The sequence below is a fragment of the Bacillus sp. MRMR6 genome (assembly GCF_001940785.1).
Lineage (GTDB): Bacteria > Bacillota > Bacilli > Bacillales > Cytobacillaceae > Neobacillus.
Genome location: NZ_MSLS01000007.1, coordinates 1 through 186689 on the forward strand (window position 1 = coordinate 1; position 186689 = coordinate 186689).

The window sequence follows — 186689 nt, forward strand, 5'->3', positions numbered from 1 at the left end:
TTATAAAATTATTATTAAATTAAAATTATTATTATTTAATATTGATTTTTAAGATATTTATTTTATAATTTAGGTAGTTCCAAACAAATAGTTATGAGGTGATCTGATGCACACCGCTACCGTGTAGGTGCTAATCATAATCAGCTGCCGATTAACAGACCAAAAGTAGAAGTAAACAACTATCAGCGTGATGGTCAAATGCGTGCGGACGACAATGGCGGCCGTTCAGTGTATTATGAGCCAAATAGCTATGACGGTCCAAAAGAGGCACAAGAAGCGAAAACTACTACTTTCACAGTAATGGGTATAGCAGAAAGTGTTGCTTATGATCATAATGATCACTACACACAAGCCGGTGACCTTTATCGTTTAATGGATGAAGAAGAGCGTACTCGTTTAGTAGAAACCATTGTTGGTGCCATGAAGCCTGTTGTAAGAGATGATATTAAGCTTCGTCAAATTCAGCACTTCTATAAAGCAGATGCAGAATATGGTGAGAGAATCGCAAACGGTTTAGGTCTAGCAATAGCTCTAGAAGTTAAATAATAGATTAGTAGTAGAAGGTTGTTCAAATTTGAACAGTCTTTTAATTTTTTGACTTTTTATACAATAGAGTAATTGTAATAAATTTACAGTTGTTGGAAAGGATTATAGGTATAATGGTGTGGAGGAGCCGGGCCCGTTGATCAATTTAAATATTATTTATACTTTAATTTTTATTTTTGCTGCAATAAAGTGGGGCGATTGGAGAAATTGGAAGCACTATTATCCGACTTTTTTATTTTGGATTGTTGTGGATCTTTTGTACCAATTTTTATTTTTTCAGTATAGCATGTGGGAATATGTTCCAGTTGGCAGTGACAAAGCATGGGCTAAGCATACTCATATTACCTTATTGATTATGTTAATAAAGTATCCAGCTACACTAATAATCTTCCTCGGTCATTTACCAGGAACTAATGTGAAAAGATTCATTTATATTCTATTTTGGACCTTTTTATATGTGGCAATTGAAAAAATCGACTTAATTTTAGGTGGGATTATGCATAAACATGGCTGGAACCTATGGTGGTCGAGCTTATTTAGCCTAGTGATGTTTACAACTTTAGCTATTCACTATAAAAGGCCGCTTATTGCTTGGGTTATTTCAGTTCTTTTTTCTATATTTTTATGGAATATATTCAATATCTCGCAAAGTATTTTAAAATAAGAATAATTAAAGGAATTTTTAAGATAGAGTTCGAATATTTAAATTATAGAGGAAAAGGGGGAAGTTCAGATGGGAATAAAAGTAATCGAAAAACAGGAAATGAAGGTGGTCGGTATTTCATGGAATGGTCCATATTCGGAATTAAACGAAATTCCAAAGCTTTTTAATAGAATGGATTCCCGCCTTGGTGAAGTGTGTTTTCAGACGGGTGAATCAATCATGGTTGCTCCCTTACACATTCGGGAAACAGAGCTGACCTACTATGTAACCGCACCTGTAGATAGAATCGAAAATATCCCAGAGGGAATGGTTGGTTTTTCGATTCCTAAGAGGAACTATGTTGTTGCTACCCATGTAGGGAAGTTAGAGGAAGTAGAAAGTACTTACTCTCGCATTTTTGAATGGATGAAAGATTACGGGTATGAAGTGGACGAGCAAGCTTTGAGTTTACAAATATATAACCAAGAGCATAAAGAGGAAAATGCTGCAGGAAAGTTACATTTTGAGGTTCTTTTACCTATTAAATGTTATAAATACTAATTATCTCAATAAAATTTGACATATTGTTAGACGTGATTACAAATTATTGCTATCATTAGGTAATAATAAAATGAATATGTTCCTTCGGGGTCAGGTGAAATTCCTAACCGGCGGTGATGAAGCTTATGCTTCTTAGTCCGTGACCCGGTTAACCTATGGTTAAGCGGTGGATCTGGTGAAACTCCAGGGCCGACAGTTAAAGTCTGGATGGGAGAAGGAAAAAAAGTACGGTTATAAAAAAGGGATAAGTTTACCCTTTTTTAAGCCCTAATTTCTTATTGCCTTTAAAGGACCCTGAAGCGATTGTCTCTTCAGGGTCCTTTTTTATCTCCTTTTAAGGGTATTTATTTCGCTCGGTACATATTACATGAATGTTGCTTCAAAATTAACTAGTGGATCAGGTAGGCATTTATATTCTGATTACTGAGAACCTAAGTAAGGAGACCAGATAGATATGTTTACGGGTATTATTGAAGAAATTGGGTTGGTCGCAAATATCCAGCGAACGAGTGAAAGTTTTGTTCTAACAATTGAGGCCAGTAAGCTCCTTGAAGATGTGCATCTCGGTGACAGTATTGCTGTGAACGGGGTATGTCTTACCGTTACAACATTTTCGAATAAGCAGTTTACCGTAGATGTAATGCCTGAAACAGTGAAAGCGACGAGCTTGAAGAGTGTAAAACGGGGTTCAAAGGTGAATCTAGAAAGAGCGATGGCGGCAGGCGGCAGGTTTGGCGGGCATTTCGTATCTGGCCATATTGACGGAACTGGCACGATCAAAAGTAAAAAACATCATGAAAATGCGGTTTATTATGAAATTGAGGCAGACGAAGAACTGCTCAAGTATGTCATTCTAAAGGGATCTATAGCTGTTGATGGGACAAGCTTGACGGTGTTTGGTGTGACAGAAAATAGCTTTACTCTTTCACTGATTCCGCACACTCTATCAGAGACGGTATTAGGGTTTAAAGGTCCAGGTGAAATTGTTAACCTTGAGAGTGACATGATTGGGAAATATGTAGGTCATTTTATAAACGGTCTTGCTGCCGGTAATTCAAATAAAAAAGGTCCTGCAGGCATCACGGCTCAATTTTTAGAAGAGAACGGGTTTGCATGAATAGTAAATATCTAATAAGAAGGGGAGTTGTGTTATGTTTGACTCTATAGAAGAAGCAATCGCTGACTTGAAGGCAGGAAAGGTAATAATMGTCTGTGATGATGAGGATAGAGAAAATGAAGGAGATTTTCTTGCGTTAGCAGAAAAAGCAACTCCTGATGTGATTAACTTGATGGCTACTCATGGAAAAGGGTTAATCTGTGTACCCATCGAGGCTGAGTTGGCAAGAAAGTTAGATTTGATTCCGATGGTAACAAAAAATACCGACCCGCATGGTACAGCCTTTACGGTTAGTATCGATCATAAGTTTTCAACAACAGGAATTTCTGCATTTGAAAGGTCCGCAACAGTATTAAGTATGATTGACCCTGAGTCAAAACCATCTGATTTCAAAAGACCGGGACATATTTTTCCTTTAGTTGCTAAAAAAGGCGGGGTTTTAAGGCGAACAGGACACACGGAAGCAGCTGTTGATTTTGCTAAACTTTGTGATTCACAGCCTGCTGGAGTAATTTGTGAAATTATGAATGATGACGGAACCATGGCGCGTGTTCCTCAGCTGAGAAAGATTGCGGATGAGTTGAACATGAAGTTGGTTACGATAAAGGACTTAATTGAATATCGCAATCGAAAGGACAATTTAGTTAAACGAGAAGTTGAGATTCAATTACCAACAGAATTTGGAGACTTTAGAGCCATTGGCTATTCAAATCTTATCGATGAAAAGGAACATGTGGCAATTGTAAAAGGGGAAATTAATCCAGAAGAACCGATCCTCGTCAGAGTACATTCTGAATGTTTGACGGGTGATGTTTTTGGTTCATACCGTTGTGACTGTGGTCCACAGCTCCATGCTGCCCTAAGTCAAATTGAGCAAGAGGGAAGCGGGGTACTTTTGTACATGCGTCAAGAAGGCCGAGGCATTGGGCTTTTGAACAAAATGAGAGCGTATAAGCTTCAAGAACAAGGTTTTGATACGGTCGAGGCGAATGAGCAGCTTGGGTTTAAGGCTGATTTAAGAGAGTATGGAATTGGTGCGCAAATTCTAAAAGACCTAGGTATTAAAAAAATGCGATTGCTAACCAATAACCCGCGTAAAATCAAAGGTCTCAAAGGATATGACCTAGAGGTAATTGACCGGGTAGCTCTGCAAATGGAGATGAGGAAGGAAAATGCAAACTATTTAAAAACAAAGCAAGACAAGCTGGGTCATTTATTTCATTTTTAATATGTTGACTGGAACGAAAATCAAAAACAAGAACTATAAATTATTATTGGAGGAAACTATCATGGGAAATCTTTTCGAAGGAAATTTAGTTGGAACAGGATTAAGGGTCGGAATCGTGGTTGGACGTTTTAATGAGTTTATTACAAGTAAATTATTGGGCGGTGCTCAGGATGCTCTAAAACGACACGGAGTAAGTGATGACGATGTAGACATCGCTTGGGTTCCGGGTGCATTTGAGATTCCTTTAATCGCTCAAAAAATGGCTTTAAGTAAAAAGTATGATGCCGTTATTACCCTTGGAACGGTGATTCGCGGTTCAACTCCACATTTTGATTATGTCTGTAATGAAGCAGCTAAGGGAGTTTCTGCTATAGCATTGTCCAGCGGTATTCCTGTTATTTTTGGTGTTTTAACTACCGACTCAATTGAACAAGCCATTGAGAGGGCAGGTACGAAGGCTGGAAACAAGGGCTGGGATGCTGCCAATTCAGCGATTGAAATGGCTAATCTTTGCAGAAACCTAGAGCAATAATCCGTACATTTTAAAGGAGACATGCAGTTTTTGTATGTCTTCTTTGGCTAATAGGAAAGTATAAGAAAAACTAAGGCACTCGCCTTCAGGACTTGGCGAGTGCCGAGTTTTTCTAATAAAATCTATATACAAATATAAAAGTTTTCTACTATAATGGACATACCATAAAAAATAGAATACTTAAAACAGGTGCTAAGTGTTTTGTACTTAGCTTAATAGGGAAGTTGGTAAAAAGCCAACGCGGTCCCGCCACTGTAAATGTGAGCAACCTATAAAAAGTCACTGTCAAATGACGGGAAGACATAGGAAGCAATGAGCATGAGCCAGGAAACCTGCCTGTTTTTGACACCAACAGCCTACGCGGATAGGAGAGTGTTAAGACTATAAATGCATTTACTGCGTTTACTTAACATAGATAACTCCTCCTCCTACATAGGGGGATTTTTTTATGGGGACTTTTTTAAACAAGAGAGAGGGAGAAACAGACATGATGAGTAAACAAAAAAAAATCTGGTTGGTACTGCTCCTAGTAGTCAGTATGCTTACAAGTGGTTTCCAAGCACCGGTATTGGCAGCAGAGCAATCGGCCGGGAGCACCGTTAAGGTAATAGGAGCCGACGAGGGCATTCCACTTCAAACTGAAACCGTGGTAGAGTTAACAGGGAGTGAAAATGCAACTGAGGCATTGATTAAAGCAGTTGGGGAAGAAAATGTTGAATTTTCAGACACAGCATATGGAAGAATGCTGAATGGTATAAAAGGATTAAAGGCAGAGGGTACCCATTTCTGGGCATTCTATATTAACGGAATAATGGCTCAGGTTGGAGCCGACTCCTACAAGGTAAAGCAAGGAGACAAATTAAGCTTTAGGTATACCGATTGGACGAAGCCAGCGGAGAATACAGCCTCTTTGAAAGTTTTGGATAAAGCTGATCAGACTTTAAATGATTCACCAGAGATAACGTTTTTTGACAATCCTACGGCATTCGACCTGCTGTTTGTTACGTTAGGGTCGGATAAGGTCGAATATCTTGATACACAGTACGGGAAAATGATTACCAGTGTTAACGGGATTGCAGCAGAAGGAACCTATTTTTGGGCATTCTATGTTAACGGCCAATCTGCGACTGTTGGAGCGGACAGCTACCAGCTTCAGGCTGGTGATGAAATTAGCTTTAAGTACCAATCATGGGAAGATGCTCCAGCGGATGATGACAATGATAACGGAACAACCCCTCCAACTGAAGGGACAGTTTCTGAAGCAGAACTAAATCAGTCTGTAGAAGCAGCCACACAATACGTATTAAGCCATGAGATCACTGAGTGGGAAGCAGTTGCTCTAAGGGGAGCAGGAAAAACGATTCCGTCTAATTACCTTGAAAAAGTAAAATCCATTATAAAAGAAAGACAAGGAAATTTCTCACGTATTACAGACACGGAGAGATATGTTCTTGGAATTCTTGCTGCCGGAGCTGATCCTACAAATATTGAAGGATATAACCTAGTTGATAGTATTTACAACGGTAATGTAACAAAACAAGGCTTAAATGGAGTAGCCTACGCACTTTTAGCTTTAGATAGTGCTAATTTTGAGCTTCCAGCTTCAGCTAAATGGTCAAGGGAAGGTCTTGTGAATTATTTACTTGAAAGGCAAAATGCAGATGGCGGCTGGGCATGGGATGGCAGTGCAACCAGTGACATCGATACCACTGGGATGGTGTTAACAGCCTTAGCTCCATATAAGAAACAGTCAGAGGTCTTAGAAAAGGTTGAAGTGGCAGTACAATATTTAGCAGATAAGTATAGTAAGGCGAAAATTGATAACAGTTCCACGGCCTCCCAGGTCATCATTGCCCTTTCAGCACTCGGAATTGATAGCAATGGTTCTTTATTTAGAAAAGATGACATCAGCTTACTTCATTACTTAATAAGCTTTCAAAATGCAGATGGCGGCTTTGATTGGCAGGGTGGAGATGTTAGTGATGTATTCTCTACTCAGCAAGGGATTCAGGCGGTAGTTGCCTATCAGTTATTTAATCTAGGCAAAGGTTCACTTTATCATTTACCAGTGATTGCCCAAGAACCAGTAACAGATGATCCAGTTATCGAAAAACCCGAAACTGATAAACCAATTACTGAGTCTCCAGTAGTAGAGAAAACAACTGAACAACCTAATACAAACAGTCATAAACTTCCAAATACAGCAACAGAACATTACAACCTTCTAGTAGCAGGTGGATTATTGATGCTAATCGGTAGTTTATATTTCTTTATGCAAAGACGCAGGAAAGCTTAATCGTTTTTCCTTGAAATCAAATACCCTCCTGTGAAATACAGGAGGGTAACAGAGGAGGAAAAGTTTGTGCGGCAATATTTAAAGTTAGCAACCTTACTTTCGATATTATTTCTCACTTTTAGTATAGCCGGCTGTGGTACAAGTGCAGAATCTACTAAAGATACTAAGCCAGTAGAAGATCCGATTGAAGTGGTAAAGGAAGTTACCAACGAGTCGAAAACCGTTGATGAACAAGATCAAGTTTCAGAGGAAACACCTAATGCGGATACTTCAGCGGCGGAAGAATCCGAACAGCCAAATACAGCAACAACCCAAAGTAATCAAAAAACATCTACTAACGGCTCAAGCGGTTCAAATAATTCTGGGACCACCACTAGTAAAAGTTCAACTGCTTCTACAACAACAACAACGAAACCTGCTCAACCAAGTAATTCGCAGCCAGCAGCAGGTACAACTTCAACTCCTCCTACAACTACACCCGTAGAGGAACAAAAGCCTGTTGCAACAGTTACAATCTCAATCGTTGGTCCAAAAGATCGTGGAACGATATTAGGCGCAACGAAGATGACGATGCAAGAAGGGGATACTATACTAACTATTCTTTCACAGGCAGCAAAAAAACATAATATCCAGATTGAAACCCGCGGCAGCGGATCTACTGCATATGTCGAAGGTATTGATCATATTTACGAGTTTGATTACGGTATGAAAAGTGGCTGGGTATTCTCTCACAATGGCGCTAGTATTACAAAAAGTATAGGGGTTATTCATGTAAAAGACGGTGACCGGATTGAATGCTACTATACTGAATAGTTTATTGGAGGAGAAGTAATGGAAAATCGATTGGAACGATTCCATCCGCTTGTCCCTTTTCTCTATTATGGAGGCTCAATTTCCATATTCCTGCTCTTTCTACATCCGGTCTTTTTACCCCTTGGGTTTATACTAATTTTAATAATCAACTATATGCAGGATCGTTTAAATGGAATTAGGACCTGGTTGTTTTTAATGCTGACAACCGTCGTTCTCATCATGGTCATGAACCCTCTATTTAATGAACGAGGAAGGCATCTTTTATTTGAGATTGCAAACCACAAAATTACGCTTGAAGCAGTTATTTATGGTGGAATGAACGCACTGAGCATAGTCGGTGTTATGGCTGTTTTTATCTCCTATAATCTAATTATGACACCTAATAAGTTATTATTTTTATTTGCAAAGTTCCTGCCTCAGTTTGCCGTTCTTCTGATGCTGACATTAAGATTTATTCCCTTAATGCGAAGGAGACTGGAAGAAATCATGATGGTCCAACAGAGTAAAGGATTATCGGTTATACATGGGCCTTGGAGCGCAAAGCTTAAAAATGGAATGTTATATGTCCAAGCATTGTTAACGTATTCCTTAGAAGAAGCCATTCAAACAGCTGACAGTATTAAGGCTAGAGGGTATGGAGTTGGACACCGGACTTCTTATGAATATTTTAAAATTAGAAATGCAGATAGTACAGCGATTATTTTTCTTTCCATTCTTTTATTAACAATCGTATTTGCGAGATTATCTGGATACGGCTTTTTAAGCATATATCCGGTAATGGAGTCTTGGCAGTTAGCCTGGCAAGATATGGTTACCCTTATGTTTTATTTGCTTTTCTTAAGCTTCCCACTTCTAGTTGAAATAGGTGAAATGCTCCGATGGCGTTTATCAAAATAAATCAATTCAATTTTACTTATCCAGACCGGTCAGAACCCGCCATTAGGAACCTTTCTTTTTCGATTGAAAAAGGTCAATTTGTCGTTCTTTTTGGGGCATCGGGATCGGGGAAGAGTACTTTATTAAAATGTTTAAAAAGAGAAATACAGCCGCATGGTAAGCGTGCAGGTGACATAATCATCAATGGTCTGGATGTTAACAATTCAAGTGGATTATCGAATGAAATTGGTTTTGTTTTTCAAGATCCTGAAAACCAAGTAGTAGCTGATGATGTATTGCATGAAATTGTTTTTGGATTAGAAAATATCGGTTTGACTCCTAATGAAATGAGAAGCAGAGTGGCAGAAATGGTTCACTTTTTTGGGGTAGAGCCCTTGCTTCATAGGAAAACCCATGAGCTTTCCGGTGGGAAAAAACAGCAAATTAACCTGGCTTCTGTTTTGGTTATGCAGCCTGACATCTTATTGTTAGATGAACCAACGGCACAGTTAGATCCTGTAAATACTAGAGAATTTTTCGATATCCTTAAAAGATTAAATGATGAATTTGGTATGACCATTATTATTGCCGAACACCGGCTTGAAGAGGTTTTCACCTTAGCAGATAAAATTGTCATGCTCGATAAGGGTGAAGTCCAATTCGAAGGAACTCCTGAAGAAGTTCTTGTGGATGTTTGGAATACTAAGAACAAAGCGTATGTTCCTAGTATACCATCACTGTTTTTCAGTATGGGTGGCAAGGGAAAGCTGCCGCTAACTGTAAAACAAGGGCGGGATTGGACTGAACAGCAAACGCTTATATTTAAAAAAGAAACAGAAAAACATCCGGTGACATTAGGGAAGGAATGGATTAAAGCGAAAAATCTTTTTTTTCGCTATGATCGGAAAACGGAATATGTCTTGAAAGACTTGGATTTCTCACTTAAAAAAGGAGAGTTTTTTGCTTTATTAGGTGGGAACGGTTCTGGGAAATCGACTTTATTAAAGCTAATAGCTGGGTTGGTAAAGCCTGAACAAGGAAAGTTGCTTTATAATGGAATATTTACCAATACAAAGAAAACCAACGAAATCGCAAAAGTGGTTGGTTACTTACCGCAGAATCCAAAGTTATTTTTTATTCAAGATACTGTAGAAAAAGAAATCCAAGAAACGATGCTAAAGTGGGGAATTCACGACAAAAGTGAAGTCAGTCAACTAATCGAAGAGCTGGGCATTTCGCATGTATTGTCTAGGCATCCCTATGATTTAAGTGGCGGTGAGCTGCAGAAAGCAGCTTTGGCATGCCTTTTAATCAGAAAGCCACAACTTCTTTTACTAGATGAACCCACAAAAGGACTCGATCCAATCTCAAAGGAAAGCTTTTCGATGATCGTCAATAAGTTAAATGGAGAAGGCATTACCATTCTAATGTCAACCCATGATATTGAATTCGCTGCTAAATACGCTACAAAATGCGGTATGATGTTCCAAGGGAATATTACCTCGCAAGGAGACCCTGATACATTTTTTAATGGAAATTTCTTTTATTCAACCATGATCCAGCGGTTATTCCGCCATGTGCCAGGATCCTCACTGACTACTGTTGAGGAGGTACTAAAGCAATGTACACCAGCAGCCGGAAGGTAACAATGATTGTTCTCATAATGGCTGCCGTTCTTCTACTTGCGGCTGGTTTTTGGTGGGATGAGCAATACCTGTGGTTAAGCATAGGGATGACGATTATTGCTGGACTAATGTTTTTAAATCGTTTTGAAGGTCGAAAAGTGGAACCTCGGGAGTTGGTCCTGCTGGCTGTCCTAGCTTCGATTGCTGCAGTAGTTCGTATCCCATTTGCAAGTATACCAAGCGTGCAGCCAACCACCTTTGTGATCATGATGTCAGGATATGTGTTTGGTGCTGAAAGTGGATTGATGATAGGAACTGTAGCCGCTCTCGCCTCGAATATGATCTTAGGACAAGGTCCGTGGACACCATGGCAAATGCTCGCTTGGGGTTTAGTTGGGTTAAGCGCAGGAATTCTGCGTAATACAAATTTTATGAAAGCAAAATGGGGGAAAATCGTTTTTGGAGTTGTATGGGGGTTCCTATTCGGCTGGATCATGAATCTTTGGGGGTTGCTAGCATTTACCCAATCAGGAACAGTAGTCACAACTGAGACACTTTTACTTTATTTTGCAGGAAGTGCAATATTTGATTCAATGCATTCGGCATCCAACGTCTTCTTTCTATTATTATTTGGGAACATGTGGGTAAAAACCTTAACAAGATTCAAACGGAAATATGGTCTGCTCGAATAACTGAAAAAGGTCAGGCAGATGCACTGCGTGACCTTTTCATATGAATAACAAAACTTTCTTTTAATTATCTCCCAAACTCTGCAATTTTTTTACAAAAATATCAATACCTTCCCCAATTGCATCGAAAGTTTTCCCAATTGCTTCCTTCCAAACAGGCGCTTGTTCGTTAATTTTTTCGCCAATCTTTTGCGCATTTTCATTTAGTTCCTTAGTAATTTTCTCTGCCTGCTCTTTAAATTCGACTCTTGCCTGTCCTTTGCCGGCTAATTGGTCATTCACAGATACCACATCAAAGCTCATCTTTGGCCAGTGTGGGAGGGATGTCTTCATGATTTCTTTGAAAATCGGGACGACATTACCGGAACTGTTGCTTGGTAAATAATGCTGACGGTCGGTTTGATCATAGCCAATCCAAATGGCTCCGACCAGATTAGCTGTATAGCCCACCATCCATTGATCCTTTGTTCCACTAATGTCTGCGTAGGGCAGCTGGGTTGAACCTGTTTTCCCTGCTAACTGGACTTCGGGTATTTGAGTCTTCTTACCTGTACCAGTTTCGACAACATTAAGGAGCATAGAAGTGATATCGTCTGCCACGTCCCTAGATGTAACCTTCGTTGTCTTTGCTTCTCGCTCTGCAATCACATTTCCAGTGGGTCCGACAATTTTTGTGATTAAATGGCTGTCGCTTTGCTTTCCGCCATTTGCAAAGGCAGAGAAGGCATTTGCCAGTTGAAGCGGAGAAATCCCTTTGTTCATCCCGCCTAGAGCAAGTGCCAGGTGCCGATCTTCCTTTTCAACTGGAATGCCGAATCGCTTGAGAGAATCAATTCCCTTTTCAATGCCCATCTCGTTTAACAGCCAAACGGCAGGAATATTCAAGGACTCCTCTAATGCCTTATACATAGGGACTTTGCCCTGGTAGGTTCTTGAAAAGTTCTCCGGTTTATAGTCACCGAATGTGGTGGATTCGTCCACTAATTCAGAAGTATACATATAACCCGCTTCAAGTGCCGGAGTGTAAACAACTAGAGGTTTAATCGTTGAGCCAGGCTGTGCGCGCAGCTGTGTTGCACGGTTGAAGCCTCGAAAAACATGCTCGCCACGTCCGCCAACTAAGGCCAATACACCTCCAGAAGCAGGATCCATCAGAACGGAACCACTTTGGACGATTTCTCCACCCATTCCTTTAGGAAATAATGCGTTATTGCTGTACACCTTCTCAAGACCTGCCTGTAGGTTTTGGTCAAGTTCGGTGTATATCCGATAGCCTCTTGTTAGGATTTCTTCCTGAGTTAAGCCATATTTGGAGATTGCTTCATTTAAAACCGCATCGACATAATAAGGGTATGTTCGTTCAACTACACTGCCTGTCCCAGCATTCAGCTTGATTTCTTCCTCTTTGGCAGCTGTGTACTCCTCGTCCGTTATCATCCCGTGTTCCTTCATTTTCCCTAAGACCACATTTCTGCGCTTTATCGATAAGTCATAGTTTTTGGTTGGATCAAGGTAATTTGGAGATTGGAGCAAGCCTGCAAGCAATGCAGCTTCACTGATGGTCACATCTGTAATCGGTTTATTAAAATATTTCTTTGAGGCACTGCCGATTCCCCATGCCCCGCTGCCAAAATAAACTTGATTTAAGTACATTTGCAGAATTTCGTCTTTTTTATAGACTTTTTCAATTTTCACGGCTAAAAATAACTCTTCTGCCTTCCGTGTATATGTTTGTTCAGGAGAGAGTAGGGCATTTTTTGCAAGCTGCTGTGTAAGTGTACTGCCGCCTCCCGTTATTCGTCCTGCGAATATATTACGAAAGAAGGCACGTGCTATTCCCTTTATATCAAAACCACCATGCTCATAAAAGCGCTCATCTTCTATGGCAACAACTGCGTTCGGGACGTATTTTGGCAGCTTGTCAACGGTCACACCCTGTGTCCGGTTGGTAGCGACATTGCTGGCGATTTCTTCCTTTCGGTCATATATAACGGTAGGCTGACTGAGACCTTCTTTTAGAGACTGAACATTCGCCTGTGTCGCAAGCCAGCCGAAGTACACGATGGTTGCTAATACGATGACCAGAATGATTAATAAAAAAATTTGTGTGAGATGCTTCTTTTTCCAAAATAAGACAAGCTTCTCCCAATAGGGCTTTAATTTCTCCATACTAACTCCTTTCAGCAAAAGGGTCCTGCAACCATTATAAATTTTCCAGGGTATAAAGAACAAATTTTAACGTTTTTACTTTTTTGTAAAAATTTATTTTTCAGTGATTTTTGTGGACAACCATTTTCTACCGTTAGCATATGTTAGTTACTAGAAAGAATTAATCTTTTTGGCAAAGGAGATGATGATAAGATGATCAACTGGAAAGTTCGTTTTCAAAATCGCAATTGGGTAATCGCATTTGTTGCACAGTTGTTTATAGTTGCTCAAATGCTGCTAGGCGGTCTAAATTCTTTAGGTATAACAGATTTTCAGCTTTCAGATGCGATACAAGAGTCAATTCTGCTCTTCATAAATGCAATCTTTATTTTGTTATCCATGCTAGGTCTTGTACAGGACCCAACGACTAAGGGGATTCGAGATAGTGAACGGGCGATGAGATATACAAAACCAAATTAACGATAAGGCGGAATACTTGAAAAATTAGAAAAATATATTCATACTAAGGATAGAAATAGGAAAATTCTAGGATATTTTATACTAACCAACTAACATACTACGAATTTACTCATTCTTGGTTACACTTTCGAATAGGGTTCTATATCCAGTTGGAAAGGGGAACTTATTATGTGGTTTTGGATTGCAGGTTGTACTGGTATTTATTTAATTTTCATTATTTTTGAGGAACTGAATTATTTCTTCTGGAATCGATATGTTTATGGTCCAAAACAAGTACTGAGGAAGAAATGGATTCGTAGAATAGTAAGAGGTTACTATTTTACAAAGAAATATATCGATAGAAATACCCAACAACACTCATCAAATTATAAAAAGATGAGCTCGCTATAATGCGGGCTCATCTTTTTAATGGTCAGAATCTTCTTCAACCGAAGCGGAGGCATTTTTCTTTTTTAAGACGGAAAAGTAAGAACGAATAACAACTGACAAAGTAAAGAGAATGACCACGATGTATTCCCCAGGCTCCATTACTCGAAAAGGGTTGGTAGCTTTTTGAAAGACCTCTGAAAGGCTTGTACCCATCAATAAATCAAGGGCTATAATAAGAAAAATTAGTGAAACAGCTAATAAGCCAGTAACCATCAAAATTTTCAACACCAGCACCCTCACACTCGTATTTCCTTTTTATTGTTCCGACCAATTCGCCGAATATACAAAAACCTCCCTTAGATTCATTAATCAGTAAATTTTGGATAAACTAAGTTATCTTGGATATTCTAACCATGATATTAAATGGTAATGATCTTTCGCTAGTGAGGTGATCCCAAGTGTCGATATTATCAAAAATTCTTAAGAAGAATAAAAAGAAAAAAGGGCAGAATGATAATTTTCGTCAAAAGCAAGATCCACAAAAACCAGAAGATTTATCCATACTTAGGGATTATCAGCAGAATATCTCAAGAGTAAAAGAAGAATTTGGCGGTAGTACCGATATTGTCATACGGGAATTTAAAGTCGGCAGTCATAAAGGTGCTACTGTTTATGTGGATGGCTTAGCGGACAGCAAAGTCATTAGTGATTTTATATTAGAAACTTCTATGGAAAAAGCTGAAATGAATGAGCCAATTGATTTTTTTCAGTTCATGATTGATCAGACAGTGGCGATTGGGAGTATTAATACGATTACCAACTGGAATCAAGTTTACGATACTGTGCTATCTGGTGATACTGTCATCTTTTTAGATGGCTTTAATAAAGCGATCTCGGGTGAAACAAAGGGGTGGGAAAAGAGGGCCGTCAGTGAACCCACTACACAATTGGCCATCAGAGGCCCGAAGGATTCCTTTACAGAAACTTTTAGGACCAATACAGCTCTCATTCGGAGAAGAATAAAAAGTCCCAACCTCTGGCTAGAGTCCATGAAAATTGGTACCGTGACTCAAACAGATATAGGAATTATGTATATTAAAGGAATTGCAAATGAAAAAATTGTAAAAGAGATAAAAGAGCGGTTAAATCGAATCGAAATTGATGGCATCTTAGAATCTGGTTATATCGAGCAGTTAATTGAAGATCAAACTTGGACCGCATTCCCAACAATATACCATTCTGAACGGCCAGATGTTGTAGCATCACAGCTGTTAGAGGGGCGAATTGCCATCGTAGTGGATGGTACCCCATTTGTTCTGACAGCACCAGCCGTTTTTATTCAATTTTTTCAAGCCCCTGACGATTATTATTCACGCTTCGATATATCAACAGGGATTCGTCTTTTAAGGATTCTAGCCTTTTTTATTGCCCTTATTGGACCAGCTTTGTATATTGCTGCCACAACCTTTCATCAAGAGATGATTCCAACACAGATGGCGATAGCAATTGCGGCCCAACGGGAAAATGTCCCTTTTCCAGCGTTTGTGGAGGCACTCATAATGGAGGTAACCTTTGAAATTCTAAGAGAGGCAGGCTTAAGGCTCCCTCGTGCCGTCGGTCAGGCCGTATCCATTGTGGGTGCCCTTGTTATTGGACAGGCGGCAGTTCAAGCGGGCTTTGTTTCTCCGGTAATGGTCATCGTTGTTTCAATTACCGCCATTGCTAACTTTTCTACACCGACCTTTGCGATGGCGATTGCAGCAAGATTAATTCGCTTTGTGCTGATGGGATTATCTACTTTTTTAGGGTTTTATGGAATTATGCTGGGGTTAATTTTTATGACCCTTCATTTATGTGGACTTAGATCTTTTGGGATACCCTATATGTCCCCTTTAGCACCTTTCAATTGGAAGAACCAACAAGATGTCTTTGTTCGTTTTCCTATTTGGGCGTTTAAAAGTAGACCTCCTTTAATAGCTAAGGGCAATACGATTATGTCTGGGGAAAATCAAAAACCAGACCCGCCAAAAGAATCCCAAATTGAGAAACAAAATCCTACAAAAGGTGATCAGTAGTGAGGAAAATAAAATGGTTCTTGACTGTACTTATTTTGCAAGTACCGATTCTAAGTGGCTGCTGGAATCAACAAGAATTAACTGACTTAGCGTTTGTCATGGGAATCGGAATTGACAAAGGTTCGGAAGATTATAAATACGAAGTAACCTTTCAAGTAGTAATTCCAGGTAATGTTGCTACTGGAAATGAAGGCGGTGGCAGCGGAGGCGGAATACCGGTTGTAATTTCAAAAAGTGAGGGGGACACTTTAACTGAAGCCGCACGGAAAGCTACTAAGTCTATTTCACGCCGCCTCTATTATGCGCATTCAAATTTAGTCGTTATCGGTGAGGATCTTGCAAAAGAAGATATTCTTGATACGTTAGATGCACTTGAACGAGATCCTGAATTTAGAACTACCTCACAAGTTATTATTGGCAGAGATTCAAAGGCTGAAGAAATATTAACGACCTTAACCAATATAGATAAACTGCCAGTTGAAAAAATTACAAAAGGGCTAAAAGGAACTGAAAAAAGGCTAGGTGAAAATATCCAAGTATCAGTGGATGACTTAATTAGTGCGATAGTTAGTAAAGGCAAAGAACCCTTAATATCGGGTTATAAAGTATTTGGAAAGAAAGAAAAAGGAAAGACAAATGAAAATCTTGAAACAACGGCACCGCCCGCAAGATTAGATGTTGATGGTATGGCCATTATAAAAGATGGAAAGTTAATTGGATGGTTAGATAATGAAAATGCAAGAGGTGCCGTCTGGGTATTGGATAAGGTGGAATCAACAGGAATCAACATCGATTGGAATGGTAAAAAGAACGCGGTTAATGTGATACCAATTCGTTCAAAAACAAAAGTTTCTACGGCAGTTAAAAATGGGGAGCCCCGAATAACGGTTTTTGTCGAAGAAGAAGGAAATTTAAGTGAGGCCAATACCGCAATTGATCTTATGGATCAAAAAGTCATTATGAAGTTAGAAAAAAAAGTAGAAGAAAAAATAAAAATGCAAGTGGAAGGCGCAATCAAAGAAGCTCAAAAACAAAAAAGTGATGTATTTGGCTTTGGAGAAAAAGTTCATCGAGCAGATCCAAAGTATTGGAAAAAGGTCCAAGATGAGTGGAATGAACATTTCGCAGAAATTGAAACAGAGGTTAAGGTAGACTTCCATTACCGCCGTTCTGGTATACGAACGAATCCTTTTTGGTCTGACCTATAAAAAACTCTATTCAGGGGGATGGTGAAACAAACCGATGGTAAAAGTAAATGCGGGTCAGCTATTTGTTCTAGTTGTGCTGTTTGAGATGGGCAGTGCAATTCTTGTTGGTTTAGGAAACTCTGTAAAACAAGATGCCTGGATTGCCATTCTCTTAGGCATGGCAGGAGGTGTGCTACTTTTTTTAGTTTATCATCGTCTGTTTCAGTTCTATCCAGACCTTCCCCTTACAAGTTATACCCAAAAAATCATGGGTAAATTGATCGGCAGATGTATTAGCTTCATGTATATTATCTATTTTATGTACAGTGCCTCAAGGGTGCTTCGTGACTTTGGCGAACTGCTCACAACCACGATATACTCTCATACACCACTTTTTATTATGAATACCCTCATGATTATCACGCTTATTTATGGTATTCAAAAGGGGTTTGAGGTGCTTGCAAGAACGGGGGAGCTCTTTTTTGCAATTATTTATTTGCTGGCGATTGTTGGTATTTTATTGATAACTTTTTCTGGATTAATTCACCTTGAGAATTTACTGCCCATTCTCGAGAACGGCTGGATGCCGGTTATTAAATTGACACTAGTACAGACGGTCACCTTCCCTTTTGGTGAAATGATTGTTTTTACGATGTTTCTTCCCTTGTTAAATGAACCCAAAAAAGCAAGATCAATCTGTATATTTGGTATTGTTCTCAGTGGAATAAATATAGCGATTACAAGTGCAATCAATGTCACGACATTGGGTGGAGACCTTTTTGCCCGCTCACCGTACCCGCTGTTATCAACCATTAGTAAAATTGAAATGGCTGATTTTATTGAACGGCTCGATATATTTTTCATGCTCTATCTAATTATTGGCGGTTTTTTTAAAATCGCATTGTATTATTACGCAGCAGTTGCGGGAATTGCAGATATTTTCAAATTTGAGGACCATCGCAGAATTGGAACACCAGTCGGTTTACTCATCCTATTTGCTTCTGTTACAATTGCAGCAAACTATACCGAACATATCAATGAAGGGCTGAAGGTGGTTACGATTTACTTGCATTGGCCCTTTCAAATCATCATTCCTTGTTTACTTTTGGTGATTGCGTTTATTCGCAATCGTAAGATAAAAACCTCCCAACAAAAAGACAGTTCTTCACAAGTATAAGCTTAATATAAAAACTGCCTTGACCAGGATAGTCAGTGGCAGTTTTTTAAGATTCTAGGCTAAAACTTTAGATTGCAATAGACTTGCTTGGGACTTTGGAAGTGAAATACTAACGGTTGTCCCTTGATTGATTTCACTGTCAAACCTTATGGTTCCTTCATGAGACTGAACAATTTTGGAGCTCACCGTCAAGCCAAGGCCTGTTCCTTTTTCCTTAGAAGAGTAGAAGGGTTCTCCAATCTTTTCAAGGCGGTCCTTCGATATACCACAGCCGTTATCCTTGATGGTAATAAATATATTATCCTCAATTTGTTCGAGGGCAATGCTAACTGTGCCACTATTATTTGTTGCTTCAATAGCGTTTTTAATAATGTTAATAAACAATTGTTTTAGTTGGTTTGGTTCGCATTCAATTAGTAAATCCTTCTTAGGGAGGTTTACGTTTATTTGGACATTGTGTAGACTTGCCTCTACACCGAGTAGTGATATGACATCATTTAATAGTTTTTGAATGTTCGTTGTGGTGAATTTAATATGTTGGGGCTTAGCCAGTAATAATAATTCACCAACAATGTAATTAATCCGGTTTAATTCATCTAACATGATTTGATAGTAATTCTGATGTTGATCATCTTCCTTTTGTAAAAGCTGAACAAACCCTTTTAAGGAGGTCAGTGGGTTCCGGATTTCGTGTGCAACGCTCGCAGATAACTCTCCAACTACCGAAAGCTTTTCGGTTCTGCGGAGACGATCTTCAGCTTCCCTTAATTCGGTTATATCCCGTCCTATAACGACTAATCCTTCTCTATTTCCTTCTTCGTCAAACAGGGGAATCTTGATTGTATTAAAGGTCTTAGATGTACCATCAGGAAGTGGGACCACTTCTTCACAGTGTGTTACTTTCCCTGTTTTCCAAGTTTCCTCGTCAGATATCACACAATTTCTCAGTGCATCGGCATAAAATTCTGTATACTCAGCTAATTCTGCATCCGTTTTACCGCGATAGTCGACTTTTTCTAGCTGAAATAACTTTAAGCCAAAATCGTTAGACTGAATCCACCGGCCCTCTCCGTCTTTAAAATTTACAAAATCGATCATAGAGTTAATTAAGGTTGATAACCGCTTCTCTTCTTCTTTTGTGCTATCTAATTCTTCCTTTTTCAAAAAGAAAAAATAAATGATACTGCCTGTTACAAGGATATAAAAAATCTCCTTCGACCTCTCGAAATAATGGGTGTATTCGGAAGAGATATAATAAACAGCTACATAATTACTCACATAAATCCAAATAAAGCTACTAACAAAGTACAGGAATAGGATGTTCTTTTTCTTCAAGGAAATTCTCCTGTTCTGATAAGATATATCTTCCATTTTACTAGAATTTTTAGAAGAATGAAATGCCTTATAGCTGGGAATCTTTGTAGCTTTATAAAAAAAGAAAAAACGGCTAATGATAGAATTTAGTAAATATTAAGAATAAGGTTACAAATCGGTAACATTTAGCTAATGAATTGTTTACCCGATTGTAACCCTTTATTTTTGAAAAAAAAGTATGATTTGAAGGAGGATAATCATCCACACTACAATCTATAAGAACTCGTTTTGATGAAACAACAAATTTAAAAACGAGGAGAGGTCCAAATTGGAAGCTATTTTTAATGAATTATATAAAAAATATCACAACGACCTGTTTAATTTTCTGTTTTATATGATACAGAGCCGGGAACAAGCAGAGGACCTGGTCCAAGAGGTATATATACGCGTATTAAAATCATACCAGAACTTTAACGGTGACAGCAGTGAAAAGACCTGGTTATTTGCCATTGCCCGCAACGTAGCGATTGATCACTTTCGAAAACAAAAGGGCTGGAAACAAAAAATGATTACTAAATGGGAATTAGTTGATTTACCAATAAAGGATGATTCACCGCAGCCAGATGAAGTGGTGTTTCATTTAGAAGAAAAACTATTAGTGTATAAGTGTCTTGAGAAGTGTTCTATTGACCAAAGAAGTGTCATTCTACTCCGCTTTATCCAAGAGCTTTCGATTATTGAAACAGCTAAAGTGCTTGGCTGGAAGGAAAGTAAAGTAAAAACTACCCAGCACCGTGCAATCAAACATTTAAAAAATCTAATGAATGAAGTGATTCAGAAAGAAATGGCTGGCTGAATCGATAGTCCCTTACTGTTTACATATTTCCTGCAGGAAAAACTTTTCTAAGTTATAGTGGAGATGTAAAATAATAGAAGGAACCTATTATGATTAATTGTGAGGGTAATAGAATGAAGGATGGGATAATTTTAGTGGTGGAGGATGAGGTGCCAATTCGCAAGTTGATTGGTTTCAACCTTCAAAGATCCAATTTTGATGTAATGGAAGCGGAGAATGGGGAGGAAGCAATTAGGCTTGTTCATGCCCACTCTCCTTCACTCGTTTTGTTAGATTTAATGTTACCTGATACCGATGGATTTGAAATCTGTACAAAGCTAAGAGAAACCCACCCTGAATTGCCAATTGTAATTGTTTCTGCCAGGGGGCAGGATATGGAAAAGATTATGGGTCTTGAGCTGGGTGCTGATGACTATATTGTAAAGCCTTTTAACCCTTTAGAACTGGTAGCAAGGATTCGTTCTGTACTCCGCAGGACCAGTCAGACTTCCCCAAAACTGCCCCCAAGTACGGTGGAAACAGGTCCATTTGTATTAGATTTAAAGACGCAGCGCCTATATAAAACGGGTGTAGTAATAAAATTAACCGCCAGAGAATTTCAGTTAGTAAAGTTATTTTTTGAACGATTAAATGAACCAATTACACGAGATCAACTTTTAGATGGAATCTGGGGAATTAATTATTTTGGAGATCCAAAAACGGTTGATGTTCATATTCGAAGATTACGCGAAAAAATAGAAGAAGATCCGTCTAATCCACAATTTTTAATCACCATCTGGGGTTTTGGTTATTGCTTTCAGGGAAGTGCGAAAAAGGAATGAAGAAGGGCATTAAGCGGAGGGTTGTATGGAGCTATTTACTCTTAATTATCTTTAGTGTTGCCCTATTTGAAGCTATGATTCTATCTTCTTTAAGATTGTATTACATGGATGGTGTGAAACAAACATTACGCGACCAAGGCACCATGTTCTCTTCCTTTTATGAACAAGAGATTATTGACGATAAGCTGAAGGTGGATGCGGAAAAGATGCTCAACCACTATCGGTTTATCATTGAGGCACAAGTACAGCTTGTAAGTGATAAGGGAATGATTTTAGCAAATACACATGAAACTACGGAGCATGATGTTTCAAAATATGAAGATGTAAAAGCAGCTTTAAATGGTATGACAGGATATTTAGACACAATGTTAAATGATGAGCGAATATTAGTGGTTACGCAGCCGCTTAAACGAGGTAATACTATCATTGGTGCCATCAGATTTACCACTTCTCTTGTCCAGGTAAATAAGGTATTCACTCAAAATACTTTATTATTATTATCCTTTGGTGGAATTGTTATTTTAGCCGCGGCAATTATCAGCTTCTTTTTAGCAAATACGATTACTAAACCTGTTAGTGTCATTACCATGGCAGCGGAACAAATGGCTTCAGGAAAACTTTCAACCAGAATACCGAAAGAAAAGGACGATGAAATGGGCAAACTGGCGGATACCTTGAATTTCATGGCAAAAGAAATCGAACGGCATGAGCAACTGAAAAATGAATTTATTGCCTCTATATCCCATGAACTACGGACTCCTTTAACGTCGATAAAGGGATGGGCAATTACCTTACATTCAATGTCTGAAGATCAGTTTTATCATGAGGGTCTTGATATAATTTCAAATGAAAGCGACCGACTTAATGACTTGTTAAATGAGTTACTAGATTTTTCAAGTCTTTCCTCTGGCAAACTGCCCTTAGTCTTTAAACAAATTAATTTATCATCCTTAGTAAAACAGGTTGTTCAGCAACTAGAGCCAAGAGGGATAAGGCAGGGAGTTAAATTTACCACATTAATAGGAGAATCAATTAAGTTAGCGGTCGATCAAAACCGGCTCAAACAGGTATTAATGAATCTACTAGACAACGCCCTTAAATTTACACCAAGCGGTGGTGAGATTACAATTAAGCTGGATAAGGATGAGCAGAATGCCATCTTGCATATTGTGGATACAGGAATAGGCATTTCTGATGAAGAGTTAAAGCTAGTGAAAGGAAAATTTTACAAAGGGAATTCTCATGCATCAGGCAGTGGATTAGGGTTGGCGATTGTTGATGAAATTGTGCAAGCTCATTACGGTCACTTCACCATGAAAAGTCAAGAGGGTGTTGGAACTACCATTGAAATCCGACTTCCATTCGTTCATTTAGAGGTGAAGAAATGAGAAAAATAGCAGTTTACATTCTATCAATCATATGTTTACTTACAGGCTGCAACTTATTTACAGACCCAGAAAGTTTAATACAGCCGCCTAAGGAGGCCAAGGCCAAAGACCAAGATGAGGACTTGCTGTCAATCGCTAGAAGAAATCTGCCAAAAGGAACTGAGTTATTTGTCCCTAATGGACCAGTCGGTACTGAGTCAGTCATTAGTGTCGACCTTGATGATGACGAGCAGGATGAAGTCCTTGTTCTATACAAGTCGACCATACATCAAAATCAGGTTGGGGCATTTGTTTTAAAAGAAACTAAGAATGGTTGGGACAAGGTATTTGCGAAGAATGGTCCGGGTTCGGTAATCAGTTGGGCAAGTGCATCAGATGTTACAGGAGATGGCAGAAAAGAGATTTTAATTGGATGGCAGCTGACAACCTCCTCAGAAAATACACTTGAAATCTTTCATTGGAACAAGGGAAAATTAACTAGTTTAAGAGAGTTGAGTTACAACGAGTTAGAGGCAGTTCAATTTGACAATGACCCAAAGACACGGCTTGCGATATGGAAACGGGATATGGCCGATGTCTATAAAATTGATTTGTTAGGTTGGAATGGAGATGCCTTTGTTACAGATCGAACCTATTACCCAGCATATTTTCAAAAGGTAATTGCATATTACCAGAAAAGGACGTCAGAGGTGCCGGATGCTGCTTATTACTGGTATTATTTAGCAGATGCCTATCTGAAGGCGAATCAAAATGAATTGGCACTGGAGGCAATTGAAAAAGGTCTAAAAACTAAGTCAATGGTACCAACGAAGGATTTCTTTGAACAATTAAAAAAACTGGCAAAAAATAACCAGAATACTCTTGGGCAAACGAAAGAAACAAACATAAGGTTTACTAGTTTAGAAGATGAATTGGTGATAAAAAGGGTAACGAAAGCGGCCCAGCAATACTGGTATGTGACGAGTGGCGGCAAAATGCCTGATGGTATTGTTAATATCGTCAACATAAATAATAATGAATACCGATATTTAGGAACTGACTTAGACACGAATGCTAAAATGCAAAATTATTTATCCCGTTCTTATACAATGGATGCGATTCAGGGCTTTTTAAGAAGAGTGAAAATCTTTGAGTACTTTGGAAAATTAGTTCAGCCAAATGCGGATGGCGGTTCGATTTTAAACTACGAATTAGCTGAAATTGTCCAAAAAAAAGACAAGGGCAATGAAAAAGAATTTGACATTAAAGTTCCATTAGGAAACAGTCTATCCTATGAAGTGGTTCACATAAGCTTTCAAAAAACAGAAAACGGCTGGCGCATCTTTTCAGAACCAGGAACATTTTAAAATGCAGAAGCAGAAGGTCACTCATACCTAGCTGCTTCTTACATTCTTTTATATAAAATTGATAAAAAGGCGAATGATAAGGAAAAAAATTGAGTTGATGAAAATAATCGACGAAATGACCCAAAGGATAAAGGTAAGGAATTCTCTTAAACTGCTCTCTTTAATAAGATATTTCTTTAACATTACCTTCCCTGCTTTCATTCAATATGGCTATAAGACTATCGTATATGAAATAACAAAAGCATTTGTATCAAAACAGTTAAAAATGATTACAAAAAGGTAAAAAGGGGATGTATCTTACAGAAAAATTTTTCTCTAAGGGTAGATTCTGTTAAAATGGAAATGGAAACCAAAAACAGAAAGCGCAAAATCTTTTATAAATGTCTTGTTTTATCTGAAAGTTCAGAATAAAATAAAACTAAACATACTAACCGGTAGGTATGTTATTGAGCTGTGGTGCATATTCTGTTGTAGCGGAAAGAATACTAGAAATCTAGTTTAGAAACGGAGTGGATGGTATGTATTTGCGACTTACAGATGAACAAAAAATGGTGCAAAAAACAATTAGAAGATTCGTAGAGAAGGAATTGATTCCACTAGAAAATGATGTGCTTAGAAACGAAAGAGAAGGCAAACCAAGTCTTCCAGAGGGGAAGTTAAAGGACCTACAATTAAAGGCAAAGGAAGCTGGCTTTTGGGGCATCAATACACCAGAGGAATATGGCGGGGCAGATCTAGGACAAATGATGATGGCTATTGTTTTTATGGAAATTTCAAAAACCTTTGTACCGTTTACCTTTGGCGGGTCAGCAGATATTATTTTATATCGTGCAAACGAAGAACAAAAGAAAAAGTATTTACTTCCCACTATCAATGGGGAGAAAAAGTCTTGCTTTGCGATGACCGAGCCTGGTGCTGGATCAGATACAAGAAACATAAAGATGACAGCTGTAAAAGATGGCAATGAATGGGTACTTAATGGAGAAAAGACCTTTATTACTGGTGGTAACGAAGCAGATTTCGTAATGGCTATCGCGATAACCGATAAAGACCTGCATCAATCAACAAATGGACGTGAAGGAGTTACCTGTTTTATAGTAGACCGTGAAATGGGCTGGAAATCAGAGTATATACATACAATGGGAGAGTGGGGACCAGCTGGATTAGTATTCGATCATGTTCGTGTACCTGAGGAAAACATCCTTGGTGAGCTGCATAAGGGTTATAATTTAGGGCTAGAGTGGATCGGCTTTGCCCGCTGGGTGGTTGGTGCGAGAGCAGTTGGGGCTGCAGAACGATTACTACAAATGGCAATAGATTATTCCAAAGAAAGAATTACCTTTGGTCAGCCAATTGCTGAAAGACAGGCGATTCAATGGCAAATCGCTGATTCCGCAGTAGAAATCGAAGCCGCTAGATGGCTCGTATTGAATGCTGCTTTCACACTTGACCAGGGTGAGGATAATAGACATGCTGCTTCAATTGCAAAATTGTACGGTGCCAATATAGGAAATAATGTAGTGGACCGTGTCTTGCAAATTCATGGCGGAATGGGATACACAAGGGAATTACCAATCGAGCGCTGGTACCGTGAAGCAAGGCTATGGAGAATTTATGATGGTACTGATGAAATTCAGCGTATGATTATTGCTCGTAACTTAATAAAAGGGCATGTGAAAGTTGGTCAGTGGTAGTTATTTATTTTTAAATGTAAGCGCTACCCTGGCTATTATTACTAGATTATTAATTTGTAGGAGGAATGTTTAGAATGGCAGGTAGATTTGAGGGAAGAGTAGCCTTTGTTACTGGAGGGTGTCGCGGAATTGGCAAGGGAATTGTTGAACTTTTTGCCGCGGAAGGCGCGAAAGTAGCCTTGATAGACCTAAATGAAGAAGCACTAGTGGAAACAACGAACGAGTTAAAAGAGAAAGGATATGATGTATTCTCAAAGCTTGCAAATGTTGTGGATCCAGAGCAGGTGGAAGTGGCAATGAAGGAGGCCAATGAAACATTTGGATCAATTGACATCCTAGTAAACAATGCAGGTGTCATTCGCGATAATCTCCTCTTTAAGATGTCAGATTTAGATTGGCAGACGGTTATGGATGTCCATTTAAAAGGTTCGTTTAATGCTGCCCGTGCGGCACAGAAATATATGGTCGAGAATAAATATGGCCGAATTGTTAATATTAGTTCTACTTCTGCTCTTGGAAACCGCGGCCAAGCCAACTATGCAGCTGCAAAAGCTGGCTTGCAGGGATTTACTAAGACCCTCGCTATTGAATTAGGAAGATATGGAATTACAGCGAATTCTGTTGCTCCAGGATTCATCGAAACAGAGATGACGAAGGAAACAGCCGCTAGAATTGGCATTTCCTTTGAGCAGTTAATTCAAGCAAGCGTCGCTCATATTCCGGTAGGCAGAAGCGGTAAGCCTGCTGATATTGCAAATGCTGTTGCTTTCTTTGCGGATGAAAAGTCTTCCTTTGTTAATGGTCAGGTTATTTATGTGGCTGGCGGACCCAAAAATTAATTGTAAAGCGAGGCGAAAATAAATTGTATAGCGATCAAATTGGTAAAAGGTCAAACAAAGTAAAAAACTTGGTTGAACGAGGAGCCGTTAAGAAGTTTGCTGAATCAATTGGTGATCTCCATCCTATTTACTTTGATGAGGAAACTGGAAGACGATCAAGATATAAATCAAATATTGCACCGCCAACTTTTCCGCGCGTTTTTGACTATGGAGAAATCGAGGGTTTAAACCTACCTCCCAAAGGGTTAATCCACGGAGAGCAAACTTACCATTATGAGCGTCCGTTGCTAGTAGGTGAAGAAATCCGCTGTTACTCAGTTGTAGAAAATTATACAGAAAAAAAAGGAAGTCAGGGTACAATGGGTATCCTTGTCGTACAAAGCTATGGTGAGAGCTTGGAAGGAAAAACCATATTTACTTCAAAACAGACAGTTATTATTACGGAAGCTGTTAGGAAGGTGATGGTAAAATGACGACGATGGAACAATTGCAAGTAGGCGAGGCTCTTAACGAGATACAGCTTGAACCAGTCTCACGGATGGATTTGATTAAATATTCAGGTGCTTCAGGTGATTTTAATCCGATCCATACAATCGACGATGAGGCTAAGAAGGCAGGATTACCGGGAATTATTGCCCATGGTATGTGGACGATGGGAAATCTAGCAAAACTGTTTACCCCTTATTATGAGGAAGGGTTTATTCAGGATTACAGCATTCGTTTTAAGGGTATGGTCTTTTTGAATGATGTGGTGACATTAACAGCAACCTTAAAGGATGTAAACGACAATAAACTCCGCTTTCAAGTTCAGGCTGTTAACCAAAACGGCAACGAAGTTCTAAAAGGCGATGTAGTGTATACACAATATTAACAAACATCGGCCCAGCCTTAAGAGAATATTCTTTGGCTGGGTTTATTTCTATGGCGAATGTTTACAAAAATTATCTGGTTATTCGACAAATTATTATGGAGGTCTGATTAGAATGACAGCAAAAATGGTGTTGAGTTATGCGCCGCCGGTATTTTCAAATGTGGAAGAAGAGAGGCTTCATCTAAAACAGAAATTAGCAGGTGCGTTCCGGCTTTTTTCCAAGTTTGGCTTTGACGAAGGAGTGGCCGGTCATATTACCGCCCGGGATCCAGAGAAAAAGGATCATTTCTGGGTAAATCCATTTGGAATGCATTTTAGCCAGATTAAAGCCTCAGACTTAATCCTCTGTAATCACGAAGGGAATGTGGTCGAAGGCAATTACCCCGTTAATCGTGCTGCTTTTGCTATTCATTCACAGGTCCATGCCGCAAGACCGGATGTCATTGCTGCTGCCCATGCACACTCGGTTTACGGTAAGTCGTGGTCTTCATTAGGAAGGCTCCTTGATCCTATTACTCAGGATGCATGTGCTTTTTATAACGACCACTCCTTGTTTGATGATTTTACTGGTGTCGTGTTAGATATCGAAGAAGGAAAGCGGATTGGCAAAGCACTTGGACACCGTAAGGCTTGTATTTTACGGAATCATGGTTTATTGACAGTGGGTAAATCGGTTGATGAAGCAGTATGGTGGTTTATTACAATGGAACGTTCATGCCAAGCACAGTTACTTGCAGAGTCCGCCGGGACACCCATCATCATTGATGATGGAAATGCTGCAGCCACGTATGAGGCAGTGGGAACAACGGAGGCTGGCTGGTTCCAATTTCAGCCGTTATGGAACCGCATAGTCAAGGAACAGGCTGATCTGCTAGATTAGTGAGAACATTCCTGAAAGGATGATTTATCATCTTTTCAGTGATACATAAAAACGGCTGGAGGGAAACGAATGAAGATTGCGGTCGCAGGTACCGGAGCGGTCGGTGGTTATTTTGGTGCCTATTTGCATAAGGCAGGTAATGAAGTCGTTTTTTTAGCCCGAGGAAATAATCTTAAGCTTTTAAAAGATAAGGGACTAACGGTACAAGCTGAGACTGAGAGGTTCCATGTTACAGCCGAGTTTACCGATCGTGCTGAAGACCTTTCGGATATTGATTTATTGTTGTTTTGTGTGAAATCAACGGCTACAGCAGAAGTAGCTGAAAATCTAAAGCCATTTCTAAAAGAAGCTTGCCTAATCATGACTTTGCAAAACGGGGTCGATAACGAGGAAATATTGTCAGACACTTTTGGAAGAGACAGGATTTTATCGGCCGCAACCTATATTCAAGCAAATGTTAAAAAAGCAGGTGTTGTCGAACAAATTGGTATGGCTCCAAGATTAGTAATTGGAGCATTATCTGAAGGATTCACTGATAAAGTGAATGAAATCACCACGATCTTTAATGACGCAAAGATTGACACATTTCCTTCTGCTAACGTGTTAGAAGTAAAGTGGAAAAAGCTTCTCTGGAACATTACGTTTAACCCTTTAACTGCTTTGATAGAAGAAAACGTCGGTGCTATTTTTGAACATCAAGGTTTAAGGAATATTGCGATAAAAATGTGTCAGGAGGCCATTATGGTTGCTAGAACACTAGGGTATAACATCGAGGAAGATTTCTACTTAACCATCCTAGAACAAGGACAATTTGCTAGAAATCATAAAACCTCCATGCTGCAGGATAAGTTAAACGGAAAGAAAATGGAGCTTGAGTCGATTTGTGGATATTTAGTCAAAAAAGGAAAATCAGTGAAGGTTGACACGCCTGTGATTAAAACGATTTATTCTCTTTTATCCTTTCAAGACCTGAAAAATAGATGAAAAGCGAGGTGTTCATTTTGAATTTTGAATTGGATGACGACATCCTCTTTTTAAAAAGAAATGTTCGCAACTTTATACAAACAGAGGTAGAAGCAGTTGCCATGCAAATAGAAGAAGAAAACAGAATTCCGGAAAGAATTATTAATCTATCAAAGGAAATGGGGCTTTTTGGCTTAAGTATTCCGGAGAAATATGGCGGTCTAGGAATCGGAATGGTCGGGAAATGCGCCCTTTACGAAGAGATTGGCCAAACTCATAATGGTTATACGACATTAATTGGTGCCCATACCGGTATTGGTACAGTTGGGATTGTGGAGATGGGAAATGAGGAACAAAAGAACAAGTACCTTCCTCTCATGGCAAGTGGTGAAAGAATTGGGGCGTTTGCTTTAACAGAGCCAGAAGCGGGCTCGAATGCGGCAAATTTGAAGACAACTGCCGTCCGTAAAGGTGATAAATATATCTTAAATGGCTTAAAGCACTATATTACCAATGCTGTTGAAGCGAGTGTATTTACAGTTATGGCAGTTACTGATCCTTCAAAGGGAGCGAAGGGTATAACTTCGTTTATCGTCGAAAAGGATTATCCAGGTTTTCAAGTAGGTGCTGTTGAGAAAAAAATGGGATTAAGAGGGTCAAATTCAGCAGAGCTCATTTTTGAAAACTGTGAGGTGCCTGTCGAGAATGTCCTTGGCACCGAAGGCCAGGGCTATGTGAATGCTTTGAAAATTCTGGCAAATGGCCGAGCAGGTCTGGCTTCGAGGAATCTTGGTTCGTGTCAAAAGCTGTTAGATATGTCAGTCAGGCACGCTAAGGAACGGATTCAGTTTGGTACACCGATTATAAAGCACCAAGCAGTTGGTCATATGCTATCCGAGATGGCGGTAGAGATTGAGGCTCTGCGCTCCTTTACATACCGAGTAGCTTGGATGGTCGATCAAGGGATGAAGGTTATTAAAGAAGCGGCTATGCTAAAGCTATATGGGTCAGAAGTGTATAACCGGATAGCAGATAAAGCAGTACAAGTTCATGGTGGCCTAGGCTACATTGCAGATTATCCAATTGAGCGTTTTTTTCGAGATGCTCGCATTACCAGGATCTATGAGGGAACCTCGGAAATTCAAAAAAACATTATCGCATCTCAATTGGATTCTGAGTATAGCTAACTATACAACCGGGAGGAAAAATGGTGAAGGATATTGTAATCTTAAGTGCTGTTCGCACACCTGTTGGCAGATATGGAGGGGCATTGAAAAATATAAATTCTGGGACTCTAGCATCCATTGTTATCAAGGAAGCTATTACAAGGGCTGGAATCAACGCTAACCAAGTGGATGAGGTCATATTAGGAGAAGTCAGACAATCAACTGAATCTTCCAACGTAGCTAGAGTTGCTGCTTTAAGAGCGGGGGTCCCAGAAACTGTGCCTGCTTTTACGATTAACCGGCTTTGTGCCTCAGGAATGCAGGCAGTCGCCTCTGCTGCCCAGCAAATAGCCTTTGGTCAGGCAGAGATTGTAGTCGCTGGCGGTACAGAAAATATGAGCAGGGCTCCTATCTATCTTAGAAACTCTCGCTTTGGCGGCGACAATTCAAAACTTGTCGATTCCAATACAGAGGCAGGGCAGCAGCCTAATGAAATCTATGGAAGCCAATTAGGAATGGGAATCACTGCGGAAAATGTCGCAGAGAGGTATTCCATTTCAAGGGAGGACCAGGATAGGTTTTCGCTAGAAAGTCAGCTTAAAGCTAGTTTTGCAATCGAAAATAAGAAATTTGAAGCTGAAATGGTTCCAGTTGAAATCAAAGATAAGAAGAAATCTTTTCTGTTTAAAGAAGATGAGCATCCAAGGCCAGATACAACAATTGAAGCACTTGCCAGGCTTAAACCTGTTTTTAAAGAAAATGGAACCGTTACCGCCGGAAATGCATGTGGCCGAAATGACGGAGCAGCAGCTTTGGTGTTAACATCCTCCACAAATGCCAAGCAACTAGGGCTAAAGCCAATGGCAAGACTAGTGGATTGGGCTGCAGCCGGGGTTTCTCCTAAAGTGATGGGGATTGGACCTGTACCAGCAGTAAGGAAACTATTAGAGCGGGTGCGACTCACACTTGAAGACATTGATTTAATTGAATTAAATGAGGCTTTTGCCTCACAAGCATTGGCAGTCATTCGCGGATTACAATTAGACCCTGAAAAGGTGAATGTAAATGGTGGAGCTATTGCATTAGGGCATCCTCTTGGGGCTACAGGAGCAAAAATTATCACTACTTTATTGTATGAACTAGAACGCCGTGAGAAGAGAAGGGGAATTGCTACCCTATGTATCGGCGGTGGTCAAGGAATGGCAATTATGGTTGAACGTATATAACCAAATTAATGCAAAAGCATCCATTTTCCTCGGATTGAAAGAATGGTGCTTTTGCAAAACATAGTAGTTGGTGCAGTTGAGAACGGAAAAATTGTTCCAATAAAGGTAGATTAGTATAGAATTAACTAGAGATGTTAACTACTTGTTCACAATTTGAACATATAGTATTTTTATCATAAAGATCAAGAGAATGCTATTCTTTACTAAGTTTCGTTAATCATTATATACGAGAATTTTTTAATTTAGTAGAATAATTTAAAAAATCAGCACGTATCAATAGGAATATTAATATGTTTCTACAATACTAGTGAGAAATTTGGTGAAAAATTAGCTGTTGAATATTCTAAACATTTTGTTTATTATAATTTTAGTAACATACCGACTAGTTAGTATGTTAAACGATTTAATGTTCGAAATGTAAAGGCTTACAATTTTTGCGGTTTAGTTGAAGATTTACATAGTAACGTAAATAGTTCCGTTGGGGGTATGAACAATGCATGTCAATGAGTTATTTAATTTAAAAGGCAAGGTTGCCATCGTAACAGGCGGAGGTAGAGGATTAGGTCAACAAATTGCCGAAGGCTTTGCAGAAGCCGGAGCAAATGTGGTTCTTTGTTCAAGAAGGTTGGAAGCTTGTGAAGAAGTAAGTGAGGAACTTAAAAAGCTTGGGGTGGAAACACTTGCTTTGAAATGCGATGTTAGTAATCCTGAGGATGTACAGAATGTTGTAGAGCGAACAGTTGAGAAATTTGGCCGTATTGATATTCTTGTAAATAATAGCGGTGCGACCTGGGGAGCATTAGTAGAAGAAATGCCGCTCGAGGCATGGAACAAAGTAATGAATGTAAATGTGACAGGAACATTTTTAATGTCCCAGGCTGTAGGAAAAGTGATGCTAGAGCAGCAGTATGGGAAAATTATTAATATTGCCTCGACAGCAGGTCTTGGGGGAAGCAATCCGAAATTTATGAATGCCATTGGTTATAATGCTTCTAAAGGTGCCGTGATAACCTTCACAAAGGATCTAGCCGTAAAATGGGGGCCAAGAGGTGTATACGTAAATGCCATTGCTCCAGGCTTTTTCCCGACAAAAATGTCAAAAGGTCTTTTAGAGCACGGAGGGAAAGAAATACTTGAGGGTACACCACTAAGAAAATTCGGTACCGACTCAGACCTTAAAGGAGTTGCATTATTCTTAGCATCACCTGCATCAGACTTTGTGACCGGAGATGTCGTTGTGGTCGATGGTGGAACACATGCGATGTAGATGTTATATACCATTCTAACACAAGGGGTGAAGATAGAATGAATAGAGATGCAGTCATCGTATCAGCAGTGAGAACGGCTATTGGCAGGCAAGGCAGTGCTCTTGCAGGCGTACCTGCTCATGTATTAGGAGCAGAAGTGATAAAAGAAGCAGTAAGAAGAGTACACCTCGATCCAGAAAGTGTCGATGATGTCATTTTTGGAAACGTCTTATCTGGAGGTGGAAATATTGCTAGATTAACAGCTTTACAGACGGGTTTAACACTTAATTTGCCTGGGATTACGGTCGACCGGCAATGCGGTTCTGGAATTAATGCGATTAATCTTGCTGCACAGGCAATTCGTGCAGGCGATGGAGACATTTATATCGCCGGTGGTACAGAAAGTATGAGCCGGGCACCCTACTTAATGGACCGGCCGGAAAAGCCGTTCAGCCCGGTACCGCCAAGCTTTAGAAAGTCTCAACTCTCTCCGAAGGAAATTGGCGATCCGCCGATGGGGATTACCGCAGAGAATCTGGCGGTAAAATATCAGATTACTAAAGAAGAACAGGATGAATTTGCATACCAAAGTCAGAAGCGGATGAAGGTTGCTATGGAAGAGGGGCGTTTTGATGATCAAATTGTCCCAATCACGATACCGGTGAAAAAAGGTGAGCCATTTGTTTTTAAAACAGATGAGCATCCTCGTCCGCAAACAACACTTGAGGCTCTAGCAAAGCTTCCCCCAGCCTTCCTGCAAGGAGGGACGGTGACAGCTGGAAGCAGTTCAGGTTTAAATGATGCGGCTGCGGCATTAGTGATTATGTCTCGAGAAAAGGCTGAGGAGCTGGGACTAACACCTTTAGCCGTTATTCGTTCTTATGCAGTTGCAGGTGTTGATCCTAACATAATGGGAATTGGACCTGTCCCAGCAGTTAGAAAGGTAATGGAAAAGTCAGGACTTTCCTTAAATGAGATGGATCTGATTGAAATCAACGAAGCTTTTGCTGCACAAGTTCTTGCCTGTAACCGTGAGCTAGAAATGGATCTAGCAAAGATAAACGTGAATGGCGGAGCAATTGCACATGGTCATCCACTTGGGGCAACAGGTGCAATACTGGCAACGAAAGCGGTGTATGAATTAAAAAGATCTGGTGGAAGATTTGCACTTATTACAGCTTGTATCGGTGGCGGTCAAGGTATTGCTACCATTATTGAACGAGAGTGAAATAGATGAAGCAAAAAATAATGGAAGCTAGTATCCAGTTATTTGACCAAAATGGTTTTAAATCCACCTCGATTAAAGATATTGTGGATTCAATCGGTGTAACAAAGGGTACATTTTACTATTATTTTGCTAGTAAAGAGGAGTTATTAAAGGATATTCACTTGATTTATATTGAAGAGTTACTTGAACAGCAGGAAAATATACTTTCAAATCCGTGCACAAACTGTACGTATAAACTGTATGAGATCGTCGTTACACTCATTAAGAATATTCGAACAAAAAGACAGAGTGCGCGGATTTTCTTTCGAGAAATGAGGCATTTATCCGAAGATAATTTGGATGATATCCGGATTAAACGAAATGAGTATCGTAAAAATGTAGAAGACTTGATTCAAGAGGGAATTTCGAGGAAGGAATTTAAGGGAGAAGTTCGGGCCGATATTCTAACCTTTGGAATCCTCGGAATGACCAATTGGAGCTATTATTGGTACAACCATAAAGGCGAAGTTAGTGAAGAGCAGGCTGCAGAAATCTTTTTAGAAATGATATTAAATGGAATTAAGAGTAATAGCTTGCATTAAAATGACAGCGTTTACAATTGACTGCCTTATGGAGTTTTATAACCTAAATATGAAGGGAAGAAATACATTTGGTAACCTTACATTTTGAACATTGGCCAAAAATATCAAAATCCTTGAGAGTTCCAACGACTTCCTTATATGACAACCTAAAAGTAAGTGCCAGCCGGTATCCTGATCAAACGGCCATTTATTATTACGGTAATAAACTTTCATATGAACAATTAGACCAAGAGGTTAACTCGCTTGCAGGATATTTACAGCAGAAGCTGGGAGTATCTTCAGGTGAGAAGGTCTTGCTATTTATGCAAAATTCTCCACAGTTTGTCATTGCTTATTATGCTATTTTACGTGCGAATGCGGTTGTGGTGCCTATTAACCCCATGCTGGTAGCAGATGAACTAGAGTTTTATATAAAAGATTGTGAAATTAAAACAGTATTAGTGGGACAGGAATTATACGATCGAGTCCGCCCGCTGCTCGGGTCCACCACACTTGAAAACGTATTGATTGCTGCCTACTCAGATTATAAGTACAGCGATTATTCTATTGATCTTCCACAAGAAGTTGTAATGGACAGGATGGTATTTACTGAATCCAATCATTATCTCTGGAGAGAAGCGATTGAGGCAAATCTAACACCAAGTGAACATACTTCCATAGGTCATGATTTAGCTGTACTGCCTTATACATCGGGTACAACAGGGTTGCCTAAGGGCTGTATGCATACGAATAAAACAGTTCAAGCCAATACGGTTGGGGCGTACTATTGGTCACGGGCAACACCTAATGCCGTGCATTTGATGACTCTTCCGCTCTTTCATGTTACCGGTATGGTCCATAGTATGCATATGCCGATTTATAGCGGCAGTACGATGGTGATCATGACAAGATGGAATCGTAATGCAGCTGTTGAAATGATAAAAAGTCAAGGCTGTACCCACTGGGTTACCATCGCCACGATGATTGTTGATTTTTTGGCCAATCCGAACCTTAATCCAGAAGATATTTCTTCCTTAACATCTCTATCAGGTGGAGGAGCAGCACTTCCTGAAGCGGTTGGGGAAAAATTGTTCCAATTAACAGGTCTGCGTTTTGTAGAAGGTTACGGATTGTCTGAAACCATTTCTCAAACCCATTTTAACCCTGCTGACCGTCCAAAAATGCAATGCTTAGGGATTCCATCCTTTGATGTTGATGCCCGGATCATTGAACCAGCAACAGGTAAAGACCTTGGGATTGGCGAAATAGGCGAGATTATCGTCAATGGACCCCAGGTGATGGTTGGATACTACAATCGGGACGATGAAAATCAGAATTCATTTATTGAAATTGACGGGAAAAGATTCTTTCGAACAGGCGATATCGGTCGATATGATGAAGACGGTTATTTCTTTATCGTTGATCGAGTGAAAAGAATGATAAATGCTTCAGGCTATAAAGTATGGCCGACAGAGGTAGAATCTTACCTTTACAATCATCCTGCCATCCAACAAGCCTGTGTAGTCGGTGTTCCAGATGAACGAAGAGGTGAGACGGTGAAGGCATTTGTCATCTTAAATGAAAGTTTTGAGGATAAGGTGAGTGAAGAAGAAATTATCAGCTGGGCTAAAGAGCATATGGCTGCCTACAAATATCCGCGGCAAATTGAATTCAGAAAGCATTTCCCTATGACATCAAGCGGAAAAATCCTCTGGCGCCAGCTCCAGGAAGAAGAAAAAAACAAAGTTCAATAGATATAGAAAAATAAAAAGAGATTAATAGAATTGATTTTTGCGAAATCTGTGAGAAAGAGAGCGGATTTCGCAAAACATCTAAAACAAAAAAGGAGGGGAATTATGGAGATTTTCATTCAGCAGTTATTTAACGGTCTAACGATTGGCAGCGTTTATAGCCTTGTTGCCCTAGGTTTAACGCTTGTCTATGGCATCTTACATATACCTAATTTTGCACATGGTGCCCTTTATATGATGGGTGGCTATATCACGTTATCAATGATGACAAAATACGGTCTACATTACTGGCTGGCCATCTTTGTCTCAATTATTGTAGTGGGGTTGCTTGGAGTTTTGATGGAAAGGTTTGTTTTTCACCCACTGCGCGAGGCACCGCCTATTCATGATAAAATCGCTGCGATTGGAATTCTCTTGTTCTTAGAAGCCTTTGCCCAATTTGTTTGGGGAGCAGAATACCAAAGCATGACCACTCCTTACGGTCAAGTAGTCCAGATTTTCGGTTTAACCTTTACAATGCAGCGGCTGCTCATTATTTTTGCAGCAATCATCGTTATGATCCTTCTAACTTTATTCTTGAAAAAAACCTTTACTGGTGCCACGATCATAGCCATGTCACAAAATCGTGAAGGGGCAAACCTTGTCGGGATTAACACGAATAAAGTAGCCATGTTAACCTTTATGATCTCTGGCGGGTTAGCTGCTATAGCAGCATCCTTAAGTGCACCTATCAATCTCGTATTTCCAGGAATGGGCCATCTTGTTATTTTGAAAGCCTTTGTCATTATTATCCTCGGTGGAATGGGGAGTGTACCAGGGGCTATTTTAGGAGGCTATATCCTTGGTTTTAGCGAAAGCTTAGGAGCAACTTACATCTCAAACGACTATAAGGATATCATCGCCTTTGTCCTCCTTGTTATTATCCTATCCGTTAAACCAACTGGATTATTCTCAAAGGGGGGGCATTAATGTCAAAAATATTTAACAAACGAAATACAATCTCTCTTTTAATTTTATTTGCAATAGCTTTTCCACTTATCACGCAAAATGATTACTTTGTCCATGTTATGACCCTATCCTTTATCTGGATGATCGGGGTGTATGGGTTGAACTTGCTTGCAGGATACACCGGATATCTTTCATTAGCTCATGCGGGGTTTTTTGCTATCGGAGCCTACTCTCTAGGTCTATTAACGGTTAAAGCAGAGATGAACTTTTGGCCGGCATTAGGACTATCCCTCGTCATCACTGGAGTAATTGGTTTCTTTGTTGGTTTAATTTCTCTGCGCACAAAGGAACATTTCTTTGCGATTTATACACTTTGTGTGGGCTATATTATCTATCTCGTCATCGATAAATGGGACAGCTTAACCGAAGGTGTCCGCGGTCTGATTGGAATACCAGCACCGTCAAACCTAGGTCCGCTATCATTTCAAACACTGCAATCACATTATTATTTAGTATTGTTCTTCTTGCTGCTTGTTGTTTTTATTATGTATCGAATTGTTCATTCGTTGTCAGGGAGAACTTTTATCGCCATCCGAAATAGTGAGGACCTAGCTCAGACGATCGGAATCTCAACGATGAAAAACAAGTTAACAGTCTTTGTCTTGTCAACGGTTATTGCAGGGCTCTCAGGTGCCCTTTATGCTTCATTTGTCCGTTTTATTGGACCAGATATAGGAGCAATGGCCATTGTATTTGATTTTCTCACCTATTTGTTAATAGGTGGTATTGGCACATTGAGTGGTCCGATTGTAGGTACTCTCATTATTGTTTGGCTTTCACAACAGCTTCAATTTTTACAAGATTATCGGATGTTGATTTTTGGACCGATTCTTACTTTATTAATTATTTTCTATCCACGTGGAATTGTCGGGGCAATCGCGACTTGGTATCTTACCCGTAAAGCTAAGCGTACAAGCCGCCTAACCAATCAACCTCTATTAAAAGCAGATGGAATTACTGAAAAACAGGTGAAGGAGGGATAGCGATGATTTTTTTGGAAACGAGAAATCTAACCAAAAGATTCGGCGGTTTAGTAGCTGTTAACAATGTCGATTTTGCCATTGAACAAGGGAAAATTAATGCGATTATTGGTCCGAACGGTGCAGGAAAGTCCACCTTTTTCAACTTGATTAGCGGCTTTCATCCTCCTAGCACGGGGCAGGTCATTTTTAAAGGACAGGATATTACCAAATTACCTTCAAACAAAATAGCTGAATTGGGGGTAGCCCGTACCTTTCAAACGACCAATCTGTTTGAACAATCAACTGTTCTGGATAATGTCATTGTCGGCCACCGGCTTCGGACAAAATCCAATCTAATGGATGCCATCCTTAGAACAAAGCGTCATCAGCGAGAAGAAAACCAATGCCGTGAAAAGGCAATGGAGGTCATTGAATTTGTTGATTTAACAAAAGTGGCCAATAAACCAGTCAGCAGTTTAACACAGGAAGAGAAAAAACGGACGGCCTTTGCTTTAGCACTGGCAACCGATCCTGAAATTGTTTTCCTTGATGAACCTGCAGCCGGCGTCAATCCTGATGAAACCGAAGGGTTGGCTGAATTAATGAAGAAGATGGTTGCAAAAGGGATCACGGTTTGTTTAATTGAGCACAAAATGCAGATGATTATGAAGCTTGCAGATAAAATCATGGTGCTAAACTATGGTGAAAAAATCGCCGAAGGTAAGCCTGAAGAAATTCAAAATAATGAAACGGTCATTAAGGCCTATTTGGGAGGGAGCGCAAGTGCTTAGTCTGAAAAATGTCTCTGTCAAATACGGAAGCTTTACTGCTATTAAAACGATTGATATCGAAGTAAACGCAGGAGAAATCGTTGTTTTGCTCGGTTCAAACGGTGCTGGGAAAAGTACCACCTTCCGTACCATCAGCGGTTTAAGCAAGCCTGCTGAAGGAGAAGTATTGTTTGAAGGCAGTCCATTAAATAAACGTTCTCCAGATCAAATCGTTAAACTAGGTATTGGTCAATGCCCAGAGGGCCGCAAATTATTCCCGTCCATGACAGTACAGGAAAACTTAAGAATGGGTGCATTTGTTCATCGACGGAAGAAGGAGGAAATTAAAAAGTCGTTAGATCACGTTTATGAACTGTTTCCAATTCTGAACGATAAAAGGAATGACGCAGCAGGCTCTCTAAGCGGCGGACAGCAGCAAATGCTGGCTATTGGCAGAGCCTTAATGTCCAAACCAAAGCTAATGCTTTTAGACGAGCCTTCTGTAGGGCTTGCCCCGTTAATCGTTGAACAGATGTTTGAGGTTATTCAACAAATAAATCGTGAGGGAACAACGATTTTACTCGCTGAACAAAATGCCAATGCAGCATTGAAAATTGCAGACAAGGGATATGTTTTTGAAAACGGCAGGATTGTCCTTCATGGTACATCTGAGGAATTATTCGCAAATGACGAAGTTAGAAAGGCCTATATTGGCGCATAAGACCAGCGGCATTTTAAGGGGGTGGTCCGGCAAAGAAACCGCTTTTTCTGTCTGGAAATTTTATAAATACGAGGGGGAAAACCATGAAAAAAATGAAAATGCTTTTAATGTTCAGCGTTATTTTCGTATTGATTTTCAGCTTAGCAGCCTGTAACAGTTCTTCTTCTACTACTAAGGAAGAGGATGATAATAAAGGGGAAGATACTCCTAAAACGGAAGAAGTGGGAACGGTTAACATTGGCTACACCGGACCTTTAAGCGGCCCAGCAGCTTTTTATGGGGAGCGGACGTTAAATGGAGTAAAGATGGCAGCAGATGAAGTAAACGATGCTGGCGGTTTTGAAGTAAATGGAAAGAAATATAAGCTAAATGTCGTTAGTTTAGACGATAAATACTTACCGAACGAAGCTGGAGCGAACGCAAAGAGACTTGTTCAAGAAAATAAACCGCCTATTATTTTCACACCACATAGCGGCGGGATTTTCGCACTACAAGTATTTAATGAACTGGATAAATTTATCATTGGTGCCTATTCAAGTGAACCAAAGATTACTGAGGTTGGGAACAAACTAACGGTTCGAATTCCTCCTCGTTACGATGGATACTTAAAGCCATTTACCGAGTATTCAATGGAGAATTATGGTAAGAATATCGCTTTCCTTCCAACTGCATCACAGTATGGTAAGGATTGGGCTGAGAACCTAAAAGCTTATTGGGAGAAAGAAGGCGGTAAGGTTGTTTTCAATTCACCAATCGATTTTGCAAAGGAAACTGACTTCTTCACCATTTTAACCAATGCTTTGAAAGAAAAGCCAGATGTATTATTCATCGGTGGTGCCTCCGAGCCAACTGCAAAGGTTGCAAAGCAAGCAAGGGAGCTTGGCTTTAAGGGCGGATTCATTGTCATGGACCAAGCAAAGTTTGATGAAATGAAGGCTGTTACAGGAACCTACGATTTATTAAATGGATCGATTGGAGTTATGCCGCTCCAACATTCATCAGAAGCAGCCATTCCTGACTTTGTGAAAAAGTATGAAGCGAAGTATGGCGAAGTCCCTGGATCCGAAGCCGGTCTAAACTATATTGGCATGCATGTATTTGTAGAAGCAATGAAGGCAGCCGGATCCGTGGATGACGTTGAAAAAATCCGTGCTGCCATGCAGGATGGCTTAGACAATCTTCCTGATGATAAGAAAATTTATATCATTCCGAAAATTGGCACTGATGGCGGCTTCGAGGCTGACTTAGTTGTTGCAGCGGTAGAAGATGGAAAAATTGTACCAATTGAGGTAAAAAAATAAGAGTCTGATAGTTTCGAAAAAATCCCCTTGGACAACATCACATCTGTGATATTTTTTCAAGGGGAATTTTGTACTAAGTAACATATTCGTAGAGTTTTCGAAATATAGTAAAAAGGTTGGTCCGATCTGTAAAAAAATGGAATATATGTAAGCGCTTGCGTCATTATGGTTGAAGGGAGTATGAGGATGGAAAAAAGAAAAATCTTAACGACTAGTTCTAGAGGATTGCTAGAAGAATCTTTCCCGTACCGTTTATTTCAGAAGGCAAAAAAGCTTGGGACATGGAACCCCGCCGATATTGATTTTAGTCAGGACAAAAGAGACTGGGAAACTCTTAATGCAGAACAAAAAAGTGATATTCTTCGGTTAATTTCGCAATTTCAGGCAGGCGAGGAAGCAGTTACCTTGGATCTGTTGCCGCTGATTATGGCAATTGCGAAGGAAGGTCGTCTTGAAGAAGAGATGTTCTTAACGACATTTCTATATGAAGAGGCCAAACATACTGAATTTTTCAGACTGGCTCTGAACGCAATTGGAGAAAGAGGCGACCTATCACATTTCCATACTGAGACGTACCAAAAAATCTTTTATGAAATTCTTCCAACCACAATGGAGCGGCTTGTAACGGATCAATCTCCTGAAGCAATAGCTGAAGCCTCTGTTGTTTATAACATGTTTGTTGAGGGTGTGCTAGCTGAAACTGGTTATTTCTCCTTCTATCAAGCATTGGAGACTGCAGGGATTATGCCAGGTTTATTAGTAGGAGTTGGAAATTTGAAGAAGGACGAGTCTAGACATATTGGTTATGGTACCTTCCTACTTCAACGCTTAATTTGTGAACATCCACATCTCTTCGATTTTGTTGCTGCTAAGATGATGGAATTAACACCATTAGCTTTGAGATTGAATGAAGAAGGTATCGGCGGCAGGGAAGTAAGTGCATTTGGCGGAAATCCGGAGGAAGTCATGCAGTTTACGATGAAACAGCTCGGTGTCCGGATGGAAGTCCTAGCCCGCGCTAAAGGAAAACGAATTGAAGAGATTTATAGAACATCTGAAAGTGAACTCGGGGTATTTTAAATTATTACTATATAGGGAGGAACTAAAATGACGGTAAATGTTGATGTCCAAGCCTTTCCACTTTTTATTAACGGAAAGTGGGAGCAAGCAAGTAACCAGGAAACTTTTGATGTCTATAACCCTGCAAATGGACAATTAGTTGCTAAGGTAGCAAAAGGGACAGTTGAAGATGTGAATCGTGCAGTAAAGGCGGCAAGAGAAGCATTTGATCAAACAGAGTGGAAAAATATGATCCCGAAAGATCGGGCAAATGTCCTTTATGCAATCTCTTATCAAATTGCAGAACATGCAGAGGAATTAGCTTACTTAGAAGCTATTAGTTCCGGTGGTACTGTTCGCCGAATTGGCAGCAGCGATATTTTGCAAATGGTTGACCTGTTTCAAACTTTAGCCAAATTTACTTTGGAGTATCCATTTTCTGAAACCCTGCCAGTCCCGCCGTTTCCTGGCCCAGCACATAACTTCATTTGGAGAGAACCAATCGGTGTATGTGCAGCCGTAACACCTTGGAATTTACCTATGGTGATTGCCACTTGGAAAATCGCCCCGGCATTAGCGATGGGAAATACAGTAGTCATTAAACCTGCCAGTTATACTCCATTATCTACCTTAAGATTGGCAGAAATCATTTCAAATGTTGTACCTCCTGGTGTTATCAATGTCGTAACAGGTACGGGTGCAGAAGTGGGTGAAGCACTTGTCCGCCATCCACAGGTTGATAAGGTTGCCTTTACAGGGTCTACCGAGGTTGGAAGAAGAATTATGGAATTAGCAGCTGGCACCATCAAAAAGACAACCCTTGAGCTCGGAGGTAAATCACCAAATATTCTCTTGGACGATGCGGACCTGAGTATTGCCCTGCCGGGGTCTCTTTTTGGAGTATTCTTACATTCAGGACAGCTTTGTGAGTCCGGAACACGATTATTTGTCCCAGATCGATTATATGATCAAGTCGTGACAGGTTTAGTTGCGATGGCAAGTAAGCTTAAGCTAGGTAATCCGCTTGACCCAATTACGGATGTTGGCCCGGTTATTTCTAAAAAACAACAAGATACCATACTTTCCTATATTGAGGCAGGCAAACAGGAAGGTGCTACATTGGTTTGTGGTGGAAATGCAGTAACTGTGCCAGGCTGTGAGGATGGTTATTTTGTTGAACCAACCATTTTCACCAATGTAACCAATGATATGAAAATTGCCCAAGAAGAAATATTTGGTCCAGTCTTGTCAGTTATACGATATTCAGATGTAGATGAGGCAATCGAAATGGCAAATGATACGATATACGGTTTGGCTGCCGGTGTTTGGACTCGCGACGTAAACAAAGCTTATGAGGTTGCGAGAAAGTTGCAAGCAGGTGTTGTATGGATTAATGACTGGCATATGCTCCGAAGTGATGCACCGTTTGGCGGTTACAAGCAAAGTGGTATTGGCAGAGAAATGGGTGTTCAATCACTTGATGCTTATACGCAGGTAAAGCATGTTCATACATCCATGTCCCCTGAGCTTGAACGACGAAACTGGTATGGAATTCTGTTTGGCCAAAACTAATAATGAGGTGAAGATGAATGAAAACAAGTTTATCACAGTTTATGCTTCGCACCGGTATTTATAGTGGATCTAATTCACGTGCTATGGTACCGAGTTTGTTTGCTGGTCTTGGTGCAAAACGAGTCGTTCTTTTGAGTGATAGAGGTTTAGAAAAAGCAGGAGTGGTCCAAAAGGTAGCAGAAATTTTCAATTTAACAGGTCATGGCAGCGGTCCTCAATTAGTTGGTCAATATCTCGATATTGCCCAGGATGCAGAGAGCCGTTGCATTAATGATGCTGTTCGTTATGTAAAAGAAGTAGGCGGGGATTCACTTTTAGCTGTCGGAGGCGGAAGTGTGCTTGATACGGTTAAGGGGGTTAAATATGCTCTCCATAACGGGTTGGCTGATATAAAAGAGGCAATTCCAGGCGGTCTTCGTTATGAACAATTCCCGCAAGCGACGTTCATKCCGATTCCGCATATCTCGATCCCAACAACTGCAGGAACAGGCTCTGAAGTGTCGCCTATTGCAGTTATCTTTAATGAAGATATCCAAATGAAAACAAACATAATTAATCCGTTTATTAGTTCGGATATGGCGATCCTTGATCCAGATTTAACAGTTGGCCTGCCGCCAACTATAACTGCCTTTACCGGATTTGATGCATTAACACACGCGATTGAAGCTTTGGCCTCACCGACGGCTACAGGCTTAACGGATGCATATGCACTCCATGCTATTCGTTTGATTGAGCAAAACCTGCCAGCTGCCGTTGCGGATGGTTCCGATTTAAATGCTCGAATGGATTTATTACAGGCAAGCTTAATGGGTATAACAGCCTTTAGTTTTGCTCTAAATGCAATCCCTGTCCACAACATGGCACACGCCTATGGTGCATTATTCCGAATTCCTCATGGTCTAGCAAACGCTGTATTCTTACCAGTTGTGATGGAAATGGTCCCTATGCTGTACCTTCCAAAAGTACCGGAGCTTGCAGCTGCTTTAAATGTAGAGGTAAAGGAGGATACCCCAGAAGCTGGACTTGCAAAAGTGGTGGAAAAGATTCGCTTATTGCAGCATAAGGTCGGTCTACCAGCTGATTTTAAAGACTACAATATTTCAGAAGAACAGCTTCAGCAGACGGTTCCTGCTGTTATGAAGGATCCTGCAGCATTAAATTTCCCAATGCCAAAAGAACTCATCGCGGCCATTGGACAGAGAGTTGTTCCAGTAGGGGTAAAGTAAAAATTAGAGCCCATTCAGCAGTAGAATGCTGATTGGGTTTAGCAGTTTTTAGCAGGTAGTCACAAATAAAAGTTTAGGAGGAAGCAACCGAATGATGGATTTTTCTTTTTCAGAAGAGCAGGAATTACTTCGAAAAACAGTCAGGCAGTTTGTTGATAAAGAAATTATGCCTTTTATTAGAGAATGGGATGAAAGACAGTACTTTGAACCGAAAATACTTAAGAGATTAGCAGATTTAGGGTTAATGGGAGTGTGTATTCCGGAACAATATGGCGGGAGTGGAATGGACTATAATTCGCTGGCGATTGTGTGTGAGGAATTGGAACGAGGTGACACAGCCTTTAGGACTGCGGTATCTGTTCACACTGGTTTAAACAGCATGACATTAATGCAATGGGGAAACGAAGAACAAAAGCAAAAATATCTTGTTCCACAGGCAAGAGGTGAAAAAGTAGGAGCCTTTGGTTTAACGGAGCCCAACGCCGGTTCAGATGTAGCCGCCATGCAGACGACTGCAGTTAGACAAGGCGATGCATACATATTAAATGGTTCTAAAACATGGATTTCCCTTTGCGATGTAGCCGATCACTTTCTTGTATTTGCCTATACAGACAAAGAGCAAAAGCACCATGGTATTTCCGCCTTTATAGTAGAAAGAGAGTGGGAAGGCTTTTCCTCAAAGACTATTAAGGGGAAGCTCGGCATTCGTGCTGGCAATACTGGGGAAATATTTTTCGATCATGTAAGGGTTCCAAAAGAGAATTTAGTAGGTAAAGAAGGCGAAGGATTTAAGATTGCCATGTCAGCCCTTGATAATGGAAGGTTTACCGTCGCGGCAGGGGCGTGCGGTACCATTATGGCCAGTCTCGAAGCGAGCGTAAAATACTGTCATGAAAGAAGTACATTTGGGAAAGAAATTGGCAGACATCAGCTTGTGCAGCAAATGATCGCAAAAATGGAGGCAGGCTTACAGCAGGCAAGATTATTAGTGTATCGGTCAGGCTGGTTGAAGAATCAAGGGAAACGGAATACGCGTGAAACGTCACTTGCTAAGTGGTGTGCATGTGATTATGCCTATGAAGCGGCGAATGATGCGGTGCAGATTCATGGGGCTTATGGTTTTTCAAATGAATACCCTGTTGAGCGCTACCTAAGAAATGCTAAAGCACCGGTAATCTATGAAGGAACACGTGAAATTCATACGGTTATGCAAGGTGAGTATGTTTTAGGATATCGTGAAGATAAGCCACTTTCTAACAATTTGCCAGCCTGGCCGTTCTTTGAAGCGAAAGAAACAGTTAAATAGTAGATAAAAACCCATAATGTAGAACAATTTATTATGGGTTTTTTATTGAATAACAGATTCGCTAGTCTATTTAACAGGGGTTTCCAAAATTACTCTTTATTCAGGAATGATATCCAGCAAAACGATAAGACCGGAACAACTTGCTAAGCTAGCACTTTACAAAAAAATGTACCATGGCAATGTCAGTGGCAAAGTGCAAAAACCGGTGAGGCACAGGTTTACTATGATGCGAGGCAGGAGCCGATCGGTTATGCTCAATTTAAAAGACTGTGGAGTGAGGAAGGCAAACTTGAAAAAGTCTTGTTATATCAATTCCAATTGCTAAAAGAAATTAGTAAAGAAATAGTCGATGCAGTTTTTGCTGAGATTACCGAAAATGAAACCAACCCAGTCAGTTTTATGACCATTAATGCTTCTATGCAAATCCAACCACAAAATATTTAATAGAAAATGGTTTTACATTATCAACAGAGCAGGTGCAAATGGTGAGAATGTTGTAATATTTTTCTTGCTTCTCTAGTATTTTTTTTTTGAATCCTGAATCGTAATCATATATAATTCGTATAGGGTATCTCTTGGACCTGAGATTGTCTACATAATTTCATACGATTAGGAGTCTTAAAATGGAAAAAGTACTTATTTTCGGTCATAAAAATCCTGACACAGATACGATTTGCTCTGCGATTGCTTATGCAGACTTAAAAAAGCAGCTTGGATATGATGTTGAACCCGTTCGTTTAGGACAAATTAATGGAGAAACTCAGTATGCTCTTGAGCATTTTAATGCTACTACTCCACGTCTAGTGGAAACTGTAGCAAATGAAGTCAATTCGGTCATTTTAGTAGACCACAACGAACGCCAACAAAGTGCGAATGATATTTCAGATGTTCGTGTTTTAGAGGTAATTGATCATCACCGGATTGCTAATTTTGAAACAAGTGATCCGCTTTATTATCGTTGCGAGCCGGTTGGCTGTACAGCTACGATCTTAAACAAGATGTATAAAGAGAATGGCAAGGAAATTAAAAAAGAAATCGCCGGCTTAATGTTATCTGCCATCATTTCTGACTCGTTATTATTTAAATCCCCAACCTGTACACCTGAGGACGTTGCAGCTGCACGTGAATTAGCTGAAATTGCAGGTGTTGATGCTGACAGCTATGGTTTGGAAATGCTAAAAGCTGGGGCTGACTTGAGCGACAAGTCTGTTGCTGAACTGATCTCAATAGATGCAAAGGAATTCAATATGGGTAACAGCAAAGTGGAAATTGCCCAAGTAAATGCCGTTGATCCTGCAGAAGTTCTAGCACATCAAGCAGAATTAGAGGCGACGATTTCTAAAGTAATCGAAGAGAAAAACTTAGATTTATTCTTGTTCGTTGTCACAGATATTTTAACGAATGACTCTGTTGGCTTAGCACTAGGAAGCAAAACAGCTGCGATTGAGAAAGCATATAACGTTACCCTTTCTAATAATACCGCGACATTAAAGGGCGTTGTTTCCCGTAAAAAGCAAATAGTTCCAGTTTTAACAGATATCTTTAATTCAGGAGTATAAGAGGGAAAACCGTTCATGGCATAAAGCCAGAACGGTTTTTTTATGATTTATAATTCTTCAGGTTACTTAAAAAGCTCATGATTGATTTGTCATACATAGATACTTTTAATAAGACTGATGTGTTTTTATCCAAATAGGGCATTAAAATGTTTTCCACCGCTTTTGCATCAACACAAGTATGGATAACGCCTTTCATTTTGTGCATTCTCGCCCCGCTTGCAATTTCCTTAGCCAAGTCTCCATAGGTAATCAAAACATCAATGTTATGTTCGGCAATCATTTTGCCCACTTCTTGATGAATCTCTTTTTCATTTTTACCTAAAAGAGACATGCCTCCTAATAAGGCAATTTTCCTTTTCCCTTTAATAATGTTATTCATTACTTCTAGGGCAACCTCCATAGAAGTAGGGTTGGAGCTCCAGGTATCATCTATAACCGTGGAACCATTTATACTTTCAAAAACTTCTAAGTGAGATTGTACATTTTTAAAAGTACTCAGCCGGTTTGCGGCCTCTTCTAAAGATATTCCTACTTGGTTGACCGCAGCAATTGCTCCTAGTGCATTAAGGACTTGGTGCCTTCCGAACTCTGGTAAAATAACTTGGACACTAGTGCCCTGATGGAGGACCTTAAATTTCATGCCTTTATCTATATATTCGATATCTGTCGCTGTGAAATCTGCGTTGTCACTAAGTCCGAAGTAGACAATTTTCCCTCTGTAGTTATTAAGTGGAATCGTTTTAATTCTATCATCATCGGCATTTAGCAATAGGGTTCCCTCATAGTTTAGGCCAGGAATGATTTCACTTTTCGCTTTAATATAATTCTCCAGGGTTTTACAGTAAAGCAAGTGGTCAACGCCAATATTGGTGATCATCCCAATGGTTGGTTTAAAATAACGGCAGTTAAACCTTAGTAATCCTGGTCCACTAACAGGAGTTTCAAATACGGCCATGTCTGTTTTTTCAGTAATCCCACATAAATATTCGAGATTAGATAGGGAAGTGTTATCACTAAGGTGAGTGGCCTGAACCGAATATCTGCCGCTTAAGATGTGTTTAATCATTTCCTTAGTGGTTGTTTTTCCGCATGTACCCGTAATGGCAAATACGGGGATATTGTATAAACCCCGGTAATAATCAATAAACTTCCAATAAGCTGTACTTATGTCTTTAACCTTAATATACGTTAATTGCTCATGGTATGGCCCAAGATTTGTGCCTTCTTCAAATACAACCGTACAATTTCCCAATCTCTCCAATCGCTTTAGATTCATCTTTTTAAGCTTGTGGTAAAGGAAAACCAATGTGTATGGTTTTTTTACTAATGGAGTAAAGTCGACTGCATCATAGAATGGCTGTGTTTTCTCACCAGAGACTAGTTCACCCTCTATAAGCTCACATAGCTCCTGTGCATTCATTATTTTATTTCGGTTAAATGTATATAACTTTTTGACCATGCAGGTGATCCGTTCATTATATTTATAGGAAACTCTGAAGCCCTTTTTTATAAAAGCACGAATGGAGGTGGGTAAACAGTAGCCAATTGCCTGCTTAGAGCCCGTTTCAACCGCTAAATCTAAGCAACTTGAAAAAAGTTGCTCAAAAATACCTTTGCCCCGATATTCCTCAAGAACGTATGCACTTTTCAATAAGGCGCTTCTTTTTACGAATTCAACCCCCATCATCCCAACGATCTTGTTTGAGGTCTTCGCAGCAAGCCAAGTCGTAGAGTCCCTGACTCGATAAAACTCCATTCCGGCACTCTCTAAGTATTTTGAGAAATGGGAAATTTCTTCAAATGGGACTATTGTTATTGTATATTCCAAAAAAGTTACCTCCTTGCATGAAAATAGTTTCTCAACCTATCCTATGTAGAGGCATTCTTTCGGAAACGGTATTAGCCCGTTATTTTAGACGCGCTTTTACTTTTTATGGGAACTGTTTATAAATATCTTTTTAAAAAGGAAATTATTATGGACAATTTTGTAAAAACCAATCTATAAAAAAATGTCACTTTCTCCTGATTAAGGTTGAAGGGGCAGGACCATTTTGGAGGAGAATAATCATTGGAGAATATAAGGAAAAGCTGAGCAGATAAAGTAGGCCATGTTCCCTTTATTGGAGGAGCATGGCTTTTTTAATGTTGGATATCCGGAAATGTCAAAACTGTGTCATTAAGGCCCCACAACATTTGAACTTTTTGAAAACGATAACGATTTCCTCTATGAATTATTTTTTGCTGATTTAAGATAGAGTTGTAATTCTATACTCTAACCATGGTTTCTAAGGGAGGAAATTGGCTTTGGAACTTACAAGAAGATCCTTATTAAAAGCAACAGCTGTGTCATTGACAATGGCAGCAGCGGGCTGTAGCCAAAAAACCGATAAACAGGAAATACAAACAGCAAAAGCAGAAACAATTGAACCAGATGAATGGAAAACCTCAGTATGCCGATTCTGTGGAACGGGATGTGGTGTCTTAGTTGGTGTAAAGGACGGAAAGGTGGTTGCAACTAAGGGTGACCCTGACAACCGTTCCAACAAAGGACTAAATTGTATTAAAGGGTACTACATAGGAAAAATCCTTTTTGGAAAAGACAGATTGACCAAACCGCTGATCCGGGAGGACAACTCGAAAAAGGGTACAATGGACGGATTTAGAGAAGCAACATGGGAAGAAGCTTTGGATTTAGTGGCGGGCAAGTTGAAGGAAGCACATGATACCAATCCAAAATCAATTGCCTTTTGGGGATCCGGACAGCAAACGATTATGGAAGGATATGCTTCAGTAAAGCTTTGGAAGGCAGGCTTACTAAACAATAACATTGACCCAAATGCACGACTTTGTATGGCCAGTGCAGTAGCGGGATTTATGACGACATTCCAATCTGACGAGCCGATGGGGTCATACCGGGATCTTGATGAAACAGATGTATACGTCACATGGGGAGCAAATATGGCAGAAATGCACCCTGTCCTTTATTCTCGACTAACGGCAAGGAAGTTAAAAAACATCGGTGTTAAGCATTATGATTTGACTACAAGACATTCAAGGAATTCAGAGCTAGCAGATGTGGTCATGATTTTTCGACCACAATCAGATCTTGCCATCGCAAATGCAATTGCAAATTATTTAATTGAAAAAAACCTATATGATCAACAATTTATTAACGAACATACACAGTTTAAAGCAGGAACCGAAAATTTGGGCCACACCTTTGATGACAATTATGAAGCAACTGAAATTGGGCAGGTAGCTGATAAAGATTGGACCATAAGCTTTGATGATTATAAAACAATGGTTTCTGAATATACACTTGAAAAGGCAGAAGAAATCTCTGGGGTGCCAGCTAGAGATATTGAGGCCCTGGCGAAGGAATTTGCTGATCCGAGTAAAAAGGTTTTATCGTTATGGACAATGGGTGTTAATCAGCATACACGCGGAACCTGGATGAACAATCTGATTTATAACTTACATTTGTTAACCGGGAAAATTTCGAAGCCGGGCAATGGTCCATTTTCATTAACAGGACAACCGAGTGCATGTGGAACTGCTCGAGAAGTAGGGGTATTCTCTCATCGATTACCTGCAGATATGGTTGTAAAAAACCCTGAACACCGCCGCTACACTGAGTTAATCTGGAATTTGCCGGAAGGTTACCTTAACCCAATTGAAACTCCAGGCATGCATACGGTTAAAATGTTCCGTGAGTTAGGAAATGGAAATGTAAAGTTCTTGTGGAGTATGTCCAATAACTGGGCGCAAACCATGCCGAAGTTAAATCGTTTCAGAGGTAAGGATGCTGACGGTAAAGGGGTTATTGACGGTTTTATCGTTGTATCTGAGGTTTATCCAACCCGATCGACTGAAATGGCAGATGTTGTATTCCCTGCTGCAATGTGGGTGGAACGTGAAGGTCAATTTGGCAATGCAGAACGACGTACAGCCATTTTTGAAAAATGTGTAGACGCCCCAGGGGAAGCTAAGTGGGATTTATGGACTATTGTCCAGGTTGCCAAGCGTGTGCTAAATGGAAAAATGATTGGCGAAAGACACGCATTTGATGCTCTATTCGGCATGGTTTGGGATTATAAGAAAAATGATTTAATCGAAGATCAAGGCAAAGTAAACCGCTTGCTCTGGGAAGAATATCGTGCATTTACCAATCCACATGAAAGTACAAACACTGAAATACAAGCTTTAGGTACGAAACTAAAACTAAAGGCAAAGCAAATGGCGCCTTATGATGTCTACCTAGAACAGCATGGACTTTGCTGGCCTGTCCGAAACGTAAATGGCCAATGGCTGGAAACCAATTGGCGCTATGCTTATGGAAAACAGGAGGACGGATTTGATCAATATGGTGTTGAAGAATTCGGCCAAGCAGGTAAATATATGGATATTGATTTCTACAAATCAACTGAACATAAACCAACTGTTTATCATCGGCCATTTGAAGAAGCCGCTGAAGTGCCTGATCAGGAATACCCATTTTGGCTGTGTACCGGACGTGTCCTAGAACATTGGCATAGTGGTTCTATGACGAGAAGAGTACCAGAGCTGCATCGTGCTGTTCCGGAAGCACTTTGTGAAATTCACCCAGAGGATGCGGAAAAACTTGGTGTGAAAACTGGTGATTTCGTGAAGGTCATTTCACGACGAGGTGAGGTAAAGATAAAGGCGACTACAATGGGTCGAGGCTACCCGCCAAAAGGGTTGATTTATGTACCATTTTTTGCAGAGGAAACGCTTATTAATCTCGTAACCTTGGATTGCTATTGCCCTATCTCTAAACAACCGGATTTCAAAAAATGTGCGGTCAAGATTGTAAAGGCATAATGGGGGTGTGAATGTATGAGGAAAAAAGAACTTCTTTATATCGTAGCATTTATAGGAGTAATTGCAGTAGCACTTGCCGGAACTTTATGGCAGCAGTCTGATTCAGCTTCTTCTGAGGACAAGAGCGCAACATTACCAACTGGATTAGTTCAAATGGCTGAAGATGGCCGGGAAAATGCAGCAACAATGGGGCTTTTAAATGCACCCCCAATGCAGCATATTTCTCATGTGAATCGCTGGAATCCAGAACTTCATCATGAAAGCTGCTTAACCTGTCATGGCAAGGAAGGAACAGGTGCACCAACACCGCCAGAAGATCATTTTTATGATAGTAACCCAAAAGGGGATATATTTAGGGATAACTGTGTTCAGTGTCACGCCCAGCAAAATGATACTAAAACGGCATTTAACGAATAGAAGAAAGTTATTAGACAGTTGGCACGAAACAACCTGCAAAACGGATGAGGAGGAATTGGAATGGTGATTTCGGGGATATATGTTGAAACAATCCCAGGTCAGGCAAACATAGCAGCAAAAATACTCGCACAAAAAGTTGGCGTAGAAGTTCACCATATCCATGACGGAGAAAAGGTAATTCTTACTTTGGAGACAGATACGGTGGATGAGAGTTATCGAACGGCGGAGACCTTCAAGGAAATTGAGGGTGTCCTAGCTATTTGTTTAGTGTATACAAACTTCGAGGATGAGCCTTTTTATCAAGAGGCGGCTGGAATCAAATGACAGATAAGTTAAACAGGAGAGCATTCCTTTCATTAAACTGGGAATCTACAGTAGGTTTTTTAGGAAACTTTATTGCACCACAGCTAGAGCTAGAGCGTGACTTCTTTCGCCCTCCTGGTGCCTGTGAAGAGCTTGAGTTTCTTACATCCTGTGAAAGATGCGGAAAATGTCAGGAGGTTTGCCCTGAACAAAGCATCATTCTATTTTCAATTTCCAGTGGAGCAAAACTAGTGAATACACCTTACTTAGACCCCAATACAGCACCATGTACTTTTTGTAAAAGATGTATTGATGTTTGTCCAACCAATGCATTAAATGCCAGCGATTTTGAGGTAAGCCCAAAGCTTGGTTATGTGCAGATCCAACCTAATGGATGTCTGGCTTTTCAACATGTGATGTGTGATTATTGTGTCCGTGCATGCCCTGTCAGTGGTGCAATCCAAATCGTTGATGGTATACCGGTCATATCAAGACAAAGTTGTACTGGTTGTGGTATTTGTATATCCAGATGCATTGCAGAAGGAAGCGCGTTAAAAATCAAAATTTCTTCTGTAAGATAATATTTGCAATCATCTAAACCCCTCCTTAGTGAAAGGAGGGATTTTTTTAGTCTTTTTGCATGCATGCATTAACAGGTTCATATGGTTTTAGAAGAGTCAATTTAAGGATAAAAGGAGGTAACAGGTTGATCAAAATAAATGGACGCATTGTTCAGCAAGAGGAAGTTTTTACTAATATACCAAATCGCGATTTTCACCCAATTATTAAACAAATGGTAGGATACCAAGTATTATATGAATATAATTCAATTAATCAACTGAAATTTGAGTTGCTTTTTAGGGTCAATACTTTAAGGGCAGCCGAAGAGTTAAATAATAGCGAGGCTAAATTTACCACTTTTGCCAATTCCTATTGTAACAAAAAATATTGGCTGCGCTTAAACAATGGTGGTTTTCTATTGCGTGATTATACTCCACCGTCCGTAGCCATCATTGATATATTGGAAAATGGAAAACAATATGCATTCGAGTGCTCTACGGCTATAGCAATCGTATTGTATATTGCTACTCTACGTACGATTGGAGCCAAAGCTTTTAACACATATTTTAATAAGCTGTATTTAATGGATTGGCAGTTTGATGAAGATTTACCTGTCTATCAAAAGTATGGAGAAGATTTCCTCATTGGGGATGTTCTTCATTTTAATAATCCCGATTTCAGCCCGCAAGAGCCCTGGTGGAGAGCGGAAAATGTAATATATTTTGGAGATGATAAATTCTATGGTCACGGCATCGGGATCAGGGATTCAAAAACAATCATTACCTTTCTAAATAAAAAAAGAAAGCAGAATCCTAGAGAATCTGCCTATCTCATGCGGATGATTACGAGACCGCATTATCCAACGATCCAATTATTAAAATAACGGGGATCTATGAATGCAATCTTCGATCTATGTCAGCAAATAGCCTGCAGCTCTCATGGTATTCCAAGTCCCGGCGTTTTTCTACTTCCATTCTTACTTTATGTTTCCGTCTATAATCTTCAAAACATACTCCATGGGCTTTGATCATGGCCTTTTCCATAACATTTGTATAATTCATATTTAAATAATGGATATAAAATCCCTCCAGATTTTTTTTGCTCTTTCTCTTCACAGTTTTGATGATAACACGCTAGCTTTTTTATAACAAATCGGAAAATTCAGATTATTACCTCGTTAGAACTTCTGACATAGAGGCTCGGTAATATACCTCTCAAATGCTTAGAATATTAGCCAAATCCTGCGAATATAAGGTTGTCAACGAGTTTTTATAACAAAAAAACCCCATCACTCATTGAGTGATGGGGTAGATGTATAGGTATAATTATATAGAATCATTCATTGGCTTATCTAGCATGTAATCAGATTTAGGCAAAGTAATAATTTTACCTCCAATTTGAACATGTACGGTATCGTTGAAAATGGCTTTTACGATTCCCTTTAAAGAGATCGTTGAATTTACTGAGAGATTATTTGAATCAGATTTGTTTGCCAAATTAATCAACACCTTCCGAGGTTAATGTAAGAAATATTATATATTAAAAAAAATAAAAAAAGCGAATAAAAAGACTCCAATCATATTTGAAGATTTTTTTAAACTATATACACTATATAATTCTAAAATACTCATTAAAATTCCTTTGCCAAACCGAAAATTTTTACAAAAAATGCTCATGTTATATTTTCTTTTTCTGCAAGGGGTGTGAGCAGTTTTTTTGAAAAAATAACATGAACTATAGTTCAAGTATTGCATATGACAAAAAATCTGTCAACGGAAACATGACTTGTGGTTCAACTTTACCTTTTGTGATATGATAGAAATGAGGTGATTATGATGCCAGATAGAGAAGATCTGTTAATTGGTGAKTTTCCATTTGTCCCAAAGCAGGAACGAGCACAACAAAAAAGAAACGCACTACTTGATAGCGGACATGCTTTGTTTACTACGAAAGGGTATGAACAAACAACAGCTAAGGAAATTGCAGCCCAAGCAGGCGTAGCTACTGGTACTTTTTATCGCTACTTTTCGGATAAACGTCAGCTATTGATGTCCTTGCTAGAGGAACATATTGAAGGATTTATGCCACCAGAACCAAAATGGGTGACATCGGACCCTGAACAAATATTAGCTTCACTATTGGAGGAGCATGATAAAAAACTTAATCAATTAGGACTGCAAAAAGTACTCCCAGAATTATTGCCTAAAGATTCGGAGCTTGCAGAAGTATTAGCTGATGCCAGAAGGAAATTACATGTAAGAATATGTTCTAAATTAAAAAGTGCATATGAAGAAGGTTATACATGGAAGGACTTAGACTTGGATACCGTAACCTGGGCAATTATGACCCTATCTGAGAAGGCAGTTGAAAAAGAAACTCAATGTAAAACTAGGACAGATTACTTCGAACTATCCAAGGTGATTTGCCGGATGGTTTTCCCCCCTGAGGTAATATCGAGATTACAACAGGGAAATGAAGAATCTGAGTAATATAGTATGAAAGGATGAAAAATTTGGCTATTGATCAATTATTGGATCTTAATAAATTGAAAACTTTAAAAATTGAACTGACTAGATTCATGATGGCATATAAATTTGCGTTAGACGAAATGAGTACCAAAATTAATATACTTAAAGATGAATTTAATTATATTCATGACTATAATCCAATAGAACATGTAAAGTCCCGATTAAAATCACCAGAAAGTATTTTGAAAAAGGTACAGCGTAAGGGGTATGCTTTTTCCTTACCGAGCATAAAAGAAAATATTAAAGACATTGCTGGGATTCGGATTACCTGTTCGTTTAAATCTGATATCTATGAATTAAGCAAGATGATATCAATGCAAAAAGACATTAGAGTTGTTGAATATAAAGATTATATAGAAAATCCAAAACCAAATGGATATCAAAGTCTTCATATGATTTTAGAAATCCCCATTTTTATGTCTGACCGTGAGGAGCTGACCTATGTGGAGCTTCAAATTCGTACGATCGCAATGGACTTTTGGGCCAGCTTAGAACACAAAATTTATTATAAATATAACAAAGAAGTTCCGCAGCAATTAATTGATGAACTAAAGGATGCGGCTGAAATGGCTGCGCACTTAGATCTCAAAATGGAAGGGATTCACAAAGAAGTTTCAGCCATCAAACAAGCCGATGAAACCGAATCCGTATTAAGACTTTTTAATATAGGAAGTGAAAAATTAAATCTTCGATTATTAGAAACCTTAATAGAAAAAGTGTAACTGTTAAATAACAGCTGCTAACTAAAACAGGAATCCCAAAGAGGGGTTCCTGTTTTTTAAAAACTGACTTTACTAAGTTATCGTGTTAAAGCGTTATTGTCGAAGAATCCCGTGAAATAATAAGGTTGATAAACAAATTACTTTATATGAGAATATTTAAAAAATATAAAAAATTCATTTATTTATAGGAAAAGCTGTTATATAATAAAAAACAGTTAAGAGAAAAAGGGGGATATTGATGGAGAATTTTGTAAATTGGCTTAGCGGGGTCATTTGGAGTCCTGCACTGATTTATCTATGTTTAGGTGTTGGTTTGTTTTTTACCATTGCCACAAGAGGTCTTCAAATTAGACATATGAAGGATATTGTTAGTTTAACCTTCAAAGGCAAGAAGTCTGAAGCCGGAATTTCTTCTTTCCAAGCGTTAAACCTGGCCCTTTCTGGAAGGGTTGGTACAGGTAATATTGCTGGTGTAGCGACGGCTATTGCCTTCGGTGGTCCTGGGGCTGTTTTCTGGATGTGGTTGATAGCGTTCTTAGGTGCGGGATCAGCTTTCATTGAAGCGACCTTGGGTCAAGTGTACAAGTCGAAACAAGGCGGACAATTCCGCGGTGGACCAGCTTATTACATTGAAAAGGGTCTTAAAATGAAATGGTATGCAGTATTATTTGCTGCAGTAACTGTTGTGGCAACTGGTGCACTGTTACCTGGTGTTCAGGCAAACAGTATTGCTATCAGTATTGATAATGCATTTGGAATAAATACAAATATTACAGGTCTTGTTTTAATAGCTGTGTTAGCCATTATTATCTTTGGTGGTGTAAAACGGATTGCACGTACAGCAGAATTAGTGGTACCCTTCATGGCAGTAGGATATATTGTCGTTGCACTTATTATCGTTTTTGCTAATATTTCCAAAGTACCTGAAGTTTTCCAACTAATTTTCTCAAGTGCCTTCGGTGCCGATGCAGCCTTTGGCGGAATTTTGGGTGCAGCCATTTCATGGGGAGTTAAACGTGGAATTTATTCCAACGAAGCAGGACAGGGTACTGCTCCACATGCGGCAGCAGCAGCTGAAGTATCACATCCGGCTAAGCAAGGAATCGTTCAAGCTTTTTCTGTATATATTGACACTTTATTTGTTTGTTCCGCTACCGCTTTTATGATTCTTATTACAGGCATGTATAATGTTACTCCGGATGGTCAGGCACCTATCGTCTCAAATCTCGAAAATGTCGATGCGGGTCCTGGATATACACAAAATGCTGTAGAATCAGTATTCCCTGGTTTTGGAGCTCCATTTGTAGCAATTGCCTTATTATTCTTTGCATTTACAACCATTATGGCGTATTACTATATGGCTGAAACGAACCTTGCTTATATTAATAAAAATGTAAAACGGGTTTGGACAGAGCATCTTCTAAAATTGGTACTTTTAGGAATGGTATTCTATGGTTGTGTGAAAGAAGCAGGTCTTGCTTGGACATTAGGTGACATTGGTGTAGGAGCTATGGCGTGGTTAAATATTATTGCTATCCTCCTATTAACTAAACCAGCATTAAAAGTTCTTAGAGATTATGAAGCTCAAAAGAAAGATGGCAAAGATCCAGTATTTGATCCAGTAAAGATCGGTATTACCGATGCAGATTTCTGGGAGAAGGAATACAAATATGTAGATCCAGACAAGGTTGAAAAAACTGGATGAGATTTATTTAACTGAGATTGCAAAGAACTGACTTTTTAAAAAGTCAGTTCTTTTGTTTTTTGTTGACAATATACCTTAGCGGGGTCCCAGTAAATGGGCAATAAAAAAGGGGGAATAAAAATGGATGCTTCTCTAAAAGAGGTTCAATTACCAATAACAGGAATGACCTGTGCTGCTTGTTCAACCAGAATCGAAAAAGGATTAAAGAAACTAAACGGTGTAACATGAGAGGAAATCGAACTCCCGCTTGAGGAAGTTTTGGTTGGTGATATTGTATTTATTAAACCTGGAGAAAAGGTTCCAGTTGATGGAGAAATTATCGAAGGGCGTTCCTCACTAGATGAATCAATGCTTACGGGTGAAAGTGTACCAGTGGATAAAACGGTGGGGGATTCTGTCATTGGTGCAACCGTAAATAAAAACGGTTTTCTAAAAATAAAGGCGGCAAAAGTCGGAAGAGATACTGCCTTAGCTCAAATCATTAAAGTAGTGGAAGAGGCTCAAGGCTCAAAAGCACCAATTCAACGTTTAGCCGATCAAATATCAGGGGTCTTTGTTCCGATAGTTGTAGGGATCTCGATTGTAACCTTTTTAGTATGGTTTTTATGGGTCAATCCAGGTGATTTTGGAGGAGCTCTTGAAAAAATGATTGCGGTACTAGTTATTGCTTGTCCTTGTGCACTGGGATTGGCAACCCCAACATCGATAATGGCTGGTTCTGGGCGTGCTGCAGAATTGGGTGTGTTATTTAAGGGCGGGGAACTTAGCTCAGTATCAGTAGTGTTGAATGCACTACGCCTGCAAAGAGTAAAACTTCCTAAAGAATCATGAGTTAAATGTAAAAGGGGTAGAACAAATGGAAAAGACAATACGGGGGTATGATATAATTTTAGAAAAGGAGGCGGTGTCATGTCAGTAGAGAACGAAGAAAAGATTGAGATATCCTGCCATACGTGTGAGGACGGGGACCGAAAAAGTCATCACTCAGATAAAGTGAAAAATAATCTAGTCACAAGATTAAATCGAATTGAAGGACAAATTCGCGGGATTAAGGGCCTGATTGAAAAGGATACCTACTGTGATGATGTCATTACTCAAATTTCTGCAACACAGTCAGCACTTAATAGTGTAGCCAAGATTCTTTTAGAAGGTCATATGAAAAGCTGTGTTGTAGAAAGAATTCAGGACGGCGATTATGAAGTACTTGATGAAGTTTTGGTAACGATCCAAAAATTAATGAAAAAATAGCAGTCAAAGAAAAAAATAACATTGATTAAGTTCGAAAGTAGAATAATATATTTCAGAAACGTACAAATATGTACGTTTTTTTTCTTGGATCTGACTATCTATAGAAGGAATATCAAAAAAATCGTGGAATATAATAATTATAATATTCTGAATATTAGAGGTGAGGAATATAAGAACGACAAAAATAACCTTAATGGTATTTGCTATCCTCATGATTTCTGTTGGCTTATACGTATATTCGGTATTCAATGGAACTCCATGGGAAAAACGACATCACCAAGGACAAATGATGAAATATTTAAATGAGAAGTATAATACAGAATTCGTATTTTTTCAAATAGATTATAACTATTTAAGTGAAACATACCAAGGCTACGCTACTCCAAAAAATTATTCCGATTTACTCTTTATCACTGAAGAAGACAGAGATGCACCACTAGGCTATTCTGACAATTACCCAAAAGTCATTTGGAATAGTGAGTTATCTAGTGCTGTTAAGGTAAAAATAAAAGAATTATTTCCTAATTTAAATCAATCAACATTTGAACCACTTCCGATTAAAGATAAAGCAATGTATTTCGGTCCCCATATTCCCACATATGAAGAATTCAACGTTTCAATCCTTGCTACCTCCATCCCAATTGATATTAATGCAAATTGGAGCCAGGTAAATCAAGAACAAGAGCTTAAAAAGATGCAGGAATTAAGCAAGTTTCTAAAAAACGTCCATTTCCCAGTATTAGTGGAAGTAAGATATTACGAAACAGAGATGAATGAAAAGGCAAAGGTTTTCTTTATCACCGAGGAAGGAGAAATTCTCCCAAAATAGAAAAAGGGTCACCTCTGAGGTGGCCCTTTTCTTCGAAAAGATAACGATAGTTAATTAACACTCTTTGCCAAGCTTGGCTTAAGTAGTCCTAATGATTCGAAAACTGCACCTAGTGTTTCGTCTGCCTTTGTAATTGTTGCATCAGCAGCTTCTAATGATGGTGCATCCTTCTTTAACTCTTCAGCCTTTGTTTCGTATGCAGCTGTATAGTCATTGAGTGCTGACTAAATATCAGCTTTTTGTTCCTCTAATTCTGCAGGTACAGTTACCTCTTTAATTTTTGCTACAACTGCTGCAGCTGATTCACTCGCTTTAGCTTTAAGTTCAGCAGCAGGCTCCTTTGCAGATTCATACGCATTTAGGTCTGCATCTACAGCATTTATTGATCTTTCAAGACCCATATAAAATTTAACTAAAGATTTTTTAACTTCCTCTTCAGTAGGTGCAGGATCCTTCTCAGTATCTGCTGCCTTTTCTCCACTATCTGCACATGCTGTTAAAACAAGTGATAATATAAGTGCCGACATTAGTAACCAAAATTTCTTCATTTGAATACCCTCTTTTCTATCTTAATATAATATTGCTTTTAMAGCATATACTAAGACGTTGAAAGTTTCAAAAAGTTTCTCTTTAAAAAAAATATTTTTTTGAAGAAATTTAATGAAATTGACAAATATTTGTGATGACTAATTTTATAAGATGTAGGAGATTTTCTGTGAGGTATAATTGTAGAAAAATTGCCAATATTTAAGCATGAATTTTCAAATGGTAGATTTATAATTAAGTTACTAGACCAGACAGTATTTGCCAGTCGACACAAAACAAGGACTGGCTTCTATATTTTTTATAAAAAATTTTTTCCATGGAGGTTATGACTAAGTATGAAAACTTTAATTGTTTATTGCTCGTCTCATGGTACCACGGAGAAAGCCGTCCGCCTACTAAGTGAATGGCTGGAAGGGGAAGTGCTGGCAGTCGATTTAAAAAGGGATAAAATTCTATTTGATGTAAATGAATTTGACTTTGTTGTGGTTGGCGGTTCGATTCATGCTGGAAATATACAAGGGAAAGTTAAACAGTTTATCGGAAAACACTATGATGTTCTAATGACGAAAAAGGTTGCTCTTTTCCTTTGCTGCTGGCATGACGGTCAAACAGCTATTGAACAATTCAATGATGCTTTCCCGGAAGAATTGAGAGACTTCTCTGTCGCAAATGGCATTTTTGGGGGAGAGTTCCTCGTTAGTAAAATGAACTTTCTTGAAAGGCAAATTGTCAAAAAAGTCAGCAATATTACAACTGATACATCTAATCTAGACACCACAGCGATCATGACCTTCGTAATGAAAATAAACGATACCTTTGCATTAGTGTAGTTTTAAGTATAAGGCCTGACTTTTACATTACCCATATAATGTAGAAGTCAGGCTTTTTTTAACAGATTTTCTGAATCAGTTCGATACTATTATTTCTTGGAGAATTTACAAGCGAGCTCACCTCATGGGCATCCATTAACTTAGGTTCAAGCGGCTTTAACAGAGAATTGAGCGCCGTTTTATTAGTTAACTGTGGATTGAGCCATAGTTTTTCATCCTCGGGCTTCAGGATCACAGGCATCCGGTCATGTATATCTTTGATAAAATCATTCGCATTAGTTGTAATTACTGAGCATGAGTAGATCGAAGCACCCTCTGGTGAAATCCACTTTTCCCAGAGTCCAGCCATCGCAAATAATTGGTCTGTCTTTAAAGTAATTCTCATAGGTGTTTTTGTCTTATCGTCTAGCTTTTTCCATTCATAAAAACTGTCTGCAACAATTAAACACCGTCTTTTCTGAAAAGCATTCCTGAAGCTTGGTTTTTCATGGAGCGTTTCAGCACGGGCATTAATCATTTTAAAGCCAATGGAAGGGTCCTTTGCCCAGGCAGGGATAAGTCCCCACCGAAGAAACCCCATTTTGTTTTGTTCCCCGTCGTTAATGACGGATAAAACAGATTGCGAAGGAGCAATATTATAGCTCGGTGCATACTGTTCCTGCTGAAGGAAAAATTCAATATCAAATCGATCAACTAACTCATCAACACTAGCTGTCAGCGTAAATCGTCCACACATTAGCCCCACCTCATCCTTCATCCTATCTATCATATTAACAAAAATTACTTTATTAAAGAAAGTACGGCCCAACTGTCCACTGGAGACGTACAAAACAGGCGAATTGTATTTCTATGGTGACAGGCACCGTATATTTTTTTTATGTTAGGTAATAATGAGGAAGGTTTCTAAATAACAATTTTAACAGCATGAGAGAGGATCGGTATGAATATTTGGTTTAATAGGTGGTTTTCGACGGTTACTCATTTTATTGATATGATTCGGGCGAATGAGGATGGCAGGCGGTTCGTTATCTATGGAACTCATTCAAACCCAGATGCTCTTTATTTACAGAATTGTGATTACGCCTTTACGGAGCCAGAGGGATCCGATGAGGAATATATTCAATTTTGTCTGGATTTTTGTGAACAACATAAAATAGATATATTTATTCCGAGGAAAGCCAATGTGTTAATATCGAAACGTATATCCGACTTTGAAGCAAAGGGTGTAAAGGTTTTAGTTTGCCCTGATTCTGAATTAATGGAGACCCTGGATAATAAAGCAGCTGCCTATCATTCATTTCAAAGTAAGGAACTAGCAGGAAACAGGATTTTCTCGATTCCAGACTATTACGTTGTCAATAATATAGAAGAGTTTAAACAAGCTTATAACAGCTTGAAGAAATTGGGGCATAATGTTTGTTTTAAACCAGTTATTGGTGAAGGCGCAAGCGGTTTCCGTGTTATAAAGGATAAGATTCATACGATTTCGGAGCTCTTTAAACACGGGAATGGCTACCACATTCCCTATCAATATGCCTGTGAAATTCTGAGTCAGCAGCCTTCATTCCCTGATTTAATGGTGTTAGAATATTTAAGTGGTACCGAATATAGCATTGATTGTGTGGCATCAAAAGATAAACTTTTTGCCGCGATCCCAAGAATGAAAGGGTCAGGAAGGGTAAGGGAACTTGTTAATCATCATGAACTTATAAAGCTTGCACATACGTTCCACCAAGAGTATAAGCTTCCCTATATCTTCAATATACAAGTAAGATACAACAATGGCATCCCTAAACTGCTAGAAATTAACCCGAGAATGAGCGGTGGCATGCATTTCAGTTGTTTATCTGGAATCAACTTTCCTTATTTAGCGGTAAAACTGCTACTGGGTGAAGAAATCGAACAGCCAAAACCTCATTTTGGTATAAGAGCCTGTCATATCGAAAAAGAAATGATCCTCAATAAGGATCATTTCGCTTAAAAAACAACGCCTGGAGGTAGTGCAGATTCCAGGCGTTGTTTTTATTATTTTTGATTATAGTCTATCTCTATTTTTCCCGTTCCTTCTGGGACGCGAAGGAGAATGGCACCGCCGATAATAAATAAGACGATTAAACTAAACACACCGCTGTTTGTATTTCCAGTCAATTGAGTTGTAATACCAACTAAGAAAGGACCTAGGATGGATGCAAATTTATAAAAGATATTATAAAAGCCGAAGAACTCATTTGCATGCTCCTTAGGAACAAGTTTCGCGAAATAGGCACGGCTTAGCGCCTGAATTCCACCTTGTGAGGAACCAACAAGCATCGCTAAGATCCAAAAGTCTAATGTTGTTTTTAAGAAATAGGCATACGTACAAATAATAATATAGATAAAAATACCCACTAATAACATTTTCTTCCCTGTGAATTTATCAGCCAATTTCCCATATAGAATGGCAAATGGTGCAGCGACAACCTGTGTGGCAAACAAAATAATCAAAAGGTTGGTCGAAGTTATTCCAAGGTCAGAACCATAGGCAGTAGACATGGTGATAATTGTATGAACGCCGTCGATATAGAAAAAGTACGCAAGTAAAAATAGGAACAAAGGCTTGTATGCCTTGATGCGCTTTAATGTTAAATACATCCTCTTAAAACTATGGGAAATCGGATTAGCAACCCGCTCAACATAATATTTTTGTTCGACATTTTTGAGCATGGGGATGGTGAAAATCCCCCACCAGATGGCAGTTATGGCAAAGGCAATCTGACTTGCAACTGTCACAGATAAAGGCAGTATCCCTTGTTGAGATAACAATATAAGAGAAATACCAATAATAAAAGGGATTGTACTGCCAATATAGCCCATGGCAAATCCTTTTGACGAAATTTGGTTCATGCGGTCTTCACTCGTGACATCAACAAGGAAGGCATCATAAAAGATGTTTGCACCGCCAAAGCCTATAACAGTAAAAATATAGCAGATTAACAGGACCATCCATTGATCGCTCGGGACAACAGATAATAGGGCTGTAAACGCAACACCAAGGATTAAGAAAAATGTGAAAAATCGCTTTTTAAACCCGCGGAAATCCCCGATAGTTCCTAAGATTGGTGCGCAAATCGAAATGAGCAGAGTCGCAAACGAGTTTGCGTACCCCCAATAAGCGGTTGAGGTCGACGAGGCGAGCCCAGCCTCTGTTGCTGCTGCTTTAAAATATAACGGAAAAATAGCGGTTGTAATTAATATAGAATATGCAGAATTTGCCCAATCATAAAAAACCCAGCTTTTCTCTTGCTTTGTCATTCGGCTCATGAGTGTTCCTCCTAATTAAATACATTCTCAGATTGTTAGCAAATCCTCGATGACTTTTCCATCTGTGTTACCTAAGTGAACGCCTAAAAGCCTTGCTAAGGTAGGGCCTTCATCAACTAGACGGAATGAATGGAGACGGAAATTTTGACGAATCCCTTTTCCGGAAGCCATAAAGATTGTGTCGTAGTTCTCCTTTTTTGGTGAATAACCATGGCATGCCAAGGTGTATTTTTTGTCTGCTGCTGTATCCTTTGCAGTAATGGTTTTCATATACTCCCCAAGATGATCATCTAAAAAGAAGTACCCTCTCATTGCTTCTAACATAAAGGAACAATCAGGGTCGGCACCCATTGCCTCAGCTTCTTGATTGGTAAGGACTTTTTCAATGCCCGCATCAGGGTCTGCAAGTAAAGAATCCAATATGTTTTTTACTTTTTGAAAAACCTCCTTTGAAAACTTACTATGATCATTGATATAAATATATGCTGAACCATCACAGCTTTTACAATAAGCCTTCCAGGCACTAATCTTCCCACGGGTATTAGTAGTGATTAGACCATTATCACGAAATAGCACATTAAGATGCAGAGCCTTATTTTCATCCAAGGCACTATGATCACCTAATACGACAAGAGTGGAATTTTCATAGATTCTGCTCTCTTTTAAAGCTGCAATAATCCGGCCAAGCCGGTCATTGTGACGATGGATTGCAACAGATGCTTCTTTTGATGAAAATCCGTGATTATGTCGCTGAGTATCTAAATCGGTGAAATGTACCAATAGCAAATTTGGCTTTTTAGTTTTAATGGTATGTATGGTTGATTCCAATACGAAGTCATCTAATTCAGGCTGATTTAATCCTTTGCGTAAATAGCCAAACCGTTTATTCAAATCCCACTGATAGCGGGGAGTGCCACAAGAAAGGGAAACAAGAATTTGGTGTTGCCATGGACGGTTTGGAAATATTTCAGGTAAATTGTAGTCAATATTGGCTTTTCCAGTTACGGGCCAAAGTAGGGCCGCCGTTGTCAGTCCTGCTTTTTTGGCTTCATCATATATGGTGGTTCCCTTGATAGAACTTCTATACCAATGCCAATCAGGAGAGACTCTCCCAGGCTGCAATAGTGTGTTATTGATAATTCCATGCCGATTTGGATAGTTACCTGTCACGATGGTCGCATGGCAGGGGTAAGTAACCGAAGGATAAATAGTATCAACCTTTTCTACAAGAGCCCCCTGATGTAAAAGTCTCTGGAAGTTAGGCAGGGATTGTAATAATGGTAAGTCTAGTGATGACAAACAATCGAATGAAATGACGATTAAGTGATCGGTTAGCCTCTTCATAGGTACCTCCAAATTATGTATCCAGTACCATAATTGTACAATAAATTTTTCCGGTGTTGGACTTTTTTCTCACTTTTCAAAAAAAGATAGGGTTTTCACAAGAATATGCTAAAGATAAGCCGACAATATTTAGGCCATAAGATATAATTTTGGTTTTTTGGACACCTGCCTTTACATTTTAGGGCTTGCTTGAATTTACTATTGTAGGCGGCAAAACGAGCATCTTATTGATATTATTGAGAGCACATGATTAGGGCCGCTGCAATAATGATATTGATGGATTGGAAGAAGCAAGGAAGGAGGGAAAATATATTTTATGAATATTCAAGAAATAGAAAAATTGGTTAGCTCTATAAAGGTGACAAATATGGTAAACGCTGATGTCGAGGTGGTTAATACCTCTCCATTGGTAATGATGGGAAAAGGACGGCAAGGGGCAGTATTTCAACTGACCCAAGATATCTGTGTGAAGGTATTTGGTAATGTTGAAGATTGTGACCGTGAATATTATGCATTATCCCTTGGTCAACATACTAATCTTTTTCCAACACTTTATGGAAAAGGATCTCTATATATTGCAATGGAAATTATTAGAGGAGTTGATTTGCGTGAATACCTGCAATCGCAGCCGTTAACTCCTACACTATCAGCAAAATTAATTGATATGTTAATTACATTTAAACAAATCGGCTATGAGCGCATTGACCATCATAAGCGGCAAATATATTTGCTGCCCGATGGAAGTTTGAAGGTTATTGATGTCGCTAGGACTGTATGGCGTGATCGTGTATATCCCTATCCTCGCAAGTTATTGAATTCATTAGGCGATGAAAACAAGGCAGTGTTTCTTGTCCACGTGCAAGAAATGGCACCAGAATTATATGCCGAATGGCTCCATTACATTCACATGGAGGAAATATCGAGAAAGATAACCGAGCTTCTTCTTCCACACAAACCAGATAAACAAGTACTGAACAACTTAAGTAAAGGCCTTTTAACAACGCATGATGAGAAAAACTATGTTATTCTCCTCCACGGCTTAGTTCACAAAGTATTTAAAGAAGAATGGATTAAATTAATGCTTGCACGCGGGGTAAACATAGAAGAAGTTATGGCCAAAATCGATGAGCATTGGGACAATCGTGAACTAGCAGCAGAAGAAAATCAGGATGACCATTATCGAAGCGATGATGATAATAGTAAAGGTCGTTTCCAGAGTGAAAAGCGATTTGAAGGAGAACGTGATTCCAGAAGAGATCGCACGTATGGAGGCGGGAAACGATTCCAGGGAGAAAAATATTACGACTCTGATCGATACCAGGAACGTGAGAGAGACCGTGATAAAGATCGAGACAAAAAGAAGGATAAAAATCATGATAAAGACCGCAAGAAGGATAAGGACAAGAAGAAAAAAGATAAGAAGAAACAATAGAGCGATTATGGTTTAGGAAAAGCATGAATTAGAAGATATGTTCAGATAACCACACACTGGGGAGTGTGTCCAAATAAAACAAGGAGTTACCAATATGAAAGTACTAGTAATCTGGCGGCTGCTCACAGTTGGCGGTGTAAATGCAGGCTGGCGCAATCGCTCGATTTATTTTAAGAAGCATGGAATTGAAACTGAATTTCTCTATACAACCGATCATGGCGGGCTCCACATTATGCAGGATGTAGCGCCGGTTTATGTAACCAAGGATGAGAATGAGATTATCACGATTATTAAAAATAACAACTATAATGCGATTATTGTTGTCGATACGGGAAAGGCGTTTAAATGGATTAAAAAGGCAGACTTTAAGGGCCCTGTTATTGTGGAAGCACGTACTCCGGAGTTGATGAAGCTAAAGCCTCATTTGAAAACCTTCCGGGGAATTAATCCAGAAACGATTGTCGTACCATCCTATTATCAAAAACGACTTGTATCAATCTTAACGGATGAGATTCCAATCAACGTTATTTACAATGGCATTGATACATCATTTTTCCGGGCCTTACCGGAAGGGGAAATCGACTTTGAACAGGCACCGATACTACCGAAAGATAAAAAGATTATAGGTTGGATTGGCAGATTGGACAAACGTAAGAACTGGCAAATGTTAATTGAGGTTGCAAAGATGATTAAAAATCAGCGATCTGATATTGAATTCTGGGTGATTGGCGGAGCGCAAAGCGTTCAGCGTGAAGAGTTTAAGGCTGTTTGGCAGGAAGAGAGACTGACAGATGTAATTAAGTGGTTTCCTGTTATTCCTTATCAGCAGATGCCTCATGTGTACGCAAAAATACGAAAATCAGACGGCTGTACACTCGCAACAACTAAAACAGAGTCTTTTGGCAATACTTTTATCGAATCCATGGTAAGCGGAGTGCCTGTAGTGGCAAGTAAAATGATGCCTGTTACGGAACTCGTTGAGCACGGTAAGCATGGGCTCCTCTTTCGTGGTCAAAATGTAGATGATGCAGTTAACCAGTTGTATGGAATAGTAGATAACCCAGTTCAACATCAACAAATGTCTGAAGCAGCAATCGAGCGTGTACATGAGAAGTTTGCGATTCAAAAAGTGGCCGAAGACTACATTCATCTATTGAAAAGAATCGTTGGAGATTCCGGTGAGACTGGCGAGGTGATTACAAATGATTAAGCCCGTTGCTTACAAGAAAACACTAGAAGGGAAGTCAAATGCACATTTGATTACTTTCAGCGATGGTCGAGACTATGTAGTAAAATATTTTCAGCCTGGCTTTGAAAAAACCTTAGCAAATGAGTGGGTTGGATATTGTTTAGCAAGGTATCTTGGTCTTCCGATTCCTTTCGCTGAGTTAGTGGAGATACCACAAGATTTCTCTGCACAAGTTCCTGAACTTGCCAAGATGACACCGACACAATTTCAATTCGCCTCCCTTTATATCGCTGATTGTCTTGACGGTCACCAAGCGGTAGAGGTTGAGGTTATTTTAAATCATGAAACATTAGCGGCAGTTATTTTGTTCGATTACTGGTTATGTAATCGCGACCGTACACGAAAGAATATTATTCTCTGTGATAAAGATATTGATTCCTATAAATTGTGGATTATCGACCATGCTGAAATATTCAATTCTTATAATTGGCAAGAATCAGATCTTGAATTTTTACCTGTATCGATTTTAAAAAGTGCAACACACCAGTTAATGGCCCGTTTTATTAAAACTGAACAGGAATTTCACGACCAGTTAGAAATTATACAAACGCTGCCTATTCATTTAATAGAGGAAATTGTTCAACTCATTCCTGATGATTGGGAAGTTAGCAAAGAGGAGAGAAAGGAAATGGTAACTGCCCTTGTGACCAGAAGAAAAAGGGCCCTCCCAGTGCTGATGAAAAAATTTATTAAGAAAATCTACCAACCATTACATGTTAAGGATGAATGACTCCCATCCACATTAGGATAGGAGTTGTTTTTTAGACTACAGTAGCCTAGTTTATGAAAGTAGAAAGTTACTAGGTTACTAACGTGACCGGTGGATGTCCACTTGCATATAAAGGATTAAGGAGTATAAGAAAGGAGGCAGTCTATGAGAATCCGTAAGGCCATTATTCCAGCAGCCGGCCTTGGAACACGATTTTTACCTGCTACGAAAGCACAGCCGAAAGAGATGCTTCCGATTGTCGATAAGCCGACAATCCAATATATTGTGGAGGAAGCGGTTGCTTCAGGGATTGAAGAAATTATTATCATTATTGGAAGAGGAAAAAGGTCTATAGAGGATCATTTTGATAAATCATATGAACTTGAAGATACACTTTTGAAAAAAAATAAACTTGCAATGCTAGAAGAAGTTCAAAAAATATCAAACTTGGTAAATATCGTATATGTCCGGCAAAAAGAGCCGAGGGGGCTGGGACATGCAATTTTATGTGCAAAAAGTGTTATAGGAGATGAGCCCTTTGCTGTTTTACTAGGAGATGACATTGTAATGTCTGAAACTCCCTGCTTAAAACAAATAATTGATGTTTTTGAGTATTACAACAGTTCAGTCGTAGGTGTTCAGTGTGTTCCCGATCATGATGTGAGTAAATACGGAATTATTAAACCCAAGGGTAAAATGCTGGATTCAAATTTATTTCACTTAGATTCATTGGTGGAAAAGCCTAAAAAGGAAGAGGCTCCATCAAATTATGCTATTATGGGGCGCTATGTCTTAAGTCCAAGAATTTTTGATATATTAGAAGAAATCCCGCCCGGCCAGGGAGATGAATTACAGTTAACAGATGCAATTAATGAATTAAATAAAGAGCAGGCAGTGTTAGCCTATCATTTCGAGGGAAGCCGATACGATATTGGTGATAAAATTGGCTTCGTTAAAGCAACCATAGATTTCGCTATTAATCGTGATGACATTCGTGATGATGTTTTGGCTTATCTGCTGGAGCTTATGAAAAAAGAAAACCTTCAAATTAGTAAAAGAGAGCTTGATTGATATGAAAATAGCAGTATTAGGTACTGGTTATGTTGGACTTTCAACAGGTGTATGCCTATCAGAAATTGGTCATCATGTGACTTGTATTGATATTAACGAAGAAAAGATTTTTAATTTAAATAAAGGAATTTCTCCAATCTATGAACCTGGGCTTGAAAATTTACTAACTGCCAACATGTCATCAGGAAGATTGCGCTTTACCACTTCTCATTGTGAGGCATTAGCAGATGTTGATATTATTATTATAGCTGTCGGTACACCTCAACGAGATGATGGAGCAGCGGACTTATCTTACCTTGAACAAGCAGCAAAGGATATAGGTCAATTTATTGAAAAACAAACGATTGTAGTGATTAAAAGTACCGTGCCCGTCGGAACAAACGCCATGATTAAAAAATTAATAGATACAAAATCCGGATTTGAGATAAAAATGGTATCCAACCCTGAATTTCTTAGACAAGGTTCGGCTATTGAGGATACGATGAAAGCAGATCGAATTATCATTGGCTCTGAAGATAAACGGGCAGCTGAACGGGTTCATGAAATGTACAAACCACTAAATGTACCAGTCATTTTAACAAGTTTAAAAAGTGCCGAAATGATTAAGTATGCGGCAAATGCATTTTTGGCAACAAAAATCAGCTATATAAATGAAATCGCCAATCTTTGTGATGCAGTTGGGGCAGATGTGGAGGATGTTGCCGAAGGGATGGGATTGGATAAACGAATTGGATCACCGTTTCTTAACGCGGGTATTGGGTACGGGGGTTCTTGTTTCCCTAAAGATGTGAAAGCATTGGTTCACACAGCTGCATTGAATGGAGTGAATTTCTCTTTATTAAAAGAAACAATTAGAATTAACGAGGGTCAGCGTATGCTTCTAGTAACGAAATTACTTGAACGGTTTCGTGAACTTAAAGGAAAGAAAATTGCGATGCTCGGTCTTGCATTCAAGCCAGAAACGGATGATATGAGAGAGGCGCCATCGATCACCATTGCTCAAGCTTTAGAAAAATTAGGTGCAGAAGTGGTGGCGTATGACCCGGTTGCTGTTGAGAATGCAAAGCAAATCTTCGGTGATAAAATAAAATATGCAGGCTCTGTATTCGAAGCTGTAACTGATGCAGATGCTGTCCTTATCGTGACAGAATGGAAAGAGTTTAAAGAAATCAATTTATCAGAAATGTTGAATAAGATGAACCTGCCCATCATATTCGATGGTCGAAATTGCTATACAGAAAAAGACATAAGTGCGGTCGGAACCGTTGAATATTATCCAGTCGGCAAACCAGCCATCATTCAATAACAGGAAAAAGGGCCAATTTCTTCAAAAAAGGCAAACAGAAGAAAATGGCCCAAAGCTTTTCCTTCAAATAAAATATTTGGTAAAATAATTAAGTTAACAATAATACATAAATAACCAAAACAGATTGTCCACTGGATACGGACAAATGTACACGAGTGGTGCCTGTCACCATACTTGTAGGAAGGAAGTGTAGGGATGGTTGTTGAGCATGCACGGCTAGAAAAGAGTAATTTGACAAAGTATGTTCCACCTAAGGGTGAGTTCGAAGCGTTCCGTGATGAGGAGCATTATAAGGAAAAGCTGAAGGAGTGGGGGCTTTCTTCTGCGAGGCATGAATTCTTGTTTAAGGAACGGAATTATAAACGTGGTGTAACGATCATAGGGTATGAGAGCTATGGAAAATCAGATGAATATAATACACTTGTCATTGAATTTCAAGATGGAAATATAAGCTGCATTCATCCGGCATATTTAAAGGAGATGCAACAGTCAAGTTTCGGAAAAGAAAGCCTGATTCAGACTGAGGAAAAAGAATCCGATTCGACTGAGGCAGCAGTTGACACTACACCCGTTAAAGTTGAAAAGCAGGAAAAAACTCCTGCAGTAAAAGCTCCAAAAGTTCCAAAGCCTAAGAAAGATAAACCAGTAAAAATAGCACTTCCTGCTGATAAGGTTCACTTTACAGCAACGGTCAAACAGTTTGCCTTATCGTATAACCCGTTTAATGAGGCTAATGATGAAGTTGTCATTCTGGAAAATGTACAAATTGTACAAGAGCAGCCAATTGACCTGGATTTCGCCTGGTGCAGCCATAGCAAAACACTTAAAAAATTCGAGCTCACGGCCGGTGATTCCCTTGAATTTGATGGAAAAGTGGCATCAAAGAAACTTCCAAAGGGAAAGGACGTTCCAGAGGAATATACCTTAGAGGTTGCAGTTCTCTATAAAGTAAATAATCCATCAAAGCTTGTTAAAAAGTGAGTATAAAGCCAAAAAGAGGAGATGCCTCCTCTTTTTGGCTTTATTGGATTGGAATATTTATCGTTTTGATCCATTCCTTTGTAGAAAATTCTCGTGCTTTAATTTCAACTCGGTCGGAGTAAACATTTAGTAGTAACCCCTGGGAAAGGTGAAGTTGTCCTTCGATATATGCAACAGCACCTGTATTAACCATGGTAAAGCCATCGGTTACAACACTTTGTTCTTCTTGGAGGGGGAAGTGGGTATGCCCAGAAAAAAGGATTACCTGAGGGTACCCTTCAAGGATCTCTTTTAACTGTAATGATACTTCTCCTGCTCCCCAATGCGCACTAGCAGATATGGTGTTGTTTAAAGGCTGGTGAAGAAAAACAAAAATTGGTTTGGTGCTTGCTGCCTCTTCTGCAAGCTCTTGCTTAAACCATTGTAACTGCTCGTCCGATAGATAGGCGTCATTATCATTTCTACCGGCTAATTTGTTTGGAGATAATTCTCCACCAAGAACGATGAAATGGTAGTCTTTGATCCAACTGTCATAATAAACGTCAGGACTGCTTGTTTTTTCAATAAAGCGTGACGTTAGAGAATTACCGGATGCTAACGATAGTAACCCGCTTTCAAAAAATTCATGGTTTCCAATTGTGTATAATCTCTGGATATTGGAATCAATATATTGGTTTGTTAGTGCATTGAATTGGTCATATTCTGTTTTCTTTCCAAGGTCTGTCATATCACCAACCACAATAAAGGCATCCATTTGCGGGGCAATTTCCTGGTAGTCAAGCAAAGCTTTTATATACCGGGTATCAGCATCTTCAGGGACATCACCTTGCTCCCTTCCAATATGAACATCAGATAAAATTGTAAAAGCAGTTGATTATCTATGGTTTGTGCCACTTGTGGTTCTTCATTACTAATCATTTGTTCAGGCTGTATTTGCTTGGGTACTTGAGTATTTGACTCACTATGTGCTAGTGATAATCCTGATATAGAAAGAACTACTACAGAAATTATTCGGTTTATCCATTTGATCATTACATGAACTCCTTTGAAGTAAACTGAAACCTTGTCCTACCAATAACCCAGGCTGATTGGTTCCTGTATCAAAGGATAGCAATTGAATATGTCATGAAAATGTCAGGTGAAAATAAATTAAAAACCCTCATTTGAGACGTTAGGATCCGTTTATAGAGATAGTTATTAGGTTTTAGTGGCATTTAGTGTTCCCGATTGTGTTAGGAATATGTCAAAGACAAAAAATAATAGTAGTTATACGATTTTCATGACTTTTCCAAACGGAGCCTTTGGAACGAATGCAGTTGGTACAAGCCAATATACTTCATAATTAACTGTCATCTCATCAGGCAAAAATCCTGTTAGGTCCGTGATGTAGAAAAGTGATTCAACTTGTTCTTCCTCAGCCCATTCGAGTACCAAGGTATAAGACGATTTTCCGTGGGTGAAATATTTAATTTCCGTGTTGTCGGTAATTGGAGTGGCTGATCTGATCTTGAAATCTGCTTGGACAAAAAGAACATCTGGCCGTAACTCCCTAAAGAGTTTCACTATATTTGCAATTAATTCCACCTTTGTTTCATTTGTTGAAGTATCAACAACAAGGGCCATTTTTTTTTCTTGTCGGTCTTGAACAATCTTTAGAAGATTTTTGTGCCATTTCAACGGTACCATTCCCCTCTCTTCGATAAAGTCACAAAGATTATTATGCTCACCATAGAACCGGGTTACTAATATAATCTTAAAAATTGCACAGAGCGAGGTAATACCTTGGCATGGATGGGTGAGATTGCAAAATGGCCCTCCCTTTTTCTGTAGTGTTCTTGCTTACAACCTTTCTTAGCAACCTACGAATTCCCAAGGTAAAAGGGAAGAGTGCCTAAAGAGTAGGAAATCTTCTCGGGAAAAAGGAAAAACTCAAGCCTTGGCGAATTCATTCTATAAGCATGTTCCAATAGGAGGCAGAGAAGAGGTAATCAATGGGTTCGAGCTGTGAACATAGAAGAAAATTAAGATGAATAGGGTGGAACGATGGAAGCGAAGTGGCTGATTGCAGATAGGGACTTAAACGAACGAGAAGGGTTAAAATGGCTGTTAAAGTCGACGTCTATTCCAGTTGCCGATATTGATCTAGCTTCGAACTACCAAGACTTTGTCACTTTGTTTGAACAAAAGACGCCAGACGTTCTCCTAATCGAACTGGATATGATTCAGCTATCAGAATGGTCAAGCTTTCGTGAGTTGATGAAGATTTACCGACCAGCTCTTCTTGTAACAAGTGCCGAGGCGACCTTTGAAAAAGCCCGTTTAGCAATCGATATGCAAGCAATAGATTTAATGATTAAACCTTTTTCACCAACAAATGTTGTGAAAGCCTATCAAAAAGCCTTCCGACAGGCAGAGGGAAAATTCAATAGTAAGAAAGATTCTTTGCTTAATCTTAAGAAAACCATCTCGTATGAGGACATTTTTTTACCACAATCGACTTTCTGTGAAGATTTTAAACTTGCTGCTTTTACAACAGAAAATGTCGAAACGATTCCAGTTCTGCATACATTCTTATTGGATTTTCCATTTATGGACTATGTTGATATTTTACCAATGAATGACACAGTATTACTTGTGTTTTATCCGAGTTGTTCTGATATAAAGGAACAATGCCAAAAGGCTATGAGAAAGTGGGAAGAGATGTTTTCTGAGCCACTTGCAGCGGTTGTGAATGGTAGGTATGAAAGGAAAACTTTGCATCAATTATACATAGAAACGAAAAAGATGCTTTCCTTTACATACTATCAAGGCTATCGGCAGATTGTTGAATTTAACACTGCACCAAATTGGAAGCGTGTCGACCCATTTTTAACTCCACCAGAGCAAAGAGCGTGGATTGAGTTCCTTGCATCCTTTGATTTAGAAAGCATAAAGAAGTGGCTGTATAAGGAGTTTTTACAATTACAAGAGCCTTTTCCAGATCCGGGATTAGTAAGAATTAGGTTAACAAGTATTTTGGCACAGGTTAGAAGGTATATGAAGACTTATAACCTTAATGATGTTCAGAAGTGCGAGCGTGAGTACCGCTATATATTCGATTCCATTTTATATGATTCAATTCTTTATCGTTCGGTGCAAAATTTGATCCTTTTTATCCAAGAAATTCTTTCAACTGTAGAGGTTAGTTTAGTGGATTATAAACAAAACCCTGTTGAACGAGGAATTGCTTTTATTGAAGCTAATTTTTCAAAAAGTGATTTCAGGCTGGAGGATGTAGCTAAATATGTCGATAGAAACCCTGCATACTATAGTCATCTCTTAATGGATAAAACAGGAAAAAACTTCGTGGACATTTTGGCAGCATTTAGGATGAAAGAGGCCAAACGACTATTAAAAGAAACGAGAAAGCCGATAAAGGAAATATCCATGCTGGTTGGTTTCCGCAACGCAAATTATTTTAGCAGGAGCTTTAAGAGATACTTTGGATTGTCCCCAAAAGAATATCGTCTAAAGCGTTAATGATTGGTAAGCAGACTTTGGTGAGTCTGCTTTTTAAATATCTAAAATAATTGCTATAAATCTATTTATTGTATAGTTTAGTGGCCAGTGAAATTGAAATGTTTCAGAATAGTGTAGATAATCTAAGTATTTGCGCATATTTTTCCATACACCATTGTTTTTATAATAAAAGAAATAATGTTATAGGGAGTGAGTGTATGGATACAAATAGAGCAAAATCTAGAGTGGTTACGAACTATAGTGGGACAGATTTACATGCAAAGGGCTGGACTCAAGAGGCGGCACTTAGAATGCTAATGAACAATCTTAATCAGGATGTCGCAGAAAAACCTGAAGAACTGGTCGTTTACGGGGGGATTGGTAAGGCAGCACGCAACTGGGAATCCTACGATGCGATTGTTAAAACCTTATTAGAATTAGAGAATGATGAAACATTATTAATCCAATCAGGTAAACCAGTTGCCGTTTTCAAGACACATAAAGATGCTCCAAGAGTACTGCTGGCAAATTCAAACTTAGTACCGGCATGGGCGAACTGGGAGCATTTCCATGAACTGGACCAAAAAGGATTAATGATGTATGGACAAATGACAGCCGGAAGCTGGATTTATATTGGCAGTCAAGGCATTGTTCAAGGAACCTATGAAACCTTCGCTGAACTTGCCAGACAGCATTTTGGCGGAACATTAAGACATACCATTACCTTAACAGCGGGTCTAGGTGGCATGGGCGGTGCTCAGCCTTTAGCGGTAACGATGAACGAGGGAGTCTGTATCGCGATTGAAGTGGATGAGAAGCGGGCTGACAGGCGAATTGAGACCGCTTACTTGGATGTAAAAACCCATAACCTTGAAGAGGCACTTAAACTAGCAAAAGAAGCAAAGAATGCCGGTAAAGCATTATCGATTGGGTTAATCGGCAATGCGGCGGAAGTTCTACCAAAGATGATTGAAAAAGGCTTTAACCCAGACGTCTTAACCGACCAAACCTCTGCACATGACCCGCTTAATGGTTATATTCCTTCTGGGCACCCTTTAGAAGCTGCGGAGGTGTTAAGAAAGGAAGACCCAGGAAGATATGTGAAGCTTACAAAGCAAAGCATGGCTGTTCATGTAACGGCAATGCTCAACATGCAGGAAAAAGGGGCGGTTACTTTTGACTATGGCAACAATATACGACAAGTAGCTAAGGATGAGGGGGTAGACAATGCCTTTGATTTCCCTGGATTTGTCCCAGCCTATATCCGCCCGCTCTTTTGTGAAGGAAAAGGACCTTTTCGTTGGGCGGCTTTGTCAGGAGACCCAGAAGATATTCAAAAAATAGATGAAGCATTACTACGTGAATTTAAAGATGATGAACATTTAAGTAAATGGGTAAGGATGGCACAGGAAAAGATTAGTTTTCAAGGGCTTCCTGCGCGTATTTGTTGGCTTGGATATGGTGACCGTGCCCGTTTCGGAAAGGTGATTAACGATATGGTTGCATCTGGTGATGTATCTGCTCCAATCGTGATTGGCCGTGACCACTTAGATGCTGGGTCAGTTGCTTCACCTAATCGAGAAACAGAGGCGATGAAGGATGGCAGTGATGCAGTATCTGATTGGCCGATTTTAAATGCACTGATCAATGCTGTTGGCGGTGCAAGCTGGGTTTCGCTACACCACGGTGGAGGTGTAGGTATGGGATACAGTCAGCATGCTGGAATGGTTATTGTTGCGGATGGGACGAAGGAAGCAGAAGTACGTCTGAATAGAGTGCTTACAACCGACCCAGGAATGGGAGTTGTCCGTCATGCAGATGCAGGCTATGATCTGGCGATTAAAACAGCGAGAGAAAAGGGAATCAAAATGCCTATGCTTCCAAAAGAATAAGGGGTGAGGGAATGAAGAAGGCAGTTTTTATTAGAAATGCTTCTCAGCTTGTTACGTTACAGGGTAGTTCAGAGGCTCCTCGTATAAAGGAAGGTATGTCAGATCTTGGTACGATTGAAAATGGCAGCCTTTGGATTGAGAACGGAGTCATTCAGTCAGTTGGTAAGGATCAAGAGCTCTTAGGAAAATATCAAGCCCGCTTGGGGGAAGCTGAAATTGTAGATGCAACAGGAAAGCTGGTAACACCAGGCTTAGTCGACCCACATACGCATCTCGTTTTTGCAGGCAGCCGGGAAAATGAGTTTAATATGCGATTGCAAGGTGCCACTTATATGGAAATTATGAATAGCGGCGGCGGAATCCATGCAACCACAAGAAGAACAAAAAACGCCGGCCATGAAGAGCTTTTTCAGGAAAGCTTTGGACGGTTGAACCAATTTTTACTTCATGGGGTAACAACGGTTGAAGCAAAGAGCGGCTACGGAATGGAATGGGCTACAGAATGCAAGCAACTGGAAGTAGCAAAGCAGTTAAATAAAAAACACGTAGTCGATGTAGTGTCGACCTTTATGGGCGCGCACGCGATTCCAAAGGAGTATAAAGAGGATCCAGATCGCTTTGTTGAAATATTGATACAAGACATGATTCCAAAGGTGGCAGCGCTTGGATTAGCAGAATTTAATGATGTCTTCTGTGAGCATGGAGTATTTTCACCAGAACAATCCAGATTGATTTTGGAAGCGGGGAAGCGCCACGGATTAATCGCGAAAATTCATGCGGATGAAATTGAGCCTTATGAGGGTGCGGAACTTGCTGCGGAGATAGGGGCGATCTCTGCCGATCATTTATTGAGAGCTTCGGAGAAAGGGCTGAAGGCCATGGCAGAGAAGGGAGTTGTCGGAGTACTTCTTCCGGGTACAGCCTACTTCTTAATGGCGGAGAGTGCAAATGGCCGTAAAATGGTCGACCTTGGAGTTCCAGTTGCTTTATCAACGGACTGTAATCCAGGCTCTTCTCCTACGATATCACTTCCATTTATTATGAATCTGGGGTGTTTGAAAATGGGAATGACACCCGCAGAAGTTATAACTGCAGCGACGATTAACGCAGCACATGCCATCAATCGCGGTAACGAGATTGGGAGTTTAGAAGTAGGGAAAAAAGGTGACGTGACTATTTTTAAAGTTGAGAATTATATGAAGCTTCAATATGCCTATGGTGTGAATCATGTAGATACGGTAGTAAAAAATGGCAGGGTGGTTGTAAGAGGAGGTCAATTAATTGAAGAGCTTTCTATATCCAAAGGTTATTCCTCCTAGTTTTATTTGGAACAGTCAAGAAGTTGGAGAAGTTTCAAAAGTGCACGAATGGATTCAGCCTCTTAGTGGTGTTAGAGAGGCTGAAATCTGTAAAGATTCTAAGGCAGTCATTCTCGGTGTACCGCTATCCCGCTCCTCCATAAGTGCTTCAGGGGCATCGGAATTTCCTGAAAGTTTCCGCAGAGCGTGGAGAGGCTTTACCACCTATAATCTTGATGAAGAGATTGATTTAGCTGATATGATGGTGATAGATGCTGGTGATGTTCCGATGTATGTGACAGATATCCCTAGATGTCATCAGAATATTACTGCGGCTTCTATAGCCATACATGAGCATTTTCCTGATACAGTTGTTTGTGCCATTGGCGGTGATCATTCCATTACTGCGATGATGGTGAAAGGTATGCAGGAGGCAAAGCCGGCTGGAAAGATAGGAATCTTGCAATTTGATACCCATTTTGATTTAAGAGATTTAAATGACCAAGGTCCTTCGAATGGTACCCCTATGCGAAATCTAATTGAAAGCGGAATAGTTGAAGCGAAGAATATGTACAATATTGGTTTACATGGTTTTTTTAATACAAAGGAGTTAAAACAGTATGCGGATGAACAAGGGGTCAACTATTTCACACTGCGGCAAGCAAGAAAAAAAGGTATCGAGGATATGGTTAAACATTGTCTCGAAGAGCTTTCTTCAAGAGTAGACAGCATCTACTTAACGATAGATATGGACGTTTTGGATATCGCATATGCACCAGGGGTTCCGGCTTCAACTCCAGGAGGGATGACAACAGAAGAACTGTTAGATGCGGTTTTAGCTGCTGGTCAGCATCCAAAAGTCAAAGCGATGGATATTGTTTGCCTTGATCCTTTGAAAGATACCTTGGTTCAGCCGACCGTGAAGCTTGGGACACATGTTTTCTTGAATTTTCTTACTGGGGTTAAACAAAGGACAATAGGTTCGATTTTTTCTAAGTAAATCAAATAATATTTTCGGGTAGCCTATCCTTTGAGTGGATTAGGCTTTTTTCTATGGGCCAGTTCCAATAATGTCCTAGTTTGTTTAGAAGAAAATGTCTGATATTGTCGTATTTTAGTAGATATTTATACCTAGTGTTGTCGTATTTTGCGGATAGTGCAAAAAGCCTAATAAATTTCAATAATTTGATAAATTACCTATTTAATTGTTAGAATTTGTGATATTATGAAAAAAATATAATGTTTTAATCCGACAATTTTCCTATATTGAAAAATTTTTACAGAAATTTCGTGAATATTATTCTAGTAGAAAAGGAGGATGTGGCTGGTGGTTTTCAGATACATAGAATAGTAGGACTGAAAAAGGGGGATTTTTATGAGTAAGATTGCAAAATATCTATTAGCTTCTTCACTAGTTTTAACTCAGATTCCTAGTCATGTTATACATGCAGAAACAAACTGGGTCCCGTATGCAATCGACCCAGCAGGTGATGAGAATCCAAAAAAGATTGATATTGTCGGGGATGTAATCAATCACGCTGTCTATTACGCTATTGATAGTCAGTTTGCCTATTTTAAAATGAGGGTAAATGAAAATCCTATTGGTAACAAGGGGTTTGGCCAATTTGCATGGACTGTTCTGTTCAATACTGATAACAACCTAAATAATTGGGATTACATGGTTACAGTAAATGGGCAAACTGAAACCGTAGAGCTTTGGAAAAATGATCCAAAGACTTCAGGGTGGGCGGACGCCGCAGATGTTAAACTATGGAGCGGTTCTGCTGTAGATTATACTGAAGTTAGTATTGCTAACTCAAAATTTAGCGGAGATGATGATTACTTTATCACTTGGAAAGTGCCTGTCGAAGTCTTACATACAATGACAAACATTAATCTTTCTTTACCATTCCAAATGCTATATTCTACTTCAGCTTCGGCAAATCAGAATAATTTTTATGGAAAAGACGTGATGGGTGGAGCACCGTCAACGATAGGTGAAGCTTGGGGTCCAATTGTTAACAAACAAAACAATGCTCCTGAAATTACAGGTGAAACAGCATTTTCTACCTATAAAAATGAAGCCGTCAGTGGAAGTGTTACTGCTACAGATTCTGATGGTGACACAGTGTCTTATAACATCGAAACAGCACAAGCGAATGGTACGGTGGTTGTAAATGGCGATGGTTCATGGACCTATACGCCATTTACTAATTATGTTGGCAGTGACAAGTTCACCATTGCTGTTTTAGATGGCAATGGTGGAACAGCGAGATTAACAATTGATGTAACTGTTACCCACCCCCCGGTTATTAACCAGAAACCGATAGTGAAAGAAATTAGTTCTGTTTCAACTTTAAGAAATACAGAGGTGTTAGGAAATGTTGAAGCAAGTGATCCAGATGGAGATACCTTAAGCTACTCTGTTACTGGAAATGCATCTAACGGAACAGCGGTTGTTGATGCAACAGGGAAATGGACTTATACACCAGTAACTGGTTTCACTGGAGCTGATAACTTTACGATTACCGTTTCAGATGGAAAGGGTGGAGTCGTAAGTGTAGTTATTCATGTAACAGTGAATGAGCCGCCAAATAACGCACCAGTAGTGAGTGGAATTGATCCTGTAACAACAGAGGAAAATACGCCGGTAGGTGGGAAAGTGACAGCGACAGACGCTGATAATGATTTGTTGATTTACTCTGTCACAACCAGTCCGGTTCATGGATCAGCATTGGTACTAGATGGTGGAGTGTGGACCTATACCCCGACTCAAGGTTATGTAGGTGACGACAGCTTTGTCATAACCGTTTTTGATGGTAAAGGCGGAGTGGCAAGTGTAACAGTGAAAGTAACGGTTAATGAACCACCAAATAAAATGCCAGTGGTTAATGAAGTTGATCCAGTGACGACAGTGAAAAATACTTCAGTAGGCGGAAGTGTTGAAGCAAGTGATCCAGATGGAGATACATTAACCTACGCTGTAACAACGGCTGCTTCTAATGGAACTGTGGTTGTTGATGCATTAGGAAAATGGACGTATTCACCGGCAGCGGGCTTTGTTGGAGTAGATAGCTTTACGATTACCGTTTCTGACGGTAAAGGCGGAGGAGCAAGTGTAACAGTGAAAGTAACGGTTAATGAACCACCAAATACAATGCCAGTGGTTAATGAAGTTGATCCAGTGACGACAGTGAAAAATACTTCAGTAGGCGGAAGTGTTGAAGCTAGTGATGCAGATGGAGATACATTAACCTACGCTGTAACAACGGCTGCTTCTAATGGAATTGTGGTTGTTGATGCATTAGGAAAATGGACTTATACACCAGTAACTGGTTTCACTGGAGCTGATAACTTTACGATTACCGTTTCAGATGGAAAGGGTGGAGTCGTAAGTGTAATTATTCATGTAACAGTGAATGAGCCACCGAATAACGCACCAGTAGTGAGTGGAATTGATCCTGTAACAACAGAGAAAAATACGCCGGTAGGTGGGAAAGTGACAGCGACAGACGCTGATAATGATTTGTTGATTTACTCTGTCACAACCAGTCCCGTTCATGGATCAGCATTGGTACTAGATGGTGGAGTGTGGACCTATACCCCGACTCAAGGTTATGTAGGTGACGACAGCTTTGTCATAACCGTTTTTGATGGTAAAGGCGGAGTGGCAAGTGTAACAGTGAAAGTAACGGTTAATGAACCACCAAATACAATGCCAGTGGTTAATGAAGTTGATCCAGTGACGACAGTGAAAAATACTTCAGTAGGCGGAAGTGTTGAAGCAAGTGATCCAGATGGAGATACATTAACCTACGTTGTAACAACGGCTGCTTCTAATGGAACTGTGGTTGTTGATGCATTAGGAAAATGGACGTATTCACCGGCAGCGGGCTTTGTTGGAGTAGATAGCTTTACGATTACCGTTTCTGACGGTAAAGGCGGAGGAGCAAGTGTAACAGTGAAAGTAACCGTTAATGAACCACCAAATACAATGCCAGTGGTTAATGAAGTTGATCCAGTGACGACAGTGAAAAATACTTCAGTAGGCGGAAGTGTTGAAGCAAGTGATGCTGATGGAGATACATTAACCTACGCTGTAACAACGGCTGCTTCTAATGGAACTGTGGTTGTTGATGCATTAGGAAAATGGACGTATTCACCGGCAGCAGGCTTTGTTGGAGTAGATAGCTTTACGATTACCGTTTCTGACGGTAAAGGCGGAGAAGCAAGTGTAACAGTGAAAGTAAGGGTTAATGAACCACCAAATACAATGCCAGTGGTTAATGAAGTTGATCCAGTGACGACAGTGAAAAATACAGAAGTAACTGGAAATGTTGCAGCAAGTGATGCAGATGGCGATACGTTAAACTATTCTGTAACAACGGCTGCTTCTAATGGAACTGTGGTTGTTGATGCATTAGGAAAATGGACGTATTCACCGGCAACAGGCTTTGTTGGAGCAGATAGCTTTACGATTACCGTTTCCGATGGTAAGGGCGGAGAAGCAAGTGTAACAGTGAAAGTAACGGTCAATGAACCACCGAATACAATGCCAGTGGTTAATGAAGTTGATCCAGTGATGACAGTGAAAAATACTTCAGTAGGCGGAAGTGTTGTAGCAAGTGATGCTGATGGAGATACATTAACCTACGATGTAACAGCGGTTGCTTCTAATGGAACTGTGGTTGTTGATGCATTAGGAAAATGGACGTATTCACCGGCAACAGGCTTTGTTGGAGCAGATAGCTTTACGATTACCGTCTCTGATGGAAAAGGCGGAGAAGCTAGTGTAACGGTGAAAGTAACGGTTTCTGAACTGCCAAATACCGTACCTTCAGTAAATGAAGTTGCCCCGGTAACAACAGAGAAAAATACTGCTGTGAATGGGATTGTTGAAGCAATCGATTCGGATGGAGATGAGTTAAGCTTTACGGTATCTTCACCGGCAGCCAATGGAACAGTAGTTGTTGATACCTTAGGCAAATGGACATATACACCAGCAACAGGTTTTGTAGGAGAAGATAGCTTTACGATTACCGTATCCGATGGTAAGGGTGGAGATGTGGAACTTACAATAACAGTAACAGTTAGAGCAGCGGTTGTCACTGAGCCTGGAGAAGTTACTCCACCTGTGGAAAATACGACACCTAGCAATCCAACTAAACCAGCAAATAGTGAGTCTGTTGAAAAATTGCCAAAAACTGGCGAAGGATTGCCGTATAAAAAGATATTGGATTATAGTATCCTTGCTTTACTTGCAAGCTTGTTCTCATTAAAGTTTAGAAAAAAGAATTCTCAAAGAGAGTCATAGGAAATAATCATAAGAAATAATCACCCCTTGTTATTGGGGGTGACTATTTTTTTATCCATAAATGGTGAGTAATACACCCTCTGAAGGAAGTTTTATTTTATCGTAGGTGGTAGTCAAATGAAGGTAATAAAAAAATCTATTGTAATCCTCTTAATTGTTTTGGTTGGTTTAAGACTATATTTATTTTATGTGGACCGGTCGAACGAGAAAGCACGGGAAGAGGCAGAGCAAATTTTTCAGAGCATGATATTAAATACTGAGCGGGTTAATTTGAATGCTCAAAATATAACATCGATCACTGAAGGAAATGAAACTCTTCCTAAAACAGATCCTAGTATAATTGGAAAAATAGAAATTGACAAACTTGATTTATCCTATGTCATACTGAATGGGGCAAAAAAAGAACAATTAGATATTTCTGTTGGGAAGGTTACGGGTCCAGAAGTCCATGAGCAAGGAAATCTGGTGCTGGCAGGTCACAATATGAGGGACGGTTCCTTATTCGGAAAGCTTAAGCAACTTGACCTTAATGACACTTTTCGAGTTATAGACTCTAAAGGCATAAGCAAAGAATACATCATATATGAGATAGACATTGTTAAAGATACAGACCTATCACCCCTAAAACAGGACATCTCCACCACACCCGTCTCCACCCTAATCACATGTACAGATGACGGCAAACTACGAGTAATTTACTATGCAAAACAAATAGGGTGACAGGCACCACAAAAAGACATTTTCGGCCATTTGTCCACCTCAGGCGGACAGTTTACTGTTTTATAAATGTTTTGGACTTCGTAACTGGAATACGAAGTTTTTTTATTGAGCTCTGATTTTCTATAAAGTGGTATGTAATATAGCTGGATGTGTATACTACTAAAGAATTTTTGCATTATCAAGAAGATTTATGATAACAAAACAAATAGAGGTGATGAAAGGTATGCCAATGTTGGATGTTGGTGGTATTTCAATGTATTATTCAATAAAGGGTGAAGGAGTCCCGATTGTATTTATTCATCCCCCTTTGCTTACAAGTGCAAATTTTCATTACCAAGAGAAACAACTATCTCATACTAATCAAGTCATAACCTTTGATATAAGGGGCCATGGCCGAAGTCACCGATCAGAAAAGCCGTTATCTTATTCGCTGATTGCGGAGGACATCATCCAATTATTAGACCATCTTAAGATAAAAAAAGCATTTATATGCGGCTATTCAACAGGAGGTTCCATTGCACTTGAATTTATGCTTAGACATGCTGAGAGGAGCTATGGTGGAATTATCATAAGTGGTATGTCTGAAGCAAGTGACTTGTATCTTAGACAGAAAATATCCTTAGCTAGAAAACTAACATCCCTAAGTTCGGTTAAGCTGCTTGCGAGGGCAATCGCATGGGGAAATTCCCAAACGAAAGAGACATTTAACCTTTTATATGATGAGGCAATAAAAGGGGATACCCAAAATATTGGGCAATATTACGAATACAGTTTACAATATAACTGTACGAATCAGCTGAAAAATATTCACCTGCCAAACCTGTTACTTTATGGCTCAAAGGATAAATTATTTCATCGGTATGCTAAGCTTTTACATCAGAATTTGCCTAATAGTAAATTGAAGTATTTAATAAAAGAAAAACACCAGCTTCCTACAAAAGCTTCAGATGAATTAAATCAATTAATTACACATTTTGTCCAGGTAAACAGTAAACAAACTCAAACATAGGGGATGTGTTTTGGGAAAAATGATAGATGCACATATTCACTTAGATCAATATCAAGATGAATTTATTGAAGAGGTGACAAAGGATACACCCATGCTTCAAGGGTTGATTTCTGTATCGAACAACCTGGAGTCCTGTAAAAGAAATCTAGTGTTATCAAGAGACTTTCCAAATGTGTTTTCTGCTTTTGGGTATCATCCAGAGCAGTCTTTACCCACGGAGAGTGAGGAAAGTGAACTTTTTGCATGGATGAATCTTCATTTACAGGACATGATTGCAATTGGTGAGGTGGGACTGCCCTATTATTTAAGAAAAAAAGAAAAAATCACTATGAGTGAATATGAAATATATATTGCACTGCTAGAGAGATTTGTACAAAAGGCATGTAAATGGGGAAAACCGATTATTCTGCATGCTGTTCATGAAGATGCTGAAGTTGCATGTGATCTCTTAGAAAAGTACTCTATACAAAGCGCTCATTTTCATTGGTTTAAGGGCGACCGAAAAACAATTAATAGAATGATAGATAATAAATATTATATTTCTATTACTCCTGATGTGACGTACGAAGAAAAAACACAAAATCTCGTTCAAGCATATCCCTTAGAATTAATGATGGTTGAAACAGACGGTCCATGGCCTTTTGAAGGAAAGTTTTCTGGTAAAGTGACAAATCCCATTATGATGACAGATTCTATTGAGATGATTGCACACATTAAAAATATTTCGTTTGAGGAAGTCTCGAGCAAATTATTGGAAAATACAATCACGTTTTATAGGCTAAATCAGTAAAAATCTATACTGAGGGGAAATGTCCATCCTATTTCTTGGGAAAGTGCAGGAACAGACATTTAATTAGTTTGTATGTCAAAAAATGCTGTCACAAAAAAAGAGCTAACCCATTTGGATTAGCTCTTTTAACGATTGTTTTATTTCTATGCCTGGACCCCATTTGATACTTTAACGTCAGGGTCTCCTTCACCCTCTGAACGTGATACATAGAGGGCACAAGCTGCGTCTCCGGTAATGTTAACTGCAGTTCTGCACATATCCAGTAGGCGGTCGACACCTAGGACTAATGCAATAGCCTCGACTGGAAGTCCAACAGAAGTCAACACCATCGATAGCATGATTAATCCAACACCAGGTACACCTGCAGTACCAATACTAGCGAGTGTAGCGGTTAAAATCACCGTTAGCATTTGACCAAAACTTAAATCAATTCCATATACTTGAGCAATGAAAATAGTTGCGACCCCTTGCATGATAGCAGTTCCATCCATATTGATGGTTGCACCTAGGGGCTGGACGAAACTGCTGACACTTTTTGAAATGTTCAGGTTGTTTTGAGCTGCTCTCATCGAAACAGGAAGGGTGGCTGCACTGCTCGAAGTACTAAAGGCAACAATAACTGCCGGAGAGAATCCTTTAAAGAAAGCGATAGGGTTCATTTTTCCTAAGAAGGACACTGCCGAACCATATGTGATGACTAATTGGAGTAATAAAACGAATAATACCACAAACATATACTTACCCATTGCGGCAATGGCCCCTAGACCTTGACCACCAATCGCCGTTGCAATTAATGCGAAGGCGCCATATGGAGCAAACTTCATAATTGCTGTCACTAGATACATTAAAACGTCATTTAGCTGCTCAACAAGCTTTAGAATACCTTCCGCTTTTTGTCCTACACGAGAAATTCCAAAACCTAAAATCATAGCAAAAGCAATTACTTGAAGCATTTCCCCATTTGCCATAGAACCTAGTGGATTGGCAGGGATAATGTTCAATAGTGTATCAATAACAGGCGGGGCTTCAGCGCCTTCAAAAGTAGCACCGTCTAATTTGAAGTCACCCTCACCAGGTTTAACTAAAAGTCCTGCACCAATTGAAAGTACAAGAGCAATAACAGTTGTAGCCAAGAAAAAAGTAATTGTTTTCAAACCCATACGACCAAGCTTCTTTGGATCACTAATTCCAGCTGTTCCTAAAATCAGTGAAACCACAACAATTGGGACAACAAGCATTTTAATTAAATTAACAAATAATTTCCCTAAAGGTACTAAAAAATAGCTATTGACAGGACCAAACAGATTAGGAAGTGCCAAATTTAAAATCAAACCAAAGACAATACCTAAACCCATCCCAACAAAAATCTTCTTCGTTAAAGACATAGGTAACCTCCCTTAATAATAGTATTACAACTTATTATAATGACTCAATCAAAATATAACAATACCAATTTATGTCGAATTAACAAGTTGTTACTTTTTATTTTTATGTTGAAATTTTATGGTGACATTTATGGTGACAGGCACCACAGAAATACAAAATGTGTCTTTTGTACGCCTGGGGTGGACAGTATGGTTAGTGTTTTTTAGTTATCACTCGAAATGGTAAGATGTAAATGATCATATTCTTGCTTTTGAAGTTGAAAAGGTTGAGTGTACTAGATAAAGACAGTTACATATCGGAGGTGGAAATAATGACAAAAGTAATGGTATATACGACGAATGATTGCATAGAATGCACAATGGTGAAACAAGTGCTAACACAGGAACAGATTTCATTTGAAATAAGGGATATTTCTATTAACCCAGACTATCAAAAGGAAGTAGAGAAGTTTGGGTTTCTGGGTGTTCCCGTAACAGTCTTAGGTAACCGCGCAGTAAAGGGATTTACCAACGAATTGAAAGAGTTAATACAGCTTACCCGTGAAAAAATTTGACATAGTGCGTAATGTGTCCACCTGGGGCGTACATTTTTATACCTTTGTCCACGAGTGGTGCCTGTCACCTAATTTTTTTCAGCTAAATTTTGCCCTCTGAATTAATGCTTATTTTTCGTTACTTTAGTGCAAAATAAGGAAAAAATTGAGGGAATGGCTGTATGCATCTTATTTTGGCTTTTGTGAGTATTGTGGCGGTGTGGTATCGCGGGGATTATCTGAATTGGAAACAGTTTTATTCGACTATGCAATATATTGCAATTGGAAACTTAACTTATAATTTCCTTTGCGCGTCCCATTGGTTATGGCAATTATCTCCTGATATTAAATGGTTTAATCATTCTTTATTGGAAATGTCCTATACGTTTATTACTTTTCCACTTACTTCTTTAATGTTTCTATCACGTTATCCAGAGAATCAAGGGAAGTGGAGAATCCTGCGACATTACGCATTTTGGATTGGGCTATATGTGGTAGTGGAGATCATCTTAATTTTTAAAGGAAATATCATTTACAAATATGGCTGGGGATTAGGCTGGTCTGCATTTTTTGATTGCATCATGTTTCCATTTTTACGTCTTCACTATAAAAAACCCTTGCTAACCTTAATGATTAGTTTACCGATGACTATTTTTTGGGTTTGGTTATTTGATATACCGGTCCATGTGCCGATACCTGACCGATAGGATAAATTATAAACACATAAAAAGAAATGCAAACCATAATTTGAGGTGAAAAGATGTCGGAACATGTTAAATTTGATTTACATACCCATCATGAGCGCTGTGGACATGCAAGGGGAGCCATTCGTGATTACATTGAAGCCGCTGTTGAAAATGGACTGCAAGTGATTGGAATCTCTGATCACACTCCATACTTTTCTAGCGAAGAAGACCATCCTCATCCACGGATCACAATGGCTAAGAGTGAATTTCCTGAATATGTGAAAGAAGTACTCGAGCTAAAAGAACTATTTGCTGGGAAAATTGAAGTTCTTCTTGGTATTGAGGCAGATTTCTTTCCGGACCATGTTGAGAAATACCGACCATATTTTGAGCAGTATCCATTTGACTATATTATTGGCTCGGTCCATCATGTGGATGGAATCAGTATTTTTAAGAGAAACCGTTGGGAAGGATTAAGTTCTAGACAAAAAGCAATAACAAAGGAAACTTATTATTCTTTAATCGAACAATCAGCTCGCAGTGGATTGTTTGAAATTCTTGGACATATTGATGCGATGAAGGGATATTATCCTGCCTTTTCAAGAATTGAAACAGAGGCGGTCAAGAATACTTTAAAGATTATTGGCGAACATGATATGGCTATTGAGATCAATACCTCTGGTAAAACGAAGGATGTGGGCGGCTGGTACCCGTCAGAGGATATATTAGAACTGGCACACTTTTATGGGGTGAAAGTTACCTTTGGATCTGATGCCCATGATCCAGAAAGAGTCGGCGATGATTTTGAAATGGTACAGAGAAATCTTAAAAAAATTGGTTTCAAGGAATGGGTTTATTTTAAAGAGAAAAAGAGAATACTGGTTGCACTGTAACATCAAATGCTGGCATAAAAATCCTGACTTTGCTAATACTACAAAAAAGCTTACAAAGGGAGGGGTAAAATGGATACAGGACAAGCAATTGCCTTTACTACATTAGCAATGAAAAATCTGGGTTATAAGCAGGCAGAGATTGAGGCTGTAACCAATGCCATGCTACAAGAAATCGAAACTCATGCTGGCGAGTATGCTGTTGAAAAGGCAGATAATATCCTTTATGGTGACAATGAGAATAACATATAATAACATATAACAAAAAAATGTAATGGCTAAGTCCATTACATTTTTGTTTTTTTAGCTTTGGGTTTTACTGTTAATTTTCTAATCACATAAATACCTGCAATTAGAGCTAACAGATTAAGGGAATCTCCGAGATTAATGGTTAAGTTGAAATGGTTATTAACATTTACGGAATTCTTATTATTATTAGAATTAGGTAATGTTCTAGTAACCGGCTCTTCTGTTTTCATCACAGCACCTCCTACATTACTATATTATAGGTAGTTAGGAAGTTAAATTCCATTTCTTGTTAGATTTTTCTAGTTGTTTGCTAGAGTTGCTTTTTGATATTTAGTTGAACGAGAATACATCAGTAAAAATACAAGAGCACTGAAAATCCTTAGTACAGAATTAAATTCCATTGCACGTTGGATGCCAAATACTTCTAGTAACCAAATACCAATCTGAGGTGCCAAAAAGGCAACAAAAGATAGGAGAACATTATAGGAAGTGATGCAATAGGTTCTCGTAGCTTCTGGTGATTTTTCTAGTAATAAGTTGAATAGAAGCAGGACAATGCCTGAAATGAAAAATCCAGATAAGGCTTGAATAAACGTTAAATAGACAAGATTTTTAGATAGTACCGTTAGAAATGGGACAAGGGCCATTCCGAGTGCTGCCCAAACCAGCATTAAGGTGTTTGATTTGCGTTCTGCCCATTTTTTCCAGAGTGGAAAAGTAAAAAATTGCACAAGTTGGTTCGCAACTGAAAATAAACTAATCCACAAAATCGTCGCTTCTGCAATCCTTACATTGTAAATATTAAATATTCCCCATGACATTTGCCAAGTGAAATTAAAGCATAAAGCGGCAATTAGAAACCATTTATAACCATGGTCTTTAAAAATAGACCAATCCATAAAAGTGTTTTTCTGCTTCGAAGGTTCTGGCGCTTTTTCTTTATGCTTCAATAAAAAGAAGACTTCTAATAAACCAAATACTAAAGCAATGAAGAACAGTAACTGATAAGCGGTTGAATTATGGGTTTGATTTCTCATGATAATACCAATCATTAATGTTGAAACCATGCCGATAACAGTCAGCAGCCTGTTCCGGTCACTAAAGAAACTCCCTCTGCGTTCCTCTTTAATCATTCCGCTAATTAATGTTTGCCAGCCAATGTTGGCTACTGTTGCAGGGACATTCATCAGGGCAATGATGATTAAAAAGGCCCAGGCTTGGTATGGTGTCGAAAGATAAATCACACCAACTAACACGATAAATAATAGTCTTGCCCATAAAACGGATAGTGCCACCATTTTCTTTTGTGTTTCCAACCGATTTAACATCATAGCAGCAGGGATTGTCATTAAAAGTGCAACTAAAGGAGGGAGGGAACTAATTAGCCCGACTTGATAATTGTTGGCTCCTAGGATGGCGATGGCGAAAATTGGATAAAAGTTCCCTGCCATATTTAAGGCAATGGTTGATACCATACCATGATAAATACTAATTTTTTCATTATATGTCCGCATGTAAGGTCACCAGATTTATGATTAAATTTTCAACTTTACCATTATACAACCAGTGATATCTTTCAAAAATACTTTTTTAGAAAAAAGCCAAAAAAAGTAATTCTGTATTGAAAGTTCTGAGTACAATTGAAAAGAAAATGGAGTATAATAAGTTTCGGCTTACAAAATAATAGAGAAATTCAGGGAGCTTTTATATGAATCAGACCTTTACATTAAAGGAAAAGACGAAGCAAATTTTTGTGTTGTTGATCCCCATTCTCATTACGCAGCTGGGAATGTTTTCGATGGTGTTCTTTAACACGATTATGACTGGTAAGTATAATTCTGCCGACCTTGCAGGCGTAGCAATCGGTTCCTCCATCTGGAGCCCAATCTTTACTGGAATCAGTGGGATTCTTCTAGCGGTTTCACCGATTGCAGCACAGCGTATTGGTGAAAAGAAAAGTGGCGAAGTGGCATCAGTTGTGAAACATGGTATTTATCTTTCAGTGATGATTGGTGTTTTGGTGATAGTACTTGGTGCTTTCTTTTTAGTGCCAATCTTACAGGCTATGAATCTCCCGATAGCAGTTCATCATACCGCTTTAGAATATCTAGTCGGATTAAGCTATGGGATACTGCCGCTATTTCTATTTAATGTGCTCCGTTCCTTTATTTATGCACTAGGAAAAACGCGGATCGTTATGTACATCTTAATATTGTCACTCCCGGTTAATTTCTTTTTGAACTATGTCTTGATTTTTGGTCATTGGGGTTTTCCAGAGCTTGGCGGGGCAGGAGCGGGCTATGCTACATCCATTACGTATTGGTTGATTGCTGCGATGTCTGTATATATCGTGAAGAAGCAAAATCCATTTTCGAGTTATCCTGTGTTTACTGACTTAACAGAATTCTCAATGGCAAAGTGTACGGAAATTCTTAAAATTGGGGTTCCTATGGGACTTTCCACTTTTTTTGAAACGAGTATGTTTGCAGTAGTGACCATCCTATTAAGTAAGTTCAATGTAACAACGATAGCGGCTTACCAATCAGCTTTGAACATCGTATCATTCCTATATATGATTCCGATTAGTATATCAATGGCACAAACAGTCCTTGTTGGATACGAAGTAGGGGCTAAAAGGTATAAAGATGCTAAAGTTTATAGTTGGTTAGGAATATATCTTGCAATAATAATTGCGATTGTAACGGGAGTGTTGGTGGTAATCTTCCGATATCAAGTGGCAGGATTTTACTCCAATGAGGCAGCAGTCGTCAGTTTAACGGCTCACTTCTTGATCTTTGCACTGTTCTTCCAAATCTCTGACAGCATCCAAGTAACAGCAATGGCGGCATTACGAGGCTATAAAGATGTGAATTATGCTTTCATTATGACCTTAATTGCTTACTGGCTAATCTGTCTACCATCAGGTTATTTACTGGCTCACTACACCAGTCTAGGGGCAAGAGGCTACTGGATTGGACTCACCATCGGTCTCACAGCGGCGGGCATTGCTCTTTCTGCCCGTTTGATTTACATTCAAAAGAAGAAATTTGTTCCTCTTAAACTGGAAAATGCGGTTTAGCTTTCAAAAGGGTGACAGGCACCATTAAATTGGCGCCTGTCACCCTTTTCAGTTTTAGGCGAGCGTACTTCCACTATTTAAAAATTTTAAAGAGAATCCTTTATTCTTTTACGGAAATAAGAAGGAATTTATCGTTCAAAGCACGTATATGGATAAAAAGGGATATTAAAATATGGGGGTATGGAGATGGAAGTGGTTGAAGGGAAGCTGTTGTGGGAGCCGACTCAACAATTAATTGAGCATTCTAATATGAAAAAATTCATGAATTGGCTGGAGGAAACAAGGGGAGTTTCTTTCCAATCCTATCAAGATTTATGGAATTGGTCGACAATGAATATTGAAGGATTTTGGTCAGCCATTTGGCATTTTTATGAAGTCCAAGCAAAGACACCTTATGAGGATGTACTTCCTGAAAGAAAAATGCCAGGGGCTCAGTGGTTTCCAGGTGCTACTCTAAACTATGCAGAACATATTTTTCGGCAGACTGTACCTGAAAAACCAGCTATTATCTATGAAACTGAAATCCGTTCGCAAGGAGAATTAACCTGGTCAGAGCTTCAGAAGAATACAGCTGCGATTGCTGAATACTTAAAGTCTGTAGGGGTTAAACCAGGAGATCGTGTTGCTGCTTATGCCTCTAATATTCATGAAACGGTAACAGCATTTTTAGCTTGTGCCAGTATTGGAGCCATCTGGTCAAGTTGTGCTCCGGAATTTGGTATTATGAGTGTGATCGACCGCTTCAAACAAATTGAACCAAAAGTTCTGTTTGCAGTGGATGGCTATCGCTATGGTGGTAAGGATTATGACAGAATTGATCTGGTGAAACAAATCCAGGCCGAATTACCAACATTAAAGCAAACGGTAATCATACCTTATTTATGTGAAACACCAGCGGTATCCAAATTGAATGAGGCAGTACTTTGGAATGAGCTCCAATTAAAATATGAAGGATCAGCATTAACCTTTGAGGCAGTTCCTTTTGCCCATCCTTTATGGATTTTATATTCCTCTGGAACGACGGGAAAGCCAAAAGCCATCGTTCAAAGCCAGGGCGGCATTTTGCTGGAGCATTTAAAAATGGGTGGATTGCAAAACAATTTAACACAAGACGACCGTTTTTTTTGGTATACGACAACCGGCTGGATGATGTGGAATGTGGTAGTGAGCGGTTTACTTGCAGGATCCACCATTCTGTTATTTGACGGTAATCCCGGGTACCCGAATTATGGTAGGTTATGGGAATTTGCAGAATTAACAAAAATGACAGTGTTTGGTACAAGTGCGAGTTTCATAACTTCTTGCATGAAGGAGGGTGTGAAGCCTAGGGAAAAGTTTGATCTATCCTCTTTAAAAAGTATGGGATCAACTGGTTCGCCACTTCCTGTAAGCGGTTTCGATTGGGTATATGAAGAGGTTAGGGAGGATATCTGGTTATTTTCGACTAGCGGGGGAACGGACCTATGTACAGCATTCGTTGGAGGCACTCCCTTACTTCCAGTTTACGCCGGTGAATTGCAGTGCTGTGCGCTGGGGGCAGCAGTCAGGGCGTTTAATGATCAAGGGGAGGAATTAATTGACGACATTGGTGAACTCGTTATAACAGAACCTATGCCATCAATGCCGGTTTATTTTTGGAATGATGAAACTGGAGAACGATATCAGGATAGTTATTTTGATGTATATCCTGGTATATGGCGACATGGTGATTTTATTAAAATTACCTCAAGAGGCAGTGGGGTTATCTATGGACGGTCGGATGCGACCATTAATCGCGGGGGCGTACGGATGGGCACTAGTGAAATTTATAGTGCACTAGAAAGCATACCAGAAGTGATAGATAGCTTAGTAGTTGACGTTCCTATTACAGGTGAAAAATCCTATATGCCATTGTTTGTTGTTTTAAAAGAAGAGTTGTCAGATGATATTAAAACACAAATAAACAGGGCAATTCGCCAAGGCTGTTCACCTAGGCATGTACCAAATGGGATTTTTTCGGTAAGAGAACTCCCGAAAACACTTAACGGGAAAAAATTAGAGGTACCGATCAAGAAAATCTTAATGGGTGCGCCTGTCGAGAGTGCGGTAAACACTGGTTCATTATTAAACCCTCAATCACTCCAATTTTTTGTGGAGTTTAGAGGCAATATGGAAATCTGAAGTATGAAAGACTCCAAGATGGAGTCTTTTTTTCGTGTGATTTTTAAAGGAAAATGTATCCGTTACCATTCCTGATACGGTTGTGTTTAGACTACACTTTATAAGTTTAAGCGGTGAGAAAATCTGTTAGATAACCTTACAAACTGATGTTAATAAAACTGTCATAATGTTATAAATAATTCAGATAATTCAAATAGAGTATGGAGGGTGAAACGAGATGACAAGACAAAAGCTTGTGCTGGTTGGAAATGGGATGGCAGGGATCAGAGCAATTGAAGAAGTATTGAAAATAAACCCTAATGGTTTTGAGATTACGATTTTCGGCAGTGAACCATATCCAAACTATAATCGGATTCAGTTATCGACTGTGTTGCAGGGAGGGACATCCGTTCAAGATATCACTCTGAATGAATGGATTTGGTACGAGGTGAATAAAATCCGCTTTTATCCAGGAGAGTCCGTTACCTCAATTGACATAAAAAACAAACGAGTTGTTACCGATAAAGCAAGAGAAGAAACCTATGACAAATTAATTATCGCCACTGGTTCAAATCCTTTTATGCTCCCGTTGCCAGGGGCAGACAAAGTCGGCGTTACGGCGTTTCGAAATATTAAAGACTGTGAAGAAATGATCGCATACTCGAAAAAATATAAAAAAGCAGCTGTCATTGGCGGAGGGTTATTAGGGCTAGAAGCAGCCAGAGGGTTGTTGAATCTTGGAATGGAAGTAGATGTTATTCATATTTACGATTACTTAATGGAACGCCAATTAGACCGTACTGCGGGGAAGCTTCTGCAAAAAGAATTAGAAGAACAGGGTATGAATTTTCTTTTACAAAAAAACACTGCAGAAATCTTAGGGAAGAAGCGTGTGACAGGAATTAGATTTAAAGATGGAAGCAACATCAAAGCGGATTTAGTCGTAATGGCTGTCGGAATAAAACCGAATATTGCCTTAGCGCAAGAAGCTGGAGTACCGGTAAACCGAGGAATTATTGTCAATGACTACTTAGAAACGGAAATACCTAATATTTTTGCTGTTGGGGAGTGTGCTGAACATCGTGGTATTGCCTATGGGCTGGTAGCTCCGTTATACCAGCAAGGTCAAGTGTTAGCGAAGCGTATTTGCGGGATAGAGGACGCCTCCGGTTATCAAGGTTCTGTGCTTTCAACACAACTTAAGGTTTCGGGTGTTGATGTGTTCTCTGCTGGTAAGATCAATGAAGATGAAACGACTAAGACATACAAACTATATGATGAGTGGAGGGGGACCTATAAAAAGGTTCTGATTGAAGACGGTAAAATTGCGGGTGCAGTATTGTTTGGGGATACGAAGGATGGCAATCGTTTATTCAGTTTAATAAAAAAACGCGCCAACATTGCAGAATACTTGGAAGCAGCACAAGACGACCAATCAGGTCTCAGCACGGTAATGACTATGTCGGATGACGAACTAATATGCGGATGTAATGGAGTGACCAAAGGTGCGATCGTAGAAGCGATTCAAACCAAGGGATTAACGACGGTTGACCAAGTAAAGGGCTGTACGAATGCATCTCGTTCCTGTGGAGGATGTAAATCGCTAGTTTCTGAGCTTTTGCAGTGTACACTAGGAGACCAATACAATATAGAACAAAAAGAAGCTATTTGCGGTTGTACAACTTTATCGAGGGATGAAATCGTTCAAGAAATTCGTGGAAAAGGTTTGACTCATATCCGTGAAGTCATGAATGTTCTCGGCTGGGAAACGGATGGGTGCTCAAAGTGTAAGCCAGCATTAAATTACTATTTAGGTATGGTGAATCCTTTACAGTATCAAGATGAAAAAGAAGCTAGATATGTGAATGAGCGAATGCATGCCAATATCCAAAAGGATGGCACCTACTCTGTTGTTCCAAGGATGTATGGAGGAGTGACGACATCAAACGATTTACGGAAAATTGCCGATGTTGCGGATAAATACAAAGTCGGCACGATCAAGGTAACGGGCGGACAGCGCATTGATTTACTAGGCGTTATGAAGGAGGATTTACCAAAAATTTGGGCTGAGCTTGATATGCCATCAGGTTCTGCGTATGCAAAAGGATTGCGTACAGTAAAGACCTGTGTTGGTGAGAATTATTGCCGCTTTGGGACACAGGACTCAATTGGTATGGGGATCCTTCTTGAAAAGAAATTTGAAGGTTTAAATACTCCTCATAAAGTGAAAATGGCTGTTTCTGCTTGTCCGCGAAACTGTGCAGAAAGCGGGATTAAGGATGTGGGGATTGTTGGAGTTGAGGGTGCCTGGGAGATGTATGTCGGTGGAAATGGCGGTACCCACCTGAGAGAAGCAGATTTATTATTTAAGTTTAAATCTGGTGATGAATTGGTAGAAATGACGGGAGCATTTTTGCAGTATTATCGTGAAACAGCCAACTACTTAGAAAGAACCTCAGCATGGGTTGAGCGTTTAGGGATAGAGCATGTAAGAGAGGTACTATCCGAGGAATTGACAGTAAAGACATTGAACCTACGAATAGATGAGGCTCTATCGATCGTTCAGGATCCATGGAGAGAAGCAATTGAAAATAAAACTTTATTGCGTGATCTCTATGAAACGGTAAAGGTGCCAGTAGAAACTAAATAGAGAGGGTGATTGAATTGGAAAAAACAATTCGTTCTATATGTGTAGGTGCTGTATCTAATTTACCTGAGAAATTAGGAAAAACGGTATTAATTGGAGAAAAGGAACTGGCTGTCTTTAAGTTAGAGAGCGGAGAGATTCGTGCAATTGAAAATCGTTGTCCGCATAAAGGGGGAGTTCTTGCGGAAGGGATTGTGAGTGGTGACTATGTCTTTTGTCCGATGCATGATTGGAAAATTAACGTCAAAGATGGGCAGGTTCAAGCACCAGATTTTGGATGTGTCCAAACTTACCAGGTTGAAGTGACAGATGGTCAGGTTTATATACTAATCGGCAATTAAGGATACGACTATAGAAAAATAGTGTTGGAAATGCTAAGGTCTAATGCTCCAATTACAACTGCAAAACAGAGATTAGGGGGAATTTAGAATGATAGGGAAAGCATATATAGTGGGAGCAGGTCCTGGCGATCCAGATTTAATTACTCTAAAGGCCCTGAAATGTATCCAACAGGCAGATGTCATTCTGTATGACCGACTTGTAAACCCAGAATTATTAAAGAATGCCAAAGCAGATTGCCAACATATTTATTGTGGCAAGCAACCTACAGTTCACACGATGAAACAAGAAACGATCAATCATCTTTTAGTGAAATATACGAAACAAGGTAAAATGGTCGTCCGGTTAAAAGGCGGAGATCCTTTCGTGTTTGGGCGGGGTGCAGAAGAAGTAGAGGCATTAGTAAGAAATGGATTATCGTATGATGTAGTACCAGGAATTACGGCTGGTGTTGCAGCACCAGCATATGCGGGTATACCAATTACTCATCGTGAATTAGGCAGTTCCTTCGCGATTGTGACAGGACATAGACAGAAAGGTAAGTCTACTGACATTAACTGGAAAGGGCTGGCTACAGCGGTAGATACATTAGTGATCTATATGGGAATCAGCAATCTAGCCTATATTTGTCAGGAACTAATATCCAATGGAAAGCATCCAGACACACCGGTAGGCATTATCCAACAAGGTACAACCAATGAACAAAGAACAGTATCGGGGACCTTAAGTACGATTGTTACTATAGTTGAAAAAGAAGGGGTATCAAACCCTGCCATGATCGTAATAGGGGAAGTTGTTCGCTTTCGAGAGAAATTACGTGAGTTGCAGCTATTGAACATAGGGCGTAACCATTCTATACTTAAAGAAGTTTATGCTGAGGTCAAATAAACCTCAGTTTAGGAAGGGCGGAAGGTTATGCAGCAATGGATCAAAGAAGTAGCAAGAGGGAAGCGTGGGTCTAAGGACTTAGATTACGACCAAACAAGAGAAGTGGCCCGATTGATTTTAAGTGGTGAGGCAACGGATGCACAAGTTGCTGCCTATTTTATTGCACAACGACTTAAGACTGAATCTCCTGAAGAATTGCTTGCCTTTACACATGCATTACAGGAAGCAAGTGAGAAACTGCGATTATCTAATCGTAATGTTATAGATTTAGCCAGTCCGTATAATGGCCGGAATTCTTTAACTGGAACCATCCCGACGGCTCTTTTACTAGCTGAAAAGGGCCAGTCTGTATTTTTACATGGCAGCGATCCCTTGCCTCCGAAGTATGGTACGGCATTAAAGGACATTCTTGTAGAATTAGGGATCGAGGTAACCCTGTCAGCTTCACAGCTTACAAATATAATAGAAGAAACAAGAATTGGTTTTGCATCCACCGAACAGTATTGCCCTGGATTGAGTCGGCTGCGGCAGGTCCGAATTGAGCTTGGTGTTAGAACTCTCTTAAATACAGTAGAAAAGCTTTTAGACCTATCGCAAGCTAACTCCTTAATGATGGGAGCTTATCATCGGACTGCTATTAATAAAATCGCACCAATCTTTAAAGGACTATCGTATAAAAACGTTTATATTGTTCAAGGAATGGAAGGTTCTGAAGATTTACCAGTTCACCGCAATAGTTTTATCTATAGGATATCAGGTGATGAAATGGAATCGATGATTGTGAAGCCAGAGGAATTTGGGTTGCTTGAAGAAGAGTTCGATAAAAATATCAAACTAACCGCGAATGAACAGGCTGAAATTATTTTGGCGTTATTAAGTGGAGAGAAAACAGGTGCTATTCGATATTATTATCATCAGGTTGTATTTAATACTGGCATTCGCTATTATCTATTTGGGGTAGCGGCTTCTATTGAAGAAGGCATCGAGATGGCAAAAGAGCAGCTTAGTAATCAAGATGGATTACGAAGTCTAGAAAAGTGGAAGGCAATTCAGCAACCTAGCCTGTTGAAATAAGGAAAGCGTCATATACGGAGAGTCTCCGGATATGACGCTTTTTTATTGGTATCTTTCTAATCTTGAGAAGAACTGATTTACAAACTGGTAGAAAGACTCTTCAGACGGAGCAAGTTCTCTGTTTTTGGGGGTAATTACACCGACCGTTCGCCTTACCTGAGGAGATTCAATCGGGATTTTTACAGTAAACCGAGGTGTTGAGTCATAAAAGGTGCTTTCTGGTAAAAGACTTACACCGATTCCAGCAGAAACAAGCCCCTTAATCGCATCCATGTCCTCCCCTTCTGRAGCAATATTTGGTTTAAATCCGGCTTGTTTACAGGCATCGACCGCAATTTTATTAAGGATATAGCCATTGGGAAATAAAACAAAATAATCATTTTGTAATTCGTTGAGAATAAGGCTCTTCTGATTGGCTAAGCGATGTTTCGCCGGTAGTAAGGCAGAGATATTTTCTGTAAATAAAATCTTAGTTTCAATATCTGGTTCTTTAGTTGGAACTGGACCTAAGAAGGCAAGGTCAATCTCACCGTTTTTTACGCTATCAATTAAAGACGAATAAGAGCCTTGTCGCAAATGGAAGATAACCTTTGGTTGTTTTTCCTTAAAAGCAGATATAACAGTTGGTAGCCAATAGCTAGCTAAACTGGTAGGATATCCAATCTTAATGGTTCCGGCTTTAGGGTCTAAATACTCATCTACTTTCTGTTTGGCTTCATCAATCAGTTTTATCGCCTTTTTTATATCAATCAAAAAAGAATGGCCGATTGAAGTTAGTCTGATATTCCTTCCTGTACGTTCAAATAAACGGACCCCAAGTTCATCTTCAAGCTTAGATATCTGAAAGCTAACTGCTGATTGGGCTACATTTAGTTTTTCTGCTGCTTCTGTTACATGCTGGCGATTCGCGACTTCGGCAAAGTACCGTAATTGACGTAATTCCAAACCACTTTCCTCCGCTCATATTGATAATAGATGATTTCCATCTAAATTATATATTGTTTATATGAATTAATAAACATAGAATAATAATTATATTAAAATTTCCGAAAAATTATAAAAGCGGGGGGAGATAGTATATGACATTTAACCGAATACCTAAAGCACAAGGTCTCTACCGTCCTGAATTTGAACATGACGCATGTGGAATCGGATTGTACGCTCACATAAAAGGGAAGGCGCAACATGAGATTGTCGAAAAAGGACTAAAAATGTTATGTCAAATGGATCATCGTGGAGGTCAAGGCAGTGACCCGTTAACTGGGGACGGTGCTGGTCTCATGGTACAAATTCCAGATGAGTTTTTCCGTGCAGCCTGCCCAGAAATTTCTTTCCCTGAAAAAGGACGTTACGGCGTAGGAATGATATTTTTCTCTAATAACACGGAGGAAAGCAGTAAAATAGAGTCATATATAAACAGCGTAATAGACCAGGAAGGTCAGTCATTGCTGGGATGGAGGACTGTTCCTGTTAATGCAAACCCAATTGGACTAGCAGCAAAAGAAACGCAACCTTTTATTCGCCAAGTATTTATCGGTGCTAACGAAGAGTTAACAGATGAGTTAGTATTTGAAAGAAAATTATATCTGATTAGAAAACAAGCCGAAAAATGGGCAAGGCAGGAAGAATTTCGTTTTTATTTTGCTAGTCTTTCTAACAGAACAATTGTATACAAAGGACTGTTAACCCCAGATCAAGTGGATCAATTTTACCTGGATTTACAGGATGAGAGTTTTGTATCAGCATTCGCTTTAGTGCATTCCCGCTTTAGCACCAATACATTCCCAAGCTGGGAAAGAGCGCATCCAAATCGTTATTTAATTCATAACGGTGAGATTAATACCCTAAAGGGGAATGTCCAGTGGATGAAAGCGCGCGAAAAGCAGTTTGTATCTAAAGCTTTTGGAGCTGATTTAGAAAAGGTACTGCCAATCCTGGATACAGATGGAAGCGACTCCTCGATTCTTGATAATGCACTAGAATTCTTGGTGCTTGCTGGACGTAAACCTGCCCATGCTGCCATGATGCTTATACCTGAACCATGGTCTGAAAACCCGCATATAACACCGGAAAAAAGAGCTTTTTACGAATATCACAGCTGTCTAATGGAACCTTGGGATGGCCCAACTGCGATATCGTTTACAGACGGAAAGCAAATAGGTGCCATTTTAGATCGAAATGGTCTTCGTCCAGCTCGTTATTACGTCACAGACGATGATTATATTATTTTCTCATCTGAAGTGGGCGTAATTGATATTGCTCCAGAAAAGGTAGTGTATAAGGATCGTTTAAGTCCCGGAAAGATGCTTTTAATAGATTTAGAAAAAGGCCGAATTATTTCTGATGAAGAAGTGAAATTGGAGATGGCTCAAGCACATCCATATCAGCAATGGTTAGATCAGCAGTTGTTAAAATTAAACGCTGACGGCCGAAATGAGCCAGAAGAATTTTCGGATTTATTGATTCGTCAGAAAGCCTTCGGTTATACCTATGAAGATATTTCAAAATACTTAGTACCTGTGGTAAGTGAGGGGAAAGACCCTATCGGTGCAATGGGTAATGACATGCCATTAGCTGTTTTGTCAGATCGTGCCCAATCGTTGTTTAACTATTTCAAACAGTTATTTGCGCAAGTGACAAATCCGCCAATAGATTCCATTCGTGAAGAAATTGTCACTTCCACGATGACCTTATTAGGCTCGGAGGGCAATTTATTGCAGCCGTCAGAATTAAATTGCCGCCGGATGCAACTTGCGAGCCCAATATTAACAAGTAATCAAATGAAACAAATAAAGTATTCAACCCTTCCTGAGTTTAAAAGCCATATTATTGATACATTGTTTACCGAAGATTTAGCCCTCAGCTTAGAACAGGTGTGCCAGCAAGCAGAAGCGGCGATTTCGAACAATGTAAGTTTGCTCATTTTATCAGATCGAAACATGGATCAAAGTAGTACGGCTATTCCTGTTCTTTTAGCCGCAAGTGCTCTTCATCAGTATTTAATCCGTAAAGGCAGCCGTACAAAGGTCAGTATTATTGTTGAAACGGGTGAAGTAAGAGAAGTCCATCACTTTGCTGCTTTACTTGGCTATGGTGTGGACGCGATATATCCTTATTTAGCTTTCGCAACCTATCATCAAGCTATTTTAGATGGTAATTTACCTTATACTTACGATGAAGCTGTAGCTAAATATGTAAAAGGTATGACCGAGGGTGTTGTAAAAGTTATGTCCAAAATGGGTATCTCTACCGTACAAAGCTACAGAGGTGCTCAAATCTTTGAGGCTGTTGGAATTAGTGCTGCAGTGATTGATGAGTATTTTACGGGAACCGTTTCCCAAATTGACGGTATTGATTTAGAGACCATTTCCAAAGAGGCAAAAATGTTGCATGAACGGGCATATGAGAATATTTATGACCAAACGCTTGATTCAGGAAGCAACTTCCAATGGAGAAAAACAGGTGAACATCACGCATTTAATCCTGGTACCATTCACACTCTTCAATGGGCATGCCGCAAAGGGGATTATGAGTTATTTAAAAAATATTCCAGTCTTGCGAATGAAGAAAGAATGGGGTTTTTACGTAATTTATTTTCCTTTGATGAAGCACGTATGGCGGTACCTCTTGAGGAAGTGGAGTCAGTTGATTCTATTGTCCGCCGGTTTAAAACTGGAGCAATGTCATTTGGATCAATTAGTAAAGAGGCACATGAAACACTTGCGATTGCGATGAACCGTTTAGGTGGCAGAAGTAATAGTGGTGAGGGCGGTGAGGATGCAGCTCGCTATATTCTTGATGAAAATGGAGATAACCGCCGAAGTGCTATCAAACAAATTGCTTCTGGCCGTTTCGGTGTAAAAAGCCATTATCTTGTGAATGCAGAGGAACTGCAGATTAAAATGGCACAGGGAGCAAAGCCAGGTGAGGGCGGGCAGCTGCCAGGAAACAAGGTATATCCTTGGGTTGCAGATGTTCGTGGCTCAACGCCAGGAGTTGGATTAATTTCTCCTCCTCCACATCATGATATTTATTCAATAGAAGATTTGGCTCAATTGATTCATGATTTAAAAAATGCCAATCGGCACGCACGGATCAGCGTAAAGCTCGTAAGCAAAGGCGGTGTGGGCACAATTGCTGCTGGTGTTGCGAAGGGTGCTGCAGATGTCATTGTAATTAGTGGTTACGATGGTGGTACGGGAGCATCTCCGAAGACCAGTATACAGCATGCAGGTCTACCATGGGAGTTAGGGCTGGCTGAGACACATCAAACATTAATGTTGAATGGCTTGCGGGACCGCGTTGTCCTTGAAACTGATGGTAAATTAATGACTGGCAGAGATGTCGTCATGGCAGCTTTGTTAGGCGCAGAAGAGTTTGGCTTTGCTACTGCTCCGCTTGTAGTGCTTGGCTGTGTAATGATGCGTGTATGTCATTTGGATACATGTCCTGTTGGAATTGCAACACAAAATCCAGAGCTTCGCAGGAAGTTTACAGGAGAAGCGGATTATATCGTTAACTATATGCGTTTTGTTGCACAGGAAGTCCGAGAATTGATGGCTGAACTGGGCTTTAGAACAGTAGAAGAAATGGTAGGACGAACAGATGTACTTGCAGTGAGCGATAGAGCAAAAACTCACTGGAAGGCGAAGCATCTAGATTTATCGGCCTTGCTGCACCAGTCAGAAGGAGCTCGCACGTTTAAAACTCCTCAGAATCATAAAATTGAACAGTCACTCGATTTGAAAATGATTCTGCCGCTTGTTGAGAAATCGTTGATATCTAGCACACCTGTGGATGCCAGCTTCCCAATTACAAATGTGAATAGGGTCGTAGGGACCATTGTAGGAAGTGAAGTTTCAAAACGTTATGGTGAAGAAGGTCTGCCAGAGGATACGATAACCTTAAGATTTTCAGGATCAGCCGGTCAAAGTTTTGGGGCATTTGTTCCAAAAGGCATGACACTTGTTATTACTGGTGATGTAAATGATTATCTTGGAAAAGGCTTGTCTGGCGGGAAGCTGATTGTTAAAGCGGATGATTCTTCAAGTATAATGGCAGGTGAAGACGTTATTGCCGGAAATGTGGCTTTATACGGGGCAACGAGTGGTGAAGCTTATATTAATGGCCGTGCTGGTGAACGTTTTGCAGTTCGTAATAGCGGTGCAGATGTTGTGGTCGAAGGAATCGGTGACCATGGCTGTGAATATATGACTGGCGGACGGGTTGTTATTTTAGGTGAAGTAGGTAAAAACTTTGGTGCCGGAATGTCAGGCGGTATTGCTTACGTTCTCGCTGATCATCAAGAGTCATTTGTGAATTTGTGTAATCAAGAAATGATTGGGTTTGATGAGTTAACGCAGGATGAATTAGCAGAGCTAAAGAGTATGATTGAAAATCACCTTCGTTATACGAATAGTGTGAAAGCAAGCCGGATTCTAGAGGACTGGAAAAATCATGTTAGAAAATTTGTCAAGGTTATTCCGAAGGACTATAAGCAAATGATTGATAGTATCCAGCAGCAAATAGATGCAGGCCTAACTGCCGATGAAGCTGCAATGAGTGCATTTAAAGCTGTTTCCGCTAAAGAGACTAATAAATCAAAACTACAGTCAGCAGCTGTATTACGCTAGGAAAGGGGAGAGGATGATGGGGAAACCAACAGGTTTTATGGAATATAGTCGAGAGAATGTAATAGAACGCAATCCCCTTTCGCGTGTAAGCGACTGGAAAGAGTACACTGCACCATTCTCTGAAGGATCGTTAAAAAGACAGGGGGCTCGTTGTATGGACTGCGCTACTCCCTTCTGTCATATCGGAATGGAAATTCAAGGTGCGACTTCAGGGTGTCCGATTCATAATTTAATCCCAGAATGGAATGACTTGGTTTATCGCGGCCGCTGGAGAGAGGCGCTCGATCGGTTGTTAAAAACGAATAATTTTCCTGAGTTTACAGGAAGGGTTTGTCCCGCTCCGTGCGAGGGATCTTGTACGTTAGCGATTACAGACCCAGCTGTGACGATTAAGAATATTGAACAGGCAATTATCGATAAAGGCTTTGAAAATGGCTGGATAGAGCCGCGAATTCCTGTACGAAGAACTGGAAAAAAAGTTGCGGTAGTCGGATCAGGCCCAGCTGGTTTGGCAAGTGCTGACCAGCTGAACCAAGCAGGTCACGCGGTGACGGTATTTGAGCGATCAGACCGTGCTGGTGGGTTATTGATGTATGGAATTCCTAATATGAAGTTAGATAAAGAAGTGGTCGAGCGTCGGATCAGATTATTAACCCAAGAGGGAATACAATTTGTTACGAACACTGAAATTGGTAAAGATGTAACAGCCGAAGAGCTGCGGGCTCAATTTGATGCCGTTATTTTATGTACTGGTGCTCAAAAACAGCGGAAGCTTGTGATAGAAGGAAGTGAATCAAACGGAATTCATTTAGCAATGGATTACCTGACTAATACTACGAAAAACCTATTAGATTCAAATTTTACGAATGAAGGGTATTTGAATGCAGAGGGTAAAGATGTAATTGTAATAGGCGGGGGAGATACGGGGGCGGATTGTGTAGCTACAGCATTAAGGCAAAAATGCCGTAGTGTCTCACAATTTGGTAAGCACCCTCAACTTCCTATAGAAAGAGCTTCTAATAATCTATGGCCGGCATATCCGAATGTCTTTTCAATGGATTATGCTTATAAGGAAGCTGAAGCGAAGTTAGGGGATGACCCCCGTCAATATTCGATTCAAACGAAAAAGGTCGTTGCAGATCCACAAGGTACTGTCAAAGAGTTGCACACGATTGAGATGGAAAAATTGCGGGATGAAGAAGGTCGTTTTTACTTTCAGGAAATCCCGGGTACAGAAAAAGTTTGGCCTGCCCAATTAGTTTTTATTGCGATTGGTTTTGAAGGAACAGATCAGCCGCTCCTTCATCAATTTGGGGTAACAGCAGTTAACCAAAAAATTGAGGCTGCCTATGGGCAATACACTACGAATGTTAAGGGTGTTTTTGCAGCAGGCGATGCTAGGAGAGGGCAAAGTTTAATCGTCTGGGCGATAAACGAAGGCCGCGGCGTTGCGCATGAGGTAGATGTCTATCTAATGGGAAAATCGAACTTACCAAAATAACAAGGGAGACCTAATTCCTTTTTCTGAGGAATTAGGTTTTTTTATGAAAAAAGCAGCTCTCCATTTAAAAGTGGGAAATACTAATCCATAACTATTCTAGAAAACTAGAAAGAGGGTATTAGAGAAATGGAAACAATAAAAGAAATTCTATTGGTTTATGGCAGAATCATCACCATATTGCCTTTGTTACTTGTAGCAACGTTATTTATGGGGAAAAGATCAATAGGAGAGCTGCCAGTTTTTGATTTTTTAATTATTATTTGCTTGGGTGCAGTGGTAGGAGCTGATATTGCAGATCCTAAAATCGAACATATACATACAGGAATGGCAGTCATCGCATTAGCGTTACTACAAAGGCTAATCGCTTATATGAATATCAAGTTTCGTAAGGTAGGAAGATTACTCACTTTTGAACCAACCCTCATCATTTTAGATGGAGTTTTTCTTGTGAAAAACTTACGAAAAATCCACTATAGCTTAGATAATATTTTACAGATGCTACGAGAAAAAGAGATATTTGATGTTACGGTTGTCCATTTAGGTTTTATTGAAGCGAACGGAAGACTTTCAGTATTAAAAAAAGCGGAACAATTAACAGCAACACGTCAGGATTTAGGGCTAAAGATTGAATCAAAAGAATTATCTTATCCAGTGATAATTGAGGGTAAAATTGATTATGAAACACTATCACACTTGAACACAAATGAAACCTGGCTGAAGGAGCAGTTAAACAAGAAAGGATTTAAGAAGACAGAAGAAATATTTTATGCTTCTTTAGATAAAAACTTTAAACTTCATATCTCACCTAATACTAGCTCAACACCAGATCCACTAAAGCATTAACATAAAGCATAAAAAACTAACGTCGAAGCCTTATACGGTTTTGGCGTTATTAGTATGCAAGGTGATAAAAAAGGTTCCAATATTAATTTTAAAAATTTTGTTTATTCTTATTTACATAAAACCTATTGGTATGGTAGGATTAATTTCATCAAATAAAATATTACTTATCTAGAGAGGCTTAGGGACTGGCCCGATGAAGCCCGGCAACCTGCATAGCAAGGTGCTAACTCCAGCAAAATGGTTACATTTTGGAAGATAAGGTATCAAACGTGAGTGTGATGCCTTTCCAAAATTGGAGAGGCTTTTTGATTTTAGAAGGAGGAAAAAAGGTATGGAAAATACAGTTACCTATCAAAACTGGGAACAAATTTCAGGGGATTTCCCTATTGACGACCAAACAAAAGGTGCTCGTGCTGTTTTAGAGTGGGCCTATAGCAATTATCCAGAAGAGCAAATTGTCTATGCATCTAGTTTTGGTGCAGAAGCGATTGTCCTGATTGATTTGATTCAACAGGTAAAGCCAGATGCTCATATAGTCTTTTTAGATACTGGATTACACTTTCCAGAGACATATGACGTGATTGACAAAATTGAAGCTCGTTTTCCATCTCTGAAAATAGAGCGAAAACAGCCAAAGTTAAGTCTAGACGACCAAAGAGAACAATATGGTTCCGCCCTATGGAAGAGGGACCCTAACCAATGCTGTAACATTCGCAAAGTGATTCCATTGAGGGAGACGTTAACGGCTAAACAGGCTTGGATGTCTGGTCTTCGCAGAGAACAGTCGTCGACAAGGGCAAACACGGAGTTTTTAAATAAAGATGATAAATTTCAAAATATTAAAATCTGCCCGCTAATTCATTGGACCTGGGATGAGGTATGGAACTATATAAAAGAGAAAAATCTCCCGTACAACATCCTGCATGACCAAGGTTACCCTAGCATCGGTTGCTTTCCCTGTACACAGCCAGTTAGTACTGATGGTGACTCAAGAGCAGGGCGTTGGTCTGGGAGCGGCAAAACGGAGTGTGGATTGCACACCTCATAAAGGAGGGCATTGATGATGCTTACAATCATCGCGATTATTATTGGCTTGTTTTTTGCAATGAATATAGGTGGAAGTGGTGCTGCTGCCTCAATGGGAATCGCATATGGCTCTGGTGTGGTGAAGAAACGGCTTGCATTAATGCTTTGCGGGATTGCCGTATTTCTTGGAGCCTGGCTGGGGGGCGGTGAAGTGGTTAAGACTTTGGGGAGTGGAATTGTCCCTAGCAGTACATTTACTGTATCGATTGCACTGATTGTGCTAGCTTCAGCAGCGATGTCATTGTTTTTAGCCAATATTTTCGGTATCCCTCTTTCAACAAGTGAAGTCGCAGTTGGATCTATTGTCGGTGCAGGGGTCGTTTACCAATCGGTATTTGCGGGGAAGCTTCTCTGGATTATGATGTTTTGGCTCCTAACACCAATTACTGCTTTTTTTATTGCAGTACTTGCTGCAAAGGTTTTAAATAACAAGAAGCTTAAAAAGTGGGTTGAAGCTCCAAAAGCTGTTCCATTCTTGACAGTCCTTGTTGTAGTTTTGGGGCTGTTTGAAGCATTTTCAGCTGGGATGAACAATGTTGCGAATGCAGTAGGCCCTCTTGTTGGTGCCGGGATTATGACTACTGGGAACGGTATCTTCTGGGGTGGGCTGTTTGTAGCGTTAGGCGCACTAATTCTGGGCCACCGCGTTCTTGAAACAAATGGTAAAAAAATTACCACTTTAAAGCTAGAAGAAGGATGTGTCATTTCTGGGACAGGAGCAACCATCGTAACGATTGCATCGATGTTTGGAATTCCTGTACCGCTAACACAAATAACTACTTCCTCCATTGTTGGAATTGGCTTTGCGAAGAATGGGAAGGAAGTCTTAAAGAAGGATATTGTCGTGCAGATGCTAACTGTCTGGATTGTTTCACCTGTTCTTTCAATGGTCTTATCGTATACGCTCATCCAACTATTAATTGAACAAAATATTTATCCAATCATTGCGATGGCAGGCGTCCTTATTTCCGTATTCGGAGTATTGTTCTTAATGAAGAGAGAGAAGTCTGTAATTGCAGTATCACATGAAGTAGCAAAGGATTAAAAAATAGATATTTAAAATAGAAAGGTATGATTATATTGTCATTTTTACCACAACCTCATGGAGGAAAACTAATCGAAGCATTTGATCCAAACTATGTTGTAACTCATATAACAAAAGAAATAGAAATTGACGCCATTGCCTTGAGTGACCTTGAGTTAATTGGGATTGGTCTTTTTAGTCCACTTACTGGGTTTCTAGGAAAAGCCGATTATGAGTCCGTTGTGGAAAATATGCGTCTGGCAGACCAAACGATTTGGTCGATTCCAGTTACTCTTCCAGTCTCTAAGGAAACGGCATCTACCCTAAAAGTGGGTGAAGAAATTAAGCTTACTTTTGAAAATGAGATGTATGGAGTAATTAAGGTTTCAGAATGGTATGAGCCAAACCTGGATAAGGAAGCTGTAGAGGTGTATAAAACGTTAGAGCTTGCTCACCCAGGAGTGAAGCGTTTATACGAAAGAGGACCTGTTTACGTGGCGGGTGAGGTCACATTAATTAAAAAGCCAGAAAAAGGTGTGGCAAGCGATGTTTGGTTCGAACCCAAAGAAACGAGAGCTATTTTTGAAGCAAAAGGCTGGAAAACAGTAGTTGGCTTCCAAACTAGGAATCCAATTCATCGTGCACATGAATATATTCAAAAAGCTGCCTTAGAAACGGTCGATGGTCTTTTTGTTAATCCGCTTGTAGGGGAAACTAAGTCTGATGATATTTCTGCGGATGTACGCCTAAGAAGCTACCGCGTTCTACTAGACAATTATTATCCTTCAGAACGAGTTCAGCTTGGTGTATATCCAGCAGCCATGCGTTACGCAGGTCCAAGAGAGGCAATTTTCCATGCAATTGCCCGTAAAAACTTCGGCTGCACGCATTTTATTGTAGGTCGTGACCATGCAGGAGTAGGCAACTACTACGGTACTTATGATGCACAGTATATTTTCAATGAATTTCCGGAGGGAGAATTAGGAATTAAGCCGTTATTCTTTGAACACAGTTTCTACTGCAATAAGTGTGAGGGAATGGCTTCTGATAAAACTTGTCCACACAGCATAGAAGATCGCGTGATTCTTTCTGGAACTAAGGTTAGAGAAATGCTCCGCTCAGGGCAGCTGCCACCGTCAACATTCAGCCGGAAAGAAGTAGTGGAAGTACTCATTGATGGAATGAAAGAAGAAGTGAGGGTATAAGGAGGAAGAAACGATGTCAAAAGCAACGAATATAACCTGGCATGCAGCAGCTGTAACAAAAGCAGACCGCCGTGTTCAAAATGGCCATGGAAGTGCGGTCCTATGGTTTACAGGTCTCTCAGGCTCAGGAAAGTCGACCATTGCCAACGCTGTGTCGAGTGAATTATACCGACTTGGAATCAATGAATATGTGTTGGATGGCGATAATATCCGACACGGGTTAAATAAGGACCTAGGATTTTCAGACTATGACCGGACCGAGAATATTAGAAGGATTGGTGAAGTTGCAAAACTGTTTGTCGATAGTGGGGCAGTCGTAACCACAGCTTTCATTTCGCCATTCCGTTCTGATCGCGACCAAGTTCGTGCCTTGTTTGAAGAAGGCGAATTTATCGAAGTCTTTGTTAGCTGTCCTCTGGATGAATGTGAAAAACGTGACCCAAAACAGCTTTATGCAAAGGCACGACGCGGTGAAATTAAAGAATTTACAGGAATTGACTCGCCATATGAGTCACCGGAACGTCCAGAAATTACTGTACATTCCAATCTCCTATCAGTAAAAGAAGCAGTTGATCAAATTTTGAATTACTTAAAGGAAAAAGGCTTATTGTAGATTTTTTAAAAATGTTTGGTGAAAGGATGGCAAATCCATGGAGGGTAAGGTTTTTTTGGTAGGTGCGGGTCCCGGAGATCCAGATTTAATTACAGTAAAAGGATTGCGCTGCCTTCAAAAAGCGGATGTCGTCCTCTATGATCGCCTGGTAAATCCTGAATTACTAGAACATGCAAAAGAAGGAGCACAACTTGTCTATTGCGGTAAGCTTCCTCATTACCATACAATGAAACAAGAAACAATTAATCACTTCATCGTAAAGTATGCCAAAAAAGGGAATCAGGTCGTTCGTTTAAAAGGTGGAGATCCTTTTGTGTTCGGCCGTGGTGGTGAAGAAGCGGAGGAATGTATGAAGCATGGAGTACCGTTTGAAATTATTCCTGGTATCACAGCAGGGATTGCGGCTCCAGCATATGCAGGAATCCCTGTCACGCATCGTACCTTAAGTAGGAGCTTTGCTTTTATTACAGGTCATCAGGCTGGTGATGCCGCGGCAGAGCACCAGTGGTCCCATTTGGCAAAAGCAGTAGATACCATCTGTGTATATATGGGGGTGTCCCATCTTTCGACCATTACCAACCAGCTTATCCAGAATGGCAAATCACCCCAAACTCCAATCGCTTTGATCCATTGGGGCACTCTAAGTGATCAAAGAACAGTTGTCGGAACCCTTGATACCATTCAAGCGAAAGTGAGAACATCGGGGATTACCAACCCAAGTATGATGATAATTGGAGATGTTGTTCGGCTGCATGAAAAAATAAACTGGTTTGAGGATGAAATTTTGCCCCAGCTGCCAATCGTACACGGATAAGCTGAGTAAGGAGCTTTAGTATGAGAGCGATACTCTATATCGGACATGGTACACGCTCAAAAAAAGGTGCGGAAGAGGCTAAAGCCTTTATCCATAAAGTCATGGAGCGAGTAGCAGTCCCTATCCAGGAAATAAGTTTTCTGGAGTTAACTGACCCATTAATTGAGGAAGGGTTCCGTCGCTGTGTTGAACAGGGTGCAACAGAAATCAATGTGGTCCCGCTATTTCTTTTAGCAGCAGGACATATAAAACAGGATATTCCTCAAGCATTAGATGCCCTCAAGACGATCTATCCTTCTGTCCGGGTAAACATAAGTGATCCATTTGGTGTACAAGCGAAAATCCTTGATGCTATTACTGAAGTGGTCAAGGAAGTCGTTTATAACTTAGTTCCACAGGATCGGCTATTAGTTGTGGGCAGAGGAAGCAGTGACCCTGCTACAGCGAATGATTTTACGAAAATCGCGACAGGGTTAAAGGAACGCCTTCGTGTAGATGATGTTTCGGTTTGTTACTTAGCAGCAGTGGAACCGAGGCTCCATCAAGGGCTTGACATGGTAACAGCCGGGGCTTTAGGAAGAATCATTGTTGTTCCTTATCTGTTATTCTCAGGACTTCTAATAGCAGAGGTAACCCACGAAGTACGGAAGCTAGAAAAACAAGGATTTCAGATTCTTCATACGGGGCCATTAAGCAGCCACCGTGTATTCGAAGAAATTGTCATTGAAAGAGCATCAGTTCCGGGAAAAGAATAATAGAGAATTAATATTGTTGAAATGTCCAGTAAAATGTAGAATAGATAGATATAATGTAGAATGACTTTTTCAAGTAGGAAGCATTCAAACTGTAAGTTTTATTCCTTGTGAGGTGGAAACGTTGCAACTTCAGGTAATGAATAGTCCGTTTAATCAGGAGCAGGCAGAGCTCCTTAACCGCATTCTGCCAACATTAACAGAGTCACAAAAGGTATGGTTAAGTGGCTTTTTAGCTGCGTCACCATATCTTACTGTTCCAGGCACTGCTGGTGTTCAAACCAGGGAACTTCCTGTAAAGAGCGGTGATGTGACAATTTCTAAGGAAGTGACGATTTTATTCGGGTCACAAACGGGCAATAGCCAAAGACTAGCTAAACATGCTGCTAAGACACTAGAAGGCCGAGGTTTTCAGGTAACGACATCATCGATGAGTGATTTTAAATCTAACAATATTAAGAAAGTTAATAATTTACTTATTGTTGTTAGTACTCATGGCGAAGGAGAGCCACCTGACAATGCCCTGACCTTCCATGAATTTCTTCATGGAAAAAGAGCTCCAAAGCTAGATGGGCTTAATTTCTCTGTCTTAGCACTAGGAGACAGCTCTTATGAGTTTTTCTGTCAGACAGGGAAAGAGTTCGATGCTCGCCTTGAGGAACTTGGCGGGACGAGATTATACCCACGCTTTGACTGTGATCTTGATTTTGATGAACCTGCAGCAGAGTGGCTTGATGGCGTTATTGGCGGATTAACCGAAGCGCAGGGGGGAACTGGTGGTTCTGTGCAGGCTGCAGGAACTCCAGTAGTGGAATCGGTATATTCTAGAACGAATCCGTTTAGAGCGGAAGTGCTAGAAAATATTAATTTAAACGGTCGCGGATCGAATAAAGAGACACGTCATCTTGAGTTATCTCTAGAAGGTTCTGGTCTCTCCTTTCAACCAGGAGACAGCCTTGGGATTTATCCAGAAAACGACCCAAAACTTGTCGATGCTCTACTGAGTGCATTAAACTGGGATTCAACAGAAACGGTAACAGTAAATAAGCAGGGAGAAGTTCTTTCACTAAAGGAAGCACTCACTTCTTATTTTGAAATCACTGTTCTAACAAAACCTTTCCTTGAAAAAGCAGTGAAGCTGTCAGCAAACGAGAAACTTCAGGAACTGTTGGCACCAGGCAATGATGAAAACTTAAAATCTTATCTCGATGGACGGGATTTGCTAGATTTAATTAAGGACTTCGGACCTTGGAACGGGTCTGTTCAAGACTTTGTCTCGATTCTCCGAAAAATGCCGTCACGTCTTTACTCGATTTCAAGCAGTTTATCAGCAAATCCAGACGAAGTGCATTTAACCGTCGGAGCAGTACGATACGATGCACATGGCCGTGAAAGAAAAGGGGTTTGTTCCATACTTTGTGCAGAACGTTTGCAGCCAGGAGATACCCTGCCTATATATATACAGCAAAATGATAACTTTAAGCTGCCAGAAAATCCTGAGACACCGATTATTATGGTTGGACCAGGGACAGGAGTAGCACCATTTCGAGCGTTCATGCAGGAGCGTGAAGAAATCGGAGTGGAGGGTAAGTCATGGATGTTTTTTGGCGACCAGCACTTCGTAACAGATTTCCTTTATCAAACAGAATGGCAAAAATGGATAAAAGACGGTGTGTTAACAAAAATGGATGTTGCTTTTTCACGTGACACAGCAGAAAAAGTATATGTTCAGCATCGTATGCTTGAACACAGTAAAGGATTGTTCGAGTGGCTCCAACAAGGTGCCGCAGTTTATATTTGTGGCGATGAGAAAAATATGGCCCATGATGTCCATCACACACTAATTGATATCATTGAAAAAGAAGGCAATATGAGCCGGGAACAAGCGGTAGAATATCTTGCCAATATGCAGCAGCAAAAACGCTATCAGCGTGATGTATACTGATTTTGGATTGAAGGGAGTATTTTCAACATGGTGAACCAAAAATTACAAGCACCGGCCGGACCGCCAAGCGATGTCGAGGATATAAAAGATCGAAGTGACTTTTTACGCGGCACTTTGAAGGAAGTAATGCTAGACCGGATCAGTGCCGGAATTCCTGATGATGACAACCGCCTGATGAAACACCATGGCAGTTACTTACAGGACGACCGTGACCTTCGAGCTGAGCGCCAAAAGCAAAAGCTTGAGCCGGCGTATCAGTTCATGCTTCGTGTTCGCCTTCCAGGCGGCGTAGCTACACCAGCACAATGGCTGGTGATGGATGAACTTGCCGAAAAATATGGGAATAGTACGTTAAAACTAACAACTCGTGAGACATTCCAAATTCATGGAATTTTAAAATGGAATATGAAAAAAACAATTCAAGAAATCCACGGTGCTCTTATGGATACGATAGCCGCATGCGGAGACGTAAACCGGAATGTGATGTGTACCTCTAATCCCTATCAATCGGAAATTCATACCGAAGTCTATGAGTGGTCAAAAAAATTGAGCAATGATTTACTTCCGCGCACAAGAGCCTACCATGAAATCTGGCTTGATGAAGAAAAAGTGGCAGGGACTCCAGAGGTTGAAGAAGTGGAACCAATGTACGGCCCGCTTTATCTACCAAGGAAATTTAAAATTGGAATTGCTGTTCCACCTTCAAATGATATTGATGTCTTTTCTCAGGACTTAGGTTTCATTGCTGTAATCCAAGACGAGAAGCTCTTAGGTTTTAACGTGACGGTCGGCGGCGGTATGGGAATGTCGCATGGTGATACGGCAACCTATCCGCAGTTAGGGAAAGTTATTGGCTTTTGTAAGCCTGAACAAATGTATGATGTGGCAGAAAAAATTATTACGATTCAGCGCGATTACGGTAATCGTTCTGTTCGCAAATATGCCCGTTTTAAATATACAGTTGACCGTCTTGGTTTAGAAACAGTGGTGGAAGAACTAGAAAATCGCTTAGGCTGGAGCTTAGCTGAAGCAAAACCATATCATTTCGATCATAATGGAGATCGCTACGGATGGGTAAAGGGTGTCAAAGGGAAATGGCATTTAACACTATTTGTTGAAGGAGGCCGGGTGGCTGATTTCGACGAGTACAAGCTTAAGACTGGCTTACGTGAAATCGCCAAAATCCACAAGGGAGACTTCCGCCTTACTTCTAACCAAAACCTGATCATCGGTAATGTCACAAGTCAGAAAAAGAAACAAATTAGTGAGCTAATTGAAAAGTTTGGATTGACGGATGGAGCACAGTATTCAGCTTTACGCCGCAGTTCAATGGCCTGTGTTTCACTCCCTACATGTGGTCTAGCAATGGCAGAAGCAGAACGCTATCTACCTCGTTTGATTGATAAAATCGATGAAATTGTTGAAGAAAACGGTCTTCGCAACAAAGAAATCACCATCAGAATGACTGGTTGTCCGAATGGATGTGCCCGCCATGCACTTGGTGAAATTGGTTTTATTGGGAAAGCTCCAGGTAAATACAATATGTATCTCGGTGCAGCTTTTGACGGAAGCCGCCTCAGCAAAATGTACCGTGAAAATATTGGTGAAGAAGAAATATTAAGAGAATTAGGCTCGATTATTCCGCGCTATGCAAAGGAACGAAACGAAGGGGAACACTTTGGAGATTTTGTTATTCGTGCCGGAATAGTGAAAGCCACAACAGACGGCACCAATTTTCATGAATAATGCAAAAAAAGGAAGTTCTCTACTGTTGAGGACTTCTTTTTTTCATTTAGTCATAACAAAGCATGTAGAAGTAGATTCGCTTACCCGGATAAGTGGGAGAGAAATAGAAAATGTTAAGAGGGGGAACGAGGAGTGATAAAAAATGAGTAGTGTATGTGAACTATGTGGTCGAAGTGATGTTGAAACAACCATACATCATCTTCTGCCAAAAGAAATGGGTGGTACCTTTGGCCCGACTGCAAATTTATGTATCCCTTGTCACAAACAAGTCCATGCCCTTTATACCAATGAAGAAATTGCAGGTCGCCTCACTACCATTTGTGAGATGAGAGAAGATGAAAGACTTGCAAAATTCATAAAATGGGTCCGAAAACAACCTTCAACTAAAATAATGAAGATTAGAAAATCTAATCAAAGAAAGGGAAAATAAAAAGTGTCCTTTTTTAGGACACCTATCTTTGGATATTCGTGTATCAATTAAGGGGATTACATAGTTAGCTATTATTTGTTTCATTTTCTATGATCCGAACTACTCGACCATTAAAGGTTTCGAGCCAGTACCCTGTTGTCATGTCAGCAATGGATACACCAAGATCGCTCTGTGAGCCAATAAATTTACCATCTCCTATGTAGATTCCAACATGTCCGTCTTTTTTGTATGTATCAAAAAAAACTAGGTCTCCAGGCTTAACTTCTTCGACTGGAACTTGACTTCCCGATTGAGCTAGGACATCAGTCGATGCTCCAATTTTTACTCCTGCTTGAGCAAAAGCCCAATGAACAAATCCGGAGCAATCAAATCTTCCATTTGCAATATCATATTCATTTCTCCCGCCTCCAAATACGTAGACAGAATTCCCGATATATGGATAACCCGCTGTAATAATGGCTGCTATGTATTCATCGTCAATGATTGGAAGAGAATCTAAATTTGTGTTGGGTGCAACTTGTTCATTAGAATCCGTTTCTTCCTGTTCCGAAAGAGATTCAAATTGTTTCTGTTGCTCAATTAATTGGGCTTGCATTCCTTCTAGATCGCTTTTCATATTTGCAAGGGAGGCAAGTTCCTTATCTAAGGAAGCTCTCTTACCTTCCAGGTCTAGCTTTTCAGACTCCTGCTGTTCTAAAATGGTCCGGTCTGCCTCAAAAATAGTCACAATGGCTCCAACTCGCTCAAGAAAATCTCCAAAGCTGGTTGAACCTAGCAGTACCTCAAGATAGGTTACATTACCCCCGCTTTGCTGCAATGTGAGCGCGCGTTCTTTCATTACACTATTCCGTTTTTTAATTCGATTTTCAATAAACTTAATTTCCTCTTTCAGACTGGTAACCTTTGATGTTGCATTTTCCACTTCTAACTCTATTTTTTTTATGTATTCCTGATTATCCTGAAGGGCTTGATTTACTTGGGTTAATTTATAGACGAACTTTAATTGATCCTCATTGATGGTTGCAGGATTTTCAATGTTTTCTGTTGTTTCACCTGTTGGAACTGGATGAGGTAGGGAACTGTTAGTTTCGGCATTAGCTGAGGTTATGTAAAAGGCTGATCCTGTTAAAATAAATATAGCTAAACTTACAAAAATTCTACTCACTCTCTTCACTACATCACTTCCTTATCTTAAAAATCTGAATTATTTGATTCCTCCGTGAGTATAACATAGCAAGTTATCAATCGTGTATTATTAGCTTTACAAACAAATAACAAACATGTTTCGTACCAAAAAATAAGAGAGGTGGTTTAACCTCTCAGTAAGTCACCTATTAGAGTTTTATGATCGCTGGATGTTGGAAGTAGAAAAGTTTTTAATCATCTTTTGTAAATTTCGATGTCCTTCACGTAATTTGATTGTCTCATCAATAATCTTTTGAAATCCTTCTAAGTCACGATCTGTGGCATTAAGTAAGGTTTTCGGCAAACCTTCGACGATTTGTTGTAGGGATAATTCCACGCAGAGACCACCTTTCAACGTATTCGTTAGACAATTTGTCTTGTCTTAATAATTTTTGATAGAGTGTAGTTATTCCTGCAAACACGGTAAAAAACTTATCTACATATATCCCTAGAATATGTAAAGAAAAGGCTTGATTTTACGAATATCGACGGTAATTTATGAAAGAAACCCCATCATATGTAGAAACTTGAAGGATATTTTACAGGTTTTATATAATATAAGAAATTAAAAGGGGGAATTTGTATGTTTCGGTTTAAGGCAATTGATCATGTTCAACTGGCCGCTCCAAAGGGTGGTGAAGACACAGCAAGAGGTTTTTTTAAAGATATTTTGGGTTTTGAGGAAATTGAAAAGCCGGAAGAACTTAGGAAACGAGGCGGGGTTTGGTTTAAAAATGGCAGTACACAATTGCATATCGGAATAGAAGAGCCATTCGTACCCGCTAGAAAGGCACATCCTGCTTTTGAAGTCGAAAATATTGTACTTTTGAAGACGCATTTGAACGCAAATGGTGTAGATGTCATTGAAGACAATAAATTACCTGGTGCTAATCGCTTTTATGTATCAGACCCCTTTGGGAATCGAATTGAAATACTGGAATGGCTCTAATTTATTTAATTGTAAAGATAGATTTCTTGCTCGAAAATAAAAAAAACGGTAAGATTTAGAGAAAAGAAAGGGGGGGAATATCATGTCTTTTGATATTTCAGTGTTAGGTTTACCATACCACAGTCTGGACGCAGCAGCAGTGGATAAAAGTCCAAGTGAGATGGTGATCACCGATGAAAAGGGTGAAGGTTTTTACATAGTTACACGGGATGTTTACGAGGATGGTCCTAAGCAGCAAGGCTTTAAAATTGTTGTTAATGAAGGAGAATAGAGAACATTTTAGTAGCTTTACGATTGGACAAGGTTTTGTCTATCAATTTCAAAAAAACTGAACGACTATAGTTACCTAAAACCATAAAAAATGCTATTCTTTATATAGGATAGCTTTTTTTATGTCGTAGAAAAGGTGATTGAGAATGAAGACGATCAAAAGAGACAATAACCAAATATTGGGGGATCAGGAGCAATTTCATCACCTTATTGATATGTCTCCGAATATTATATTTGTTTATCAAGAGGGAAGAATTGTTTATGCTAATCAGAAAGCGACGAGAATTATCGGTGGGAACAATGCCGGCTTGATTGGCAAGTCTATAAAAGATTTGTTTGGACCCAAGTTTGAAGGGAAAATCTTATCTTTGTTAAAAAACCGAGACGAGGACATGGTTGTAGGGAAACTCATTTCGCTGGATGGAAGGGAAATTTACCTGCAAACAAGCGTTGTTGAGGTGACTTTTAATAGTAATAAAGCAATTATGGTTGTGGGTCAGGACATTACCTCTACCAGAAAAATTCTTGGCGGGGAAACTGAACTTTTCCATTATCATGCTGATATCGCTATACGGGAAGCTAGAAAGGCTGGAAAAAACAAATACAACCCTCAATGCGACTACCAGCAATCTTTTACTTCCAATCCTTTAAAAATGGAAATGGACCTCTATGAAGCGATTGAACGGAACGAACTCCTGTTGCATTACCAGCCAAGAGTAGATTTAAAAACAGGTAATATTATTGGTGTCGAAGCATTGGTTCGCTGGAACCATGGGAAATTTGGAATCATTCCTCCAGGTTCGTTTATATCCATTGCAGAAGAGTCCGGGTTAATAAATCCGATAGGGGAATGGACTTTGTTTACAGCTTGTAAACAAAATAAGGAGTGGCATCGCAAGGGTTTTTTGACGGTAGTTTCTGTAAACTTATCCCCTTTACAATTCACGAAAGAAAACTTCGTAGACACTGTGGAAATGGCTTTAAGAGAAACGGGTCTAGAACCAAGTTATTTAGAACTAGAAATCACTGAGAGTATGACAGTAGATATCGACCGGACTATAAGGATCTTAAATAAGCTCAAAAAGCTAGGAGTCCGTATAAGTATAGATAATTTTGGAACTGGATTTAGTTCGTTAAGCTATTTAAAACAATTCCCGTTAGATTCGTTAAAGATTGACCAGTCGTTTGTTCAAAAGTTGTATCAAGATCCCAACGATGAAACGATTGTTAAAACAATCATTTCGATGGCACATAACCTAAATTTAAGCGTCGTGGCAAAAGGGATTGAAACGAGGGAGCAGCTTCTATTTTTACAAGAATATCTTTGTGAAGAGGGTCAAGGGTACTTTTTTACTAAGGCCTTACCAGCATTGGAATTAGAAGAAAGATATCATGATATTCAAAAGAAAGTAAAAGAATATGGTTTGTCTGAAACGAGGAACGAACATATCTGGATGCAGGAAATGTTGAGAAAGGCTAGAAAAGAATTATCAGAAACGATTCGCTTTCAGCAAGGCATGACTTTTAAATATAAATTAATAAATGGTGAATTTATCCATACTCTGTGTGATGGGGAATTATTGTACCGGATGGGTCTGGTCCCTTCTCAAGTAGTTGGGAAAAGTTTATTTGAATTCCTTCCACAGGAATTTGCTGCCGATAAGTTAAGTTATTATGAGCGAGCCTGGAATGGGGAAGAGCATCTGACATATGAAAATGAATCGAATGGAATCTTCTATCTTGCTGCACTAAGCCCAGTGAGACGTGGCGGCGAAGTGGTTGAAGTGATTGGTTCTTGTGTTGATATTACCGAAAGAAAACGAGTCGAAAAAGAATTACAAGAAAGCCAAAAAAAATATCGGACAATCGCCGACAACATGAACGACTTAGTTTCCATATTGGATATTAAGGGGAAGGTATTGTATGCTTCTCCTTCACATGAAACGGTATTGGGTCATCCTTTAGAGTATTATGAAGGCAAAAACGCAATTCACTATATTCATCCAGATGATCAATTAGTCACTTCATCTCTATACCAGCAAATAATGCAGGAGAAATTTGCTCAAAAATCCGAGGTTCGTATCAAGAATAAAAAACAGGAATGGAAGTTATTTGAACTTTTTTGTAATCCTGTCCTTGGAGACAATGGTGAAGTAGAGCATATTGTTGTAACAGGTAGGGATATTACAGAAAAAAGATCCGCAGAGGAACAGCTATGGAAGGCGGAAAAGCTGCAGTTAGTTGGTGAGCTAGCAGCGGGTGTGGCCCATGAAATACGAAACCCGATTACCGCAATAAAGGGATTTATTCAACTTTTTCAAAGAGGCATGATAAAGGATGAATACTTTGATGTTATTCTTGGTGAATTTGACCGAATCGAGGACATTATTAAAGAGTTTCTCTCTCTAGCGAAAAATCAAGAAATGAAACCTAGTTTTGCTAGCATTCCTGTCTTGTTAAAAGAGGTAGAAACCTTGCTCGAATCGGAAGCTAACTTAATGAACATTCAGTTTTCTATGGAGATTGAACCTAATGTACCACAGATTATTTGTGATCCTAACCAACTGAAGCAAGTGTTTATTAATATCATTAAAAATAGTATTGAATCGATTCAAACGGATGGTTTAATAAAAATTAGGATTTGTACAGAAGAAGATTACCTCGTTGTTAAGATTTCCGATAATGGTATTGGAATCAGTGAAGAACGGCTCCAAAGATTAGGAGAACCATTCTACAGCAATAAGGAAAAGGGAACCGGACTAGGTCTAATGATTTCGTTTAGAATCATTAAACAGCACAATGGTACAATTACCTTTAAAAGTAAAGAAAACCAGGGAACAACAGTTGAAATAAGATTGCCGAGATCTTAGTCGTACAAGCATCAGATATTTTTATAGTAAAAAGGTTGCCATTTATCTGCGGCAACCTTTTTGTGTTTATAAGTTTTTTAAAATAGTCCTATGGAATGGAAGAAGACAAACAGTATGCCTACCGGAACAATATAGCGTATTAAGAAGTACCAGATATCAAACAAAACACCGATTCCTTTAGTACCTAGTTCTAATTCTTCTCTTACTAGCTTCCGGGGAAGTCTATAGCCCACGTACAGCGAAATCAAAAGAGCTCCAAGCGGAAGACCAATATTGCTAGTGATAAAATCTGCAAAATCAAAGACAGATTTGCCTGCAATTTGTACATCGGACAGGACTCCAAACGATAGTGCACTTGGAATACCCATTAAAAAAATAAGAATACCCGCACTCCAAGTTGCCATTTTCCGCTTGTTTGTCTTATCTTTGACAAGAACGGCGACGATAATTTCTAGCAGCGAAAATGCAGAAGTTAACGTTGCAAAAAGCAGTAAGACTAGGAAGATGGCTAAAAAGATCCCGCCAAAGGCCATTTGATTAAAGACGGCTGGCAGAACGACAAATACTAGCCCCGGACCTGCCCCAGGCTCAAATCCCAGTGCAAACACCGCTGGAAAAATAACAAGGCCTGCAAGCAGGGAAATAAAGATGTTTAAACCGACCACTGAAAAGGCTGACTTAACCATATTTTCCTGCTTTGATAAATATGAAGCATAGGTGACCATCACAGAGCTCCCTACACTAAGAGCAAAAAATGATTGCCCCAGAGCATAAAGAATTGTCTCAGCTTTAATAGCAGAAAAATCAGGCTGTAATAGAAACTTAACTCCTTCCATTGCCCCATCTAGAGTCAGTGACCGAATCACAAGTACGATGAATAATATAAACAAGGCTGGCATCATATATTTACTAGCACGTTCAATCCCTGCTTGGATTCCTCCCTGAACAACTATGATGGTTAATAGAAGGAAAATGAATTGACTTACCACAGACTCAAAAGGATGAGTAATGATGTGTGTGAACAAATTTCCATAGTCTAATTCAGAAGTCAATGCACCTATTAGGCTTCTCCCTAGATAAGATAGAATCCAGCCGCCAACTACGCTATAGAACGAGAGAATGATGAATGAAACAATCACCCCGCCGTATCCCATTAAGTGCCAGCGAGAATTTGGTGACAGCTTACGATAGGCAGTCACAGCATCTTTTTGGGCAGAACGTCCAATAACAAATTCCGCAATTAAAATCGGTGTGCCAACGAAGACGGTTAATAGTAGGAAAATCAGGAAAAAGACTCCTCCACCGTTCGTCCCCGCCATATAAGGAAACTTCCAAATCGCACCAAGCCCAATGGCTGAGCCAGCAGCAGTAGAATGAATCCAAGTTTAGAAGTCCATTGATCATTATTTTTCATGTAAAAGTAAACTCCTTCTTCTGTCTAAAAAATTCGTATTGTACAATAATACTATTGTTAACAAAATATTTGTAGTTTTTTATAAGAGATACAGAAAATTACCATGAAAAAGCTATTCCTATCAGCTCAAAGTATGACTTATTTCTCATTGACAATACCTATATTCGTTTTAAAATAAAGCAATGTGCAAATGAAATATTGTCAGGTACGTAAAACAATCCGTGAATCAAAGAAATCGGGGAGTGCCTGTCACTGGGGGTAGGTAGAATGGAAACGAGACAGCAGAGAAGAGCGGCTAAACATGATGGGTTTCATTTCTTTTCTAAGGGCTGGATTCAGAAACTAATCGTAACCGGCATGGTTGCGGCTATTTTGTTTTTGCTTATTATTAATATTTTTATATGGACGAGTGATGTGAGTAAGTTAAATCAGCCTGCTCCGCAGCCGACGATTATTTATGACCAAAACGGTGACATTGCCAGTAAGATCTCAAGTTCTCGGATCGAAGGGGTAGGAATAAAGAAAATTCCTAGTGAAGTAATCCATGCGGTCATTGCTACGGAGGATCAACGTTTTTATAAGCATAATGGCATTAATTACGTAGCGATCGTTCGAGCGTTTTTTAAGAATATGCTGAGCGGTGATATTGTAGCAGGAGGAAGTACAATTACACAACAGTTGGCCAAAAATGTGTTTCTAACACATGAAAGGACCTATACAAGGAAAGTAAAAGAGCTGATTATCACCAAAAAGATCGAACGTTCTTACACAAAGGATGAAATTATCGAGAGATATTTAAATCAGATTTATTTTGGAGAGGGAGCATGGGGGATTGGGCGTGCTGCAAAAACCTATTTTGGTAAGGATGTTAGTGAATTAACTTTGAGTGAAGCAGCCATGCTTGCTGGGTTAATAAAAGCTCCCTCCATCCTTTCGCCCTTTAAAAATGTGGAAAAAGCGATAGAGCGTAGAGACATCGTGTTAACATTGATGAAAAATGAAGGCTATATTAATCAAAGCGACCTCGAAGCAGCGAAGAGCCAAACGATTGTATTAAATGATAACCAGGTAGAAGATGAGTACAATGGCAAATACCCATATTATGTTGATCACATCATTGACGAAGCGATGAAAAGATATAAGCTAACAAAAAATGAAGTGCTTTCTGGAGGTCTTCATATTTATACGGAGTTAAATCCTATTATTCAAACGGCAACCGAAGAGGTATATCAAAATGAGAATCTGTTTCCTGCCAGCCAAGATAATCAACTGCTTCAAAGTGGTGCTATTTTCATTAACTCTTCCACTGGAGGGATACAGGCACTCGTGGGCGGCCGCGGTGAACATACGTTTTTAGGTTTTAATCGTGCGACACAATTAGTCAGACAGCCAGGTTCTACTATGAAACCATTGGCTGTATATACTCCCGCTTTAGAACAGGGGTATGAAATATTTGATCTTTTAGAAGATAAACCAATCAACATAGGGGGCTATCAGCCACAGAATTATGATAAGCGTTACCGAGGACAGGTGACGATGTATGATGCCGTTGTGAATTCATATAATGTCCCTCCCGTTTGGTTACTCAATAAAATTGGGTTAGAACAGGGAACGAAGTCAGTGGAACGCTTTGGAATTCCTTTGAAGGATGAAGATTCTTCTCTTAGTATTGCTCTCGGAGGAATGAATGAGGGGACCTCACCACTTTTGATGGCACAGGCTTACACCGCATTTGCCAACAATGGAGTTATGCCCGAGGCACATTCCATTCAAAAAATTGAAGATTCCAGAGGGAAGATCATTGCAAAATGGGAAAAGAAGTCAACTAAAGTGACAGAACCAGAAGTGGCCCAGAAAATCACCTATATGCTAAAAGGTGTAGTCACAGAAGGTACTGGCAAAAATGCTAAACTGACAGGCCTTGATGTTGCAGGAAAAACCGGGACAACACAACTTCCATTTGCGAACAACGGAGGGGCAAAGGACCATTGGTTTATTGGATATATCCCTAACATCGTAGGTGCTGTTTGGCTCGGCTATGACAAAACAGATGAAAACCATTTTCTTACGATCTCTAGCGGGGGAACTGCACCAGTAATTTTTAAAGAAATCTTAAATAAATCGCTGTCAGAGATCTCTAATCAAAAATTCGACTTATCACTTATTGAAAAGACCTACAAGGAAGAGCTGCAAAAAAGAAAAGAAAAAGAAGAGAAAGTTAAAAAAGAAGCAGAAAAAGCTAGAAAGGAAGAAAAAAAAGATAAGGAGAAACAGAATAATGGTAAGGGAAAAGAAAAGGGTAAAAAGGGTAAAGAAGAAGATGATGATGACGATGACGATGACTAAAAAATATTGAACAGTCAATATTAAGGCTCCGAACCCTTAACAATAAGGCTTCGGAGCCTTCTATTTTGCATCGTCATCGATTAAAAATGGTGTTGTCGTTTTAACAAGTTAAATCCCCTTGAATAGAATAATAAATGTTGTTAGTCAAATTTATCTTGTTCATTGGAGGGTAAAAGTTGAAAATAAAATATGAATATACCTTTGGGTTACCGCGAAGAATAGTCTGGAAGTTTATTAAAGATCAAAATGTACTTAGAAATTCCATTTCAGGTTGTAAGTCTTTTGTTGAGAGTTCATCTGGCGTATATAAAGCCGAAGTTGAAATCAGTATGGGTCCTATTAAGGATCATTTTATCATCGATATCTGCAGACAAAAAGAATTGGCACCGTCCTTTTATCGGCTGCATGTTAAAGGAAAAGGGAATCTAGGGGAGATTGAGGCATATGCCGATCTTAACTTTTATGAAGCGCAGGGAGGTACCAAACTTTCTATTGTTGCAGATGCCGAGGTAACAGGTGCACTTTCTGTTGCAGCAAAACGGATGTTGGATGGCGGGGCGAATAAAGGGTTAGAGAGATTTTTTCAAAAGTTAGAACGAGAAATTAAAGTGACGTTATATAAATTAAAACGAGAAGGCAGGTGAATGGGACTCCATTACTTGCCTTCTTCTTTATTATATTTCCTTAGATAAATAGAACGATTACTTTTATTAAATAGAGGTTACAATACTTTTAAAGTTTAGCAATATCTTACCAATCGACAAAAACTGAATAACTAAATAGATAAAATGATATTTGTTGTTATGGAATATTACAAAATGGAGGTGCTTCTATGAAGAACTTACTCCTAATGCCGATCCAGCAAAAAAGGCAATTCTTCATCAGTGAACTTATAAAGGTGGGTGTTTTTAAGAAAGAAGATAAGCATTTATATGAACTAACACTGAATGACTTAGAAGAAGAGTATCATAAACAAATGGCGTGAGGAAAATCATACTTAAACCCAAAGCCGGAGGTTTCCGGCTTTTCGTGTTTTTTAAAAGAAAGAATTGTATACTTAATGATTAGGTATGTTAAATTACCGGCAGAAGTGAAAGGGGTTAATTATCTTCATGCATATTAATGAGTTACATAAATGGGTATCGAAACTCGAACTTAGCCCGCATCCCGAAGGCGGGTACTTCAAAAGTACCTTCGAATCAGACGAACGTATAACAGACCAGGAACTATCGGTAAATTATGATGGTGAGCGTAAGTTGTTTACCAGTATTTACTTCCTGTTAACCTCAAACGATGTTTCTCATTTCCACCGGCTTAAATCAGATGAACTGTGGTATTATCACGGCGGGAGTCCACTTACGGTTCATATCATACATGAAAACGGTGAGTATGAGGAAATAAAACTTGGCATAAATCTCGACAATGGAGAAGTTCCACAAGCGTTAGTAAAGAGAAATTCAATCTTCGGATCATCGGTTATGGTAGAAGATACATGTGCTCTTGTAGGCTGTATGGTGTCACCAGGATTTGAATTCCAAGACTTTGAATTATTTACACAGGACGAGCTTTTAGATAAATACCCACAGCACCTAGAAATTATCATGAAATTGGCCTATAAAGAGATTCTAAAATAAGGGAGCAGAATAAAGTGATTGAAAAAGTAGTGCAACAACAAATTGAGTATTATAACAAGCAAGATATTAATGGTTTTGCCAGTACATACGCAGATGATATTACGGTATATACTTTTCCTGACAACACGGTCACGTTAAGTGGAAAGCAGGCACTGGTGGAAAGATACCTGGAGACATTTAAAAAGAAAATGTTTGCAGAAATAATAAATAGATCGATTGTCGGTAATCGAGTCATTGATTGGGAAATTGCTACGAATGGACTTACAGGAGAAAAAGCTAGTTTAATGGCTATTTATGAAGTAGAAAATAATTTGATTTCTAAAGTTTGGTTTATAAGAGAATAAGAAAAAGGCAGGCAGGCCTTTGTCCTTGGAATAGGGCAAGGGCCTTTCTAAATTTAATGCAGTATGTGTTTTAACTGCTCAACATGTCTGCGGCTGGTATCGATTACTTCTTCAGCGATTTTTCTGCTTTCAGGGTCAAGATCACCTTTTACAAGCTCCTCTGAATACTCAACACCATAGTTATTCATTCCCTTGATTGCATCCTCAATCATGCTCGTTTGATCATCGGGGAGCATGATTTTATGCATATAACTGTGCATACTGCCTGAGAATCCTTCACTATCAGCCGGCACTCCACCTAGGTTTTGGATTCGTTCAGCTATTTTTTGCGCATTTTCTTTCACTTCTTGCTGCATCGATTGAAGTTGTTTCTTTAAGTCGGCATTGTCTACTTCTTGGATATAGTGTTCTAGAGAGCGAATGCCCATATAAGTTCCTCTTAGTAGTGTGTTTAATTCCTCAATAACGGTCTCGTTTGTCATAAAAATCACATCCTTGCTTCTATTATTTAGCAGTAATTGTGATTTATTCGTTAACTCAATTATTTTAGGGCTGTTTTTTTAATAGTCTCTATTTCTTAAATACATGCTGACCAATGACAAGGGTTGTTTCTCTTGTATCTAGCCAGCGACTTGTGGCAATAGAGGGATTGTAAAAGAATAATGCACCTGGTGCCATCTCACGCTGCTGTGATAAGGCAGCTATTACCGCATTGATGGAGTCCTCATCAGCTGGCTTATTAATAGCACCATTGCTGRCAGGCTGAAATTGTCGCGGAGCATAGATCACTTCCTTAAGGGTATCGGGGAATTGTGAACTTTCTATTCTGTTTAAAACAACACAAGCTACCGCGACTTTCCCTTCAAAAGGTTCAGTCTGAGCTTCAGCTCTAACTAATCGAGCTAACAGGTCTATTTCAGAATCGGAAAGACTTTGGTTTGGAGTACTTTCTTCTATTATTTTAGTAGTAGTAGATGTTAATTCACTAGCTTTTTCAGGATTAATAGAAGGCATTGGTTCACTAGCCGGGGACACTTCAATAGAATCAATTGTTTTAGTAGTATGAACGGTTTGTCCAATATGTATAAGATTAAGGTCGGTAATATGTGGGTTAATCTCTGCTAACTCTTGTAGGGATAATCCACTTTCTCTTGCGATTTTACTCATCGTGTCACCTTTTTGGACAGTATGTGCATACGCTGGAGTAGCAAATAATACCATAGCTAAAATCGTTAGTAAAAAAGTTACTTTTTTCATATTTCTAGTCCTCCTAGTTGATTCGGTTTTGGTTTAAGCTTTTGTATAACTCTATTACTATGAACGCCTTAAGTAGATTAGTATTACAGTTTGGTAACATAGAGATAACAATCTATTACTTATAGTGGATAAAAATTCCAATTAAGTAGTTTGAATATGTGGTCAGAACAGAAGAAATAAACCTGTGGGAATGATATTATTTGAAGTAACAAAGGATAAGTAAATGGCTGTGTTAAAGGATACTGTTGGTAGATTGGAGCGAAGGGCACTCGACTCCTGCGGGATGTAGAGGTTTCTGGAGACCCCACAGGCACTAAAAGTGCCGAGGAGGCCCCAGGACCTCCCCGCGGAAAGCGAAGTGCCTGGAGCGTAAATCAAAGGTAATTTTAACACAGCCAAGTAAGTAAGCATTTAATTTTTTTTCCATCACGTAACTTGTTACTATATGAATGTATCTTCAAACCGAAAGGAATTATAAACATGGCAACAATTAATATACCTGTTTCTGTTTTAAATCTTGCCCCCATCCGCGAAGGTCAGACTGCTAAACAAGCGATTGAGTCAATGGTGGACCTTGCACAGGCGACAGAGAAGATGGGGTACCAACGATACTGGATAGCTGAGCATCATAACACACCTACCCTTGTAAGTTCAGCAACTTCTCTCTTAATCCAACATACGCTTGAACACACCGACACCATCCGGGTCGGATCTGGTGGAATTATGCTGCCGAACCATTCTCCATTAGTGGTCGCTGAACAATTTGGAACAATGGCAACGATTTATCCGAATCGTGTGGAATTAGGACTTGGAAGAGCACCAGGCACAGATATGATGACCGCAAATGCTTTAAGACGTTCGAAAAATGATTCTGTTTATACATTTCCGAACGATGTTCAAGCACTTCTTACCTACTTTGGCTCAGAGAATCAGCAAAGCTATGTGAAAGCATATCCAGGTGTTGGCACGAATGTTCCAATTTACATCCTGGGTTCATCCACTGATTCTGCACACTTAGCGGCAAAATTAGGTCTGCCATATGTTTTCGCTTCCCATTTTGCACCAAGATTTATGGCAGAAGCGATTTCTATCTATCGAAGAGAGTTCCAGCCGTCAGAGTACTTGGAGCAGCCTTATATGATGGTTTGTTTAAATGTAATTGCAGCTGAGACTGATGAAGAGGCTGAAAAGCTATCAACTACCATGAAGCAATTCTTCCTAAATGTTGTCCGTGGCTCGCAAAACAAACTAAAGCCGCCAGTAGACACAATGGATGGGATTTGGAGCCCTGCTGAAGCAGAAATGGCTGAATCAATGTCGAGTGTGACACTGTTAGGGAATAAAGATAGCATTCGTCAGCAGTTAACCGATTTCCAAGAACAATTTGATGTAGATGAGTTCATGGCAGTTTCGTATATATATGATCAGGATAAACAAAAACGGTCATATGAAATTTTAAAGGCAATAGTGGACGGAAGATAAAAAAGGAATTTACTCATAAGTGGCATTTATTTGCCGTGTTGAGTAAGTTCTTTCTTTTATAAAATTTTCTATAAATTGTCCATTGTAAAAGACTTTATCAACAGAATGAAATAGGACCTCCTTTTTAGGAGGTCCTATTTTTAGTTTAATGAATTTTTTTCATCATGTTATACCATATAACACCGCCATGTTCTGATTCTGAAACTCCTTGGTTCATGTAGCCTAGCTTTTCGTAGAAGCCAATTAAGTCTTTTTTACAAGTGAGTGTAATGGTTTCACGGTTGTGAAGCTTTGCTTTCCGTTCGAGATGGATAAGCAGTGCAGAGGCCACTCCCCGCTTTTGAAATGGCGTTGCCACTGCCACTCCTAAAATACTTTGATGTCCACCGGAGGCCGGATTTGACTTAAGATCATTAAATAAGTCATCTGAAATGTAGGGCTTATGAATCACTGGACCATTAATCAACCCGACAATCTCTCTGTCTTCTTCTGCGACAAAAAAACTGTCGGGAATATTTTGAATTCGTTTTTTAAACGCTTCTTCCGTAGCTGCCTCTTCCTTTATAAAACAAAGGTTCTCAATTATTACTAAGTAAGGTAGATCTTCCAATTTTACGTTCCGTATTTGTAACAATATGATCATCCTTTCGTTGTATAGACGATAATTAAAATAATCTCATATTCTGCCAAAAATATCGAAATATATATCCTCAAAGGTTATAATTTAACTAAGCTACAAACCAATGAAAAGAGGTAGGTTAATTGGATCATTTAAAAAAGTTAAGCCCTTTATTAAAAGGATTCATTGAAAAAGGACCAGCTGGCTGTGCACTTTCAGTGAACCATAAGGGAGAAACCCGTTTTGAAGATTATGTTGGGTTTTCAGATTTAAAGACAGAGAAGGCGATAAAAGCAGATACGATTTATCGAATTTATTCAATGACTAAGGTCGTCACATGTGTCGCAGCACTAACCCTATATGAGCGTGGATATTTTCTTCTAAATGACCCTTTAGAAAAATACCTGCCAGAATTCGAAAATCCCAAGGTTTACCGCACGAATGATAAAGGTGAATTATACATAACCCCTGCATCAAAATCCATACGTGTAAAAGATCTGTTCATGATGACTTCAGGTATAACCTATGATGGTGATGCCAATGAGACAGAGCGTGAAGTTAGGGAAGTAATGGCTTCATTAAGAAATGATAAAACAATAAATGTCCGAGAATTATCCAAGGCGTTAGCTGCCATTCCATTAGCCTTCGACCCGGGAAGTCAGTGGCGATATGGTTTAAGTCATGATGTACTAGCTGCGTTGATTGAGGTATTGTCCGGAATGACATTTGGGGAATTTCTTCAGAAAGAGATATTTGAACCGCTATCGATGCAGGACACCTTTTTTACGATCCCAGATGAAAAAAAGCATAGGCTTGCCCGTCTTTATCATCGTAAGGAAGATGGTTCTCTGCATGAAATCACCGAGATGGATTTTCCCTATCAACAAGGGGTCAGCTTTGAAAGCGGGGGTGCTGGCTTATTATCCACGTTAAGTGATTACAGTCGCTTTGCTCATATGCTGGCAAACGATGGAGAACTTGATGGAGTAAGAATACTAGGAAGAAGGACGATTGAACTCATGTCAACCAACCATCTTACGGCTGAACAACTCACTTGTTATGACTGGGATTATCTTGCAGGTTATGGTTACGGGCTGGGAGTCAGGGTCATGATGAATCCACAAGCTGGCGGGAGCAATAGTTCGTTAGGTGAGTTTGGCTGGTCTGGTTTAGCAGGTACATGGGTGTTAATTGATCCAAAGGAGAAGCTTTCTGCAGTATATATGCAGCAAATGCTTCCAAACTTTGAGGCATACCATCAGCCAAGATTACGTAATGTCATTTATGGAGCACTTTAACAGGATAATATGTTTTTTGCTAAGGGCTTCCCAAGGGAGCCTTTTTTAATTGGTGTAAATTGTTTTTCTTGTATAGGTGCTATAAGACGGTTTCTCTGATCACTAATGAACATTGGTCTTGTATAAACACATCATTTAGCACTTCATCATAAGATATAGTAATCGCTAGAGGAGGTGATTATATATGAAGGTATGGTTAAAGGCTGTTATTCTAACATACCTTACACTATTATTCTTTGGCAGTTTTATTGCGGTTGGGATGTTGTGGACAGGTGCTCTTGACGAGACGATCCCAGTTATTGCTGATATAAAAATCTTCTTATATTATTTCTTTGCTGGGGCGATTGGCGGTTCTCTAAGACATCTATATATGTTTTGTTCCCACTATATGGATGGTAAGTTAACCGATTATCGAAAATGGATTATGTATATTTTTTATCCCATTTTTGCAACTGGCACAGCCGTAGTAGCAGTTACATTAATCCAAAGTGGAATTTTACTAATCGAGTTCGTCGACTTTGAAACCGCCCCGTTTGCACAAATAAGCTTAGCTTTTTTTGTTGGGTTTGGGTTTAACCGTTTTTTAAACAAACTAAATTCTGTTTCGAAAAATATGTTTCAGACAAAAAATCATCGGAATGTAGATGTTGAAATGGAGGCAGAAAGCAAAATGGAAAGTAAGTAACTAGAATAAATACACATCCAGTTATTTGAAGAATAGTATGTGTTTAAAAAGGATTCGAGGAGATCGGGTATGCCTATTAATTTTCCAGTACACATACATACACAAAGAGTTAGCACAGGGCCAAAAAAGATAGTTTATTTTCCAAAGGTAATTAGAATGGACAATAACCAATTTGAAAGATCAATAAATCGAGCCATTGTCCGTCAAACACAAGCATTAATTGACCAGCAAGTCGGAAATATGCCAAGTACAGTAGAAGAGATGCTGGGCTTATATGAAATTAAAAACAATCAGCGTGACGTGCTAAGCCTATCACTATCCAATTATACTTATCACCAAAAAGCCGCACATGGCATGACATACATTAAATCACTTACATTTGACCTGCAAAAAGGGAACCACTGCGAATTGAAAGACCTGTTTAAGTCTAATAGTAATTATGTAAAAAGACTTTCTGAATTAATTAAGATACAAATTGAGCAAAGAGAAATCCCTTTGTTAGACAATTTCACAGCTATACAACCTGATCAGGACTTTTATATTGCAGACAAGACACTGGTTATCTACTTTCAACTTTATGAAATAACTCCCTATGTGTATGGATTTCCGATGTTTCCGATTTCCGTCTTTGATCTTCAAGAAATCATTGAAGATAACGGGGCCTTAGGAAGGATGGCAGAAAATAATTAGCTGTCAAAGTGGCGGAGGTTCCATGTAATTTAATTGGAAGATTATTGTACAAAAAACACTTCGTATAATATATTCGTTTATTTTGGAGAAAATAAACTCATAAATTAGGCGAGGTGGACCGTGGATAAAGGGCAATTAGACGCATATGAAAAAATAAAATCGATGCAGCAGCATCTCAATGAAACACAAGTAGATTATTGGCATGCTCATTCAGCTCTTGATACTTGGCAGTTTTGGATCATTCTTATCTTGTTTTTTTTGCTACCGCTTGTGTCAGTGCTTTTTTTCATAGATGGGAAGAACAAATTATTGATAGGCTTTTATGGTTTTAATATCCATGTATGGTTTGGTTATATTGACAGAATCGGAAGTGAGAATGGTTTCTGGGGTTACCCTTATAAAATCTTCCCATTTATACCTGGGAATGTTTCGCTAGATGCCGCTTTAGTTCCCATATTATTTATGTATGTATACCAATGGACATTGAAAACAAACAAAAACTTTTATATTTATTCCATTGGCTTGTCGGTTTTTTTATCTTTTGTATTCAAGCCGATTATCAACATGCATGAACTATTTAAATTGCATAAAGGAATCAACTTTCTTCACTTATTTATGTTTTATTGTATTATCTTTATATTTTCAAAAATAATTACAAACATTTTTTTGAGACTGCCTTTGCGTGAGAAACCAAAAATGGATAAATAAAAAGGTAAGCATGTACAATGCTTACCTTTTTCATACTACAATGCGAAACAGAATGAAACATTAAAGAATATTCAAGTTAAATTAAAGCTGGTCTTCTTATCAAACGTTTGACCAATGTCAAGACATCATCAAGTAAGTTGACGGCTTTTGTGCCTATTAATAAAAGGTTGAAAAATAGGGTTATGAGAATATTCAAAGTGCATCCCTCCACATTGAAGTATAGTGTTAGTTGAATAACACTACTGTTAGTGTAAAACGAATAGCTTTTTTTATTCTGTTGTTTAGATTTTTAAAAATGCTATGTTAAATGAAAAGATGATACAATAGTAAAAAAAATAACGGGGGCAATAGAATGTACAGTTTTAAAAATGATTACAGCGAGGGAGCACATCCTCGTATTTTAACTGCCTTAATGGAGTCAAACCTAGTGCAAGAGGATGGGTATGGGGAAGACCGCTTTACACTAGGGGCCGTTGAATTGTTAAAAGAAAAAATGGGTGCACAGAATGTTGATATCCACTTACTTTCTGGAGGAACACAAACGAACCTTATTGCAATCTCCGCCTTTTTGAGACCCCATGAAGCGGCAATAGCTGCGAGCACTGGACATATTCTTGGGCATGAAACCGGTGCAATTGAGGCAACAGGGCATAAAATCTTATCAATTGATACAGAAAACGGAAAACTAACAGCTTCAGACTTGTCTGGTGTTCTCGAAGCACATGCAGACGAGCATATGGTGAAGCCAAAGCTAGTATACATATCGAATTCAACTGAAATAGGTTCAATTTATACAAAAAGTGAACTAGAAGAGCTCCGAAATTTCTGTGATGAGCAAAAGCTCTTCTTGTATATGGATGGTGCCAGACTGGGTTCGGCCTTGTGTTCTGATGAGAACGACCTAAAGTTAAGTGACCTGCCTTCTCTTGTGGATGCCTTTTACATTGGCGGTACAAAGAATGGGGCACTACTTGGAGAAGCTTTAGTCATTTGCCGTGACTCTTTGAAAGAGGACTTCCGCTACCATATGAAGCAAAAAGGGGCCTTGCTTGCGAAAGGTAGACTTCTCGGTATACAGTTTATGGAGCTTTTTCGTGATGATTTATTCTTTGAGCTTGCGGCACATGCGAATAAAATGGCAGCGATGTTAAGAGATGAACTCAGTAAATCAAGTATTACTTTTTTAACTCATTCAGCTTCCAATCAAATTTTTCCAATTCTGCCGAATGCATTCATTTCAGAAATGCAGAAAAACTTTACCTTTCATATTTGGGAAAAGGGTGAGTCTGGTTTCTCAGCTATTCGTTTAGTCACATCTTGGGCGACGAAAGAGGAAGCAGTAACAGCTTTTATCGATGAATTAAAAAGATATCAGGTAGACAGCTTGGAAAAATCGCTCTTATAAGGAAGAAAAGGATGAATACTAACATGAAGCCTCTTTTATCATTTGAATTTGCTGGTTCAGATGGAAAGATAAAACCTTGCACTTTTAAGAATCCTCACAAAGTATTGATTGCTTATACCTTAGATGAGGTATTGACGAACTTACAGCTAGTTGAAGAGGCAGTAGATCACGGTTATTATGCAGCAGGATTTTTGTCATACGAAAGTGCTGCTGCCTTTGATCCTGCAAACAAGGTAAAAAGCGGGAGTAAAATGCCCTATCTCTGGTTTGGACTTTTTTCAGAACCAACGATTGAAGCAATTAATAGTACTGGCGAATATAAAATAGCAAAATGGCAGCCATCCGTTACTAAGGATGAGTACAATCAATCTATTATGAGGATTAAGGACCATATAAAGAACGGAGATACCTACCAGACGAATTATACCATCCGTTTACATTCCCAGTTCGCAGGGGATGATGCTGCATTTTTTGAGGTGCTGAAGAAGGCACAGTCTTCTAACTATTGTGCGTATATTCATACAGGCGAACATAGTATATTATCGGCATCCCCTGAATTGTTTTTCCGCCTGGAAGGAGACAAAATTACAACGAGGCCAATGAAAGGTACAACGAATAGAGGTAAGTCATTTGCGGAAGATACGGCAAAGGCAAGTGAACTGTACCATTCAGTAAAAGACCGGGCTGAGAATGTAATGATTGTGGATTTGCTGCGAAATGATTTAGGTGTGGTTGCAGAGCCTGGTACAGTAAAGGTTGATAAGCTATTTGAAATTGAGCAATATCCAACCGTCCATCAAATGACCTCAACCATTACAGCCCAATTGGCTAAAAATACATCCCTCGTGGATATTTTTAAAGCATTGTTTCCTTGTGGGTCCATAACTGGTGCACCAAAGATAAGTACGATGAAGGTCATCTCAGAACTTGAAACATCACCAAGGGAGGTTTATTGCGGAGCGATTGGGTATATCACCCCTAAACGAGAAGCGATCTTTAACGTTCCAATAAGAACCGTCTTAATTGATCACCAGACGGGGAGAGCAACCTATGGAGTGGGCGGAGGAATTACTTGGGACTCCACCTCAGAAGGGGAATATCATGAAGTTTTAGCAAAAGCCAAACTGCTTGAAACAGAAAGAGGAGAATTCCAACTGCTAGAAAGTTTTCTGCTGGACACTGGAGCCTACTTTTTATTTGAAGAGCATCTCAAACGGTTAGAACGGTCGGCGAATTACTTTCAGTTTCCTTTCAACCTGCTAGAGATAACGGACACCTTAGATGAGTTCGCGAGCATTAATTTTACAGGCAAATTTAAGGTTCGTTTCTTACTAGCAGCAGATGGTGAAATAACCATTGAAGGTCAGGATATTAGCCCAGAGTATCCCAGTTTGAAGGTGATACTTGCTGAAGAACCTCTTGATAAGAATAATCTATTTTTATACCATAAGACGACGAATCGGAAGGTGTACTCTTCCTTTCAAATGAAAAAGCCTTCTGGTGTTTTCGATATCTTGCTCTGGAACGAAGACGGTGAGATAACAGAATTTACGAACGGTAATGTCGTTCTTAAGATAGACGGTGGTCTGTGGACCCCGCCCGTGGAGAGTGGTTTATTAGCAGGGACCTTCCGTGAAAGGTTATTACAATCCGGAGAAATAAAAGAAAGACTATTAACCAAATCAGATTTAAAAAGGTCTACAGAAATTTGGTTCATCAATAGTGTGAGAAAATGGGTAGAAGTTAAACTAACCTAAGAAATACAACCACTTTTCTGCGTCAATCACATTATTGTTAGAAATATAAATTTGATATATGTACATACTACTCTTGAACATGATAAAAGGAGGAAAGTACATATGCCAAATGCAAAACAATATGTTGATCAAAGCATGTCTTCTGTCCAAAATACAGTGGACTCACTACAGCAAGCACTTAACACTGTTGAAAAGGAAGACAACAAAAACAAAATCCAGCAAGCGATCTCGTCACTGCAATCCGTACAACAGCAACTATCTAATTATCAAGACTAAACAATTACAAGTCAAAAAAACACCTCATTCTACCAATAGAATAAGGTGTTTTTATTTGTGCGGTTATGGTTTAATGAAAAAGGGCTATTCCTATAAAAGTGAGATAAATCATCAAAGACGATGTTGATTTATGTTTTAATGTATAATAGGAGTAAGTTTGGGAGGGATTAAATGACTAGAGATGTAGTGTTTTCATTACCAAAGATAAAGAAGGAGTCACTATCAAGTAATAGAACTTCTACAATCATGACTGACTTAAAGTTACTTTTTAAAGCGCCAGTATTAATCGCTAATGTTTTACCTGTCTTTACAGGGTTTTGGTTGGCTCTTTATTTCAATCATCTTGCTTTTATTGATTATATAAATGTTTTTGTCTTGTTAATGACAGGTAGTACGATGGTAATGGCGGGGGCACTGCTTTTAAATAACTGGTATGATGCTGACATAGACAAAGTCATGGAACGAACGAAAAAGAGACCAACGGTAACCGGGAATATCTCTTTAAATGTGGTTCTGTGGTCAGGAATTGTATTGACCTTATTTGGTTTTATCCTTTTACTATTTACAACCCTTGATACAGCATTTTATGCCTTTATTGGCTGGATTACCTATGTGCTTCTCTATACAATGTGGTCAAAACGCAGATATACGTTTAATACAATCATAGGAAGTGTTTCAGGTGCGGTCACACCATTAATCGGCTGGGCAGCAGTTCAACCGGACATGAATCTAATTCCTATTATCCTTTTTCTTCTCTTGTTTATTTGGCAAATGCCGCATACGTATGCCATTGCAATTAAGAAGTATCATGAATATAAAGCAGCCGGTGTAGCGATGCTCCCGGTGGTACGTGGGTTTGATGTAACGAAGCGTCATACACTAGGATATATTATCTGTTTACTGCCACTGCCCTTTCTAATGATAGACCTTGGTCCGATTTTTATTTTAATCGCTACGATATTAAACATTAGCTGGTTAGGATTATGTATCAGTGGATTTTTTACGAAGAATAATCATAAATGGGCTCATATAAACTTTATTTTTTCAGTAAATTACTTAACCTTGTTATTTCTTCTAATGATCGTCGTGACATTACCATGGTTTAGATAATTTCAACATTATTTCAATCGATGAAAGCTGTCCTAGAGTTTGCAATCAAACCGCAAACAATAGGGCAGCTTTTTTTCATGGAGTTTTGTTTGTTCACAATTTTGTCATTTTTAATATACAGTTATGTCTTTGTCTATTCAATATATTTAAATAATAAATTTTTGCGTAAATAAGGTATAAATAGTGAATAAAAGTCTGCTGTATCAAGGTTTCGTCTTTAGGTACACCTATTAGTGAAATAATGAACGAACTTTTAGGTAATAAAAACCTACCTTTATGCGTGATTCAGTTCACTACATTGAGAACTGTTCGCAACTATATTGGAAGTAAGAAGACATTAAGGGGGTTGAGGGAAGATGGGAGCAGTAAAGGAAAAGAAAGATAAAGTGCAGGACGAACCACTAAAAGGGACATGGATTTCCGTAACAGTAGTGGGTGTAGTTATTCTTGCTACGTATCTATTACTATATGGATTTTATATGGACAGATTTTAAAGGGGGAAAGAAAAAATGAAAATGCATCTTGATGAAAAAATTTGGCTGTTTCTGAGTTTCGGGATGATTATGGGTTTTATGCTAATTACCGGATATCAAGCTTTCGCATTAGGAATGGCTCCACCAAGTAATATGGAGACGATTGATCCACAAAGAGTAGATGAAATTACCCCATTTGATAATCCAGGCATTAAACAAATCGGTGACAATGAATATGAAGTGGTAATGACGTTACAAGCATTTGGTTTTACTCCAAATAACATCGAAGTACCTGAGGGTGCAACGGTTCACTTTATTCTTACATCAAAGGATGTTGTACACGGGTTCCAAGTGGCCAATACAAATATTAATGCAATGGTAATGCCAGGGCATATCCAAAAAATCACCCAAAAATTTGATAAAGCTGGAAGCTATTTAGTGATTTGTAACGAATATTGTGGTGCTGGACACCAAGTAATGAGTACAACGATCACGGTTAAATAGGGGGGAAGTAAAAATGAGATCAGAAGCGGCATTACAGCCATCATTTCGAGATAAAACAAATTACGCACTTGGAATAAGCCAAGAAGATGGAAGATTAACGAAATCATATATATCTGTAGCATTTATCGCATTATTTCTTGGTGGATTTTTAGGATTGCTGCAAGGATTAAACCGCGCAGGACTATTGGAATTACCAACGTGGTTCAATTATTATCAAGTGCTTACAGCGCATGGAATATTACTAATTCTAGTACTAACAGCTTTCTTTACAATCGGTTACTTTTATGCGACCCTTTCTCATAATCTAGGAGGGTTACTACCAAAAGTCAGGAAGATTGCCTGGTTTGGTTTTGGATTAAAGATTGTCGGATTTGTCTTAGCCGTTATCCCTATTTTAATGAATGAAGCATCCGTCATGTATACTTTCTATCCACCAATGGCCGCACACCCAGCATTTTATATTGGTTTAGCATTAATCGTAGTTGGAGTATTGATGTGCTGTGTTGGAGGATTCATCCAAGTTGCCAATTGGCGAAAAAATAATAAGGGACAACATGTTCCAATTCTTTCATACTTTGCTACAGGTGTATTCGTACTATTGTTCTTCGCTTCCCTGTTTGTAGCAGTAGAAGTAGTCGTTCTGATTATTCCTTGGTCATTGGGCTGGGTTGAAACAATCAACGTTATGGTTGCACGCACCCTGTTCTGGGCTTTTGGTCACACTTTAGTTAATATTTGGTATTTAACAGCTGTTTCAGCATGGTACGTAGTAGTTCCAAAAATTATCGGTGGAAAACGTTGGAGTGATATTTTAACTCGAGTGGTTATAATTGCTTTAGTAGTCATGAACATTACAGGTGGGTTCCACCATCAAATTGTTGACCCTGGTATTACAGGAGCAGTTAAATTCATGCATGTATTCATGAGTTTAGCGATTGGTTTCCCATCTTTAATGACGGCCTTCGCCATGTTCGCTGTCTTTGAAAGAACGGCTCGTAAAAAGGGCGGTAAAGGATTAGTCGGCTGGTGGAAGAAAATGCCTTGGGGAGATGTTCGTTTCCTAGCACCGTTTATCGCAATGGTAGCATTTATCCCAGCGGGTGCAGGCGGTATTGCTCAAAGCACAAACCAATTAGACCAGGTTGTTCATAATACGATGTGGATTGTTGGACACTTCCACTTAACACTCGGAATGTCCGTTGTTATGACATTCTTTGGAGTGAGTTATTGGTTAGTTCCATATATTTCAGGAAGAGTATTAACCCCACAAATGAATAAATTAGGTGTCATTCAAACTTGGATCTGGACAATAGGTATGGTTTGTATGTCAATGGCAATGCACTGGGTTGGATTACTAGGTTCACCACGTAGAACTTCTTATACAACCTATGGCGATCATGCAACCGCCTTGAGCTGGGATCCATACTTGACCTTCTTAGCCGTTGGCGGAACGTTATTAATGGTCGGTGTTATTCTTCAAGTGTATGCAGTATTCAATATGATGTTCTTTGCACCAAAAGGGGAAACCGAATTCCCGATTGCGGAAGAAGAAGAAAATGCAACAAAAACTCCATATTGGACAGAGCGTTGGGGCTTATGGATTATTGTAATGCTAATTGTAGTTTCAATGGCATACGTAATGCCATTAACCGAATTTATCGTAAATGCACCTCCGGGATCACCACCAATAAGGACTTGGTAAAAAGAAAAGCGGAAGCGCCTTGCCCAGGGGCATGCGTCTAGACGAGCCGGCGAGAAGGTTGCTCTTTAACCTTCTTGGTGGATTGGCTTATGACCAGAGCCCCTAGGCGCTGAAGTTTGACAATGAAAGAAGAGATAGTTCGAATCGTTTTGGGCTATCTCTTTCACTCTATAGGATGATATAAAAAGAAAAATATAGTTGGATGTGATCTCGATGATCAACAATAAGCCATACATCATTTCAATGGTTGTCGTCTTATTGTTTGGAATAGGATTGTTTTATGTCGGGACGGATGGATTTACAGCCTATACAGCAGAAACCGCAAGAGTAAACAAGCTAATAGAGGATCAGCCGAAATTTCCGCAAGTAACACTCGAAGACAGCAATGGCCGAAAATATGATTTTTCGGAATTTAATGATCAGTATGTATTTATTACCTTTCTATACACTGCCTGTACAACGGTTTGTCCCGAATTAGAATATAACATGGCTCAAGTATATAACAAGATACCGAAAGAATATATTGGGAAAGATATCACTTTTTTAAGTATCAGCTTTGATCCTGAAAGAGATGACCCAGCAACATTGAATAAATATAAAGATTTTTTTAATAGTGACGGGGAAACCTGGAGGATGGCAAGAATTCCTGACCAGTATGAATTAAATCGATTGCTAGAACAGTTTGGGGTCATTGTAATCCCCGATGAAAATGGAAATTTCGCACATAACTCTGCGTTTTATTTAGTAGATAGAAACGGAAGTCTAGTAAATGTGATGGACTATACGAAGATTGATGAAGCGGCTGAAACCGTGGTTAGTATCCTTGAACGAGAAGCGGGGGATCAATAATGAACCAATCACTTTATGGCCTCCTGCTATTCATTTTTCTCCTAGTCCCACCAATTGCAGACTTTATGGAGTCAGTCATGATTATCCATATGCATATGCAAATGCCGATGCTTGTGATTGCGGGAGTTTTAATGGAGCGATTTTTTCAACTAAAGTTCCCGAGTTTTTTCGAGAAATATAATCATAATGGTATACCTGGAATCTTATTATTCGTGATTGTTATGGTCTATTGGATGCTTCCGCGTACAATGGATGAAGCTTTAACAGTAACTGCGGTGGAAACTTTTAAATTTATCAGCCTGCCATTCCTAGCTGGTGTCCCATTAAGAGATAGCTGGAAAAAACTCAAACCAATCGGTCGGAATAGTGTCATAATTGTATTCACCATTCTATTTATCGCAATGGGTTGGTTATATACAGGATCACCCGTGCAGCTATGCAATAACTATTTAATCATCGAACAAGTCACGTTAGGGTGGGGGTTTATCCTAACTGCAATCTGTATGGTCCTCTATTTAGGCTACAGCTATTTCGTAGACCCTTCACAGTATGAATAATAATATAAGATCAGTCAGGGGTGTTAACTCTGGCTGTTTTTATTTTATAAAGAGGATGACAATGCTTTCAAATAGATTTACTATTTAAGTAGAGTAGTAGAGAGAGGAGTGATCTTTATGTTAGTTAGAGTGTTTGCAAATCTTCGGGATATTTGCGGGGGAGTATCAGTAGAGGTCCAATCTGAGGGTAAACGGGTAATTGACGTATTAGATAGAATGGTTGAAATGTTCCCAGATTTAAAGGATGAAATATTCAATGCTGAAAAGGAACTTCTCCCATTTGTTCATGTATTTATTAATGGAAGAAATATCATACATCTTGATGGGCTGCAGACTATTGTAATGGAAACGGATCAATTTGCCCTATTTCCGCCAGTGGCAGGTGGTTAATATGGCAGTACTGGATCTTGAATTCCGTGGAATTAGGGTAGAGCATCTTGGAATGTATTTTGAAGAACTGGGTGGAAAATCAGTAACGAAAAGCTTTCCTTACATATATGAAGGGAAGGGCTGGAGTGGACATATCTTAACAGAAGAGGAGCTGACAATCACCTCTACCTTTAAAGTAAACGCTGTTCAGATAAAATTTATCGCTGAAGATGAAAATACCCTTCAAGAACTTGTGAAAAACTACCGTGTGAAAACTAGGAGAATCGGCGGGTAGTTACGGGCATATTAGAAAATGAATAAGCAAAAATGACGTGTGCAGCAACACACGTCATTTTTTGTATTCCTATTATTCTACCGGCAGATTTTCAGCACCGATAATGTCAAGTTCACGAAGCTTTTCTTCTGTTACCACTCCGTTTTTCCAGCCGCGCACATCATAGTATTCATCAAGCATAATATCCATGCGGCTTACTTCGCCAGCACTATTGCCTGAACCAGGCTCTTCTGTGAAACGTTTTGGAAGATAGTCATCTTCCTCTTTATTAAAGCCCGCAAGATTATTATAGTAACGCTCAAGGTTATAGATTCTTTCCCCAGCCTTCATCACGTCTTCAGCCGTCATTGGAATCCCAGTCATTGAGCCGTATTGCTCAGCATAATGCTCAGCATTCTCAGAGAAAGAAGAGAACTTACAAATATTCATAGAATCAGAGAAGGCTAGCATGTCTTGGAATACCTTTAACAATTCGCCTTTTCCTTCTGCTTTTAATCGATCAGTTGGTTCTGGAATCCCAGCAATTTCACTCGCTACCGTATAGCCGCGAAGGTGACAGGCGCCACGGTTACTAGTTGCATAACCAAGACCAATTCCTTGGATACCACGCGGATCATAGGCAGGAATGGACTGACCTTTTACACTCATAGAAAGTTCTGGTGCACCCCAGGAAGCAGTTGCTCTTGCTGGACCTTCTGCTAATAGTCCTCCAAAACCTTCACGGTGAGCAATTCTCTTCGTTAATTCAATCATGCTGTCAGCGTCGCCCCAGATAAGCTCCTCTGTGATTAAGCCTTTTTCATAAGCTTCCATTGTTACGGAGAAACAATGTCCTAGTTCAATTGTATCTAGTCCATATTCATTACATTGATCAATTAAATAAGCAATTGCCTCTGAATCACTTAATAAACAGTTAGAGCCAAGTGACCAAGAAGATTCAAACTCAAAGCTTTCCACTCTGGTTTTATACTTCCCATCTTTCACTTCTACTTCGATTTTACAGCCGACAGGGCAGGCGTGGCAGGTATTGTTAGAAACTAACAAGTGTTTGTTTACATACTCACCACTGTGCTTTTCAGCTTGATCCCAATGTGTAAATTGAGAGTTCTTAGTAGGAAGGGCACCAACTTCATTAATAATGTTGGTTAAAACGTTTGTTCCGTAGACAGAAAGACCGCCTTTGTTTGGAGCAGTTAAACCGCCATCAAGAATCGCTTTTACTGCCTTCTTATTTGCTTCCTTGTATTCGATTTCAAGTTTTGGTTGCGGCATATTTCCTTTTTGTACTGCTTTGATCACAATCGCTTTTAACTTTTTATACCCAGCGACAGCAGCGGTACCGCCACGCCCGGCAGCACGGTCATGCTCATTAATAAAAGATGCAAAACGAACGGTATTTTCCCCAGCCTGACCAATTGTCATGACACTAAGGTCTTGTTCACCGTACTTCGCTTGCAGTGTTTTTACCGTTTCTCTCGTGCCTTTTCCCCATAAATCTGATGCATCTCGTAACTCAGCTTGACCATCTTCAATGTAGAGGTAAACAGGTCGATCACTTTTGCCTTTGAAAATGATATTATCAACCCCAGCCCACTTTAGACGTGCAGCTGTCCATCCACCCATATGGGAATCCGTTACAGTTCCAGTCAGCGGTGACTTAGTCACGACACAAAGGCGTCCGCTCATCGAAGACCGTGATCCTGTAACGGGGCCAGTCATGATACATAGAATATTTTCTTCTGATAGCGGCTCTACCTCCGGGCCGTTATCTAAAACATATTTAACACCTAGTCCGCGACCGCCAATGTACTTTTTCGCATCGTCTTCGTTAAGTGCTCTGTAATCAACAACTCCTGCTGATAAATCAACCACTACTTCTTTGTTTTTAAAACCACCTAGATTCAAAGTTTTCCCTCCCTATCATTTTAAAAAGATAAATATAAATCCCTATGTTTGTAATATGTATTATTAGGGATTTTCTCCAAAATTTATAAATAAACCCAATTACTATTATACAATTATTTGTAGATATTTTATATTTAAATTTTTATAAAATTCAATTAAAATTAAATTACAATAATTTGCCTCTTGCTTTTGACATACTTTTTTAGAAAAGAGGAATTTCATGACTGTTTCAGAACGTTACTCAAGACAGATTCTTTTTTCCCGTATTGGGACAGAGGGTCAGGATAAATTATTGACTAGCAAAGTTGCCATTGTCGGGGTGGGGGCACTTGGAACAGTAAGTGCAAATCATCTTGTCAGGTCAGGTGTGGGCACTATTCGTTTAATTGATCGGGATTATGTTGAAAAATCAAATTTGCAGCGTCAAATGCTTTTTAATGAAGAAGACGCTTCTTTAAATCTCCCCAAGGCTGTTGCTGCAAAGAAGAGACTCGAGAAAATTAATTCCGATGTAATGGTCGAAGCGGTGATCGCTGATGTAAATTTAGATAACGCTGAGGAATTATTAGCAGGGTTTGACGTGATTGTGGATGGAACAGATAATTTTATGACCCGATTTTTGATTAATGATATAAGCATTAAATTTAATATTCCCTGGGTGCATGGTGCAGCTGTTAGTTCAAGAGGCATGTTTGCCGTAATAAAACCCGGGATAACACCCTGCTATCGCTGCTTGTTTCCACACGTCCCCTCAGGCAGGGGGGAAACCTGTGATACGATTGGTGTATTGTCTCCGCTTACGGACATTATTGGTAGTTTTCAGGCAATCGAAGTAATGAAACTGCTGGTAGGGGCAGAAACAACACATAACCTGGAACAACTTGATATTTGGGACACGAGTTTTTTTCAAATGGATATTTCGGAGGGGCGAAATCCAAATTGTCCTACATGTGCAGAGCACCAATTCGATTTTTTAGACCGTTCGTCAAGTCTCCAAGAATCATATAGCACACTTTGTGGACGAGATACTGTACAGATTTATTTTAGGGAGAAGCGTGAAAGGGATTTACTTCAGCTTGCTGATCAACTGAAGAAGAATGGAAAGGTAACGGGAAATCAGTTTTTAATCCGGTTTACTCCAGAAGAAGGTATTTCGATGGTCTTATTTAAGGATGGTCGCGTATTGGTGCATGGGACAAATGATCTAGTAAAAGCAAAATCACTTTTTTCAAAGTATATAGGTAACTAGAGCGGACTATAAGAATTTGAATAGATATAATTTTTCAGAATATTAATAATTACCTATTAATAATGAATCTTCCATAGTAAAATAATACTATATCTATGGAGGTGAATGAAGATGAACGAAAAGCCAATTCACTATGATGGTAGTGTACAAAATAATGAAAGTTCGAGTGTTTTAGTTAATGAACCGTTTACATTGACTGATGAAATTAGGGCGAGTATTAGTGGAAACCCATATAGCAATGAAAAAGGTGAATAGTTATGAAGAGGGATTTGTCATAAAGGCATGTCCCTTTTTCTATGGGCTTCCAACTAGTAATACCATATTTAGGAAGGTTAACGTTGTATACCAAATAAAATTATACACAAACTAGAATATACCAATGAATAAGAAAAGGAAGGGATACTTGTGACCAAAGTATTGTATATTACAGCACATCCCCACGATGATACAATGTCCTATAGTATGGCAGTCGGAAAGGCTTTTATTGATTCGTACAAGGAAGTTCATCCTGACCATGAAATAATAAACCTTGATCTTTACACAGAAAATATTCCTCAAATTGACGTGGATGTTTTTAATGGCTGGGGAAAACTTAGGTCCGGTCAAGAATTTGATGCTCTCTCCTCAGAAGAAAAAGCCAAAGTTGGTCGACTTTCTGAACTTTGCGAACAGTTTATTTCTGCAGATAAATATGTCTTTGTAACCCCATTGTGGAATTTTTCTTTTCCACCTGTCATGAAAGCCTATTTAGACGCTGTATCTGTTGCTGGTAAGACCTTCAAATATACGGAACAAGGTCCAGTAGGTCTTTTATCCGATAAAAAAGCATTACATATTCAAGCTCGTGGTGGATTTTATTCTGAAGGTCCTGCTGCTGCAATGGAGATGGGGCATCGCTATATTGGGATCATGATGCAATTTTATGGAGTACCTACATTTGAAGGTTTATTTGTGGAAGGTCATAATGCTCAACCAGAACGTGCACAAGAGATTAAAGAAAATGCAATTGCACGTGCAAAAGATCTGGCACATACCTTTTAATTCTGAATTAACCTAGGAGGGTCGCAAATTATTGCGGCCCTTTTTGGACTGGATAAATATTTTTCTTCACATGTCCATGATAGGTTATTATAATTAACTTGGTGTATTTGATAATAGAAGGGACGGAGCCGAAGATATGCTATTAGTAATTGATAACTATGACTCATTCACCTTCAATTTAGTGCAATATATTCGTGAAATTGGCGAAGATGTTGTGGTCCGACGTAATGACAAGCTGACAATAGAAGAAATCGAAGCATTGAATCCGGATCAAATTCTACTTTCACCAGGACCAGGTAATCCGGACTCTGCTGGTATTTGTCTTGAAGTGGTAAAGAGGCTGCATTCGAGTTTTCCTATCTTAGGTGTTTGCCTTGGTCAGCAAATTATCGCCCAAGCTTTTGGAGCTTGTATAATAAAAGCACAACAACCCATGCATGGGAAAACATCACAAATCATTCATGATGGAACTGGTGTATTTCATGAATTAGCATCACCATTACAAGTAGCCAGATACCACTCTCTAATTGTGGATGAGGCTACACTTCCAACATGTCTTGAGATTAGTGCAAAAAGTGAAGATGGAGACATTATGGCAATAAGGCACCAACAGTATTATGTTGAAGGAGTTCAATTTCATCCTGAAGCGATTTTGACGGAACAAGGATTAGAGATGCTACGGAATTTTATTGAAAATTCAAAAGGGAATAGAGTTGTAACGCTCCAAAATGAAAACAAGATATTGAGTTTTTAACACGATCAATTTTTAAGAGGGAACTATGGAAGGGCATTTAATATGCACTTACTAGTTGCCTCTTTTTAAAATTGCAATGATTTGTCACTTCTATTTCACAAAAAAGCTTATTAGTTCGTTTATAATAAATATTGGAAATATTTTTTTAAAATACTTTGTGAATTATTGAGCAAACAAAAGGAGGACTTGTATGAAATACCGTCATTTATTCGAAAAAGGAAGTATTGGGAACTTAAAATTAAAAAATAGGGTTGTTATGCCTCCAATGGGAACGAATCTGTCTGGTCCAAATGGGGAGGTCACAGACCACCAAATTGCTTATTATGAAGAACGGGCAAAAGGTGGGGCAGGGCTAATCATCGTTGAGTTTTCATGCATCGATTACGAATATGGAAAAGGGTTTATTAATCAGTTAAGAATTGATGATGATCGTTTTATTCCCGGTATCCTAAGATTAGTTAATGCTGTACATAAATATGGTACAAAACTATTTATGCAAATCCATCATGGAGGAAGACAATCGAGTTCACAGTTAATAGGGGGGAACCAAATCGTCGCACCGAGTCCAGTTACATGTGCAGCGATTGGGGAAGAACCTAGGGAATTATCGAATGCCGAAGTGATAGAAATTGTTGATAAATTTGTGCTAGCTGCAGTTCGATGTAAAAATGCTGGTGTTGACGGGGTGGAAGTTCATGGTGCACACGGTTACCTAATTAACCAGTTCCTTAGTCCTTATACCAATTTACGGACGGATGAGTATGGTGGCAACTTTGAAAATAGAATGAAGTTTTTAGAGGAAATTATCCTTGGTATTAGAGAAAAGTGTGGTGCCGACTATCCGGTTACGGTGCGATTAAGTGTCGATGAATTTGTTGAAGGTGGAATCGATTTAACCTTAGGTAAAAAAATATCTCGGTATTTAGAAAAATTAGGTGTAGATGCTCTTCATATTAGTGCTGGAAACTATGATTCTATGGATAAGGTTATTGAGACTTCAGTATACAAACAAGGCTGGAGAGTTTACTTAGCTGAAGAAATTAAAAAAGAAGTAAAGATTCCTGTGATTGCAGTGGGGGTGATACGTGAACCTGAATTCGCTAATTCTGTCCTATCCGATGGGAAAGCTGATTTTGTAGCGATTGGCCGAGGACAAATTGCCGACCCAGAATGGTCTAAAAAAGCAATGGAAGGCCGTGAAACTGAGATTAGGAAATGTATTTCCTGTCTGCATTGTATAAAAACTGCAATGAGCGGTGGTCATATTCAGTGTTCGATTAACATTAGAGCAGGAAGAGAATTAGAATTTCCGGAGCTCAGAAAGATCGAACTCAAGCGGAATGTGGCTATTGTCGGTGGTGGACCAGCTGGCATGGAAGCAGCAAGGGTTCTTTCATTAAAGGGGTATGATGTTACCTTATTTGAAAAAGATGATAAACTTGGCGGTCAATTGAACCTTGTTCATCAGCCAATAGCAAAAGAAAAAATGAATTGGATGATCGATTATCTCTGCAACGAAATGAAACGCTTAAACGTGAATGTGTGTTTAAATACAGAGGCCACTATTGAAGAAATAAAAGCACTGCAGCCATATGCAGTATTTATTGCAACTGGTGCCAATCCAATTATTTCGGACGTTGAGGGGAATCATTTGGCAATGGTATGTGATTACGAAGATGTATTATTGGAACGTAGGGGTTTAGTAAATAAAAAAATTGCTGTAGCAGGCAGTGGAATGATTTGTTATAGCGTAACAAGCCAGTTAGCAAAACAAGGCAATTTTGTGACTTTAATAGAGGTTCCGACTGAAACAGGAAGCAAAGTTACTCCAAATACAAGACACATGCTGATCACTCGTTTGAAGAATACGGGAGTAGAAATTCTTACAGATCATCAAGTAGTGGAGATAAAGCCAAATGCCGTTTTATTAGCTGATGGTGAAGGAATTCTGCAGAAACTAGAGGTAGACCACCTAGTGTTCTCGATGGGAACAAAATCTTTCAATCCTATAGAGGATACTTATCGGAAATATATTGAAAATGTATTTGTCATTGGAGACGCAATTAATCCTGGTTCGATAACCAATGCCATCAAAGATGGCTTTGAGAAAGCATTTGTCCTTGAATCAATTGTAACGAATAGAGTAGTTGGAAAAGAGTTAGTCGAAACTTTGTCATAACGATTTACGATTAAATGAAGGCATAGGGAGGAATCTCTATGCCTTTTGTTCATGTGGAAATTTGGTGAAATTCAGTTGAATTAATAGAGGAGATTTTGTATAAATAATCGAATAAAGCAAAAGGAATATTAGTTGATAAAAGTATAAGAAGGATTCATATTACCTAGTGGAAGGACTTCTCACTTGTTATCATAATTTAAATAACTTATAATTATCAGATAATAGTAGAAAAAATTTTCCTATATATAATATTAATACGCTCGATATGGTTATAATGAAAAAGGGAAGAGGTGTGTATTCAGATTGCACCTAAGTGTGGTTTGATGAAAACATCTTATCTGCTAAATTTCAGGGGAAAAGGTTGGTTGAAATGAGCAACTTGGAAACTAAAACAGACGTTATTTTAATTGGCGCAGGAATCATGAGTGCAACATTAGGGACGATCTTGAAAGAGTTAGTGCCGGAGTGGGATATTACCGTTTTTGAGAAGCTTTCAAATGCAGGTGAGGAAAGCTCTAACGAATGGAATAATGCTGGAACTGGGCATGCGGCACTGTGCGAGCTAAACTACACGGTCGAACAACCGGATGGATCTGTAGATATAAGTAAAGCGATAAATATTAATGAGCAGTTTCAGGTTTCTATGCAGTTTTGGTCTTATCTAGTAAACAACAACTTGATACATAACCCGGAGGAATTTATCAGACCTCTGCCTCATATGAGTTTAGTAGAAGGGGATCAAAATGTAGAGTTTTTAAAGAAACGTTTTAAAGCGCTGTCAAACAATCCTCTTTTTCATGGGATGGAGTATACGGAAGACCATGATAAACTGACGGACTGGATTCCGCTAGTCATGGAGGGACGCACATTAAAAGAACCTATAGCGGCAACAAAAATTGACTCTGGGACGGATGTTAACTTTGGTGCATTAACGCGTATGTTATTTAATCATTTAGAGAGTAAAAATGTTCCTGTTAAATATAATCACAGTGTTAGTGATATAAAGCGCACAAGCGATGGATTGTGGGAAGTGAAGGTCAAAAACCTTTTCAGTGGTACGGTTAAACATCATACTGCAAAATTCGTCTTTATCGGAGGCGGTGGAGGCAGCCTTCATTTGTTGCAAAAATCCGGCATTCCAGAAGGGAAACACATTGGAGGATTCCCGGTAAGCGGTATATTTATGGTGTGTAACAATCCAGATGTTGTATCACAGCATCATGCCAAAGTGTACGGTAAGGCAAAGGTTGGTGCTCCGCCAATGTCAGTGCCTCACTTGGATACAAGATTTATTGACAACAAAAAGTCTCTACTATTTGGACCATTTGCTGGCTTTTCACCAAAGTTCTTAAAAACCGGTTCCATGCTCGACTTAGTTACATCCGTAAAACCGAACAATCTCTTAACGATGCTTGCGGCAGGTGCAAAAGAGATGTCATTAACGAAATACTTGATCCAACAAGTAATGCTCTCGAAAGAGCAGCGTATGGAGGAGCTTCGTGAATTTATACCGAATGCTGTTGCTGAGGATTGGGATTTTGTCGTAGCGGGTCAAAGAGTACAGGTGATTAAAGATACTGATGCTGGCAAAGGAACACTTCAATTTGGCACAGAAGTCATTACCGATTCTGACGGAACGATCGCAGCATTATTAGGCGCATCCCCGGGTGCATCTACTGCGGTTCACGTTATGCTTGAGGTAATTACTAAATGCTTCCCTGAGCAAATAAAAGAGTGGGAACCGAAAATAAGAGAAATGATTCCTTCTTATGAAATGTCACTAATGGATAACCCAAAGTTGCTGCGAGAAATTCATACTTCAACAACAGAAACGCTGGGTCTAAGTGAAAAAGAGGAGGCTATTGTTCCTTCTTTACGAACTAGGAAATTTGAAAGTTTAGTGATTGAAGATGAATATAAGCAATTGAGTAAATAATTGAAACAGAACCTTTGGTCCAGTAATGGATCGAAGGTTCTTTTCTTGACTGTGTTAAAGGTTATTCCCTTTTTCGGTAGCGTTGGTCTACTGGAGAACTAAACCATAATAAATAAGTGATTGGGGAATTTAATAGATGAAGTTACAACAAAAAGAATAGGTAGTTAATGGGTTTCGATATATTGTCAGGTCTGCTGAAGAGGAAGATGCAGGAGCTTTATCTAAAGTAAGATTGATTATTGATGGAGAAACAGAAAATCTTGATCGGGAGCAAGGAGAAGGTTACATAGATGAATTGGGATTTAAACAAATCATAAAAGAAGATACAGATAGTAATCGCAATATCTTCTTAGTCGCTGAGGTAGGGGGTGAAATTATAGGTTTTTCAAGATGTGAAGGAAGCAAGTTGAGAAGATTATTTCATAGAGTAGAATTTGGAGTCTGTATTTTAAAAGAGTTTTGGGGTTATAGTATTGGCCGGAACCTTTTAGAACAGACGGTTGAATGGGCAGACTCTAATGATATCATGAAGATAAACTGGCCGTTCTTGAAACAAATGAAAAAGCTATTGTTCTTTACAAAAAATTTGGATTTGAAGTCGAAGGTATTTTGAGAAAAGACCGTTTATACCATAGCTAAAAAGAAATATTCAAAAAAAATGTATCTCCAAAAATTTCGCGAAATAATCCAAAAGATGGTAATAAAAAAATCCATTAAGAATTCCCCCATTTTAACAATCTAATAAAACAAGCTAGAGTAGCTGAACAATTAAATGTTTACATATTTTGTTTTCCCATAACCCGCTTCATTTATGTTCTTTGTGGTATTATTTTACATAAAAGGGAGGTTTAAGGGGGGAATGATTAGAAAGGGTTTATTTTTCGTAATGGTGTTGCTGTTTATTTTTACATTGAGTGCTTGTGGACAAGATGCCTATAAGAATAATACAGTAACTGAAGCTAAATTAACCGAAAGAGAAAAGGTAATCCTATCGACAACTTCGGAATATTATTTTTTATTTGATTTTAAAACAGATAAAACGTATAAAAAGGTAACATTATGGGTTGAAAAATATGAGTCTGGGAATTTGGTGGGGGAGATTAACCGAATTTCAACTGAAATTAAAAACGAGGGCACACTTCTTTTTACAACATCTAAAAAGACGGAAGGAAATAATAATTCCTTATTCACATTAAGCATAAATAGCGATGGAAGTACAGGTACCGGGTGGAGTCCAGAAGAAATGAAAGAACAACAATCAGCAGTTGTTTGGGGTGCTAATCCTTTTTTACAGACCATGGTGATAACAAATCAGATGGTTTTAGCTAGTATTTGTTTTTCAAAAGCTGGCCCCACCGTAAGCACATTATCTAGTGATTTTCATGTAGATATGCCTCGCCATATTGATGAGCTAAAGAACTACGAGGTAGTTTATTTGCTTAGAAGTGAATTTTCTAAATAAATGATAAGATTCCATCAGAAAAAAAGAACATGATAAAGGTTTGGAAATTAAAAAAGATAGCTTGGCAGATGCCAAGCTATTCTTTTTCAATATTTTTGTTTGGCCGTTTAACCTTTACAAATCGATAAGCCAAATAAGCGATATAGATTGGTGTTGCGATATAAATCAGGTAAGGAGTTCTACCGAAAGATTCTTTATAGACTAAAAATAACAACGCACCTAAAAAGATCGTGACAATCGTTCCATACTTCGGGAGCGGGACATTTTTAAGACTGGGTATCTTAATTCTGCTGACCATTAGAAAACAAAGTCCGGTAAAAATTACGGTGATCACGATGCTAGGTATTCGAGTGTTAAATAATGTTAGTAAAGCTAAAATTCCTCCTGCCGCTGTAATCGGCACACCAACAAAATAATGTGAAGAGGACTTATTTGAACTAACATTAAACCGAGCTAATCGATATGCACCAAATAGCGGGAAAAGTCCAGCCACTGCAAAACCTAACATACCATGATTGATAAAAATGGTGTAGTAAATTAAGAAAGAAGGTGCAACTCCAAAGGTAACAATATCGGCTAATGAGTCTAGTTCTTTACCTAGAGCACTCTCCACATTCAGCATCCTGGCAAGCCGTCCATCCATTGCGTCAAGCATCATTCCGATTATAATCAAGATCGCAGCATTCCGAAACTGCCCGCTTGCCGCATATCCAATCGATAAAAAACCACAGTAAATATTACCCAGAGTAACAATGTTCGGTAAGCTTTTTCTAATATGCATGTAAATTCCTCACTTATGTAAAAATCATCCTTCTCTAATAGGTAGTTTATTGAACTTATATTATGTAAAAAGACAATAATTGTTTAGTTTTTAGTATTCATTATTTTAGAGCTATCTATGTGTTCAGCAAATACAAACGAGAAGATAACTAAAGTATAACATTAAACCCATTTGCGTAAAAATGATAAATTTTTTATTGCTTTTTTATGTCCCTTTTTTGCCACTGTTCCTACATCGTATCTTTATATTGAAATTATACAATCTAGTTGTAGTATAAATGAAGAAGATTGTAACTAGTGTTTTTACTCTTGCTTTATTATTCGGTGCTGGTACGGGAGCGTGGCAGCTAGTGAAGAGATTTCTTGTAAGGTTCGAGATTTTAAAGAAATGCTGTCCATGATGGCAGAGAAGCATCCTGAGTTAAGCGAAAAAGAACTTAAAAACATGCATAAAAATTGTGAAAAAAAAATGAAAGCCGATTCAAACTCTGAAAGCATGGAGTAAATAAGACAAAAGCACTTCAAAGTCAGAGTTTCTCCATTTGGGGTGTATTTTTGATTTAGTTAATGTTTTATGACAAATACTGTGAACCACAGTATTTGTTTCATTTTTGACACAGCGATTTATATATATATGTGCTATTCTACATTTATTCATACATATGGGAGGTTAATGATGAGCTGCGGTTGTTCAGTAAATATAAGAGATGGTAAAGATATCGTTAATCATATTAAAAGCAAAGGGAAGGAAAACTTCGCACCAACAGTTGCGCACGAAATTACATGTGGATGTGGAGAAACCTTTACATTAGAGACAGTTATAATGAATTGTCCAAAGTGTGAAATGACATATGCGGTGACACCTTGTGGATCTGCTGACATAAATAATATAAGACAAGCAGGTATAAAGTACGCATAGTGAATAAAGTAGATACAAGCGTTTCTTCCTTTGAAGAAACGTTTTTATTTACCTATTATTAGGAAAATGATGTTAAAGTTGTAAATGAAACTACAATTAATTAAATTTACAAATTCTACACTTAAAGGTAGGGGAGATATGGATCGTACAGTTTTCATAGTTGTCTTTTTTTTGTTGATCACAATTATACTATTCACAATTTGGATTCTCCGAAGCAGATTTATTAGAAGGTTTAAGATAATGCTGATCGCAATCCCGTTTTTGATCATCTTGGGGTTTGGACTCACCTATATACCACATCAAGTGGTGAACATCCATCCTTCAGAAGTTTCAAAGATAACTGTGTTTGATGGAAACACCGGCTATGACATGGAAATTACCCATCAATCGGACATTCAACATATGATCAATAACTTAAACAAAGTTACATTTCAAAAAGGAAAACCATCTGTTGGATATATGGGCTTTAGTTTTAGTACAGCGATTTACAATCATAAAGGAAAAGTGATCAAGGAACTGATTATAAATTCACCTGAAACGATTAGATACAAAGGTTTCTTCTACAAAGATAAGAACCATTCAATTGACTATGAATATATTGAATATTTATTCCGAAGAAACTCTCAGTAAACTAACAATTTAGAAAGGATAGGGCACTTCTTATAGAATGAGATGTGCTTTTTATTTGTAAAATATCATAAGAAAACGACGGAGGAGCTAACTAGATGATTAAATCGATAAAAAAACAGGTGATGCATAGCTACCCTGGTATGGTTGCACTTGTAACTGTTTCGCACAACGGGACAGATAATATAATGGCTGCAGGCTGGCATACCTACATATCCTATGAGCCGCCTATGTATGGTGTAGCTATAGGACGGGAAAGGTTTACTTATCAATTGATTAAGGAAGCAGGTAAATTCGCCATTAATTTCCTTCCGTTTGAAAAATCGAGCTTTATACAACAATCAGGTGTGGTTTCTGGTGCCGAGGTTAATAAGTTTGAACTTGGTAAAATGGGTTTTGATAGGGGAATTGCTACAAACTCACCTATTTTGCATGATGCGTATATCGCTTACGAATGCGAAGTGATAGATGTGAATACATATGGAGATCATGATTTGTTTGTCGGAAACATTGTACAATTCTATCGAGATAATCATAAATTCCATGAAGATGGCCTGCCTAATTTTGAAAAACTTTCTATCCCGCTATATCTTGGTCGCTCCATCTATACTCGTGTTGATAAAAATAGTACATTCATTTCTCATCATAAAGATACTGATTGAAAGTGGTGGTAGTAGGAAATGTTGCTTCCTAAAGGTATAACGGGTTTTACGGTAATAAATGCATGCCATCGGTTAATGCACTATTTTGTTGACCAAATAGGAATGTGCTATTAAAAATATAAATATATCAAGTATTACTATTTTGTTGTTTGAACAGTATAATCAGGGATGGGAGTTGAGACGAATGAATAAAAAAGATATCGCCAATATTCGAAAGCAATTCAAATTGGATAATCATTTAATGCAATTAAAAGAAATCTATAATGTTTATGTTAAAAAAGAATCCGGGGAGATTTATCACCAAGTCAGCCAACCCTTCCAATTATTGGATATCGAAACACAAGAATTGTTCCTAGCAAACTTTAAAAAGGTGTTGACGGGTAATCTTGGTGCTAAGCTATTTGAATTGAAGTTCAAACGAGATGTCGAGTACAATACACAATCCATCCTCTTTGAAGGATTACAAGAGGCGTTAACGGAGGACTGGAGAGAAAACATGCTGCAGATTGTTGAAAAAATGTTTGCGCATGCTTCTTATGAATTTGACACAGTGGTTACGTTTATTCGGGGAGAATATCGAAAGGTTACGAAGAAACGGAGTCTAGAATCTGAACAGGGCGGGGATGATGAGGTCTATTCCAACGAGTTCATCCTTTGCAGCCTAAATAAAACGGATCAGCCGAAAAAATCCTTGATGTTCGATTATATTGAAAAAGAATTCAAGTCCTATCATGTAGTGGACCCTATCATTAATTTAGAATCTCCATTATCAGGGTTCCTGTTCCCTGCATTTAATGACAATGCAGCCGATGTAAACCATATTCTCTATTATTCAGGTAAAGCAAACCAGCCAGATTATGCCTTTATTGAAGAGGTTCTAAATTGTGAGGACATCATGACTGCTCAGGAAAATAAGGATAGCTTCGACTTGATCTTAAAAGAAGTGATGGGAGATGAAGTGGATACTAAGGTTTTTGCAAATGTGTATGAGGAAATCGATCGAGTGGTTCAAGAGAGTGTTGAAAATGAAGAAAGTGATGCCCCTACACTTGATTTTCGTGATATTGAACGCATCTTAACGGTAAGCGGAGTCGAAAATGTAAATACAGCCAAAGTAGAGCATGCCTTCAAAAGTGTTGTAGCGGACGAAAAACATGAATTCAATGCAACGAGTTTAGTTCCGAAATCGATAAAAATCAGTACGAAATTAGCGGAAGTGACCATCAACCCGAAGGATATGAAAAATGTAAAATATATAACATATGAAGGAAAACGCTGCCTATTGTTAGAGGTAGACGAAGAGGTAGTCGTAGAAGGGTTCCGATTGGAAACGAAGACACTCTAGTGAGGTCTTTTTCGACTGGTTAGTTGGTTCTCTACTAGAGTAGAGWATCTTTTTTATTATACAGGCTTTGAAATTAATAAATTTTTTTGAAAAAACATCATAACTTAGTATAAAATTATAATGATAGTTTCACGATATAATGGAGGACGGGTTATGGTTGGAGTAAGATCAGTCAAAATCGATGGTGAGGATATCCATATTTTCAATAGTGCCCTTTATCTCTTTGAATCTAGTACAGGTTATGCACTTGAACTAGATGTGATCGTAAGTGAGATAGCTATAAAAAAGTATAAAAAAGAAGAAATGGTTATTACTGAAATTGAACTAGAAGATGGAAGAATCCTCAGTTCCTTTATGAGCGTAAAAGTCCTTCCAGGCGGCTTGCCACAGCTTAATTTCATAAGTGAACAAGTGGATCCGTTAGAATATGATGGCCTCGATCGGGTAGACGAAAACAGCTCCTGGTTTCCGAACATAGAGGCAGGCATAACGCTAGGAGATATAAGAAAAGTGGAAATGCCTATAGAAGAAGTCAATTTAAAATTAAAACTGCCCATCGACCAGGTAGAGTGGCTAAAAAAGCAAAATAAAAAGGTATTAAATGATATAATCTCAAACTATATCTATGATCAATGGAAGGAAAGGAGCTAAAAAGATGATAAAAGTAGTGGCGAAAGGAAAGTTAAAAACAGGTGTAAAGATTGAAGAATACTTGAAACTAGCAAGAGAGCTTGTAGCAGAATCTAGAAAGGAAAAAGGCTGTATAGCGTACGCTCTCCATCAAGAAATTAACGATCCCACTATCGTCACCATGCTTGAGGAATGGGTGGATGAAGAGGCACTAAAGCAACATGGTACTAGTGAACATGTGGAAAGAATCGTTCCAGAGCTAAGAAAATTACGTGAAGGTATTGAAGTGAATATTTATAAAGAAGTAGAATAATTGAAATCGGTCTATCACTTAGGTGTGATAGACCTTTCTAGTCTTCAAACAGTCATGTTAGTGAGCTTAACCATTGTCTCCATGAGTTGATTTTTCATTCGTGGCTTAAACTGGTTATAACAATTTCGGCCCTTTTCTTTTGAATCGTACATAGCTAAATCGGCATTCTTAATCAATGTATGGAGGTCCTGTCCATCTTGCGGATATAGACTGATCCCAATACTGGCTGAAATCGTAAATTTTTGATCATAAATGGAAAAGGGATCCACCATTGATATCAACTGGAATAACGGAATTATTCTTCCCCATTATTTGGTCCTCAAAATTTAAAGAAGAATTATTCATTGTATCTTTCCTTAATAGTTGAAGTTTTTCAGGAAGATGGGTAAAAATCATGCTGGGTTTTGTCAATAGGAGTTCATTTTTTGAATAGTTGAGAACTTCACATGCAGTCGGATTACAATCTTTAAGCATGTTGTCTGTCCCAATCAGGAAATAACTATCAGCTGCCTGCTCAATCACGCTTCTAAACTTTTCTTCGCTTTCTCTTAATAGCTTCTCCGTATTTATGCGATCTGTGATATCTAACCCGAATCCTAACAAGTACTCTTCGCTTGAATCATTGGTCTGTATAATTGTTTTTCCGGTAAACATATGGTGTTCCTTTCCTTTAAATCCAGCAATAGCCTCTCTAGTAATTAACTTTTTCTGATCCCAAACTTCAAGATCAAAAGTTCTGTTTTGTGCTGCGATAGCTGGAGGGAAAAAGTCAAAGACCGTCTTCCCCAACAGTTCTTCTAAACTAATTCCATTTGATTCGCACGCATGTTTATTGGCAAAGATGGTACGGCCATCACGATCCTCAAGGAAAATATTAATGGGTAGAGCATCTAAAACGTTTAAATATAATGATTCGGTCACCTGCAGCTGTTTGGTAAGTAATTGATTTCTTTCTTCAAGTTCAGAGATTTTCGTATGTAGATCGTCTATTTCTACTGAGTGCTCTTTATGATGACTGTTCATCAAGATCCCCCTAAATCATAAAATCACGAATGTAGAATATTATTATAGTTTTCTAATATTTCAATAGAGTCATTATATACCACGGTCTTGGAGAACATAGTAATAAATTCCGAAAGATTTATGAATGTATTGTGTTTGTAAATAAGTATAATTGCTTCAGGCTAAGTGGTTGATTTTTTTTAATGATGTTTGTGATAATGATAACTGAAACGGTTCAGATGAAGATGAAACTATTTTACATTCCTAATAAATACATTGGCCAAAAGAAGTAGAACAATGCCAGATTGGTCTTTCAGGATTCTTTGCAGGAATCGGCACACATTTTCATATTGGTTACACCGATTTTATTCACTTACTTCCAGCTTGTTTTTTAGTGTTTTTATATGTAATGGGCTTAATTTTTAGCTTTACATATCTTCATGTTCGAATAAGAGACAATGTCCCTATACCTACAAACAGACCAAATCGAGAAAAGATTTGGTCTGTTTATCTTACATAACTCTACGAGCTGTATAGTAATGCGTGCTGTACCATGGTAGCATAACGAGTCTTGAAACGATTCCCTTAGTCGGGTCTGTATGGAGAATTCGGTAGTTACCTGCATACACCGCGACAATGGTTGGAGGACCACCGATTCTTGTGGAGTAAAAAACGAGATCTCCCTTTTGAAGGTTTCCTTTTGCGACAAAGGTACCCTTTTTAGCAAGCTGACTTACATAAGGGGTACCAAGAGTAATTCCATTTTGACTAAAGATATAATTGATAAAACCGGCATGGGTAAAAGTGGATTTTGCCGGATCATTTACGGTACTGCTGATCCAAACATTGCCCATCTTGGTGTAAGCTAAATTGATGATTTTATCCGCCCTTGTTGGTGGATTGGACGGCAAATAGTTTGGTATTACGCGTCTTGCACCAACAAAGTTTTCTGTGTAATAGGGCTTTGCGGTCATATCAGAAATGATAATATTCTGCTGGGGATCCGCCATATGCAGCAGCTTATTGTTCCCCATGTAAACACCAACATGGTCAGCAGGATTGCTATCTGTTTTAATCACGTCAAAATAAAACAAATCCCCTTTTTGCATCTGGTCCTTCCCAACCGGCCAGCCAAGCTTTAACATATAATCCTCATTATACGTTGCTAAATCAACGCCATTTTGTTTAAAAATATAATCAATAAACGTTGCACATGAAAACTTATAAGGATACGTTGTTTTGTACTCTGTTCTGCTATAAGTTGCCTTCCCTCGCAAATTTAGCCCTGTTTTAATAATCCCGTCGGCAATTTGTTCAGCTGTTTGACCAGGCTGAATAATTGGTGCCGCTGATGCTTTGTTTGCTGTTAAAGGCATGATGAAAGAACTTGAGACTACTAAGAGAACTACAAATAAAGTGAAAACTATTTTTTTCATGGCATTCTTCCTCCAATATGATAAGTTGACTCATATATTTTGCTCTATCAGAGGAAGGTGATACCTTGATATGAAAATTTTCCTGTCAAATAAAAAAACATAAGCCCGATAGGCTCATGTTCAATATCTAAAAATAACTCCATTAAGCCTTATTCAATTAACTAGACTTCAAACTAATTAGTTTCACCTTACCTGTACCTTTACAAGTAATACATGGTATACTGCCTTCACCGGAACACTGTTCACATTTATGGATCCCATAATCAAAACCTGTTCCAGAGCACTTACTGCATTTTTGAATACCAACTCCATTACAGCTTTTACACTTCATTTGATTTCCTCCTAAACACGAAATTAAGGATGTGCAAGGAAAAGAGGTTTGAAGTACAAAAGAAGTAAACAAAATGTCTCTTCTCCACCATAAGGTCCCGCCAATATTATATCATTCGAAATATTCAAAAGAGTAAACAAATTGTGGCAATATTGTTGCAACTTATTAATTTAGGTTACATCCAACTTGCTTTATAGTTCAAAAATTTGGATAATTAAATGATACAGTGCGTTTCAATGATAAGACGGAGGAACTATGGAACAATTGTTAAACAAGAAAAAATCGGGCGTGCCAGGCACTGAGAAAAGGATGATTTGATGAAGGTTGCTATTTTTGATTTTGACCGTACTTTATTTCCCGAGGAGACGTTTCCTCTTTTGATGGATCACTTAAAAAATCATCCTATTCATAACCGGAAATATAAATATTTCTTTAGAAAGATTTTACCTGTTTACCTTGCATATAAGTGTAAACTTTATCCTGAATTAAAGATGAGAGAATACACGATGCAGAGCTATATTTCAGCTTTTAATTCTGCCCCAGAGGGTGAATTAGAGGAGTTCTTTTCTCAGATCGCAAGCATCATGAGTGAAAAACTTAGTGAACCTGTTTTACATAGACTTGAACAACATAAGAATGATGGCTATTATACCATGCTAGTTTCAGGTGCTTTTGAGCCGCTTCTATACTCGGTAACGGAAAAAATTAACTTCGATTGTATTATTGGAAGCAGTATTCCTATCAAGATGGATAAAGTTGTTACACCTATTACCTATATATATGGTGAAAGAAAAAGAGAATTTGTCCATGCACATTTATCAGATAAGAATGTTGATTGGGAAAATAGTTTTGCTTATGGAGACAGTTTTTCTGACCTGAATGTTCTTGAATTAGTAGGAAATCCAGTAGCCGTTAAACCAGAGCCTCGCCTATTAGAAGTAGCGAATAGTAGAAAATGGGAAGTCATGGCATAATAACTAGTGTGAAAAGAAAGATCGGTGATGAGGGGGTCTTCCTACGTCACCTTTTGTAAAAACTATAAATTTCAGAAAATGAGGGAGCGAGAAGAATGGGATGGAAACAAGCTTTGAGACATATTTTGCCGGCCGATCAAGTAAGTGATAATCCGACCATCTTAGAGCATCACAGCAAGGATGAATCCTACCACCGACCGGTGAACCCTGATATCGTGGTGTTTCCAAAAAACAAACTAGAAATATCAGAAATAATGAAACTAGCACATCAATATCAAATTCCTGTTACCCCTTTTGGAGCTGGTTCGAGCCTTGAAGGGCACCCAATCCCTGTTTCTGGCGGGATATCGATGGATTTCCAATTTATGAATAACATCATAGAAATCAGAGAAACTGACCTTCTTGTGAAAGTACAACCAGGCATTACACGAAAACAATTGAATGTGGCACTCAAAAAGTATGGGCTGTTTTTTCCGGTAGACCCTGGGGCCGATGCTACCATTGGCGGGATGACCAGTACAAATGCAAGCGGGACAACAACCGTAAAGTATGGGGCTATGAAGGATGTTGTCAGAGGTCTAGAGGTCGTTTTAGCGAACGGGGAAATTGTAAACACTGGAGGATTAGCAGCGAAATCATCATCAGGTTATAATTTAACACCGTTGTTTGTTGGTTCGGAAGGGACATTAGGTGTATTTACTGAAATAACCTTAAAGGTATTCGGCATTCCTGAAGCAACAATGGCCTGTAAGGCTGTATTCTCTTCTGTTGAAAGGGCAGTCAATGCGGCAAATATGATGGTAACCTCCGGAATTCCGATTGCACGTGTGGAACTAGTGGATGAACAATCTATGAAACAAGTAAATATTCATAACAAAACCAAGTATCCAGAGCAGCCGACATTATTTATCGAGTTCCATGGTAATGAATTAGGAATTAAAGCGGATGCAGCTTTTGCTAAAGAAATAGCGGAGTCCGAGGGGTGCACCTTTTTTGAATATGAAACGGACTCTATTAAAAAAGCTCAATTATGGGAAGCTCGACACTCCTTGGCCTATGCCTTTAAACAAGGCTATCCTGGAAAAAGGAATATGAGTACAGATGTGTGTGTACCATTGTCAAAGCTGCCAGAGGCAATTGCTCACGCCAGCTCCTTACTTAAAAGCTATGAAATCGTTGGAGGGATTGTGGGGCATGTGGGAGATGGGAATTTTCACGCTCTGATTATGGTAGATCCTGACGATCATATCGAGTTTGAGAAGGTACAATCGGTCAATCAAGAAATTGTTGAATATGCCATTAACTGCGGCGGTACTGCAACCGGTGAACATGGAATAGGCTTAGGAAAGATAGACTCTTTGTATAAAGAACATTCCACCTCCATCCATTTAATGAAGATGATCAAAGAACAATTTGATCCAAAAGGAATCTTAAATCCTGGTAAAATGTTTAAGTCGTAGTTGATAGGTGCCAGCTGCTGGCCATTGAAAAAAGCTGGGCCGAAGGGATGCCAACGGTCCAGGCTATTTAAGAACTATTTTTGATATAAATAATAATCCTGGGAGTGGTACGTCCGGAAGCCACAAGATTCATAGAGCCCTAGTGCATGAGCATTTCTGGCCTCTACTTCAAGGAAAATCGGCAATCCTTTTTCGTTCTCCATCATCACTACCTTTGATAATGCTTTTCTTCCAATTCCTTTCCCTCGGAGTTCAGGAAAAATGGTGAATCCGTAAATCCATGCTTCTCCATTAGAATCAGAAACACGCATTTTTCCAACCGTTTTGCCTTCTGCTTCAATGATGATGTTTTGGTCACCGCCGCTATCCTTAATATTCTTATTCATCTCCCGTGCTTCATTTTCAGTCAATCCAAAGCCTAACACTTCTAGTTCAATTAACGCTTCCCAGTCTTCAGCTGACTCAGAAAGTCTAATAGAAACAGAAGAATCCTCGTGTAATTCCATTGAGTGCCATTTCATTTGATATTCTGCAATCGAATAGGTACAAGGCAAATTCTTCAAAAATTCCTTTGCTGTTTGTGATTCTGTTGGTGCATTTAATAAGATTGTCTCTATTTCGTTATTACTTGATGCCTCAAGTCCTAATTCTAACAATTTAGTAAAAATACCTTTTCTTCGATAATCTGGATGAACCATTCCGCAGATTTCCACTTTATTTCCGAATGAATAGGTGCCTAGAAAGCCTACCAACTGGTCGTCTTCATAATGGAAAAAGTCTTCCTTTTGATTTTTAGTTCGATTTTTAAGCATATCAAAGTTCAGCTTCAAATCAAATCCGCCATCTTTTTCACAAATTTCCTGAAGTGTTTTTATTTCAAATAGCTCTTTTTCTGTTAACATCCATTTCGCCCCTGTTCGATAATCTACCTTGTTTAAAAATTTCCATTTTTATTATATATTGTATTTTTGATTTATAAAACCAGTATTCCGCTTTTCTAATCCTATTAAATCGCAAGGTACAACAACACAAACAAGCTCATTTGTTTTAGACGGTGCATTACAAAAAAATGTCACCATACTAAAGGTTTTTATTTCTAAAAATAGAATAATAAAAAGAAATCATAAAAATTTAAGAAGGTGTTATTAAATGCTACATTTTACTACATTAGACACTCCAACACTGCTTCTAGATTATCAAAAACTAATAAAAAACATAAATGAAATGGCTGTTTTTGCTAAAAAGCAAGGGGTTTCCTATCGCCCACATATCAAAACCCATAAATCCTTGAAAATTGCACAGTTACAGATAGAGGCGGGAGCGGGTGGGGTGACAACGGCTAAACTAAGTGAAGCCGAATTGATGGCCGCCGGGGGAATCAAGGATATTTTGGTTGCTTATCCCATTTCAAGTCCCTCCAAGATACAGAGAATAGTTAAGCTCTTGCAGCAGGGGATCGACCTTAAAGTATCCGTCGACAACACTTTATCGTTAGCGTATCTTCAAGAGGAATTAGAACAAACTCCTTTCACATTAGAGGTATGGATCAAAGTTAATTCAGGTTTAAATCGGTGTGGGGTTGAACCAGGGAGGGAGGCAGTACAATTAGCAAAAGAGATCATGACCCATTCACGCCTAAAGCTAGGCGGAATTTTTACGCATGCAGGACAATCGTATGCGGCATCATCAAGGGCAGAAATTGAAAAAATCGGATTACATGAAGCACAAGCAATTGTTGAAAGTGCAAATGCATGTGAACAAGAGGGGGTTCCAATTGCAGTTCGAAGTGTGGGCTCAACTCCGACCTATCAAATTTCAGGGAAAATCCCCGGTATAACTGAGATCCGACCAGGTAATGCGGTGTTTTTCGATGGTATTCAAGTAGGTCTAGGTGTAACAAAGATAGAGAGGTGTGCACTAACACTGCTCGCATCAGTAGTGGGAGTTTATAAAGACCGTATCATCTTTGATACAGGAAGTAAGTCACTTTGTTTAGATAGGGGGGCACATGGCAATCAAACCGTTAGCGGCTTCGGTCAGATTATTGATCATCCAGAAATAATAATTGAACGCGTATCAGAGGAACATGGGGTTGGCGTTTTTTCTGGGAAAACTGATTTAAAGTTGAATGACAAGGTACAGATTATTCCGAATCATGCTTGTACAGTGGTCAATCAGTTTGAAGAATATGTCATTCATGAAAATGGAAAAATGATGGACGTGTGGAAAGTAGACGCAAGAGGTATGGTGACATAAGGCCTAGTGAGAAGAAAAAAACAGGGGCAACGTGCTAGGTATTAGCCTGATCACTTGCCCCAACTTCCTATTATTCAGCTCTTTTCAAATCCAAATACTGGACTGATTTGCCATCACGATCAATTTGTACGGTCAATTGATTTTGATTAAATAGATAGATGAGTTGTTCGCATTTAGCACTTTCATAACAGCTAACAATCTTCACATCATTCGGATATCCATACACATCGAGGATTTCTTTTCTTTCATTTGGAATAGAATGAGTTTTTAAGAACTCTGGGTAAACTTGCAGCTGGTCAATGGAACCATTAGCCTTAGTAAATTTCACCTGAACTCCAGCACCGTCATTACGGTAATAAAGGAATCTAATGTTGGATTGATCCTCTGTTTTGCCTGGTTTACCGAATTGATGAATAAGCTGATTGTAGGTTGCCCCAACTGTGATTCCGTTAATATGGAGCGGTTTCTCAGTTAAAATATATGCATCTGTTATTCCCATTTTCTTTAAAGTGTTTTGCTGCTTTTCCGCATTAACTTTACTTGAATAAACGCCTGCCTGAACACGATAATGAGATTTTCCCTTGATTTCCTTTTTAACAATAATCGCGTCAATTCCTTCCTTTTTCAATAGAGAAACTCGCTTCTCAGCGTTGGCCTTATTCGTAAAAGAACCGGCGTTTACAATAAACATTGACTTTGATTGTTCTAAGTTAGGAATATATAGTTTTTGACCAATATAGATTTTATCATTCTTTAAATCGTTGTAGTCCTTTAATTCCTGAACTGTCAAATGGTATTGCTTTGAGATTCTATATAAGGTATCTCCTTTTTGAACAGTAATATAATTTCCCGTGGCATTTGCTGACCCATTGGCAAAACAGAATAAGGAAGCCATTAACAGTGAACAAACAACAACCTGAATGAAACGTTTAACTTTTTTCATTATTATCACCTCATACATTTTGACGTGAGGATTGATAAACAGTTGCACAAAAACAAGCCCAATTTCCGTTTTAAATGGAAATTGGGCTTGGGCTTTTTAATGACATAATTTATTCATCGCTTCATGAACTAGTAATAATCTTTTTAACAGGCTGCCGAACTTTTTCTCGTCCTCAAAAGGGGTCTGATCAAGCTCGCATTTAACTTCTTTGCTTTTTTTTATAAGTTCCTCTAAGTGTGTGTCTTCTACCATTATATTTTTATTCATTGTGATTCACCTCTTCAAAATCCTACCTTTAATGTAGCACATAAAGAACTCTCCTAGATTACGAGAGACTTAATTTTTATTAAAATTATATTTCAATATAACAATACGATTAAATTTCAGATTTTATAGGGATAAGCTTTAATAAATCTTTTAAAAAACAAGCAGGAATTTGCCAGTTACTTGTTAAAACAGTAGGTATAGAAACCAATAGATAGCCATAGGGGGATTATATGATACTAGAAGCTGCAATGCTGCAGGTAAAGCCGGGGATGGAAGAAGATTTTGAGGAAGCTTTTCGGAAGGCATCGGGAATTATTTCTTCAATGAGGGGATATATCACTCACGAATTACAGAGATGTATGGAAGAACAAGAAAAGTACTTATTACTAGTGAAGTGGGAAACATTAGAAGACCATACCGTGGGGTTTAGAGAATCAATCGAATATCAAGAGTGGAAAAAACTGCTGCACCATTTTTATGACCCTTTTCCAATCGTTGAACATTTTGAGAAAGTTTTATAGTTGAGGGTAAGACCGAAAAGTACACTGTATGAATATGTTTACATTTAATTTCTTAAGGGTAAAAAAGTAGTAACACCAAACGTGGAATGAGAATATTTGGCATGATATCGTAACCTCTGACTTCTAACAGTCGTCTAATAATATACGGAAATAATTACGGGGGTGAAAGGGATGCGATTTATAGCAATTATTTTATTAAGTCTACTATTAACAAGTTGTGGAACAGCAGTTGAGGAAGTGGCAAGAGGGGAAAGTGTTAACGAGGATCAAGAAATGATTGAGATAGAGCAGCAGCCAGCACCACCACAGGTTGAACAGCCGGAACAGATTTCAGGAACGGAACCGGTTGAACAACCTCAAATTGTGGAGGAAGAAGAGAAGTATTTTGATGAAGAGTTTCTTACTTTAGCTAAAAAGGGATATCTAAAGGGTGTTGATGTTAAAGTTGGGGGATTGATTGGAGAAGTTAGACAAAAATATGGAGAAAATTATATTGTTCTTGACGGTGAAGGTTCCTACTTTTTAGCGTATGAAGGAGCAAAGTTCCACTACCAAGCCAGAGTACCGTATGAAGAACGTGAAAATTCAGTAGATAATAATGAACCAACTACGGCGATTGACCTTGTTATGATGGATGAACTTTATTACAGAGATATGGTAGCAGGGTTGGGAGAGGCAAGTTACACCTTCATGAGTGAACTCGATGATTCTTTTTACATGGTATATAACTTTGGAGATTATGAGCTTTGGGCTAGAACGAGCGGTAATGAAGAAGCTCCGATAGTATTTATTCGATTAAAAGCTATTTTTTAGTACGCTGTTGCAATAAGCATGTAGTGAGCCCTCTTTAATTGAGAAGGGCTTTTTTAATTATGGAGAGATCATCCTTTGACATTTTTACTAAACTAATTAAAAATAACAGTTATAAGGTATGTAAGCACAACTTGTCTGGCTTAGGGGGAACAAAAATGGAATGGAAACCGAAGGCGATTTTTTTAGATATGGATGGGACGATCTTAAACCATCAAAACAAAGTTAGTATAACAACAAAAGAGGTCATTGATAGATTACGAGAAAATGGAATAAATGTTTTTATCGCAACAGGCAGATCGTTTGATGAAATTGAGGGAGTAGTGCCAGAGGGCTTTCAAGTGGATGGGGTCGTTTCTTCGAACGGAATGGCAGGATATGTGGGAAGTGAACTAGTGTTCAAACACTCTCTTTCTTTGGAGCTTGTCAACAAAGTAATTGAAAAAGCCAGGGAAAACCAAGTGTACTATGAGTTGTTTCCTTATGAATCGGATCGGATCACACTAAGACAAGATAGACTCTATGTTGAAAATGAAATCAGGGATCCAAAGCCAGAAAGCGTAGGAATAAATGAGTGGCTCTCGCGTAAACAAGCGATTAAAGGAGAAATCGCTTGGAAGGATTTCATCGATTCTACTGAATTCTCCAAGTTTTACTTTTTTGCAAGGACAAAAGTGCATATAAATCAATGGAAACAGGAACTTGAAGAATTAAAACAGGAAATTAACTTTACAACTTCGGTATCTTCTCTACATAATGTAGAACTAATGGTAGCCAATGTGAACAAGGCAACTGGAATAAAACAAATGTTAGACCACTTTGATCTGTCTGAGTCCGATACGATGGCGATTGGCGATAGTGATAATGATTTGCCCATGCTCCGGTTTGTTCGCTATGCTGTAGCAATGAAAAATGCACCTGAAGCCATTAAAGAGGTTGCTCATGCTGTAACAGAGTTCAGCTGTGACGAAGATGGAGTATACCATTATCTAAAAAGATTAATTGAATGATAATAAAAAGCCACTTTCTAATGGAAAGTGGTTTTTTAGTTAAAATATAGGGTTTTTATACTATGAACTTGTATAATTATTAAATTGGGGAAAATACATTATACTGTAAAAACCTTAATTTTAACGGCTATTTAGTGAAAACGCTTACTAAAAAAATTGTTATAAATATTCAAAAAAATATACAAAAAATATTGTCAAAGATAGTTTTATAAATTATAATCTATTTTATTGATGTAACTAAATCTAACATGAGAACGAGAGGTAATGTAACGTGGCAGAAACATTAAATTCAAATGCAACTATAGCTCTAACAACTTTAGAAAAAATTAAAGAAACAATCAAAGAAAAAAGTGTTGAACTTCTACACTTACAATTTGTAGACATTGAAGGAATCCTTAAACACGTTACAGTAACGAGTGAGCAATTAGAGGATGTAGTAGAAGGTAAAATGATGTTTGATGGTTCTTCTATTAAAGGTTTTTCACCAATTAATAAATCTGATCTTTATCTTCAACCAGATTTAACCACATTTGCGATTCTTCCGTGGACGGTAGAAGGGGACTATTCAGAAGCACGATTCTTATGCTCTGTAGTGAACCCGGATGGAACCCTATTTGAAGGGGATACACGAAATGTTTTAAAGAAAACAGTAGAGCGTGCGGCAGATCAAGGTTATACCATTTCAGTCGGCCCCGAGTTGGAATTCTTCCTTTTCAAAACAGATGATAATGGATATGCCACCCAAGAACTTAGTGATAAAGCAGGCTATTTCGAGCCATCTCCACATGACCTTGGCGAGCGAGTTCGCTTAGAAATCTACCGTGCTCTTAAAGCGATGGGCTTTAAAATTGAAGCCTCTCACCATGAAGTAGCAGAAGGACAGCATGAAATTAACTTTAAATATGCAGATGTTCTTACGGCTGCAGACTTGGCAACTACATATAAGTGGGTGGTGAAGACCGTTGCGAAAAAATTCGGTTTACACGCGACCTTCATGCCAAAACCAGTGTTCGGAATAAATGGATCAGGGATGCATGTTAATATGTCATTCTTTAAGGGTGATGAAAATCTATTTTTCGATCCTAAAGATTCGTTACAATTATCAGATAAGGCATACCAATTTATTGCTGGTTTAATAGAAAATGTGAAGAGTTTTACGGCTGTAACAAACCCTCTAGTAAACTCTTATAAGCGTTTAGTCCCTGGCTATGAAGCTCCTTGTTATATCGCTTGGTCTGCTTCGAACCGTTCAGCTCTTATCCGAATTCCGGCAAAAAGAGGCCTGGCGACAAGGGTGGAATTACGCTGTCCGGATCCATCTTCTAACCCATACTTAACCTTTGCTGTGATCGCAGCGGCTGGTTTAAACGGTATCGAAAAAGGATTAGAAGCACCAGCACCAATTAATGAAGACATCTTCCATATGTCAGAGGAAGAAAGAGCATTCCGTGGCATTGACAGCCTGCCTGGAAGCTTAGCAGCGTCAGTTAAGGAAATGGAAGCAGGAGAAATTGCTGCCAACACACTAGGGGAACATGTTTATAGCGAATATGTTTCCATGAAGAAAGCAGAATGGGACAGCTACCGTACAGCTGTACATGCATGGGAAATCGATAACTATCATTCTAAATTCTAGTGAAAAAGCGGATGCGGGGCCATTAAATGCCCGGTCCGTTTTTTTTATAGTTGAGAGGTTGCTGGTTACCTCAAACCTCTATTTGTAAAAAAATAAATAATATTTCTAAATTTTTAAACAAAATTTCTCAGAACTATGCTATAGTTACTACAAAATTGAATATCGTGTAAAAGTTGGTGCCAAGCTGAGGCTTGGCTTAAAAGGGAAGATCGGTGAAAATCCGACGCTGTCCCGCAACTGTAAATCGGAGCGATTTGCCTATACCACTGTGAAAACGGGAAGGTGCAAATCAGCATTGATGATGAGCCAGGAGACCTGCCAATTTTAGTACACACCAAGTACCTACGTGGAAATAGGGGGTGGAAAGTGCAAGTAAGCACTGTGCGACAAACGAGTAATAGTAATGATGTGAAAATCACGCATCAAAAAATCACACTTTAACTCGATGTTAATAAACCAAACCATTTTCCTATAGGAAAATGGTTTTTTTATGCTTAAGGAGGAATTGGAATGAATGTAACAAGTACGGTAATTGGATATCCATATATTGGTGAAAACCGTGAATGGAAAAAATGCCTGGAGGCTTATTGGAAGAATAGCTACTCTGAAGAGGATTTTTTAGTAGAGATGAAGAAATTACGATTGGCAAATTTAAAACGACAGCAATCGTTGGGCCTTGAAATGGTGACAGTAGGAGATTTCACGTTCTACGATCGTATCCTTGATACAGCAGTTATGTTTGGTTTAATCCCTAAACGATACAACTGGAAATCGCAGGAAGTTGATTTTTCTACATACTATGCTATGGCAAGAGGATCAAATAATTCAGTAGCATGTGAAATGACTAAGTGGTTCAACACGAATTATCACTACATTGTTCCAGAATACGAAAACCAATTGCTGCGTTTGACACAAAATACTCTTCTTACGTGGTTTTTAGAAGCAAAGGAAGAACTAGGTATCCTTGCTAGACCTACCATGATTGGACCGTACACTTTCCTAAAACTTACGAAAGGGTATGGCCGAAATAATCTGCCTGGATTTATTTTGAAATTAATTCCCCTTTACATACAAGTGGTTAAAGAACTTGTTGCTGCGGGAGCAGAATGGATTCAATTAGAAGAGCCTGGGCTGGTTTTATCGATTTCTAAGGAGGATGTCCAACTTGTTCAAGAAATCTATAGACAGCTCAACCAGGCAGTACCAGAAGCGAAGATCATGCTTCAAACTTATTTTGAGGCAGTATCAGGCTACGAAGAAATCGTTCAATTGCCGGTTCAAGGAATCGGATTGGATTTTGTTTATGGAGCTGAGCGTAATATGGCGTCCCTACGTCAGTTTGGTTTTCCGGAAGAAAAGGTATTAGGAATCGGTTTAATCAATGGCAGAGATATTTGGCGGGCTAACTTAGAGGAAAAAGCACAGACAGTTCAGGCGATTATACAACTTAGTAAGGCAAGTGATGTTTGGATTCAATCCTCCTGCAGCTTACAGCATGTTCCCATTACAACAAGGCTAGAACATAAACTTGATCAAACATTAAAGAATGCACTGTCCTTTGCGGATGAGAAAATTGTAGAGATCTCGCAAATTACCTCCTATCTACAAAAACCAAATTGGGAAGGCAAGAGTAGTATCAGCGAGAGTATGCAGGCGATCATTGAGTTGGAACAACACCAAGTGCGTAATAATACAGCAGTAGGGGAGTCACTTCGTAAAATAGACGAGAATGATTTTAAACGGAATCAAGCATTTGAAACCCGTCAACGTATTCAACAAGAAGCACTCAAATTACCAATTTTACCAACTACCACAATTGGCAGCTTACCTCAATCGGAAGAAGTAAAGCGAAAACGAAGTGCTTGGCGAAAGAAAGAGATCACTGATAAGGAGTATGCTGACTTCCTTGAGCAGGAATCAGCTCGTTGGATCCGTATACAAGAAGAAATTGGATTAGACGTGCTCGTCCACGGAGAATTTGAACGAACGGATATGGTAGAATACTTCGGAGAAAAGCTAGACGGTTTCGCCTTTACTGAACGGGCATGGGTGGTTTCCTACGGTTCTCGCTGTGTAAAACCGCCGATCATATATGGCGATGTCCAATGGCATACACCGATGACTGTAAAAGAAACTAAAGCAGCACAGGAAAAGACTGCTAAATTTGTGAAGGGCATGCTGACAGGACCTGTAACCATCCTTAATTGGTCATTTGTCCGAGACGACCTTTCAAGAGAAAAAGTAGCCTACCAAATTGCTTTAGCGTTGCGCAAGGAAATTCAATGTCTTGAGGAGTCGGGTATCAGCATTATTCAGGTCGATGAACCCGCTTTACGTGAAGGTCTGCCATTAAGAAAAGAAGATTGGCCGCACTACTTGGATTGGGCGGTAAAATCGTTCCGTTTGGCTACTTCACAGGTCAAGGACTCAACACAGATTCATACACATATGTGCTATTGTGAGTTTAATGACTTTATTGAGCCTATTCGCGCACTTGAAGCCGATGTGATCTCTATTGAAACTTCTCGCAGTCATGGAGAATTAATAGAATCACTTAAAAAACATCCATATGGAAATGGAATAGGACTTGGCGTTTATGACATTCACAGTCCACGTATACCGTCTATAGACGAAATGCTGACGATTATGCAAGAAAGTTTACAAGTTTTAAACGTCAATCAGTTTTGGGTTAATCCAGATTGCGGTTTAAAAACTAGAAGAGAGTTTGAAACGGTCGCCTCTTTAAAAAATATGGTGAAATCAACAAAACTTCTTCGTGAGCAGGTTGGAAATGTAACATTTTTTTGAGTGTTGCATGGGTCGAAAACTAGGATTTTAATTATTTGTGATAAAGCGGACATAGGGCTAAAGGGTCCCAACGTCCGCTTGCTACTTTATCTTCCCAATCTCTGTGCTCTAGCAGATATAAGTCACCGAAAGTAATGGCTGAGGTGTTTATAGTTGATAATTTATTATTAATAATTCATTATTAGTAAGGTGAAAATATTAGATTGAAGGGGAGATAAGATACAACCATGAAAAAACTAACTTTCGTCCTTTTTTGTATGTTAATAGTAATTCCAACGATTGTAAGTGCACATACAGAATTAACTTCGTCGAATCCTGAATCTGGCCAAGTTGTAACAGCAGACCTACAAGAAATTGTTCTAAATTTTGGTGGAAAAATTGAATCGTTAAGTAAAATGACGTTACAAAAGGATGGCGTAGAGGTACCTTTTGCAGGCGTTGAACCCCTAGACAAGCAAATGACAGGCACACTATCAGAACCTCTTGAAAATGGTGAATATGTCATTCAATGGAATATAGTAGGGGAAGACGGCCACATCATCGAAGGGGAAATCCCTTTCTCAGTACAGAAGCAGGAAGTGGTCGAACAAACTCCTGAAATCAATGAACCAACAGTAATTGAGGAGCCTATAAAAGAAGAGAGTAACAAAATTGACAATAACGAATCATTATTTGATTGGAAGATTGTATTTATTCCTGCCGTTATTATGGTTATATTCGCTATAGGTATTATCTTGGTTTTACGAAAAAATAAAAAGTAGATTCCGCGACGATACTTTCATTAGGAGGTATCGTTGTTGTATTTTCCAATATATACACATTACAAATGTAACCGTTTACATTATAATAGAGTTATGAACTAGGGGAGGGGAACAAACCATGGAACTTTTAATTGAACAATGTGAACATAACCAGACAGAAGAACCTTGTGAAGAGTGCAGCCCCAAAGTAGAAACGGAAGAGAGTTTCGATATATCAGAATATGATTATGATAAAAGATTGTGGTTTTAAAATATTTCTCTTGTAGAAAAAAAGGGCCCTGAGGGGCTTTTTTATTTTGTTTACAATGGAATAGATTCCAGTCATTTGTCATTATGCTATGATAATATGATAAACTTCCATTAGAATAGATCTATAAGCTTCATTACAAAACTACGAGCAGGCTACACATTTGAAGAAGCATCTACAATCGAAAGCGTAAAGAAAAACAAACTTCCATTATTCATCATCCACGGAGACAAAGATGAATTAGTACCAACTAGCATGGCCTACGAAATAGAGCAGGCTGCAAATAGTGTGAAAGAACTGTGGATCGTCCCAGGGGCCGGTCACACAGAAGCCTACACCGTAGCCGAAGAAGAATACAAGGAAAGACTAAAGGCATTTCTAGAACAATAAATCAGGGGGACGGTTCTAATGCTTCCTTTGATGGGTACTCGCTGTTATGAAAGGGTGATATTTTGAGTAAGAATCATATCATTATTTTTGTTTCATTCCTTTCCTGTCTACTTTTGTTTTGGGTAGAACAAATTTTGATCGTTGACTATTTTATTAAAACGGGAACAAAAATTGTTCTATTTGTCGGTATTCCTTTGTTGTATTTCTTTATTATTCGAAGTTCCATCAAAAAAAGTTTATTTAACTTGAGGTCAACCAACAAAAGGGATTTAAAAATATCCCTCGGTTTGGTTTATTTGCCTTTTCAATTATATTTATTGCATATTGGATTTTGAAAGATTTCATCGATTTCCAATCCATTGCAAACGAAATGCAGGAAAATTCTAACATAACACCCTCTATCTTTCTGTTTGTTGCCTTGTATATAACTCTAGGTAATTCTTTCTTAGAAGAATTTTTCTTTAGAGGTTTTATTTTTGTGAATTTATATAAACATGGGTTGAAAAAAACAGCCTATATATTTTCATCCTTGTTGTTTTCTGTTTATCATTTGGCTATTTTCGCTACTTGGTTTGAGTTACAAATCTTATTTCTTGCGTTATTCGGTCTTTTTGCAGTAGGCTTTTTATTTAATTGGCTGAACAGAAACTCCAATAGCTTCATCAACTCCTGGATTGTTCACCTCTTTGCAGACGTAGCTATCGTTATCATCGGATTTAAAATGTTTGGGATGATTTAAGACGAAATCCATTAGGACTTCGCCTTTTTATTTTGGTCTAGCTATTCTATTGAAAAGATTGTCTTCATCAATCTGCAAAAAGCATTTCAATAAACTTCTTGTGTGCATGCGACTATGATAAGACCCGTCCCTATTGCACCCCTATTGCACCAAAACTTTCCAAGTGGTAAAATATAGCTCCATTGTTTTGTGAGGTGATGATAGGATGGGTTCTAAAAAGCAAGTATCGGTTCGGGTACATAAAGATTATCAGGCTGAAGTGGAACGATTAGAGTTTACAAAGGAATATATTAAAAGCGTTTTGGAAATGTCGAAGGGAAACAAGGAACAGTTTGTTGAGAATTTGAAGGAAGCCTTTGCGGACCTGGATACTTCTGATAGTAGTTTAAGTTACATGACCCTTCTCACGAATGCTCAATATCTAGAACTTGCGGAAAGTGAGTTGGAAAGGCTTGCTAGCGTCATTGGAAAACCGTACTTTTCGCGAATTAATTTCACCACTAGCGGAGATTCCAAGGAAGAGATCTTATATATTGGGAAAGCCTCTCTTTTTGACCGTGTAAATCAGACCCCAATTATTGTTGATTGGCGCTCGCCGATTGCGAATGTTTATTATGATGGACGGCTTGGGGACGTAACCTATGATGCATATGGTGAAACGCAAAGCGGCTATTTATCCTTAAAGCGGCAGTATGAAATCGAAGAAGGTTTATTAAAGGAAATCAGAGATATCGACCTAACCACACATGATGAATTGCTGCAGAAATCATTATCCGGTAAAGCGGATAACCGATTAACAGAAATCGTTGCCACGATTCAGAATGAGCAAAATGAAGTCATTCGTGCTTCACTTAAACATCCTATTATTGTTCAAGGTGCTGCGGGCAGCGGAAAAACAACGATTGCACTGCATCGGATTTCCTACTTTCTATACTCATCTGGATATCGCTTTCCCCCAGAAAAATTAATGATTTTGGCACCCAATCGATTATTTATTGATTATATTTCAGCGGTTCTGCCGGATCTAGGAGTAAATAAGATTAAGCAGACCACTTATACAGAATTTATGAGAAGTTGTTTAGGGAAAAAAGTAAAACTATTATCTCCTAATTCTAAATTAATGACACTCATCAAAGGGAACGATAAGTCAAAATGGATTCAAAGGGTTTCTAGTTATAAAGGTTCGCTTGAGTTTATGCACGTAATTGATAACTACTTGAAGGAAATTGAATCTACTTTAGCACCCTCACAGGATTTCGTCATTGAAAAATCGTTGCTAATGAGAGGGCAAAAGATAAAGAAACTTTTTTTAAAAGAATTTCAATATCTCCCTATTTATAAGAGACTGGATAAAGTTAAAAACTTATTAACCAACGATATAAGATTAAAGAAGCCCCTTATCCTCAACAAAATTAACAGTAAATATGACGATGCCTTAGATCGGGTTCTTTACAGTACCAGGCTGGATGCAGATAAAAGAAGGGAAAAGGTCGTCTCCTTGATGGATACAAAGGAAAAAAGGATACGTGCGGTAGAGCAAGAGGCGAAGGCAGCAATTAAAAATTATATGGAACCTTTTATAAAAAAAGATATTTTTAACTTATATAAGGAACTTATGACGTCAGCTGAACTTCTGGAAAAATATACAGTTACTCTATCTGAAATTGAATGCAGGAAATTAAGCCAGTATTGCCAAAGGGTTTTTGCTAAAAATGCACTTGAATTAGAGGATTTAGCTCCGTTATTCTACATGAAGGCTAAACTAGAGGGAATTGAAGAGGCCTATAAAATGAAGAGTATTTTCATAGATGAGGCTCAGGATTATAGCTATTTTCAATTTGCTGCATTAAAGGTAGGCTTTGAAACAGACTTGTTTACAATCGTGGGAGATTTAGCCCAAGGTATTCATTCCTATCGGGGATTAAACAGCTGGGAGCCATTAGTAAATGACATCTTCCCCAATGCCAATTATCAAGCTTTACAAAAAAGCTACAGAACAACGGTTGAAATTATGGAACTGGCAAACGACATTCTTTCGATTATGAAAAAGGATTTGCCTAAGGTACAGCCAGTCATACGGCACGGTGATAAACCTCGTTTTACCAAAATAGATTCTGACAACCTGAAGCAGGTAAAAGAAATAATTGAACATGATATACACTTACTAAAAGAAGAAGAGCTGAATTCTATTGCGATTATCGGCAGAACCGATCATGAATGCTCAAGAATATATAAAATGCTCGAAAATAGCAATCTTCCAATCCAGTTACTTGAAGAAAAACAAGACATGAAAAAGGGAAGCGTCGTCATCCTACCTTCCTACCTTTCCAAAGGACTGGAATTTGACGCCGTACTAATCCTCACCCTAGAAGAAACCTACAGAGAAGAAGAACTTGACATCAAACTACTCTATGTCGCCATGACAAGACCTATGCATAAACTATACCTATACGGAAAAGAACCAGAGGACCTATTATTGAAGCACGGGGACGGTTCTTCTGCTTCCTTCGTATAACGAAATAAAGAGACAGAATGCCTAAACACATTCTGTCTTTTTTAGTTTTGATCAGGCTTCTGTACCTGTCTTGTGTTTACTAAGGCCAATTGTCCATGAAAAATATAGGTTTTATATAATATTGTTATGTAAACACGTAAAAGAGCTAATTTCCTTTCTCTGCTAAGGGGGATGGGAAAGTAGTTCTTTTTATCCATAATGAACTCCCAATTGCAAAGAATAATATTTAACCAATAGTAAATTCTATTAAGGTATTTAAAAAAATTCATCTAATTTGAGATAGAAAGGCGGGACTTTTTTGAAGTATGAACAGCTTGCCAGAGATATAGTTAAGAATGTTGGCGGGAAAGAGAATGTCAATAGTGTTGTTCATTGTATTACTCGGTTACGGTTTAAACTGAAGGATGAGACGAAGGCAAATACTGATGCGATCAAGAATATGGAAGGCGTTGTCACTGTTATAAAAAGCGGCGGTCAGTATCAAGTAGTCATTGGAAACCATGTCCCAGATGTTTACAAAGCGGTTGTCGATGTTGGCGGTTTCCATTCTCAGTCCGCTGCTGATGATGAGAATGCTGACAAACAAAAGTCAAGTTTTATTGATATTATAGCTAGTATTTTCACTCCAATTCTAGGGGTCCTAGCTGCTACAGGGATGATTAAAGGTTTTAATGCTTTATTTACAGCATTAGGCTGGTTAGAACCAACGTCTGGTACATACCAAATCCTAAACGCGATTGGTGATAGTCTGTTTTATTTCTTCCCAATTTTCCTCGGATATACGGCGATTAAAAAGTTTGGAGGCAGTCCCTTTATTGGTATGGCAATCGGTGCTTCACTGGTATACCCAACCTTAAGCACCCTGACTTCAGGAGAACCGATTACCACCTTATTTTCCGGTACGGTTTTTCAGTCGCCGGTACATATAACTTTTTTGGGAGTTCCGGTTATCTTAATGAGCTATGCCTCCTCGGTAATTCCAGTAATTCTAGCGGCCTTTTTCGGAGCTAAAGTTGAAAAATGGTTAAGAAATGTCATTCCAGATGTCGTAAAGGCTTTTCTAGTCCCTTTCTTCACATTACTAATTACAGTACCGATTACGTTCCTTGTGATTGGACCAATTGCTACATGGATAGGAGTTCTTTTAGGACAAGCTACGCTATGGCTGTATAATCTCAGCCCAATGATTGCTGGTTTCTTTGTCGGTGGTTTTTGGCAAGTATTTGTAATATTTGGACTACATTGGGGACTTGTTCCGATTGCCATCAATAATCTTACTGTACACGGGGCAGATCCTGTATTGGGAACTATGTTCGGTGCATCCTTTGCACAGATTGGTGCTGTGCTTGGTGTCTGGTTAAAAACCAAGGAGCAAAAATTGAAAACCCTTAGTGTCCCGGCATTTATTTCAGGGATTTTTGGAGTGACAGAGCCAGCGATATATGGAATTACTCTTCCATTAAAACGACCCTTCATTATAAGCTGTATCGGTGGTGCGGTTGGTGGTGCGATTCTAGGGTTTTGTAAATCACAAATCTATATGGTCGGCGGCCTGGGGATTTTCGGGATACCAACCTATATTGATCCTGCAGGAGGACTTACTTTAGGATTCTGGGGAGCCATTATTGGAATGGTTGTTGCTTTTATCGTAGGTTTTATCCTTACACTTCTATTTGGACTCGGTAAAGGAAAAGAGTCAGCTCAAGTGTCGGATACTCCAGCAGCAGCAGCTGGACAAAATCAAGCTGGAGTCAGACTTAGCAGTGAGGTTATTTTCAGCCCATTTAAAGGGAGAGTTACATCATTGTCATTACTTAAGGACGAGGCATTTTCTTCAGGTGCACTTGGAAAGGGAGTTGCCATTGAGCCTTCTGAAGGAAAGTTGTTTGCTCCGGTCTCTGGAACTGTATCAGCATTATTTCCAACTAACCATGCGATTGGCCTCACCTCAGATAAGGGTGCGGAAATATTGGTTCATATCGGTATGGATACAGTGGAATTAGATGGGAAATTCTTTACGGCCCATGTTTCTCAAGGAGCACGTGTGGAGAAAGGACAATTGCTGATTGAGTTTGATATTGCAGGGATAGAGGGAGCGGGATATAGTGTATCGACCCCTATCATTGTCACTAATCATGATCAATACCAACAATTGGATATAAGTACAGTGAAAACGGTAAAGCCTGGTGATCGTTTAATAGAGGTAAAAGCTAAATAGGTTAGGGCTGTCTGTACTTATGATACATTTCTCACCAACTATTATTAAGAGGATTGTAATTGAATGATGCTGTTTTGTATTAAAGATTATAAAGGGGGATATCAGATGAACAATAAAACTAGGAAATTTCCTGACGGGTTTTTATGGGGCGGGGCGGTTGCTGCCAACCAATTAGAAGGTGCTTATCAGGAAGATGGCAAAGGATTATCTACCGCAGATGTTTCACCTAATGGTATTATGAGCCCACCTGATTTTTCGATGACACAATTTAATTTGTATCATGAAGGTATTGATTTTTACCATAAGTTTAAAGAGGATATTGCTTTATTTGCTGAAATGGGCTTTAAATCTTTTCGCTTTTCAATCGCGTGGACTCGTATTTTCCCTAATGGGGACGATCAACAGCCAAATGAAGCGGGTTTACAATTTTATGATGATATGATTGATGAATTAAAAAAATACAATATAGAACCTGTTGTTACCATATCCCACTATGAAATGCCAGTTGGCCTTGTCAAAAACTATGGGGGCTGGAAAAATCGCCAAGTGGTAAATTTCTATGAAGAGTTTGCTAAGACTATTTTTAGCCGGTATAAGGATAAAGTAAAATACTGGATGACTTTTAATGAAATCAATGTACTATTACATGCTCCATTTACTGGCGGAGGCCTGTTATTTGAAAACGGGCAGAAGAATGAGCAGGATATTTACCAAGCAGCACATCACCAATTTGTGGCCAGTGCTCTTGCTGTTAAGGCTGGTCATGAAATTATTCCTGAGTCCCAGATTGGTTGTATGATTGCGTCAATGATTACCTATCCTTACAGCTCAAGACCAGAGGATATGTTTGCTGCTTTAACACAGGATCGTAAAACATTATTCTTCTCGGACGTTCAATCACGTGGTTATTATCCAACATATATAATGAATTATTTTGAGAATAATAATATCAACATTGCTATGGAAGATGGCGATTTGGAGCTTTTACAAAATAATACCGTTGATTATATTGGTTTTAGTTACTATATGTCCTTTGTTACAAGTACCGCGCCTGAGCATGAAGCAGCGAGAACTTCTGGTAATTTATTTGAAGGTGTGAAAAATCCGTACTTAAAGGCTTCAGACTGGGGGTGGCAGATCGACCCGGTAGGACTTAGAACCGTATGTAACCTTTTATACGACCGCTACCAAAAGCCGTTGTTTATTGTAGAGAATGGTTTTGGCGCCGTTGATCAATTAGAAGAAGATGGAACAGTCAATGACGATTATCGAATTGAGTATTTACGTGAACATATTAAAGAAATGAAAAATGCCGTTGGTGATGGCGTTGAAATTATGGGTTATACCTCATGGGGACCAATTGACCTTGTCAGTGCCTCCACAGCAGAACTGAAAAAACGCTACGGCTATATTTACGTAGACAGGGATAGTGAAGGAAAAGGATCAAACAACAGAATCAAGAAAAAAAGCTTCGACTGGTATAAAAACGTAATCGCAACAAACGGCGAAAATCTCTAAGTGAGCGTGGGGACGGTTCTGCTGCTTCTTTCGTTTAGCTAAACGAAAGAAGCAGC

174 protein-coding genes, 4 pseudogenes and 4 riboswitches are annotated in these 186689 nt (G+C 39.0%); of the genes and pseudogenes, 146 read left to right on the forward strand and 32 right to left on the reverse strand.

What is annotated here, in order from left to right; all coding sequences use genetic code 11:
- Positions 1-105 precede the first annotated feature (105 nt).
- The 11 genes and pseudogenes from BTR25_RS09055 to BTR25_RS09105 form a co-directional block, all read left to right on the forward strand.
- Positions 106-546, forward strand: a pseudogene (locus tag BTR25_RS09055) (catalase-related domain-containing protein); the annotation flags it as partial.
- A gap of 136 nt (positions 547-682) precedes the next feature.
- Positions 683-1210 (forward strand): CBO0543 family protein, encoded by a 528-nt coding sequence (locus BTR25_RS09060; protein WP_254842666.1) that lies wholly within the window; start codon positions 683-685, stop codon positions 1208-1210.
- Between the two features lie 69 nt (positions 1211-1279).
- The gene (locus BTR25_RS09065) at positions 1280-1750 is read left to right on the forward strand and encodes a GyrI-like domain-containing protein (RefSeq protein WP_075687753.1); all 471 of its coding nucleotides are present in this window, start codon (positions 1280-1282) and stop codon (positions 1748-1750) included.
- Positions 1751-1826: 76 nt separating this feature from the next.
- Positions 1827-1973, forward strand: a riboswitch (FMN riboswitch).
- A 231-nt stretch (positions 1974-2204) separates the two neighbouring features.
- Positions 2205-2867: a riboflavin synthase gene (gene ribE, locus BTR25_RS09070; protein ID WP_075687754.1), complete on the forward strand. Its 663-nt coding sequence runs from the start codon at positions 2205-2207 to the stop codon at positions 2865-2867.
- A 34-nt stretch (positions 2868-2901) separates the two neighbouring features.
- Positions 2902-4095 carry a bifunctional 3,4-dihydroxy-2-butanone-4-phosphate synthase/GTP cyclohydrolase II gene (locus BTR25_RS09075; RefSeq protein WP_075687755.1) on the forward strand — a complete coding sequence of 398 codons (1194 nt, stop codon included), beginning with the start codon at positions 2902-2904 and terminating at the stop codon, positions 4093-4095.
- Positions 4096-4156: 61 nt separating this feature from the next.
- On the forward strand, positions 4157-4627 hold the full coding sequence (gene ribH, locus BTR25_RS09080; protein WP_075687756.1) for a 6,7-dimethyl-8-ribityllumazine synthase: 471 nt from the start codon (positions 4157-4159) through the stop codon (positions 4625-4627).
- A 170-nt stretch (positions 4628-4797) separates the two neighbouring features.
- Positions 4798-4981: riboswitch (cobalamin riboswitch) on the forward strand.
- A 94-nt stretch (positions 4982-5075) separates the two neighbouring features.
- Positions 5076-6923 carry a DUF4430 domain-containing protein gene (locus tag BTR25_RS09085; protein WP_075687757.1) on the forward strand — a complete coding sequence of 616 codons (1848 nt, stop codon included), beginning with the start codon at positions 5076-5078 and terminating at the stop codon, positions 6921-6923.
- A 66-nt stretch (positions 6924-6989) separates the two neighbouring features.
- Positions 6990-7736: a DUF4430 domain-containing protein gene (locus BTR25_RS09090; protein WP_075687758.1), complete on the forward strand. Its 747-nt coding sequence runs from the start codon at positions 6990-6992 to the stop codon at positions 7734-7736.
- A gap of 18 nt (positions 7737-7754) precedes the next feature.
- Entirely contained in the window at positions 7755-8633 is an 879-nt protein-coding gene (locus tag BTR25_RS09095) for an energy-coupling factor transporter transmembrane component T (protein ID WP_075687759.1), read from the forward strand.
- Complete coding sequence (locus tag BTR25_RS09100; RefSeq protein WP_075687760.1) at positions 8615-10258, forward strand: ABC transporter ATP-binding protein; 1644 nt, start codon at positions 8615-8617, stop codon at positions 10256-10258. Before BTR25_RS09095 ends, BTR25_RS09100 begins: the two co-directional genes overlap by 19 nt.
- Positions 10234-10929, forward strand: coding sequence for an ECF transporter S component (locus BTR25_RS09105; RefSeq protein ID WP_075687761.1), 696 nt, complete (start codon positions 10234-10236; stop codon positions 10927-10929). Before BTR25_RS09100 ends, BTR25_RS09105 begins: the two co-directional genes overlap by 25 nt.
- A gap of 60 nt (positions 10930-10989) precedes the next feature.
- On the opposite strand, the gene BTR25_RS09110 is transcribed toward BTR25_RS09105, so the two are convergent.
- Positions 10990-13095 (reverse strand): PBP1A family penicillin-binding protein, encoded by a 2106-nt coding sequence (locus BTR25_RS09110; RefSeq protein ID WP_075687762.1) that lies wholly within the window; start codon positions 13093-13095, stop codon positions 10990-10992.
- Between the two features lie 192 nt (positions 13096-13287).
- Between BTR25_RS09110 and BTR25_RS09115 the strand changes: the two genes are divergently transcribed.
- Positions 13288-13554, forward strand: coding sequence for a phage holin (locus tag BTR25_RS09115; protein WP_075687763.1), 267 nt, complete (start codon positions 13288-13290; stop codon positions 13552-13554).
- A 168-nt stretch (positions 13555-13722) separates the two neighbouring features.
- Positions 13723-13944, forward strand: a complete 222-nt coding sequence (locus BTR25_RS09120) for a hypothetical protein (RefSeq protein ID WP_075687764.1) — start codon at positions 13723-13725, stop codon at positions 13942-13944.
- Between the two features lie 15 nt (positions 13945-13959).
- On the opposite strand, the gene BTR25_RS09125 is transcribed toward BTR25_RS09120, so the two are convergent.
- Positions 13960-14208: a YczF family membrane protein gene (locus BTR25_RS09125; protein ID WP_075687765.1), complete on the reverse strand. Its 249-nt coding sequence runs from the start codon at positions 14206-14208 to the stop codon at positions 13960-13962.
- A gap of 173 nt (positions 14209-14381) precedes the next feature.
- Here BTR25_RS09125 and BTR25_RS09130 point away from each other — a divergent pair, with 173 nt between their 5' ends.
- Genes BTR25_RS09130 through BTR25_RS09140 form a run of 3 tightly spaced genes read left to right on the forward strand, consistent with a single transcriptional unit; the run spans position 14382 to position 18362 of the window.
- The gene (locus BTR25_RS09130) at positions 14382-15998 is read left to right on the forward strand and encodes a spore germination protein (protein WP_139311205.1); all 1617 of its coding nucleotides are present in this window, start codon (positions 14382-14384) and stop codon (positions 15996-15998) included.
- Positions 15998-17206 (forward strand): Ger(x)C family spore germination protein, encoded by a 1209-nt coding sequence (locus tag BTR25_RS09135; protein WP_075687766.1) that lies wholly within the window; start codon positions 15998-16000, stop codon positions 17204-17206. The genes BTR25_RS09130 and BTR25_RS09135 overlap by 1 nt, the downstream gene beginning before the upstream one ends.
- A gap of 34 nt (positions 17207-17240) precedes the next feature.
- On the forward strand, positions 17241-18362 hold the full coding sequence (locus tag BTR25_RS09140; RefSeq protein ID WP_075687767.1) for a GerAB/ArcD/ProY family transporter: 1122 nt from the start codon (positions 17241-17243) through the stop codon (positions 18360-18362).
- Between the two features lie 54 nt (positions 18363-18416).
- Here BTR25_RS09140 and BTR25_RS09145 read toward each other — a convergent pair whose 3' ends face one another.
- Positions 18417-19697, reverse strand: coding sequence for an ATP-binding protein (locus BTR25_RS09145; protein ID WP_175596733.1), 1281 nt, complete (start codon positions 19695-19697; stop codon positions 18417-18419).
- 307 nt (positions 19698-20004) lie between these two features.
- Between BTR25_RS09145 and BTR25_RS09150 the strand changes: the two genes are divergently transcribed.
- From BTR25_RS09150 to BTR25_RS09280, 26 genes are all read left to right on the forward strand, one after another.
- Positions 20005-20532: an RNA polymerase sigma factor SigX gene (locus tag BTR25_RS09150; RefSeq protein ID WP_075687769.1), complete on the forward strand. Its 528-nt coding sequence runs from the start codon at positions 20005-20007 to the stop codon at positions 20530-20532.
- Between the two features lie 113 nt (positions 20533-20645).
- Positions 20646-21353 carry a response regulator transcription factor gene (locus BTR25_RS09155; protein WP_075687906.1) on the forward strand — a complete coding sequence of 236 codons (708 nt, stop codon included), beginning with the start codon at positions 20646-20648 and terminating at the stop codon, positions 21351-21353.
- A complete protein-coding gene (locus tag BTR25_RS09160) occupies positions 21323-22741 on the forward strand; it encodes a HAMP domain-containing sensor histidine kinase (RefSeq protein ID WP_254842667.1) in 1419 nt (472 codons plus the stop codon). Before BTR25_RS09155 ends, BTR25_RS09160 begins: the two co-directional genes overlap by 31 nt.
- Entirely contained in the window at positions 22738-24087 is a 1350-nt protein-coding gene (locus BTR25_RS09165; RefSeq protein WP_075687770.1) for a DL-endopeptidase inhibitor IseA family protein, read from the forward strand. The genes BTR25_RS09160 and BTR25_RS09165 overlap by 4 nt, the downstream gene beginning before the upstream one ends.
- 518 nt (positions 24088-24605) lie before the next feature.
- Positions 24606-25781 carry an acyl-CoA dehydrogenase family protein gene (locus BTR25_RS09175; protein ID WP_075687772.1) on the forward strand — a complete coding sequence of 392 codons (1176 nt, stop codon included), beginning with the start codon at positions 24606-24608 and terminating at the stop codon, positions 25779-25781.
- A gap of 74 nt (positions 25782-25855) precedes the next feature.
- Positions 25856-26620, forward strand: a complete 765-nt coding sequence (gene fabG, locus BTR25_RS09180; RefSeq protein ID WP_075687773.1) for a 3-oxoacyl-ACP reductase FabG — start codon at positions 25856-25858, stop codon at positions 26618-26620.
- 23 nt (positions 26621-26643) lie between these two features.
- Entirely contained in the window at positions 26644-27093 is a 450-nt protein-coding gene (locus tag BTR25_RS09185) for a MaoC family dehydratase N-terminal domain-containing protein (RefSeq protein WP_075687774.1), read from the forward strand.
- A complete protein-coding gene (locus BTR25_RS09190; protein WP_075687775.1) occupies positions 27090-27491 on the forward strand; it encodes a MaoC/PaaZ C-terminal domain-containing protein in 402 nt (133 codons plus the stop codon). The genes BTR25_RS09185 and BTR25_RS09190 overlap by 4 nt, the downstream gene beginning before the upstream one ends.
- A 112-nt stretch (positions 27492-27603) precedes the next feature.
- Positions 27604-28371: a class II aldolase/adducin family protein gene (locus BTR25_RS09195; RefSeq protein ID WP_075687776.1), complete on the forward strand. Its 768-nt coding sequence runs from the start codon at positions 27604-27606 to the stop codon at positions 28369-28371.
- A 69-nt stretch (positions 28372-28440) separates the two neighbouring features.
- Positions 28441-29355, forward strand: coding sequence for a ketopantoate reductase family protein (locus BTR25_RS09200; protein ID WP_075687777.1), 915 nt, complete (start codon positions 28441-28443; stop codon positions 29353-29355).
- Positions 29352-30521: an acyl-CoA dehydrogenase family protein gene (locus BTR25_RS09205; RefSeq protein WP_483295246.1), complete on the forward strand. Its 1170-nt coding sequence runs from the start codon at positions 29352-29354 to the stop codon at positions 30519-30521. Before BTR25_RS09200 ends, BTR25_RS09205 begins: the two co-directional genes overlap by 4 nt.
- A gap of 20 nt (positions 30522-30541) precedes the next feature.
- A complete protein-coding gene (locus tag BTR25_RS09210) occupies positions 30542-31726 on the forward strand; it encodes a thiolase family protein (RefSeq protein ID WP_075687779.1) in 1185 nt (394 codons plus the stop codon).
- A 493-nt stretch (positions 31727-32219) separates the two neighbouring features.
- Positions 32220-32993, forward strand: a complete 774-nt coding sequence (locus tag BTR25_RS09215) for an SDR family oxidoreductase (RefSeq protein WP_075687780.1) — start codon at positions 32220-32222, stop codon at positions 32991-32993.
- Positions 32994-33031: 38 nt separating this feature from the next.
- Positions 33032-34201, forward strand: coding sequence for a thiolase family protein (locus tag BTR25_RS09220; protein ID WP_075687781.1), 1170 nt, complete (start codon positions 33032-33034; stop codon positions 34199-34201).
- A gap of 5 nt (positions 34202-34206) precedes the next feature.
- Positions 34207-34782: a TetR/AcrR family transcriptional regulator gene (locus tag BTR25_RS09225; protein ID WP_075687782.1), complete on the forward strand. Its 576-nt coding sequence runs from the start codon at positions 34207-34209 to the stop codon at positions 34780-34782.
- A gap of 68 nt (positions 34783-34850) precedes the next feature.
- A complete protein-coding gene (locus tag BTR25_RS09230; protein WP_075687783.1) occupies positions 34851-36515 on the forward strand; it encodes a long-chain fatty acid--CoA ligase in 1665 nt (554 codons plus the stop codon).
- Between the two features lie 102 nt (positions 36516-36617).
- Positions 36618-37481: a branched-chain amino acid ABC transporter permease gene (locus BTR25_RS09235; protein ID WP_075687784.1), complete on the forward strand. Its 864-nt coding sequence runs from the start codon at positions 36618-36620 to the stop codon at positions 37479-37481.
- Positions 37481-38503, forward strand: coding sequence for a branched-chain amino acid ABC transporter permease (locus BTR25_RS09240; RefSeq protein ID WP_075687785.1), 1023 nt, complete (start codon positions 37481-37483; stop codon positions 38501-38503). The genes BTR25_RS09235 and BTR25_RS09240 overlap by 1 nt, the downstream gene beginning before the upstream one ends.
- 2 nt (positions 38504-38505) lie before the next feature.
- Complete coding sequence (locus tag BTR25_RS09245) at positions 38506-39273, forward strand: ABC transporter ATP-binding protein (protein WP_175596734.1); 768 nt, start codon at positions 38506-38508, stop codon at positions 39271-39273.
- Positions 39266-39973, forward strand: coding sequence for an ABC transporter ATP-binding protein (locus tag BTR25_RS09250; RefSeq protein ID WP_075687786.1), 708 nt, complete (start codon positions 39266-39268; stop codon positions 39971-39973). The genes BTR25_RS09245 and BTR25_RS09250 overlap by 8 nt, the downstream gene beginning before the upstream one ends.
- Positions 39974-40056: 83 nt before the next feature.
- Entirely contained in the window at positions 40057-41274 is a 1218-nt protein-coding gene (locus BTR25_RS09255) for an ABC transporter substrate-binding protein (protein WP_075687787.1), read from the forward strand.
- Between the two features lie 186 nt (positions 41275-41460).
- Positions 41461-42354 carry a R2-like ligand-binding oxidase gene (locus BTR25_RS09260; RefSeq protein ID WP_075687788.1) on the forward strand — a complete coding sequence of 298 codons (894 nt, stop codon included), beginning with the start codon at positions 41461-41463 and terminating at the stop codon, positions 42352-42354.
- Positions 42355-42381: 27 nt separating this feature from the next.
- Entirely contained in the window at positions 42382-43905 is a 1524-nt protein-coding gene (locus BTR25_RS09265) for an aldehyde dehydrogenase family protein (RefSeq protein ID WP_075687789.1), read from the forward strand.
- Between the two features lie 17 nt (positions 43906-43922).
- A complete protein-coding gene (locus BTR25_RS09270) occupies positions 43923-45131 on the forward strand; it encodes an iron-containing alcohol dehydrogenase (RefSeq protein ID WP_075687790.1) in 1209 nt (402 codons plus the stop codon).
- Positions 45132-45225: 94 nt separating this feature from the next.
- Positions 45226-46437 carry an acyl-CoA dehydrogenase family protein gene (locus tag BTR25_RS09275; protein ID WP_075687909.1) on the forward strand — a complete coding sequence of 404 codons (1212 nt, stop codon included), beginning with the start codon at positions 45226-45228 and terminating at the stop codon, positions 46435-46437.
- Positions 46438-47060: 623 nt separating this feature from the next.
- Complete coding sequence (locus BTR25_RS09280; RefSeq protein WP_075687791.1) at positions 47061-47996, forward strand: manganese-dependent inorganic pyrophosphatase; 936 nt, start codon at positions 47061-47063, stop codon at positions 47994-47996.
- 40 nt (positions 47997-48036) lie between these two features.
- Here BTR25_RS09280 and BTR25_RS09285 read toward each other — a convergent pair whose 3' ends face one another.
- Positions 48037-49824: a GNAT family N-acetyltransferase gene (locus BTR25_RS09285; RefSeq protein ID WP_083652307.1), complete on the reverse strand. Its 1788-nt coding sequence runs from the start codon at positions 49822-49824 to the stop codon at positions 48037-48039.
- Between the two features lie 476 nt (positions 49825-50300).
- Between BTR25_RS09285 and napA the strand changes: the two genes are divergently transcribed.
- The 5 genes from napA to BTR25_RS09315 all read left to right on the forward strand — a co-directional run bounded on the left by napA (position 50301) and on the right by BTR25_RS09315 (position 55002).
- The gene (napA, locus tag BTR25_RS09295; RefSeq protein ID WP_075687792.1) at positions 50301-52838 is read left to right on the forward strand and encodes a nitrate reductase catalytic subunit NapA; all 2538 of its coding nucleotides are present in this window, start codon (positions 50301-50303) and stop codon (positions 52836-52838) included.
- Between the two features lie 15 nt (positions 52839-52853).
- On the forward strand, positions 52854-53255 hold the full coding sequence (locus BTR25_RS09300) for a nitrate reductase cytochrome c-type subunit (RefSeq protein WP_075687793.1): 402 nt from the start codon (positions 52854-52856) through the stop codon (positions 53253-53255).
- Between the two features lie 60 nt (positions 53256-53315).
- Complete coding sequence (locus BTR25_RS09305; RefSeq protein WP_075687794.1) at positions 53316-53579, forward strand: chaperone NapD; 264 nt, start codon at positions 53316-53318, stop codon at positions 53577-53579.
- Positions 53576-54139 carry a 4Fe-4S dicluster domain-containing protein gene (locus BTR25_RS09310; RefSeq protein WP_075687795.1) on the forward strand — a complete coding sequence of 188 codons (564 nt, stop codon included), beginning with the start codon at positions 53576-53578 and terminating at the stop codon, positions 54137-54139. Before BTR25_RS09305 ends, BTR25_RS09310 begins: the two co-directional genes overlap by 4 nt.
- Positions 54140-54264: 125 nt before the next feature.
- Positions 54265-55002 carry a protein-glutamine gamma-glutamyltransferase gene (locus tag BTR25_RS09315; protein ID WP_075687796.1) on the forward strand — a complete coding sequence of 246 codons (738 nt, stop codon included), beginning with the start codon at positions 54265-54267 and terminating at the stop codon, positions 55000-55002.
- Positions 55003-55009: 7 nt separating this feature from the next.
- Here BTR25_RS09315 and BTR25_RS28750 read toward each other — a convergent pair whose 3' ends face one another.
- Together BTR25_RS28750 and BTR25_RS27500 are read right to left on the reverse strand one after the other, a co-directional pair.
- Positions 55010-55180, reverse strand: a complete 171-nt coding sequence (locus tag BTR25_RS28750) for a YuzK family famiily protein (protein ID WP_483295247.1) — start codon at positions 55178-55180, stop codon at positions 55010-55012.
- 264 nt (positions 55181-55444) lie between these two features.
- Positions 55445-55615: a hypothetical protein gene (locus tag BTR25_RS27500; RefSeq protein WP_175596735.1), complete on the reverse strand. Its 171-nt coding sequence runs from the start codon at positions 55613-55615 to the stop codon at positions 55445-55447.
- Between the two features lie 336 nt (positions 55616-55951).
- Here BTR25_RS27500 and BTR25_RS09320 point away from each other — a divergent pair, with 336 nt between their 5' ends.
- The 7 genes and pseudogenes from BTR25_RS09320 (at position 55952) to BTR25_RS09350 (ending at position 61151) form a co-directional block, all read left to right on the forward strand.
- The gene (locus BTR25_RS09320) at positions 55952-56608 is read left to right on the forward strand and encodes a TetR/AcrR family transcriptional regulator (RefSeq protein ID WP_254842668.1); all 657 of its coding nucleotides are present in this window, start codon (positions 55952-55954) and stop codon (positions 56606-56608) included.
- 89 nt (positions 56609-56697) lie between these two features.
- Complete coding sequence (locus BTR25_RS09325) at positions 56698-57369, forward strand: GTP pyrophosphokinase (protein WP_483295248.1); 672 nt, start codon at positions 56698-56700, stop codon at positions 57367-57369.
- 238 nt (positions 57370-57607) lie between these two features.
- Positions 57608-59074, forward strand: coding sequence for an alanine/glycine:cation symporter family protein (locus tag BTR25_RS09330; RefSeq protein ID WP_139311207.1), 1467 nt, complete (start codon positions 57608-57610; stop codon positions 59072-59074).
- Positions 59075-59194: 120 nt separating this feature from the next.
- On the forward strand, positions 59195-59302 hold the full coding sequence (locus BTR25_RS26835; protein WP_175596736.1) for a cation transporter: 108 nt from the start codon (positions 59195-59197) through the stop codon (positions 59300-59302).
- A gap of 15 nt (positions 59303-59317) precedes the next feature.
- A pseudogene (locus tag BTR25_RS09340) lies at positions 59318-59836 on the forward strand (HAD-IC family P-type ATPase); the annotation flags it as partial.
- A gap of 147 nt (positions 59837-59983) precedes the next feature.
- A complete protein-coding gene (locus tag BTR25_RS09345; protein WP_075687800.1) occupies positions 59984-60322 on the forward strand; it encodes a metal-sensitive transcriptional regulator in 339 nt (112 codons plus the stop codon).
- A gap of 160 nt (positions 60323-60482) precedes the next feature.
- Positions 60483-61151: a YfjL-like protein gene (locus BTR25_RS09350; RefSeq protein WP_139311208.1), complete on the forward strand. Its 669-nt coding sequence runs from the start codon at positions 60483-60485 to the stop codon at positions 61149-61151.
- 224 nt (positions 61152-61375) lie between these two features.
- Here BTR25_RS09350 and BTR25_RS09355 read toward each other — a convergent pair whose 3' ends face one another.
- The gene (locus BTR25_RS09355; protein WP_075687802.1) at positions 61376-61699 is read right to left on the reverse strand and encodes a hypothetical protein; all 324 of its coding nucleotides are present in this window, start codon (positions 61697-61699) and stop codon (positions 61376-61378) included.
- Positions 61700-62032: 333 nt separating this feature from the next.
- Here BTR25_RS09355 and BTR25_RS09360 point away from each other — a divergent pair, with 333 nt between their 5' ends.
- A complete protein-coding gene (locus tag BTR25_RS09360; RefSeq protein ID WP_075687803.1) occupies positions 62033-62527 on the forward strand; it encodes a flavodoxin domain-containing protein in 495 nt (164 codons plus the stop codon).
- Between the two features lie 58 nt (positions 62528-62585).
- Here BTR25_RS09360 and BTR25_RS09365 read toward each other — a convergent pair whose 3' ends face one another.
- Entirely contained in the window at positions 62586-63263 is a 678-nt protein-coding gene (locus tag BTR25_RS09365) for an SOS response-associated peptidase (RefSeq protein ID WP_075687804.1), read from the reverse strand.
- 204 nt (positions 63264-63467) lie between these two features.
- On the opposite strand from BTR25_RS09365, the gene BTR25_RS09370 reads away from it, so the two are divergent.
- Positions 63468-64508 (forward strand): ATP-grasp domain-containing protein, encoded by a 1041-nt coding sequence (locus BTR25_RS09370; RefSeq protein WP_075687805.1) that lies wholly within the window; start codon positions 63468-63470, stop codon positions 64506-64508.
- A 44-nt stretch (positions 64509-64552) separates the two neighbouring features.
- Here the strand turns inward: BTR25_RS09370 and BTR25_RS09375 are convergent, their stop codons facing one another.
- Together BTR25_RS09375 and BTR25_RS09380 are read right to left on the reverse strand one after the other, a co-directional pair.
- Positions 64553-65827, reverse strand: a complete 1275-nt coding sequence (locus tag BTR25_RS09375; protein WP_075687806.1) for an MFS transporter — start codon at positions 65825-65827, stop codon at positions 64553-64555.
- Between the two features lie 27 nt (positions 65828-65854).
- Positions 65855-67171 (reverse strand): alkaline phosphatase family protein, encoded by a 1317-nt coding sequence (locus BTR25_RS09380; RefSeq protein ID WP_075687807.1) that lies wholly within the window; start codon positions 67169-67171, stop codon positions 65855-65857.
- 316 nt (positions 67172-67487) lie between these two features.
- On the opposite strand from BTR25_RS09380, the gene BTR25_RS09385 reads away from it, so the two are divergent.
- The 6 genes from BTR25_RS09385 to BTR25_RS09410 all read left to right on the forward strand — a co-directional run bounded on the left by BTR25_RS09385 (position 67488) and on the right by BTR25_RS09410 (position 73919).
- The gene (locus tag BTR25_RS09385) at positions 67488-68603 is read left to right on the forward strand and encodes a serine/threonine-protein kinase (RefSeq protein WP_075687808.1); all 1116 of its coding nucleotides are present in this window, start codon (positions 67488-67490) and stop codon (positions 68601-68603) included.
- Positions 68604-68697: 94 nt separating this feature from the next.
- Positions 68698-69813: a glycosyltransferase family 4 protein gene (locus BTR25_RS09390; RefSeq protein ID WP_075687809.1), complete on the forward strand. Its 1116-nt coding sequence runs from the start codon at positions 68698-68700 to the stop codon at positions 69811-69813.
- Positions 69806-70582, forward strand: a complete 777-nt coding sequence (locus BTR25_RS09395; RefSeq protein WP_075687810.1) for a HipA family kinase — start codon at positions 69806-69808, stop codon at positions 70580-70582. Before BTR25_RS09390 ends, BTR25_RS09395 begins: the two co-directional genes overlap by 8 nt.
- A gap of 144 nt (positions 70583-70726) precedes the next feature.
- Positions 70727-71632 carry a UTP--glucose-1-phosphate uridylyltransferase GalU gene (galU, locus tag BTR25_RS09400; RefSeq protein ID WP_075687811.1) on the forward strand — a complete coding sequence of 302 codons (906 nt, stop codon included), beginning with the start codon at positions 70727-70729 and terminating at the stop codon, positions 71630-71632.
- Between the two features lies 1 nt (position 71633).
- Positions 71634-72938, forward strand: a complete 1305-nt coding sequence (locus tag BTR25_RS09405) for a UDP-glucose dehydrogenase family protein (RefSeq protein ID WP_075687812.1) — start codon at positions 71634-71636, stop codon at positions 72936-72938.
- Between the two features lie 195 nt (positions 72939-73133).
- Positions 73134-73919: a hypothetical protein gene (locus BTR25_RS09410; RefSeq protein WP_075687813.1), complete on the forward strand. Its 786-nt coding sequence runs from the start codon at positions 73134-73136 to the stop codon at positions 73917-73919.
- 40 nt (positions 73920-73959) lie between these two features.
- Here the strand turns inward: BTR25_RS09410 and BTR25_RS09415 are convergent, their stop codons facing one another.
- The 3 genes from BTR25_RS09415 to BTR25_RS09425 all read right to left on the reverse strand — a co-directional run bounded on the left by BTR25_RS09415 (position 73960) and on the right by BTR25_RS09425 (position 75605).
- Positions 73960-74778, reverse strand: coding sequence for a metallophosphoesterase family protein (locus BTR25_RS09415; protein ID WP_083652309.1), 819 nt, complete (start codon positions 74776-74778; stop codon positions 73960-73962).
- Positions 74709-74951 carry a hypothetical protein gene (locus tag BTR25_RS09420; protein ID WP_075687815.1) on the reverse strand — a complete coding sequence of 81 codons (243 nt, stop codon included), beginning with the start codon at positions 74949-74951 and terminating at the stop codon, positions 74709-74711. Before BTR25_RS09420 ends, BTR25_RS09415 begins: the two co-directional genes overlap by 70 nt.
- Positions 74952-75185: 234 nt before the next feature.
- The gene (locus tag BTR25_RS09425) at positions 75186-75605 is read right to left on the reverse strand and encodes a VWA-like domain-containing protein (protein WP_368482977.1); all 420 of its coding nucleotides are present in this window, start codon (positions 75603-75605) and stop codon (positions 75186-75188) included.
- A gap of 357 nt (positions 75606-75962) precedes the next feature.
- Here BTR25_RS09425 and BTR25_RS09430 point away from each other — a divergent pair, with 357 nt between their 5' ends.
- The 8 genes from BTR25_RS09430 to BTR25_RS09465 all read left to right on the forward strand — a co-directional run bounded on the left by BTR25_RS09430 (position 75963) and on the right by BTR25_RS09465 (position 88440).
- Positions 75963-77438, forward strand: a complete 1476-nt coding sequence (locus BTR25_RS09430; RefSeq protein WP_075687817.1) for a helix-turn-helix domain-containing protein — start codon at positions 75963-75965, stop codon at positions 77436-77438.
- 197 nt (positions 77439-77635) lie between these two features.
- Positions 77636-79309, forward strand: coding sequence for a urocanate hydratase (gene hutU / locus BTR25_RS09435; RefSeq protein WP_075687818.1), 1674 nt, complete (start codon positions 77636-77638; stop codon positions 79307-79309).
- An 11-nt stretch (positions 79310-79320) separates the two neighbouring features.
- Positions 79321-80628, forward strand: coding sequence for an imidazolonepropionase (hutI, locus tag BTR25_RS09440; RefSeq protein WP_075687819.1), 1308 nt, complete (start codon positions 79321-79323; stop codon positions 80626-80628).
- Positions 80591-81607 (forward strand): agmatinase family protein, encoded by a 1017-nt coding sequence (locus tag BTR25_RS09445; RefSeq protein WP_075687820.1) that lies wholly within the window; start codon positions 80591-80593, stop codon positions 81605-81607. Before hutI ends, BTR25_RS09445 begins: the two co-directional genes overlap by 38 nt.
- A gap of 375 nt (positions 81608-81982) precedes the next feature.
- The gene (locus BTR25_RS09450; protein WP_075687821.1) at positions 81983-85921 is read left to right on the forward strand and encodes an Ig-like domain-containing protein; all 3939 of its coding nucleotides are present in this window, start codon (positions 81983-81985) and stop codon (positions 85919-85921) included.
- Positions 85922-86038: 117 nt separating this feature from the next.
- Complete coding sequence (locus BTR25_RS09455; protein WP_075687822.1) at positions 86039-86641, forward strand: sortase; 603 nt, start codon at positions 86039-86041, stop codon at positions 86639-86641.
- Positions 86642-86864: 223 nt separating this feature from the next.
- A complete protein-coding gene (locus tag BTR25_RS09460; RefSeq protein WP_075687823.1) occupies positions 86865-87650 on the forward strand; it encodes an alpha/beta fold hydrolase in 786 nt (261 codons plus the stop codon).
- 19 nt (positions 87651-87669) lie between these two features.
- Positions 87670-88440 (forward strand): TatD family hydrolase, encoded by a 771-nt coding sequence (locus tag BTR25_RS09465; protein ID WP_368482980.1) that lies wholly within the window; start codon positions 87670-87672, stop codon positions 88438-88440.
- A gap of 143 nt (positions 88441-88583) precedes the next feature.
- Here the strand turns inward: BTR25_RS09465 and BTR25_RS09470 are convergent, their stop codons facing one another.
- Positions 88584-89825, reverse strand: coding sequence for a dicarboxylate/amino acid:cation symporter (locus tag BTR25_RS09470; RefSeq protein WP_075687825.1), 1242 nt, complete (start codon positions 89823-89825; stop codon positions 88584-88586).
- Between the two features lie 311 nt (positions 89826-90136).
- On the opposite strand from BTR25_RS09470, the gene BTR25_RS09475 reads away from it, so the two are divergent.
- From BTR25_RS09475 to BTR25_RS09490, 4 genes are all read left to right on the forward strand, one after another.
- A complete protein-coding gene (locus BTR25_RS09475) occupies positions 90137-90379 on the forward strand; it encodes a glutaredoxin family protein (RefSeq protein ID WP_075687826.1) in 243 nt (80 codons plus the stop codon).
- A 161-nt stretch (positions 90380-90540) separates the two neighbouring features.
- Positions 90541-91065: a CBO0543 family protein gene (locus BTR25_RS09480; protein ID WP_075687827.1), complete on the forward strand. Its 525-nt coding sequence runs from the start codon at positions 90541-90543 to the stop codon at positions 91063-91065.
- 53 nt (positions 91066-91118) lie between these two features.
- Positions 91119-91937 (forward strand): histidinol-phosphatase, encoded by an 819-nt coding sequence (locus tag BTR25_RS09485; protein WP_075687828.1) that lies wholly within the window; start codon positions 91119-91121, stop codon positions 91935-91937.
- Positions 91938-92006: 69 nt separating this feature from the next.
- Positions 92007-92186, forward strand: coding sequence for a hypothetical protein (locus tag BTR25_RS09490; RefSeq protein ID WP_075687829.1), 180 nt, complete (start codon positions 92007-92009; stop codon positions 92184-92186).
- A 35-nt stretch (positions 92187-92221) separates the two neighbouring features.
- On the opposite strand, the gene BTR25_RS09495 is transcribed toward BTR25_RS09490, so the two are convergent.
- Together BTR25_RS09495 and BTR25_RS09500 are read right to left on the reverse strand one after the other, a co-directional pair.
- The gene (locus BTR25_RS09495; RefSeq protein WP_075687830.1) at positions 92222-92413 is read right to left on the reverse strand and encodes a hypothetical protein; all 192 of its coding nucleotides are present in this window, start codon (positions 92411-92413) and stop codon (positions 92222-92224) included.
- 69 nt (positions 92414-92482) lie between these two features.
- Positions 92483-93697, reverse strand: coding sequence for an MFS transporter (locus BTR25_RS09500; protein WP_075687831.1), 1215 nt, complete (start codon positions 93695-93697; stop codon positions 92483-92485).
- A gap of 194 nt (positions 93698-93891) precedes the next feature.
- Here BTR25_RS09500 and BTR25_RS09505 point away from each other — a divergent pair, with 194 nt between their 5' ends.
- The 6 genes from BTR25_RS09505 (at position 93892) to BTR25_RS09530 (ending at position 102349) form a co-directional block, all read left to right on the forward strand.
- Positions 93892-95262, forward strand: a complete 1371-nt coding sequence (locus BTR25_RS09505) for an MATE family efflux transporter (protein ID WP_075687832.1) — start codon at positions 93892-93894, stop codon at positions 95260-95262.
- 180 nt (positions 95263-95442) lie between these two features.
- A complete protein-coding gene (locus tag BTR25_RS09510) occupies positions 95443-97422 on the forward strand; it encodes an acetoacetate--CoA ligase (protein ID WP_217696964.1) in 1980 nt (659 codons plus the stop codon).
- A 217-nt stretch (positions 97423-97639) separates the two neighbouring features.
- Positions 97640-100051: a nitrite reductase large subunit NirB gene (gene nirB / locus BTR25_RS09515; protein WP_075687834.1), complete on the forward strand. Its 2412-nt coding sequence runs from the start codon at positions 97640-97642 to the stop codon at positions 100049-100051.
- 14 nt (positions 100052-100065) lie between these two features.
- On the forward strand, positions 100066-100389 hold the full coding sequence (gene nirD / locus BTR25_RS09520) for a nitrite reductase small subunit NirD (RefSeq protein WP_075687835.1): 324 nt from the start codon (positions 100066-100068) through the stop codon (positions 100387-100389).
- 91 nt (positions 100390-100480) lie between these two features.
- Positions 100481-101275 (forward strand): uroporphyrinogen-III C-methyltransferase, encoded by a 795-nt coding sequence (cobA, locus tag BTR25_RS09525; RefSeq protein WP_083652319.1) that lies wholly within the window; start codon positions 100481-100483, stop codon positions 101273-101275.
- 27 nt (positions 101276-101302) lie between these two features.
- A complete protein-coding gene (locus BTR25_RS09530) occupies positions 101303-102349 on the forward strand; it encodes an anthranilate phosphoribosyltransferase (protein ID WP_075687837.1) in 1047 nt (348 codons plus the stop codon).
- Between the two features lie 42 nt (positions 102350-102391).
- On the opposite strand, the gene gltC is transcribed toward BTR25_RS09530, so the two are convergent.
- Positions 102392-103294 carry a glutamate biosynthesis transcriptional regulator GltC gene (gene gltC / locus BTR25_RS09535; RefSeq protein ID WP_075687838.1) on the reverse strand — a complete coding sequence of 301 codons (903 nt, stop codon included), beginning with the start codon at positions 103292-103294 and terminating at the stop codon, positions 102392-102394.
- Between the two features lie 134 nt (positions 103295-103428).
- Here gltC and gltB point away from each other — a divergent pair, with 134 nt between their 5' ends.
- The 12 genes from gltB (at position 103429) to BTR25_RS09595 (ending at position 119941) form a co-directional block, all read left to right on the forward strand.
- Positions 103429-107982 (forward strand): glutamate synthase large subunit, encoded by a 4554-nt coding sequence (gltB, locus tag BTR25_RS09540; RefSeq protein WP_075687839.1) that lies wholly within the window; start codon positions 103429-103431, stop codon positions 107980-107982.
- Positions 107983-107998: 16 nt separating this feature from the next.
- Entirely contained in the window at positions 107999-109483 is a 1485-nt protein-coding gene (gene gltD / locus BTR25_RS09545) for a glutamate synthase small subunit (RefSeq protein ID WP_075687840.1), read from the forward strand.
- Between the two features lie 126 nt (positions 109484-109609).
- A complete protein-coding gene (locus tag BTR25_RS09550; protein WP_075687841.1) occupies positions 109610-110326 on the forward strand; it encodes a DUF421 domain-containing protein in 717 nt (238 codons plus the stop codon).
- Between the two features lie 161 nt (positions 110327-110487).
- A riboswitch (SAM riboswitch) is annotated at positions 110488-110588 on the forward strand.
- Positions 110589-110657: 69 nt separating this feature from the next.
- Positions 110658-111374, forward strand: coding sequence for a phosphoadenylyl-sulfate reductase (locus BTR25_RS09555; protein ID WP_075687842.1), 717 nt, complete (start codon positions 110658-110660; stop codon positions 111372-111374).
- Between the two features lie 15 nt (positions 111375-111389).
- A complete protein-coding gene (locus BTR25_RS09560; protein ID WP_075687912.1) occupies positions 111390-112457 on the forward strand; it encodes a sulfate permease in 1068 nt (355 codons plus the stop codon).
- Positions 112458-112483: 26 nt separating this feature from the next.
- The gene (gene sat, locus BTR25_RS09565) at positions 112484-113641 is read left to right on the forward strand and encodes a sulfate adenylyltransferase (protein ID WP_075687843.1); all 1158 of its coding nucleotides are present in this window, start codon (positions 112484-112486) and stop codon (positions 113639-113641) included.
- 13 nt (positions 113642-113654) lie between these two features.
- Positions 113655-114254, forward strand: a complete 600-nt coding sequence (cysC, locus tag BTR25_RS09570) for an adenylyl-sulfate kinase (protein ID WP_075687844.1) — start codon at positions 113655-113657, stop codon at positions 114252-114254.
- A gap of 37 nt (positions 114255-114291) precedes the next feature.
- Positions 114292-115068, forward strand: coding sequence for a uroporphyrinogen-III C-methyltransferase (gene cobA, locus BTR25_RS09575; RefSeq protein WP_075687845.1), 777 nt, complete (start codon positions 114292-114294; stop codon positions 115066-115068).
- A 20-nt stretch (positions 115069-115088) separates the two neighbouring features.
- Positions 115089-115823 (forward strand): sirohydrochlorin chelatase, encoded by a 735-nt coding sequence (locus BTR25_RS09580; protein ID WP_075687846.1) that lies wholly within the window; start codon positions 115089-115091, stop codon positions 115821-115823.
- A gap of 121 nt (positions 115824-115944) precedes the next feature.
- A complete protein-coding gene (locus tag BTR25_RS09585) occupies positions 115945-117765 on the forward strand; it encodes an assimilatory sulfite reductase (NADPH) flavoprotein subunit (protein WP_075687847.1) in 1821 nt (606 codons plus the stop codon).
- Positions 117766-117792: 27 nt separating this feature from the next.
- On the forward strand, positions 117793-119511 hold the full coding sequence (cysI, locus tag BTR25_RS09590; RefSeq protein WP_075687848.1) for an assimilatory sulfite reductase (NADPH) hemoprotein subunit: 1719 nt from the start codon (positions 117793-117795) through the stop codon (positions 119509-119511).
- Positions 119512-119653: 142 nt separating this feature from the next.
- On the forward strand, positions 119654-119941 hold the full coding sequence (locus BTR25_RS09595; RefSeq protein ID WP_075687849.1) for a restriction endonuclease: 288 nt from the start codon (positions 119654-119656) through the stop codon (positions 119939-119941).
- Positions 119942-120005: 64 nt separating this feature from the next.
- Here BTR25_RS09595 and BTR25_RS28410 read toward each other — a convergent pair whose 3' ends face one another.
- Both BTR25_RS28410 and BTR25_RS09605 read right to left on the reverse strand, forming a co-directional pair.
- The gene (locus BTR25_RS28410) at positions 120006-121115 is read right to left on the reverse strand and encodes a C40 family peptidase (RefSeq protein ID WP_083652310.1); all 1110 of its coding nucleotides are present in this window, start codon (positions 121113-121115) and stop codon (positions 120006-120008) included.
- Positions 121116-121283: 168 nt separating this feature from the next.
- On the reverse strand, positions 121284-121463 hold the full coding sequence (locus tag BTR25_RS09605) for a hypothetical protein (protein ID WP_075687850.1): 180 nt from the start codon (positions 121461-121463) through the stop codon (positions 121284-121286).
- 246 nt (positions 121464-121709) lie between these two features.
- Between BTR25_RS09605 and BTR25_RS09610 the strand changes: the two genes are divergently transcribed.
- From BTR25_RS09610 to BTR25_RS09625, 3 genes are all read left to right on the forward strand, one after another.
- The gene (locus tag BTR25_RS09610; RefSeq protein WP_075687851.1) at positions 121710-122075 is read left to right on the forward strand and encodes a VOC family protein; all 366 of its coding nucleotides are present in this window, start codon (positions 121710-121712) and stop codon (positions 122073-122075) included.
- A gap of 82 nt (positions 122076-122157) precedes the next feature.
- On the forward strand, positions 122158-122346 hold the full coding sequence (locus tag BTR25_RS09615) for a hypothetical protein (protein WP_075687852.1): 189 nt from the start codon (positions 122158-122160) through the stop codon (positions 122344-122346).
- A gap of 145 nt (positions 122347-122491) precedes the next feature.
- A complete protein-coding gene (locus tag BTR25_RS09625) occupies positions 122492-125215 on the forward strand; it encodes an EAL domain-containing protein (protein WP_083652311.1) in 2724 nt (907 codons plus the stop codon).
- 77 nt (positions 125216-125292) lie between these two features.
- Here the strand turns inward: BTR25_RS09625 and BTR25_RS09630 are convergent.
- A pseudogene (locus BTR25_RS09630) lies at positions 125293-126629 on the reverse strand (sodium-dependent transporter).
- Between the two features lie 267 nt (positions 126630-126896).
- Between BTR25_RS09630 and BTR25_RS09635 the strand changes: the two are divergent.
- The 5 genes from BTR25_RS09635 (at position 126897) to BTR25_RS09655 (ending at position 130953) form a co-directional block, all read left to right on the forward strand.
- On the forward strand, positions 126897-128975 hold the full coding sequence (locus BTR25_RS09635) for a transglycosylase domain-containing protein (protein ID WP_075687853.1): 2079 nt from the start codon (positions 126897-126899) through the stop codon (positions 128973-128975).
- Positions 128976-129151: 176 nt separating this feature from the next.
- Positions 129152-129619 (forward strand): SRPBCC domain-containing protein, encoded by a 468-nt coding sequence (locus BTR25_RS09640; protein WP_075687854.1) that lies wholly within the window; start codon positions 129152-129154, stop codon positions 129617-129619.
- Positions 129620-129807: 188 nt separating this feature from the next.
- On the forward strand, positions 129808-129960 hold the full coding sequence (locus BTR25_RS09645; protein WP_075687855.1) for a Fur-regulated basic protein FbpA: 153 nt from the start codon (positions 129808-129810) through the stop codon (positions 129958-129960).
- 127 nt (positions 129961-130087) lie between these two features.
- Complete coding sequence (locus BTR25_RS09650; protein ID WP_075687856.1) at positions 130088-130609, forward strand: cupin domain-containing protein; 522 nt, start codon at positions 130088-130090, stop codon at positions 130607-130609.
- Between the two features lie 14 nt (positions 130610-130623).
- The gene (locus BTR25_RS09655) at positions 130624-130953 is read left to right on the forward strand and encodes a nuclear transport factor 2 family protein (RefSeq protein WP_075687857.1); all 330 of its coding nucleotides are present in this window, start codon (positions 130624-130626) and stop codon (positions 130951-130953) included.
- A 53-nt stretch (positions 130954-131006) separates the two neighbouring features.
- Here BTR25_RS09655 and BTR25_RS09660 read toward each other — a convergent pair whose 3' ends face one another.
- Positions 131007-131435 carry a DUF2383 domain-containing protein gene (locus tag BTR25_RS09660; protein ID WP_075687858.1) on the reverse strand — a complete coding sequence of 143 codons (429 nt, stop codon included), beginning with the start codon at positions 131433-131435 and terminating at the stop codon, positions 131007-131009.
- Positions 131436-131523: 88 nt separating this feature from the next.
- Positions 131524-132210 (reverse strand): cell wall hydrolase, encoded by a 687-nt coding sequence (locus BTR25_RS09665; RefSeq protein WP_075687859.1) that lies wholly within the window; start codon positions 132208-132210, stop codon positions 131524-131526.
- A gap of 480 nt (positions 132211-132690) precedes the next feature.
- Here BTR25_RS09665 and BTR25_RS09670 point away from each other — a divergent pair, with 480 nt between their 5' ends.
- Positions 132691-133692 (forward strand): LLM class flavin-dependent oxidoreductase, encoded by a 1002-nt coding sequence (locus BTR25_RS09670; RefSeq protein WP_075687860.1) that lies wholly within the window; start codon positions 132691-132693, stop codon positions 133690-133692.
- Between the two features lie 145 nt (positions 133693-133837).
- On the opposite strand, the gene BTR25_RS09675 is transcribed toward BTR25_RS09670, so the two are convergent.
- Complete coding sequence (locus BTR25_RS09675; protein ID WP_075687861.1) at positions 133838-134326, reverse strand: GNAT family N-acetyltransferase; 489 nt, start codon at positions 134324-134326, stop codon at positions 133838-133840.
- 128 nt (positions 134327-134454) lie between these two features.
- Between BTR25_RS09675 and BTR25_RS09680 the strand changes: the two genes are divergently transcribed.
- The 15 genes from BTR25_RS09680 (at position 134455) to BTR25_RS09740 (ending at position 146989) form a co-directional block, all read left to right on the forward strand.
- Positions 134455-135609 (forward strand): serine hydrolase domain-containing protein, encoded by a 1155-nt coding sequence (locus BTR25_RS09680; protein WP_075687862.1) that lies wholly within the window; start codon positions 134455-134457, stop codon positions 135607-135609.
- A 184-nt stretch (positions 135610-135793) separates the two neighbouring features.
- Positions 135794-136294 (forward strand): hypothetical protein, encoded by a 501-nt coding sequence (locus BTR25_RS09685; protein WP_075687863.1) that lies wholly within the window; start codon positions 135794-135796, stop codon positions 136292-136294.
- Positions 136295-136363: 69 nt separating this feature from the next.
- A complete protein-coding gene (locus BTR25_RS09690) occupies positions 136364-136984 on the forward strand; it encodes a DUF3298 and DUF4163 domain-containing protein (RefSeq protein WP_175596737.1) in 621 nt (206 codons plus the stop codon).
- A 120-nt stretch (positions 136985-137104) separates the two neighbouring features.
- Positions 137105-137692 (forward strand): CBO0543 family protein, encoded by a 588-nt coding sequence (locus BTR25_RS09695; protein WP_083652312.1) that lies wholly within the window; start codon positions 137105-137107, stop codon positions 137690-137692.
- Positions 137693-138044: 352 nt separating this feature from the next.
- The gene (locus BTR25_RS09700) at positions 138045-139097 is read left to right on the forward strand and encodes a threonine aldolase family protein (RefSeq protein WP_075687864.1); all 1053 of its coding nucleotides are present in this window, start codon (positions 138045-138047) and stop codon (positions 139095-139097) included.
- A gap of 11 nt (positions 139098-139108) precedes the next feature.
- Positions 139109-140854: an aminodeoxychorismate synthase component I gene (gene pabB, locus BTR25_RS09705; protein ID WP_083652313.1), complete on the forward strand. Its 1746-nt coding sequence runs from the start codon at positions 139109-139111 to the stop codon at positions 140852-140854.
- A 102-nt stretch (positions 140855-140956) separates the two neighbouring features.
- Entirely contained in the window at positions 140957-141130 is a 174-nt protein-coding gene (locus BTR25_RS27505) for a hypothetical protein (protein WP_175596738.1), read from the forward strand.
- A gap of 171 nt (positions 141131-141301) precedes the next feature.
- Positions 141302-142240: a heme o synthase gene (cyoE, locus tag BTR25_RS09710; RefSeq protein ID WP_075687866.1), complete on the forward strand. Its 939-nt coding sequence runs from the start codon at positions 141302-141304 to the stop codon at positions 142238-142240.
- A 356-nt stretch (positions 142241-142596) separates the two neighbouring features.
- Complete coding sequence (locus tag BTR25_RS27085; RefSeq protein WP_139311210.1) at positions 142597-142734, forward strand: cytochrome c oxidase subunit 2A; 138 nt, start codon at positions 142597-142599, stop codon at positions 142732-142734.
- Positions 142735-142749: 15 nt separating this feature from the next.
- The gene (locus BTR25_RS09715; RefSeq protein ID WP_075687867.1) at positions 142750-143217 is read left to right on the forward strand and encodes a cytochrome c oxidase subunit II; all 468 of its coding nucleotides are present in this window, start codon (positions 142750-142752) and stop codon (positions 143215-143217) included.
- 13 nt (positions 143218-143230) lie between these two features.
- Positions 143231-144919: a cbb3-type cytochrome c oxidase subunit I gene (locus BTR25_RS09720; protein ID WP_075687868.1), complete on the forward strand. Its 1689-nt coding sequence runs from the start codon at positions 143231-143233 to the stop codon at positions 144917-144919.
- A 213-nt stretch (positions 144920-145132) separates the two neighbouring features.
- Positions 145133-145768, forward strand: a complete 636-nt coding sequence (locus tag BTR25_RS09725; RefSeq protein WP_075687869.1) for an SCO family protein — start codon at positions 145133-145135, stop codon at positions 145766-145768.
- Complete coding sequence (locus BTR25_RS09730) at positions 145768-146325, forward strand: hypothetical protein (RefSeq protein ID WP_175596739.1); 558 nt, start codon at positions 145768-145770, stop codon at positions 146323-146325. The genes BTR25_RS09725 and BTR25_RS09730 overlap by 1 nt, the downstream gene beginning before the upstream one ends.
- A 117-nt stretch (positions 146326-146442) precedes the next feature.
- Positions 146443-146715 carry a ubiquitin-like small modifier protein 1 gene (locus BTR25_RS09735; RefSeq protein WP_075687871.1) on the forward strand — a complete coding sequence of 91 codons (273 nt, stop codon included), beginning with the start codon at positions 146443-146445 and terminating at the stop codon, positions 146713-146715.
- Between the two features lies 1 nt (position 146716).
- Positions 146717-146989: a MoaD-like domain-containing protein gene (locus BTR25_RS09740; protein WP_075687872.1), complete on the forward strand. Its 273-nt coding sequence runs from the start codon at positions 146717-146719 to the stop codon at positions 146987-146989.
- Between the two features lie 72 nt (positions 146990-147061).
- On the opposite strand, the gene BTR25_RS09745 is transcribed toward BTR25_RS09740, so the two are convergent.
- The gene (locus BTR25_RS09745) at positions 147062-148894 is read right to left on the reverse strand and encodes an aldehyde ferredoxin oxidoreductase family protein (protein ID WP_075687873.1); all 1833 of its coding nucleotides are present in this window, start codon (positions 148892-148894) and stop codon (positions 147062-147064) included.
- 220 nt (positions 148895-149114) lie between these two features.
- Between BTR25_RS09745 and BTR25_RS09750 the strand changes: the two genes are divergently transcribed.
- The 8 genes and pseudogenes from BTR25_RS09750 (at position 149115) to BTR25_RS09780 (ending at position 157515) form a co-directional block, all read left to right on the forward strand.
- Positions 149115-150143 carry a ThiF family adenylyltransferase gene (locus BTR25_RS09750; protein WP_075687874.1) on the forward strand — a complete coding sequence of 343 codons (1029 nt, stop codon included), beginning with the start codon at positions 149115-149117 and terminating at the stop codon, positions 150141-150143.
- A 111-nt stretch (positions 150144-150254) separates the two neighbouring features.
- Complete coding sequence (locus tag BTR25_RS27510) at positions 150255-150398, forward strand: hypothetical protein (RefSeq protein WP_175596740.1); 144 nt, start codon at positions 150255-150257, stop codon at positions 150396-150398.
- Positions 150399-150548: 150 nt separating this feature from the next.
- Complete coding sequence (locus tag BTR25_RS09755; RefSeq protein WP_075687875.1) at positions 150549-151184, forward strand: FMN-dependent NADH-azoreductase; 636 nt, start codon at positions 150549-150551, stop codon at positions 151182-151184.
- A gap of 136 nt (positions 151185-151320) precedes the next feature.
- Complete coding sequence (locus tag BTR25_RS09760) at positions 151321-151938, forward strand: anthranilate synthase component II (protein ID WP_075687876.1); 618 nt, start codon at positions 151321-151323, stop codon at positions 151936-151938.
- A 190-nt stretch (positions 151939-152128) separates the two neighbouring features.
- On the forward strand, positions 152129-154117 hold the full coding sequence (locus BTR25_RS09765; protein ID WP_075687877.1) for an oxidoreductase: 1989 nt from the start codon (positions 152129-152131) through the stop codon (positions 154115-154117).
- A gap of 370 nt (positions 154118-154487) precedes the next feature.
- On the forward strand, positions 154488-156053 hold the full coding sequence (locus tag BTR25_RS09770) for a malate:quinone oxidoreductase (protein WP_083652320.1): 1566 nt from the start codon (positions 154488-154490) through the stop codon (positions 156051-156053).
- Positions 156054-156234: 181 nt separating this feature from the next.
- Positions 156235-156692, forward strand: a pseudogene (locus BTR25_RS09775) (GNAT family N-acetyltransferase).
- 220 nt (positions 156693-156912) lie between these two features.
- Positions 156913-157515: a hypothetical protein gene (locus BTR25_RS09780; protein ID WP_083652314.1), complete on the forward strand. Its 603-nt coding sequence runs from the start codon at positions 156913-156915 to the stop codon at positions 157513-157515.
- Positions 157516-157591: 76 nt separating this feature from the next.
- Here the strand turns inward: BTR25_RS09780 and pssA are convergent, their stop codons facing one another.
- Positions 157592-158296, reverse strand: coding sequence for a CDP-diacylglycerol--serine O-phosphatidyltransferase (gene pssA / locus BTR25_RS09785; RefSeq protein WP_075687878.1), 705 nt, complete (start codon positions 158294-158296; stop codon positions 157592-157594).
- Positions 158297-158635: 339 nt separating this feature from the next.
- On the opposite strand from pssA, the gene BTR25_RS27515 reads away from it, so the two are divergent.
- The 7 genes from BTR25_RS27515 (at position 158636) to BTR25_RS09815 (ending at position 162791) form a co-directional block, all read left to right on the forward strand.
- On the forward strand, positions 158636-158800 hold the full coding sequence (locus BTR25_RS27515; RefSeq protein ID WP_175596741.1) for a hypothetical protein: 165 nt from the start codon (positions 158636-158638) through the stop codon (positions 158798-158800).
- Between the two features lie 168 nt (positions 158801-158968).
- Positions 158969-159214 (forward strand): hypothetical protein, encoded by a 246-nt coding sequence (locus BTR25_RS09790; protein WP_254842669.1) that lies wholly within the window; start codon positions 158969-158971, stop codon positions 159212-159214.
- 240 nt (positions 159215-159454) lie between these two features.
- Positions 159455-159844, forward strand: coding sequence for a hypothetical protein (locus BTR25_RS09795; RefSeq protein ID WP_075687880.1), 390 nt, complete (start codon positions 159455-159457; stop codon positions 159842-159844).
- Between the two features lie 95 nt (positions 159845-159939).
- Positions 159940-160503, forward strand: a complete 564-nt coding sequence (locus BTR25_RS09800; protein WP_075687881.1) for a flavin reductase family protein — start codon at positions 159940-159942, stop codon at positions 160501-160503.
- Positions 160504-160687: 184 nt separating this feature from the next.
- Complete coding sequence (locus BTR25_RS09805) at positions 160688-161848, forward strand: DUF4317 domain-containing protein (RefSeq protein WP_075687882.1); 1161 nt, start codon at positions 160688-160690, stop codon at positions 161846-161848.
- Between the two features lie 153 nt (positions 161849-162001).
- On the forward strand, positions 162002-162499 hold the full coding sequence (locus BTR25_RS09810) for a hypothetical protein (RefSeq protein WP_075687883.1): 498 nt from the start codon (positions 162002-162004) through the stop codon (positions 162497-162499).
- 4 nt (positions 162500-162503) lie between these two features.
- A complete protein-coding gene (locus BTR25_RS09815; RefSeq protein ID WP_075687884.1) occupies positions 162504-162791 on the forward strand; it encodes a putative quinol monooxygenase in 288 nt (95 codons plus the stop codon).
- A 44-nt stretch (positions 162792-162835) separates the two neighbouring features.
- Here BTR25_RS09815 and BTR25_RS09820 read toward each other — a convergent pair whose 3' ends face one another.
- The 4 genes from BTR25_RS09820 to BTR25_RS27520 all read right to left on the reverse strand — a co-directional run bounded on the left by BTR25_RS09820 (position 162836) and on the right by BTR25_RS27520 (position 165560).
- Positions 162836-163063: a diguanylate cyclase domain-containing protein gene (locus BTR25_RS09820; RefSeq protein ID WP_075687885.1), complete on the reverse strand. Its 228-nt coding sequence runs from the start codon at positions 163061-163063 to the stop codon at positions 162836-162838.
- Positions 163038-163814, reverse strand: coding sequence for a PAS domain-containing protein (locus BTR25_RS09825; protein ID WP_075687886.1), 777 nt, complete (start codon positions 163812-163814; stop codon positions 163038-163040). The genes BTR25_RS09820 and BTR25_RS09825 overlap by 26 nt, the downstream gene beginning before the upstream one ends.
- A 491-nt stretch (positions 163815-164305) precedes the next feature.
- Positions 164306-165229, reverse strand: coding sequence for a C40 family peptidase (locus BTR25_RS09830; protein ID WP_075687887.1), 924 nt, complete (start codon positions 165227-165229; stop codon positions 164306-164308).
- A 157-nt stretch (positions 165230-165386) separates the two neighbouring features.
- Positions 165387-165560 carry a hypothetical protein gene (locus tag BTR25_RS27520; protein WP_175596742.1) on the reverse strand — a complete coding sequence of 58 codons (174 nt, stop codon included), beginning with the start codon at positions 165558-165560 and terminating at the stop codon, positions 165387-165389.
- Between the two features lie 317 nt (positions 165561-165877).
- On the opposite strand from BTR25_RS27520, the gene BTR25_RS09835 reads away from it, so the two are divergent.
- Positions 165878-166534 carry an HAD family hydrolase gene (locus BTR25_RS09835; RefSeq protein WP_075687888.1) on the forward strand — a complete coding sequence of 219 codons (657 nt, stop codon included), beginning with the start codon at positions 165878-165880 and terminating at the stop codon, positions 166532-166534.
- Positions 166535-166629: 95 nt separating this feature from the next.
- Positions 166630-167994 carry an FAD-binding oxidoreductase gene (locus BTR25_RS09840; protein WP_075687889.1) on the forward strand — a complete coding sequence of 455 codons (1365 nt, stop codon included), beginning with the start codon at positions 166630-166632 and terminating at the stop codon, positions 167992-167994.
- Positions 167995-168068: 74 nt separating this feature from the next.
- Here the strand turns inward: BTR25_RS09840 and BTR25_RS09845 are convergent, their stop codons facing one another.
- Complete coding sequence (locus tag BTR25_RS09845; RefSeq protein ID WP_075687890.1) at positions 168069-168896, reverse strand: GNAT family N-acetyltransferase; 828 nt, start codon at positions 168894-168896, stop codon at positions 168069-168071.
- A 247-nt stretch (positions 168897-169143) separates the two neighbouring features.
- Here BTR25_RS09845 and BTR25_RS09850 point away from each other — a divergent pair, with 247 nt between their 5' ends.
- Positions 169144-170250 (forward strand): alanine racemase, encoded by a 1107-nt coding sequence (locus tag BTR25_RS09850; RefSeq protein ID WP_075687891.1) that lies wholly within the window; start codon positions 169144-169146, stop codon positions 170248-170250.
- Between the two features lie 70 nt (positions 170251-170320).
- On the opposite strand, the gene BTR25_RS09855 is transcribed toward BTR25_RS09850, so the two are convergent.
- Together BTR25_RS09855 and BTR25_RS27525 are read right to left on the reverse strand one after the other, a co-directional pair.
- Complete coding sequence (locus BTR25_RS09855; RefSeq protein WP_075687892.1) at positions 170321-171193, reverse strand: LysM peptidoglycan-binding domain-containing protein; 873 nt, start codon at positions 171191-171193, stop codon at positions 170321-170323.
- A gap of 96 nt (positions 171194-171289) precedes the next feature.
- Positions 171290-171460 (reverse strand): hypothetical protein, encoded by a 171-nt coding sequence (locus BTR25_RS27525; RefSeq protein ID WP_175596743.1) that lies wholly within the window; start codon positions 171458-171460, stop codon positions 171290-171292.
- A gap of 230 nt (positions 171461-171690) precedes the next feature.
- On the opposite strand from BTR25_RS27525, the gene BTR25_RS09860 reads away from it, so the two are divergent.
- The 12 genes from BTR25_RS09860 (at position 171691) to bglH (ending at position 186633) form a co-directional block, all read left to right on the forward strand.
- Positions 171691-171981: an antibiotic biosynthesis monooxygenase family protein gene (locus BTR25_RS09860; RefSeq protein WP_075687893.1), complete on the forward strand. Its 291-nt coding sequence runs from the start codon at positions 171691-171693 to the stop codon at positions 171979-171981.
- Positions 171982-172152: 171 nt separating this feature from the next.
- Positions 172153-172794, forward strand: a complete 642-nt coding sequence (locus BTR25_RS09865) for a hypothetical protein (protein WP_075687894.1) — start codon at positions 172153-172155, stop codon at positions 172792-172794.
- 155 nt (positions 172795-172949) lie between these two features.
- Positions 172950-173801, forward strand: a complete 852-nt coding sequence (locus BTR25_RS09870; RefSeq protein ID WP_075687895.1) for an HAD family hydrolase — start codon at positions 172950-172952, stop codon at positions 173799-173801.
- A 271-nt stretch (positions 173802-174072) separates the two neighbouring features.
- Positions 174073-175437 (forward strand): type I glutamate--ammonia ligase, encoded by a 1365-nt coding sequence (gene glnA / locus BTR25_RS09875; protein WP_075687896.1) that lies wholly within the window; start codon positions 174073-174075, stop codon positions 175435-175437.
- A 157-nt stretch (positions 175438-175594) separates the two neighbouring features.
- A riboswitch (cobalamin riboswitch) is annotated at positions 175595-175774 on the forward strand.
- A 173-nt stretch (positions 175775-175947) separates the two neighbouring features.
- The gene (metE, locus tag BTR25_RS09880) at positions 175948-178245 is read left to right on the forward strand and encodes a 5-methyltetrahydropteroyltriglutamate--homocysteine S-methyltransferase (protein WP_075687897.1); all 2298 of its coding nucleotides are present in this window, start codon (positions 175948-175950) and stop codon (positions 178243-178245) included.
- A gap of 227 nt (positions 178246-178472) precedes the next feature.
- The gene (locus tag BTR25_RS09885) at positions 178473-179006 is read left to right on the forward strand and encodes a copper resistance CopC family protein (RefSeq protein WP_075687898.1); all 534 of its coding nucleotides are present in this window, start codon (positions 178473-178475) and stop codon (positions 179004-179006) included.
- 118 nt (positions 179007-179124) lie between these two features.
- Positions 179125-179256, forward strand: a complete 132-nt coding sequence (locus tag BTR25_RS28415; RefSeq protein ID WP_303046821.1) for a hypothetical protein — start codon at positions 179125-179127, stop codon at positions 179254-179256.
- Between the two features lie 132 nt (positions 179257-179388).
- Complete coding sequence (locus BTR25_RS09890; protein WP_303046822.1) at positions 179389-179643, forward strand: alpha/beta hydrolase; 255 nt, start codon at positions 179389-179391, stop codon at positions 179641-179643.
- A 370-nt stretch (positions 179644-180013) separates the two neighbouring features.
- Positions 180014-180382, forward strand: coding sequence for a CPBP family intramembrane glutamic endopeptidase (locus tag BTR25_RS09900; protein WP_254842674.1), 369 nt, complete (start codon positions 180014-180016; stop codon positions 180380-180382).
- Positions 180383-180587: 205 nt separating this feature from the next.
- Positions 180588-182897 carry an RNA polymerase recycling motor HelD gene (gene helD, locus BTR25_RS09905; protein WP_075687901.1) on the forward strand — a complete coding sequence of 770 codons (2310 nt, stop codon included), beginning with the start codon at positions 180588-180590 and terminating at the stop codon, positions 182895-182897.
- A 298-nt stretch (positions 182898-183195) separates the two neighbouring features.
- On the forward strand, positions 183196-185115 hold the full coding sequence (locus BTR25_RS09910) for a beta-glucoside-specific PTS transporter subunit IIABC (RefSeq protein WP_075687902.1): 1920 nt from the start codon (positions 183196-183198) through the stop codon (positions 185113-185115).
- A gap of 105 nt (positions 185116-185220) precedes the next feature.
- Positions 185221-186633 carry an aryl-phospho-beta-d-glucosidase gene (gene bglH, locus BTR25_RS09915; RefSeq protein ID WP_075687903.1) on the forward strand — a complete coding sequence of 471 codons (1413 nt, stop codon included), beginning with the start codon at positions 185221-185223 and terminating at the stop codon, positions 186631-186633.
- Positions 186634-186689: the final 56 nt, after the last annotated feature.

Excerpts from the sequence above, each read along its gene's own strand:
- BTR25_RS09800 (WP_075687881.1), top strand. The coding sequence starts at position 159,940 with ATGATTAAATCGATAAAAAAACAGGTGATGCATAGCTACCCTGGTATG.
- BTR25_RS09205 (WP_483295246.1), top strand. The coding sequence starts at position 29,352 with ATGAAAAGCGAGGTGTTCATTTTGAATTTTGAATTGGATGACGACATC.
- BTR25_RS09885 (WP_075687898.1), top strand. The coding sequence starts at position 178,473 with ATGAAAAAACTAACTTTCGTCCTTTTTTGTATGTTAATAGTAATTCCA.
- BTR25_RS09465 (WP_368482980.1), top strand. The coding sequence starts at position 87,670 with ATGATAGATGCACATATTCACTTAGATCAATATCAAGATGAATTTATT.
- BTR25_RS09225 (WP_075687782.1), top strand. The coding sequence starts at position 34,207 with ATGAAGCAAAAAATAATGGAAGCTAGTATCCAGTTATTTGACCAAAAT.
- BTR25_RS09555 (WP_075687842.1), top strand. The coding sequence starts at position 110,658 with ATGGAAAATACAGTTACCTATCAAAACTGGGAACAAATTTCAGGGGAT.
- BTR25_RS09100 (WP_075687760.1), top strand. The coding sequence starts at position 8,615 with ATGGCGTTTATCAAAATAAATCAATTCAATTTTACTTATCCAGACCGG.
- BTR25_RS09790 (WP_254842669.1), top strand. The coding sequence starts at position 158,969 with ATGATGAGCTGCGGTTGTTCAGTAAATATAAGAGATGGTAAAGATATC.
- BTR25_RS09105 (WP_075687761.1), top strand. The coding sequence starts at position 10,234 with ATGTACACCAGCAGCCGGAAGGTAACAATGATTGTTCTCATAATGGCT.
- BTR25_RS09625 (WP_083652311.1), top strand. The coding sequence starts at position 122,492 with ATGAAGACGATCAAAAGAGACAATAACCAAATATTGGGGGATCAGGAG.
- BTR25_RS09530 (WP_075687837.1), top strand. The coding sequence starts at position 101,303 with ATGCAGCAATGGATCAAAGAAGTAGCAAGAGGGAAGCGTGGGTCTAAG.
- BTR25_RS27520 (WP_175596742.1), bottom strand. The coding sequence starts at position 165,560 with ATGAAGTGTAAAAGCTGTAATGGAGTTGGTATTCAAAAATGCAGTAAG.
- ribH (WP_075687756.1), top strand. The coding sequence starts at position 4,157 with ATGGGAAATCTTTTCGAAGGAAATTTAGTTGGAACAGGATTAAGGGTC.
- hutI (WP_075687819.1), top strand. The coding sequence starts at position 79,321 with ATGAAGAAGGCAGTTTTTATTAGAAATGCTTCTCAGCTTGTTACGTTA.
- BTR25_RS09095 (WP_075687759.1), top strand. The coding sequence starts at position 7,755 with ATGGAAAATCGATTGGAACGATTCCATCCGCTTGTCCCTTTTCTCTAT.
- BTR25_RS27085 (WP_139311210.1), top strand. The coding sequence starts at position 142,597 with ATGGGAGCAGTAAAGGAAAAGAAAGATAAAGTGCAGGACGAACCACTA.
- BTR25_RS09810 (WP_075687883.1), top strand. The coding sequence starts at position 162,002 with ATGGTTGGAGTAAGATCAGTCAAAATCGATGGTGAGGATATCCATATT.
- BTR25_RS09260 (WP_075687788.1), top strand. The coding sequence starts at position 41,461 with ATGGAAAAAAGAAAAATCTTAACGACTAGTTCTAGAGGATTGCTAGAA.
- BTR25_RS09120 (WP_075687764.1), top strand. The coding sequence starts at position 13,723 with ATGTGGTTTTGGATTGCAGGTTGTACTGGTATTTATTTAATTTTCATT.
- BTR25_RS09700 (WP_075687864.1), top strand. The coding sequence starts at position 138,045 with ATGTACAGTTTTAAAAATGATTACAGCGAGGGAGCACATCCTCGTATT.
- BTR25_RS09475 (WP_075687826.1), top strand. The coding sequence starts at position 90,137 with ATGACAAAAGTAATGGTATATACGACGAATGATTGCATAGAATGCACA.
- BTR25_RS09300 (WP_075687793.1), top strand. The coding sequence starts at position 52,854 with ATGAGGAAAAAAGAACTTCTTTATATCGTAGCATTTATAGGAGTAATT.
- BTR25_RS09870 (WP_075687895.1), top strand. The coding sequence starts at position 172,950 with ATGGAATGGAAACCGAAGGCGATTTTTTTAGATATGGATGGGACGATC.
- sat (WP_075687843.1), top strand. The coding sequence starts at position 112,484 with ATGATTATATTGTCATTTTTACCACAACCTCATGGAGGAAAACTAATC.
- BTR25_RS09550 (WP_075687841.1), top strand. The coding sequence starts at position 109,610 with ATGGAAACAATAAAAGAAATTCTATTGGTTTATGGCAGAATCATCACC.
- BTR25_RS09310 (WP_075687795.1), top strand. The coding sequence starts at position 53,576 with ATGACAGATAAGTTAAACAGGAGAGCATTCCTTTCATTAAACTGGGAA.
- BTR25_RS09355 (WP_075687802.1), bottom strand. The coding sequence starts at position 61,699 with ATGAAGAAATTTTGGTTACTAATGTCGGCACTTATATTATCACTTGTT.
- pabB (WP_083652313.1), top strand. The coding sequence starts at position 139,109 with ATGAATACTAACATGAAGCCTCTTTTATCATTTGAATTTGCTGGTTCA.
- BTR25_RS09645 (WP_075687855.1), top strand. The coding sequence starts at position 129,808 with ATGAAGAACTTACTCCTAATGCCGATCCAGCAAAAAAGGCAATTCTTC.
- BTR25_RS09110 (WP_075687762.1), bottom strand. The coding sequence starts at position 13,095 with ATGGAGAAATTAAAGCCCTATTGGGAGAAGCTTGTCTTATTTTGGAAA.
- BTR25_RS27510 (WP_175596740.1), top strand. The coding sequence starts at position 150,255 with ATGAACGAAAAGCCAATTCACTATGATGGTAGTGTACAAAATAATGAA.
- BTR25_RS09280 (WP_075687791.1), top strand. The coding sequence starts at position 47,061 with ATGGAAAAAGTACTTATTTTCGGTCATAAAAATCCTGACACAGATACG.
- BTR25_RS09215 (WP_075687780.1), top strand. The coding sequence starts at position 32,220 with ATGCATGTCAATGAGTTATTTAATTTAAAAGGCAAGGTTGCCATCGTA.
- BTR25_RS09420 (WP_075687815.1), bottom strand. The coding sequence starts at position 74,951 with ATGATCAAATGGATAAACCGAATAATTTCTGTAGTAGTTCTTTCTATA.
- BTR25_RS09345 (WP_075687800.1), top strand. The coding sequence starts at position 59,984 with ATGTCAGTAGAGAACGAAGAAAAGATTGAGATATCCTGCCATACGTGT.
- BTR25_RS09115 (WP_075687763.1), top strand. The coding sequence starts at position 13,288 with ATGATCAACTGGAAAGTTCGTTTTCAAAATCGCAATTGGGTAATCGCA.
- BTR25_RS09860 (WP_075687893.1), top strand. The coding sequence starts at position 171,691 with ATGATACTAGAAGCTGCAATGCTGCAGGTAAAGCCGGGGATGGAAGAA.
- BTR25_RS09560 (WP_075687912.1), top strand. The coding sequence starts at position 111,390 with ATGCTTACAATCATCGCGATTATTATTGGCTTGTTTTTTGCAATGAAT.
- BTR25_RS09685 (WP_075687863.1), top strand. The coding sequence starts at position 135,794 with ATGAAGGTATGGTTAAAGGCTGTTATTCTAACATACCTTACACTATTA.
- BTR25_RS09155 (WP_075687906.1), top strand. The coding sequence starts at position 20,646 with ATGAAGGATGGGATAATTTTAGTGGTGGAGGATGAGGTGCCAATTCGC.
- gltB (WP_075687839.1), top strand. The coding sequence starts at position 103,429 with ATGACATTTAACCGAATACCTAAAGCACAAGGTCTCTACCGTCCTGAA.
- BTR25_RS09795 (WP_075687880.1), top strand. The coding sequence starts at position 159,455 with ATGCTGATCGCAATCCCGTTTTTGATCATCTTGGGGTTTGGACTCACC.
- BTR25_RS26835 (WP_175596736.1), top strand. The coding sequence starts at position 59,195 with ATGGATGCTTCTCTAAAAGAGGTTCAATTACCAATAACAGGAATGACC.
- BTR25_RS27525 (WP_175596743.1), bottom strand. The coding sequence starts at position 171,460 with ATGAATAAAAATATAATGGTAGAAGACACACACTTAGAGGAACTTATA.
- BTR25_RS09850 (WP_075687891.1), top strand. The coding sequence starts at position 169,144 with ATGCTACATTTTACTACATTAGACACTCCAACACTGCTTCTAGATTAT.
- BTR25_RS09840 (WP_075687889.1), top strand. The coding sequence starts at position 166,630 with ATGGGATGGAAACAAGCTTTGAGACATATTTTGCCGGCCGATCAAGTA.
- BTR25_RS09505 (WP_075687832.1), top strand. The coding sequence starts at position 93,892 with ATGAATCAGACCTTTACATTAAAGGAAAAGACGAAGCAAATTTTTGTG.
- BTR25_RS09470 (WP_075687825.1), bottom strand. The coding sequence starts at position 89,825 with ATGTCTTTAACGAAGAAGATTTTTGTTGGGATGGGTTTAGGTATTGTC.
- BTR25_RS09275 (WP_075687909.1), top strand. The coding sequence starts at position 45,226 with ATGGATTTTTCTTTTTCAGAAGAGCAGGAATTACTTCGAAAAACAGTC.
- BTR25_RS09750 (WP_075687874.1), top strand. The coding sequence starts at position 149,115 with ATGACTGTTTCAGAACGTTACTCAAGACAGATTCTTTTTTCCCGTATT.
- BTR25_RS09725 (WP_075687869.1), top strand. The coding sequence starts at position 145,133 with ATGATCAACAATAAGCCATACATCATTTCAATGGTTGTCGTCTTATTG.
- BTR25_RS09365 (WP_075687804.1), bottom strand. The coding sequence starts at position 63,263 with ATGTGTGGACGATTTACGCTGACAGCTAGTGTTGATGAGTTAGTTGAT.
- BTR25_RS09175 (WP_075687772.1), top strand. The coding sequence starts at position 24,606 with ATGTATTTGCGACTTACAGATGAACAAAAAATGGTGCAAAAAACAATT.
- BTR25_RS09305 (WP_075687794.1), top strand. The coding sequence starts at position 53,316 with ATGGTGATTTCGGGGATATATGTTGAAACAATCCCAGGTCAGGCAAAC.
- BTR25_RS09360 (WP_075687803.1), top strand. The coding sequence starts at position 62,033 with ATGAAAACTTTAATTGTTTATTGCTCGTCTCATGGTACCACGGAGAAA.
- BTR25_RS09765 (WP_075687877.1), top strand. The coding sequence starts at position 152,129 with ATGAAATACCGTCATTTATTCGAAAAAGGAAGTATTGGGAACTTAAAA.
- BTR25_RS09760 (WP_075687876.1), top strand. The coding sequence starts at position 151,321 with ATGCTATTAGTAATTGATAACTATGACTCATTCACCTTCAATTTAGTG.
- BTR25_RS09255 (WP_075687787.1), top strand. The coding sequence starts at position 40,057 with ATGAAAAAAATGAAAATGCTTTTAATGTTCAGCGTTATTTTCGTATTG.
- BTR25_RS09780 (WP_083652314.1), top strand. The coding sequence starts at position 156,913 with ATGATTAGAAAGGGTTTATTTTTCGTAATGGTGTTGCTGTTTATTTTT.
- BTR25_RS09375 (WP_075687806.1), bottom strand. The coding sequence starts at position 65,827 with ATGAGCCGAATGACAAAGCAAGAGAAAAGCTGGGTTTTTTATGATTGG.
- BTR25_RS09480 (WP_075687827.1), top strand. The coding sequence starts at position 90,541 with ATGCATCTTATTTTGGCTTTTGTGAGTATTGTGGCGGTGTGGTATCGC.
- cysI (WP_075687848.1), top strand. The coding sequence starts at position 117,793 with ATGGTGAACCAAAAATTACAAGCACCGGCCGGACCGCCAAGCGATGTC.
- cysC (WP_075687844.1), top strand. The coding sequence starts at position 113,655 with ATGTCAAAAGCAACGAATATAACCTGGCATGCAGCAGCTGTAACAAAA.
- BTR25_RS09330 (WP_139311207.1), top strand. The coding sequence starts at position 57,608 with ATGGAGAATTTTGTAAATTGGCTTAGCGGGGTCATTTGGAGTCCTGCA.
- BTR25_RS28750 (WP_483295247.1), bottom strand. The coding sequence starts at position 55,180 with ATGAATTATACAAATGTTATGGAAAAGGCCATGATCAAAGCCCATGGA.
- BTR25_RS09065 (WP_075687753.1), top strand. The coding sequence starts at position 1,280 with ATGGGAATAAAAGTAATCGAAAAACAGGAAATGAAGGTGGTCGGTATT.
- BTR25_RS09740 (WP_075687872.1), top strand. The coding sequence starts at position 146,717 with ATGGCAGTACTGGATCTTGAATTCCGTGGAATTAGGGTAGAGCATCTT.
- cobA (WP_075687845.1), top strand. The coding sequence starts at position 114,292 with ATGGAGGGTAAGGTTTTTTTGGTAGGTGCGGGTCCCGGAGATCCAGAT.
- BTR25_RS09805 (WP_075687882.1), top strand. The coding sequence starts at position 160,688 with ATGAATAAAAAAGATATCGCCAATATTCGAAAGCAATTCAAATTGGAT.
- BTR25_RS09455 (WP_075687822.1), top strand. The coding sequence starts at position 86,039 with ATGAAGGTAATAAAAAAATCTATTGTAATCCTCTTAATTGTTTTGGTT.
- BTR25_RS09735 (WP_075687871.1), top strand. The coding sequence starts at position 146,443 with ATGTTAGTTAGAGTGTTTGCAAATCTTCGGGATATTTGCGGGGGAGTA.
- BTR25_RS09390 (WP_075687809.1), top strand. The coding sequence starts at position 68,698 with ATGAAAGTACTAGTAATCTGGCGGCTGCTCACAGTTGGCGGTGTAAAT.
- BTR25_RS09715 (WP_075687867.1), top strand. The coding sequence starts at position 142,750 with ATGAAAATGCATCTTGATGAAAAAATTTGGCTGTTTCTGAGTTTCGGG.
- fabG (WP_075687773.1), top strand. The coding sequence starts at position 25,856 with ATGGCAGGTAGATTTGAGGGAAGAGTAGCCTTTGTTACTGGAGGGTGT.
- BTR25_RS09085 (WP_075687757.1), top strand. The coding sequence starts at position 5,076 with ATGGGGACTTTTTTAAACAAGAGAGAGGGAGAAACAGACATGATGAGT.
- pssA (WP_075687878.1), bottom strand. The coding sequence starts at position 158,296 with ATGCATATTAGAAAAAGCTTACCGAACATTGTTACTCTGGGTAATATT.
- BTR25_RS09460 (WP_075687823.1), top strand. The coding sequence starts at position 86,865 with ATGCCAATGTTGGATGTTGGTGGTATTTCAATGTATTATTCAATAAAG.
- BTR25_RS09730 (WP_175596739.1), top strand. The coding sequence starts at position 145,768 with ATGAACCAATCACTTTATGGCCTCCTGCTATTCATTTTTCTCCTAGTC.
- BTR25_RS09615 (WP_075687852.1), top strand. The coding sequence starts at position 122,158 with ATGTCTTTTGATATTTCAGTGTTAGGTTTACCATACCACAGTCTGGAC.
- galU (WP_075687811.1), top strand. The coding sequence starts at position 70,727 with ATGAGAATCCGTAAGGCCATTATTCCAGCAGCCGGCCTTGGAACACGA.
- BTR25_RS09210 (WP_075687779.1), top strand. The coding sequence starts at position 30,542 with ATGGTGAAGGATATTGTAATCTTAAGTGCTGTTCGCACACCTGTTGGC.
- BTR25_RS09845 (WP_075687890.1), bottom strand. The coding sequence starts at position 168,896 with ATGTTAACAGAAAAAGAGCTATTTGAAATAAAAACACTTCAGGAAATT.
- metE (WP_075687897.1), top strand. The coding sequence starts at position 175,948 with ATGAATGTAACAAGTACGGTAATTGGATATCCATATATTGGTGAAAAC.
- BTR25_RS09825 (WP_075687886.1), bottom strand. The coding sequence starts at position 163,814 with ATGAACAGTCATCATAAAGAGCACTCAGTAGAAATAGACGATCTACAT.
- BTR25_RS09635 (WP_075687853.1), top strand. The coding sequence starts at position 126,897 with ATGGAAACGAGACAGCAGAGAAGAGCGGCTAAACATGATGGGTTTCAT.
- BTR25_RS09235 (WP_075687784.1), top strand. The coding sequence starts at position 36,618 with ATGGAGATTTTCATTCAGCAGTTATTTAACGGTCTAACGATTGGCAGC.
- BTR25_RS09820 (WP_075687885.1), bottom strand. The coding sequence starts at position 163,063 with ATGGTGGATCCCTTTTCCATTTATGATCAAAAATTTACGATTTCAGCC.
- BTR25_RS09450 (WP_075687821.1), top strand. The coding sequence starts at position 81,983 with ATGAGTAAGATTGCAAAATATCTATTAGCTTCTTCACTAGTTTTAACT.
- BTR25_RS09595 (WP_075687849.1), top strand. The coding sequence starts at position 119,654 with ATGAGTAGTGTATGTGAACTATGTGGTCGAAGTGATGTTGAAACAACC.
- BTR25_RS27505 (WP_175596738.1), top strand. The coding sequence starts at position 140,957 with ATGCCAAATGCAAAACAATATGTTGATCAAAGCATGTCTTCTGTCCAA.
- BTR25_RS09240 (WP_075687785.1), top strand. The coding sequence starts at position 37,481 with ATGTCAAAAATATTTAACAAACGAAATACAATCTCTCTTTTAATTTTA.
- BTR25_RS09610 (WP_075687851.1), top strand. The coding sequence starts at position 121,710 with ATGTTTCGGTTTAAGGCAATTGATCATGTTCAACTGGCCGCTCCAAAG.
- BTR25_RS09195 (WP_075687776.1), top strand. The coding sequence starts at position 27,604 with ATGACAGCAAAAATGGTGTTGAGTTATGCGCCGCCGGTATTTTCAAAT.
- bglH (WP_075687903.1), top strand. The coding sequence starts at position 185,221 with ATGAACAATAAAACTAGGAAATTTCCTGACGGGTTTTTATGGGGCGGG.
- BTR25_RS09660 (WP_075687858.1), bottom strand. The coding sequence starts at position 131,435 with ATGACAAACGAGACCGTTATTGAGGAATTAAACACACTACTAAGAGGA.
- BTR25_RS28415 (WP_303046821.1), top strand. The coding sequence starts at position 179,125 with ATGGAACTTTTAATTGAACAATGTGAACATAACCAGACAGAAGAACCT.
- BTR25_RS09410 (WP_075687813.1), top strand. The coding sequence starts at position 73,134 with ATGGTTGTTGAGCATGCACGGCTAGAAAAGAGTAATTTGACAAAGTAT.
- hutU (WP_075687818.1), top strand. The coding sequence starts at position 77,636 with ATGGATACAAATAGAGCAAAATCTAGAGTGGTTACGAACTATAGTGGG.
- BTR25_RS09485 (WP_075687828.1), top strand. The coding sequence starts at position 91,119 with ATGTCGGAACATGTTAAATTTGATTTACATACCCATCATGAGCGCTGT.
- ribE (WP_075687754.1), top strand. The coding sequence starts at position 2,205 with ATGTTTACGGGTATTATTGAAGAAATTGGGTTGGTCGCAAATATCCAG.
- BTR25_RS09720 (WP_075687868.1), top strand. The coding sequence starts at position 143,231 with ATGAGATCAGAAGCGGCATTACAGCCATCATTTCGAGATAAAACAAAT.
- gltD (WP_075687840.1), top strand. The coding sequence starts at position 107,999 with ATGGGGAAACCAACAGGTTTTATGGAATATAGTCGAGAGAATGTAATA.
- BTR25_RS09865 (WP_075687894.1), top strand. The coding sequence starts at position 172,153 with ATGCGATTTATAGCAATTATTTTATTAAGTCTACTATTAACAAGTTGT.
- BTR25_RS09770 (WP_083652320.1), top strand. The coding sequence starts at position 154,488 with ATGAGCAACTTGGAAACTAAAACAGACGTTATTTTAATTGGCGCAGGA.
- cyoE (WP_075687866.1), top strand. The coding sequence starts at position 141,302 with ATGACTAGAGATGTAGTGTTTTCATTACCAAAGATAAAGAAGGAGTCA.
- nirB (WP_075687834.1), top strand. The coding sequence starts at position 97,640 with ATGACAAGACAAAAGCTTGTGCTGGTTGGAAATGGGATGGCAGGGATC.
- BTR25_RS09510 (WP_217696964.1), top strand. The coding sequence starts at position 95,443 with ATGGAGATGGAAGTGGTTGAAGGGAAGCTGTTGTGGGAGCCGACTCAA.
- BTR25_RS09405 (WP_075687812.1), top strand. The coding sequence starts at position 71,634 with ATGAAAATAGCAGTATTAGGTACTGGTTATGTTGGACTTTCAACAGGT.
- BTR25_RS09265 (WP_075687789.1), top strand. The coding sequence starts at position 42,382 with ATGACGGTAAATGTTGATGTCCAAGCCTTTCCACTTTTTATTAACGGA.
- BTR25_RS09495 (WP_075687830.1), bottom strand. The coding sequence starts at position 92,413 with ATGAAAACAGAAGAGCCGGTTACTAGAACATTACCTAATTCTAATAAT.
- BTR25_RS09855 (WP_075687892.1), bottom strand. The coding sequence starts at position 171,193 with ATGAAAAAAGTTAAACGTTTCATTCAGGTTGTTGTTTGTTCACTGTTA.
- BTR25_RS09650 (WP_075687856.1), top strand. The coding sequence starts at position 130,088 with ATGCATATTAATGAGTTACATAAATGGGTATCGAAACTCGAACTTAGC.
- BTR25_RS09140 (WP_075687767.1), top strand. The coding sequence starts at position 17,241 with ATGGTAAAAGTAAATGCGGGTCAGCTATTTGTTCTAGTTGTGCTGTTT.
- BTR25_RS09325 (WP_483295248.1), top strand. The coding sequence starts at position 56,698 with ATGATGGCATATAAATTTGCGTTAGACGAAATGAGTACCAAAATTAAT.
- BTR25_RS09220 (WP_075687781.1), top strand. The coding sequence starts at position 33,032 with ATGAATAGAGATGCAGTCATCGTATCAGCAGTGAGAACGGCTATTGGC.
- BTR25_RS09370 (WP_075687805.1), top strand. The coding sequence starts at position 63,468 with ATGAATATTTGGTTTAATAGGTGGTTTTCGACGGTTACTCATTTTATT.
- BTR25_RS09385 (WP_075687808.1), top strand. The coding sequence starts at position 67,488 with ATGAATATTCAAGAAATAGAAAAATTGGTTAGCTCTATAAAGGTGACA.
- helD (WP_075687901.1), top strand. The coding sequence starts at position 180,588 with ATGGGTTCTAAAAAGCAAGTATCGGTTCGGGTACATAAAGATTATCAG.
- BTR25_RS09835 (WP_075687888.1), top strand. The coding sequence starts at position 165,878 with ATGAAGGTTGCTATTTTTGATTTTGACCGTACTTTATTTCCCGAGGAG.
- BTR25_RS09900 (WP_254842674.1), top strand. The coding sequence starts at position 180,014 with ATGCAGGAAAATTCTAACATAACACCCTCTATCTTTCTGTTTGTTGCC.
- BTR25_RS09165 (WP_075687770.1), top strand. The coding sequence starts at position 22,738 with ATGAGAAAAATAGCAGTTTACATTCTATCAATCATATGTTTACTTACA.
- BTR25_RS09380 (WP_075687807.1), bottom strand. The coding sequence starts at position 67,171 with ATGAAGAGGCTAACCGATCACTTAATCGTCATTTCATTCGATTGTTTG.
- BTR25_RS09690 (WP_175596737.1), top strand. The coding sequence starts at position 136,364 with ATGCCTATTAATTTTCCAGTACACATACATACACAAAGAGTTAGCACA.
- BTR25_RS09200 (WP_075687777.1), top strand. The coding sequence starts at position 28,441 with ATGAAGATTGCGGTCGCAGGTACCGGAGCGGTCGGTGGTTATTTTGGT.
- BTR25_RS09580 (WP_075687846.1), top strand. The coding sequence starts at position 115,089 with ATGAGAGCGATACTCTATATCGGACATGGTACACGCTCAAAAAAAGGT.
- BTR25_RS09190 (WP_075687775.1), top strand. The coding sequence starts at position 27,090 with ATGACGACGATGGAACAATTGCAAGTAGGCGAGGCTCTTAACGAGATA.
- BTR25_RS09245 (WP_175596734.1), top strand. The coding sequence starts at position 38,506 with ATGATTTTTTTGGAAACGAGAAATCTAACCAAAAGATTCGGCGGTTTA.
- BTR25_RS09670 (WP_075687860.1), top strand. The coding sequence starts at position 132,691 with ATGGCAACAATTAATATACCTGTTTCTGTTTTAAATCTTGCCCCCATC.
- BTR25_RS09500 (WP_075687831.1), bottom strand. The coding sequence starts at position 93,697 with ATGCGGACATATAATGAAAAAATTAGTATTTATCATGGTATGGTATCA.
- BTR25_RS09830 (WP_075687887.1), bottom strand. The coding sequence starts at position 165,229 with ATGAAAAAAATAGTTTTCACTTTATTTGTAGTTCTCTTAGTAGTCTCA.
- BTR25_RS09490 (WP_075687829.1), top strand. The coding sequence starts at position 92,007 with ATGGATACAGGACAAGCAATTGCCTTTACTACATTAGCAATGAAAAAT.
- BTR25_RS09430 (WP_075687817.1), top strand. The coding sequence starts at position 75,963 with ATGGAAGCGAAGTGGCTGATTGCAGATAGGGACTTAAACGAACGAGAA.
- BTR25_RS09425 (WP_368482977.1), bottom strand. The coding sequence starts at position 75,605 with ATGGTACCGTTGAAATGGCACAAAAATCTTCTAAAGATTGTTCAAGAC.
- BTR25_RS09395 (WP_075687810.1), top strand. The coding sequence starts at position 69,806 with ATGATTAAGCCCGTTGCTTACAAGAAAACACTAGAAGGGAAGTCAAAT.
- BTR25_RS09815 (WP_075687884.1), top strand. The coding sequence starts at position 162,504 with ATGATAAAAGTAGTGGCGAAAGGAAAGTTAAAAACAGGTGTAAAGATT.